The following is a 230,686-nucleotide window of genomic DNA, read 5'->3' as shown; positions in this document are numbered from 1 at the left end:
TCAGTGCTGGCGCAGTACTCGCTGTTTCTTATTTTCCGCCACCTGTTGCTGTCCCCGTCGTGCTTGGCATGGTATTTCAACAGATGCTCGCTTCCCTGACAGGTTATCTGCTCGGTCGTCGATCGCAGCTTCTGCAAAAGTCGGATAAGACATCCGCTGCCTAACAAAATATTGGATAAAAAAACGCCGACATGATTGTCGGCGTTTTGATTTGTGTTGCTATTATTACTATTATTGCTACGATACTGCTACGTTTCGTAAACCTAGTAATTTGTTTGTGAAAATATTGCTGTTAAACCTGTAGCAACGATAAGAATGTAGATTTACCAATGCTTGTCCACAATAGAAAAAACCATCAACGAGTGATGGTTTTACTCTAATCATTTTCAGAAATCTGTTGCTGCTCATGATGCCTTTATGCTTATTTCGGTTGAATATATCCTTCGGCTTTAAGCAGTTCTGCGATCAGAACCGCACCACCTGCCGCTCCGCGGAGCGTGTTGTGGGACAATCCAACGAATTTGTAATCATAGAGTGAATCTTCGCGCAGTCGGCCTGTGGAGACACCCATTCCGCGTTCGATGTCACGATCCAGTTTTGTCTGTGGTCTGTTCTCTTCTTCAAAATACGTAATGAACTGTTTTGGTGCACTTGGCAGAACCAGTTCCTGTGGACGACCTTTGAACTGCAACCAACGCTCCAAAATTTCGTCTTTACTTGGTTTTTTCTCGAAGTTTACAAACACAGTAGCCAGATGTCCATCCGTTACCGGTACACGAATACATTGTGTTGTAATTAATGGAGCCGATGCTTTGACGATCTCATTATTTTCGATGCTACCCCAGATTCGTAGTGGTTCCTGCTCACTCTTCTCTTCTTCGCCACCGATGTATGGAATGACATTATCAAGCATATCAGGCCAGTCCGTAAAGTTTTTACCTGCTCCGGAGATTGCTTGATACGTGGAAGCCACGACCTGAGTCGGGTTGAACTCACGCAAGGCGTGCAGTGCAGGCACATAGCTCTGAATCGAGCAGTTTGGCTTTACAGCAATGAATCCGGTTTTTGTGCCCAGACGTTTGCGTTGAGCTTCAATCACGTCCAGATGTCCCGGGTTAATCTCAGGGATTACCATTGGTACATCTGCTGTCCAGCGGTGAGCCGAGTTGTTGGACACGACAGGTGTGCCTGTTCTAGCATAAGCTTCTTCGAGTGCTTGAATTTCATTCTTTTTCATATCAACCGCGCAGAAAATAAAATCAACCTGGCTGGCAAAAGCCTCAACTTGGGAAGCATCCTGAACAACGATTTTTTTCACAGCTTCCGGAATAGGAACTGCGAGTTTCCATCTGCCTTGTACGGATTCTTCATATGTTTTACCTGCCGAATTGGCGCTTGCAGAAATAGCTGTTACTTCAAACCATGGATGTTGATCAAGCAGGTCCACAAAACGCTGACCCACCATTCCCGTTCCTCCGACGATACCAACTTTCAATTTTGCTGACATTCAATCATCATTTCCTTTCGGTTTAAGTGATTCTTCTCTTCAAATCAATTTCATAACTCACTAAAAACGTATTATGAAATTGACTTCCTAATTAACACTATTCAGGCAATTCCAAAGCATGTAGTCACACCCCGGAAAAACCAAAAAATCCCATCCCCAAGACAATAGTCTCAGGGACGAGATTGAACTCTCGTGGTACCACCCAGATTCGCCAATATGTCACCATATCCGCCTCTTCAAGTAAAGGTTTACAACCATGTTGAAAGCTGTAGACCGTTCATACTCTAGCTCTGTAACAGGAGCTCCTGTCACACCATCCCTTAAATGCTAAGTTCCGATGTGCTGCTCTGAGTCTTTATTCAATAAAAAGTTCTTTGCTCCTTTTCAGCTACCGGAGCTCTCTTTGAAAGAATGATTTTTATCTACTCGTCTCTTCGTCGCATTTGATATTGCGATTATAATATCAAAATTACTGTGATGAAGTAAACACATTTTTTTAGATCATGGAATTTATATGTTTCCAGCGGAGCTGAACCATTCAATTACCGCAAGAAAAATTTCAGCTACATGCGGTCAATCTTCTGTGATAGCACGTCGATAGACATCTTTATTATAACATACTACAAATGGTTATTTCCTTACTGCTTTTTGGCAACCATCGCATACGTTCCCAGTGGGCTCCCGGGCCCCGAGGCATGATGTGTCTTAAGTAATTTCAGTTCGGAAAGAAGAAGTGTCTTTACTTTGTCCGGGATCGGAAGCATTTTCAGTTCCACAGGCGCTTCTGCCAGTGTCATTTCGGTTTCCCAGCGACCGTCCTGCAGCTCAGGAGAATGGATCGAAGTCTCTTCCTTAATCGTCCAGCCTGCCGCAGAGACAAGCTCTTGGATGTCCTCCGGTGTAAAGAGCGTGCGCACATTGGAGAAGCTGTTCTCCTTGTAACATTCGACCTGGGACTGAATCAGAACGGATAACCAATGTGAGAGCTGGCTCACATCTGTAACTCGGGCATCCCATTCTGCAAAACATAACTCATGTCCCCACGTCCTAACCTTGCTAAGAATCTCGGCGAGTTCGTCAAACGATTTCAAGTACCAAGAACAATGGGAAAGTACAATAACATCAAACTCATTCTCGGTGAATTGAACCTGATCACTTAAAATGTCAAAATCATAATCCATTCGAATTCGATCACCCAGTGGAGATCTCCGCAGCTTGGCTGCCGCTTCGCCTACGGTCAGCGGTGTACCATAATCCTCTGGTGCAATATCTACACCATGAACGTACCCGTTCTCCCCCACCAGATGTGCAAGCACGGCCGTTGTATCTCCCTGACCACAACCGATTTCCAGAACCCGGCTGCCTTCCTGTATCCCCCAAAAGAGTCCCAGTTTCATCCGATGCTCGGTCTGAATGTACTGAATGGCGGCGTTGTCCTCCACGTCCATATACTTAATAAGGTCCCTGATGATAGATTCATTCATGATTCCTCACTCCTCAAAGAGCAACCTAAACTTCTTGCTAATTGTAGCGTTACTGGAATAATTGTACAACACTAGAGTCTATGACAGAACCATGGCACGGAGGAGAACTCGTCCTATAGCAGATCTAAACCTCTGCTACATATCAATTCCTATGCCCACTGAGTTGCAAGCTTCTGAAGATAGGGTGTCAGCATGGGCTGTAATTCCTTGCGCATCAGTCCGATCTCCAAGATCGCCTGAATATATCCGAATTGATCACCTATATCGTAGCGACGCCCCTCCAGTTCAAGGGCCAACAGTTCCTCCACCTGACTTACTTCTTTCAAGGCATCCGTTAACTGATATTCCCCTCCAGCACCTCTCTCGATCTGATCCAGGATTGGAAAGATGGAAGGTTTCAGAATGTATCGTCCCATTACAGCTGTTCGGGATGGCGCTTCTGCAAGGGAAGGTTTTTCGACCAGATTGGTGACTCGGTGAACCCGGTCCTCTGCACCATTCGAATCAATAATGCCATATTTGCTCACATTTGCCGCGTCTACCTGACGAACACCAATGATCTGGTTGCCTGTCTTTTCATAGAGATGGACCATCTGAGCAAGTGCAGGTGGATCAGACACCATTATGTCATCTCCCAGCAGTACAGCGAAGGCATCATCCCCTACAAATTGCCGTGCACACCCAATGGCATGCCCCAGACCCAGTGGTTCCTTTTGACGAATAAAATGAATATTTGCCATCTCGCTGATGGCCTGCACCTCTTCCAGTAAAGACTGTTTGCCCTTGGCATATAAAGAGTGTTCAAGTTCAACCGATTTATCAAAATGGTCCTCTATGGATTTTTTGTTGCGTCCGGTCACAATGAGGATATTCTCAATGCCTGATTGTACTGCTTCTTCAACAATGTATTGGATGGCCGGTTTGTCTACAATCGGTAACATCTCTTTAGGCTGTGCTTTGGTCGCTGGCAGGAAACGGGTTCCGAGACCCGCTGCCGGAATAACTGCTTTTTTAATTCGCATATCATCATACACTCCTTTCATTTGCTTCTTATAACCAATATTGCACGCTGTGGGCAGCTAAGTAGCGATACGAAACACCCAATATCTGCTGGCCATATAGTTCAGAATCATCCCTATCAAGGTCGCTAGGATCTTGCTCATCACTAGACTCCAACCCAGTACATCGTGCAATGTCAACAGAATGAGGGCAGATAACGCGAGAACGATAAGATTGGTGATTAGAAAACGAATAAGTTTCGTTCTATCGCCGCCCCCTCGTGCCGTATCTCGAAAAGTCCACCTGCCGTTCAGCCAATAACTGTTCGCAACACCGCAGCTGTACGAGATTACTTGAGTCATCAGAACCGGTACACCGACCACTGCAAGCAAAGCAAACACCACCGCATCCACTGCCGTATTTGCAACACCCACAATACCGAACTTGAAGAGTGTCACCAGACGCTTAGTCATGATGAGCAACTCGGGCTGTCAATCGGGATTGCGCTTGCTGGCCCTCGGCCTGAACTACGTCTCTCACAATGTATAGCGGACGCGCCTTGGTCTCATCATAGATTCGGCCTACGTACTCGCCCAGAATGCCCAGCATGATCAGGATGAATCCGTTAAACATCAGCATGATACTCACAATGGATGGCCATCCCTTAATTGTTGAATCTGTAAAGATGGCCGAAACAATAACCGTTAACATATAGATGAATCCGCCAACCGACAGGATCGCACCTACATAACCTGCGAGCTTGAGCGGTTTATACGAAAATGAAGTAATGCCATCCAGGCTAAGCTTCAGCATGCGTTTCAGCGGATACTTTGTTTCACCTGCCAGACGTTCATCGCGTTCATATTCAATAGCAGTCTGACGAAATCCGACCCAACTGACTAACCCGCGCACAAATCGGTTTTTCTCCGGAAGACGTTTCATCTCATCACATACTTTGCGGTCAATCAGGCGAAAATCTCCGGTGTCCACTGGAATATCCGTATCCGTTGACGCACGCAGTACACGGTAGAACAGACTTGCCGACCATTTCTTGAAGCGAGTTTCACCGCTTCGTCTGGTGCGACGGGCATATACGACTTCATAGCCCTCTTTCCACTTGGCGATCATATCCAGTATCAGTTCGGGAGGGTCCTGCAGATCCGCATCAATAATAACGACCGCATCCCCCGCTGCATAATCCATACCTGCTGTTATCGCAATCTGATGTCCGAAGTTACGGGCAAAATCAATCAGTCTGACACTCTCGTCCCAACGGGCGTAATCACGGATCATCTGTGCACTTCGATCCACGCTGCCATCATTAACGAACAACAGTTCATAACTCTCTCCCGTGCTGCCCATGACCTTCTTCAGACGCCGATAAGTCTCCTCGATCACCGCTTCCTCGTTATACATGGGAATAATAATGCTGTATCGGTACGCGTGAGCCATGTTTGTCCCCTCCCTTTTCCAATGGACTTCGTTCGAGATTTTTATTCTATACAAATTGAACTAAAGAATATTTACACTGTACACTTCGATGACAGACCAACCTTCCAATCGCTGTTATCCCCAGATTTTTTTGATTCCCTTTTCCTAAGGGAAAATCCGGAGATAAAGGCGAACGCTTCGCTTTTTCAGGTTTTTTCTGTCCTCTCCGTTATCGTGTAAATGATAAGTTCAATTTATATAGCTACAATTTCACTTCGTACAAGGTGGTCTGTCCGCCAAATCCGAACCCGAATCCAAATCCAAGTCCAGCTTCATTCTCCGTGTCACCGTTATCCATGGATCCGCTGTCGGTACCTGTCTTCCATTCTGACGTTGGAATCTCGGTTCCGTGTTCCTTGATCCAATCGCTAATATCCGAGTTCCCTCCACGTCCACCCATGCCACCAACCATGAAGTACTTCACTTGACCACTCTTGACGAGTTGTTCCAGTTCCTCCGTTGTGTACACCGGGTCTGACCCGGAGAAGCCTCCAAGCGTAATCACCGCTGCTTTCTCATCGATGATATAAGGTGCTGCCTGATTATAGTCCGTAGTGGCGAAGAGATACGTTTCGCCTGTATTGTGCTCTTTTAGATAATTCAGTGTGGCTGTATCGACTTCTTCGTTACGGTTGCCCATTCCGCCACGGCCACCCATTGTAGGCATTTCTGTGTCTCCTGCCCCGCTACGCATCGGCATACCCATGCCGGATTCGCCAAACATACCATTGGAACCAGTAGGTCCTGCTGCCGGAATCATGCTGTTGCCACCATAAGTAATTGGGGTGAATGCCCAGTAGATTGGACCGATCAGCATCGCCATGAATCCTGCGATAATGAAGCCCTGTTTCCATTGATGTGTGCGATGAAGCATACCGACAAGGATGACCGTGACCAGAATGCCTGCGATCAATTCCCTAATGGACCAGCCTGCACCAATCGTATCGTTATACGCCTGCATGATATACCAGCCAAACAGGGTCGTCAGCAGCACGGACACCGGAAGCAACCATGCCTGCCAGCCATTGCGATCACGATATGATTTCCACATCGCTACAAATCCTGCGCCAGTCAGCGCCGCAATTGGAGGTGCAAGCATAATCAGATAATATTGATGGAAGAAACCTGCCACACTGAAAAAGGCAGCAACGGGAAGCAGCCAGGACAGCCAGAACAAGGCCTCCTTGTGCTTGTTAGTTATATTTCTCCGTCTTAATCCTGCAAATATGGCAATGCATCCAAGCAGCACAACTGGCAGAAGCCAGCTCGCTTGACCTGACAGTTCAGTCTGGAACAGACGCAGAGGACCTTTTTCCCCTGTACCGAACATGCCTCCCATGCCACCGCCGAAATTTCTTCCATTTGGCATTTCCATATCATTCGGCATCTGCCCGTTCGGGAAATTGCCATTCGGCCCATTCATGCCACCCATGGCGTTCAAGCCGTTCGAACCATTCATATTATCGTTATCCGGTGCATTGACATCTTGCCCAGCGCCAGGAACACCACTGCCTGTCTGATTAGGACCTGAAGACGAGTCTCCTCGATTGCCACGATTATCTCCCTGTCCCATACCATTTGGCATACCTGCGTTACCTGCAGTATTCTGCTGACCCGTTAGGCGAGCCAGACCATTGTATCCAAAGGCGAGTTCCATGACCGAGTTTGTTTCACTGCTACCGATATAAGGCCGCTCGTCTTCGGGTATAGAATCCACAGTGACCGCCCAGGATAAGGAAACCACCGCCAGAACCGCTGTGCTGCCGATCAGCAGGATGATCTTCCTTCTCCATTTCGCCTGAAATGCAAGCAGATAAAACAAGTAAAAAGCCGGGAGAATCATGTAGGCTTGAAGCATTTTCATATTAAATGCTACGCCTATTAACCCAAAAGCAACCAGAATGCGCCAAGTACTTCCTTGTTTGCTGCCTTTGAACAAAAACCATGAACCCAGCAGTAGTGTAAACACCAACATGCTGTCAATATTGTTGGTCCGGCTGACTGCCGCCACGACAGGCACAGTTGCCAATGTAAGTGCCGAAATTCGTGCTGCTGCAAGACCATATGTAGGTTTCACCATGAAATAGATCAGGAGCACCGAACCGATTCCCGCTAATACTTGAGGCAAAATAACGCTCCATCCATGCAGTCCAAAGACATAGGCAAAGGCCGTCTGAATCCAGAAGACAACGGGTGGTTTATCTACAGTGACCGAGCCTGCCGAGTCGAGTGAAGCATAGAAAAAGTTGTGGAAGTTGCTGAGCATACTCCCAACGGCAGTCGTATAATAGGAATTGGCATATTGATCATTCCAGATACCGTACCCATTCAAAAATGCCGCCAGTAATACAATCGACAGAAGGACAAGATCCATCCTTCTTTTGGTGTTATTCAATGTTGATCACTCCTTCAAAGTTCTTCATGTCTAGTATTGTGACATGCCAAAATAAAACTGGGATGAGTGCCCGCTGAATGTTGTCTGAGGATAATTCACAATCCTTTCAGCTAAATTTCAGTTTGGCAAGCGATAATACTACATACAGTCCCTCCGAAGTGAGGGAGAAGTCTAGATGAAACGGGCAAGGAGAGAAGGCAAATTATGAAGCTTAGCAGCGGAATTAAAATACTATTGGCTGATGATGAACCACATATTTTACAATTTCTAGAGCTTGGATTAAGCAATGAGGGCTTTGATGTGCGCACCGCACCCGATGGAGCGGCTGCGCTTGAGTTGGCGCTTGAATTCAAGCCACATATGGCTATTCTGGATGTCATGATGCCAGAGATGGATGGATTCGAAGTGGTCGAGCGTCTTCGTAAGACCGGTGCCGAGGTTGGCGTAATTATGCTAACAGCGAAGGACGAAGTCGAGAATCGGGTTAAGGGCCTTTGGCTAGGTGCTGACGATTACATGATCAAACCCTTTGCCTTTGACGAGCTGCTCGCCCGGATTCAGGCCAGACTTCGTAATCAATTTCCTTTATTAATAGGAGCCGTCACCCACGGTCCCTTCCGAATTGATGATCAGCGCAAAGAAATAACCTATCAGAATCAGGTCTTGGAGTTATCTCCTACCGAATACGAACTGTTAAAATTTATTGTTCTTAATCATGGAATTGTACTTAGCAAAGCGACCATTCTGAGTCGGGTTTGGGGGTATGATTTTGGCGGGGAAGAAAATATTGTGGAGGTTTACGTTCGTTCCTTGCGCGACAAACTCGGGGATAAAGAGCATAAACTCATTCGTACGCTTCGGGGTGTCGGGTACAGGGTGGATCTCTGATGAACTCGCTGCCTAAGAAAAATAAACTTCGTATAAGACGTCTCCACCACTGGATATGGCCTCGTTCATTACGTTCTCAATTGCTCTCACGTTCTCTGTTCGTGCTTGCCGGGCTGTTATTGTTAATCGGTATCCTGCAATTCTGGATCATGGAAAGCTTTCTCTACCGGAATCAGGCAAAAACCATGGAAGAACAGCTCATGTCCATGCCTCCGGTTTGGCTCGGAATCCAGTCACGTAGCGGCTCTTCCAACAATCCTTTCGGTGGACAGGCAGGAAACGGGTCTGGTAATCGGGTGTTGTTTATTCCTGACCGTTCACTGGCCCTGTTTGATAACCAAGGTACGTTCGAGGATATTTTTGGAGAAGACGGTCTGAAAGCCCCTCAACTAGCAACCGTTGAATATCAGGACATTACAGATGAGTTGAAAGAACAAAAACACATTCCCTATCGGATCGTCACGGATAGCCAAGGGAATGAGCAATTGATTGTATTTGCTTCACCCGGTCCACGCAATCGTGGTTTACCGATGGTCCAGATGGGCACAGCTACGAAGCCACTGAGAGATTTGATTATTAAACAGCTTCTGATCTTCCTCATGTTATCGCTGTTGGCCATGGTAGCCGGTCTTATTCTATACACTAAGGTATTACGCCGGACGCTGGTTCCCCTGTCCAACATGGTGAATAAAGTACAGCAGATCGATGCAGGTAGCCTCGCAGAACGGCTTCCCGTCGTTCAGGGACAAGAAGAAGTGGATCAGCTCGCAGTTTCATTTAATGGCATGCTTGAAAGACTGGAGAATTCGTTTGAAGCGGAGCGGGAATCGAAAGAGCAGATGCAGCGTTTCTTGTCTGATGCTTCTCATGAGCTTCGTACCCCCCTCACCTCCATTCATGGCTTCATTGAAGTTCTACAGCGGGGTGCAGCGACCAATCAAGATCAATTGTATAAAGCGCTGGACAGCATGCACGGCGAATCGGTACGAATTAACAAGCTGGTTGAAGATTTGCTGTTACTAACCAAGCTGGATCAGGCTCCAAAGCAGGAGCGGGAGGTCATTCAGCTAGACAGTCTGTTGCTCGAAATGCAACCACAACTCGCCATGATGGCTCAGCAAAGATCCATGCATCTTGATCTGACGGCTGAAGTATATGTACTGGCTGACGCTTACAAGGTGAAGCAGGTTGTGCTGAATCTGTTCCATAACGCGGTGCAGCACACCGATCTTGAGCATGGAGCCATCTCCATCACGTTATATGCCACGCATCATAAGGCTGAATTATCAGTGAAAGATAACGGCACAGGCATTGAACCTGAACATCTGCCCCATATCTTTGAGCGATTTTACCGCACAAGCAGTTCTCGTTCGCGCAAACAAGGTGGCGCAGGTCTTGGTCTAGCCATTACCCGCTCGATTGTGGAGTCGCATGGTGGGAAAATTACCGTACAAAGTCAGGTAGACCTGGGAACTGACTTTATGATTTTGCTGCCGCTGCATAAGACTGATGTCTAGGCTGAGCTTCGGCTATACGTAAGCTAAAAGTTGGCTATACGTAGCTCTAGGTAGATCTACTTGATCATTACGCAAGCTCTAGGCGAGCTCTCCAAACGCTGCTTTTCTTCCATTTTAATTCCGGCTTTTTATTGCATGAAGAATCCCCCTCTCATTTCGGTTGAGGAATGAAAGGGGATTCTTTTTGTATCCGATTATTATGTTGGTAGCCCAATGGGTTTCAGGCTAACGAATCTGAGACATCTTATTCAAGGATTTGAAGCTTATATATGCTTTTCATAAAATACCATTGTCATTTTGTCGTTAATTGCTTTTGTTGCACCCGTTTTTTTGTAGCCTATCTTTTCATACAAATAACAGTTCCCTTTCTCTTGTAAGATGGTACCTAATTTCCATGACTTTGCATCATCATATATCTGCTCAACCATTGTAAAGACTTTTTGAGAAATTCCTTTTCCTTGATGTTCTGGCAGTATAAAAATTGGACTAATACTATAGTTTTGATTATCTTTTTTCACGACTCTAATTCCACCAACAGCAACATCAAGATGATGGATTATGAAATAATCTGTGAAAGATTGATTGATTTGAGTAATAATTCTTTCTACGGTTTCATTGGCGGGGCTTGTTGCAAAATCCTGATATTTTTCCAACAAGGGCATAAATGCTTTGACTTTCATTTCATGAATAGTCACTGCATCTTTTAAATCTGCTTTATACAGTGAAACCTCCATTAAATATATACCTCCGATTGATACGCTTGTTAGAGACAGGATTTATAGTACATGCTCTGTTAACTTAGTACAAGAAAGATGTTCGCCTACGTTTGGTGTTTGTTTCATTTACAGCATATAAACAAGATAAACTATCATTTTTTTATTCGACGTTGTATTCTCATATTCCTTGATATCTAAGTAACGGAACCACGCCAATACTTCATCTAACTTTTAGCTATCATCTGGGGGACAAGATCATCCAGTATGAACGATGGATTACCAAGGGTACACGCCATTTTCATCTAGGAATTCTCCGTTATGGCGTTTGCCATCCGTCGCATAACCCACGATAATCGCAGCGCCGGCTTCTTTTGATTTGCCGCCTTCGGCATTGCCATTAAGATCTGTTGATGTGAATCCGGGCGTTACCGCAAAGACTTGAGCTCTGCTGTTTTTCACTTCATAAGCCATCGAAAGTGTCATGGCACTGTTGGCCGTTTTGGATGAATTATAGTCGAAGGCGTTTAAAGTAAATTCCGCAGTTTGCATATGGTCCAGAGAAGCCATGTCAGTTGATACATTAATGATTGTGCCTTCATTATCTTTGATTAATGGGAACAATCGCTGATTCAAACGGAAGGTACCGAAAAAGTTCACTTCAAAGGCGTTCCGTAGATCTTCCTCTTTTGTATCCGTGAAGGAATGAGAGAAAGCACCCGGCATACCCGCGTTATTGATCAAAAGGTTTATTGTGGGATAAGTATTGTGAATTGTATCGGCTGCCTGCTCAATGCTCTTCAAGTCGCACATGTCGATCTGTACAAATTCTACATCTAACCCCTTGGAAGTTAATTCTGAAACAGCCTCTTCCCCCCGTTCAACACTACGTGCACCAAGGATAACTTTCCAACCTGCTTCACCCAATTGCTTTACGATTTCATATCCAATTCCTTTATTTGCTCCGGTTACAAAAACAGTCTTTTTCATGCGAATCCTTCTTTCCATAATTTGATTTATATTTAACAATATATAAGTTACTATGCTACACTTAGTGTAGGTCAAATTATTTTTATAAAAGAGGGATTAACATGTTAACGATTGGAGAAGTAGCAAAAAAAGTTGAAATCTCCATTGGAGCGATCCGCTTTTATGAAAGAAAGGGATTGCTGAAACCTGCTGCACGAAATGAGCAGAATAACCGTCTTTATTTGGAGGATGATCTGAACTGGCTGGTTTTTATCAAATGCCTTCGCGAAACCGGGATGAGTGTGGAAGACATCAAAAAATATTATGATCAGGTCAACGAAGGAACCTCCACGCTGAAGGAAAGAACCAAGCTGATTGAGGATCAAAAGCAAAAGTTGCTGAATGATATAGAGGAGAAAAAAGCGCAGCTTGTTCATTTGGACAACAAACTGGAGCGCTATTATCGAGGGGAAAATTATTAACAGAAACCTTGTCCTATAAACTAAATGACAGAAAAAATCAGGCAGCCAGCATTAACTGTCTAACCTGATCTGAAATGTTGAAACTTATAGCGAATTTCAATGAGGTCAAAAGTTCAATCAAAAATGATCTTCGCCCTTACGCAGGTGGTAATGGTTATACTTTTCATCCTCGATCTCGATTAAATTTACCCGTTCAAAATTACATTTCTGTATCACCTTATTAGATGCTGGATTGGTAGTCAAAGCGATGGCATTTAACACTTCCACGTTTGTATGTTCAAACAAATACTCCGTCATTCCTTTGAGCGCCTGCGTGGTGTAACCACGATTTCTGAAGTGTTTCGAAATACCGTACATAATCTCCCGATTGGGTGCTGGCAGTTCGTCCTTAATCCCTGAGCAACACCATCCTATGAACTCATCATTTTCTTTGAGTACGATAGCCATACGTAAATATAACTCTCCGATATCCCCTCCCGCCATCACAGCTTGTTTAAAACGCTGATTCTCAGGAATTTCATATTCGGTGAGCCACAGGCTCCTATCTTCAATCGTAGCGTTCCATCCCGGTAAGAATTCATACACCTCAGGTTGCCACGTAATTTCTTGCAGTTTCTTCAAATCCTCGAGTCGATACTCACGTAAATAAATATCCTTGCAATCGATGATTAATTCATCAGTTTGTATGAGTTGCTTCATAATTCCTCCTACTACACACTTAAATTCAGCTTATTAGCTTTACTTCAAACAAGGCCCTCTTTTTCCATAAACTCATCTTTGGTTAATCCAAAGAGGATCATATCCTGGTATTTTCCATCGGTGTAGATCACCTGGCGACGCACACCTTCCTGAATACATCCAAGTTTTCTCATCATGGCTGCAGAAGGTTCATTTCCTTCGAGTACAGAATCATTGAATTTGTTGAGCCTACGCTCGAAGAAGGCATACTTCAGTAAGATTCGTACGGCTCTGGTCCCGTATCCTTTTCCTCGATGATCCCTGTCAATTTGAATGCCAATGCTAAAGGTACCGTTCCTTTCATCAATGCTGTTCAGATTCACACCTCCGACATTTTCACCATCCATATTTACAATTGTAAACATGATCCGTTCTTTGGCTAAAGAAAAATCAGAGAAGTTTTCCGTGAAACTCTTCGCTTCAACATGGGTTGGCGGCAACTCTACTGCACACTCTAATAACCGACGGGCGGGTGTATCAAAGCGGTTATAATAATGATCTTCCCAATCTTCCTCACGCAAAGCACGCAATCTAACCTTGTCATCCTGCCAGAAATATTGACTATAATCGATCTCTCTCAATTCGCCGCCCCCTAGATTATTTTATCTCCAACTTTAAGATCCATCTTTATGGCTTTTCAGATCTTCTATAATTTGCTTATGCGTAGACAAGAAATGTTCTGGTATAGAATGTATATCAAAAAATCTTGTTTCTATGGATTCTTCACTTTCTATTATAGTTCCAGAAAAATCTTTGCTTTTAAACATCACTTGCACTAATGCAACTTCATCTCCATTACCATAAACCACTTCGTACTGGGGCCCAGAATATATCGAGAATAAATCCATGGAGTTCAGTATTAGACCAGTTTCTTCGTAGACTTCTCTCTTGGCTGTCTCCTGGACACTTTCTCCCATCTCCATAAAACCACCGGGAAATCCCCAGAATCCATTATCCGACCGTTTCTGCAATAGAATTCTTCCAGCCTTATCGAACACGATTGCTCCTGAAACCACCATGATCACTTTGGAATTACCAACAAATGACCTCACATACTTAATATAGTCTTGCTCCATGGACCGTCTCCTTAGCTTGTTTTATATAGAATATAATAACCCATAATGTGGAATTAGAGGAGATTTTTTTTCATTAAACACAACGAAAATAACCCCCGAACAGGATAAAACCTGTCGGAGGCTACGCTCTAATTTATATCAGAATCCCTTTACGATTCTTCCGTATATTGAGGCTTGGACACGTTATCCGGAACCGTTTCGTCAAAAACATCCTGACCTGGATAATCCCTTACGTCTCCCTCGTGAAGCTCATGATTTTCATAGTCAAAACGATGTGCAGACCGCTGGTCCACCCGCCACGGAGAACTTTTCCCAAGAGACTCGGATAGTAAAGATGAACCGTAAGGACCCTCCGGGAATTCTTCGAGTGTGATATCGTTTCGCTGCGACTCCACCGTAGACACATCGGTATATTCTTGCCGTTCTTCACGCAAAAACTTATCTTTCATCGTTTATCCCTCCTGATCCACTTCAGATGACCAACGTCCACTTATTGTGAGCGAGGACAAACGCATTTATGCATGATCTTTGGAAAACACTGCGTTTATGGTTCTAATCCATCGTCTTATTCATCACCGGATCCATCACGTTAATCATCGCCATCACAACTAGCGAATCCATATTAATAGTACAAAAACTATGAGGCCAGCCATGCTAATCCAGGTATCACGTTTGGACCATACCAATAACGATGAACGTCCTCCGAGCGTAGAGTGCTCTCTAACTTTACGCATTTCCATCGCAATGGTCATATCCTCTGCACGTTGGAACAGTGCCATTAACAAGGGAATCACCATCGGACCCAGGTCACGAATTCGAACGGTATTTGGTCTTAAAGCCGCCTTTCCACGTGCCCGCACGATCAGTGAGAATCGCTGCCACTCACTCCAGATCATCGGGATAAACCGAAAGATTAACGATACAGCAAGAGCAAACGAAGCTACGGGCAACCTGATCTTTTTACCGATACCGAGTACCCAGTTAAGCCCTTCTACCATTCGCCCATAAGGTGTCGTCAACGAAAACCAAAGGCTTGCCAATGTGACGATAAACAAACGATACACATTCAGCAAAGTGCCCTCCGCCTGCATCAGGGAAAAGCCAAAGTGCAGACCTCCTCCCTCTGTTGAAAGAGTTGTCCCAGATAACGCCGTTGATATGATGAAAAAGAATAATAATGGCTTCATTAACTTCATACATCCAGCCAAAGTCTGACGCGGGAGCACGGCAAGTGCTGCTACTACCGGCACCAGTGTTAACGTCAATCCCAGCCATCGCTGTTGAAGCATAGCTGCGGTGACCAGCAAAATATACAAAATCCATTTCAGACGCGGGTCCATAACGCCATATAATCCGCCTGAATGAGTCAAGGTCTTCGGAAGAAGCTTTGGATCATCTTCAGTTTTAATGGACGATAGCATCAGTGCTTTTTTTTCATATTTCATTACATCGCTCTTGACTTCCATCGTTACCGTCGCTGATGCTTCTTTCAATTCGTTCTGAATCCCCACCTTAACTGACGTGGAATGAACAATACTTTCAGCCATCTCCTCTGGCGTCATCGCGGTCAAAGGCAGCTCAAGACCCGCTGCTCTAAACTGCTGTACCAGTCTCATCGATGGTGGCAGTCCAATCCCTGTCTGCTCCAGCAGTTCAGGCCTTTTGTGAAGTTCTCTCGGCGTAAGATCAGCGATTAGACGGCCTTCCTGCAACAACAATACTCGATCCGCACAAGGCAAGAATGTATCCAGATCATGGGTTGCTACCACGCCCCCACCACCTGCCAGACGATGTTGCTCCAATACATCCAGCAAAAGCCCGACACTTTGCGCTTCCAACCCGGCGCTTGGCTCATCCAGCAGAAGCCAGTGTGGATTGGTCACACTTCCGAGAGCAAGACCTAACCTGCGCTTCTCTCCCCCACTTAGAGCAAATGGCGACCTGTCCAGATGAAAACGTCGGTCCAACTCCGAGGACACTAGCGGGTCCCATTGGTTCAGTGCTTTTGTGATCTGCTCTTGTTGCTGTTTCTCTGAAAGTCGATAGGGACGCAGAGAATATGAGAATTCACGCTGAATACTTCGGGCAAACAGTTGTTGTTCCGGAAATTGAAACAATAGTCCCATTTGCAATAAAATCGACTGCGGCACTTTTCCTTCTTTCCAGAAAGGTGTGCCATCCAATGTGATACTTCCTGCATCGGGCGGTCTCAGACCAGCCAACGTCTGTAATAAAGTCGTTTTTCCTGAACCGGTGCAGCCCAGCAGCAAGGTGATTCCCCCACTGTTCAACTGTACACTCACATCTTCAAGCAGTGCACGTTTGCCCGATTCCGATGCTTCTATACGTATATTGGTTAGCTTGATCTCCAACGTGCGACCTCCTTGGCCAGTTGCTCAGGTCGCAGTGGCATGGCTTCTGGCATCATACCTTTTTGCTTGAGCAATAACGCAGTTTTTACAGTAAAAGGAGGGTCCAACCCTAACCGTTCACAGGGAGATAGCTGTACATTTTCCCAAGTAGCCTTCTCATTCAACTCTGTTTCATAGAAAAAGGACTCCGGCGCCCCGTTGTAAACACAACGTCCCCTCTCCATAGCAATGATTCGATCACACAGGGTTGCTTCCTCCAGATGGTGTGTAATCCAGATCACCGTTGTCCCCCGCTGGGTAATCTTCTGAACGATGGCCTCGATACGGTCTCTTGCTCCCGGATCAAGCATGGCTGTTGGCTCATCCAGAATCAATATATCCGGTTTGGCTGCGAGCGCTACAGCAATATTAAGCAGTTGTTTCTGTCCACCGGATAATTGTGAGACAGCCTTCTCCGGGGGATATTGAAGTCCTACGGTATGTAATGCATCCTGCCGGCGCTCCAATTGCTCTCCTACAGAATCCATCAATGGTGACAGCGCAAAATGAAACTCCTCTTCAATCGTATCGCCAAGTACCTGTGCATCCGGTTGCTGCAATACACCCCGAACGGTAAGTTCATCCGAGATATCCCGTACCCCTCCAGATAGTGGAATGAATCCAATCAGTAGTCCAGCGAGTGTGCTTTTTCCACTGCCATTCGCCCCTACAATACTAATCCATTCTCCTTGGTGCAGCGTAAGTGAGACCCCATCCAGTGCTTTTCTCACCTGACTACCTTCGGAAGCATAATGCACTCGAACATCTTCTAATGTAATTATAGGCAGGTTGCCTTGCATCGTAAATTAGTCCTTTCCCTTTCTATTGTTATGTGGTACGATCCTAATCGTTAACCACATTTATATAATTGGTTAACAATCATATTACCAAAATGGAGAGGATTGTTCAAACATGAAATTATCTTTGCGAGGCATTGTATTCAGCGCACTTATGGCCGCAATTTTAGTGCTTTTTGGTTACATAAGCATTCCCATTGGCTTCTCCCCTGTACCGATAACATTACAAACTTTGGCTGTCATGCTGGCCGGAGGATTACTTGGTCCACTCTACGGTTTTCTAAGTGTCACGATGGTTGTTCTGCTCACCGCTCTTGGTTTCCCCTTGCTGCATGGGACCGGAGGACTTGCGGTACTGTTTGGACCTACCGGAGGATATGTGATGATGTGGCCGATCTCCGCTTTATTGATTGGACTGCTGCTTGCACGAATCAACATCAAAGGTGTAACAGGATTCATTCTCGCTTTTGCTGTATTTGAACTATTTGGTTCACTGCTCGTGTATGTCTCGGGGGTCCCTTGGCTTGCCTATGCTTACAAAATGGACATACCTGAGGCCATGATTCAAGGGTTTTATCCTTACATAATTGGGGATTTGATCAAGGCTGCATTTGCTGCCATCATCATTGCGCCCGTGCGCATGGTTTTCCCACCTCAACGTCTCACAGGTAACATGCATTCCACGGTTATAAAAGCGGATTCTTAATAGAAGCTACATATCCTATTAGATCACAAGCCTTCATATTCTAAAACAAAAACCGCCAAAATCACTTTGGCGGTTTTCGTTACTTCTCTTCCTCTAAGATTGTTCTGTCATCGGGAGTGATCCGTGTAAATCTTCTTTAGTTCAACTTATATATTCACCTGAATTAATTGACGCTCTGTAATCTGAAATTGTTGATCCGCTGTATTTTCAATAAACCTCTGATCATGAGATACATACAGAATCGTTCCTTCATAGGCCTTAATAAAACGCTCCAACGCTTCCAATGCATGCATATCAAGAAAGTTCGTCGGCTCATCCAACAATAGAATGTTATATTGTCCAAGAAACAAGTGACATAATTGAAGACGAATCGCTTCTCCTCCGCTTAATGTCCCAACATTCTTCAGCAAGTCATTACCTGTAAACTGCATCGCATGCAACGCACTTCTCAGCTCAGATTTCTCATATTCCGAACGATTTTTCAGGAATTGTAATACGGTCTCTTTTGTCGTAAAACGATAGCTCATTTGCTGAAAATAACCGAGCTTTGCTTTTGGAGACATTGTGATGTGATCCCCAGCATGGAAAACATGGTTAAGCAATGTACTTTTCCCACTGCCATTGGCTCCGGTTATCGCTATTTTTTGTTTTAATGGAATTTGAAAACTTACATCCTCCAACAATATGTTTCCATCCACCTCAAGTGTAAGGCGATCTGCCATAATCGGAAATCGATTGTGCAGCTCCAGTGTCTTTGGCTGACGGAAGATCATAGGCCGATCCTCTTGCACCGCTTGTACCTCGTGAAGTTGTTGCATCCGCTGTTCAATCGCTTTGGCTGCGCGGTGCACCGCTTTTTGACTGGTGCCTTTGGATTTTGTTTCAACCATACGGTTTGTTTTTGCCTTGGATTCTTTTTTGGACATGCTTCCGGCCTGCGTTATTTTCTCGGCTTTCTTCATCTTTTCCCGAGCGGCCAGCTCCAATCGTCTTTTCTCCTTGGAAAACTGCTCATGGGCCTGGTTTTGTTGTTCACGCTCCAGCCTCTTCTGTGCCTGATAATCACTATAGTTGCCGGAATATACGTGAACCTCACCTTGATGGATTTCCCAGATCGTGGTCACCAGTTCATCCAGAACCGCACGATCATGACTGATCAGCACAAGCGCCCCATAATAATAACGCAATTCATCCAGCAAAAATGTAATGCCCGCTTGATCCAGGTGTGTTGTTGGTTCATCCAGTAACAGTACTTCATGATAATGAGTGAACATTTGAGCCAGTTTTAGACGGGTCTGTTCTCCGCCACTCCATGGCTGATCGTGTTGAGGTATCGCTAATTTACTGAGTAAAGCCCCGTCAACTTCGAGATTTTCGTTAGGCTGAGGAGGTTCCACTTGTTCCAAATAACCAAACTCTGCAAAACGTTTTACCTTTCCGGCTGTTGGCTGGATCTGCCCCGCAATGAGTTTCAACAATGTACTTTTACCCTGACCATTACCACCTACTACACCAATGCGATCCAGTTGATGCACAGCCAGTCGCTCAATGTTCAGTATTACTTTATCCATATAGGTCATCTCAACCTGTTCTAATTCAAAACATATCTTTTCCATATTCGCTACCTCCGAAATAAGATTTATTTCGTATCGATAGCGAAGCACGCTTCTATCGATACGAGCTTATCGTGCCAGCTCGTATCAATAGAACAGTAACGTCATCATAGCGGTTACCCCCAGTAGTCTGTATTGAGCGCCTGTACCTAATTATTTACCTGATTAAGATAATCAGAAGAAAAAACAAAGAATCACAGGCCACGGCCTGTGATTCAACGTAAACGGGAAAGCGAGTATAACACTTATTTTTAGGTCAGATGATTGAAAATGACAGACTGATCCCGTTTACTCTGAACCAATAGTCAGAGCCTTTGAACGTATTCAATTACCGATTCAAAGGAAGGAAGCGCAGTCTCATCGCATGTGTCATGTTCAATAATCCACCTTTCATTATCATGTATAGATGTACAATTCCAATTATAATTTTCCAATTCCACCATGTCAACGGAATGATGAAAACACTAGCCATCAGATTAGTACATCAATCTACTTTTGTTCCTGAACATTACCGCTACTTAACTTTAATAGAAGCTCTTGGCTACTAACCCGACCTGTAGCCTGCGGAATCACTTCTTCGTAGTTGGCTGAGTTGGTTACAATAATAGGTGTCACCGTATGATAACCAGCAGCCTTAATCTGTGCAATATCGAACTCAAGCAACAGATCTCCCGCTTGGACCCGATCGCCTTCTTTGATATGGGAAACAAAATGTTGCCCATCCAATTTAACGGTATCAACTCCCACATGAACCAATATCTCAGCACCGGTGTCTGATACTACAGCCAAGGCATGTTTTTTCTTGAATGCAACGGTAACTGTGCCGTCAAAAGGCGCTACAACTCTGCCCACAGTTGGCTCAATCGCAATCCCTTTACCCATTGCTCCCGATGCAAAGGCCGGATCCGGAACTTCCGACAATTCAACAATCGTTCCTTCAATTGGGCTAAATACAATTTCGTCCGAAGCATTCGTTGCACGAACAGATTGCTGATCGGATGTCGTAGATTCGGTTTTTATTTCTTCTTCAACCGGATCTTTGAAGCCCATGATGTACGTTAGTACAGCCGAAACAACAAAGGATACTACGATACCCAGAATCAATCCTGGGAAACCTTGTCCACCTGGTCCGTAGAAGATTGGCAGGGTCAGCAACCCTGGTGCACCGGATGCAAATGCCAATGTGCCCGCTTGACCAATGATAGCTCCACCAACTGCACCACCGATTACGCCTGCAATGAATGGACGTTTCAGTGGTAATGTTACCCCATAGATGGCCGGTTCAGTAATACCGAATAATGCGGTCAACGTGGATGATCCAGCCAGCGTTTTCAGTTTTTTGTTCTTTGTTTTCAGCATAACCCCAAAAGCAGCACCCGTTTGAGCAAAGATCGAAGCTGTCGCAGCGGGTTTAACACCATCCTGTCCATACACTGCAACGTTGTTGATAAATACCGGAATAAGACCCCAGTGTATTCCGAAGATAACGAGCAACTGCCAGCTTGCACCCATAACGGCTCCTGCGAGCAATGGACTGAATCCAAATGCGGCAACCAGTCCAGCTGCAATTCCATTACCAACGTATACGCCAAATGGTCCAAATACAAGCAATGTCAGAGGTACCATAATCACTAGCAAAAACAATGGCGTAACAAAGTTTTTCACACTATCGTGAAGTGTTTTATTAAAGAACTTTTCCAACTTGCTCATGACAATGACAGCTAAAATGATAGGAATAACTGTAGATGAATAGTTCATCAAGATGACAGGGATACCGAAGAAATCCGTTGGTGTTCCCTCTGATTTCAACGTGACGATGGACGGATAGATCAGTGCTCCTGCAATCGTCATCGCGACAAACATATTTCCCTGGAATTTACGTGCTGTTGTAACCGCTAACAACAGAGGCAGGAAATAGAAGAGACTATCTGCTGCTGCATACAAGATCGTATATGTTGTTTCTGTCGTTTCCAGCCATCCAATATTGCTCGCAATCAACAATAACCCTTTTAGAATACCGGCTCCCGCCATAACACCCAGAAGTGGTGCAAAGATGCTGGATATGATATCGATAATCCCCCCGAGCCCTTTGGCTGTTTTGCGAGGTTTTTCTTTATCTGAGGAATCGTCCAGAATGTTACTGATCTGTCCAATGGCACTATAGACTTCAGGCACCTTGTTACCAACAACCACCTGGAACTGTCCTCCATTTTCTTTGACTGCGATGATGCCTTCTGTTTTCTCAAGTTTGGCTTTGTCTGCCTTGGCATCGTCCTTCAATACAAACCGTAATCGTGTTGCACAATGAACCAGCGATTCCACATTTTTCTCACCGCCAACCAGTTCTACAATCTCTTTGGCCAGTTTCTCTTGACTCATGATCTGCACCCCCACTTTTTCTCAAACAGGCCTCTTACCGATTTTTTTGCACGCAAAAAACCTAAGCCTTGAGCAAGGGGACACAATGGTCCTGACCTTCTCATGACTTAGGTTTTGCCTGCATAACCAGTAACAATCCCAGTTAAATCGTATTCAATTCCTGTTAATCACATATTATTATAATAAAACCATTTTTGTCAACATTTAAATATTATCGATTAACCACTCGTTCGATATGAACCGTCAGATACAACTTTTCTTCATTGGTCAGCTCATGGTTGTACTCTTTTTTGACAAACAACTCAATTTTCTCCATGCACGCTGCGGCATCCGGATGTTTCTCCTTAATCATGTCATAGAAATGATCATAGTTGTTGTCGTAATGCGTACCACTGAGCACACGCTGGGAGAAGAACTTCAGATGTGTGATAAAGCGAAAATAACTGAGAGAGTCCTCATCAAATTCCATTTTGAAATGATATTTCGCTATATTAATAATCTGCTGGATAAACTTCGTAATATTCATCGTTGTAATAACTTCTTCGTTCATCTCTGCGTTAACAATATGAAGAGCAATAAAAGCGGCTTCATCGGGTGGAAGCTCAATATTCATACGAGTGTTGATCTGTTCCAGCGTCCTCAGGCCGAGTTCGAATTCGGACTTGTACAACTGTTTGATCTCCCACATTAATGCGTTCTTGATCTCCACGCCTTCCCGATAACGTTCGATGGCAAAGTTAATATGATCTGTAAGAGATACATAGATGTTCTCATTCAGCTTTCGGCCCAGATTCTCACGTGCATACGTGATAATCTCTTCCACAATTTCAATCAGTTCCATCGGAACTTCCCGCAGTAGCATTTTGAAATTATCGGAAGTTTGTTTGTTTTTCAATGCAAATACTTTCTGGATGCGGGTCTCGTCTACTTTATCCCCCGGCTTTTTCTTAAAGGCAATCCCACGTCCCATCACCACAAGCTCTGCTCCATCCGCCTGATAGATGCTAATGACGTTATTGTTGATAACCTTTGCTATTTTCACTTCAATCCCCCCGTCACGTTCCACTCTCTTGGCAGTTATACATCGTCTTTTGGGCATACAAAAAAAACCTGAAGCATCACAAAATAAACAAGACGTGGTGGTCTGCTTTTTTTGGTGCTTAGGTTTTGCCTACTTCGAGTAGTAACAATCCCAGAAACGATATAATTGCGTCAAGTATAGCGCGAACCTGACTATATGTCAACGCTTTCAATGTGGGGACAAACGGAAGTCCCATGGTTATATAGCTTGAACTAGATAATATTTACACTAGCTACTCCGATGACAGAACAACCTTCCGATCGCTGTTATCCCCAGCTTTTTTCTGTCCTCTCCGTTTTGTGTAAATGTTTAGTTCAATTTATATAGATGAAACTTCCGATGTTTTATTGCCGTACAAGACCATTTTAATTCAGAAAAATATAAATTACGCGTCACCCAGGTTTGTTCCGTTAGATTCGATCACATTTTTGTACCACTCAAAACTCTTCTTCTTCAGTCGTGTCAGCTCACCTTGACCTTCATTATTACGATCCACGTAAATGTAGCCATAACGTTTTCTCATCTCACCTGAGGAGGCACTTACAATATCAATAGGTCCCCAGCTGGTGTAACCAATGATGTTCACCCCATCCTGAATGGCCTCACCCATTTCAGCTACATGTCGTTTCAAGTAGTCAATCCGGTACGCATCATCCACTTCACCTTCCGGTGTAACCTCGTCATTGGCACCAAATCCATTCTCAACAACAAACAGCGGCTTCTGATAACGATCATGTAGTTGATTGGCGGTAATACGGAATCCTTTAGGATCAATCGTCCAGCCCCACTCGGACTTCGCCAGATATGGATTGGCTACCGAGCCAAATACATTACCACTGGTCATATTTTTGATAACTTCCGGATCGGTACTGGTTGTACGACTTGAATAATAACTGAATCCGATATAATCTACGGTATGATTCTTCAAGATTTCCGCATCACCCGGCTGCATAACAATTTTCAACTCGTGATCTTTGAAGAAACGTTTGGCATAACCCGGATATTCCCCACGTGACTGCACATCGATGAAGAAATAGGACTCTCTATCTTTTTCCATGCCCTGGAACACATCTTCCGGATTACAAGTATACGGATAGAAGCTTCCTGCGGCGAGCATACACCCAATCATGGCACCAGGAATAATCTCATGACATGCCTTGACTGCCAGTGCACTTGCAACCAGTTGGTGGTGAGCAGCCTGATATTGAATTTCCTTGATGTTATCCCCTTCATTAAACGCCAGCCCCGCCCCAAGGAACGGAAGATGTAACAGCATGTTGATCTCATTAAATGTCATCCAGTATTTCACCTTGTCTTTGTACCGAGTGAATACCGTTGTAGCGTAAGTCTCGAAAAGCGTTACCAGTTCACGACTTCTCCAGCTGCCATACTTCTCGATCAGATGCACAGGCACATCGAAGTGAGCTAATGTAACCACAGGTTCAATGCCGTTTTTCAACAATTCATCAAACAGGTTATCGTAAAATTGTAATCCGGCTTCATTTGGCTGTGCATCTTCTCCTGTTGGGAAAATCCGTGCCCAGGCAATGGAGACACGCAGTGCTTTGAACCCCATTTCGGCAAATAGAGCAATGTCTTCAGGGTAACGGTGATAGAAGTCAATCGCTTCGTGTGAAGGATAGAACTCGGTAGCAAGCGGTGTAAAAGCCGGAACATTGCCTTTCATAATACTTCTGCGGTTCTCTCCGGTCGGCAGCAAGTCAACGATACTCAGCCCTTTGCCATCTTCCAGATACGCGCCCTCCGCCTGATTGGCAGCAATGGCTCCACCCCACAGAAAGTCTTTAGGAAATTTAAAATTCGTCATCATCATTCTCCTTCCAAATATGTAATTCAGCTACCCGCTCCAATCGTAAGAAACATTAAAAAGACAAAATAGAAAAAACCCGAACCAGCCTGGGTACACGATTACGTGTAAACAAGCCAGCTCAGGTTATGCCCATATCGGTAACATTCCCAGATCATGATTATGCGGATTGGATAAAACTTTAGCAAGAATCAGAACAGTTGTCAACTTCTTGAAACCGGTTTAGCTTCGGATTGCCCACTACGATATTTGATAGAACGCAGCACATGTGCCGCCAAGAATCATCTGTTGATCTAGTATAGGTAAGGCATTAATGTGAGAATTAATAAGACCGTATACTTCAGAATACGTAGCTGAAACGTTGCTCACGGGCCAGTCGGACCCGAACATTAACCTTTGCGCACCAAAGGCTTCTATGGCGATATTCAGATAGGCTGTAAAATCCTTTGGAGTCCAATTTGCCCAGTCTGCTTCCGTCACCATCCCTGAAAGTTTACAGTACGCATTAGGTTGTGCGGCCAATGACTCAAGCGCTTCTTTCCACGGTGAGAGTATACCTGATTTTATGTCGGGTTTGGCTAGATGATCAAGTACAAATCGCTGTTCAGGAAACGCCTTAACCAGTTCAACGGCATAAGGCAGTTGCTCCTTGGATACCAACAGATCATAGGCCAAATCATACTCTTTTAGCAATGAAATTCCGCGCTGAAAGTCTTCTCTCAATACATACTTCAGATCAGGTTCATCCTGTATGACATGACGTACGCCCTTCAGATACGGATTGGACGCGAACAGTTCAAGCTGATTCCGAACTTTATCCGAACAAAGGTCCACCCATCCGACAACACCTTTGATACATTCATGCCGTTCTGAAAGCTGCAGAAGCCACTCGGTTTCTGTCAGTGATTGTCTGGCTTGTACCGCAATACATCCCTCCAGTCCGGATTGGATCAATAAAGGTTCAAGATCTTTTGGAAGAAAAGATTGACGAATGACTTTCATCTCTTCTCCAATCCATCCGTACTCGGCGACGTTGTATTCCCAAAAATGTTGATGTGCATCCAGCTTCATATTAGATCCCTCCCAGGGTATTTAAATCTAATTATCATTAAAAAGCAATCACTGATTTTCACATGATTTTTATTCCAATTGTGCAGGTATTGTCCAATATTAAATCATGATATAGTAAATTACGAAAACGCTTTCAGTACATAAATCGGTGGTGATTCTAGTATTAAACAAGTGAATTTTTGTTTGCGTTGAGCTCTATTTCCACCCTGCTTAACCCCTATTCACGTTCAACCATTCTCTATTCGAAGGAGACTATATTAATGAAAAAAAACCGCAAATCAGTCCTTTCTCTTACGCTTGTGACTGCCATGATTCTATCTCTATTCTCCTCGGCTATGGCTTCAGCTGCAACTGACAACAGCGAACAGGCCAATGCATCACCCGCTCCAAGCAAAATGCAGACCTATGTAAACGCCATGGAGCCTGGCTGGAATCTGGGTAACTCTCTGGACGCCGTTGGTGAAGATGAAACTGCCTGGGGCAACCCACGCATTACGAAGGAACTAATTCAGTCGATCGCAGATGAGGGCTACAACAGTATCCGTATTCCTGTAACCTGGGAAGCCCATATCGGTGACGCACCCGACTACACAATTGATTCCGCTTACATGAATAGGGTTCAAGAAGTGGTAAACTGGGCCCTTGATGCGGATCTCTACGTCATGATCAATCTTCACCATGATTCCTGGCGTTGGATCAGTTACATGGAGAAAGACCATGACAACGTGCTTGCACGTTACAACGCTGCTTGGACTCAGATTGCGGACAAATTCAAAGATGCATCCGATAAACTCATGTTCGAAAGTGTTAACGAACCACGTTTCTCCGAAGGCGGCACAACAGATGCAACGATTGGATATCGCATGCTGGACGAATTGAATACTTCTTTTCACAAGATCGTAAGAACTTCGGGTGGAAACAACAAGACACGTCCACTTGTACTTCCAACGATGCATACCTCTTCCGCTCAGCCTGATCTGGATGAACTGAATAAGACCATCCAAAAATTGAATGACAGCAATATTATTGCAACCGTTCACTACTACGGGTTCTGGCCATTCAGTGTGAACATCGCAGGTTACACCAAGTATAACGAGGAAGTACAGAAGGACGTTACCGACACTTTTGATCGGGTATACAATGCTTTCACAGCGAAAGGCATTCCGGTTATCGTTGGTGAGTATGGCTTGCTTGGTTTTGACCAGCACACAGGTGTCATTGAGCAAGGCGAAAAACTGAAATTCTTCGAATTTGTTGGACAATATCTGCGTCAAAAACAGATGACAACGATGTTGTGGGATAACGGTCAACACTTCGGTCGCACAAGTTTTACTTGGTCTGATCAGGAATTATTTGATACCATGAAAGCCAGTTGGACAGGTCGCTCATCCACAGCCGAAACGGACCTCGTATATCTTAAACAAAATGAAGCTATTCAAGATAAAAAGGTCAAACTCAATCTGAATGGGAACAAATTCAATTCGTTGAAAAATGGCACTACCCCTCTTGTAAGAGGTAAAGACTATACGATCAAAAAAGATGTGCTTACGTTAAAATCCAATCTTTTGACCAAATTGACAGCCTCTGGTGATTTGGGCGTAAATGCCACACTCACAGCTGGATTCAACGAAGGTGCTGACTGGAACTTCCATATCATTAAATATGACACACCTAAGTTGAACGATGCAACTGGTACAACCAGTGCATTTGCCATTCCGACTACGTTTAACGGCAATCAACTGGCCACGATGGAAGCAACGTATGCAAACGGAGAGAACGCCGGTCCACAGAACTGGACTTCGTTCAAAGAATTCTCCTACACATTTAGCCCAGATTACGAACGTAATGTGATTGAACTGAAACCTAACTTCTTCAATGAAACCAATGATGGCGAAGTTACGCTTAAGTTCCATTTCTGGAACGGAGATGTGCTGACGTACAAAATCACGAAAAATGGAACCAGCGTTGTTGGCGTAGCTTCCAAATAAGAACTCATCTAACGTTCTGTTCAGAGCTTTAAGCTCTGGCAGAACGTTTTTTTGTTTCACCAACGACCGAATAACGTACAAGTAACCCTTCATACTTTTACAGTAACTAGGACTGAGGGGGAAATGTCATGTTTAAACGTGTAGACCGTCTTGCCATCGAACTACCCATATCCAATAATCCGGATCCTAATGGAGCTAGTGCAGTTCAGGAGTTACTTGGTGGAAAGTTCGGGGAAATGTCAACATTAAATAACTATATGTTTCAGTCATTTAATTTCAGAGGCAGATCCAAGCTGCGTCCTTTTTATGACATTGTTGCAAGTATTACTGCGGAGGAATTCGGCCATGTCGAACTTGTCGCCAATACAATTAACCTCATGCTTGAAGGTTCAACATCACCAGGTGCTCCAGACTCCACACCACTGCGTGTAGGCAAAGACGCACGGATGACGTCACACTTTATCGAATCGGCTCAGACAGCGCTCCCTTATGACTCCATGGGAAGACCCTGGAATGGTTCGTATGTCGTGAGCAGTGGCAATCTGATCTTTGATCTGCTGCATAATTTCTTTCTTGAGTGCGGAGCCAGAACCCACAAAATGAGAGTCTACGAAATGACCGACAACAAAACAGCCCGAGAAATGACAGGTTATCTGCTTGTACGCGGCGGTGTGCACGTTCTTGCGTATGCCAAGGCACTGGAAATTGCAACGGGCGTTGATGTAACAAAGATGTTCCCTATTCCGCGACTGGATAATAAAGCTTTTGAAACGACACGTAAGTGGGAAGCGAAGGGTGAGCACCGCAGGTTGTACACGTTCAGCGACAAGGATTATCAGGGCATTGCACAAATCTGGAAAGGAACACACCCAACCGATGGCGGTAAACTGGAGGCTTTTGCCGGCTTGCCAGGTTATGGAGGGCCAGTGCCTGAGTTACCTGATCTGCCGGAAGAATTTGCGCCAGGAATATCCGCGGAAGATCTAATGCAGATTGCCGAGCGACTGAAACGTCACGCTGGCCTGTAGGATCACAATTAACGTTTGTTTTTCATAGGGTGTCGATTGGATAATCGTAAAATGGTGCTCTCTTGCGTGCTAACTCACTTGGATTACTTAGATCCCCGATGATCTGTTTCTTTAATTTCATACGATTGTACACAAAAAAGGGAAATGGGAGAGATACATCTCTCCCATTCCCCTTATAACGTGCCACTATTGTGGCTCAGTAAATTTCACTACCAGCACTGCTTCCCCATAGGCTTGAACATGACCTGTTGAGGTTGCTGTAACAGTTGCTATCGTTTCGTTTCCACTTGGGATCAACACAGGTGTAATCAAAGGCAGACCCGCAGACTGAATGACATCCATGTCAAATTCAATCAACAATTGACCTGCAGTTACACGATCTCCGCTATTCACATGCGCGGTAAAACCGTTCCCTTTTAGTCCAACCGTATTAATTCCGATATGAACCAACATCTGTACACCCGTCTCATGCTCCAGAATCACCGCATGTTTACTCTTGTTCATGACATGTGCGATGACTCCATCAAACGGTGCGTACACTTTTCCTTCTGATGGCTCGATGGCAATGCCCTCACCCATGTGTTTTTCCGAGAACGCCGGGTCAGGAACCTGCTCCAGAGCAACGACGGTACCGTTCATTGGCGAAGCGATTTCGAGAAAATCTACCTTAGGACGATTGCTTGTAACGGCATCGGTAACTGAATTAATACGCGGATTAGAGTCCTCTGCTTTAACTTCAGTTGATGTTACTCCACTGTTCTCATGGCTCACCGATTCTTCTGCGACCGGTTGATCCTTATATCCGAAGAACCAGGTAAGTGCAAATGCAATCGCCATGGCAACTACGTTGGACAAGATATACAACGGCAGTTGGCTGTTCAGATAGAGCAGTGTACCGGGAATAACCGTTACAGCCATGCCTGTACCCTGCAGATGGAACAAGGAAGCGATGAAACCACCCACACCACCACCAACAAGTCCCATAATAAATGGTTTCATATAACGCAAGTTAACTCCGAAGATCGCTGGCTCCGTAATGCCCAGAAATGCGGACAAGGAAGAAGGTAATGCGAGTGCTTTGAGTTTCATATTTTTGGTCTTCAGACCGACTGCGAGACAAGCCGCTCCTTGAGCTGCCATGGCACAGGTAATGATGGCGTTGAACGGATTGAATCCCGTTTTCTCCAGTAGTTGAATCTCAAGGAAATTAAAGATGTGATGTACACCGGTAACAACAATAATCTGATGGAAGAATCCAATGATAATACCTGCGATGCCAAACGGAAGATCCAATACGGCAGTTGTTCCATGCAGCACCCACTCTTCTAGGGAATGGAATACGGGACCAATCGCGAATAGTCCAAGTGTGATCATAACCGTTAACGTAATAAAAGGAGTCAGAATTAAATCCAGTGCCTCGGGTACCCGTCTTCTTAATACCTTTTCAAACTTGGCTCCAATCAAACCTACAAAGAACGCAGGCAGAACCGATCCCTGATAACCCACGACAGGTATAAAACCGAACATATGCAGCGGCTGTGCTGATCCATCTGCCACCGCGTAAGCATTGGGTAATGCTGGATTGACCAGCATTAGCCCCAGTACGATACCAAGTACCGGACTTCCGCCAAATACGCGGAATGCGGACCACGCTACAAGTGCAGGCAGAAATGCAAAGGCCGTATCCGTCAGGATCTGAGTGAACAACAGGAAATTGGCCGAGATATCATCCGGTGTTGCACCGAATAACGCCAGAATTTCATTCTGGGTAAGTAATCCGCGCAATCCCATGAACAGCCCTGTAGCTACCAGAACGGGAATGATGGGTACAAATACGTCACCAAACGTGCGAATAGCCCTCTGAAAAGCGTTTCCTTCCTTTTTCCCCTGACTCTTCACATCATCCTTGGACGTTCCTTCGATGCCCAGCTTCTCAACCTCTTCAAAGATTCGATTCACTGTTCCCGTACCAAAGATAATCTGATATTGACCTGAGTTGAAAAAAGCGCCTTTCACCTTCTCGATGTTCTCGACCGTTTTCTGATCAATTTTTTCTTTATCTTTCACCATGATGCGAAGACGTGTTGCACAATGTGCAAATGATGCGATATTCTCTTTGCCCCCGATGGCATGAATGACTTCCTGGGCAATTCGTTGATTCTCCGACATGTTATCTCATTCCTCTCACGTAATACTTAATAATGCCATTGAGTTGCTTCAAAATCAGCTTTGCCTCCGCGTGTAAAGAAACGGATGTCCACGCTGTCCCGGCTTGGGAAAATGCGGCTGGTAAAGACCTCTTCCCCATCGTTCACAAAGGCCTCGACTGAAGATGCATCTACGAACAGATGGAACTTAATCACTTCCGCAGTAAGTGTGCACTGTCGTACAACGCCATTCTGCTCTGCCAACTCAGTACCAGACATCGTCCGATCCAAGACAACTTTCTGCTGAATCCGATCATACAGAAGAACCGTTTTTTCAGTTCCATTTGCCCGGAATTCGATGCCTACAACCTCTGCTTCTACATGGCTTATCTCACATATCAGCTCATAGGCAATCCCATTAATACCAGTGAAAGATCGACTCTCATTGTCAATTGTTGCGCGAATATGTGTGTCTTTATCCTGCTGACGTAATTGCACCATCTCTGCAACCGGTTGTTGGATTAACTTCCCATCTCGGAGTGATAACTGCCGAGGAATGGTGAGGCAATGAGCCCAACCGTTATAGTCTGTCGGATATTCCAGATCGGGAAGTCCCATCCACCCAACCAGAATACGTCTTCCGTCCGGGCCCTGCATTGTCTGCGGCGCATAGAAGTCGAATCCACGATCCAACTCCTGAAATTCACCATGATTGAACTCTCTCGTCTGGAGATTGAGCGGCTCACCGATCAGATAACCGGATTGAAAAATATTCTGATAATGATCTCCCGCAGCGTCTAAGCCTTGTGGGGAAAAGACAAGTACACCTTTCCCGTCTATCTCCATATAATCCGGGCACTCCCACATGTAACCAAAGGAGGTTAACTGCGTGCGAATTTCACCAAGAAACTCCCAGTTGTTCAGATCAATGGAGCGATACAGCACTGTACATCCCGTCTCATCTGTTCTCTGCGCACCAATGACACCATAATACGTGTCTCCTTGTTGCCACACCTTGGGATCTCTAAAGTGTTCCGTGTATCCGGCTGGCACAGACGAGATCACGGGATCATTCAGTTTGGTTACTGAACCGCTTTCATCCATAACTGCCAAGCATTGATACGGATGTCTGACCCAATCCTCATCTCTGGTATTGCCCGTGTACAGCAAGTGCAGCTTGCCGTCTTTTTCAATTGCGCTACCGGAATAAGCTCCGTGTGAGTCATACCTGCCACCCGGTTCGATTCCAATCCCGACATTTTCCCAGTTCACCAGATTCTTCGAGCGGGTATGATACCAGTATTTCATGCCATGTTCTGTCCCAAGTGGAAACCACTGATAGAACAGATGATAATAGCCTTGATAATATGCAAAGCCGTTAGGATCATTAAGCAGACCTGTTATCGGCTGAATGTGATAACTTTGTCTCCAAGGACATACGGATATCTGTGCTTCAAGCTTCGCAATCTCTCCAGGCTCCGCTTGCTCAATTCGTCTGTAGCGTTGCTCTCTAGTCATTTTCATAGCTGTTCTCCATTCAAAATATAGGAACCGGTTCCATTGGGCGCAAAAAAATAATTCCATATGGCATTAGTGCCTGCCCGTGTTCGCATATCCGCATTGGATATTCATAATGGAACCGGTTCGATGGAATTATCATAAAGGATGTTTTTATAATTTGTCAACGCTTTCTCGAGGAATTAGTTCTACGTCCAGTGTTGTTCGTTCCTCCACCGACTCGCCTTTGACCAGTCGAATAATGTGATTCGCCGCTACTTTCCCTGCCTGCAAATAATGATATTTCACAGTCGTCAGCGTGGGGTGAATCATCTCCGTAATATCATATCCGCCAAATCCCGTAACAGACAAATCTTGCGGTATGCGGATTTTATTGGAGAACGCAATCTTCATCACACCCAGTGCGATATTATCCGTGGCCCCTACAATGATCGTTGGTGTGATTTCTTTCAGAATGGCTTCAGCGGTAACGATGGCTTCCGACATCTTAAAGCTTGTCTCATAATACTTCACTTCACATCCACCACACTCGGCGATTGCTCGCTGGAACCCTTGTTTACGATAGATTCCTACCGCCCGATCCTTCTCGCTAACCCCCATATACACGATCTTGCGGTGACCCTGTTCGACGACATATCTGCCCATCTCATAACCTGCCTGATCATCATTGTGAACCAGACTGTGCAATTGCTCATGCTGCTGCCCTACCAATAACACCGGAATCCGTATATCCTCAACGGCCTTCAGATGTGCTTCAGTCACTTCAGCAGCCAGTAAAATAATACCCGATACCTTCTGTCGTGCAAAATCATAGATGGCATCAATCTCGCGCTGCATGTCCTGACTTGTATTTGCGATAAGCATCTGGTACTGATTACTCCGCAGTTCTTCATCAATTCCAATCAATGTCTGTGATGTTGCAAACGAATCAAGACGTGGCACAACCGTACCGATAATGCTGGTCTTCTTAGCCTTCAGACTCTGTGCAAATGTGTTGGGAACATAATTGTATTGTTTGATAATACGCTCAATCTTCTGGCGTGTATCCTCACTAACCGATCCGCCATTCAGGAAGCGAGAGACCGTGCTTTTTGCCACACCTGCCATCTGAGCGATATCAGAAATCGTTTTATTCATAAAGACTCCTCTTATTTCTATTAGCTAGTTTACCTTTTATTATACTTCGAATCGCAAACCCATGGCGAATTTGATTCAACTCCATTTAATACACATCACGTTGTACAACTCCGAATAAACAACAAAAGCCCGATGGCAATGTGACGTACATACCGAAGTATGATCCGACATTCATCAGGCTGTTAAGCTTCCATTTACATGTTTGCACAGACCACTAACATAAGAACGCTCGCCCTGCTGACTCAGACCTCAATAATAATTGGCAAGATCATAGGTCTTCTCTTTGTTTGAGCGTAAATATAGTGACCAATCTCGTCTTTCAGCTTTCTTTTGATCACATTCCACTGATTCACCCCAGCCCCGGTCAACTCATCCATCCGGTTTAGAACAAGCTCATGGATCTCATGCATGAATTCTTCCGAATCCTTAACAAATACAAACCCTCTGGAGATAATTTCGGGTGACGTGACCATCTGTTTTTCCGTTTTGCTCAGTGTAGTCACGATCACCAGCATGCCATCGGAGGACAGTTGCCTGCGGTCGCGAAGTACAATATTGCCGACATCACCCATGATCAGACCGTCTACGAGACTATTTCCTGATGCAACTTTGGGACCCAGCGAAGCAATGCCGTCTTTGTACTGGACCATATCCCCATTATTCACGATGAACACATGATCACGCTCTATACCTACGGATTCAGCAAGCAGTCTGTGTTGATACAACATACGAAACTCACCGTGGATCGGAATCAGATAATCCGGTTTCATCAGAGTAAGCATCAATTTGAGTTCTTCCTGACTGCCATGTCCGGAGACATGCATCCCAGCTGCACCACTTGAACCATATATCACACGTGCTCCGAGAACATACAGGTTATCAATTACATGTGCAAGATTACGTTCATTGCCCGGAATGGCTCCGGCAGCAATAATGACCGTGTCCCCGGCGTTAATTCTTACGTGAGGATGTTTACCGGATGCCAAACGTGACAATGCTGCCATCGCTTCTCCCTGGCTACCGGTGCATAATACAACAACTTGTTCAGGTGGAAACTGATCCGAATCGATAGCTTCAATCAACAATCCGTCAGGAACTTGCAAATACCCCAATTCACTGGCCACCGATACCACATTCACCATACTTCTGCCCAACAGTGCCAGTTTGCGGCCCGTCTCGAATGCTGCATTCACAATCTGCTGTACCCTGCTGACATTCGACGCAAAGGTCGAGATGAATACTTTTTGTTTTGCACGGATAAAGGCATCCAGAATGTGATCTCCCACAACACGCTCGGAAGGTGTAAATCCGGGTCTTTCTGCATTGGTACTCTCGGAGAGCAAAATATGGACACCCTGTTTGCCAATCTCGGCCATACGGTGCAGATCAGGGAATGGTCCATGTACAGGCGACATATCAAACTTGAAATCTCCGGTATGCACAACATTGCCTACTGGGGTCTGAAAAAAGATACCAAGACAATCCGGTATACTATGACTGGTTGCAAAAAAGGAAACCTCGATCCCTCCCAGCGTAATGCTGGAATGAGCATCGATCGTATGCAAGTCGGCCTTGCGCAGCAACCCATGCTCTTTCAGTTTAAGTTCGATCAGCCCACGAGTGAGTCTGGATGCATACACCGGGATGTTCATTTGTTTTAACAAATACGGAATGCCACCAATGTGATCTTCATGTCCATGGGTAACCACAAGACCCCTTACTTTATCCAGGTTCTCCAGCAGATACGTTACATCCGGAATGATCAGATCAATTCCAGGCAAGGTCTCATCAGGAAACTTCGAACCACAGTCAATCACGATGATGTCCTGATGGTACTGGATAAAATACATATTCTTTCCTATTTCATTCACGCCGCCAAGTGCAGCGATATACAGTTTGTTGTGGGCTAGATTCAACTCTATTATTCCTCCTCTGCGTGGCAATCGTATACGATACGGATCTATATTCCTAGTATGGAAGCAATCGCCTCAGTTATGCATTTCAGCGTGATTATGCCAAAAAAACCACCACGGAATTTTCATTCCATAGTGGTTTATACGAAAAATAAATGCGGTTACACCAATGATTTATCACGCTGTAGTAATACGTCTTGTTCATAGGTTTTGATATCGGTGATCCACTTTTCACGAACTGGAACGCCTTGCTGAGCACAATAGTAGTCCCAGATCGCGCCAAACGGATAGGATTTGAACTCTTCCGTTAAGGCAAGACGCAACGTGTAATCCCCTTCCAATTCGGCTTGTTTCAAGGCATCCACTGGTTCGAGCATCGCTCGGAGAAGGGCTTTGATCGTGTTGCGAGTCCCCACAACCCATGCAGCTACACGGTTAATGCTTGCATCAAAGAAATCCAATCCAATATGTGTGGTCGCAAGCAGATCATGTCGAACCAGTTCACGAGCAATTTCCAGCAACTCATCGTCCATAATTACCACATGGTCACTATCCCAACGCATCGGGCGGCTTACGTGAAGCAGAATTCCACTTGTAAACAAAGACAAGGACGACAGTTTATTAGAAATAACCTCTGTTGGATGGAAATGACCCGCATCTAGGCAGATTAACGTATCATTTTGCAAACCGTAACCCATATAGAATTCATGAGAACCCACCACATATGCTTCCGAACCGAGACCAAACAACTTACTCTCTACCGCGTCCAGGTTGTGCTCCGGGTTAAGTGGTTCGCCGAATACTTCATCCAGCGATTCTTTGAGACGTTTGCGTGGTGTCAACCGATCAACCGGATTATCCTTGAATCCGTCCGGTACCCATACATTGGTTACACAAGTCTGACCAAGTTGTTCCCCGAAATAAGCACCAATCCGGCGGGACGCCTTACAGTGATCAATCCAGAACTTGCGAATCTCAGGGTCTGGATGACTGAGCGTGAACCCGTCACTTGATTTTTCATGGGAAAAACATGTTGGGTTGAAGTCCAGACCAAGTCCTTGTTCTTTGGCCCATTTCACCCAGTTCTCATAATGCTTTGGCTCAATCTGATCCAGTTCAACCTGCTCGTCTGTATCCGTGTAAATCGCGTGCAGATTGACCTTATGTTTGCCGGGAATCAGAGCAAAAGCTTGCTCCAGATCGTTACGAAGTTCTGCAGGTGTGGTCGCAGCCCCCGGATATTGACCTGTAACCGAAATACCACCTGTTAACTCTCCATCTTTATTCAGAAAACCTTTGACATCATCGCCTTGCCAGCAGTGTACGGATACTTTGATCTCCGCGAGTTTGTTCAGTACCTCGTCCGTATCAATTCCGTGCTGGGCATACAATGCCTTGGCTGCTTCATACGCTTGCTTGACTTGGTTATCCATCCGCAAGAACCCTCCTAATTTAACGTGTAAATGCTGCCGGTACACCGCCATCAATGGTCATCATGCAACCGGTTGTTTTTTCGGATTTCGAAGAAGCAAAGAATGCAATTCCTTCTGCAATATCTCTTGGATAGATATTCACGAGCAATGTCGTCCGTTTGCGATAATACTCTTCCAATTGATCCGGTTCAATCCCATATGCCGCTGCACGTTCGTTTCTCCAGGAACCGTTCCAGATCGCTGAACCCTGTAGAATGGCATCTGGAAGAATCGTGTTGACACGAATGCCATACTCTCCGCCTTCTGCTGCAATACAACGTGCCAGATGTGCTTCCAGCGCTTTCGCTGAGCTGTAAGCAGAAGCACTTTTACCTGCATACACCGAGTTCTTGGACCCGATAAATACCATGCTTCCCCCAATACCCTGCTGTTTCATCAGCTTGAACGCTTCACGAGCCACGAGGAAATACCCTGTGCCCAGTACATTCATGTTCAGGTTCCATTCTTTCAGGGATGTTTCGTCAAATGGGCTGGATGTGGCCAATCCTGCATTGTTCACAATAATATCCACTCCGCCATATTGCACCGCAACATCAGCATAAGCAGATTGAACGGCTTCCTCATCGGTTACGTCCATTTTCAGCGCATAAGCACGATTAGCACCGTATTGATCATTGATTTCCTGTGCTACTTTCTGTGCGCCCTCCAGGTTGAGATCAGCAAGCACCACATGTGCGCCTTCAGATACCAATCTGCGTGCTGTTTCACTTCCGATCCCGCCTGCTCCACCTGTGATAAACGCCACTTTACGGGAGAATTCGGTTTCTGCCGGAGCCAGAGACAATTTGTACAATTCCAGCGGCCAGTACTCCACATTGTAAGACTCGTTTGCACTGAGCGATACGAATTGACCCAAGCTAGTAGCTCCACGCATAACAGCAATGGCTCTGTGATACAACGCTCCGCTTACTTGGGAAAGCGCCCAGCTCTTGCCTGTGTTGATCATGCCCACACCAGGAATCAGGATAACGCGAGGTGCCGCTTCGAACATAACATCACCTTCGTTTTTGTTGCTCTCAAAATACTGTTGATATTGCTCTTTGTAGGCAGCCACACCTTCTACCAGCTTGGCTTTTAAACCTTCAATATCTTCCGCATCCGGTGTCCAATCGATGAACAGAGGTACCACTTTGGTATGTACCAGATGATCCGGGCAAGCTGCACCCACCTGAGACAATTCCGGGGAATCTGCTCCGCCCACAAAAGCAAGTACGTCCTCTTGATCGTCAAAGGACAAAATCATTTTTTTGCTATCCGATACCGCTCCACGAATCGTTGGCATCACGCGTGATACGATCTGACGACGAACATCAGCGGCGAGTGCCGGGTGTTTCACACCACCGAACAAACTTCCTTCGTCCACCCGTGCTTCAATGAATGCTTCCGCTTCATTGATAATCTTGATCGTTTGAGCGTAACATTCCTCGGATGTTTCTCCCCAAGTGACAAGTCCGTGTTTTTCCATCAGTACGAGTTCGGCATTGGGATTCGAGAATACGCTTTCAGCAATCATTTTAGATAACGTAAACCCAGGGCGTACGTAAGGCACCCATACAAAACGATCACCGTAGATCTCTCTGGCCAACTCCTTGCCGTTATGTGCACAGCACAAGCTGATAATCGCATCCGGGTGCGTATGATCAACATGTTTATATGGAAGGAACGCGTGCAGAAGAGTCTCGATAGAGGCGCGCGGGTGCTTGGCATCAATCATGCAATGTCCCAAATATTCAACCATCTCTTCATCCGACATGGATTCACGTTCAATTAATGGTCGAATGTCTTCGAGCCCAAGTCCGGTAAAATGTTTCGCTTCCATGGAACCCAGATCTGAGCCGCTTCCCTTCACATACATTACTTCTACATCACGACCCCGAAAATCCTTCACTGTCGTTTTGGTAGACGTATTACCACCGTAGATGTTGCATACACTGCGATCAGATCCAATCAGATTGGATCGGTAAACCAACTGCTCAAGTCCTGTTGTTTTCTCAGATGCCTGCGATGCATTCCATAAACTCTGTACCATTTGTTTCCCTCCGATAATGTTTGTTTTATTCCTAATCCGAGTTTAACATCTTTGTTTTATTTTGAAAACAAAATATTTTAAAACCAAACGGAAATATTCAAAAGTCATTATAGATAAAGCCATTTTATTAAAAAAACACCCTGACGTGAACGTCAGAGTGTTCCTGTGTCATCGGTGGATTAGAAAATCCCCGCTTTTTGGGAAGTGTTTTTAATACCATAGGTATCATTAACTACGGTGTTGCCAAAGCTCGTTAAGCTTCCGTTCGGACCTGTGGCCATGTCCAGATAGTTCAGACCGGAGCTGTTTCCGTACCAAGACCAGGCAAGCCAACCTACCCCTTTTTCCTGACCATATCTCATAATGGCATACTCGTCCACATCACCGTTTGTGTGATATCCCCCGAATTCACCAATGATCAGAGCCAATCCTTTGTTCAGCACATTCTCCATATTGGCTTTGACGGTTGCAGCATCTTTGCCAGCATACTCATACATGTGAATGGAGAACACAGTATTTTTCTGAGAATCGGCTGCAAATACACTTTGTCCATAATCCACGATGGATTGAGGGAACTGTCCCCATCCGGCTGCATCCACAATTAGCGTATTTTTAATTCCCGCATTTCGGAGTTTCGGAATGGCTTTTTTGTAACCATCAGCCCACGCACTTCCATTCCACGTTCCATACCATTCATTGGCGATGTTGACGCTTACCCGATCTTCTTTGCCAATCAAAGCTTCCTTAATACTAATCCAGTAGTTCACTGCCGCATCCAACGAATTATAATCATCTTTCCCTGTGGCGTCATGCACCTCGAGTACAGCTATCATTTTATTTTGGTTAACCACATTAATAATATTTTTAACAGCGTTCAGATCATCTTTGGTGTACAGGCTACCATTCGAAAGAACAATGCGTACCGTATTGGCACCTGTTTTGGCGATTGCAGGGATAGCGGTATTCAAATCATTTTTGAACCAGGAATGTCCGTGATTAACACCTCTCATGACAAAAGCCTTGCCTGTGGAATCATACAACTTGTTACCGCTTACATAAAAACCCGTAGCAGCAGATGCTTTGGGTGTTGCACTCCCTAATACCATGAACATGAGAGCAGCAATAATCGTGAAGATTGTACACTTTTTCAGATTAACCATTCGTTTGGAACCTCCTGTATTTGTTTTTTTTATTTCAATTAACCCTGCTCTAGGCAAGAAGTTAACTAAAATCGTTGGTCATAGAAGTTTTTTTATTATTAAATAAATAACAATTAACTTTATTTAAGTTATGTTATTTAGTTTAAATAAACTTTATCGTTAAGGTTATGAAGTTATAATAAATTGAAAACGCTTACCAGTCAAGATCTTTTTACCATGATTAGGAAACATTTGTTTTTACATAACACAGCAAAAAAAGGTTCTCTCCCCTCACAATCGTTCGGAGAAAGAACCCTCTGTATTCTTAACGAAAGTTAACTCTTGTTTAAATCTTGTTAATCTGTTATTTTGTTTAACTCCTGATTTAGACTAAGTGTCTTCTCTAACTCCCGCCAATATCAAACCAACCCGATACTGTGGTCTCACCCGAATTTCATTAAACTTTCCAATCTCCACGCCCTCAAACCGCTCCACATAAGCCTGATTCACATAACTCTCAGTCGTCCCTTTTCGAATTGGGGTTATAGACAGACGAAGCGCGTGATCAGCCAACAAATGACGGGATTGCTTCAAACCAAGCATCCAGCTGCATCCATAGTGAATATGATCCGTTAACATCTGATGATGAATATGTGCTGTTGCAACGTCTCCTTCATAATCAATCTCAATCCACACGTCATCTACTTGTTCCGGCCACGCTGTGTCCAATCTCAGTGTTGCTGCATACTCTTTCGGATAATCAACCTCTACAGCAGGCTCGTAAGGCGAAACTTGGAATGTATACGTACCGAATATTCCCTGCTTCGACTGGGATGACACAGCATATTTCGAAGCTGAAACATGCTCTGGAGCCGGATAAAAGGATACCTCCATCTCTGGTTGCTCCACAGATGTACATAGGAGCATCTCATTCTGTACATACAGATGACTGCTGCTAATTACAAGCCTTTCTTCTCCGCCCACACGGAAACGGTAGGCATGTAATGCCTCTTCACGGGTCAATGTAATGATTCGTATGATTATACCGTCCGATGTTGTGATTCGCAGATGATGGTCCTTGCCGGCAATCGGATGTATCACAACTTCATTCCCCTGCTCCGATACTGTACCTTCAGGCATATCCACATTTGTAACAGATGATGTATCAATAACATACTCAGGCGCCATGCCATCATGGACATAAAAGACAGCCGTAAGCTCCTGATTTACCATAAATCGGGTCAGTGGCTGAACGGTAGCACTAATGATCTTCATTCCATTCAGATTCATATGGAAAGGCAGAATGGCCGCCGTGCCGGATTTCAGCCGCATCGTTCCTTCTCTGGGATAAGAAGCAGTCCCTTTGCTGGTATGCAGCTCCAATTGGATATCACGATCAGGCATCGCCACATGATCCTGATAATTATTCATGAACAGAAATCCAGAACCATCTTGTTGCCGAACAGACCAACGCAGATCCAACGTGTTCTCCGGGGTTATAGATTGTTGACCATCCGGTACAACACAGCCCATTGGTGCAAGTAACTCACCGTATCCTTCCAGGAACATGGACAAGGTACGAATGCGGTCATACGATTCACCAACACGCCCAAATTCCCCGAGTGGCGATTGGTAATCATACGTCATTTTCGGCAATGCCTGCTCGTTCATATATGAATTTTTGCCTATCGGATTGGTCCCCCCGTGATACATATAATACCCAACCAGATTGCTGCCGTTCGCAAGTTTCACAATGGTCATCGCCTCGACACTGTCCGCATCAACAACCGGACGAGCGTGATAACTGACCTGCATGCCTCCAGCAAGCTCGCAATACGCAGCAGGGTACTCCAGACTGTCATAATCCACTTCTTCCACAGGATTCATATGCAGATCCCGGAATAAATACTCCCGGCTTGGAGGCTGATTGGGAATCCATGGTGTGTACGCATACCCCGCTAGCATAGGCAATGTTCCTTCTTCAGGCACCGCAGCATTGCCCCAGGCCGTGGCAGTATAGAACATCGGCTTCATACCGACTTCTTCGGCAATATGGCGAAGCATCTTCAGATGTTCTCGTCCATCCCGGCCGGAGGTAATGTATTTTTCGCGGGTATACCCCCAGGCATCCATGGGTGCGCCAGCGTGCATATACTCATTTTCCAACTGTACCCCGATAACAGGGCCACCCTCCTGATAAAAGCAGCCGTTGAGCTGACGAGCAATCTCCCGGTATAATCGCTTGGCGTAATACAGATATCCTTCATCGTTCGACCTGACTTCGAATGGATAACTGAATAACCAATCCGGCATTCCACCATTACGCACTTCCCCATGACAGAATGGACCAATTCGTACGATCAGAGGCAGCTCATGTTTGCCACACAGATCCACAAAGTGCCGCAAATTCAGATTTCCTGACCAATTAAATTCGCCTTCCTGCTCCTCGTGAAAATTCCAGAAAACATAGGAAGCGACAATGCTCACCCCGCCTGCCTTCATCTTCAGTAATTCTTCTTCCCACTGCAAGTAAGCGAATCTGGAGAAATGAAACTCACCTACCACCGGAATATGGGGTTTAGCATTACGAGTCATATAATAGTTTGTAAAATCATACGATTCCCCTCGTGGGCTTTTGCCGCCACTGCCAGTCATGCGACCCGCACGAATCTCTTTATCTTCCGCATCCAATATGAAACGAATCTGGCTACCTGCTATAGTATCATTCATGGATTATATAACTCCTTCGATATAAATGGGATGTGTTGAAACGATTATCAATTATCGATGGATGATTGCCCCTTGATGATTCGGGTTTTTCTCCAATATCCGCTCCAACTCAAGTTTGGCTTCACTTGTCCGCCCCAGCCCCAGAAGACCCAATGCCCGCATATACCTGCAATGTTCTTCATTTCGCTGATTGAAATCGTCGTCAAACACTAGAAAATCGGGCAGAGATACCGCAAAATAATCCATTCGGATGTGATCATGCATATGTCTTTCCGCATAGTCTATGAGTTTGTTAAAGCGTCGGTTTGCTTCCTTCACATTGCCAAGTTTCTGCCAGGCCAGACCCTGATAATAGATGGATTCCGGCGGTTGATCATTATAAAACATCGCGCTTGCCGGTTCATTCAAACCGATGGATGCTTTGTGGAAACTTTCCTCTGCCGACTGATTACTCTTCAGTTGCTGGTAGGCACAGCCAAGATAAAAGTAAACTGGGTTGTCTCCGGCTCCCTCCAATTTACCTTCACCTAAGTTCTCCGGGTAAACCAAAGCCTTCTTCAACAATTCCATTGCTAGTTCAGGTTGTTGTTTCTCCAGTTTTCGCTTCGCCAGTTCCGTCAGTGCCGTAACATATTGTCCTGTTACCTTGCCTTCTCCACCCTCCCATGGATGAAACCGCCGGGTCTGAAGGGCATTCCATGCTTCTTGATGACTACCTTGCATATTCAATAACGTCACCCACTCGATATAAAGATCATCACGGAGGTGAACCAACTCCATATGTTGTTCCAGCAATTTGACTCGATTCTCGCAGGAATACCCTATCTTCTTGTGCAATTGATCCAACTCGTAGAAGATTCGGGCATCCTGTGAATCCAACCGGAAAGCTTCCTCTAATGATGCCAGTGCAAGATCGGGGCGATTCAGCTTGTTATAATAAGCCAGTCCCAGATTCCGATGTACAGTCGAATATGCAGCATCCACCTCGCGTGAAGTTTCCCAATGGGTAATTGCTTCCTCGTAGCGTTTATGATCATATAACCAATTTCCCAGGTAATAGTGAGCACGCGCATCATTCGAATCCACTGCCAATGCATCCTGAAGCACCATGAATTCAAATGACGTATTAGGAAAACAATAATCCGTTGGAGCAGCTTTTCCCTGCTTTTTACATTCTCGGGCCTGCTCCACATCCCCCAGCTGATGATACAAGTAAGCCTGAACATAACCAACCATAGGATACGGCTGTGCAATTTCGGATTCAACATAAGAGAGTACCGTCAGTGCTTCTTCCCACAATCCACAATCCGCGTAGTCTGCGGCTAGATTCAGATAATTATAAACGTCTCCTCGCATCAGACGATGGAAATGCTCACGTGTTTGCCCCGCTTGTTCTCTCTCTGAAGGTGCAGTTGCTCCGCTGTAGATCAGGACTAATTCATGTGCAGCTCCAAATTCAACCGGGTCCAGTTCCAATGTCTCACGCGCATATTGAATGGCCTGTTTATTTTGACCCAATCTACGTAACAGAGCCACCTTCAGATGGCGAGCCTTATAATTTCTGGTGTTACGAATCAGCGAACGTTCGATATGATCCAAAGCTTCGATGTACCGATGTTGCCCCGTATCGATCTGAGCAAGCATGTAATAACCTGTATCCTGATACTGTGCAGACCATACGGCTTTATACAGGGCTGCGTAGGCTTCTTCCTGTTTCCCCTGTAATTTCAAACTTAGACCGAGTTGGTAAAAAGCTTCACTATCATATGGATTCGTATTTTTCCATGTCAGCGATTGTACTGCCTGTCTGAAATGCTTCTCTGCATCTTGAAACAGCCCTCTACGCAGCAGCAATGTGCCATACGCTATGTTTAGACGAATATCCGTTGCATCACGCTTCAAACCTTCCAGATAATAAGGTTCCGGTTCATACGTGGCATGCCGATATTGTTCCAGATGAAGACCCGCCAGATATAGTTGTTCATTCGTACGAATCTCGGATGGTAGCGGGAGTGGTGTGGCCGGATCTGGAACTTCCTGGATCTCAGTACGTTCAGGCTGATAGGCCACAAGTTCTTTTCCTTCCACAGTTCGAACACTTAACTTCACCTGATGCCATTCATCTTGTCCGCTCCACGGGAATGAAGATTTATATAGTTCCGTAGGTGAGATATTACATCTCTCGTGGAGATATACCATGGTTGGTCCTATCACTTCAACGGTCACTTGTTCAAAAACCGACGTCGCATATACCATCACGGTTACCATTCCGGTCGTTTCGTCCATTTCCAGATTAACCGCTGCATCAATCGTTGCATTTTTGACCATACCAATTCCTTTATACGGCATAAAATACTGCGAGAATGATTTCGCTTCATAGGGCTGTAACCACGTAAAATCAGGTTGATTATCGGTATAGATCCCGGTCATTAATTCAATATAAGGTCCATCCTCGTCCGTTAACTGACGATCCCAAGCTTGCCCGAATTCCCCGTTCCCCCAGGTCCATTGTTTCTTACCCGGAGAAATATGATGATTGGCTACATGCAACAAACCCGCCTGAACCCCGTGGTCATAACCCCCTACAAAATTATAATCCGACTTATACGCCATATAGGATGTTGGAACCGGTATGTTTTTGTATCGCGAGATATCCACACCTTCAGAATAGTCCATCTTGTAATAGGTACCGGTTGCGATGGGAAAGCGGGATACGTCCCGTTTTCCGTGGTCCAGCACAGCCGTTACATCAGGTGGAAACACAGATTGCGTATGATCGTTGACAGCTACAGCCGGATTGGCCCACCATAGAAAAGTTTGAGGTGCGCTGGTGCGATTGTATACCTCGGCATGGATTTCAAGATAGGCTTTGCCGGGATGCAATGTGAAGCCAGCGGTCATTTTGGTACCATACATGCGGTCAATCTCACCCACCCACACGGTAGCGCTTCCATCTTGATTACTGCCAAATGTATAATCGACTGGGCCAAACGTGTTGGGCCGGTGATGCTGTGGCCAGTTGAATTCAATTCCTCCGGAAATCCATGGCCCTGCCAGACCCACGAGCGCAGGTTTAATCACCCGGTTATAATATACAAAATCGTAGTTGTTGGTCCGATCCAGCGCACGATAGATCCGTCCACCCAGTTCGGGCATCATCTCGATACGTACATATTCATTTTCGAGAATAACTAATCGATACGACTTCATTTTGGCCTCATCTTCAATGCTGTCGATCACGGGATGCGGGTACACCTTACCCGAACTCCCCTGGTAGATTCTCTTTTCAAGAAACATCGGATTTTTGTCCGGTTTACCTGTACCATAGGTTGGAATATCTCTGGTTTCTTCCCATATGCGAACATTTGATTTCGCTGTCACGTGATTCAATTCCCTCACTCCTCGGCCTCGTATATATTGTGATCATACGCTCCGACATGCAGGAAGAACATTGACATTAAGCTGTTCTTGATGGACGATCTTCGGATTCCCCCATAACCAAAGAGAGCACCTATCCACTGAATAATGCAGTGAAAGGTACTCTCTGATCGATCTTGATTAACTTATCTGCGACGTGCAAAATCCACAAATCTGAACTTGTCCGGTCTGTGCCTCGACTCCGTATACTGAAATTGACTGGCATCCTCCAGGTACACCTGGCTCCTCACCACAACTACATTGTGGAAACCTTCAAGGTCAAGTAGTTCCCTGTCCTCTGCGGTGGGTTCTTCCACCAAAATCTCTTTTTTGGCAAACGAAATCGAAAGCCCCAGCTCTTGCTCAATGTACTGATAGATGGAATCATTACAGATCTCTTTGCTGAGCCCAGGAACAAGCCGCTGGCTAATATAATCTTTGTCCAGTATGACATGCTCTCCATCCACTTTGCGCACACGTCTGATCTCCCAGACCTGTTCATTCAGGCCAAAGTTAATTTTTTTGTGCAACGCCTGATCCACCTGTTGCTCCTCGAAAACCTTCACATACGTTTGAGCACGATGTCCCATTTTTTTGGCCAATTCCTTGAAGCTAACCAGACCTGAGATGGGAAAATCGATCTTGCGTATATCCAGTACAATCGAGCCCTTGCCTTGAATCTTCTGAATATAACCTTCTTCGTACAACATTTTCAATGCTTTGCGAATAGTCTCTCGAGACGTTTGATAACTTTCCGATAGATCCAGTTCCGATTGAAGCAGCGTCCCTGCCTCTATCTCTCCGGTCCGAATACGATCTGCAATATCTTCATATATCCGGATAAATTTATTATTCATTATTCATCACCATTGTTCATTACCCTTTTTTTATCATATTGGCAACTATTATAGCATTAAAAACCAATCAAGCGGTAATGTCGTTACTGCAGATGATTGCAGTATCACATGTAAGAATCAATTTAATCTAGATATGACGATCAAACGCTGACGCTTTCTCCACTTGATCTGTACGGTTCGCATCCATAACTTGAATCAGCTTATTTAAGCGGAAGATCAGCGCTGCAGCTTCGGATCTGCTTAAGTGCTGCATGGGACGGAAGCTGCCGTCTTCATATCCGGTAATCATGTACAAACCTGCAAGTTCCTGCACTTCTTCTTTGGCCCAATCAGATACATCAGTCTGGTCGGTAAACACTCTTGGGGAAGTCAGCGGTTCCGGTCTGATTTTACGAACAACATTTGCTATAATCTTGGATGCCTGTTCCCGTGTCACCAGCGCATGTGGAGCGAATTTGCCGTTCCCCATGCCTTGAACCATCTCATGATGAACGGCTGCCTTAATCTCAGGAGCAAACCAATCCTCATCGTTCACATCCTGAAATCCATGTTGTTCATTAACCGTTGTGTCCACACCCATCAGACGCACGATTAATGCAGTGAACTCCGCACGGGTGATCGGACGGCGTGGCTCGAAGCGAGTTTCACTTACACCTTGAATGATATTTTGTTCCGCCAGCCAGGTGATCTGATCTTTATTAAATGTTTGGCTGATATCAATAAATTTGATAATTTTTTTCACAGGTACATCAGGCTGCTCAGACGGTTCTGGTTGTGAACTCACCTCATCGGCTTCTTCCGATGTACCGTTTGGACTCGGGGTTGCACCGCCACCGCTCCAGGAGGATGGTGGATACGGAAAAGTCATGGCTGCTGCCCGTTTTCTTTCACTTTTTTCACCTGCTGAATTCTCCGTCCATACTTCCACCTCATAATGTTGCTCGGCATTCAGTCCTGTCCATACATGACTGCGCTGCGTGCCACGGTAGATCTCACGATCTTTATGGGTGATCACAATCACCTCATTTATTGAATCCAGTTCCCAAGTTAGCTTAATCGCACTTGTGCCTTGCGCTACGGCTGCAACTGTCAGATCCTCGGAAGGCAACGTCTCGAATTCCGGAACCTGGAGCGCCTCACCCTCACCTGCCTCATTAAATGGAACGATTGCAAAGTCAGTATAACGCTCGGCACTGTTTAATTCAGACACATGTATGGATGTCTCCGTTGTTGTTCCCACAAGCTCTTCGTTTCGATAAACTCGATAACCCCCAGCACCAGGAATCAGTTCCCATACAATGTCTGCACCATACATGGAACGCCCCTCTACTACAGGAGATGAAGCAGCACTACCAGGCAAAGTCATTGCATGAAGGTAATAACCACCATCACTACTGCCGGAGGCATTCATGGCCTTCACTGTATAGATATAGTTCACGCCCGGTTCGAGTTCCTTGTCGTCATAGAACAGTTCGTCTGCAAGAACACGAGCAATCTCTACACCGTTACGCTCAATGATAAACTGCTCGGCACCTTCGACCCGGCTCTGTTCCAATAGAAGACGAATGTGATCCTTCGCTGAATTAAACTCTACTTTGACAGGAGCTACTGGTTTGGTCAGAACGGAATACGCCAGCTTCTCCGATGCATCTCCCTGATCATTCTCTGTGTAGATTTCAATCGAGTACTGTTTGCCTGCATCCAGTTGATCAACAATAAACTCTTTTGTTTTGCCTCGGTATACTTCTGTACCATCCAGTAATATAACGAAAGTTTCGTTCCCATAAGGGAAGTCCCATTCCAGTTTGGCGTGATCTGTCTCGGGGTATATCTTCATTTCCAGTGAATCCACATGAGGCAAGGTGTAAAAAGGAGTCACGATCATTGGACTTCCTGAACCAGCCGTATTATAAGGAATAATCTGTATCTGATCATATCGGGTTGCACTCTCCAGATGAGTTAATCTCACCTCTGTGATATCCCCTTCTTCAATCGTGGTGAACATCTGATCTCCGATACGTATGGTATATCCCTCCGCACCTTGTACCTTTGGCCAAGAGATCAATCCCTCTTTTTCCCCAATCTTGCTTGCATGTAAAGGTTCATGAATGATAGCAGGCAACGTTCGCAAGTGAACTTCGAAACCGGAATCACTCTCTCCCGTTGCATTGGATGTTTTGATGGTATACGTGTAATGCTCGCCTGGTGTCAGTCCATCATCTTCAAATGAAGCTTGATCTGCTGGAACCTTAGCGACTTCAACACCATCCCGCATAATGATGAATTGCTCTGCTCCCCGTGTTGAGCTTCCAGTCAGGTCCAATACCGCAGTCTTATCTGTGATGTGTGTTATGCCTGCCGTCTGAGGTGATATGGGTTTCGTTAAAACTTGAATCTGAATAGACTCTGACCGATGCCCATCTTCATTAATCGCAACAAGTTCGAATTCATACGCCGTGCCATCCAGCATACTATTGAGATGTACAGACGGTTCAGACACGCTCTGTACATCTCCCGTTACCCGATTTCGAATCTCATATGCAGCCGCTCCCTGAACAACATCCCAAGCCAGATCCACCACATGTGTTCCGGCTTTCACTGTGATACTTTCTGCAATCAATGGCAACGTTTGAGTCATTACACTGAAAGTAAGCGGCCCACTCGTTCCACTCGCATTGACTGCCCGAATTACATAAGTGTATTTCGTTCCTGGCGACAGATCCTTGTCTACAAATTGAGTTTCACTTAAATCCATCTGAGCGATCTCTCTTCCATCCCGTTCAATGACATAATGATCTGCCCCTTGGACACCAGTGTTACTGAAATCCAGACCCAGGCTGTTTTTTGCCACATCATATACTGCAACCTTAACGGGTTTCTCAGGCAAAGTCAGCAGAGATACATCCGTCCCTTCAGAACGAGTTCCCTGTCTGTTGAACGCCCATAGTTGATAGTGATGCCACGTCCCATCCTGGAGCCCTGTAATCGTTGCTTCATTCTCCATTCCTCTATAGATCTCCTTGCCATTCTGCTCAATCACGTATTCAGCGGCACCTTCCACGACAGACCAGGAAACTTTTGCCTGATGTACTCCTGGATCAACAAGTACTTCGGCAGGCGACACAGGTTTGGACAATCGGATGAGCTGCGCTGTCTCACCTGCACCAGAAGTATTCGCAGCCTGAACTTCCAAAGCGTACTCTGTACCAGGTAACAATCCCTCAACCGTGTAGGCAAGTTCTGATGTTCTGCCCACTTCTGTTCCATTGATTTTCACAATATAGAGATTTGCCGTATCTACAGCTTGCCATGCAAGTCCCATACTTGTTTCACCCGTCCATGTGACATTCAGTCCTTCCGGCCTGCTAGGTAGCGTAAGAATTGTACTACTGGTGGATGCACCGTACCCGGAAGCATTGCCCGCCAATACTTCATAGGTATACTCACGACTGCTTGACAGGTGGTGAACTGCGAGTTGTGTATCTGATATCTCATGGCTCTGTCCATCGATGACCACCCGATATTTCGTTGCCCCAGCTACAGGCTCCCAGCTCAAGATTGCTCCCTGTTCAGTTACTTGAACAACGTGAAGTCCCGACGGGCTTTCTGGTAACGTTGTTCCTGATACCGAACTGCGTATCCCCTGTCCACTTCCGTTCACTGCTTGTACATCCAGTTGATAAGATGTTCCTGAACTCAGTCCCGCATAGACCCATTCTTGGGTTCCGGCAGAAACCGTTCCCGACATCTCTCCATTCAACCATAACTCATAACGATCGGCTCCTCGTACTGCTTCCCAATTCAGACGAAGGCTCGCTGTGGAAGCATCGGATACCTGTAAGCCGGACACTTGCCCAGGTAAAGTCTTGAGCAAAGGTAATCCTGCCAACGGTCCTGTTCCTGTCTCATTTCCGGCAATTAACGTATAGCTGTACTCCGTTCCGCTATCCAGACCCGAGTCCAGATACTCCGTCTGCTCTCCTTCATATATGGCTGCTCCATCACGTGAAAGACCATAATACGTTGCAGAAGTCACTGTCTGCCATTCTAATGAAATATCATGCTCCTGAATTTGAACGGCCATAAATTCTCCGGGCATTGCCGGCAGTGTGAGGAATCCGGTTCTACTGCTACTACCTGCTCCACTTTCATTCATTGCCGTTACCGAAATGTTATGAATGGTTCCTGGAAAGAGGTTGCTAACATAGGGAAGGCTGCCAGGATCAGATACCGTCTGATCAAATACGGTGGCACCGTCCGAAGTAGTCGCGATGATGCGGTAAGCATCTGCTCCTCGTACTGAATCAAAATGAATTTCAGCCAAATTGGGCTGTGAATCTACTTTTCTAACGTGCAACGTTCCGGGAGCTGCCGGGGTAGTTAATACTTGAACACTTACTGCATCACTTACTCCGGTATGGTTTCTCACTCTAACTTCATATTCATAGACCTGACCACCGCTTAGGGAGTTATCGATTATACTGTGGTTAGGATAATCCAGTGTCCATGACTGTCCTGTCGTTTTATTCGTTATCTCATACTGATATCCATCGGTATACCTTTCCCCAGTTGGCAAATCCACTGTAAGTTCAGCTGAAGTCTCAGCGATCTGTGTCGTTTTCACATGAGTCGGTTGCTGGGGCTTGCGTTGAATAAGGTAAGGTGATGATGTTGTCTCATATGTATTCCCTGCTCTGTCCATGGTTTTCGCATGGATGTACCATATACCTTCCGATTCGATGGATATTTTATGCTGGTCAGAGCGAGCTTCAAGCCAATGCTCCGGTGATTCTGCACTGTTCGTAACTTGATAGAATCGTTCCCGTTCCTGAATGCCTGAGTGGTCATCGGCATACTGAATGGTAGTGGATATATCTATATCCGTCCAAGCATGTCCGTTCGGTGCAAATGTAATCGTTGGAGCCATCTGATCCACATAGGCGATTCGACTGATTTCCTTGCTCACATTGCCAACGGTATCCCTTGCTCTAGCTCGAATGGTGGTACCGCCGTTTGTGCTTACTGTACCCGTATTGCCTGCAATATAAGGAGCATCGTTCATGCTGTATTCATAGGAAATTGCTTGTTCATCCACACTTCCAGCAATGGTGAATTGCACATGCTCTTTACTCCATCCAGAAGAACTTAAACGAATAACCGGCTCGGTTGGAGCTGTCGTGTCGATTCGAACTGTAGCCTGAGCGGACGTGCTTATATTCCCTACACGGTCAAGTGAACGTGCATATACGATCGTTTCTCCCTCATCGGTAACCGTCACTTCGCCCGTGTAATCGATCCAGGGACCTTCTTTGTTAAGTCGATATTGGCTCTTGGCAAGCCCACTGCCCGCATCATCACCACTGTTTATTGCAAAAGTTACATCCTGATTCGTCCAATTCTCTTCATTTAACGTAATCGTTGGTTGCTCAGGCCCAGTCTTGTCGATTCTGGCTGTTGCCGAAGTGGAAGCACTGACATTGGCGGCCCGATCAACACTTCGTGCGTAAATCTCGGTTATCCCTTCTTCACTTAGTGTAAGAGGAGCCTTATAGTCGATCCATTCTCCCTCACTTCCCAGCTTATATTGTGTCAGACCAATGCCACTTGCTTCGTCCGTACCCTCCGTTAATGTCACGGTTACCGCCGCTTTTGTCCAATCGGGCGGATTCAGCGAGATGACAGGTGGCGTTGGTGCCGTCCGATCTACTCTGGCTGTCACAGCTGTTTCCTGTCCCGTATTACCAAACGCATCAATACTGCGTGCCATAACAGTTGTGTTGCCTTCACTGTTTACGGTAAACGGAGCGCTATATTCACGCCATTCTCCTGCCGGACCGACTTTAACTTCAGTCTTCTGAGTTCCGCTTAAAGCATCCTTTCCTTCTTCAACCGTGACCAGAACATCTTCCTTGGTCCATGTGGATGGAGTGACTGTAACGGAAGGAGCAGTTGGACCCGTCGTGTCTTTAATCATCTCTCCAGCGGATATAAACGGGGTCTGTATCCCTTCACCATTCAGTGCCGCCACAAATACTTCATATTTTCCGTCCGCGAGTCCGGTCAGGGCAAACGCTGTACGTGTGGAAGTTGTTGTTCCCGTTGCGAGGACTTGCCCACCTGGACTGCGTATTTCCGTTTTGTAATGAGTGCCCGCAGGATTGCTATTATTATTCCAACTCGCTGTAACAGAGTTGCCTGATTGTGTCACAGCCGCAGCAGCGGGTGGATTCGCCAATGTATATTTGGTGGATGGACTGGAGTACCCCGTGAAGGAACCACTTGAATTTTTGGCACGTACAGCAAAAGAATAACTGGTATTCGGAGTGAGCCCTGTCACCTGCCGACTGTTTGACGCACCTGTATCCACGATCTGATTCGTGGTCATATTCTTCAGCTCATATGTAACAGAGGCGTCATTGGCCTTCTTATCCCAGTTGACCGTCAAGTTATTAGGGTTAACCAGTGTATAAGTCGGCGTTCCAGGCACAACAAAACTTCTAACCGTAAAGTTAACGGTTCCTGCTGAGGACACTCCACCTTTGTCATCCATGACCCATACTTGCAATGTGTGCGTACCATCTGGCAGGGTGTCAGGCAATGTGTAGTTAGTGTTGAAAGACTGATTTGAACCCGTCGCGGTCATCTGGGTCAAAATGTTCTCAGACCCACCATCAATGGACCATTTCACGGTCAATAGGTCTCCTACATCCGTATCTCGCGTTGTACCAGAGATCTGAAGTTGCTCGCCTTTGTAATACGTTTGCCCCGAAGAAGGAGCCGTTAGTGTAAATGAAGGCGGAACGTTCTGAGGGCCGATTCCCACGATCGTTGAAAATTTGCGTGAAGCCTGATTCGCTGTTGCTTTGGCATTCCACCAGAATTGCGCAGCTGTATCACTCGCCGTAACGGTCTGCCCTGTAGTGAATGACGAAGGTGAAGAACCCCCTGTTAGCTGCGCATTGTCCGGACCGCTGTACTGTCCCATGTATATGCGATCTGCATTCACAACATTGTACGTATTCGCATAAAAAGCCGTGACCTGAACGCCGCCGCTGTAATTGCGCCATCCATTCTCGATGACTTCAAACGGAGATGCATCATTGCCATTCACCATCGTATCCCAATAAAATGTTCCACCCAAATTCAGTGCCGATCCACTGCGGTTGATGGCTTCCAGTTCAACCTTCATGTATCCACCTTGTGAGGTAGCATTAACGATAGATACACGCAAAATATATTCGACATTGTCCTTTTGCCGGGACATTTCAATCACATTATTGTTAATTCGGTAATAATTAAGCGGCAATGTTTTGAAGTTCACGGGTGATCCATTATGGTCGATAATCGTAGATACATTCCCTGTATCACCACCGTAAAATACATTTGTGTTTGGTAGTAATACAATTCTGTATTTGCCATCACTGTTCATCTCTACTTTCACTTTGGATGATTGTACAGCCTTCATGCTGCCCGTATCGGATACAATCCCGATCGTTTCAACCGTTTCAGCCATTACCGTCGTTGCGCCCCATTCAAGCAAAAGGGCTTGAGGTGATAATAACGCAAATGCCAATACCACTTTGGTTAACTGTTCCGCTTGTTTCTTCACACGTTTTCCTGATTTCTTCAACGTCTACTCTCCTTTTTGGCACACAAAAAAAAGGAGGCACCCCAACAAAGGAACGATGTCCTAAGTTGGGGTGCCTCCCCTAACAAGTGTCATTTTTTCTTGATTATAACGATTAAGCGCATGAATGTAAACACTTGATCATGAACGCCTTACTTCTCATTTCTCATCTCTGATCTTTAATAACGCTTCGTCTAGTGCGCCAACGACCTTGTCACACCATACATCAAATTCCGGATCTTCGGTCTGTAATTCAGGATGCGCCAGAATGTGCTCAATCGTACGTCGAATGCCCTGATCAGCTCTTGTCGTTGCTACAAATTCCGGAACAAGCCGCTTCAGCTTGCTGTTATCAAAGACAACGGTATTGGCTTTGTCACCCAGCAATCCGCCGCGAAGATCCTGATCACTGCATGCGGCCAAGAACTCAGAGGGTACATGCACCGCATGAAGCTTAACGCCCAACACACCAGCTATAATCTCATGAATCTGATTCCAGGTGACGGATTCATCCGAGGTGATATGTACCGATTCACCAATGGCATGGATATTTCCCATAAGCCCAATAAACCCTTTGGCAAAATCAGTATTGTGCGTAATGGTCCACAGTGAGGTGCCATCTCCGTGGATGATAACGGGTTTTCCTTCACGGATACGCTTGAGAACCTGCCAGCTGCCTTGAGCACCATGAACACCGAGAGGTACCGATTTGTCGCCATACGTATGGCTCGGACGCACGATGGTAACAGGAAACCCATGCTCGCGGTATTGTTTCATCAGATAGTCTTCACAGGCAATCTTGTTGCGAGAATACTCCCAGTATGGATTCGATAAGGGCGTACCTTCCGTGATCCGGTAATCGGCCAGAGGAGTCTGATACGCTGATGCTGAACTTATAAATATAAACTGCTTGGTTTTATCCTTGAACAAACGGTAATCTCGCTCCAATTGAGACGGTACAAAAGCGATAAAGTCTGCCACAACATCAAATTCCAGATCAGCAATCAGTTCCGCTACACGTGCCTCGTCATTAATATCGGCTTGAAGTACGTTGACCTCACTAGGTAAGTCATCGTTATGATTGCCACGATTAATTAAATAAAGTTCACAGCCTTGCTGTGCAAGCATCTCCGTAATGGCCGTACTGATGGTGCCTGTCCCTCCAATAAATAGCGCTTTCATTTCGCCACCTCCTGATCGATTTTACCCACTTTCTCATGATATCACGCACCAAAAAAAGGAGCAAAGCTCGGTGACCCGAAACCTTGCTCCTTCTGCTTATACGACCTTAATCGTTGCATATATCATGTACATGCCGCAATGGATCTCATATTCTCCCTTGGGCAGATCTTTGTCGACCGTATAATAATTGGGTCCCTTTTGCATGTATAGATCCATGCCAAGCTTTTGTGATCCCACTGATTTCACATGTGTCACCGACCGGGTCAGAATAAAGTTGATTTTGGTCGGTACGCCAGCTTTCACCTCGATAACGTCTGGTCCAAAACCATCGTTGCTCACGTCCACATCAATGACTTCATATCCCTTCAAATCCTCCGGAGTCTCAGCTTGTGCAGTTACTGCACTTCCCGATCCCGGGGATACGTCTTTGCCCATAAAATAAACCAAAAATGATCCAAGCAGTACAACAACGGTCAGACCCAGCGTTAACCAAGGCCATGTTTTTCCAAACCAGCTTTTCATATAAACACTCCTCATTCGATGTCCCATCAATATTCTATTAACAGACGGATGTATTCTTTAAGCATACCTGATTCACATGGCATTGAAAATGACCCCTCTGGGCTATTGCGATTGAGCAAAAATATTTCAATCAAAAAAGCCTGATTTCTCAGGCTTATCTACGGGTATTCCCGTTCATGCTTCGCAATATCCCTTTTTGTATAACTCAGGAATAGATCGGTGTATTCCGACTTCGTCTCATGCGTAATTTATACAACTCTGGCAGGGCTACACCAGTGAGTACAATAATAACTCCGAACCATTGCAATCCGCTGACATGCTCATGGAGCACGATTGAGGATAACAATACTGCAATTGGAAGCTCCACTGCACCCAGGATTCCGGCCATGTCACCACCAATATGCGGAACGCCGATAGCGAACAGTACTGGTGGAATGAATGCCCCGAAGAATCCAAGCAGCAATCCAAATACAAGCAACTGGCTCCAGATCAATCCGTTAAAGAGGAATGTCGGTGGGAACAAAATGCACAGCAGGATCAATCCGCCTGTAACCATCCACGCACTGCGGAAGGCTGGATGTGCTGAAGGAACCGCTTTGCCGCTGAACAATACAAACAGGGAATAACTTACGGCTGCCATTAATCCAAGTGCAATACCCAGACCGTTGAACTCACCCAGTCCCTGTTCCAGGAAACCGGCTGCCAGCAAAGTTCCGCCAAACAGAATGATCAACGTCAGGAATGTGACTTTGTCTGGACGTTGACGTTTGCTTATCGCCTGAATCAATACACTAATCCAAGTGAACTGGAACAACAGGATAATGGCAAGTGAAGCCGGAATGTAACGCAAAGACTGATAATACACGAGACCTGTTATTACCGTTGGTGTTCCAGCAGCCATCAATATCAGACGTTGTTTCCACGTCAACCGCTTGAATACCTGTGCCACGGCTCCTGATGCTTTGCCATTTGCCTGTGACTTACGTTTTGTTCTAAATTTTGTGTATAGCGCGAGCATCCAGGATAGAAGAAAACCCGTGATCAGCTGTGCTCCCACAACCTCTCCAAGTTTATACCCTTCGCCGTACGCCAGAACCACAATCGTGGATAATATGCCATAGCTCATCGCTCCCGCGAGAACGGACAGATAATATTTCATTGTGAATAAACCTCCTGATGATAAGAAAAATACGCCTGCATGTTGGTTCATGCCAAGGTCACAGACACCATCTAAATGCAAAAAATCCTAACTACGAGCAAGGAATACATTGATTCCTTGGCATCGTAGTTAGGAAGTATAGGCTTCCCGTAGAGACCCTCGCCCTGTGTACACTTTCGGCCTGCGAGGTTATACGAAATGATATATGCAATTTGATGTAATTCGTGTGTGACGACTTTTCATATATTACATGGGAGGTGAGATGGTGTCAACCCTATTCCGTATAAAAAGTTGAACTAAATTATTACACCGAGTCGCTTCGATCGCTGTACTATACTTCGAGTATTCTGATTACGTAAAAACGTCATGTCCGATTGGAGCTTGAGGAGTCCCACTCCAATGTTTGTTGTAAACCTGCCTTCAATCCATCTAAATCTAACCCATCCACAGCAAAAGCCTCACGGATCAAAGGCGGCGCGACAAATTCATCATACTTGCCCAGATAAGGCGCTTCATCTTCAGCCAGTAACGCAGATGCGTCTTCAGCCGTTCGACACTCACTCATGATCTCGGCTAACAATGTTCGTTCGTCGACCTTGCCGGATACTACAAAATAATATGGCTCCATGGGCACAACCGAACGCAAGGCAAGTTTCTTGGACAGATTATGCTTCATCAGGCGCTCCAATGTACGGAATGATTTACTTCCAACCCAAGGAAGAACATACATCGAATCCCCCCCTGCCGGAATCACGACCTGCTTTAACAGTCCGCTTTCACGAGCTAGGCGGCGCGCCCGTTCAAGTCGATTGACGGCTTGTGGTGACAGATAGGGATAGATCACTGAGTCTGACAACACTTCACGCATTTTCTGTACTACCGACGTATGAATATCTCCTCCCGCTCCAAGCCATAACGTATCTACCTTACCTTTTGCAGACTTCACATACACAGCCTTGTGCTTGTGATCGACCTCTTCCACTTTCCACAGTTTGCCTGCGAGCGAGAAGCAATAGCCAGGTGGGGGCACGGTTGTAATCGAACCAATCTCTTCCGAGCCGTTTAGTACTTTATGTTCCTCATCGTCTTTAAACACGGCGTAGAAGCGATAATTATTCACAATTTTCTCACCTGTCAGACCGATGATCAATGTTCGATCCTCTGTCCATTGCAGATGATCCGTCTCAATGAGGTAATTCAGGAATACCTGATATTGATCAGGTCTAATCAACGCAAATGGAGCCAGCGAAAGGATGGCTTCCGCAAGATCTCTCGGCTCCGCCTCCCCCATACTTTTCAACATGCTCATCGTCTGATGATAGAGCACACCTATGGGCATTTTGCGGGCTTCAAGCGGCTCGACCCATTTGGTTTTTACATACAGTTCGATAACAGCAATCGCACGCATCAACGTCCACGGCATACGTGCTGGCAATTGCGCTTCCTCATCCTCTTCCTCCGGACATACAAAAAGCATCTCCGATGCCATGTCCTCTCGTCTCCCTGAACGTCCCAGACGCTGTACAAAGCTAGACGCACTATACGGTGCACCGAGCTGAACCACACGTTCCAGTTCGCCCAGATCGATGCCCAGTTCAAGCGTGACCGTTGCCGCAGCAACCGCAGGCCCCGATCCAGTGCGTAGGGCAGCTTCCGTCTCTTCCCTCAGCATAGCCGAGATACTTCCATGATGTACATGGAACACATCACGCTCTTGCCTGCGAGCCGCGACTCGCCGCATCTCAAGAATGGTGACTTCTGCATCCGTTCGGCTGTTGGTGAAGATCAGCGCTTTTTTACGATGTGTGCTCTCATAGATGAAGTCGTAGTACGCTTTGCGTGCGTTATGAAGCTGCTCCGCCTGCTCCTCGTCCTGTGCATCTGGAAAAGAGAAATGTTCCACCCGCAGTCGCAGCTTGCGACCGCCCGGGGAAGAGACCACATCCACTCCCTGCTGCGTTCCCGCAGCAAGCCAAGATGTAGCCGTATCATAGTCACTAAGTGTAGCGGACAAGCCCACTCTTCGCGGTGCACAGCCAGCCATACGCTCGATTCTGGCAAGTTCGCTGAGTACTTGAATGCCCCGATCCGCTCCCATGAAAGCATGCACCTCATCGATGATGACATATCGCAAGTCATGAAACAGCGCCGGGATTGCATTCGGTCGATTCATGAGCAGACCTTCCAGCGATTCTGGCGTTATCTGGAGCACACCGGACGGATTTTTCATCAGTTTTGTTTTCTCCGCCTGAGGTACGTCCCCGTGCCAATGCCAAACCGGAATATTTCCTTCGGATAACAGATCCTTAAGACGTTCGAATTGATCATTAATCAGGGCTTTCAGAGGTCCAATGTACAAAATGCCAACCGACTTGGAAGGCCGTTCATACAGCTCGGTCAATGCAGGAAAAAAAGCCGCCTCCGTCTTGCCGGAGGCCGTTCCCGCCGCAATCAGCATATGATGCGGGGTATGAAAACAGATATTGCAGGCCTCAATCTGGGCAGGACGAAGCGATTCCCATCTTTTTTTATATATAAATTCCTGAACAAACGGCGCCAGCCGATAGAATGGATTATCACTCATAATTCAAACTCCGCCAGAAAGTCGTCCAGATCATCTGTATTCGCGGAAGCATCTGCCCCTTTACCCGTTTCCTGAGGTTTGGCAACCCGCTCGCCAAGTAATTGAGTATAAGTCACTTCAGGATTCTGGTGTAACGTATGCAGAACATCCATAAAATCTCGTACCACTTCACGCGTGGTCAGCAATTCATCCGCACCCAGCCGGTTCACCGCCGTTTGCATAAAATCAACCAATTGTTCATCCGTCAGACTTGCGCTGTATCCAAAATGCAGGGCATGAATCTGCCGCAGCTTCTGAAGTAAAATCAGAATCTCTTCATGCGATAACATCGCCAGCTTCAGGATCGGACCTGTGTAATTCGCATACGCTTTGGCTGCATAACGACCATCAATAAGCCTGGAGCGAAGCGCCTCATAGCTGTATAATCCGCGCCGTTCATTCTCCACAAATTGCGGCGTACCACCTACAAATATGCCCAGGTGCTCCGCCTTGCCCTGCATCGTATCATTGAACATGGTCAGCAATTTCTCATAGTTGCTTTGGCGGGAGACACTGTTTGTAATTTTGTACAGATTCACCGCTTCATCAATGAACAACAGCAATCCTTTGTAACCAATGCGCGCTGTGAATTCAGACCACAATTTGAAGTAGTCATACCAGTTATCATCGTCAATAATGACTCCAACAGCGAGTTCTTTTTTCGCTTCCGTTTTGGTTGCAAATTCTCCTCGAAGCCAGCGAAGCGCCGCCTGTTTGCGATCATCATCAGCCAGCTTGTACCCGTTCCAGTATGACGCCAGTACTTTGGCAAAATCAAAGCCGTGAACCAGATTCTGCATCTCACCCGTCACCGCATAGATCTGCTTCTCTACTTCCAGCGGCAGAGCGGGATCATCCGGGCGCAAGTTCTGACTCTGCATCGTGGATTGTTGCAGCCCTGCGATCCATTTTTGCAAAATCGGCTCCAACGCTCCCCCATCCGGGCGTGTGCGTGTAGACAAACGAGTCATCAGTTCGCGATATGTCGCAAGTCCCTGCCCTTTGGTTCCCACCAATCGACGCTCTGGTGACAGATCTGCATCCGCCACAACGAAATCACGATCCATCGCATAGTTACGAATCATCTGCAAAAGAAAGCTTTTACCGCTGCCGTAACGACCCGTAATGAGTTTAAACGCTGCGCCTCCCTCGGCGATATTGTCCATATCCCGCAAGATGGCTTCCACTTCCGGTTTCCGACCAACAGCAATCTGCTCCAGTCCTATGCGCGGGACAACACCAGCTGTCAATGAATTTACAAGCGCGGTGGTCAGCCGCTTTGGTATTTTAAGTTCTGTCACTGCGTATCACCTCTTCACATGTTCGAACACATCTATATAATCAGGTACAATCCGATCACCATCAATCAGAAGATCACCGATCGTTTCCATAGCCACATCATTAATTTCATCCAGCAGAAGCGTAGGCATCGTTCCATATTGCTCAGCCAGACGCATCAGTTCCCTATCTGGACTTGTGCCAAGTAGAACATGAATCGTTTGCACCTGCTGAGGGGATAATTCCTTGGCAAAGAGCAGCCATTCTTCATCCAGATCAGCCTCAGTAGACTCGTCCCACTGCAACCTAATAGATTCTACTTGCGCTCCTGTTGCAATCTCTTCTGCCGATGGCTCCGACTCCATGGAACCTTCAGTTGGAGTGATCTCGTCCCTTGCTTCCAGTACATCGAATGGATTACTTGTAACATTTGCGTTGTTATCCTCTTCATCCTTCACTTCAGAAGGGTGATCATCCTCAATTGTAAGCGCCAATCGCACGTACTCACTTTCCTGCTGTAAAGATGCCAATTTCTCTGTATCAATACGAATCATCGGTTGTTCCACAGACTCCGCCTGCTCGATCGCATATGCTTTGTCCAGGTAACGTTCAATCAGATTTGCAAGTAGGGGTTCAAGAGTCTGTCCTCGCAATCTGCCTCTGAATCCGAGCAGTTCACGAAGTTTATTTTCAGTACATCGATAGATCCGCGTAACCATCTGCACAAATTCAGCCTGTTCACCTATGGGCATATATCTGAACGATACCGATCTTCCATAGATCGAATCATCATAGACTGCTTTGCGAAACAGAATGCGCTCCATCGTGCGTTCATCGTTAGGATCACACTCAGGCAACAGTCCAACTTGTCGCGTACGTTCCAGGTACGAATCAACCAAGGCCATGACCCGCGGGATGTACTGCTCCATCACTTCTTTGCCGCCATCTCTGTAGAATTTACTGAGCGTAATATCGTAATCATAGTATCTTTGCAGCATATTCAGCGATATATCCGATACATTATCCTGTAAAATGCGTTGCAGCTCCCTATCCAGCATCTCTGCTGGCAGGTATCCGCCCGAAAGGCCCATGACCTCGGATAAGGACATCTCCATCTGATGGACCAGCACATAATCGACCATCCACTCTTGCATATATATATTTAATTGGGGCAGCCGTTCACGGTAGTTCACCCATAGCTGCTTCAATTGATCATAACCATCCTGAGGATTCTGCCAGCCAATGCCGTTAATTAACTCGTAGATATGAACAAATAGATAGGACAGATCGGTATCCGGGTATCTCCCCTGACGCACTTCCTTCCTCCAAAACATATACCACTTGCGCTGGGCTTCATTCATCACGCCATACGTTGGCCAGTAACTCATAAAGGGAACCCACGGGGATACATCCCCCTCCATCTCTGCCCACTGCTTTGCTTCCTCTACAAAACGTTTCTCTGAGGACAATATGCCTCCACGATGCTGAATCGTATCATGTGCAGACTGCACAATGGTTGAACGATCAGGAACCGGAACTGCTGCTGTTTCAGGTTCTTCACTCAGATCTATCTCCATAAATTCCAATTGTCTTGAGTTGTCTTTCATAGAACGTTATCTCACCCTCCTCCAAGACAGAATACGAACAAGTGTATCCATAGGGATCATTATATCACTTGTCCTGTGTCTGCGGTGACGAAATTTAGACATTCCTGGACACAAAAAAGAAGGCATTTCTGCCCTCTTTTCATCATGTCTATTTAACTTTTCTCTGTCCTCTCCGTTATGTGTAAATGTATTATTTCAACTTTATATAGTTTCCTTTTAATATATGAAATAAAGTCCGCCCTACGTATTAATCCATTGATCTAATAGTCGGAATGTCTCTGATGCACTGTGTACCATGTTGTCATGATCTTCTGGAGTGCTGATGGACTGCTGCAGCAAACCTGTAAACTCGCTCCATCTTGTTCTTGTCTCTGAGCCGTAAGCATTGAAATATTCCAATCCACGATCAGCCTCAATGGGCAGGAACTGCGACAAACGCTTGGTCATGATCTGTCCACCGTTCGTGGACCCCTCAATTACATACAGATATCCGAACAAACGGGCAGGTGTTGAAATATCCGGCAGTTCTTCACAGAGCGGAAGTTGAATGATCTCTTCTTCACTGGCACCCAGATTTCGTAAATCTTTTTCCAACAGTCCAGCCTTGCCTCTAATCTCAATATCCAGTCCCGTACTTTCCCAGAAAGGCTGTTGTACAGCCTGATCCTCCAGCGGTTTCAGGAATCCATAAAATTTCTCTAAATATGTTCTATATTCTTCTATAGTCACAGTTTGATTCATAATGGCTTTTGCATAAGGGTTCTGTTCTACTTGTCTGTGATAATGAGCTGTCTCGCTCTTCAGACGTTCCATAATAGTTGTTGCTGTCATCGTAGTTATCCCCTTTCACAATCTGTTCTGTTGTTGCAAATGAATGCTGATCCTCAACTGATTCTCATTGCGCCTTAAAATAGAACTACTTGCGCTGCAATCAGCTCCATTTAATACAAACAAGACTCTATGTAAGTATACTTATTCTTGTTTGAGAAAACTATATGAATCCGTCATTGTTTCACGTTAGATTATTTCCCGCATTGTTATGATAACTTAGTTAAAATTCATAGGATAAAAAAATAAAAAACGACCCCTGACGTCATGTTTGTCAGGAATCGTTTGATATAAAGATGATTTATTTATTTATTTGTTTGTTTATGGGATCGGACCCCGAACCCCAGTTTTTTAACTTGTGTAATAGACTGATTAGAGCCGGAAGTAAGATTGGAAGCATGACAAAACTTAGCAAAACCAATCCGATGATGACAGAAATAGCTACTTCAATCAGCGTAACAACACCGGAAGGAATTAGTGCGGCGAAGGTACCTCCCAATATTACTGCAGCCGAGATCACGACCCCTCCTATATTACGGGAAGCTTCCGTAATTTTATGAATTGGATCTCCTTCAATCTCACGATATTTCATCATGAGGAAGATACTGTAGTCCACACCAAGTGTAACAATCATGATCAGACTGAAGAAAGGAACGTTCCAGCTCAGATAGTCAACGCCAAGCGGGCCAACCATCAGCAATTCATTCAGACCAAGGGCCACATAATACGTCAGGAATAATGCACCTATAATGATTACAGTCTGCCAAAACGAACGAATAATGAACAAAAGTATCAATCCAATTCCAATCAGCATGATCATGGACGTCCGATTCAGATCACCTCCGGATAATTCTTTCATATCCAGGTTCTGTGACGGTATGCCGCCCAGTGCCACTTTCGCCTCACTCAAATCCGTGCCAACCAAAGCCGTTTCCAACTGCTTGTTAAGATTTTGAACAACATCCATCGCTTCTTTCGAATATGGATTATCGGTCAAAATGATGGAGATTTCCGCTGTCTTCCGATCCGAAGACATATACATGTCGAGCGAACTTAGAAACTCTTCTCCTTTTAATACCTCTTCTGGAATGTAGAAGCTTTTCGCAGCATCAGACTGGCCAATATGACCCAAATAATCTTCGGCATCACCAAGACCCTTCGACACATCTGAGAGTCCTTTTGTACTTTCGGTCAATCCGGATTTCAACTCACCCATTTTGTCCTGCAAATCGTTCAGACCGCTTAACAACTGACTCTGTCCTTCATTAATCTGACCCAGCCCATCTTTCACTTCCAATGTTTTACCCGCTATCTGCTTGGTTCCATTGGCTCCAGTCGCCAAACCTTTGGATAGCTCGCCAGCACCGTCTTCAAGCTGATCGACACCTACAGCAACCTGAGTCAGACCGCCACTAATTTGAGCCATTGACTCGTTGGCTTTCTTGAAAGAAACCATAGCCCCATTGTACTGCTGCATCAACGGGTCCAACTGTGTGTATAACGCGTTCAGTTCGGTTTGAGCCGCTTGAGAAATACTAATCACTTGTACAGCATCTTCTTCTGGTTGTAACTCAGGATGATTCGCAATTAGACGGGTCATGCTGCCTTCGATCTGAGCATAGGCATCAAGCGCTCCCTTAATGGCTGTCTTGATGCTTGTGAAAGTACCACTAAAGGAACCAAATCCCTGTTCAAGTTGCGTATACCCTTTTTGCAGATCACTGGCACCTTTAGACAGGACTCCAACCTTTTCTTTAAGGGTAGTAAGTCCGTTTTTCAACGTCTCTGCCCCTTCTTTCCCATTATTCAGCCCATCAGATACCTGATTCATGGCGTCTCCCAATGCATTTACTCCAACTTGCAACCGGCTTGTCCCGTCAATCAACAGCTGTACGTTACTTAAATCATTTGATGATTGAAGCTGTCCAGCTGCAGAGGACAAACCTTCCTTAATTTCGCCCACACCATCGTTTGCTTTACCAATACCCTGATTAAGCTCCTCTGCTTGATCGTTAATATACAACTCTTTAATTTGGACTCCAGTTGGTCGAGTGACACTGTAAACCTCAGAGACACCTTCCACCTTGGACATCTTATCCGTCAGATCATCCAGTGCCTTCAGCAATGTCTGATTGTCCATTGCCTGCTCGGATTGCACAACCAATGTTGTTGGCGCTGAGAATCCTGGTGCATAATGCTCCATAATAAGATTAATCCCCTGTTTGGAATTGTAGTCATTATTGACTTCAAACAGGTCATTATAACTTAGTCGATTACTGTAACTGAATAATAAAGGAACACTAATCACCGCAACCAGAATGATTGCCAGGAAAGGTCTTCGTACCGATTGGCGGGATAAAAATCCCCACAGTCGGCTGTCCGCATGGCCTTCGAATTTTTTCGATGGCCAGAACATTTTTTTGCCCATGACAACCATGAAGAACGGGTTCAACGTATTGAGGACGATAATGAGAACCGCTACTGCGATCGCCACCGCAGAGGTTGCCTGATATAACTGAAACTTGGCAAGCAGGAGTGAAAGAAACCCGATGAATACAGCGATGCCGCTATACAATACGGTTCTGCCTGCTGTTTTAAATGTCGTTTTGGTCGCAAGAATCACATCGCCATTTTGTCTACTTAGTTCCTCCTTGAATCTGGTATATAACAGGATATTATAATCCGTACCAATACCAAAGAGGATAACGACCATAAATATCTGAGTAAAGTTCGAGAATGGAAAGTTAAACCAATCTACAAGATATCCCACAATAGCTAATGAAACAACGTAAGATACACCTACCGTGAGCAGTGAAATAACAGGTATGATCGGCGATCTAAAAATAATAATCAGGATAACGAGGATGAAAATGATTGCGATAATTTCTGTTTTCTGCACACCGTCTTCAATAGATTTACCAAAATCATCATCGATCAGGTCAGCTCCCGTCAGATATGTATCCACATCAGGGATGGCTGAAGATTCTTTTAACAGACTAATCACTTCCGAAAGAGGAATATTTTCATCTTTAGTGACGGTGATTTGAGTCAGGATCGTGGTTCGGTCCTCGGATATAAGCCGATCGGCTTGCTCTTCACCATCCAGATGGCTTGTGATCGTCTCAATATTCAGTTGCTTTTTCTGATTTTTCAGGTTGGATAAAACGGATTCGATCTCCGTCTTTTGCTGGTTCGTTAATGCTTGTGTATCTTCTCCACTATTAAATACAGCAATGATGGAATAGGTATTCCCGCTATCCTTATCCATATCTTTCAACATAATCGCAGCAACCTGGCTTTGTGCCGTTTCAGGAATTGAAATCTGTCCTTTTTCTTTTACCAGTTGACCAAAATCAGGCATCGCCACTACAGAAACGAGAGTAATGAGTATCCAAAAAATCAGGGAAATCGTTCTGGGATTCCTTAGTTTATTCATGATTTATCTTCACACACCTTATGTCTAGTATAGGAATGAATATTCATTCCGTTTATGTTGTAAAAAAAGGCCAATAGAATCAATGGACTCTAATGGCATTCCACAGGCACTCCTCAAGCTGGTTCATTAGCTCCGGCGTCGCTTCCAGGAGACCTTTGTTAAAGTGTTCAAACAAATGAATGAAAGCACCGTAGACTATATTCATTAAAGCTTCTGTAGGCAGTATAAGAATGGCTCCTTGCTGCTGCCCCTTATGTATGCATTCATTCAGAAACCCCATAAATTCATTGACACTTTCCTTGCTTTCATCGTGAAAATGCAATGCATTACCCGTAGAATTAATAAACTTTAGGCGATCCGGGTCGGACTCTGCGAACTTGAACAATCCACGAAAAATATGATGAAACTGGTCTCGTACAGGTATCGGCTCATTCGGAAATCCCTGTTTTAAGGCATCAAGAAACTCCCTGATACTTTTCTGAAAAAGTTCATTCAACAATACTTCCTTGTTCGTAAAATAACGGTAAATAGTTCCTGCTCCCACCTGAGCCGAATCGGCAATCATCGGCATGGTTGTTGCATCGAATCCCCGCTCGGCAAAAAGCGTTAAAGCAGCTGCAAAAATATCATCTTTTTTGCTGCTTTTAGCCATGTGGCTATCCCTCCTTTATACAGGAATGAACGTTCATTCCGTTATGTTTGATTAGTATAACTCCTTTTGTCACTTCAAGCAAGACCTTTCTATCCTACTGTTTATTCTTCAAAATGATACAATAACTATAAAATCTATTATTTTGGAGGACTTATGTTCATGAATATAACCATTCAAGACATTATACAGTATCTCACAGCCCATGTAGAGTTACCGGAGAACACGGTAGATCGGCTGATTACTGGCTCGTCCGACCAAACGGTCACAGGTGTGTTTGTTACTTTTATGCCCACTCAACATGTCATTGAACATGCCGTACAACGTGGGGCCAATCTAATTATCGCTCATGAATCCCCCTTCTACAACCATCACAGTCATACCGATTGGTTAGCCAATGATCCAGTTTATGAAACTAAAAGAAAGTTGATCGACGAAGCAGGCATTTCCATCTATCGATGTCATGATATCATCCACCGCTTCCAACCGGACGGCATTACCGAAGGACTGATTCAGACCTTGGGATGGTCCTCTTATGTGGAACAACGACTAGCGGAAGCAGACATTCTTTCTTTTCCGGAAGGAAGCACCGTTGAAGCTATTGCTCACCATGTGAAAAGTTCCCTGGGCATCGATTATGTACGCGTTGCAGGCAATGCGGAAATAGTCTGTAGACGTGCAGCGGTATTGGTAGGTTTTCGTGGCAATGGCCCTGTGACGATTCCCTTGATTCAGAATGAGCAATTGGATCTCATCATCGCTGGAGAAGGATTCGAATGGGAAACACCGGAATATATCCGTGATGCTGTGCAACAAGGCAAGTCCAAGGCATTGATCATGGTGGGGCATGCAGAGAGCGAGGCTTCGGGAATGAAGCTATTGGCAAACAGGTTGGCAGAACGTTTTCCCGAATTGTCTGTTCGTTTTATAGGCGAGAAGCCTGTGTACACTGTGATCTAATAGGATCATTTGATTTGTATGGAGAGGATCAGGATCTTCTAGCTGATTGCTTCTATTCTCATTGCCTGTCCTACCCTGGAGCTTTGGATACTTTCTATGCTCCGGGGTACGCTGGGCAGACTCTCGTTTCATTTCCTGGATAGCTAACGAACCTGACACACTCTATTTAGCGAATATTAGCCGATTTTCAAAAGTAACGAATCGTAGACACCCTATGCCTCCATTCCCCCTGTTTTACCGCCAATTCTACCCAACATAGCCCATTTAACGTCGCTGAGATTTGTTAGATTTCTCAATTCAATCGAATCAGTACAATAAGGTGTCACTAGTTCGTTAGATTATGATGAAAAATGAGTACTAAGCACATATGCCACGCATCTTTTCATGCCCCATCTGGATTTTCCGAGTTCTTTATTGTACTCTAGATGCTGTGACTTCAAAGCTCAGGACATTTGTCCTTGGCGTTCAGAGTCAATTTATCATTTAATAATAGAAGTCAAAGTGATTGAATAAGGAGCGTACATATGAGAGGAATTATTTTTGCATTACTGGGCGGCGCGTGCATCACGCTCCAAGGTGTTGCCAATACTCGGATTAGCACCGACATGGGCACATGGCAGGCCGCTACGATTACACAACTGACAGGCTTCATCTTAGCGGCGCTGATCCTAATGTTTGTTAGAGACACCAACCTTCAAGGACTCAAACAAGTAAAACCTATGTACTTGGCTGGAGGTGCTTTTGGCGCCGTCATTATTTTCAGCGAAGTGACGGCCATTCAGCAAATTGGGGTTACGTTCACGATCTCGGCTCTGCTCATTGCTCAGCTGTTCCTGACTTTTCTGGTGGATAGTAACGGATGGTTCGGCGTGGTGAAACAAAAGATGAAACTGCCGCAATTTCTGGGCATTGCCTTAATGGTGACTGGTGTCATTATTATGAAACTATAGTTTTTGAAGAAGGATTGAAACATATCGTCGGGGGTGAATAACAGCGTGCAAGAGATCCATAACGAGCAACAATTAATACAATATCTGAAGCAATATCAACTCGAAACTGTATTTCACGAGCCCCTGCGTACACATATGACGTTATGCCATTTCGAGAAGTGTGAATTGATCTGTCGTGAAGGGGAAACTTCCGAATATTTGTACGTACTGGTCGAAGGTAAAATCAAGATTTTCACCACCTCCGCACAGGACAAAACGCTGGTGCTTTGTTTCAAAACACCCCTTGAAGTTGTCGGTGACATAGAGTATGTCCGTGAAAGCGATATTGTTAATACGGTTCAGGCTGTGTCACCTGTGGTGATGCTTCGCATTCATTATCAATGGCTCGCTGAGCTTGCCAGCGATTATGCACCTTTACTTAAATTTTTGCTTAAAATCATCTCACACAAATTCTACATTGACTCGAACTTTTCCAATTTCAACCTGATGTATCCCGTTGAGGTTCGTCTAGTCAGCTACCTGCTCTCCATCTCAACAGAAGAAGCGGGCAACGTCGTTCATGAAGAGCTGGACGCGTTCAATCTGACCGACATCGCGAATCTGATCGGCACCAGTTACCGACACCTGAACCGGGTCATCCAGAAGCTCTGTGCAGACGGGTTAATTGAACGACATCAGGGATTGATTATGATCAAGGATCGAGCGGGTCTAAGGGAAATAACAGGTCACAATATTTATGAATAAGGAGTTCGACAACCATGTTAATCACAGGTATTTCGCTTGCACTACTGGCAGGTGCACTTGTCAGTCTGCAAACGATTTTTAATAGCAAAGTCAATGAACGCACCGGTTCATGGTCCACAACAACGATGGTGCTTTTCACCGGATTCATTGCTTCGTTCCTCATCTCTCTGCTAGTGGAGGGCAAGAACACATTTAGCTTCCAGCATATGCAGCCCTGGTACTGGCTCAGTGGAGCCATCGGCGTTGGCGTGGTCTTCTGTCTCGTGCAAGGGATGAAGCTGCTTGGTCCCACATATGCCATCTCGATCGTGCTAACATCCCAGCTGAGCTTTGCACTATTGTTTGATTCCATGGGGTGGCTCGGTCTGGAGCAAATTCCTTTTTCGTGGAATCAGCTGCTTGGTGTACTTGTCATTGTTGGGGGAATTATATTGTTCAAGTTTGGTGGGGGTAAATCGGAAAAATCAGAGCAGTCCCCTGGAAAACTTCAGTCTGACTCATAAACGAACAAAAAAAAGAGTGTCCGTCCAATCCCGCAGATTGGTCAGACACTCTTTTTATGCAATCAAACCACCACGTATCGTTTCGTTCTCTTACACGAACTCTACGTTATGGTAGACCTGCTGAACATCTTCAAGGTCTTCAAGCGCATCGATCAGTTTCTCGAACTGAGCTTGTGCATCCTCTGGAAGTTCAATATGGTTTTGCGCAAGCATGGTCAGCTCGGCTACTGTGAACTCAGTAATACCAGCAGCTTTGAATGCTTCTTGTACAGCGTGCTTATATTTGTATTTCTCTCACTTTTTGTATGAAATTTTATACATTATCATACCAAATTATGAGTGATTTTACTATAACAGATTACATGTTTATCCTTCTTAAATGTAGTTATAAGCATTAGAGACAACATCAATGAGGCGTATCGGTAACTTTATCTTTAATAATCCGTTTTAGTTCTTCAATGGAATATGCCGGTTTACGTTTATGTAACATAGCATGGCAGTTCGGACATATAGGGCGTAAGTCTTCCACTGGATCAATTTCATATTTTTCACTAATCTCATGCAAAGGCTTCAAATGATGAACATGGATAAAGTTCTCACCGATAATTCCGTAAATGTTAACAAAGTTAAACCCACATACTTGACAGCCTAATCCATAATGTTCTATACACTTCTTCCTAGCTATTGGATTTCTTTCATATACATTTACTGATACTTTCTTTACAGAACCTTCAGTATATATTTCAAGTTCATTGACTTCTTCCGCAAGAATTTCTGGATGATTTTCAGTTTCATTATCAAAAGACCATATTATTTTAACTGGACTTTCATCAAAATAGTCTTTTGCTCTTCCATTTCCTAAAAACAAAAATTTAGGATCATTACTATCTTCTCTCGCGAATATATATGTTCGTCCCTCTGGATTGATTAGGGATTGTATAGAACTCTGTGTTAATGTACTTTTATTTCGCCCATACCAAATAAGATCATTTCCATCAAACCGATTTGGATGGTCATGTCCTGTTCGCCCTGCGGTTCCCACATTTGCAAAGATGAAAGAATCCTTCTCATATTGAGTATATCCAGTATTCCAATGGCCTTTTTGTTTAGCTTTTGGAACATTTAATTTCTGATATATATCATTCCGCGAATAATACTCTCCCACTCTAAATGTTTGTTCTTCTGACATTTGCATTTCATTTTTTGTAGCTAAAGTTTCTTCTATAACTTCAAACCCTAATCGCTTAAGAAAGTTGTTAGTTTCTGCTCCCCCATTAAACCTATCACGACTTAAAGCATGTCCATTAGCAAACCTATTTGCAACACTTATTACATATTTCGGTGGATACAGCCCACCATTATACCTTAAATGATATTTAGTTGATTCTCTCTCTTTTGGTACACCCTCTTTATGTATTACAGCTATAGCATCTAAGATATTTTGTTTAACTATGTTTTGTGGAATCATTTAATAATTAGCTCCTAATCACTTGAAATTCACCCTTAAATCTCAACAACATAAACAGTTGCAGCACTATACTAAATACACAAGATGAAATTGAGATTATACAACATTACATTCTTTATCGTACTATATTTAATCATTTTGTGTAATATAAAGATACAGTGCAATTAGCACTGCATCAATCTTTGTCAACTTTATGTAAATTGGTACTCTTCTATCCTTCTTCAAGATTTTTATAATCTGGTACAAAGAGCCTACCCTGATGCTCAGGCTTTCGTAGCAAGTCTACATGCTGCTTAATTGTATTCACGTTATTTCTATAAATGAAGAAGTGATTTTTTAGTAAACTGTTATTGAAAATCTCCTCAGCTATTTCTTCGCTTGATTTGTGAGGATATTTCTCCAAAAACATGTAAATAGCTAGATTTTCAGATTTTGTCCATTCAGGTGCTCCAGCCATATAAATATACCTCCACTTTTTTATGAAATCCTTTACCTATCGTATCATTTATGGTTAAAACTGTATATAATTATAGTTACTATTGTGAAAAGGAATGAGAACATGCCCAAGGTGTATATCATTAATACAAATAAATCAAACAACCCCCAAGCTGAAAGTGACATGATTAGTAACATGAAATGTGCCGCTTATTATAGCCCTTGGAAGCATTATATCGACACAATCGAAGCAAACGATATTGTTTATCTCTATAGTAGTGGTGTAGGGATAATTGCAAGAGGGATAGCTACAGGTATTGTTGAAATTGATGATTACAATGGGGAAGAGAATGAAGAACATTATATGCACCTAAATCGATTTGAGAAATTGAATACACCATTAACAGCTGATAAAATCACGAATATACTTACAGAGGCTACAATTGATAAAAAGGAATATAAGATTCAATGGAATCAGACTATGATTCTCATTGCTTATTCACTAGGATTAAAAGTTTGGCAAGTGATCACCAAAAAACACATTTAGGATGTACTGTTTTAACAGAATACAAGGAATGATCGTTAATGACCGAAAACAAGAATGCATCTAAGAAGAAAAGTCTATTGGATGTGGTCGGATCATTAGGACCTATACATGGTGATATACCAGAACAAACAAAGGGTAAAACATTCGATTAAATTAGAAAAGAAGCCATCACTAAGCACTTTCAGGAACAGTATGAAATGCTTAATTCATCCAATGAGAAAAATAATGAGACACAAAAAACACTAATAGCTCAGTGCTAATAGTGTTTTTCGCACAAAGTAAATTAAAAGACTATCTAACGAGATTGTTCTTCCACTTTCCATGAGTTAGAGTCGATTGGAGTACATGAATCCGAAAGTTTCACAAACTCTAAAACTGTTCAAAACTAGCAGAAGGATTCTTCTCTGAATATTTAGTAACGAATTGGACCATAGCTTTATATGCCATCAAGTCCAGAACGGAGTATGTTCGTTCTTCAATAGATGTATCTCTTTCCTATGAGTAAATAACTTCATACATATGATTCAAACTTGATTTACTCTGGATAAATGTAATAGCCCTGTCCCAATTCCCATTTTGCTGAGAAGCAGAATAGTCAACACTATGCTCACTTACTGGTTGTGTTTTATCCTTGGAGATTATAAAAGCATCGATTCCTAAGATGCTCAAGTTATTATCCTTACAGTAAGTAATTAGATCAATCGCATCCGAAAAACTATATAAATACAGACCACCACGTATTGTTGCTTTGTCTATAATGTTATTCTTTGAAAGACTCATTTTTTTCTCCTTTCTTGGTGAGTAAGAATTTTTATTGTACTATCCGGTTCCCAATCTGATCGTTTCTGTTACTTACTTGAATAATTAAACCTGATTCATCCTCAACAGTAACATAACTTCCATCTTCGTTAAAATATGCTGCTGCTTCTTTACCATTCGCCTTGTTTTCAGCCTCACTAGTTTAACTTTAGGTTCTCTCATCCATTTCAAACCTAGCACTGGATTTCTCTTTTCATCGATATACCCTTCCTCCACAATGAATTTTAAAAATGAAGGATATTTTTTTGTATTCCATTAATGTAGGTCTCTGATAGTCCTTTCAATTCCAAGTTCATAAGATATGCTTTGATGTGAGAGGTGTTGACTTCTTCTACTTTAACAACTGAAAATTCATTACATAAGTAATTCAGAAATACCCTATTGTTATTTCTATATCCTTTTATAGTGGGGATACTATAGTCCTTGATCTCCTAATCAAAAAGAAACTCTTTGTAAACATCTTCAAATAACATAAAAAAACTCACTCCTTATATGGATTTTCCCATACAAAAAGTGAGTTTTAATACTGCCCTTAGACATCTTAGATAGGAAAACATATATCATCATAAAAATCACCAAGCGCTAACAGGTATACCCTCGCTGAGCTATAAAAATGATGAATTCTTAATATTTGTCCTACCCTGACAAGGCTACAATGATACAATCATACCACCACGTATCGTCTCGTTCTCTTAAACGAACTCTACGTTATGGTAGACCTGCTGAACATCTTCAAGGTCTTCAAGCGCATCGATCAGTTTCTCGAACTGAGCTTGTGCATCCTCTGGAAGTTCAATATGGTTTTGCGCAAGCATCGTCAGCTCGGCTACTGTGAACTCAGTAATACCAGCAGCTTTGAATGCTTCTTGTACAGCGTGGAATTGATCCGGTTCTGCATATACAATTACAGCATCGTCTTCGTCCACGATATCACGTACATCCACATCTGCTTCGAGCAAAAGTTCCAGTACTTCCTCGGAGTTTTTGCCTTCTATACCAATAACCGCTGTTGGATCAAACATATAGGCAACAGAACCGCTGACACCCATGTTTCCGGCATTTTTGTTAAACGCAGAGCGTACTTCCGGCGCTGTACGATTCACATTGTTAGTGAGTGCATCAACGATGACCATCGCACCATTCGGTCCGAAGCCTTCATAACGCAACTCTTCATAGTTCTCATCCCCGCTGCCTTTTGCTTTTTCCATCGCACGATCAATGATGGCTTTGGGTACATTATACGTTTTGGCACGTTCCAGCACGACTTTCAGTGCACGGTTCGCTTCCGGGTCCGGTTCGCCCTTCTTGGCAGCTACATAGATCTCAACGCCGAATTTAGCGTAGACCCGGCTCGTGTTTGCATCTTTTGAAGCTTTCTTTTCCTTGATATTATTCCACTTACGACCCATATCGTTTCCGCTCACTTTCAACATTTAATCTGCTTTCTACTATGCCATTATATCTTGTTGAGCGTACTTCAACAAGTTAATACACACGAAATAATGGGAATAACTGCGGTGATTATCCATCTCCATTTGAAGATTAACCTCAGTTTATCCTCTTATAAATCTCTCAGCAGCAACTAACGTTACCTCTATTCACTCCATATATAGCAGACAAGAAGCACCCCATAAAGGAATGCTTCCGCCCTAAATCAGTCCTAATTTCAGTTATCTTACCCGGTCAATTAAGCGTGAAATTGTCGACCATCCAACACTTCAGGAACATAACCCGCACGAATGACAAAGTCTCCGAAATGTTCCCCTTCATTGCGCTCCTTGGCATACTGATTCACCATTGGAGTTAACGTGTCCAGAATCTCAGTTTCGCCAATGTTTTCTTTATACAGCTTATTCAAGCGATGTCCGGTGAAGCTGCCACCGAGATACATATTGTATTTCCCAGGTGCTTTACCGATAAATGAAATCTCTGCCAGCATAGGTCTTGCGCATCCGTTCGGGCAGCCGGTCATCCGAATGACAATTTCTTCGTCTCTCAGCCCGGCTTCGTCGAGTACAGGCTCCAGTTTGTCGATCAGGGACGGCAAGTAACGTTCGGACTCAGCCATCGCAAGGCCGCAGGTCGGAAACGCAACACAAGCCATTGAACTTCTGCGCAGCGCTGAGTAATGTGCACCATCAGTCAGGTTATATTGCTGAATGAGTGCTTCAATCTTTTTCTTTTTCTGGCCGCTAATATTACCGATGATTAGATTTTGGTTCGCAGTCAGACGGAAATCACCCGTATGCACTTTGGCAATTTCACGTAAACCCGTCATGAGAGGATATCCATCAACATCCTTTACACGACCATTCTGAATGAACAGCGTGTAGTGCCATCTGCCATTATTACCTTTTACCCAACCATATCGATCTCCGTTAGTCTCAAAATGATACGGGCGTGCCGCATCCAGTTTCCATCCCAGACGGCTGGTCAGCTCTTCGACAAACCACTCCACACCACGATCATCCAGCGTATATTTGAAACGAGCATGTTTACGAACTGCACGATCTCCATAATCACGCTGAATCATAACTGTTTTCTCTGCAACATCAATCATTTGCTCCGGCGTACAGAAACCAATGACTTTGGACACCTGAGGATAGGTTTTGGCGTCACCATGAGACATCCCCATGCCGCCTCCTACGGAAACGTTGAAGCCTTGCAACTTGCCGTTCTCCACAATAGCAATAAAGCCAAGATCCTGTGAATAGACGTCCACATCATTGGATGGTGGTACAGCAATACCGATTTTGAACTTCCGTGGCAAATACACTTTGCCATAGATTGGCTCAACTTCTTCGTCCGAGTCCTGGGAATCAACCACTTTCTCTCCGTCCAGCCACAGCTCATGATAAGCCCGGGTCCGAGGGTCCAGATGATTGCTCACCTGACATGCCCACTCATACACTTCAGCATGCACATCAGATTGATTCGGATTCGGGTTACACATCACGTTACGGTTTACGTCACCACATGCAGCCAGTGTGCTTAACAACGAATCGTTCACTTCGCGAATGGTGTTTTTAAGATCCCACTTCAGTACGCCATGCAGTTGGAAAGACTGACGTGTAGTCAGACGAATCGTCTCATTCGCATATTTATGCGCTACCCGATCCATCATCAACCACTGCTCCGGGGTTACAATCCCACCGGAAGCACGCACACGTAACATGAATTGGTATGCAGGCTCCAGCTTGGATTTGTGACGCTCATTACGCAGGTCACGGTCATCCTGCATATAACTACCGTGGTGTTTCATCAGACGGTTGTCGTCCTCTGGAATAGCCCCCGTGATACGATCAGCCAACGTTTCGGTCAGACTTCCGCGCAAGTAATCACTTTTGATCTTTATATCTTCCACATCGCTATTCGTGCGCTGTGGGTTAAGTAAGTTATTATAAACCATGCTGCTTTCTCCTCTCGTCTCTGCGGGATGGTGCAATCCGGCTGGGCCGGTGATTAATAGACGTCCCGCTGATAACGTTTCTCCTGCTGTAACCGTGTCAGATATTCCGATGCCTGCTCAGGCGATAAACCGCCTTCTTGTACAAGAATCGTGGTGAGCGCAGCATGCACATCATGTGCCATTTTTTTCTCGTCACCACAGATATATACGCTTGCACCTTCCTGAAGCCACTGGTACAGTTCTTTGCTGTGTTCCAGCATGCGATGTTGTACATACACTTTCTGTTCCGTATCACGTGAAAAGGCTACATCCATCTTCGTGAGCACACCATCTTTGAGCCAACGTTGCCATTCCGTCTGGTACAAGAAGTCCGTGGCGAAATGCTGATCTCCGTAGAACAGCCATGTCTTGCCCTCTGCTCCTGTTTCTTCACGCTCACCAAGGAAAGATCTGAACGGCGCCACACCTGTACCTGGGCCAACCATGATGATCGGTGTATCCGGGTTCTCAGGTAGCTTAAAATTCGGGTTATGCTGTATATATACAGGCAAGGTGTCGCCAGCTTCGATTCGTTCAGCCAGATGTACCGAGCATACACCGTAACGTTCTCTGCCACGTGCTTCATAACGTACCGAACGAACAGTAAGATGAACTTCATCCGGGAAAGACTTCGAACTACTCGCTATGGAGTATAGACGTGCCGGAATTTTGCGAAGAGCAGCTACAAATTCTCCGGCAGGAATCCCTTTCAGATTATAATCATGAACCAGATCCAGCAGATCACAGCTATTCATGACCGTGCGGAATTCGGAATCATCTGCGAGTAACGCTGTCAGGCCACTCCCAGGATTCAGTTTCGCAAGTTGTTCCACGACCGGTTTCGTCACAGCTGTAATTTCAAAATAACGCAGCAACGCTTCTTGCACAGATGCCTGATCGCCGTTTTTATTCACGGTCACACGTTCATCGGCATTCCATCCCATGGCTGCAATCAATTCATCTACAAGGCGCGGATGATTCTCAGGGAATACCCCAAGGCTGTCACCTGGCTCGTAATCCAGGCTGGAACCTTCCAAAGACAACTCAATGTGGCGTGTTTCACGGTCCGATCCTCTGCCATTCAGATTGAGATTCTCCAACACTTCAGCCTTGAATGGATTCGTGCGATCATATTCGGATTCCCCGCCGCTCACCGCAGCTGTAACAGCCTCCGTGGTTACCGTACTCGCAGTAGCAGATGTACTGCTTAAGGATGCCAGTACTTCATTCATCCACTCTGCAGCTGCTTCATCAAAATCAACATCACAGTCAACGCGTGGTACAAGGGCTGTACCACCCAACTCCTGCAATCGTTTATCGAAGTCCTTACCTGTCTGACAAAAGAACTCATAGGAGGTATCTCCGAGAGCCAACACCGAGTAACGAAGTCCTTCAAGCTTCGGAGCCCGTTTGCTGTTCAGGAATTCATGCAGCGGAATCGCATTATCCGGTGGTTCGCCTTCGCCATGCGTACTGACGATGATGAGGAGATTTTCAATTTTCTTGAGTCCGTTCGGTTTGAAATCTCCCATCGATGACAACGTTACCTGAAGACCTTGCTCTTCAAGTTTCTTGGCCAGCTTTTTCGATAGGCCACTGGAATTCCCGGTTTGTGAACCAAAAAGCACGGTAACTTCCCGGGATACTGGCGGAGCACTGACAGGTGCAATACCTGTAGCTGGTGCAGCCTGTACCAGGTTAGCTGGAGCCGCTATTGTCGCGCTTGCCTGAATTGCTGCAATATATCCGCTCAACCAAGTACGTTGTCCATCGGTCAATGTAGGAATAAGACGATTAAGCAGTTCAACTTGTTCTTGATTAAAAGGGCTGTTTGTCACTTGAAGTTCCACTGTTTGCCACCTCGCGCATTGCTTCGATTTTAATTCCGACTAAAATCATCACATTAATTTAATTTCTTCTCTCTAAAACCTAACACACCGGGTGTTGAGGGTCAATTTCAATGATTTTATAGCATTTATCAGTTTCGCTGATAAAGGACAAAAAACAACAAAAACCCTCCTTTTTAAATCAAGGACGGTTTTGTTATATTTTTAAATTTGGCAGCCAGCTCAAGTTGAAGTTGAAAGTGGAATATAGTCACTAAAATGATTTCCCAGCACTCTGCTTTTATCTCCGTATACTTTGTCCAAGTGATTCTCTCCCCATAGACATATGCGGTCAATGATGTCCTGCAGTGTCAAGCCGTACTCTGTCATCTCATACTCTACCTTGGGCGGAATCTGGGGATGAATGATCCGATGGATGATTTCATTCTTTTCCAGTTCACGCAGCTGCTGGGTTAAGACCTTCTGGGTAATGCCTGGAATAGCTCTGCGAAGTTCGCTTGTTCGTTTTTTACCTGATATCAGCTGATGCAGAATAAGAATCCTCCATTTTCCACCGACCAGTTCCAGCATCGCCTGCACACCACTCTCATATTTTTTCATTTCTTGTTCCACTTGTACTCCCCCATAATTCACATATATGTATATCCGTTATTAAAAGTAACCGAAGAACCCCAAGGTATCTACAGCACTCTCAGGTGCGTACTTCTCAATAAGATGTCATGAAACTTATAATAACATTGGTCAGAATGTTTAACCAAAATAAAAAAGAAAAAAGGATGGTTACTCCTACATGAAAGTTAAACTGGTCGTTACTCACCCAAGACAGGATTCCCTAACATTTGCCGTGATGAATCGTTTTATAGAAGGTATGCAGGAGAATTCCCATGAAATCGATATCCTCGATCTATATCATGACGGATTCGATCCCCTATATCGTGTAGAAGATGAGCGAGACTGGCAAAATCCCGATAAACAGCATGCTCCTGTGATTCGCAAAGAGCTGGATCGTGTGCTTGCGGCTGATGCCATTGTATTTGTTTTCCCGATCTGGTGGTACAACGTTCCCTCCATGCTCAAAGCTTATCTGGACAAGGTATGGAACATGGGGCTGCTGAACAAGGCAAACTCCAAAAAGGCACTGTGGATTGCACTAGCTGGGGGAACGGAGGCTTCATTCCATAAATACGACTATTACAACATGATTTCCAACTATCTAAATAATGGGATCGCAGGCTATGCGAGAATGCAGGAATCCCGAGTCGAATTCCTCTATGAAACCATTTCAGAATCCAAAGAACATATCGAAAGCTTGCTGGAGCAAGCATATCAAATCGGCAAACATTACAATTAACAATTTGCAAATATTACAAATAACAATTCGCAGATATTACAGATAACAACTGCAAAACGATAGGAGGTTACTCGTTCCTTGGGTAACTGACTTTTCGCCCATGATGGGCGTACAATCAAGAAGGCTTACTCCAACCTGGGTTCCAGGTCAAAGTAAGCCTTCTTTTTCACACGCTACGATTCTGGTGTAACATCATTTCTTCCATACCAGTTTGCTCATCATCGCATATAACAACGTAGCCGATTCGGCTCGGGTCGATTCGGCAAGTGGTTTCACCTCACCGTTGTACCCGTGGGCGATGCCCAGATTCACAAGTAATGCCACACTATCCCGGGCATAGGAGCGAATCTCGGAAGCGTCGCGGAAACGAGTAAGGTTATCTGTTACAGCCGTCTCAGAGTCAACCAGTCCAGCCACCGCAAGTGCCCTCACTGTCAACGTCATCATCTCTTGACGAGTGATCGTGGACTCTGGCAAGAAGCGCCCGTCACCGGTACCACTCGTGATACCTAGCGAACGCGCAGCTGTAACTGCTTCGTAGTACGGAGCATTTTCGTTTACATCAGAGAACGCATTCCCGGATGCAGCATTCAAACCCAGCGCAGTCATCAACCATTGCATGTATTGGCCGCGGGTCATCTCCTCTTTTGGATGTAACTGCGTGGAATCACCGCTTGCCTCAGCATCAATTACACCTCGGACAGCCAAAGCCTCCATTGCTTTCTTGGCCCACTGCACTTCTGCAAGATCTGCGAATGTCTGCTCCACAGACACAACAGCATAATTTCCTGTGAGTGATGTGACGGAAAATACAAGTTGCCCGCTTTTTTGATCGTAGTAACTTTGCGGCAATGGGGTTGCCACACCGTTCGCTCCAATGGCAAATGCTACAATCCGATCCTGCTGAGCATTTTGTGAGGATTGGAAAGGCAGACGAAGTATTAACTGGCTTTCCGATGGCCATGGTTGACCATCCAGTTGAAGTTCAAGCTGGACTCCATATTGCGTGCCAAGCTGATCTGAGACTGTTTTTGACAGCTCCGTTCTGACCAATCGGATTGATGCAATCCCATCACCAACGATATCCTTCATTAACAGTGTCGCAGGAAGCTCCAACATTCCCAGCTCTGTAACAATGTTGAACACATGTGACTCACCCTGATCTATTAACGCAGAGGCAGGCAGAGATACTTCATATACCGTTGCTCCCGAAACCGGCTTCAGCCGAAGTTCGACCAAGCGCTGACCCGCATCTGTTAAGGGGGCAACTTTAAAAGCATCTTTAATCGTTGAAACATCCACGTTGGACTGCACTACACCCTTCTGATCAGACTGTCCCTGCAACTCCAGAACAGAACGGTCCTTCTCCGGTTTAGGTTGTGGTACCGCATTCTCTGCACTTGAGTTACCACTTCCGGATTGTCCACCATTGCTGGATGAACCAGAACCATTTCCTGGATTTCCACCGGAATTGCCACCTGAATTACCACCCGAACCAGGGTCCGTGCCTCCAGGGGAAGGAACAGATGCTGGCACCTTCACTGTCAACGGTATAGTCAGGGCTCTACTGTCGTCAGAAGTTCGAGTAATTTCCAACTCCAGTGTTACTGTTGTTTCCTTGGATGGTGGGACAATCGTTCCATCGGTTTGAATGACCGACGGTACCGAACTGGAAGCGATCTTCACCGTGAAACCTTGCGGCACGGATGGTAACTTCAGTTTTTTTGCACCTGCGGAAGGCTGTTCCAATGCTGTGATGCCTGTAGCTACATCGGCAGCGCTCTGCTGAGCCGTGTGCACCTGATAAGCGGAAGATACACCTCTCAAGGATTGCCCCGTCGCATCAAAAGCTTCCACTTTGTAATAATATTCCGTGCCGGGGTTCAGTTCACTGTCCGTGTACTTCCGTCCATTGCCACTGTAAACCACCTTATACTCACCTTGCTCACGATCTGAGCGGTAGAGCTTGTAGCTTGCTGTACCAAGATGAGCATCCCAGTGAAGCGTTGCGCTCGTTGAATTCAACGCATCAGGATTAAGACCAGCACTATCATTTGCAGGTGGAGCGGCGTCAGGTTTAACGATCATAATCCAGCTAATCATCGGGTCCTGCGATGCCGTATTGCGCACGGTCAACTCCAGCTTGTTGTCCGACACGCTGATGCCTTTCTGGGCTCTAACGTTGGCAGGCGTAAAAGTAACTGCACCGGTATTGGTGCCATTGATGATTAAATTCGCTCTGCGCGATGTATTGCTCCACGGATCGTTGAATCCGGCGTACACATCGTATGTCCCGTTTGGCACATCAAATCTATAGGTTAAGTCCGTGCCTTTAGGAGAATTGCTGACATTTCCACCGTTCAGATAACGTACGGTCGAGAATATATCCCCGCCATTCGAACCGGATGCCAGTGCATCTGCGCTGACATAACCCCAATTACGTCCCTCAGCCTGAGCGTACATCTGATCGGGCGTTCCCGGGTTGGCAAGCGTTCCTTTCATATAAGCACCCATGAGGCTATAATCAGCCGTTTCGTAACCTCCGCTGTTCACAAAATAGAGTGTATTCTCCGGAATGACGTTTACGTGAACTGCCTGCTTTTTGTTGTTATATTCCGGTGTGGTTACCTGTAATGTGAGCGGTCCTGGCTTAGCAAAATCTTCTGCCGTCATGGCCCGGTTATCAATCGTCCATACTGCTGGCGTTGATACCAGTGCTCCACCCTCGCGCACATTCAATGTTGTTGGCAGGGATGGGACTTTGCCTAGCGCCACGGCTTCTGGCAACGGATCAGCAATATCAACCTTGCCCATCGAATTCAGCAGATCAGGTGTCCAGCTGTTATACCACTTGATCGCGATGTCGGAGCCTATTCCAAACTCAATTGGCAAGAACACGTATTTTGCAGCATCATTCGAGAAATTGCCACCATTCCACGTATCCCCCACGTAAATGAATTTGCCTTTTTCCGGATCAACCGGTATGACAGAAGTCGTCTGTGTGCCAAATGCCTTGCCTGGATCAGGATCGGTTGGCAACGTGCGCACGAACGGATTGGTCTGCGTTGACCACGGGCCAAAGATGTTGTCCGCCACCGTCACTTTGTTTTCGTTAGGGGCCCAGCCAGAAGCTCCGGAAGTCAAAATATAATATTTCCCCTGATACTTGAACATCGCCGGTGCTTCGCGTTGCCCTCCCGGGAACACACGCACGTAATCGACGCCGTATTCCGCCTGATAGGTGGAATCTCGTACCGGATTGCCTTTGTCATCCGTTCGTCCTTCCTTATGCCACCCTGTTACGTCACTGTAGTCTTCATTCAGTTTGGAGATATAGAGCGTCAGGTTTTCCTCACTGGAGTAGATCAGATAGCCAGTGCCGTCATCGTCCTTGAACAACGTCATATCACGTGCCATACCCTTATCGGTTGGGAAGAAATCTTTCTCCCCTTCGGGAGCTCTGTCCATCCGGTAACTCTTCTGATACACAAAAGGCCCTGTTGGAGAGTCGCTGATCGCATAACCGGCCCGCGCCTTACCATAATTCGCATTATCGTTATAGGGGTCTTTGTCGCCATCCATGTGGGCCCACATCACGTATTTCTTCGTTTTGTCGTTGTAGATGACCTTTGGTCGTTCAATAATCCGTCCTTTGCGGATATCTGCCCAGATATCCACGCGGTCTTCACGCCCCGCATACAATTTGGAGATCAACGGGTCATTGTCAAAATCATCCATGGATTGAAGTGTTGTTAAAGCCATGCCTTCATCCTTCCAATTCATCAGATCCTTGGATGAATACACACGCACTCCAACAGCTGGCCAGCCGCCCTTATGATATTCGCCATACCAGTAATAGGTCTCCGTCTGTTCATCATAGAAAAAGCCAGCCCCATGAGCATCAATCGGCTTCCCGTCCAGATCTGGCCACAATTGCCCTGGTGTAATGCTTGTGCGAACTGTGGCAACACCCAGCGGTGCGGATGCTGGAGAAGTTACGCCGTCCACGGTCGCCTGAATGATGTAAAAATATCCTGTGCCCATCGTCAGACCGCTATCGTTAAACGTGTTTTCATTGCCACTATAGACCTGCTGATACGTACCCGTAGCACTGGTTGAACGGGACACGATATACGTTACATCAGATCCAGGCAAGACATTCCACCCCAGAGAGATTGATGTGTCCGTCACAGCTGTGGCAGCGAACTCTGCTGGAGAGTCAATGGAGTATGTCGTGGCTTCTGCAACAGTGAATGCTGACTCACCAGCTGCGTTATAGGCTGTTACGCGATAGCTGTAGCTGGTGCCCGGCTCAAGTGCATTATCCGTGAATGTGAGCCCTTTCCCTTCGTATATCTGCTCGTATTGCTCACTGCCAGATTCGGCCCGAACCACGCGATAACCAGTTGACTTGTCCACGGCGGGCCAAGATAGCTTCACACTCGTGGCATTGAGTGCTTCGGCCTTTAATTCGCCCGGAGCCTGTGGTGCTGCGGCTGTCGTCCGAACTTCCAGCGGAGCAGTCCATAATGATTCGGTTAGGCCTCCGTATTCATAAGCGAGCCTGTAATAATACACCGTATCCCCGCTTAATCCTTCATCCGTGTGTCCCATAGTCCCGGTATTGGTTACCAGGGAATAACCGCCTTCAGGCGTAGAGGAACGGTACAAGCGATAGGCTGATGCTCCCGCGATTTCAGACCATTGCAGTGAAACCGAAGAAGCTGTCTGCTCAGCAATAGAGAGCTGAATATCGTTCCCAGGCGGTTGCTCGGCAATGATCACGTCATCTGCATGTACCGACTGCCACTTATTCCGAATGCCCACGGTACCTGACCCGTATGTAGTATCGACCAGATCAAATACCAACCGATCGGAGCCGTTTTCCGCGATATACCCGCGAATGGTGGTACCTGATAACACCACTTTGAGTGTGTACCATGTGTTTTTGGCAAATGCATAGTCCACCGTTTTCAAAGTTGTGTCTGATCCGTTCACCCGTTTGGAGAAAACGAGTTTATTGCTAGGAACTTGCATTTGAAAATAGTAAAAGTTGCTCTTATCCTGAAACCGCGGCAATATTCCCGGATATCCCTGACCGGCTCCCGTGTAAAAGCGCATGGACACGGTCATGTCCGAGATGGAGTCTCCAGTAGAGATGATGCCTTCATTGGTATCGCTCTGGATAAGCGTGGAGTTGGACGCATCTGTCGGGTCAGCAAAGACTTCCCAGTTGCCCGAGCTTACATTCCACGCGGGTGATTCCGTGTAATTCCCATCCGAAAAATCGTCCTGCAACAATGTGGTGGGTATACTGCTCAGATCGGCATACGCCTTACTCGGTAGCATCAACGGTCCCGAAGACAGCGCAAGTGTTGCTGATAACATAAATATCATGGGTTTCCTGAGTTTATCCAATGTTCATTCTCTCCTTTGGCGTGAAAGATGAAAGCATGGTTCTTGTATGCGCGATGTTGTTGTTCAGCCTATACTCAGCAACCAGTGGTCAGTAACGAGCTTTTGTCCACCTCCTTATTTTAATGAAACCGGTTTCATTGGAGTGCAAAAAAAGACCCGTCTTCCCTTCTAAGTGCAATGATACCCATACGGAATACCGTGTTTTCTTTGCCCCTATGCAGTGAAACAGGTTTTTAATATATAAATGTAATCGCTTTCCTGAATTATATTATTGCCTTATTCAAGCTGTCAACTGTGAATTGGGTTCAAACATTTTTCGTTAAAACCACGTAAAAAAGGCGCGAGTTCTGCCTGTTTTGCAAGCAAAATTCGCGCCTTTTCTCACGCTTCGAGCTTGTTCGCAAGCTCGCACATGATTCGTAATCAAAAGCGGACTTTTTGAACAACCTCTATTTAGAATACTTTTGTTGTCCACGACTCACAGTTCCACGTCTCCGTAACGACATCACGGTAGAATTCCGGTTCGTGGGAGATTAGAAGAATACTGCCTTTGTAAGCCTTGAGCGCACGTTTCAACTCTTCCTTGGCATCTACGTCCAGATGGTTCGTCGGCTCATCGAGTACTAGCAGGTTCGTTTCGTTATTGATGAGCTTACAGAGACGCACTTTGGCCTTCTCACCACCACTTAGTACAGCTACCTTGCTCTCAATGTGTTTTGTAGTCAAACCACATTTTGCAAGTGCAGCACGCACCTCGAATTGGGTATAGGAAGGGAACTCCTGCCAGATCTCTTCAATACATGTATTGTAGTTGGCATCCTTCATCTCTTGCTGGAAGTAACCAATCTCCAGATGTTCACCTCGTTGAACGGTTCCTTCCAGAGCTTGAATTTCACCCAGAATACTGCGCATCAGAGTTGTTTTACCGATTCCGTTCGCACCAACAAGGGCAATCTTCTGTCCGCGCTCCATACGCAGATCCAGTGGTCTGGACAACGGTTCGTTGTATCCAATTACAAGACCTTTGGTTTCGAAAATGAGCTTGCCGGATGTTCTTGCATCACGGAAGTTGAACTGCGGTTTCGGTTTCTCCTTGGCGATCTCGATGACATCCATCTTGTCGAGTTTCTTCTGTCTGGACATCGCCATATTACGTGTAGCAACACTTGCTTTGTTCCGCGCTACAAAATCCTTGAGGTCAGCAATCTCTTGTTGTTGGCGCTTGTAAGCCGACTCCAGCTGCTGTTTTCTCATCTCATGCACTTCCTGGAAGTGATCATAATCGCCCACATAACGAGTTAGATTCTGGTTCTCCATGTGATAGATCAAGTTGATAACACTGTTCAGGAACGGAATATCGTGAGAAATGAGGATAAATGCATTCTCATATTCCTGCAAATAACGTTTTAACCATTCGATATGCAATTCATCCAAGTAGTTCGTAGGCTCATCCAGCAGCAAAATATCGGGTTTTTCCAGCAGCAACTTGGCAAGCAGTACTTTGGTACGCTGTCCACCACTCAGGTCATTAACGTCTTTGTCCAGACCGATATCCGTCAGACCCAGACCACGTGCGGTTTCATCCACTTTGGCATCGATCATGTAGAAATCCTGGTTTGTCAGCGTATCCTGAATCGTACCCACGTCTTCAAGAAGTTGTTCAAGTTCCTCCGGGGTAACATCGCCCATTTTGCCATACATATCATTCATTTCCTGTTCCATGTCAAACAAATACTGGAACGCGCCGCGAAGTACGTCACGGATTGATTGGCCTTTGTTCAATACAGCATGCTGGTCCAGATAACCAACACGCATCCGTTTGGACCACTCCACCTTGCCTTCATCCGGCTGAAGTTTTCCTGTAATAATGTTCATGAAGGTGGATTTACCTTCACCATTGGCCCCGATCAGACCAATATGTTCGCCCTTCAAGAGGCGGAATGAAACGTCGTTAAAGATAGCACGGTCACCAAAACCGTGACTTAATTTTTCTACATTTAATATACTCATTCATGACACCTTTTCTATATAGACTTAATTCTTTCAGCATTTTGCATAATTCGAATCCTACCGCTCACGGGTACAAGATATAGACGAACAAAATCATTTCGATCTATATCTTGCTGATTGGAAGACGCTCAGGGGATTTATGCAAAATGCTCCTTTGTATATTATAAGCGTTATATCCTGCACAACTCAACGCCCTATTAAAAAATATTGCACCTTTTTGTCTGAAATTTGCCTTATATGAAAGTATGGGTTAAAATTTTGCCTTAACGAATTACTATTATATAGAACGGAGCTCTTCGAAGAGCATCAGGTGAAGATTATGATTGAAGTGAAACAATCCAAGTTGGGTGATGGTGGTGAGTTTAACCGCGGGGTATTTGCTACCGTTGATATTGCCAAAGGAACGCTTATCCATCAGGCACCCGTTGTGCCTTACCCAAATGAAGATCATGAGCATGTCGAAAAAACGATTTTGGAAGATTACGTGTTCGAATATGGGGCGAATCATACCGCCATTCTGCTCGGCTATGGCAGTCTGATCAACCACTCCTATGAACCTAACGCTACTTATGATATCAATTTTGATAACCATACCTTTGACTTCTACGCTTATACAGACATCAAAGCTGGCGAAGAAATCGTGATCAATTACAACGGTGAGGAAGACAGTATGGACCCGTTATGGTTCCTGGACGATTACGAGGAGCGTATGCTGGAGTTCAATAAGTCCAATGATGATGAGGGTGAAAAAGAGACTGAACCCCAGTCCCTGGATACGGACCCGAGTAAATAAACGTTAAACTCAAGTAAAGTTCGCAAGCACTCTATTGTATGTGCGAAAAGAACTCACTGACCCCGGTGAATGATGAAATGAGTAACTGGAGACTTTTCACAGTCCAAAGTTTAAACAACAAAAATAAGCAAGTCCTCCGTCAATGGAAGACTTGCTTATTTTTGTTGTCTTGCTTTCTAAGCCATACACCTGTTCATGTTTCATGGTTTATCGTGCATCTTAACTTGTTTTAATCTGTAATCGGCGGATCTGTATGCAAGTCTTGATCGGGTGTCGTGGATCTCCACTTGGTAAAGGCTACCTCGAACCCTGCACGCTTTGGTGAACACAGAAATGGACCTGCATGTTTGTTCGTCGGATAGGCAAACCGTGCAACCCGAATCGTACGCCAAGGATGCTCATCTGTGCGAGCACGAATGACAACAGCCTCATTACTGTAGGAGGCTCTGATTGTTACGATTCGTCCACCCCACTCTGGCACAGGAGAGAGTGACCAATCTGAATACGTATCCGTCACGACAGCTCCAACATGTGCCACGCCATCATTAACCTCAACTCCGGCCTTGATCCATTGGTCTTCTCCGTACCATAACATTAGTCCAGCCTGATCATATAATTGGGTGAATGAGCTTAGATCAAACGATACCTCAATCGCTTCCGTTCCGTCCCATGGAGCAAGCATGGCATGTCCATCCCGATGACAGAACCCGTAGAATGTGTTCTCCCAGAAGTCACTGCCTTCCCGAGCTTCCACAACGAAACGATCCCCATCCATACGTGCAGCAACGGGTTCCTTAGTCCACTTGCCTTCATGAAGCCCAATAAAATCCGATGACATCGTTATTTTCATCCTTCCTTCCATCCCAAAGGGGAGTTCATCACCACTTCATCACTTCTAAATTAAAGAACCCAGATCCGATGCAGCAGTAGGATATGCAAAATTCATGGTGTTTAACTGATCGATAGTCAGATTGAACTGAATCGCCATTGCAAAAAGGTTGATCAATTCTTCTGTTTTGCTCCCGAGCACATGCGCACCCAGAATACGTCCAGTTGATTTGTCGATCACCACTTTGGCCATGGCAAATTTTTCATGAGTTCGCTTGTAAGTATACCATTTCGACATATCATTTACCTGCACCTCGTAGCCCTCTTTCTTGGCTTGTTCCGTGCTCATACCTACAGCTCCAAGGGCAGGGACAGTAAACACAATGGAAGGCATCACTTTATAATTTGGTTTGTGTTGGTTTCCCTCCAACAAATTGAACGATACAGCCCGGGATTCCTGACCTGCTAACGGGGTTAAAGGCAACCCTTTTGTATCGGTCACATCGCCAGCAGCATACACTCTCGGATTACTTTCACTTTGCAAGTACTCGTTCACCGTAATCCCCTTTTTGCTGTAGCTGACGTTGGCTTTCTCCAATTCCAGCCCATCCACATTAGGAACACGCCCGGCTCCATGAACGACAAGTCCACACTGCCACTGGTGATCTGCACCATTACGTGTGCCATGAACGACATAGGCGTTCCCCTCTTGCCGTATGGACTTCACCTCCGCGTTCAAGTGAACATGAATGCCAATCTCTTTTGATTTTTGCAACAAAGATTCTACCAGCTCCACATCAAACGATTTCAGAGGCTGTTCACTCCGATGCAGGATATGGACTTCCGTCCCGGCTCTGGCCGCAATATGCGCAAACTCAAATGCAATGTATCCACCGCCTACCAGAACTAATCGATCCGGCAGCTGTTCCAGATCCAGAAAGTCATCACTGTATATAAGATGCTCTGAGCCCTCAATCTCAAGTGGTGCTGGTCTTGCACCAGTAGCAATCAGGATGTGTTTTCCATGGAGCACTTCTTCTCCCACTTGAATATGATTTTCATCGACAAATGAAGCTTTACCGTGGAACGTATCCATTCCGGCCTGTTTGAATTGATCTTCACTTGCTCTAGGTATGCTTTCGGTAAAGGTGCGTTTAAAGGCCATAAGTTCAGACCAGTTGATGGTCGCCTGTCCCTGAATTCCTTTCCCTTGCATCCGTTCATTCCAGTCAATCAGCTCAGCCGCTCCAGCCAACACTTTCTTGGGATCACAGCCACGCAGTGCACACGTTCCGCCGAACTCCCGTTCATCAATTACAGCGATTTTCCATCCAGCTTCAGCGCAACGGGTAATTACAGAGCTTGCCGCGCTTCCTGTGCCAATCGCAATCAAGTCATACGTTTCTTGTGTCATCATGGTTCCTCCTCATCCTTTTGGTACATCTATTGCAGGGATGCCTAAAGTTACAGCAATCCAGCCTGTTTAAGGTACTCTGCCGCAACCTGTTCAGGATTCGCTCCCTCTACGTTCACGTCATAGTTCATCTGACGCATCTCGTCATCCGTAATTTTGCCAGCAAGCTGATTCAGCACCTCAACCAGTTGTGGATATTGATCTGCCGTTTCTTGACGAAGCATCGGCGCGCCTTGATACGGTGGGAATAACTCCTGATCATCCTCCAGCACAACGAGTTCATACTGTCTCAACTCACTGTCTGTGGAGTAAGCATCAACGAGATTAATATCTCCGCGCTGAAGAGCACCATAGCGAAGCTTGGGTTCCATTGTTGCAACGTTCGGGAATTCAATCCCATACTTTTTCTGTATGCCAAGGTATCCGTCTTCCCGATCCGAGAATTCAAGTGTGAATCCTGCTTTGATCTGCTGCTCAACCGGTTTGAGATCCGAAATGGTCTTGAGATTGTATTGATCTGCGATGCTCTTTGGAACGGCCAACGTATACGTATTGTTGTAATCCATTGGGTTCAGCAGCACCATGTTGAACTGGCTCAGCATTCCATCTCTTGCTTGTTCGTAGACCTCTGTTCGATCCGTACTCACAGCCGTCTCCTTCATAAATTCGGAGATCGCTGTCCCCGTGAATTCGGAATAGATGTCAATATCACCCGACTTGAGTGCATTGAAAAGGAATGGCGTTTTGCCTAATCCGGGTTTTAGTTCAACGGTCAGGTCTGTGTCTTTTTCGATTAACAATTTGTACATATTAATGAGAATTTCGGGTTCCGCCCCCAATTTCCCGGAAATGACGAGATCCTTCTGTCCACCACGTGCCACGAAGGGAATGGTAATCACAAGTATCGCGATTATTGCCAGCGAACCAAGGGTAACCAATGTTTTCTTAAAGGATAATCGTTGGAACTGACGTAATAGTACATCAAACAAAATAGCCAGCAAGGCGGCCGGAATGGCTCCAAGGATGATCAGTGCCGTATCGTTCCGATCAATGCCCAGCAAAATTAATGCACCCAAACCTCCTGCGCCGATCAAAGCAGCAAGTGTCGCCGTTCCTACAATAAGCACCATCGCGGTCCGAATTCCGGCCATAATGACAGGCATCGCCAGTGGCAGTTCCACTTTGATTAGACGTTGCCAACTATTCATACCCATCGCATTCGCCGCTTCCACCATGGAAGGATCAACTTCGGATATGCCTGTGTACGTGTTGCGGAGTACCGGAAGCAGCGCATACACCACCAGTGCAATGATTGCAGGAAGTGTGCCTATGCCGAATAACGGGATGAGCAATCCGAGAAGCGCCAAGGAAGGTATCGTCTGCAACACAGCCGTAACCCCAATAATCGGTTCAGCGACTTTTGGCTTGCGTGTCAAGTAAATACCAAGCGGAATAGCGATGAGGACAGCAAAGAACAATGCGATAAATGAGATCTGAATATGTTCCAGCAGAGCAGACAACAACTGACCTTTGCGCTCACTGAACACCTCCGTGAATCTACTCATGTCCTTCACCTCGTTCCTGTAACTGACCAGACCAGTATTTCATCAGATCAACTCGACTGATCTCGCCAATAATCTGGCGGTTACGTTCAACCAGCAGATGGTCATGGGAAGCCATGATATCAACTAACTCCGTCAACGTAATGGATACAGGAACGGCAGTTTTGGCTGATTTTGGCACATGACCCGGTGAGAGTGGTGACATGATGGATTCGAGATCAAAATCAGATTGTGAACTCGTATCGGTGTTAGGACTTCCAACAAATTCACGTACGAAGTCATTAGCTGGCTGTCGGATCAGTTCTTCCGGGGTGCCTACCTGCAAAACCTGTCCATCCTTCATAATGCAGATGCGATCCCCCAGCTTCATCGCTTCCTGAATATCATGGGTGACAAACACAATTGTTTTTTTCATCTGACGCTGGATATCCAAAATATCGTCCTGTAATTTCTCCCGACTCATTGGATCGAGTGCACTGAACGGTTCATCCATCAAAACGATCTCGGGATCGGCAGCGAGTGCACGCAACACACCAATTCTCTGCTGTTGTCCTCCGGATAACTCGGACGGTTTACGCTCACTGTATGTATCTCCGTGCAAACCAACCATGTCCAGTAACGTATGTACACGCTCCTTGATTTGATCTGACTTCCATTTTCGGAGTTCAGGAACAACTGCAATATTTTCGGCAATTGTCATATGCGGGAATAGTGCAATCTGTTGCAGCACATATCCTATATTCCAGCGCAATTCGTGAATGTTGTATTCATCGATTGGGCGTTCATTAATGCGCACTGTTCCATCTGTTCGTTCAATCAGGCGATTGATCATTTTGAGCATGGTGGTTTTGCCACATCCACTCGGACCAATCATGACAAACAGTTCTCCCTTGTTAATGTTGAGGTTAACCTGACGCAAAGCCGTTGTTCCATCAGGATATTGTTTTGATACATTTTCGAACTGAATCATTCGCTCTCTTCGCCCCTTTATCTAGGGCGTGTTTCAGACACGCCCTAACATTCATCTTCATCTATTTCCCCAAAAGTGTGTTCGTATAATCACTGCTTTCCTTAGTGTCCCTTGTTAGGGAGAGATCCATATTCGAATCAACGATGTCAACATGCTGGTAGACATGCAAAAAGACGGGCACTAGGCACCGTCTTCTCATAATATGAAAATGTTTCTTCCATTATTTCCATACTTCCATATGATTCTGAATAAATTGCTCGAATGAAATCGGGTTATTCCCCGTTAATTTTTTCACCGTATCCGTCGTCTGATCTTCTCTCCCCTCCTCCCGGATAGGCACATCCAGTCCTGCGAGGGCAGCAGCGTATTCTTCTGACATTCCTGCGCGAATCATGCTGTTCCTCAATTCATCATCGGACAAAGATTCATGCTGGATGGACTGACCCAGTACACGGCTCAAGACGTCTGCAACCTGTCCATAGGACAACGTCTCCGGCCCTGTAATGATATGCTCCGTATTATGAGGAACAACATCTGTTAGAGCATGGAAGGCCACCGCCGCGATGTCATCTGCACTAACAAATCCAATTTTTCCGTTACCCGTAGCACTGTAAATTTTCCCGAGTTGCTTCGTCGTCTCCCGATGCGGTCCCTCCGTAAAGTTCTCCATAAAATAGGAAGGCTGCAATACAGCCCACTCAGGAGCATGGGCTTTTATATACTGATGTACTTTGCCAAATATAGGACCCTCTTCATCAATTGAAGCACTGCCAAGTAAAACGAATCGCTTAACGCCGTTCCACAATGCTTCCTTGATGAACGGAATGATGACGTCTTCTGGGTTCATATCCATGACCGGCATGACAAGGTACACCTGATTCACATTTTTCAGCGCCAGCGCATATGTCTCGGAATCATACCAATCAAAATAGACATAATTATCGGCAGAACCAGAAAGAGATGGTTTAGTTCTTCCTGCCAAACGCACCGGATAATGATGCTTTTGAAGTATGGCCGCAACACGGCTTCCTGTCTTTCCATTAGCTCCGGTAATAAGTGTCAACGGTTTATCATTGATCATGCTTGTTTCCTCCTAAGTCCGATTCGAGTACGACCATCGGATTCCAATAGTCTTTATAATGTGTAATTTTTCCATTAGAGTGGCTCACTACAGAGATGTACGTTTGGTTGTAAGGCTTGCCTGTAACTAATGAACGCCCTTTACAAGTAAATTCAGCCACAAACTGTTGTTTCGTGGAATCAGCCAAGATCACCGGTTCAGAAAACTGCTGAATTTCAATCATCCCCAGTAGATTATGAAGATGATTCGTAATTGCGGCTTTGCCTTCCAGTTTCTGAGGATATCCTGCTGGTGCATATGGGAATTCGAAAATAGCGTCAGATGTATATAACTCCAACCATTGTTCTAGTTTTCCCTCCAGTAGCAATTGAGTAAATCCATGCATGATCCGATACGGTATACTATTGCCCTCTTCCAACTGCTGAGATTGTGTCATCCTTATTTCCTCCTTCAGTTTGTTTCGTGTTCTTTTTCCAGACCAATCGGTCTATAATAGTCAAAAAATAAACGCCTTAAGCGTCCATTTTCAAGAAAACGTAAAGAATTCTTACTCGAATCATGTAAAACGCTAATCCATAGCCCTTAGGGTCATCTGTACAAAATCTCGCAGCGCTTCTGTACTTGCACCGCTCTTCGCCGTAAAGGTCAATGAGAGTCGGGAATAATTCAGAAAACGGGCAAGACCGGGCAATTCTTCCTCTGCATGCCTCAGTTCGCCACTCCTCTGGCCTCGTAACAGCGCAGTATGAAAAACATCTTCCATTTGTTGGTTAGTGGTTTGAATAAAGGCCGCGATTTCGTGATTTTGTGGTGCCTGTTCAACCGCGCTATTAATGATGAAACATTCATTACGACGTTCGTTGTCTGTCAACACGTTAACCGCTTCGTTGAACAACTCCGTCACGCCTTGCCTCACATTTGTACATTCATTTAATAGTCTGATCCCCGCCTCTGTCTTCTGCTGAATATAGAATTTAAGAGCAGAGACAAATAAATCATGTTTAGTTCCGTAGGTGTCATACAGGCTTTGCCGCGCAATGCCAAGTTCACTCAGCAGTAAGCTCAAAGATGTACCTTCATAACCGTACGCTCCAAATACAGACGTTGCTTTTCTTAGAACAGTCTCCGTGTCGAACTCCTTGGCTCTTCCCAATTTCAGACCTCACCTCCCTATTCATTAACTAAAGAATACCTTTTCCAGACTGATCAGTCAAGAAAATAAATGCTTTGATTTTTGCCAAAGTGGTATAATGGGAATAGAAGATGAATGAATTCTTTTACCATTTACCAACCATGACCACATATAAAGGAGTGTACCTATATGTATATTCAAATTACAGATTTGGCAGCAAAACGATTGACGGAAAGCCTGAATGACCAACCTGGATATTTCAAAGTGATCTATGACTTGGAAGGTTGCGGATGTAACGGAGTTATCGCTATTATCATTGTTGATGAACTTGCGGCTCTCGACGCGCAGATTGAAACCAATCTGGTTCCGTTCTATGTTGATCCGAAGCAGCAGCTGAACCTAGAACAACACATGAAGCTGGATACAGAAGAGAATTATCCTTCTTTCAAATTAAGCAGTGATTCTGGTGTGCTCAGCGCCAACGTACGCGTTCGTGACACCCGTGCAGTAACTGCGGGAAGCTCCGGTGGATCCGACGCCTGCATGCTATAACACAGTCTCCAGCATACTTGGAGTAATCTAGCATTATCTCTCTTCACATCGAAAGCCGTTGCATCTAATGCAACGGCTTTTTCATGTATACTGCCTCTACGAGAGTTGAAGAAGAAGAAGAATCTAGCAAACTTTGTTTACAACTCGGAAACAATTGGAGAACCTATGGATATAATCCTCTAGTATACTCGGTATATAGATTCATATATTCCGAGGAGGAACACACATCATGAAACCTTTTACTCGTAAATCCATCATATCTACAATTCTCGTAGGCTCTGTTGTAGCAGGTTCTGCTTTTACTACGTTTCCCATCACTTCAAGCCTGAATCCCGTCGCGTCTGCTGCAAGCTCCAGCTTCACTCAATTTCTGCATGATAATGCACCTGGTCGTACGATCAAAACGATTAAAAATGTGGCAACTGTGACCAATGTGTCCAGTACAGTTGTGCTTGTCAATAAAAAGAGAAATCTGCCTTCAACTTATACACCACAAGATTTGGTTGTACCTAATATTCCTTTTAGCTTCTCAGGTTCCAGTCCGAAGAAACAGATGCGTAAAGTGGCCGCAACCGCGATAGAGAAATTATTTGCCGCTGCTAAAAAAGACGGCATCGATATCAAAGCGGTGTCTGGCTATCGCTCTTATGCGACCCAAAAATCGATCTTTGACCGTAATGCCAGCATCAAAGGTGAAGCTGTTGCCAATAAAACAAGTGCTCGGCCAGGACAAAGCGAACATCAAACGGGTCTAGCCATGGATATCTCCAGCGCTTCGGCTGGTTATGATCTTCAGCAAAGCTTTGGCAACACCAAAGAAGGCAAATGGCTGAAAGCCAATGCCCACAAGTACGGTTTCATCATCCGTTATGGCAAAGATCAGGAGAAATTGACTGGTTACTCCTATGAGCCATGGCATGTACGTTATGTCGGAGTATATATTGCTGGTGAGATTACCAACCAGAAACTTACGCTGGAGCAGTATTTGGAACGTGCCAAATAAGGCAAGTTTGAACCCAAAGCTTAGACAGTTATAATTATGTGTTTAGATAAAAGAAGCGTGACTATAGATAACATGACTGAAGGAGAAGATGGGGCCGCAACTGGCCCTCTTCTGCTTCAATTTTTCATTTACACACTTCATCATGTCCCAACGATTTTTCTAAAGACCAGTGGCAGTCTCTTCAGACCTTCTGTTCCAGCCCAAGAGCCTACTCCAGCAAGTATTACATTATGGCACAAATAAAGTGCGACATTGTACACGATAGGGCCTAGAATAATCTCCACGACTACAAAACGTTTTAACGTCGAAGATTGGATCACATATACCCGAAATTCATGAGGGTCATGTCCTCCCATATACCTTGCGATCAATGCTTTCATGAATCACCTCTAGTGTTTTATTTTAGCGTATGGCAGACAATCCTTGTCTTATTCTAAAATAATACTTACATAAAGTAACTAAGTGTGTTATAGTCAGTTTATAAATTATACATAAGCGAGGGAAACCACCATGAGTGAGTTGGAGAATCTAGTCAAAAACCGTAGATCGGCCGTTATTTTTGAAGAAGGAATTGAAATTTCGGATTTGGAACTGCAAGAAATGTTTGCCCTGAACAAATTTGCACCATCTGCCTTTAACCTGCAACACACGCACTATCTTGTGATTAAAGACGAGGAACAGAAAGAGAAAGTCTATGAGGCTTCCCAGCAATATAAGGTAAAAACAGCTTCTGCAGTCATCGTGGTATTGGGCGACGTCAACGCGCATCATCATATCCGCACGATTAACGAAGGCCTGCTGAACCTAGGCGCTCTTACTCCGTTCCAATACGAGCAGGAATCCCAAAGTGTCACCGAATTTTACGAATCTCGCGGCAGATTCTTCCAACGTGAGGATGCGATTCGCAATGCCAGCCTGTCTGCCATGCAATTGATGCTGATCGCTCAGGATCGCGGTTGGGACACTTGTCCAATGATTGGCTTTGACTCGGAAGAATTGCAACGGAGTTTGGAAATCCCTAACCATTACGTACCCGTTATGCTGATCACCATCGGCAAAAAGTCGGAAGCCAAACAGCGCCCACGCGGTTACCGTAAACCGATTAACGAATATGTTAGCTTTAACAAAATGCACGCTGAATAACATATAATATAACCAATTATATAAGTTGAACTAACATTTACACGATAACGGAGAGGACAGAAAAAACCTGAAAAAGCGAAGCGTGCGCCTTTATCCCCGGATTTTCCCCTTTAGAAAAGGAATGGAATTAAAATCTGGGGATAACAGCGATTGGAAGGTTGTTCTGTCATCGTAGTGTCAGTGTAAATAATCTTTAGTTCAACACAGCAAAAAAGCCACGATCTCGTGGCTTTAATACGTTTCATAGATCAACGTATCCAACATGTGAAATTCATCGTCAAACTCCGCATATATGTACAGTCGACCAGCAGGTGTATCCCCCGCATCATAACCCAATCGGAAATATTGATCTCCCTGAAATTCTGCATCAGCCAAAATCAATGTATTGATATCTTCGTCCGGATGAGCCTCGGCAATGGTTTTAAGTGCCTGCTCACCAAGCATGTCCCAACGTTTCCACGTCTCTTCCATATATGAGGATAAGGCTTCCATCTCTGTCTTGGTTGAAACCTGTGCAGTGACTACCAGTTCTTTATCCTGAATAAGTAAGCTCATCTGATAGTTGGACATCGAGACGTCATACTGAAACAACCCCATACCCGGAACTTCATGATTGGATTCAAACATTAGATTATCTGCATACTGCAGTCTTTCCAGCTTGGGATTAGCGCTATAATCCAACTCGTTTAATTTGTTCTCGGAACAGTACAACTCTTTTAGTTGTACGTTATGGCGAATATCCAGCTTGCTAATATGGTTGTTAAAACAACGGACACTCTCTAAAACCATATTTGAACGAAAATCCAACTGTTTAATATGGTTGTGGTTACAACGAAGTTCAATCAAGTTTGGACAACCGGTTACATCAAGTTCCAACATGTAATTGTTGGCGCAATCAAGTCGTCGCAGTTGCTTATTGTGTTCAAGTTCAAGTGAGAAAAGAGCGTTATAACTGCAACTAAGTTCCTCCAACTGCTCAAGGGGCTCCGAAGCCAGCTCCGATAACATATTCCAATGACACTCCACCATTACAAGCCTGGGATTATGAGAAAGATCCAATTTGCGAAGTCGATTAAAACTGCAATCCAGCACTTGCAATTCCAAATTGGAACTGAGGTCCAGTGTAAGAAGCTGATTCTCTCTGCAACGTAATATCCTCAGCTTGTGATTCTGAGCTAGAACCAAACCGGTCAATTGATTATAGGCACAATCCAGCTCTTGAAGACCCCTGAAATACTCGATTCCATCAAGATTGCTAATATTGTGATTTGAGAGTTCTAATATCTCAACCTCACAAACGTCTCTCTCCTGGATGAAATCCCGCTGATCACAAAAACGATCCAACACAACTTGCCTGAAATGTTCATCCGTGAAGGCATAAGTAATATCCATGTTATAACCCCTCCCCCTCTCGTTTTGCTCTATTGGAACAGTCTTCCAACATATTATCACTATTCTATGAGTTTCGTCGCCGGGATTCAACAATTACCTAAGCAAATTCTTTTATACCATGTTAGCATCCAATATGTAAGAGAAATCGTACAGAGAGGAAGATTTTCATGGAAATGGTTATCGAAAACCTCACGTCATATCGTATCGCCTATGTGCGACAAGTTGGTCCGTATGGGCCTGCCAATGCTCAAGCGATGAATACGCTGAAACAATGGGCAGACAAAAAACAACTGCTTAATGAAGCAGCAATTTTATTCGGTATTCCACAAGATGACCCAACTACCACACCGCCCGAAAAATGTAGATATGATGCCTGTATTGTTATCACTGAATCTGAACGTCTGGAAGATGAGTTTGTTGAGATTGGCGAGTTATCAGGCGGAGATTATCTCATCTGCAAGGTGAGACATACGGCAGAAGCTATTCAGCAGGCATGGAATGTGATCATCCCTCATTTACAAACAAGTGGTTATCGGATGGATAACAAGCCGGTTATAGAACGATATCGTTGGGAACTGCTTAATCAGCATTATTGCGAAATATGTGTGCCTGTAAAACTCGTGTAATTCATGTTACGAGGAAACAAAAAAAGTGACTTCAGGTTGAAGTCACTTTTTTTGTTAACGACTGTTACTACTAGCTAGTTAAGACTTGTTAAGATATTAAAATGCCCAGTTGCCTTTACGGAATACCGGCTCGATTGTACCGTCTTGTAACTCACCATCGATATCCAGTTCAGCAGAACCGATCATGAAATCAACGTGAGTCAAGCTCACATTGCACTCATGCTTCAGTAACTCTTCATTCGACATGGTTGTGCCATCTTTCATGTTGAATGGATACGCACTTCCCACAGCCAAGTGGCAGGATGCATTTTCGTCAATACCTGTGTTGTAGAAAATACGATTCAGGTTGGAGATTGGGGAGTCATGTGGTACTAGTGCGACCTCACCCAGATAACGTGCTCCTTCATCGGTGGCAAACAGGTTCTTCAAATGCTCTTCACCGGATGCTGCCGTAAACGCTACAACCTGTCCATCCTTGAATGTGATTCTCATCTGGTCTACAAGTTGTCCGTTCAGGTTCAAAGGCATGGTACTGCTGACATATCCATTCACTCCGCTGCGTTTAGGCATGGTGAATACTTCTTCAGTTGGCATATTGGCAACGGTGTATACACCTTGTTTATTTTCGCTACCACCGCCACCCCAGATGTGGTTGTGGACCAATTCAATTTTCAAATCTGTACCTGGCGCACGGTAATGCAGGCTCTTATAGTTCTTTTTATTCAGGAGATCACTCATGGTATTCAGGGTATCCAGATGTTCTCTCCAATTTTGTACGGCGTCTCCGCCATCTACACGGTTCATTTTGAAGATCGTTTCCCACATCACGTTGATTCGGTCTTCTTCCGGGATGTCGGCAAATACTTTGTTCGCCCAAGCCTTGGTCGGTGCTTTAATCAGACACCAGCTAATTTCATGGTTGCGTGTGTATTTGGCATATCCGCGACGTGCGTGTGCAGCTGCCTTGGTAGCACGGGAAACGCTGTCGGAGTCAATTCCGTTATACAGTTCAGGATCTGGAACTTTAATCGTCAGGGTAGCGCCACCTGCTTCCGCAAACTTCTCCATCATATCCGCTTTCCACGCTGGATAATAGTCAAAGCTGTCATTGGAACCATGCTCAAAACGACTGCGGGTAATGTTGTCATCATCGAAGTCCACTTGTACATAGTTTGCACCAGCCGCATAGGCTTTTTGCACAATGAGACGTGTGAATTCAAGCGTTTCGATCGGTGCAGTAACGAGCAGATCCTGTCCTTTTTGAATATTCACGCCAACTTTAACAACTAGTTCTGCGTATTGTTCCAATGACTTTTCAAAGGTTTGTTCAAATTGACTCATGGTTGTGTTCACTCCTGTTTCATATATTGTACGACCGCTTTCGCTTCTGCAGAATCGATTCCTTCTCTTTCACTACGCAGGCACAATTCCCAAAATTTCATCTATACAAAATGATCTAACTATTACGTTTTTCTTGTTCGCGTAACTCGATCCGGCGGATTTTACCAGAGTTGGTCTTTGGCAGATCCGTAACAAATTCGATCTTGCGTGGATATTTATAAGGTGCTGTAATTTCCTTGACGTGGTGTTGCAGTTCACGCATCAGTTCCGGTGAAGCCAGTGAATCGTCTCTCAACACGACAAAAGCTTTGACAATATTGCCACGGATCTCATCCGGACTTGCAACCACCGCACATTCCTTCACACTGGCGTGTTTCATGAGTGCTTCTTCCACTTCAAATGGTCCAATCGTGTAACCCGAACTGATGATGATGTCGTCACTGCGACCTTCAAACCAGAAGTATCCTTCTTCGTCTTTGCGTGCACGGTCCCCTGTTACAAAATAATCGCCACGCTGACTCGCTTCCTTCCGTCCCTCATCCTGATAATAGGACCGGAACAAAGCTGGCATCTCTTTGTGTACCGCGATATCTCCTACTTCACCCGGAGGCACAGGTTGTCCCTCATCGTCAATAATTTCAATCAATCCAGGTGTAATTGACTGACCCATCGAGCCAATACGTACAGGCGCATCTTTGAGACTGCCGATTAACAACGTGCTCTCGGTCTGTCCATATCCGTCCCGAATAGTCAGGTCAAAATGACGCTGGAAGATTTCAATAACTTCCTGATTGAGCGGTTCACCCGCTGAAACAGCACTGCGCAGATGAGACAGGTCATAATGTCCAAGATCATCTGCTTTGGCCATCAACCGATATTCGGTTGGTGTACAGCAAAGGACATTAATCTGATGTTCCTGCATCAGTTCCAGATAACGCTTGGGCTGGAATGATCCATTGTAGACCAGTCCAGTCGCGCCTCTTCCGAGTACCGACAGGAACGGGCTCCAGATCCATTTTTGCCAGCCAGGTGCAGCCGTTGCCCATACGGTATCTGAAGGTTGAATATCCAACCATAATGAAGAAGCGATCCGCAGGTGGGCATATCCCCAACCGTGGCTATGTACAACTCCTTTGGGATTACCAGTTGTGCCCGAAGTATAAGCAAGGATAGCCGTATCATCACGATGAGTCTCCACCGCAGCCATCTCGTCGGGTTGATTCTGCATTAACTGATGCACATTGACCCAACCTTCAGCAGGTACGCTAACTTCTTCATTCGGTGATGCCACGATGCGATGTGCCAGTGACGGCAGATCCGCGTCCATCTTTTCCACTTCTGAGGTCGTCTCGGACCATACAATAACAGCCCGCGCCTCAGAGTGACGCAGACGATATTCCAGATCTTTTGCCCGTAACATCTCGGAGGAAGGAATAACGGCAATCCCCAATTTCAGACAAGCAATATAAATGACATAGGCAATAATACGGCGTGGTACCATGACCAACACCCGATCACCCTTCTCTAGTCCAAGTTCACGCAAACCTCCAGCAAGACGATTCGCCTGCTTGAATAAATCACCATACGTGATCTCTTCCAATTCTCGTTGATCGCTGAGCCATCTAAGTGCAATCCGGTCTGATGGATGATTCTCCATCTCGGATGTCAGGTTATAGCTTTCAGGCGAAATCCACTGTTCAAAGTTCAAATGGAGCCTCTCCTTCGTAGTTCAATTGTAAAGCTTCTATATATTATACCCTAAATCCTAGGACCAGGTGCTATGAACTAGGTTCATTCTGAAAAAAATAAACATAGGTCAATTAATGAACTATTATAATAGATCTTATCCTATAATGAAAATGACATATACAAAATGGCGCCTTCCTGATTGATCAGGTAGGCGCCATTTTCATTCTTCATTTATATTACATTAGTTTTACCTAACTATAATTTTCACACAGCTATACTGTGTATGTTACCACGGATAATTACCCATTCCGTCCAAAATGCTTTCGATCTCATTCAACTCTTCCGTTGTCAGATCCGGTGCGCTGAGCGCAGCTACATTTTCTTCAATCTGGGACACACGGCTTGCCCCAATCAATGCAGAAGTTACACGGTTACCACGCAAAATCCAGTTCAGAGCCAGTTGAGAGATCGTCTGCCCTCTTCGCTCCGCAACCGCCTGAAGTGCATCGAACTTGGCAATCCGTTCGTCCGTATATGCTTCTTTTTTCAAATTTCCTGTTGGATTGACGCGTTCTTCCTTGATCTTATCGACATATTTATTCGTCAACTGACCGCGCCCGAGTGGACAGAACGCAATGGAACCTACGCCTTGCTCATCCAGTACGTCCTGCAAACCGTCTTCAATCCAGCGATTTAACATCGAGTAGTTTGGCTGATGAACCAGACATGGCGTACCCAGACGACGAAGAATGGTCACCGCTTCTTGTGTCTGTTCTGCATTATAATTGGATAAGCCCACATACAATGCTTTACCTTGCCGCACGATATGATCCAATGCCGTCATCGTTTCTTCCAATGGCGTGTCCGGATCTGGACGGTGATGATAGAAAATGTCTACATAATCCAGTCCCATCCGACCAAGACTTTGATCGAGACTGGCAATCAGGTTTTTACGGGAGCCCCACTCGCCGTAAGGTCCATTCCACATATGGTAGCCTGCCTTCGATGAGATAAGCAGTTCATCCCGGTAAGGACGAAGATGTTTTTTGTAAATCACGCCAAAGTTCTCTTCCGCTGATCCTGGAGGTGGACCATAGTTATTCGCCAGATCGAAATGGTTAATTCCGAGGTCAAAGGCACGCAAAATCATTTCTTCCTGAATATCCAATGTACGGTTGCCACCAAAGTTCTGCCATAAACCCAGCGCAATTTGCGGAAGTCTGATTCCGGATTTGCCGGAACGTACATATTTCATCTCATCATATCGTTGTTCACTCGCAGTATAGGGCATCGTTATTCTCACTTTCCTGTAAGGTTTGTTGAATTCCTTTTCATCTTAGACATTTTCCTGGATAAACAATATGGCATTTCACTTTGAACATATGGAATAATGATTGTTATCTATATATACTAATGTTAAATAATTAATCTTTTCAACTATTTAGTATGTTAAAATGCAAGATGAGACGAAATCGTACAGGAGTGAATACCCTTGATTACGTATATGTTCAAAAACAATCATTTTCAGGAGCTACAGCTCCTTCATTATGGTACGGAAGCATGTACACCAGGTCACCACTTTGGCCCTGCCATGCGAGACTATTACAAAATTCATTATATTTTGAATGGCAAAGGCACCTTCGAAGTTGGTGGCAAAAAGTATACACTGCACAAAGGGCAAGGATTTCTGATCGTTCCGCATTCCGTCGTGCATTACGAAGCAGATCAGGATGATCCATGGGAATACAGCTGGGTTGCATTTCAAGGCAGCAATAGTTCTTCCTTTTTACAGCAGGCCTGTCTGTCCGAGCATCACCCGATCTTTGAACTGGGTAATGAGGATGACGAGATGCGATCCTGCCTGCACCGAATGATCAATTCTCGCAATACCCATAAAGGCTGGGAGATTAGCATGACTGGTTTACTGTATCAATTCTTCTCTATTTTGATTGATCAGGCTAATTCAGAGCATCTTCAACCCATGCCGGATTATTCGAAGGAAACGTATGTAACGCAGGTAATGGACTTCATTGAAATGAACTATGCCAATGCCATTACCGTTCAGTCCATCGCCGCCCATGTCGGTTTGCAGCGCAGTTATCTGTGCTCTCTGTTCAAGGACCAGATGGGAAGCAGTATTCAGTCGTATCTGGTCCATTATCGGATGCGCAGGGCAGCCGAACTAACGCTTGATCCCGGTCTGACCATTGGCGATATTGCCCGTTCTGTGGGCTACACCGATCAATTGCTTTTCTCCAAAATGTTCAAAAAAGTGATGGGTGAAGCGCCCACCTATTATCGCAAACATAAAACAGCACCCTCCCAGTTAAGTTATTAATTGGGAAGGTGCTGTTTTTGTTAATCGTTTATCCTTACAAACGTTATTCCTTACATTCTTTTCATTGGTTTATACCATCTCCGGCATGGATATGCCAACAACTTGCACTTTGATTTCATCGACCATGACGCCGGCTAATTGTTCTACAGCCTGTTGAACATTATGTTGAAGTTCACGGCAGACCTCGTGCATCTTGTTGCCATATTGAATGTTGATGCGCAGCTGGATGGTTGCCTGTTCGTCTTTGACGTGTACGTCAATCCCTTTTTGCAGACTCTTGCCGCTAATACTCTTGGCAATCCCTTCAGTCAGTCCAACGGACATGGAGGATACACCAGCCGTTGATTGAGCGGCCATCCCCACGATCTTGGATAACACATCATTCGAGATGTGAATGGTACCCATTTGAACAGATTGAGGTGCAATATATTCAGGTTCATTGTATTGTTTTTCGATAATTTCAGACATGTGCTCCACTCCTTCGAATAATTAAATTCTATGCATTCTGCCATTTGTCCTTGAAGAACATGTTATAGATTCGAACCAAAAGAATTTTAACGATCATATAAACCGGGATAATAATCAGGATGGCAATAATTCCACCCAGGTCGCCTGCACCCAACACCAGAATGATGGTCGTGAGCGGGTGAATATCCAGCTTTTTGCCGAATACGTACGGTGCAACCAGGTTGTCCTGAATCTGCTGAGCGACAAGAATAATAATCAGAGACCAGATGGCAACCGATGGTGATACCACGAGACCCATGATCACAATAGGTACGGACGACACAATCGCTCCGATAAACGGAACAAAGTTCATGATGACCGCAATTACCGTGAGCAGTAATGCGTACGGCAGTCCAATGATGAGGAAACCGATATACATCAATACACCCAGCGCCAGATTGACCAAAACTCTTCCCACGATAAAACCACTCAACGCCTGATCAATCTCAATTACAACATCACGGCTGTCATTTTGGAAACGTTTTGGAGCGATATGTGCCAATTTACGACCAAATTTCTCGCCTTGTAACAGCATATAGAACAAAAGAATCGGTAGTGTAAACAAGATGATCGCAAAACTGGAAACAAGTGAGAAAAATCCACTTACATAGTTGGTTACAAAGTTAAATCCTTTGTTGATATACTCCGTGATCTGGGAGAAAGGTGTCGAGCCCTCAGGGAACAAGGCCTGAATGGCACCATTTTGCTCCAGCTCTCTGAGCTGGTCACTTAATGAATTAATTAAACTTGGTGCGTTATCGACCAGATTGATCAGTTGCTCACGTAACGATGGCCATAAACCAATGATGAAGAACACTCCCAGAATAGCAATAACCAGATAGATTAGCAAAATACTTAGCGTGCGATTTATTTTCTTTTTCTCCATATAATTCACAAGCGGCCTTAGCAGATAATAAAAGAACACCGACAACATCATCGGCACGGTAATGACCGTGATCATGGTGACGAGCGGCTGAAAGATGAAGCTTACACGTGATAATAAATAGATATTAACCAATATCAGCGCCAGTGCAATACTGAACCGTACAAACGTATTTACTTTGAACAAAATATTTCCCTCCACATGGACATTTCTTCTCTTATTTAATTTGGAATCTCAATGCTAAACACGGTGGTCTCTCGCCCACGCCGGGAAAGGATCAGCCGTCCGCCCATTTTCTCCGTATTACGTCGTGCGATGGACAAACCAAGTCCGGTGCCTCCGGTCGCTGTCCGCGCCTCATCCCCTCGTACAAACGGGTCAAAGATCGTTGACCATAGTTCTTGAGGTATGCCCACTCCGTTATCTGCCACTTCAATCACCACATGGGTATGAAGCGGAATGAGTTCGACGCGCAGTTCGGTCCCGATTGGATTATAAGACAGAGCATTGGTAATCAGATTCTGGATGACTCTGGATAACAGCTCCGGATCGTACCTCGCGTAGATCACCTCATCAGGAACAAGTACATGAAGGACAAACTGTTTCTGTTCAATCTCCCCATAGGTATCTGCCATAATCTCGCGCAGGAATTCTCCAATCTCTCTTCTCTGAATATGCATGCGAAAATCGGGCGAATCCACCTTGAGCAACTCCAACATATTCTGTATCATGCGTGCAACTTGAACAGACTTGTTATAGATGTATCCCAGATATCTTTGCTGCCTGTCCTTGTCCTCTCCACGTCCTTCCACCAATGCCTGCGCATATCCCTGTATGGATGTTATCGGTGTCTTCAGATCATGTGATAAGTCTACAATCAGTCGCTGTTTGCTCTCTTCGGCGTAACGTTTCTCCGCAGAGGTGTTCTCAATAACGTCCGCCATGTAGTTGAAGGTCTCACCAATCTGGACAAATTCCCTCTCGGCCGAGATCGACATCCGTGTACTATAATTCCCCTGTATCATCTGCGTAAGACCCGAGGAGAGGATACTGAGTGGTTTTTTGATTCTCCGTGCGACCCAGTAGCTGTAGACAAAGATCAATAATAAAACCAAACCGATGCCAATCATAATGTAAAAGGATAATGGATGTTTCAGATTAGTAATCAACTGATTATCATTAATTCGCACGCTGACCAGATCACGCGGGATTTTGAGCAATACATACGCTGCCGCTCCTTCTGTCGAGAGAGGAGTGATCGAATAATAGTATTCCTGGTCACTCCGATTTTCCAGTCCATCATATAGATCAGCTTCACTGTATTGCGTGATCGCATCTTGCTTGTCTCCCACATGATGAATGACATTGCGATTCGCATCCAGAATTTCAATCCAGCCCCCGCTATCCTTGAGACGTTGAATCTCTGTGTCTTTGCCTTTCGACACCGAACCTCCACCGGAATAAAATTCGTTCTCCAGCTCCTCCACATACATGTGGGCTTCAACATTCAGATTCGGGTCTACCACCTGATCCGAAATGCGAAAATCCACGACATCAAGTGAAACCATAAGGTACACAATCAATACCAGTAACAGCAAAAAGAAGTTGAACAGCAAGAAGTCCAAAGTCAGGGATGTCTGCAACAGTCGCTTTTCTCTAGCTTTCCATGGGCGCTTCAATTTTGTATCCCAGTCCCCTTATCGTTTTGAGATATTCCGGTTGTCTGGAGTCACGCTCGATCTTCTCCCGAATGTTGCTGATATGTACCATAATCGTGCTGTCCTCGTGTGCATAATAATCGCCCCAGACCGCTTCGTATATTTTTTTACGGGTGAACACTCGGCCAGGTTGATCAAGCAACAATTCCATAATTTTATACTCTGTAGAGGTCAATGTTACAGGACTTCCTGAACGAAAAAGGATACATTGGGATCGATCCAGCGTCAGCTCACCTAATACCAGATTCTGTTCTTTCGCTTCGGGGATCTCCGCTGCATCAAATTGATTAACTCTTCTGAGCAACGCCTCTACTCTGGCGACAATCTCAAGCGGGTTGAACGGCTTCGCTATATAATCGTCTGCCCCAAGTCCAAGTCCAAGGATTTTATCGTGATCCTGACTTTTAGCGGATAGGAACAGTACAGGCATGTGATATGTGGCTCTGATCTGTTTGATCAACTGCAATCCATCCATTACAGGCATCATGATGTCCAGTATGACCAGATCGATCTGTGTTGAACGTATGCATTGTAATGCCTCGGCTCCATTCACCGCAGTTTTAATGGTATAGTCCTTCTCCAGATATAGTTGAAGCAGTTCAACAATCTCTGGTTCGTCATCTGCAATTAATACGGTGTATCTCATGATATTCCTCTCATTTCCTATACTCTATGCCTATCTCTACATTATTACTATATACTACGTCTCTTAATTCAACCTAAATCATTTCTAAAGATAATCTAAATAAATAGAAATAGAGCCCTGGCTCATGCCAAGGCATTAACTAAAAAAGGGCTGTTTTCAGCCTACATTCAAGCTTTTCGTTCTTCATTCAGGCTTTTCAATCTTCATTCGGAGCATTTGTATTAGATCATCAGATCAGTCCTTAAGCGAACGAAGCCACGGCTCAACTTTCCCCAATAAGCTTTCCTTGTCATACTGCACATATTGGTTCGCCCGATTGCGCACGGGATCACCCGCGTAGAAACGTTCATACAGATCATGCCTTGCTCCGAGTGGACTTCCTGTTAGTTCCCATGCGAGTTGAAAGAGACGAATCTTCTCCGGGGCTTGCATCGTTACTCCACCAAGATATTTGCCAATCATGGAACCCATCATTTCATTCATCTCAAACGTACCTGAAGGAATCTGAATCAGACCACCCGCAGCAATGGTCTTCAAAATCTCCACCGCGCGGGGGTAATAGCGATTGCCCAGATTACGTGCGGTTTCAATATATTTGAATTCCGGCAGCCAGTTGCCAAATGCGTCCGGCTTGGACTGTGCTTCAGCAGCAATAATCAGTCCCTCGATGGTCTGCATCTGACTGATCAGCTCTCCGAGTTGTTCCTGTACATTCAGGAAAGAGTCCACCCCGATCTCCTTGGCAATGGATGAGGTCACGGCTGTAATGAACTCCAGTTTCGAGTGTAATCGAATGACACTCTGATGATAGGCCAGACTGGCCGAAGCTGTATTGCAGCGAATCTGCCATACGGCTTCAGGGTTATTGTGCAGTAATACACGTTCCCAGGGTACAAATACATCATCAAAAAATAATACAGCATCCATCTCATCATACTGCGCACTGAGTGGATGTGATTTATCTGTATCTTTTGTGGCAAAAGATTCACGACACATCATGTGCAAACCCGGACTGTCCGCAGCTACGATTACCATATGGGCCAGCTCTGGCAGGTGGCCTGGAATTCGTTGAACGGGATAAGCAATGATATCATCCGCATAAGGCGCTGCTGTTGCCACCATTTTGGCCCCGCGGATCACAACGCCCTCCGTATTCCTTTTGACAATTCGCAGCATGGCATCCTCATCTTCTCTAACAGGCAAGGACCGATTAATCTGCGGGTCACGCTGTACAATTGTCAGGAATGCATCGTTTCGCTTGGCTTGTTCAAAATATGCGGATATTTTACCTGCAAATGCCGGGTCATGCGCTGTCATCTCATGTCGTGTTGCATACCAACCGGTCAGCCGGGATCGGGCATAATCAGACAATCGGCTCATCACTCCGTACGTCCGATCGGCCCACAGCCGAAAAGCATCCGCCCTGCAGTTCACGTCAGGAAGTGAACGAGGCACAAGAAAAGAGCGATGCACGTAACTTCCCGTCTGTTCGTCCCAATAGGCCACGATTTCCCTTGTCTCCGGGTCATCCACCAGATTGAACAATCCTTCTATGGTTTGAAGTGTTCCCTGAAAGGCCTGATGCCCAGTTACCTGGATACGCTCTCCGTCCAGCCATACATTCCGCTCATCATTCAAACGTTGAATGTAAGCTTGTCCACGAGACATCGTGATACTCATGATATGTCCTCCCTCTCAGGCACCGGCCTGACATTTCTGTAACTCCATCCTTCTAACTGCTTGAAAAACTATGTAATGATACATTCTGTATCTAATGAAATAGTACTGTGCCTCAGCTAGAAAAGTCAACAGACACCGAGCGATGAGTCCGGTGTCTGTTGGGCCATGCTATTTTAGACTAATTTGGAATACATGTGACGCAGATACCGCCAGCGCACGAGTGCAAAATACAAAATCTGCATGGAAGCAAACACCAAGAAGATGCGCAGGCTGTATCCAAAGACCGAGAAATCAACCAGTTGCTGCAACGCCACAAAGGCAACCGAACTGTGGATGACCGCCACCAGAATCGGCAGGAAGAACATAAGCAATAGCTGCCTTGTTACGATCTTACGGAGTTCGGGACGACTCAGTCCCATTTTGCCAATCATGCGATACTGCGCTTCATCCCGTTCTAGATCTGCGTAAAGTCTGAAATACGTGAAACTTGCTGCAAAGGTGAAGAAAACAATGCCGATCAGGCCGCTCAAAATTAGAATGATGCCATTGGTCTGCTTGGAATTAAGCCAATCCACCACAAGCGCGCTGACCTCGTAATAACCTTTTTCGGAATGATCATCTTGAATGGATTTGATCAATTCAGGAGCAAAGCTGCGTGTACCCATCCAATCTTTCACGATAAATTGTATCGTTCGACTCGAATAGAAACCTTCAGGCATGCCAACTTCCTCGTTGTACGCAGGTCTCATCTTATTAAACAATTCGTCGGTTACGACGTAGAGATAAATTTCATATTGAAAAGGAATCACAATATCGGTACCAGGTGTCGATAGCTGGACAGGTATGTGCTGATTATCAACCTCCAGATTGATCTTTCCTCCCGAGGCTCCTTTTTCAACCTGTTCACGGTACTCCTTGCGCATCGCCAAATTGCTTGGTGTCATAAATGACTCATCGATTTGTTTCAACGTACGTTCTTCATACCCCAGTGCCTTCGCAAGACGGTTATAATCACTCAGTTTGATAATATTCCCATTATTATTTTCACCTATAGGAGCATAACTGCCCTTCACGTAGGGAACTTGATTATCAATCAACGTTTCTTCAATCTGCCGAATATGTCGCTCGGAGTTTGGAGTATACCAGTTATTCATATAACTGAATGCGTACGGATTCGACATGGACGACAACCCCGGGTCAGCAATAGCAAGCATGGTGCCAATTCCCGTAAATGAAGAAGCCGAGATGATACTTACCATGAAAAACATGATGGCGTTATCTTTCATTCGATAGGTAAGTTCAGATAGGAAGAGCAGATTGGTTTTACGGAAAAACAACCTTGGATTTCTTTTCAGTGCCCGAATGATGTATACACTGAGCTGCGTGAACAGAAAGTACGTACCTGCAATAACAACCACGACACTTGCGAGTAATAACGGAAAGGAGAAGCTTATCCATACAAAAGTGAATACTCCTGCATAACCCCCACCAATCAACAATACGGATAACAAGGCGAGTAGACGTGAGGCTTTGGGTTCCGGTTTCGGTTTTTCCTCTGATTTCACAAGGTCAATGAGAGTTCCTTTGCGAATGAGCAAGGATGAGGACATCGCGATCACAACAAACAGCAGCAGAAATGCACCTGCCGTCAGGGCAATGCTTTTTAGCGGAAAATAGAATCGAAGACTGTTCTCAACAGCCAGCATGGAGCCACAGATCAGCAGAATCAATTTGCCGAAAATAATTCCGAGTCCAATCCCGGTAATGATGGAAGCTAATCCGATACACATGTTCTCCATAAACAGAAGTCTGTTCATCTGCTTACGTGTCATGCCTATGATCAGGAAAATACCAAATTCCTTCTTGCGCGTCTTCAGAAATGAACCAACGGAGTAGAGCAGGAACAGGAATGAAAAGATGAATATAATGATCTCTGCAATCACAAACCCCTGATTTGCAAGCAACGTAACCGTCCCACTTGATCCCTTTAACCCCGCTTTCAAATCAGGATGGAACAGGAGCAATGCGTAAGTAAAAAAGATCATAACGGAAAATGTACTGCTCAGAAAATGAGCCAGATAAATTCGTTTATTGCGAACAACGTTATTAATGGCGAACTGGCGAAAATTCATGTCCTGAACCTCCCATTAGGGATAATACATTAATAATCTTCTGGTAAAAGGCTGCGCGATTATCGCCGTAGTGAATTTCATTATACAGTTTGCCATCCTTGATAAAGACAACCCGACTGCAATAACTTGCAGCTACTGCATCATGAGTGACCAGCAGCATCGTAGCCTGATCCTCCTGATTGCGAGTTTCGAGAATCTCCATGACATCTCTTGCCGCCTTCGAATCCAGGTTGCCTGTTGGCTCATCGGCCAGAATCAGCTTCGGGGAATGGATAAGCGCTCTGGCAATGGCCGTACGCTGTGCCTGTCCTCCTGATATCTCATATGTCCGTTTGTTCAGAATACCCTCGATCCCCAACTTGCTTGCCAGCTGTTCGACACGTGTGTTCATCTCTGCTAGCGAAACACCGTCAAGAGTCAGTGGCAGCACAATGTTTTCCTTGACTGTCAGTGTATTTAACAGATTGAACGATTGAAAAACAAATCCAAGCTCTTTGCGCCGGAACAGCGCGAGTTCGTCCTGATTCAATTCAAACGGATTCTTTCCTGCAATCCGCAGTTCGCCTGATGTTGGGTGATCAATGGTTGAGATCATGTTCAGCAGCGTTGTTTTGCCACTACCCGATGGTCCCATGATGCCAACAAACTCACCTTCCTGAATACTGAGGTCAATACCTGATAACGCTTCATAAGATACGATGCCTTTGTAGATTTTACTGATCTGTTTCACAGAACAAATCTCCATGGTTACAACTCCTTAGTGATATATGAATTCAAAATCAAGTTACTTTTCATGCTGTGTGCATGCGTATTGTGCGTGGCCTTTCCTGTACTCTTATGACTATAGTCTATCGAAGTTTCGGCCATTCTCCTATGGTTTAACCTTTCATCAACATGACAATGTTGTAAGGTTGCATCATGAAAATCAAAAAGACGCCTTCGCCCCGATCAGGCAATAGACGTCTATACTTACACTTACACTGTAATATATACTCCACTCACACTTCTTCAACAAAAATACACACCTCACGGCCCAATCTTACCTCAATCTGTCACTTCAGGAGTTGAATGTGATTCGGACAGTCGTTCCTTCGCCGTACACGGATTCAAGATCAATCCGATGATTCATCCGTGTTAACACTTCTTTGGCAATATACAGCCCCATGCCAGTGGACTCTTTGAAATGTCGCCCGTTCTCCCCGGTGAAGAAAGGCTGGAATACCCGATTTAGATCAGACTTCGGAATTCCGATGCCCTGATCCTGCACTTCCAGTATGATGGAGCGTTCGGCTTCATACGCACGCACATAGATCTTTTGCCCGCTGCCCGCGGAGTATTTGATTGCGTTCGATAGTAACTGTACCAGGACAAACCGAATCCACTTGGCATCGGATTGCACAACCAGCGCAGGATCTATATGTATCTCTGGATAGACGTGATTGCGGATGAAGAACCGTTTCAGCTCATGGATCGCCTCTTCCCCAGCGGTCCTCAGTATCACAGGTTCCACACTGAAATCCTGTTCGAAGGTATCCAACCTGGCCACATACAGCACAGTCTCCAAACCTCGCCTCATCTGGTCCGCTTCCTCCCGAATGCTTACGAGCCGAGGATCATCATCTTCCTGACCTTCCACGGTCAACTCAATAACGGATAACGGTGTCTTCATCTGATGGACCCACTGGTTCATGAATGTCAGATATTCTTGCTGCCGTTGTTCCAGCCGATGAAGATGAGCATGATACTGGCCGTATTGTGAATCCAACAACTTCTCCAGCGCCAGTGATAAAGGACTTGTTTCGTTCAATGGTACAAATTCCTTCAGCGAATCCATCGACCGTGACATCCGGGTATAAAAGGAGCGATGTGAATAATAACGATACACCAAATATCCGATGTATAAAAATAATCCCAACGCTACGGCATAAGTAGCCGTGACCCAATCGTTGTAACCGTCATACCAGAACACTGCAACAACAGTGAACAAGATGGCAACAACCCAGCACGTTAAAGCGAGATGTTCTCGTATAAACAATCTCATGATGGTGAAGAGGCCTTCCAGGTATTGTTCAATCGGTAACCCGAACCTCTGACCGTTTCCAGTGCGTCCGTAATACCAAGTTCGGCTAATCGTTTACGCACCCGAGTAACGTTTACGCTGAGTGTATTGTCATCCACAAAAGAGTCATCCCACAGCTTCTCCAAGATTGTCTCTCTGCTCACAAGCTTTGGACTGCGCCGCAGTAACGTTTCCAGCAGAATCGTTTCCTTCTTCGTCAGCTGCACTTTGCGATCACCAAGCTGAATCTCCAGTCTTTCCAAGTACACGACCAAACCGTCCAGTTCCACCTTGCGTTCTTCGTCACGTGCAGCATAGTCCCCATATACCCGGCGCAGCTGACTTCGAATTTTTGCTATAACAATCTCATGCTCAAATGGCTTCGTAATATAATCATCCGCCCCGTTCTCCAGTGCCATGACCTGATCCATCTTCCCACTCCGTGCGGAGATAAACAAAATGGGGCATGTGGACAGCGTACGAATCTGGCGGCACCAATAGAAACCATCGTAACTGGGCAAGTTGATATCCAGAAGGACCACATGTGGCTGTACCTGCTCAAACTGTTGTACAATCATCTCAAAATCCTCGACCAGTACGGCCCGGTCCCCGTAGCGTTCAATATGTGATTTCAATAATCCCGCAATCTTGGGATCGTCCTCTATTATCATAATGGTATACATTATTGGATCTCACCTCTGGCAAAATCATAACACAGGATTTATTATCTAGCATCGATTTGCTTACGCCAATCCACAATATCTGCATTCAATTGCTTCAGGTCTCCGGAAGCTTTCTGATCATCGGATAACTTGTATTGTTGCTTCAATGCCAGGATACGATATACACTTTCATCAATTCGGGACTCGGTGATTTTGCCTGACTTTACTGCACTTATTAGCGTATCAAAAATCGTCTTGGCACTCTCATAACTGTGAGCTACCAACAGAATGTCACTTCCTGCTTTAACCGTTGCTAGGGCTGCCTGGTCCAACTTGTAGTTCTTCGCGATTGCACCCATACTCAGGTCATCTGTGATGACCACACCATCATACTTGAACTTCCCGCGCAGATGTTCACCAATAATGACATCCGATAAGGAAGCCGGATGGTCCGGGTCCAGCTTCGGGAACAAAATGTGTGCAACCATGACCGCCTCTACCTGCTCCTTCACTGCGGCCTGGAATGGAATCCATTCAAGCTCGGCCAGTTGTTTTTCCGTTTTATTCACGACAGGAAGATCAAGATGGGAGTCCACGGACGTATCACCATGACCCGGAAAATGTTTCACTACCGGAATAATGCCTTCATTACGTAGTCCCTTCATCTCTGCAATCCCCATACGTGACACCAGTTCTGCCGAGCTGCCGAATGAACGATCTCCAATCACCGGGTTCTTCGGGTTACTATTCACATCCAACACAGGAGCAAAGTCCACATTAAAACCCGCAAGCTGAACCTGTCTCGCCAACAATTCGCCCATCGTTTCAGCAAGCGCGCTGTCTTTCGTCTCGCCTACTTTTCTACTGGAAGGAATGGATTCCACCGTCTCTGGCATACGACTGACTTTGCCGCCCTCCTGATCCACACTCATGAAGATCGGTACCGGGTTGGACTGATTCGCTTCCTTGATGGACTTCACAAACTTGGCTGTTCCCTCGAGTGTTGATACATTGTTGGCATAGAAAATAATGCCCCCTACCTTTTGATCGGTGATCATCTGTTTGGCTTGATCATCCAACGTTGTCCCTTGAACACCGGCCAGTATCATCTGTCCAATCTTCTCTTCTAACGTTAATGAACTAAGCTGCTCCTGCACCGGATCGACTTCTTCTTGCGGTTCCTCTGGTACTTCTTCCTGCGGTGGAGCGGTATTCTGCTCCGGCGATGAAGAAGATTGCCCTGAGTTGGAGCCAGCATTCGATCCGGTGTTCGAGTCCGTTGCGGAGGAAGGTTTCTGTGCTTGGCCACATGCCGATAAAAGCAGTACGATCCCCAGCAGAAGACACAGCATCTGCAGTGGTTTTCTCCATTTATTGTTCGAGTTGTACCTATAGTTGTGCAAGGATATTCATCCTCCTTATGTAATGTCATCTTGGCAACCCTTGGGTTCAGGCCTAACCTTATCATAAGGTGGTGGATTTTCAAAATAAGTCGTACTGAAGATTGAATCGTTGTTTAGACACTTAAGCGGTAAAAAAAGTGGTTGCACTGGAACCTGAGATGTGGAACTTAATGGTGTTGTGACTAGGCGCGTGTGCGATGTATGTGGAGAATAAAAAGGAGTAACGGTGCAGAAAACGATTTTCTATTGTGAATTTTTCATATGTTGAAATTATTTGTATAGTAAGATCAAAAAGCCGCCCAAAGGCGGCCTATTTGTTCGTTTTTGTTTTACTTTTTGTTGTAAATCGTTGCCGTTCAGCGTTAGTTCATCTTTCACCAAACGTTATTAGGCTTCTATTAATGGAGTGTTTGCAACACTTCCGTTGTAAATGGAATGATTTCGGATATGCGACCTTCACGAATTTTGGCAGGCCATTCGGGATCACTAAGCAGAACACGACCCAAGGCGATCAAGTCAAATTCATTGTTCTCCAACTTCTCATTTAATTGATCCAAATGGGCATCCCCTGTTCCCTGGTTCTCGGTTGCTCTGTCTACGAATTCAGCTTCAAGACCTACCGATCCAACTGAAATAGCTGGTTTACCCGTTATTTTTTGCGTCCAACCCGCAAGATTCAGCTCAGATCCTTCGAATTCCGGTAACCAGAACCGGCGTGTAGAGCAATGGAATATATCCACGCCAGCAGTACTAAGTGGGGCCAAGAATTGCTCCAATTGTTCTGGCGTCTCCACCAGACGTGCCTCATAATTCCCCATCTTCCATTGGGAGAACCGGAGCACAATTGGGAAATCAGGACCAACCGCCGCACGACAAGCTTTAATCACTTCAACCGCAAATTGGGTTCGCCGTACCAAATCACCACCATAATTGTCGGTCCGTCGATTCGTCTGCTCCCAGAAGAATTGGTCAATCAGGTATCCATGGGCTCCGTGCAGTTCAATGCCGTCAAACCCGATTCGCTGTGCATCCGCTGCCGCTTGGGCAAATGCCTGTACAAGACATTGAATCTCCTCATCCGTTAATGGTTCACGTGATGGTTCACCTGCCATGCTTACCCCTGACGGACTTACAGGGTCAGCTTCTGCGTTAGGCAAGTCACCGGAACGACGTGCTGTACCCACATGCCACAATTGTGGCATAATTTTGCCACCCGCTTCATGTACTGCTTTCACTACATTAGCCCATCCTTGCAACGAATCTTCACCATGGAATAATGGAATACTCGCTCCACTAACCGAAGATGGATGATTAATGCCTGTACCTTCCGTTATGATGAGCCCCACTCCACCTGCTGCTCTGCGACGATAGTATTCAGCAACTTCTGGTCCAGGTACGCCCTCTGGTGAGAATCCGCGAGTCATGGGTGCCATAACGATTCGATTAGACAATGTTAGCTTGTCCGAGGTGAAAGGTTTGAATAATGCTGAAGGTACGTTCATAGTACATTGCTCCTTTGCAATTGGAAGTGTGGAACTCCGCATCCACATGAAATGCGACATGCTTTTGTATATTGTAACACGTGTAATCCAGTTGACTGGTTTAGGATTATTTCTCTATCCATTTTATAGTTTCTTAATTTTATTTTCAAATTTTCGAAGTTGGGCGTTCAAACTACTCTTATAGAAAAAAAAAGAAAGCTACCTTACGGCAGCCTCTGTTGGATCACACTACCGAAGCAGTCTGACATGCACTCTACTACATCTTAAAGTATTTTCCCGGTCACCAATAATGTGGATGTAGCATAGTATATAATCCATAATCTTCCTTCCAATTTAATTAGCATTCACGGGGATATCACTGCGGTTCACTCGAAGCAATTTCCCTGATGAAGTTGATAACACATCCGGATCGGTACCCAGACCAAAGTAGAAGTCACCCTCGTTCTCTTCGAAAGACTTGGCATAGGTGTCCTGGTTAAAACGTAAAATCTCATTCCATGTGGTCAGATCCGTTGATTGGTAGACCCGATTTATATACAGATTGGCACTTTGGCGAGTGTACGTAAGCACATACACCTTGCCATCACGCAACAGCACATCGGTTGGGAGCGCCTTGGCATCCGGGAGATTAACTCGCCTTGCCTGATTGATGTCGGTCATGACATTCAAAGATTTGGGCAGCAGCTGCCCATCATTAAACACGCCTCCCGCTATATAGAGCAACTTGTTATTGAAGTTAACATTTTTGCCTATTTTATTATAAGGAATTGTGCCCGTTTGATAGGTTAGTCCAGGTAGCATTTTGTTACCATAGATGACAACATCCCGTTTCTCAAGATTTTCATTAATCTCCAAAATATTAGTTTTGTCATTCCATATTTTATTGGCAGGATACATCATGCCAGATGCATATAACTTGCCATTAAGATGGAACATGGTATAAGCCCGGAAACCAAACGTATTAATGGTCGCATATTTTTGCCAAGTTTCACCTTCATTATGAGAGATTAGAATGGTTGGTTTGGACTCTGTACCCAGCGCGGCAAACATCTTGCCTTGATAAGATGCCAAATCGTATACGTGTACACCCAGCGGCAGATTGCGATATTTGGTCCACACCTCTCCATCCAGACGATAGAAGTTGCCCAGTTCCCACTGTTCACTATCAGAATCATTGCCAGGAATATATAACTTATCGTTTAGTACTCTGTAGATATCAATCTGTTCCTCATCCACATACATCTTCGTTGATGGCAAGATGCCCGGGTTGCTGTTCGTCACCGACTGGGTCTTGAATTTTGCATTCGCTGTATCATAATAAATGACTGGGATAGGGCCTGAATTAGGAGCTACGCCCAGATTGCTGCTATTTCCGTGGCCCAAATATATTTTGCCGTTGTACAGTTGCATGTCCCAGACGTTATTAGCATATGGTGTTTTGGTAAAAGGTCTGCCTAGCAGTTCGATCTTCGATGTTACATCCGCTGAACTGATCGGTGCATTAGACACCTTGGCAAGCCCACGTTCCGTCGCAGGGGGTTGACTTGTTGACGTGGTGTTTTTCGGCTTGGAGTTCCCCATAAGCATCCAGCTCATTCCTGCGACAATGGTCAAAATTACGGCTGTCCATTTTGTATGTCTCTGCATGTCCGCTTCCTCCTTCATTTTTTCATCATCATTACCTTCACACCAAGATGATACAATTTGTATCTTTTTATACTATGTAAAACCACCCGCACATGCAACAAATTTCGCCCTATTTATACAAAAAAAGTAGACAATCACATCTGTTGATGTGCTGTCTACTTGTTCTTAATGTCTGTGATTTCTATTCAGCTTTTACCAAAATCTTAACCTGATTTTTCTCTTTCAACAGTGCTTCAAATCCATGCTCTACCACTTCATCCAACGAAATTCGTTTGGTCACCAGCTTATCAGCCGGGAAGAAACCTTTATCCATCAGACTGATAACCGCCGGGAACACATCGCGATAACCAATAATGCCATTAACTGTACGTTCTTTCATGACAATTGAGTTCGGGTGAATCGGCGCTTCCTGTTCAAAAATACTGACGATCATCAACTCTCCACCAATACGTGTTGAATCGATGGCTTGTTGCAGAACACGTGGAACACCGGTTACTTCATAGGCTACGTTAACGCCACCTTGTGTACGTTGATGGATCTCTTCCACGACATTAAACTGCATTGGATCAATCACAATGGCACCGAGCTCTTCGGCTTTTGCTTTCCGTTCATCCGATAACTCCACCACATAAATATCCGACGCTCCCGAAGCTTTAAGCGCTTCGATGACCAGTAGTCCGATTGGGCCTGCGCCAAACACGGCTGCTGTATCTCCCACTTTTAGCTTGCTTTGTCGCACAGCGTGAAGTGCTACAGCTGAAGGTTCAACCAACGCACCTTGCTCATACGAGATTGAATCCGGAATGGCATGTACCATGTTTTCTGCAGCAGTTACATACTCGGAGAATCCTCCGCCGCCTCCAGCGAGTCCAAGGAAACCCATCTGATCGCACAGATTGTATCTGCCCTGTTTACAAGCTTCGCAGTGTCCACATGCATAGATGGGTTCTACCACAACACGATCGCCTGCCTTGAAACGTGTAACACCTTCCCCTACTTCAACCACCTGTCCTGAGAATTCATGCCCCATAACTATAGGCGCTTGTTCCCCTGTTAGCGGATGCGGTGCTTGAGCGGGAATGAAGATTGGACCTGCTGTGTACTCGTGCAAATCACTGCCGCAGATACCGCACCATTCCACTTTTATTTTGACCTTTCCTTCTTCAGGGTGAGGTTCATTAATATTTTCGAGACGTAAATCTTTGACTCCATGCCAACGTAATGCTTTCATTCATTTCATCTCCCAGATCATAATTTTTGATATAATCGGAAACGTTTCCGTAAATTAAATATGTCACATTTTAGATACACTGTCAAACATATCTCTCCATTAATATGGCTATTTCATGATCATATCGAGTTCACTTTAGAATGCTTGTACTTTAATTCAAGTGATCTTAGCGGTATTACAAACGATGTAATCCTTGATATTAACATATATTATGACAAATATTATTGTAGTTCTATCGAAATTTAATCAGGCCTCGCCATAAATCTGGCCCATTCACGGGATACTTCATTGTTCAAATGTTATAATCAAGTTATATAACTATCGTGAAGTTCATACATATTCCTAATAATTCGGAATCGTTTCCGATAAAGTGAGGTAACCGTACATTGAGGAAAGAACAGAAACTTACGATCAAGGACGTTGCAGAGCGTGCCGGCGTGGGCATCGCTACCGTATCCCGGGCCATCAACAATTCAGAAGGCATCAGCAGTAAAACACGGGATAAGGTGATGCAGGCCATTGAAGAACTGGGGTTTGTACCCAACACCTCGGCACAGAGTCTGAAAATCCGGCAAACGCACCAGATCGCTCTTGTTGTACCCGACATACGTAACGCCATCATTCCGGAAATCTCCTGGTCTGTAGAGCAAACGGCGAAGCAGCATGGTTACCATGTCGTGCAGATCAATACGGCAGGCAATGCCAGAACGGAGCTTGAAACCATTCGTAATGTCAAAAAATTGCATGTGGACGGACTAATCTTCATGCCTCTGGCGTACCCCAAAACGTTACCCGGACTGATTGATAAAGCGCCGCTCCCTATCTCCATGATTAATTACGGCAAGAAACTGGAACCTGGCATGAAGGCAGATATCGTCTCTCTCTCTCAACCTGAAGGCAAACTAGTTATGGAACATCTGTTCAAGATCGGCCGGACTCGAATCGCTTATGCGGGAGCACCGAAGGACATTATTGAAGAGCGCTTTCGTGCGTATGAGCAAGCTGTAGGCCATGTGGACATTTCTCTCGTCTACTTTGGTGAGGACTTTTCATTAAATACAGGTGCCAATGCTGCAGATTATTTTTACGGACTTACGCATATGCCAGATGCCGTCTATGCCATTAATGATATGGTTGCCATCGGATTGGTTAATCGGTTCAAGGAGTTAGGGGTTCGTGTACCTGAAGATGTGGCTGTTGTGGGTGTGGATAACAATCAATGGACAACCGTCACGTCTCCTCAGATTAGTTCCGTGTCCATTATGGGCGAAGAAGTCGCCAGACTTGCTACTGAGCTGTTGTTAAAACGAATTCGGGAGATGAGCACGACCGATTACGAACACATCCAGTTTGAACCGCGCTTAATCGTTCGTGAATCAAGCGTCGCCATGATTCATTCTTCCCAGCGAGGGCCACACAGTTAAATTTGGTGAGGGGGATGGGTCACCGGGATAGAATGTATTTTACATCCGTCCCTTCATTTGTTTTCTACACAGATATACTAAAAAGGTGTTGCTCAGGTCTAACTCTTTCCTGGCAGCACCTTATTTGTCGTTGATTCTATATAACTATAGCAGAGTCATACTCCGCATACGTTCATTCTAAGAAAGCAGTTGCCTGATCGGTGTTCCCTTCAGGAACATCGCTATATTCTCTATGGTATGATTATAATAGATCTCATAATTCCCACGAGTCACATAACCCAGATGCGGTGTGGCCAGAACGTTGGGCAATGTTCGCATCACATGGTTAACGGGTAGCGGTTCCTGCTCATATACATCCAGACCTGCACCAGCAATCACACCACTTTGCAATGCCTCCACCATAGCTTCCTGATCGACAATGCCCGCTCGTGACGTATTTATTAATAGCGCACTCGATTTCATTTGTTGAAATTCGGCTTGTCCGATCAGATTCCGCGTACGATCACTCAATACCAGATGAATGGATACGATGTCGCTCTGTGCAAGCAACTGCTCCTTGGTCTCGGACCAGATCACACCATGTTTTTCGGCTTTCTCTTGTGTCAGATTCTCGCTCCAGGCCATCACATTCATACCAAATGCTTGTGCGATCTCAGCCATGCGAGTGCCTATTTTGCCCAAACCAAGCAATCCAAGTGTTCTCCCATGCAAATCCAACCCGACCGTGCTCTGCCAGTTTCGATTGGAGCGAAGTGCATTATTTTCTGTAACCAGTTGTCTGGACAGTCCCAGAATTAGTGCCCATGTAAGCTCCGTCGGCGGATTAGAGCTTCCCTCAGTTCCACACACAATGATGCCGTTCTTCTCAGCAGCCTTGAGATCTATCGACGCGTTGCGCATACCACTTGTAATCAGAAGTTTTAGCTTAGGGAGCTGCGAAATGACCTTCTCTGGAAACGGTGTACGTTCCCGCATCAGAACCACAATATCGAAATCCTGCAATTCCTGAATGACTTTTTCTTCCGAGCCCATATAGTTGTTGAATGTCTGAATCTCCACCTGATCCACAAACGGCCCCCAGTCCGCCGACGTCAGCGCAACGTTCTGATAATCATCCAAAATGGCACAGCGCAACTTCGTATTCATTCCTGATCTCCTCCTATATCTGCTCAATTCTTAAATATATTGTAGCAACTCCGCATCACTTTAAACAGAATAAATCCCTATTACTGCAGCAAAGACAGCGTAACTTGGATGCTCTGCTCTACAAATAAGCGGTCCGGTCCTGATTTCATCAGTACAGTCAGTCCAATCATGGATACAACCAGAGACTGTGCGACCGCACTCGCGTTCATGTCAGTAGACAACTCCCCGCTCTGTTGCCCTCGTTCTATCGTTTCTTTGAAAAGAACACCCAGGTACATCTGATGCTCCCGTGTAAGGATAGCGAATTTGGGATCATGTGGAGCCAGCTCAACCATCGTATTAATGCAAAAACAGCCGTGGCTAGGCTCGGTCACACTCCCCTCTGCTCCAATATGTTCAAACAATCCACGAAAGGCTTCCCGCACGAAAGAGCCCTGTTGAAGTCTGGCTCTGACTTGAGCCGCGTGCTGAGTGGTATACCTGCGAAGTGCTGTTTCAAATAATTCCTTTTTATCTCCAAAAGCCGCATACAGACTGGGACGTTGTATGCCCATTGCGGTCGTCAAATCATTTAAAGATGCCGCTTCGAACCCTTTGTCCCAAAACGTATGCATCGCTGCATCGAGTGCTTTATCCGTATCAAATTCCCGTTGTCTAACCATACAATTCACCTCTTTATGTATCGATCAGTATGTTTATATATTTTAACCTCCCTCTTATTACAAAGTCAAAACCTAATAACCGGAAAGGAGTTTTTAGCTATAAATGAATCGGAAAATTTGGAATAGAAGCGATCGGATAATTATTTTGTCGTCACATTCTCTGGGTAAAAATCTTTAGTTTAACCCTCACCCAATTCTCTGTTGACAGAATTCACGCAAATAAAGTATGGTTATTCCGAAACATAACATACCGATCAGTACACAATAGAAAGGTGACAACTGCTCATGCAAACTTCTTCTCCAGATGCACAATTATCCAATAAGGATCGTCCTGCCATGTCACGGTTAGTTGCTCTTCTTTTTGCCGTGTGCAGTGGACTTGCGGTCGCCAATATCTATTATGCTCAGCCTTTGCTGGACTCCATCTCTCAAGAATTCAGCCTCTCTCCATCATCCATAGGGATTGTCATCACAGTGACTCAAATATGTTATGCCTTGGGGCTGTTCCTTCTCGTTCCCCTTGGAGACCTCTTAAATCGTCGCAAGCTGATCATCATTCAAATGCTCTTATCCGTGCTTGCACTGGTTCTCGTAGGAACCGCACAATCCAGCTCACTTTTATTCACGGGCATGGCTGTCGTAGGTCTACTCGCGGTCATTACGCAAACGCTCGTTGCCTTTGCTGCACACTTGGCAGCCCCTTCCGAACGTGGTCGCATTGTCGGGTTGGTAACCAGCGGGATCGTCATTGGCATTTTACTTGCACGAACGGTTGCAGGTACGCTGAACGATTGGTTCGGGTGGAGATCGGTATATCTCTTCTCCGCCAGCCTTACATTACTCGGAATTTTCGCCTTATTTTTTGTTCTCCCAAGGCAACAATCAACACAAGTAAAACAAAGCTACTTCCAATTACTCGGTTCCGTCTTGCAACTGTACCGTGAGTTGCGTGTGTTAAGAGTACGAGGTGTGCTGGCCATGCTGATTTTTACAGCCTTCAGCATCTTATGGACTTCTATGGTACTGCCACTAAGCAGCCCTCCACTGTCCCTGTCTCATACAGTCATAGGTGCATTCGGTCTCGCAGGAGCGGCGGGAGCATTGGCTGCTGCCCGTGCAGGTAAACTTGCCGACAGGGGCCTTGGGCAGAAAACAACCGGTGTCGCCCTTGTCATTCTGCTCTTGTCCTGGCTACCCATCGGTTATGTCCATCATTCTCTCTGGTTTCTGATCCTGGGTGTTATCCTGCTCGATCTCGCCGTGCAGGCCGTACATGTTACCAACCAGAGTCTGATCTACGAAGTTCGTCCCGAAGCGCAGAGCCGCCTGACGGCAGCTTATATGATCTTTTATTCCATCGGCAGTGCAACCGGCTCCATCGTTTCTACCCAAGTGTATGCATGGGCAGGCTGGACAGCCGTTTGCTGGTTAGGTGCTGGCGTTAGTGCAGCAGCCCTTGTATTCTGGATGATCGATCGTTATATGCATCGGAATATCGATCATTGAATTAGTCCAGTTTATTCCACACCACAATAAAAAGAGTTGCCAACGGACCAAATAACAGGGAAATCAGAAACCAGTTCCGACCACTTCTGTTTTTTCCCTGAGCCAGTCCGGCATTAATCAAGGCAAGTGTGCCCCAACCTACAAAATATTCATTATCCATCAAATGTCTTCTCTCCTCTATCCATTTAATTCTGGCTACTGCTCAAGCATATCTTTGAGCTTACGATTACGATCCTCCAGAAATGCCTGCATGTATCTCTTCAGCACAAGTCGTTCGGTTGCCCATCCCAGCAATCCAAGTGGAGCTTCGAATCGAAGTGTATCTCTCATGCAAGTCATCTGATCCCCAATTACGCTGAAATGATGTTCATGTCGCATGCTCTTGAAAGCCCCTTTCTCCATCTGATCCACAAAGAGGAAAGGTCGTTCGAACTGCACAATTCGGGACTTCAACTTCTGTCTGACCCCAAAATGAGTAGCCTGAAATGTAACGGTATCCCCTGCTCCAATTCTTCCTGTGGTTACTCCTGCAACTGCTCGCTCTCTTGTATGTTGCCAGACGGTCTGAGTATGTACATCAATATCCCGGGCATAGTCAAAGCATCGTTCAATCGAGGCATGTATTGTAATCTCGGTTGTCACTTCAATCATGGCGATCGCTCCTTGGCAGGAAAATAAGGTCTTTGCAAAGTATACGCTTGCTTCCTTGGTCGAACAACACATCTAGGATGCTATAACAAAAAACGGGTCCCCTGTCTTCTTACAGGAGGCCCGTTCTCAATATAAATAAGGAATACAGATAATACTTAGATTAAATAAGCAATTCATCAATGGCAAGCGTACGCTCTTTGGAGAGATCGCGATATTCTTCAGACTCCACTTTGATGAGTGGTTTGAAAATATCAGATGTATTGTTCATGACAATAACACCCTTTTCTCCATTGCTGAGCAGTACTTGTTTCCCGATGAAATTAGGAAGCAAATGTTGCATCAATGCCTGAACCGGTTTTTCATTCAATTTACCAAATCCCATTCCATAGATATCTCTAAGGTTGTTGATCAGATTTGGATTGCTTCCTCCGTGATTCCCTGATCTCATGCCTATATAGATATCCGCTACAGATACAATCTGTGTATATGGATGAATTTCACTTTTCTCAAGTTGCATCGGATAACCCGACCCATCTTCCCGTTCGTGATGTTGCAGAGCAACCAGTGCTGTCGCTTCATCCGTCATCGAATTTTTGATAATTTCATGGCCATATATAGTGTGACGCCGCATTTCAAGCTGCTCATCAGCCGTCAACGGTTCTGTTTTGTTCCGAATCCGGTGGGAAACTTTGCACTTTCCAATGTCATGCAGATAACCACCGCGACTAATCTGATAACTCTCCTTCTGAGAATATCCAAGCCAATTCGCGAGGTAGAATGACAACAATCCTACCTGGATTGAATGTGTATAGTTATTGACGTCATCCCGCTCCAGCATCATCAGGAGATGAACGACATCTTTTTGCTCATCCAGTCCTTCAACCATCGGTTGCAGTGCATCATCCACCATGGTGGCGTTGAACTTGCCAACGGTCAGAGCTTCGAGAAAAGCATTTTGATAATTATGTACAGTCTGAATAAATTGGGACTTCAGCTCTTCTTCAGGCGGTTCTTCCTTCGTAGTTATCCCCGAAGCATGCTTTGCGGCTGCTGCAAAAAATTCTGCTTCAGTGATTTCTTCTTCGCGTGATTCAATATCTACATAATCTACACGGTGCTGCATAAGCAAGGTGATATCCTCACCTTTGATCACAGTTCCCTTCCCGAGAACGTGTAATCCTGCATCGCTGAATGTATCCGCAGTTAGACGGTCTCCGTCTTGCAGGTTCATAATATGGATTCTCAAATCGGTATTCCCCCTGAACAATTCATTATAGTAACAGCACCCAACGGAACGGGGCCACAAAAATACCTATACTTCTTTATATCGTTATAATTCTTCATTTCATACATAGTTCAAACGACCTTAATCACAATGGTAAATACGAACGCCTAAGACTTTATCCTCACTCCAACATCCAAATTAGTCCCGGTTTTAAACTTTTACACACTTTTGTGCCTCATTGCCGTATCAGAGTAAGCCAAAGAAGTTCAAACGCTCCGTTTGAACTTCTTCAAGACATCTCAAATTAGATTTTGATCGAACCCAGACTAGCACCTTTAACAAAAAATCGTTCAATGCTCTTCTCGACCGAAGCATCGGGAATCAGCGGTGGTGCCTGATGGGGTTTGGTACGTGCATCAATAATCACCTGATCACAGCCCCAATGCTTGTGGTCATATCCGCTATTAACCCCGTACATGTCATGTGAAGGGTTGCTGCGAGTAAAGGTTGCCCATAAGAAGTTGCTGAGGTTAGCACTCAAGAACGAACTGTCGTCACATAGAATGATCATCGGACACGAGTCCAGACCTCCCTGTTCTTTCAATAGAGACGTGAATGCTTGCATCTCCTGTGCTGTATCCGCATAACTCGTAAAGGCCGATGTCTGGATCGAAACGATACCCGGCATGATGAGCTGTGGATTCTCATAACCACGAATGTTTTTCAAAGACTCTGGCACTTCCGAACACAGCTCCCGAATCTTGTCGCCATACGCTGCAAAAACAACTTTGCTTCCGCTGTTCAGTCCTGTACCCGAATAATCGAGTGTATCAATCGTTGTATGGGTATGGAAATGAATATCCCGCTGCATATCCATACGCTCCAAGATATAGGTCAGGAATTCAACTTCCTTGTGGGTATCCAGAGGTTGCTGATCCTCAGCAGTAATAAACAGGTACTTCGCCAGACTCAGCTGACCCGTACCCAAAATACGGTTGGCAATCGTAAGCAACTCTGTCGGCTGCTTCACCGCCTGATATGGGGTGTAACGTTCACTGCCGATGGCAAACAGCAATGGATGAACCCCTGCTGCATCGACCGCATGCACTTCTTTGACACCTGGAACCTCCTGTTTGATCGCGTCTCCAGTAATCTCATGAATCAAATCGCCAAAAGCCGTATCCTCTTGCGGTGGACGACCAACAACTGTAAACGGCCAGATCGCATTAGGTTTGGCATAGACTTTATGCACACGCATTAACGGGAATTCATGGGTCAGACTGTAATAACCCAGATGATCACCGAACGGACCTTCGGGTTTTGTCTCGCCTGGGTAGATATCACCCGTGATGACAAAATCGGCATCATTGCTAATGCAATACCCGTCCTTGTAACTGTACCGGAAGCGACGTCCGGCGAGCAAACCGGCAAATGTCATCTCACTTAGTCCTTCAGGCAAAGGCATAACCGCTGAAAGTGTATGTGCAGGTGGACCCCCAATGAAAATACTAACTTTCAGTGGTTCTCCCTTTTTGACAGCTTTGGCTTGATGTATACCGATTCCGCGATGAATCTGATAGTGTAACCCTATTTCCTTGTTCATTTCAAAATCATTGCCATCCAGTTGAACCCGGTACATCCCCAAGTTTGAATTCATGATTCCTGGTTTGTCCGGATCTTCCGAATAAACCTGCGGTAGAGTCACAAATGCCCCACCGTCCATAGGCCAGTGCTTGATGAGAGGCAAGTCCGAGATTTGAATCTCTTGCGCGGACACGGGTAGACTAATAGACTTCTGTTTTGGCAGCGCCTGCCACGCAGCAAGACCTGTTTGGACATGCTGAAATGGTGTCTTAAGCGCCTTCATGGGATCGTCACGAACTGCCATGACCCGTTGTACGCCTTCCAGCGTACCGCGGAACATGAACTTGCTTCGTTCCACCGTGCCGAACAGATTGGATACGGCCTGGAACTTTGAGCCTTTTACATTTTCGAATAACAACGCCGGGCCTTTAGCCTCGTGCACTTTCATGTGGATCGCTGCCATCTCAAGATGAGGATCAACCTCTTCTTTGACCCGAATCAAATGACCATGCTGCTCCAGATCGTTAATACAATCTTCCATATTGCGATATTTCATTGGATGGCTCCATTCTCTGTATGATTAAATTAATTAAGTTCATAGATTCACATAACGTCTCTTCTATTTTATCAAATGATCCACTGCTAAACAAAACTATATGTGAAATTTTGTCGCGAATACAGATATCAAAAAAGCAATCTGGCAGCAATCTGAATCCTGAACGCACAGGGACCGATTGTTTCCATATTGCTCTCTCTGTTCTGGCTTGCCTTAAGGTGTAATGGTCGATCTGGGGATCGTGACAATAAACTGTGTGCCTTTTCCTACTTCGCTCTCTACATCAATTGTACATTGATGCAATTTCAATATTTTAATCACAATGGACAAACCCAATCCATTCCCTCGAAGCGAGCTGCTTCGCGCTTTGTCCACCATGTAGAATCGATCAAAGATATACGGGAGTGCTTCCTCAGGTATTCCTTGTCCAGAATCTCTAATCAATACCTTCACAAATGAAGATGACGTCTCAATTTCGACATGAATGATACCTTGTGGACCGGTGTATTTGATCGCATTGTTTATTAAATTTTGCCAGACCTGATCAAACAAATCTTTGTCCACTGTGATCTCGCAGGGCAACAAATCCAATTCGATCTGTATGTCCTTCTGAGCCCACTGCGGCTCTGCCAGTAAAATCGCCCTTCTTAATTGTTCATCTACCTGGAACGTGGTGAAATGAACCGGATGATGCTCTGAATCCAGCGAGGCTAGCCGAAGCAGATTATCACTGAGCCTCGATAAGCGCAGCGTTTCCTCATAGATAATATCCAAATGCTCTTTCTGCTCTTCTAATGGAATAACACCATCTTGTAGTGCTCTGGTGAATCCTCTAATTGAGGTGAGCGGAGACTGCATTTCATGAGAGACGTTGCTGACAAAGTCATCACGAACCGAATCGATTTTTTGCAACTCACTGGCCATATGATTAAAGCTCTCCATCAGTTCGCCAAACTCATCCTGATTATTATGTTTCAAGCGGACCGACAGGTCACCTGAGGACATCTCCTTCGCTGCAATCGTTAATCTCTTAATCGGTTTCACAATGTACCCGGACATGAACAGGATTAATAAGCTGCCAATCACCAGAACCGTTAACAGTGAGGTTAAGAGCGTGTTTCGCAGTGTATGAAAAAGAGAGGAGAAATCGCTTTGAATTAGAAATGTGCCGATCCCCTCGTTTGTTCCAGGAACACCTATGGTCGCGACTCCATCTTTACTGGACAGAAAAATGGCATCCGTTGTACCCGCCTCAAATAACGAATGAACTTTGTCCTCTGGCAAGGAAGATAACACTTCACTTTGTTCATTCACGGGAGTGATATTTAAGCCGTAGCGAGCAAAGATACCTAAGCTTGATTGTACTTTTTCCGGATCATCAATCAGGTTAATCAGTGTAGCGAGATCTTGAGCAAAGGTAACCATAAAACGATTCGGTGTCTTTTCCTGGGACCCGTTATTTATCATAAAGGAGAGAATTAAACTCACCAGAACAATCCCGATAAACGTAGCTACGATGCGAAGTCGCAGGCTTTTCCTAAACATTTTCATGCCCGCTCCAGCCGATAACCGAGTCCTCTTATCGTTGAGATCACTAACTCTGGTACAGGTTCAAGTCGCTCCCTTAACCGTTTGATATGTACATCAACCGTACGCTCATCTCCTTCGTAATCGATGCCCCATATGTCATCTATAAGCTGTGTACGTGTGAATATTTTCCCTGGCGAACTCGCCAGAGAAAATAACAATTCACATTCCTTCTTTTTCAATTCGATAGATTGTCCATCCGCAACGACCATCAAGTTGCCCAAATCAATCGTTACACCGCTAACCTGAATCATGTTTGATGAACTTTTGTTATATCGCTTCAGTAACGATTTTACACGCAAGATTAACTCCACAGGATCAAATGGTTTAACCAGGTAATCATCTGACCCGGCATTAAATCCTCTGACTTTGTCCTTGGATTCTCCCTTGGCAGTCACCATCAGGATGGGAATATCCAGATAAGACCGGATATCTTCCGTCAGTTCAATACCGTCTATTCGCGGCATCATCACATCCACAATCGCCAGATCAACTTTTGTATGCGAGAGGATATCTAGCGCCTCTTGACCGTCTGGTGCTTCCAGCACGGAGAATTGATTCTTTTCAAGATAAATTCGGATTAATTTACGGATATGGGAATCATCGTCCACCACCAGAATTGTGTTCATGTAGCCATTATCCTTTCCAAAATTGATATTTATTCGTATCGTAAGGATTCCATCGGGTCCAGCTTCGCCGCTTTTGATGATGGCATCAAACCGGCAACAATACTAATCGCTGTACTTACCACGATACCAAACAAGATATAATATCCCGAGAGATTAATGAGTTTTGCTCCAAACGCATTGTCCAAAAGAATGTTTAACACATAACTAATGATCACTGCAAAGATTACCGCAATAATACCACTAAATACGCCTAATAAGGCAGATTCGGAGAAGAATATTCGCTTGATATCTTTCTTTCTTGCTCCAATCGCCCGAAGAATTCCGATCTCCTTTGTCCGTTCCACGACACTAATGTAGAGTACTACGAGTATCATAATACCGGATACGATCAACGAAATACCTGCAATACCCGCAAGTACAATGGAAGCCATACTTACATATGTGGTGATATTCTCCATGACCTTGGCCATTTGGGAGCCTGCGAAACCAGCGTCTACAGCAGCTTCATTGATATCATTTACATATTTCATATCGGTAGCATAGGCGTTAACCTGAATTGGTCCAATCGTTATTCCTTCGTCCGCATACATTTGCTCCAACGTCTCTGATGAAATGTATCCCGGGGATTGCTGCATTGGAGATCGTGGATCTGCCGCTTCGTAGATCCCTGAGATGGTTACTTCTTTCTCCAAAGTTACTGGTTTATTATTGCCATCCATCTCATTGATATATAAAAACACGGACTTGCCGATCATGGTTTCAGCTTGATCATTTCCGCTTAATTGTTTCGCTGTATCGAGAGGTAACAGCATCTGATTTTCTACCGGCAGAACACCAGTTGTCATCAATGCTGGATCAAAAGCATCCGTTAACGTTGTTAACTGTGTGAGTCCTACACTTTGTTTTTCATTCACCATAGTCGATTTGCCTGTAATGGTCGTAATTGTCTCTACATGATCCACATTAGGAAAATTGCGAATCGTCTCTACATCAGCTTCGGTGAACGGTTCACCTGGTGCCATCAAGGCCTCGGGGCCTTGCATGTCCTTGGCTTCTTCACTCGGCTTTGTTATATCCACGAGCAAAGGGTCCATACTTGAATTGATTTCGTCATTCATATACGTCGTTATACCATTCCCCAAGGAGAGCATCAGGAGTACACTTAATATACCTATAGATCCACCCAAAGCGACCAGAACATTACGCTTGCCGTTGAGTTTCATATTTTTAAGTGCCATCTTGAATGAAGCAAGCAAGCTCAGGCTACGGGAAGAATCCTGACCACTCTCGTAAACAGCCGTAGAAGGATCTTTCAGGTGAATATCATCACTAATACGCCCCTCTTCAACCTTCACAATACGTGTACCGGAGTCAGCGACTTTCTGCGAGTGAGTTACGGCAATCACCAGCATTCCCTTTTTGGCTATACTGTCGAGCAGAGCGAGGATTTGATCTCCGTTTTCCCTATCCAGAGCACCCGTCGGTTCATCTGCAAGAATAATATCCGGATTGTTGGATAATGCCCGTGCGATGGAAACCCGTTGCTTCTGACCGCCAGATAACTGGTTGGGACGTTTGTTCAGATGATCCTTCAGTCCGACCTCTGTCAATATATCAACAGCACGTTGGTTCCGATCCTTCTCATTGGTATCCGTCATTTGCATCGCAATCGTTACATTTTCGAGGACAGACAGATGCGGGATCAGATTGAAATTTTGAAAGACAAAGCCGATATTATTCTTCCGATAATCATCCATTTCCTTCTCTGTCATGGCACTTAAGTTCTTGCCACGAACAACGACGTCCCCTTCATAGTCGGAGTCCATACCACCAATGATATTCATCAGTGTCGACTTACCACAGCCAGATTCGCCGAGGATGGAGACAAATTCCCCTGTCTCAAAACTTAAGTTCAAACCGTGGAGTACCGGAACTCTTTCTTTTCCATATAAGGTGTATGATTTCTTCACATTTTTAACTTCCAGTATTTTCATATGGATCTCTTCCTCTCCTGATCATGCACGATATCTATCTATTTGATGTTCATATCGTAACAAATCAGTATGAACTGATAATGAACTGGACCATTGCACCTATAAGAGGTTGTTCAAAAGAACTATATGCAAAAAACCCGAATCCTTAGATATAAGGACTCGGGTTGTCTTATTTCGTTATTGCATTTGATAATATAAGTTAAACTAATCATTTACACGATAACGGAGAAGACAGAAAAAACCTGAAAAAGCGAAGCGTTCGCCTTTATCCCCGGATTTTCACCTTTGGAAAAGGGATTCAAAAAATCTGGGGATAACAGCGATTGGAAGGTTATTCTGTCGTCGTAGTGTCAGTGTAAATAATCTTTAGTTCAACTTATAAAGTTTAGATTAATCCCGCTTTTGCCAGCAGCCTTTTCACAATCGCGGCTGACTGCGCACGACTAATGTCTGCATCTGACATCAGTTTGCCATCAGCACCTTGTACCAGCTCTTGTTTAATCGCCGATGCAACTGGCTCTGCTGCCCAAGCCTGTACTTTAGCGCTATCGCTGTATGTGCTCAACAGACTTGTTGTCTCTGACGCGTCGGCCTGTGCCAGACCGACCAGTTTCATCGCACGTGACACAATGGTCAGCGCTTCAGCACGAGAAATTTCGCTGTTCGGACGGAAGCTGTCGTCAGCATAACCTGAGATTAGGCCGTAGGACACAGCCGTCTGAACCTCATCCTCATACCAGCTGCCAGTCTTCACATCTGTGAACGATGCCGCTTCTGTACTGCGCGGGGAATGCAGCCCCAAACCTCTTAACAGAACAGCCGTAAACTCTGCCCGTGTAATACTCCGGTCTGGCGCAAACACGTTCTCACCGGTGCCTTGTACGATCAGACGGGATGCCAGATCCTGTACGTCATCACGACTCCAGTGACTTGATACATCGCTGAATGTTGCCGGATGATAGATCAGAGCGTAAGTGCTGTTCGTCAAGCTGTTAATAATAGCAGAATCTTGCACGTTACCTTTGATAACCTTGGTCGGTACATGCAGAAGGCTGCCATCTGGCTGAAGCACAACTCCTGTCGTGATCTTTGAACCATCGACACCCTCTGGCAAAGTAATGGAGCGCTCTACATAAGAGTTGAAACGATCTACATTAACTTGCTGTCCATTCCAGATCGCTTTTACTTCAAAATCAATCGGAGCTGCGATCACCGTTGTGTTCTCCAGCTTATCCGCTGCAGCCTGAATTGCTGTTTGTTTAGATGTGGCACTAGGCACAATAGCGATTTGGATTGTGATATCTTCCAATGGAACCGTGCTTCCGAATTGGTTCAGAATCTGATCCACCTGAATCTGGTTAGCTGGAAGTGTGTACGTACCGCTATCAGTCTGAATGACAACTTCGGCATTACTTCCTTCCATTGTTTTGACCAACTTGCCGTTCAGTTCACCAACGACCGCACCCTTGCCAGTACCTGTAATAGGCAGCAGAAGCGTTTTTAGTCCACTTCCAATCTGATTGATGACTTTGTCATTATCCACATGAACCGTGGTGGTAACCTGATTGTTTACCGTTGATGTGCTAGCCGTAGCAGACTGTTCCTGTTTCTGACCGTTCACATAGATGTCTACACCTTTGGTTACCGCCGGAGTCGATGGAACTGGGGTAACGACTGGTGAAGTTGGCGATACACTTCCTCCTCCTCCACCTGAAGAGTTACCAGGATTCGGTGTAGGTGTCGAACCAGAATTATCGCCACCTGAGTTTGCTGCTATAATTGTGATTGTTCCACCAGACAACTGAGCACCACTATTGTGTTCTACATTTGTAAAATGCCAATGTTCTGAATCGCTTTGCACCACTGTGAGCTGTTTTGTTCCAGGAGTCGCATTACTTTTGGCTTTGACCTCAATATCAAATAATTGCTGTTCATCTGAAATCAGACGTTCACCTGCATTGAAATCAACCCAGATGATCCGTACCCAGCCTTCTTCGTTATTAATTACGTACTGGAAGTCTCCTGTACCGGTTTCTTCTGGAGATGTGCTAATCGTGCTGACAGATTTAGGCGTGATACGGACAACTTCCAGGGCAGATGTATCATAATCAATCTGCATATTATAAGCGCTAACCTGAGAATAGGACTGCTTTAATGTAACAGGGACATGAACCGTCTGCCCCGCCTGTACACTAACATTTGCAAATTGTACTTGTGATGGTTCTACCGGTTCTGCCCCAGCTATACTCGGGAATACGAGAGACGAGAGTAGCGTCAGTGCGATGAGACCTGACATTGTTCTTCTGATTCTTGGACGTTTCTTTTTCGGTTGAAACATGTATTAGCCTCCATGTCTGTATCAATTGGTAGAATGTATGGTGACGATAAAAAGAATATTGTTATTCGTTATTTAAATTAAAAAATATGAATTAATCAGGGCGTTGTATTTTTTCTTTTCCAACAATGTATACTCGTCTAGACTCCGTATTCGTATCCGAAGTGGAATGAGCAGTCACTTCGAGCACAAGATAATAACCTTCGTCCTCAGATGTAACGGTATGCTGTTCTCGTGTCTCCCCTTCTATTAGAACCATATCTTCTCCTGAAGGGTCTGTTGCGCGGTACCACTGATAAGAGGGAGTATTAATGTAATCAATATCATCACCATCAACATCCATTAAATAATAATCTGTGGCAATTGTGTTCTCCATGTAATTCTTCAATTGACCATTCAGCACATACGGCGCATCGTCCACTTGTTGAAAGGTCAACACATAATCATTGTTTTTCGCGCCAAGTGTTTTATTGGCATATCCGTTTAACAACGCATTCATATCCCCCAAAGTGGGTTCCGCATTACGATCCACGTCCATTCGGTTCATCTCTACATAAGAATAACCGCGGCGACTGACCATATTACGAAGATAAGTCAAAAGTTCTGCTGCATCCGCAGAATTCACTTTTCCGTCTGCATTTACATCCCCTTTTTTACTAATGTTAAGTTCAAAGTTATCCGTAACCGTTTCCGGTACATCAGATACAGTATATTGAGCTTTCAATTCAATATTGATCTTGCCGCTCTTGTAAGGAATAACAACCAATGTATTTTCATTTTCTATCGTTTCTACATACACCCTAGCTATACTGTTATCACTTGAGTTGGCTGTGAGCATACTAAACTCATCAGATCGTAAATGGGTACTCAAATCAATTCTAACTCTATTGTTCGTTACCTCGATGGGTACACCGGACACAAAAGAAGGATCGTTTTGTTCCGATGAATAATTTAACCAATGGATGCCGTCGTTGAGCACAGGCCGTGAAATGTTAATCTCTGGACCAATTTCTCCCGCATTAGCTTGAGGAAGCGCTCCACCTATAGGCAACGCAATGCCCAAACCGAGTGCAGTCAACATGCTTTTTTTCAATATCGGCTTAAGCCGTTTTTTGTTTTGTTTCCCCTTCAATTCATGTTCCTCCTCGTATACATTTCAAATTTGAACAACTACATGCTCAGTATAACGAGTCATTCTGAACCGATTCTGAACAGGACTATGGAACTATTTCCAGTTGTGATTCGACAAAAAACGCCATGGAGTAAGCCTCCATAGCGTTTTGAACACAAATCATTTTCCAGTTCGGATCATATTCACCTAAAATTAAATTCCCTCAACAATCCGTTTGGCTCTAACCTTCACCTCACGGTAAAGTTCATCCTCATCAATCGTGAGCAGCTTTCTGCCTCTCATGAGGATCTGACCATTCACGATCGTGGTGTCCACGTCCGCCCCATTTACGCTGTAAGCCAGTAACGCTTCTACCTCATGTACCGGTTGAAGATGTGGTTTCGCCAGATCGATCAGGATCAGATCAGCTTTGCACCCCACCTCAAGCATCCCCACTTCATCCTGTAGACCAAGTAGACTAGCACTTCCACGTGTAGCCATGCTTAGTACATCCTTGGCTGGCAAGCGAGTGGGATCGCCATAATCCAGCTTTTGCAGCCAGGTAGCGGCTTTGATCTCTTCGAACATATCCACGGTTGTGGCACTTCCCGCTCCATCCGTTCCGATTCCCACGTTAATTCCCTGAGCCAACATCTCGGTAATTGGAGCAATTCCACACCCCAGCTTCAGATTGCTGACTGGGTTATGTGCTACACCGCCGCGCATGCCCTTCAATCTGCCGATGTCCCTGCGATTGAGGTGTACACCATGCGCAAGCAACACATGTGCCTGTTCGAACATCCCCGCCTCTTCCAGATACTCTGTCGGTGTCATGCCATAGCGCTCACGAATCTTCACAACTTCTTCCTTCGTCTCAGCCAGATGAATATGTAGCGGGATATCCTCCTTGACAGCCAGAGCAATGACTTCACGTAGCGGCTCCATGGGACAAGTGTAGGGTGAGTGGGGTCCATACATGGTTGTAATCCGCCCATCGGCCGCTCCAGACCAACGTTGTACAAGATCAATCGCCTCCTGCAATCTGCGCCCCCCATCATCCTCCATGAATACCATCCCACGTGTAAGCGATGCCCGCATACCCGTTTGCTCAACCGCTTCTACAATCTCATTCATATGAATGTACATATCCGCAAACGCAGTGGTACCCGAACGGATCATCTCGGCGATGGATAACTTGGCACCCCAATAGATGTCTTCCGGGTTCATCCGTGCTTCGGCAGGCAATATTTTGCGTTCGAGCCAGTCCATCAGCTTCAGATCATCCGAGAATCCCCGGAGCAGACTCATCGGTGTATGTTGGTGGGCATTAATCAGTCCTGGCATGGCAACCTTATTACGTCCATCGATAATCTCATCTTGCGGTTGAGGCAGAATGTGTTCAGCAATATGCGTAATGCGATCACCCTCAACACGAATATCCCCCGTAAAGGGGGCATCGGCATCTTTCATCGTTAGGATCGTAGCTTGCTGAATCAGTATACTCATTACATTCACGGCTCCTCTGAATTGGTTATGGTCATTCCATATCCGAGGGTAAGCCTTCACGTAACGGCAAGGTCAAGTCATTTTAATTTTTGAATGGTCATCTTTCTGAAATGTTGTATAAAAGGTTTGGGGTCGATCTCGACCATATATGGATATACTCCTGTGCTTGTGTGCAAATAGAAAAATCCACCTTCATCACCCATACGACGAAATGACATATCAAACACTTCCGTGATGTTGAACTCGCGGTATTTGGTCACGATTTTATCTGAATACAGAATCATGGAGCGGGCATTCATCTCAATCTCTTGGGCGAGACCCGTCACTTCTCTCTGTACTTTGTAATAAGGTAATACAGCAACGCAGTTCATGATCTCCCTCCATTCATGCCATGATTATTGTTCCATCATAGCAGATCGGAGGTTCTCAGCAAAAGAACATGAAACTAGGTGATCTTGGTCGTCACCTTTAGTGGCGTATGAAGTGCATTCTGAATGTCTTGCAGAGAGAGACACTGTTCAATATGAAACACACCATGTGGCAATTCTGTTTTATACACACGTTCTGCCACGGCTGCAGCTACCGCTGCTGTTGCATCTGCTTCCTTTGCACCGACCAGTAGTTGTTCGACGCGGGTTTGCTCACCATTTTCCCATCCTACGGCATCGACCTTGACCGCATACATCGGCTCTCCCCCAGGAATAAGGCCAAATGCCTTAACCGTTCCATTCCGAATAGACGTGATACGCAACAACGAAAACAACCCTGCACGTTTGGAGATTGCCATGGATCCTGTGATCCAGCGGGAGTCCAGACAGAGTCTGGTAGATACGGTTGGAATACGTAACGTCCGAGCAACCACATGCTGATCCGAAAAGTTAAACCGATAGGCCTTCCGCTGCCCTAGTTTTGCTCCAAAATCAATACGTTTGCCATCTCCGAAACTTTGTACCTCAGCAGGTTTGCCCTTTTTCATCACTTGGTAAGTGGCATTCATCTGATCAACGGTCCACTCCACGGCAGCTTTTCCGTGCTTCTCTCCAAGTCCCAGCATGACGGTAATGTCTGCTTCCTCCACCTGATCCATATGCATGGTCGCTTCGCGCACAAGCAAATTAGTCACTCCGGGTGATAATCCAACGCTGAGGATCGCGGTTGATTGGGAACGTTGCATTTTGGTGTGCAGCTGTTCAACCTGAGCGAGAAAATCATATTTTGCAGAAATATCAATATAGTCGGTTCCGGCTTGTGCACAGGCTTCAACGAACCGGGTATCGCTCTGGTCAACACACATGATAACCAGCTTCACAGGCCTTAACATGGATGGTTCTACAGGTCGTGTTACATCCAGTTGAAGTGGTAGCACAGCACCACCTGTAGACCTGCTGAACTCTTCCGCACGGTTCATGCGTGTACCCGCAGCCCATACTTTACCCGGGAACAATTTCCCCAGTTGAGTACATATCATCTGCCCCACTTGACCATAACCACCAACCACCCAGATCTGATCTTTCATAGTCTTCACGCTAGTTTCGAATTGCATAATACCCCTCCACCCAGAACGCCCCGAAGTAACGTGTAATATGTGAGAAACCGCATTCGGTCAGTAGCTGAGTCATCTCTTCAGAGGATATTGGATCGGATTCACGGCCCAGGGAAGCAGCAAAGCGCTCCCACTCTTCAGGAAGGACGCCCACACTCAACATGTGATCCTTCCAAGCTTGCATCATGATTGGATGTGCAGGTGAACGAAGATCGGCATTTACAGCCGCAATGATCAGTGGTGCACCCGGTTTAAGTCTAGCTGCGAGGCTGGTCAGAAACGTTCTCTTGGCCTCCATCCCCTGAAGGAAATGTAACATGAGCATGCTTGTCGCCCCATCATATACAATATCCTCCGGCAATTCTTCAACCGTGACAGGTTGCAGTTTCACTCTGGAACCGATGCCTGCTTCCGTGACTCGTTTCTCAGCAAGTTGTAGCATGGGCTGTGATGGATCTACTCCAGTCAATGTCCAACCGGCATGACGTGATCCGAGCAGAGCAATCTCTTTTCCCCCTCCCGCACCGGCAACAAGGATATGAATATCGTTGTTATTCGCGAAAGATGCTGAAAGCAGCCGTTCCATTAGATCATGCATATGAGAATAACCTGGAATTTTCAGGGCTATCGATTGTTCGTAACGATGAACATCTGCTGTTTCCCAGCTCATCGGTGATAGATTGTGATTCATGGACACCGCACTCCTCTTGAATTGAAGTTAGACTTGACTCGTTGTTCGTCTAATTTCATTATAGAAGGATACGGCGAGCCTACAATCCCAGAACATTGGGATATGCGCACAGAGAGAGGAGTAATTTTGTTGACATCACGTATTGATCGGAACCACAGACTTATCACTTCTCTTGAAAAAGGAACCTGGACCTCACATACCTATCGGGAAGCTGTTCTCAAGCAGATCCATACGGTTATACCTTACGATGCATACTGTTTCACTACCGTTGATCCTCTGACTCTTCTCTCCACAGGAGCCGTGACAGAAGATGGCATTGAGGCCATTCATGATCGGTTATTCATCAATGAATACATGGAAGAAGATATACATAAATACGCTGAATTAATTCGCAGCGGTGAGCATACAGCTACACTTCATACGTCCAACTTACAGCTTGAACAAAGCCCTCGATATATCAACATTCTTCAGCCAGCGGGGTTCGGTGATGAACTACGTGCTGTATTGGTTAGTGGAGACGCTTGCTGGGGTTATCTGACCCTATATCGTAAGACAGAAAGTGCTGTCTTTACAGAGGAGGAGCGGTGGATGATTCAGTCCTGGACCGCTTCTATTGCATCGATGCTGCGGTCCACGAGCTTGACACTGATCGATGAGATCACGAGTGAAAGTCCCGAGGAACCCGGAATTTTGATCACCTCAGACACGTTCCAGCTCTTATCCCTGAACGCCTCCGCTCAATATTGGCTGTCCCAATTGCGCATGCTGGAACATGTAGGGCCTGATGTGCTGCCCCGTCCGGTACGTGCAGTGAGTTCCCACCTGCAGCGCAAGAATCGGGCAGAACTGGTCGTGGATACTCAGATCGCTCCCGAATCACCCTCCAAAGTTTGCATCCAACTTCCGGATGGGCGTTACCTCATTCTTCATGCCAGTCTCATGCAACAGCTTACAGGACCAGATCAGATTGCTATCCGTTTGGAGCAGGCGATGCCACAGGATTTGCTGCCCTTGCTCGCCGAAAGCCATGGATTATCCAGTCGAGAGCGGGAACTTCTCGGATATGTGCTCCGCAGTTATTCGTCCAAGGAAATTGCTGCTTCGATGCATATTTCGGTCTACACGGTTCAGGATCATTTGAAATCCATTTTCGCCAAGACCAAGGTATCCTCACGTCGCGAGCTCATCTGGTATTTCGTTTCCCGTTTCCAGCTGTCTATGATCCTGCGATATAAATCCTGATGAAATTTCCCAGTAATCAAATTGACTATCGAATAATGAGAAAAATCAAAAGATGCCAATACGATATCCTCGTAATGGCATCTTTTTCTATATGCTATTAATTAAGAAGCATAGCGGTAACACAGGGTAACTTCGTTGTTTGAACTTTTGTTATCTTGCATTCTGCTTTAAAATGCAACGCGCAGTCCTGCCAAGCCGTTTTCCACAAAAAAATTCAGACTATATCATTGATTGTGTTATTTGGCTTTTGCTAGTAAATAAAGAAAATATGGAACACTAATGACTGTAATTACGATTCCTGTCGGCACATCTCCTACGAGGCTAACCGTGCGCGTAATCGTGTCAGCCAACACCACGACTAGTCCCCCGGCTAAGCTGGCAGCCGGAATGAGCAATTTGTGATCGGGACCGACCAGTTTTCTGGCCATATGCGGAGCGATCAATCCAACGAAAAAGAAGCTTCCTCCCACAGCTACACTGCCAGAGGATAAAGCAACAGCAGCGATTGACAACCCCAAGAACTGTCGCTTCACGGAAACACCAAGCCCCTGTGCTGTCTGATTGCCCAAATGGAGGGCATTCAATATGCGAGCCTTGTAAAAAATATAGCCGAGTAAGATCAAGACCCATGGTGTCAGTATGGAGATATAACCCCAATCATCGCCCCATAGGCTCCCCGCCAGCCAATACAGCATGAAGTTCATCTGCGAATCATCCAGCTTGAGTGTCAAGAAGGTCGTCAGCGCCCCGTACCCGCTTCCTAGCGCGACCCCGGTCAAAATCAAACCGATTGGCGAGATGTCTCGTCCGCGGCGATACGATAATAAGAAGATCAACCCCGCCGCCAATAGTCCGCCAACAAAAGCCAACAGAGGCAGAGCAATAAAGGAACTCTTGCCTGTGGATGCAATGAATACAACAAAGAACAGGACAAACAAACCCGATCCCGAACTAATACCCAGTGTCCCCGGACTAGCCATGTCATTACGCAGCAAACTCTGCATCACGACACCCGCCGCTCCCATTCCCAGACCTACCAAGATCGAAAGTACAATTCGTGGCAAACGAAAATCAAAAACAATCAGATTTTGCTTATCGGTACCGTTTCCTATGAGAACGTTCAGCACTTCTAGCGGTGAAAGATTCATTTTGCCAGAATTCATGCTAATGATCGCAAACACAAGTATGAGCACCATAAGCACTACATTGATGATAATGCCTCGTTTCATCGTATAACGCCGCTTGATCATTCATATTCCCTCCTTTGTCTTCGAGCCAAGAAGAGAAAATACGGCACACCAATGATAGAAAATATAATGGCAATCGGCGTTTCGAACGGTTTATTGATCAAACGTCCAGCCAAATCAGCCGATACGGTCAGCAACGCACCATATAAAGCCGCTGCCGGAATAATGTATCGATAGTCGACACCTACCATATATCGCACAATATGCGGGGTGATCAGACCCACAAAACCAACAGGGCCAACGACAACAACAGCCAATCCAGTCAGCACAAGTACAATAATTGTCGACAAAATCTTGACCAGTCCGCTACGAATGCCGAGTCCACTTGCCACATCATCTCCCAAACTGAGCAATGTAACGGAAGGGGACAGCGCCAGTGCCAGCAGTATACCACCAACAAAGAGCGGTGAGATAATCAGCAATTCTCCCCATTTGACCCCCGCTGTGCTACCCGCCGTCCAGAATGTCAATGCTCGCCCCAAATCATAATTGATTGCCAAGTACTGACTGAGTGCGCCAAACAACATTGAAATAGACAGACCTGCCAGTACAAGCCGCTGAGGCGTCATTCCGCGATTGCCCAGTGACGCGGTAAAGTAAGTCATACCGGTGGCGATCGCTGCTCCCAGACAAGCGAACAACATCATCTGCCAATACGAATAACCCGGCAGAAAGGCCAGGCATAGTGCAATTGCAAATGCTGCGCCAGAGCTAATCCCCATCAGCCCGGAGTCGGCCAGCGGATTACGCGTTGTCCCCTGCATGATAGCGCCACATACCGCAAGGCTGCACCCAACGATCAGATCAGCTACGGTACGCGGGAGACGCATGGTTTGAATAATTTGATGTTCAGTGAGCATTGGATCAAATCGGAAAATAGCCTCCCATACCGTTGCTAACCTCATATCAGCAGCACCAAACATAATGGATGCCGCCGACATGAGAACCGTTAATCCAAGCCCTATTACCATGTACATGGTGAAGTTCATCGCCCTACGGCGTTTTTGTTCAGGCTTGCTTTTCATCTCGTTTCCCTTTCATCACCTATTTACAATCCAAACGAATATGGATATTAACGTCCATAAATTCGACTGGTCATGTTTGAAAATTTGGAGTGCTCAATTAAAATTTCGTTCTAACTCTTATTTAGCTAATGCTAGCAATTGACTAACAATATAATCAATCAATGCACTGGAAGTCATTACGTCGGTGGACCAAGATAGCGAAGAATCTACCTTTACGATCCGATCATGTTGCACAGCAGGTATGGCATTCCACACTGCATTATCAGAAGCAACGTTTCCATCTCCTAAGAAGATCATATAATCCCCAGAGTAAGCGGGTAATACTTCCATGGAGACATCGCCCCAATATTTATCTGCATCGATAATATCCGTTTGGACTTTTGAAGGTGCCTGCAATTGAAGTTCATCGTAAACAAGCTCGCCAACGGCATGCTTGGCTCCAGCTATGTAGTTACTTTTATCACTGAATTCTCCAACCGTAATGGTTACATCGGATAGGCCCGCATTCTGAAAAGCTAGCTTTGCTTCTTCAATTTTTCCGGTATAAGCATTCAAAACATCCTTAGCCTCTTCCTGTTTGTTCAAAACATCGCTAATAAATTGTATCCGCTCTTCTGTAGTCATATCACCATAGGGAACATAAATGGTGGGGGCAATTTTGGATAAATCATCATACGACTCATCACTCCATGCCAAAATGATAAGATCCGGCTCAAGCGTCATGATATCTTCCGGCTCCATGGCTACTTTTATGGAGTCTGTAATCTGGTTAGCATAAACAGGCTCTGTCTCTCCCCGTGCAGCTCTAGCCACACCTAAAGGAGTTACACCTAGGGCTACCACATCACCAACCAAATAATCGACTACAACTCGCTGAGGGTTATTAGGTACCTCAACATCACCCTTAACTGTGGATATCGTTCTGGTCTGCGAGACTGCTTCTGAAGCTTTTGTCTCCGACCCTTCTTGTTGTGTCGCCTGCTGTGTCTGCGCAGGTGTTGTATTTGCCGTTCCCCCATTATTCGCTGGCGTCCCCGACGTACATGCCGTCAATAAGAGCATCATGCTTATCGCCGCCGCCAAAATCATTTCTTTACTTCTTAATGTTCCAAACATCGTTGATTCCCCATCTCTATAAGACTTGACTAGACTCGCTAGTTCCCTCTCATCGTAAGGGAGATGAGAATCATTATCAATACCATCAACCTGCATGGATAGTGCGTTTATTTTCCGATAATCACTTGGCGTCATCTTGTAATGCTTCTTAAACATGCGGAACAGGTTTTTCTCATCTGCGAAACCAGCTCCAGTTGCGATTTCTTTAACCGTCGCTTCTGTATGTTTCAAGTCATGACAGGCTGCTTCAATCCTTCTCTGAATGAGATACTCCTGTAAGTTCATCCCTTCCCTTTTTTTGAACAAACGCGTCAATTGTCCACCACTGATCCCAAACATATCGGCAATTTGTTGAAACATAATCGGCTCCCTGTAATGTTTATCGAGATATATCTTGGCAGAACAGGCTGGGTCTGGCTGGAGATACCGAATCTCACCACCCTCCAAATCCCTGTACACCTCATGAATCAATTGATATAAAAAACTTTTGGCCTGTAGCTGATCCATCGCTTTGCCACGTTTCCAGCCATTCATCATTCGTTGGAACCAATCACGTAGCAAGATGGGATTACTTGGCGTATAACCAAACTGTTGAACAAATGGATTGACTTGCTCCAGTAATTGTTGCAGATGTTTCTTGAAAAAGAGAGGTGATTCTGCTCTATAAAACACCATAAAGGTCTTCACCATCTCCTCTTTAGGCGTAATACTGAGCAGGCTCCCCTTCCCGCCGTGAACTAAACCGAAGCGTTCCAGTGCAAATGTGGTTTCATTCAGTTGGATTTGCGCTTCACCCCCATATGCATAGATAAACATGCTACTAGGCATTTTATATTGCTCCAACGGGTATTGTGACGCTACATTCTGAAAGCGTACATCTATTAATGTAATAATCGAACGTGTCCAGATACTGGCCATCATATCAATCATCTCCGGTGTAAATCCCTGTCTTGCTTCTTCCTCTTGCATCTATCCGCACTCCTCGTTTAACTTTTTCCAATGTATACATCACGCAATAATTGATATTGATTATCAATATCACATTTGATCAGGTAAGTATATATCATTAAGTGAAATTGGGGAACAGGCAGTGGACGTTATGCTTTCCATCCGCTTTCGTAAAAAACTAAAAAGGAACACCTGATAGTACAAAAAAGAAGCCTGATCCATATGGATCAGGCTTCTTCATTATGTTTATTGTATTTAACAAGATTACGTAGTCACCATGTTTCTCTTGTCACCTGCGACCAAATTTATTAAGACTTTGCAGGTTTCCGAGAAGGTTTGGCGGAGCTGGATTTTTTATTCTTTTTCTTACTTACTTCCACAACCACAGGCTCCTGTGGGTGTTCCACCGGGTACATTTTACGGAACAATAATGTCTGTAGTACCAGGAATGAACCCCCAACTGTCCAGTAGAGCGGCATCGCTGCCGGAGCTGTAAGAGAAAAGAATGCCATCATCAATGGAGAGAGATAACCCATAATGGCGAACTGTTTTTGTTGCTCAGGCGCCATATTGGCTTGTGATACCTTGGCTTGAATCAGATATATGACCGCGACCACCACAGCGAGTACGTAGTCCGGCGCTCCCAGTTTGAACCACAGGAACGAGTGGGAGGACAACTCCGGTGTAAGTCGGATGGCTGTGTAAATACCTGAAAGTATAGGCAACTGAATGAGCATCGGCAAGCAACCAATGTTCAGCGGATTGAACTTATGTTTCTTGTATAGCTCCATCGTTTCCTGAGACAGCTTTTGCTTATCAGCAGGATCATTTTTGCCTTCATATTTTTTCTTGAGCGCATCCATCTCGGGTTTCATGGCGTTCATGATAACTCGTGTTCCCTGCTGGGACTTGGCTTGACGCATCATCAAGGGCAACAGTGCTAAACGAATGACCAGCGTAATTACAATAATCGCGACCCCGTAGCTTCCGTTAAATATGGTAGCAATATGCTGAATCAGATACGACAGTGGAAATACAATGTAGTGATTAAAAAATCCCGGTGTCGATGAAGTAATCTCCGACACGTTGTTGCTGCATCCGGCAAGCAGCATGACTGCAAACAAAATGACAATCAGGCCATAGATCCGTCCCTTGCCCGATCTAAAAGTGAATCCCTTGTTAGTCTTATGTTCCATATATATCCTCCTCGTTGATTTGTTGACCAATCGTTCAACGAGGAATGACAATCTGGTTCATCTTCATCGGGCGCTTCTCTTCGTCTAATCATGCGACTCCAGTCTTCCTGTCTATGCTGTCTCTCCAAACACAGGGCGGGAAGTACAGGTTCAAGTCCACCACCGGCGCCACCTTCCATCCAGTACTCTGTCATGCCACAATGAAGATGGGCAATATAGGCATAACTGACGGTGAAGATGAGTCCAATCGAAAATAAATATGGTAATAACTCCTGCAGTTCAAACAAGGGATTCACCCCCTTTATAGGTTAGTTTTTATATTATAACACTTACATATTGTTTTTGCATAAATCCGTACGTGAAAACAACGACTATTCAGCTATTCCGTTCTCATTTTGGACATTTCTAGCTCAGCTCGGTGTCTCGCCACGTTATAAGAAGGCCATGAACGATCTGATGCATCCTCATCCAGGTAGGCTTGACGTTCCAGCATTTCCCTCTTAAGATCCGGATACTCCTCCTGAGCAAACTCTCGAAGTAACGGAACTGCATCTGCCGACAGACTTGCCAGATAGGTTGCATCAATATTGCCAGTCTGATGATAACGTTCAATATTCAGCTCGGCAATCCGTTTATCCATGCCCACATAGTTGACTGCAACATAAGCTGTGAGCGCCAGCACGATATACCAGCGGATCAGCGGTATTGATGTGTACCGTATACGAAGGCCAGCAATCAGCAACAGGAGTGCGAGGAAGATCATGAATGCGTGTACCAGGAAGCGGATGTACGTATACCCATATGCCTGCTCATACAGATTTAGGCGCATAAACGCGGAATACAACATAATTGCTGAACAACTGACCAGAATCAGGAGAAGTACCTGATGTACGATGGAACCCGCTTTGCCACTCGAACGGGTATACTGCAAAGCAACAATAAGAATAAAGAAGTTAATACCTGTGACGAGAATTAACTCTGCGAATCCACTTCTCGCATAATCTGCGTAAGACAGATCTACCGGAAGATGCCCCTCTCCTGCACCAAACAGATACGAAAACTGTACAAGTACAAACAAAACGTACACACAGTTAATGACAATCAGCATCGTCCCCACAATGATGGGGTCCAATCTGAATGGTTCCCGCTGAATCGGAGTGCGTTCGGGCTCGGGTGTAATCTTATTTGTAACCTGATCTTCAGTGGCCGGGTCCACAGGAGAGAATATATAGGTGTGATCACGCTTATCAACCGCGGATGCTGCTCCATTTTTCCAATGTGCGTTCGCTCTCTTCTCTGCCTCATATTCCATTGGCTGTACAAATCCCCATACATAACCGAACAGCAATACACCTGCGATGACAATCCAGATGATTCTCGGTATCCCTGGAGTAAAAGCCAATTGATTCAGCCACTCCGGAAAACCGGCTAAATACTGATCAAAGACCCCGTCAGCAGAGGACAGTAATGCAACGACTACAATGAGGATAGGCAAGGACGCCACAAGACCAATGAGTACTTTGAAAACAACTGTTTTCTGGGATTTGCCCATGCCACGCCCGCCTGCTCTCACAGCAACAGCAGCAACAGTCCCCCAATGACGTATGGCTTGAGGTAGCAAGTGGTCAATAGCCGTACCAATCAAGCCAATCTCCCACCACTGCTTCTGTTTTCTGCCCATCAGATACGTCATATGTAAGATAACTACGCCAGGTATGACCAGAAAATTAAGAACATACAGCAGTTCATTGTCGTATAACAGGAACGTTAGCGACAACAATAGCACTACAGCCGCTACAAAAGCATCAATGAACTTGAAAGACCTCATGCGATCCCTTGCAAACAGATACATGAACACATAAAAGAGAATTACAAAGATAGGATACGATACGCCAATCTCATTACCATAAAATAAATACTGGTGAATGATCGCCAGCAGCCATGCTGACAGTAACGTGATTAAAGCGCGTTGCGGTGAAGCCATTATTTTATCAATCATGGGAAAAACCTCCATTAACCTTTCTATGCTATATTCTAGATGATAAAATAGGAATATAAATAGAAATTAAAATCGACAAAACTTCTTATTTTAGAGGAATACGTCAGAGTTCACCTCCAGGAGGGAATCAACACTTGAAATTACATCAGCAATATCTGCTGTTACATCGTCATTACGGTCACCATACAGAACATGAACTTACACTCGCCGATCTCGCTGAGTTGCTAAATTGTACACACCGCAATACGTTAACGATTGTCAAAAAGATGGTTGCACATGACTGGATTCGTTGGGTTTCCCAGCGTGGCCGGGGTCGGCGCTCTTCACTGACTTTGCTTGTTCCGGCTGATCAAATCGCCGCAGAATATATGATGCAGGCCATGAATCGCCGGGAGTTGCAGGAAGCTGCCGAGCAGGTGAGCGCATTCTCCAGTTCAACAATCATGCAGGATCATCTAAACCAGTGGTTGCTTGGATATTCAGGACATCATACGGAAGCCGGCACTAATAATGAGCAGATTGATACGCTTCGGTTGCCCCTGCGCCAACAGCTTCATGCGCTTGATCCGCTGTACATTAATCTATTAGCTGAATCCTTTGTTACCAGCCATGTCTTTGATGGGTTGGTCCAGCGGGGCGAAAAGGGAGAGATTCTTCCCTGTCTCGCTCATACCTGGGATGTCAGTGCAGACCGAAAGACCTGGATCTTTTATTTGCGAAAAGGTATTACATTTCACGATGGTCAGTTGTTGACGGCCCATGATATAGTGCATACGTTTGAACGGCTGCAATCTACAGATCGCCGGACACTGTACCGTGATGTAAGTAAACAGATTCTATCTATTGAAGCAGTCGATTCCTTAACCGTGTGTTTCCAGCTTAAAGATCCTCATGAATTGTTTTTGTCCTTCCTGACAACAAGTCGTGCAGCGATTGTACCCTCACCAGGAACAAACGAACATAAGATGAAGCATTCGGGTGATGTACATGGGATGCAAAAACCTGTTGGGACGGGACCGTTCAAGGTCACCGCCTGGGATGATCACTTGTGCAGACTTGAAGCCTTTTCATCGTATTTTCAAGGTAGAGCACATATGGACCGGGTAGATATCCTGCAAATTCCGTGGAGTGCCTCGGCAAAAATGGACGATAGCCAAGATATCGAAACTCCGTTCTTTCATCTTGTTCATAATCCGTCTTCGTCTGAGGGTGCAGACTGGACACAGATTAGTGCAGGTGTGATGGTTCATAAATTACTCACATGTAATACGCACAAAACCGGACCGTTAAACGATCCGGAAGTAAGAGCACACCTTCAGTCATGCCTTGCTGGAATGTATAGAGATGACGGACATGCAGGTGACTCTGAAGTCGTGGAGACTGATTTTAGTGCGGTGAATACCAAGAAAGTCCAGGTCCACTTGGAGGGATTTAGCGATATATCGATAAGTTCCGTATCCTCCAGTCCCATCTCCTTGCACATTGCAACCATTCCACAATATCGCAGGGATGCTAAAAATCTGGCGTCCATACTGGAGCAGTGCGGTTTCTCGTGTACCGTCCGTACTGCTACGATGGAGCAGTTCAAAGGAAACCTGCGGCTGGAATCTGATCTGATTCTCTTCTCTCTCATTCGGGACAGGGACGAAGAACTGCGAAGGTATGATCTCTACTCTACGTTATCTGAGCATCTGGAAGATTCTGCTCGTATAACGATCCATGAGATCTTACAAACCATCGTCGCCTCTCCCATCGCTGCGGATCGAACTTGTGAATTAGATCGAATTGAGCAATTTTTGGTTGGTCAGAATTTACTGTTCCATTTATCCGAAAAACCGGTAGAAACCGCTTATCTGCCTTCCGTGCGTGGTCTATCTTTCAACAGCCAGGGCTGGGTAAACCTGCGTCATATCTGGTTTCCGTGAATGCTCGTTAAACGAGCATAATAATACTTTCATTTCAAGATGCGGTAATGATTTTGGATGCCTATGAATTGGTCAGTAGGTCGGCGTCCACCTTCTGCCGTATTTTTTCATTTTTCTTCGAAATAGTATCCTTACGGCGGTATACCCCAAGAAGTAATCCAATCATGGCATATTCAAAGATCAGATGAGTGCCATATCCAATGAAAGGAAAAGCAATGCTGATGATTGGAACCTTACCAGTAATTACTACAAGAGAATAAATCATCTGCAAAGACAATATCGTAGTGACACTCAAGATGATCATGCGACCATAATCATCCCGAATACGAGGGAGTATTTTCACCATACTACTTACAAACCAGAAAATACCTACCAACAAGAGTATGCCTGCAGACCAACCAAACACATCAATAAGCATTACACCGGGAAAATCGAAATAATTACTTTTGATCAGGTCAAACCGTGTATCTAGTCCATTGCCCCACCATCCGGCTGTTCGCACGATATCCATAATCGAATTATACATAAAACCATTTCCATTGGGGTCATCCTGAAGGTTGAACACGACAGAGAATCTATCCAAACGTCTGTATTCATCCATGAAAAGCAACAATATTAGTGACAGACTTCCAGTAGTTATTGCAGCGATGATCATATACAACCATTTACGTGTAATCCAGCCAAATAAAATTACAGATACGATACCAAACAATAACATGCGAACCCAATCCGATATTTGAAACAAGAGCACTGCCGGTAATGCCACCATTGCAATGTAACTTAGTATTGACTGTATACTACAACTTGTTCGAAGTTTATCCAGCATAATTGCACCTATGGCGAGAGGCAATATCCACATTGAAACCGTGGTTACATCAAGTACAAAGCCGAATGGTAATGACAAGTACCTGTCTACACCATTGTAGGCTGAAGATAGCATCGGATTGATCCACAACAGGGCATTGAACAAAATATAAATCCACCAGGCAGCTTTTTTCCATTTGCGGTAATCAAAGAAAATAAAGAAAGACATCATCATTAATCCAACAACGGTGTTTTTCACATGATAGCTGTATAAATATTGATATCTTGCTTGTGTCGTATTAGTCGTAAAAATCCACATCAGTATCAGACTGATTGTAGCCAAGACAATGATTCCAGACACTATGCCCCAATGCATACGATGGCGATGCAATCGGTGCATACTCTTGCCTACGACAGCGGGATCACCCATCTGTTCAATGGCATATGCAATTGCTTCTTCCTCTGTATAACCTTCTTGTTTTTTATCCAAAATCATCTCTTCCATGTGGTTTCCCAACTCATCACGCAGGTCGTTATGTACTTCGCGAGCTTTAACCTGAACACACATGTGATCAAGATAATGCTGAATTCGCTTATGTCGATTTGTCATGTCAGGCCTCCTTCCCCAAGCACCCGATCCACAGCTCTACGGAACATATTCCATTCTGCTTTTTTACTTTGTAAGGCCTCCATGCCCTTGTCACGAATCGAATAATATTTCCGTTTACGACCTTCAACCTCCATCCAGTACGACTCTACCCAACCTTCAATCTCCATAGCATGCAAAATGGGATATAACGTGCCCTCTTTCAGATTAAACACACCCTCGGATTGACGATGTAGTTCCTTGATTAATTCATATCCGTACAACGGTCGTTCCTGAAGCAGGGTCAGAATCAATGTTTCGGTACTGCCTTTAATCATTTGTTTGTTAACCTGCAACGCGCTCACTCCTTCCTTTTCAATTCATTTAGCAAGAGTTTTTAGATTTCGAAAAATACATTTTTAAATCTCTTCTTTTCACATACATCGGAAACCTATGCATAGAACAACTAGGTATGATATTACCTTATCCTTCCTTTTCTGTCTAGCCAACAAGCTTCTTTATTTATGTTAAAATAAACAAGTCCTTTCATTTTCTAATGACGAATCTATATATTTGTGTATTTTTCATTTACATATCCTATTTTTTGAATCTAATTAAAGGAGGCATTACATTCATGAGCAAACTAATTTTCTTTCTCGGTGGGGCCGGAAGTGGCAAGACCACACTAGCCAAAGCCCTTTCCCGTAAACATAAAGCTGCTTTCTTCGATATGGATATTCTGCTTCGTCCCGCGGCTGAGGCGATCATGACCCTTCAGGGACTTGATCCATCCGACCGAGATTCACCTGAATACAAAAGGTTGTGCCGTGATCTTGGGTACCGCATTACGATGGACGCCGCTCTGGATAACGTTCAGTTGGGTATCGATACGATCGTTGTGGGGCCATTTACCAAAGAAATCGTTACCCCTGACTGGATCGAGCAGGAACTCGCACATATTGGACGTTCTCTGAAAGATACGGATGTGCGGGTTGCCTATATTTATCTTGAGAATGAAGCGTTGTATCACAAACGGATCACAGCGAGACAATCCCCCCTAGATGAATGGAAGTTAGCTAACTGGGATGCCTTCACAGCTTCTCTCGTCCGTAAAGAAATAGCCTGGCCCCTCCCTGCTTCATCCGTCGCTTATATTGACAATTCCAGTGATGATCCTGCGATTGCCTATGCTGAACTTGAACGACGGATGTACGCGTAGTTTTATAAAATCTACTTCCCAATTCCTTTGCACGATGTCGCTTTGCATGGAAAATAAGAAGACAAAACAAAAAGAGGTATTTGTCGAGACCCCCGTTGGGTCATCATGACAAATACCTCTTTTCATATATTCAAGATTATTCAAAACTCACTCTTCATCCTCCACAATTGCGGGATCACGCAAAAAGGTTTGCGGAAGTCCTGCCATAATAAGTGCGTACTACGGAATCGCCATTACATTCAAACTGATAGATTATAGATGTACTTAAATGAAAGAGAACGAACATATCTCAACTCAAAGGAGAATTTCATGAAATCTCACGTAGCAACATGTCCAACTCGACAACAACAACACAGCTACAAATCAAATCCTAATTGGAAACGTGCCGTAGCCAACATCCTCCTGGTTGCATCTCTAAGTTTCACCACGATGACCAGTGTATCAGCTGAAAGCAGTCTCCCCCTTCATCAGGTAAGTCCTCAGGAAACTGAATCGTTCATCAATCAATTCTTCGCCCAACCTGAAGTGAAGTCTGCTCTGAAAGGTGCGGTAGTCACCGTTGTTCACGATCAACAGATCGTTTTGAATAAAGGATATGGTTATGCCAATGTGGAAAAACAAATCCCCGTCGACGCCGACTCCACTCTATTCCGTGTAGCCTCCATCTCCAAAACGCTGACAGCAACCGCTATTATGCAATTGACCGAGCAAGGTAACGTAAAACTTAATCAGGATATCAGCGCATACACAGATGGTCTTAATCTGACCAACCACACCGGAACAGCGTTAACATTGGAACATCTAATGACCCACACCAGCGGGTTTGATTTCACAGATGCAGCAACTATACCCAGGGAGTTGAATCATTCTTATCCGCTTGAGCAATTCATCCAAGACAACAAACCGTCCGTTGTTCGCAATCCAGGAGAAGTTTTCCGTTACGACAACTACGGCTATGCACTCTTGGGCTACATTGTTCAGAAACAGTCCAAACTTCCGTTTGAGACTTATGTACAACAGCATATATTCAACCCCCTTGATATGTCGGATAGCCATTTTACACTAAGCAAAGACACGCTGAGTAAACTCGCAACTCCTTATGGCGCTGAAGGACAAGAGCTTCCGCAATATCCCAATATACCGGACAGCTCCCCTGAGGGCGGATTAATTACAACTGGACGGGATATGGCCCACTTTATGCTTGCGCAGCTCAATCAAGGTTCGTACCAGGGTGCACGTATACTAGAACCGTCATCCGTCCAAGCGATGCAAACGTTGGATGTCTCCATACACCCGGATATACCTGGAACAGGTTACGGATTCGAATCCACCTATTCGCAGTATAATCATGGACGTAAAGTCGTGAGTAAAGCAGGCGATCTTGACGGATTCCACTCCAATCTGTGGCTGTTACCTAACGAGAAGACTGGACTATTTATCGTCTCCAACAGTGATGGACCAGATGTGCGAGAAGCGCTTTTCCAAGCATTTATGGATCATTTTTATCCGAGTAATGAGGTCCAAGATGTCAATTATAGCGTACCCGAGTCTTCACTTCGTACCTATGAGGGACTATATCGGGATATCCGCTTGCCCGCATGGTTGTATGATATTTCAGCAACAGAGAAAGGTCTTCAGGTTATAGATGCTTATGGCACTCACACCTTAACCCCCGTTAAGGACATGCTGTTCATGGATGAGGACGGAAAGCTTGCTGGTTTCAAAAAAAATCAGTCAGGTGAAATCACGTATTTCTATTACAACAAGTCAGATAGCTGGTCCGAGAAATTGCCAGAAGCCAGGCCTTATGAAGATGTGCCAGAAGACCATCCCTATGCTCCGTACATCTATCGCTTAACACAGATTGGCCTGTATCCCCAGGATCAATCCCTATTTGAACCAGAGAAGCCTGTAAGTCGTGGGGAGTTTGTAACACAGGTTGTGGGCATAAGCGGGATGTCCATTTCAGCTCAATCTCCAAAATTTAAAGATACCCAATCTAGTCCTTATGCCGCCTACATTCAGACTGCCCTTGAACTGGGCATTGTACAAGGTAATACTCGTGGATTGTTCCATCCCGAGCAAGCCATAACAAGGCAAGAGGCCGCGGTGATCATATCAAGAACGGCACAACAACTCCTTGGCGCACCTGCCGTAACTGCCGATCTCATCGGTTCACAGGATCGCTGGGCTGAAGAAGGTGTCCAGTTTGTAGTTGCTCTAGGTCTCTACGGTCCTGAAGTATCTGTATCCAGCACCGGTGCTGTGGATTATAGATCGAAGCAGCCTATGCTCAGGCAGGAATCATCAGTTTTGATGTACAAAATGTTAGGCACTCTGCTACATTAACATAGAGTGATGCTCGGCAAGCCATGTCATTGCTACATGGCTTGTTTTTCCACTTCATTTTACCAATGATGCATTTTATAAGAACGGATGATTTTACCATGCGACTAGGACTCTCATTACATAGATTCATGAAAACTAAATTTAATTTCGTGTGGTTTGTAACGATGTTGTGTTTTATACTGACAGCCACGTATATTCATATCTCTTCATTTATGAATCCTTATATCGGACTTTCGTTGACACCAAATGCCTCCAATTCTTGGGCAGTACATGATGTAGATCCGCAAGGTTTAGCTTATACATCCGGGATTAGATCAGGTGACACCGTTATCTCGCTGGAACCCGAAGGAGGAGTCCGCTTACTCCATCAAAAAGGTGTATTCTTAGTGACTGAAGCCTACACCATCGGCGTTGAGAATTCTCATGGTCAGGCATCCCAACATACAATGAAGCCTGGACCACGTGAATGGTTCAACATCGGCTTCTCATCCATAGTAGAATTATTGCTATTGTTGACCGGAACTTATGCCTTGTTTAGCCAACCGGGTTCACGAGTGATGCGCCTGTTCTACCTCCTTAACCTGTCCATGGCCATATGTATACTGACGATATACACATCCCAGTTGCCTTTATCCAATTATATTCTGGCCTTATGTGCCGCATGGTTACCTTACTGTCTAACTGCTTTTTATGTGTCTTTTGTGTTCCGTACCCACCTGCATCGTTTCCGGTGGTTACTATTCATCAGCAGAGGTATTGCAGTTGCCTACTCTACTGGCCTTGCCTTTCTGTACATCAAGCAGTGGATAATGACCGTTGTTCAGTTCAATCAAGGCATTACTACCGTCAGTACTCCTGTTGCACCGTCTGGTCCAACCAATCTGCTCAACTTTATTCTTTGTGCAACCCTTCTGATCTTAATCTGGATGACATGGGTTAATCGTAAAAGCTACAATCGCAAGGAGCAGAACCAGCTTTTGCTCATGTTAACAGGAATTATTTTTAGCCTGATTCCCTTCATTATCTGTTTTGCTATTCCAACCCTGCTTCAAGGTGAACCATTATTGCCTGTAGAGTACACATTAATTGGATTTCTGCCTTTATCATGGATGTTCACTTATGTACTTGTACAACGGAGTATGCTTGACCTCAAACTGGTTATGCCAAGATTGATGATTCATGGACTATATGCTTTAATCGTATTTTTACTGTTTCTGGCTGCTTCTCACCTGCATTCGTTAATTCATATCAGCTTGCTGTTTGTCTCGTTTTTGCTGATCACTTGGGTGTATCAGTACACGCTCACCCGCTCACGCAAGAAAAACAAACTTAACAAAGACTGGTTGGAACACCAGCAACTCCGGTTGACTGTGCGAATGGCTGAGCAGCAAAACATGCGGGACATGATTCACGTGTTTGCCGAGATGTTCCACAAGATGCTGGATATTGAAGGTGTAATTGTCATATGGATTGATGATAAACACAGATATTCTCAGGAAGGCACAGGGATTTTTGCTTCCATTCAGAATATCGATATTCAGGCGTTGGATATTGAAGTTTTACGACAGAAAGTTGATTTGGCGCAGGTTTGGGAGCTGTCAGGTGAACCCACCACGGAGACGATAGGATTTCTGGGCATTGGTCACAAAGAAAATCGCACCCTTTTTTCAGCAGAAGAGCAGGATATCATTGATAAAGGCAGGCTGGAAGCGATTCGAATGCTCGTCAATGGCAGACTCTTATCCGATCTGCAGAAGCGATACGAATACCGTGTAGACCAGACAGATCTTCATGAACACCAGATACGCCGCCATCGGCAGTTCAATGATATTATGATGGAAGCCCAACAGGCAGAGCGTATGAAAACCTCTTATTTCCTTCATGATCAACTGCTTCAAAACCTGATTTTCCTGTCTCGTGATTTGGAGGAATTACACGATACCGGAGAGACACATAAGGATCAAACGGCTGTTTGGCTGGAGTGCCTGTATGCTTCCCAGAGAGATATACGCCAATTGTGTGATGATCTCTACCCTCATATTATGGATCGAAGTGATCTTGAGGAAGCGTTGCAATGGCTCATCCGTACACTTCAAATGCAAAGTGGCATCAGAATGGAACTAAACTACAACGCCCTCTCTGAAGAGTTGAAGCACGAACCTCTGAAGTCCAACGTCTTTCGGACGGTCCGCGAACTCATTATGAATGTGATGAAGCATGCACAGGCGTCGTTTTGCTCCATTCAGGTACATACAAGGGATACTGACTTGATTCTACAAGTAGAGGATGACGGCTTGGGGTTTAATGTTCATACCACATTTGATACTGCAACAGGGCACTTCGGTTTGATATCCATACAAAGCAGCATTCAGCATCTCGGTGGAGAATTCACCATACATTCCAGTCTTGGCAAAGGAACCTCAATCAACATCCGTTTGCCTTTAACCAAAGGAGCAACTGAACAATGAACGAGCCAATCACAGTCGTACTACTTGATGATCACCCCCTGGTCATGGAAGGTCTCAACAACCGCTTAAACCGCGAACCCGGCATACAGGTACTGAAAACATTCAGCGATCCATTACTTTTTTTATCCGAAGTAGAGGCGTTGCGACCAGATGTTGTTCTGATGGATATCCGCATGCCCCAGCTTGACGGGTTCGAGGTTGTGAGAAGATTGAAAGATCAATACGGGTTATCCGTCAAAATTATATTGTTATCCGGATACAACTATCACGAATTCCAGTTAAAAGCTTATGATCTGGGCGTCCATGCCTACTTGTCGAAACAAGCAACGTATGGACAGATTATCAACGCCATTCACCAAAGTATGTTGGGACATGTTCTTATTCCAGAGACCATGTTATCCCCTAATCTGGAGGAGTCTCTCACAGCAACTGAACGGGAAGTACTTAACCGCATTGCACTGGAGATGACCAATAAGGAAATTGCACAGGATCTGGCGATCAGTCAACGTACAGTGGAGTATCATATAACCTCTATTACACAGAAATTTGGTGTTAAGTCCAGAATTGGTGCTGTAGTCAAAGGCTATCAGGCAGGGATTCTCGGTGACGTAACACTCCCTGAGAAACGCTAAAGCATGGAACATTTTACGAGAACAACAAAAGAGCGGCAGAACACCCTGTAATGCAACTTGAGGTTTGTTCTGGACTGCTCTATCTGTTGGTTTACTTTCCTATAAGGTGCATTCATGCTTGATGCGTGTGCTCCCTATCCGCGCTGACGTTCAGCAATACGAGCCGTGATTATTCCATGACTCTCATCAATCTCTTCCGGTGTGCACGCGGCTTTCAGCTCATATACTTTCACCGGAGAACGGTCGATAATATCCAAAAACGAATCAAAAAATGTCATGTCTTTACTATGGATGTATGGACACCAATGATCTGATAACCCTACGGTTTCATGAATATGCACGCCAACCACGTGATCAATCAACGCGTTAGCCTGACGTACATTATCGTACAGCCCCATTCGATCCATCATCATGCCGTGACCAATATCGTACCAGAGACCAAGCGGCGCGCCCTTCATTTGTCCAATAATCGTTCCCGCTTCGTTCAAAGTCGGCATCTGATAACAGCGTGAACGGGTCTCAATACCGAAATTCACCCCGTATCCCCGCTGCTCCGACAAGTTACATACCTCTTCCAGACTCTCCTGAATAAGGCTCAGGTAATGTGCGCTGCCATCTTCCCGCTTCTCCAGCATCTCTTGCCATAAAGATTGATATGCCGATGAATCCGGTCCTTGATAGTGGTATATCTTTTTCAACGCTTCATCTATATTATATTCAAACGGAACCTCACCGGGATGTACAACGACAGCCTTGGCCCCATAACGATGTGCGTACTCGGCTGAGCGAAGTAACAGCTCAATCGCCCGTTTGCGGCGTGGTTCATCATCGAACCCGAGCAGGACGGAATCCGTCCCGTAATCTGGATCAGCCACATGTGGAAATGTATTATGCACACTGGATACACCGATCTCTCCCCGTTCAATCATCGGTTCTATCGTCTGCAGCATCTCTTCCGTAACGTTGTAATTCAATTCCACCTGTCTGAACCCAAGAGACTTGATCTCTTCAATCATGCCTTGTCCGGTCGTATGACGTTTGATATTCCAACATGTTGAAAACGAATATTCCTGCTTGTCCGTATACATGATTGGTCCTCCTGTCTCTCATTCTATCGCCCATTCATATTCCATTTATCTCTATCTATATAAGTTGAACGAATAAACTTTACACTAGATCACTCCAATTGCAGTACCATCTTCCGATCGCTGTTATCCCCAGATTTTTTTGATCCCCTTCTCCAAAGGGAAAAATCCGGTGATAGCTTATGCTTCCGATGCAGCTTTCTTGCAGAAAGCTTTCAGGCGAACGCTCCGCTTCTTCAGATCGGTTCTCCACTCTTCGTTCTCGTGTAAATGTTCAGTTCATCTTATATACCTATTTATTCCTCATACCGTTGTCTTCACGGAGAGTCAATTCAAATCTCATCTTGTTTGCAGTCATCCCAGGCACATAACGATAGACGATCTCCGCATGATTCACGTAAGTTAACACGGATGGTTCAGGTGCTTCAGCCTTCACGGTACACGTAAGTCCTGGGAACTGCCATAACGCTGTTGTAATATCCTCCTGACGAAGGGATGGCCCTCTGATTTCAAAATAAACATCGATCTCTTCCACCGTATCCAGTTCCACATCAATGGTTAACGAATCTGGCGTGAGATCCGCGTCAAACGTCACTCCGCGCAGATGACTGTTCCAACCCTCGCCTACCTCACGGCGGATCAAGCGAAGATAATAACGCTCACCCGTCTCTGTCTGCCAGTGGATCGTAGCGGGATGCATCTGTCCGTTCGTATTCACACTCCCCGACATGGCCCCGATCATCCGATCCTCTCCGATCCAGGCTTTGGCCGTACACAAATTCCGATTGGACGTTGGATCATTACGCTCACACAGTTCCATGAACTGTTTCTGCACAAGCCGATCTTCTTGATGAGCCTTGAAATACGGCACGGCTTCCGCGGGCACATCTACCCCAAGGAGCGCAATCAATGGATCATGGCCTGACTCACAGTTGATGCCTGCCAGATATTCATACCCTTCACCAAGCAAAAGATAGATAAATACACCGATTGAACTATGTTCTCGCATCTCCATGTCGTACGCCCGAGAGAATGGGCCGGAGAGATTCTCCAGGTTGGCATTGTAATAAAGTGCAATGTTATTCCACAGCCCATGTTCAATTCGGTGTCCAATTTCAATCAAACGTTCCGTGAGTCCATACTTTCGATACATGCCAAGCACGGAGAGATCGACTCCGTAATAGGTTGTCGTATTGAACTCGGCGAATGTACCGTTGTATTGTTCAAACTCCTTCATCAATCCCTCCGCCTGTTCATCCGAATGCCGAATCCATTCTATCCGGTTCAAGCGGTGACCATAGTAGTGGGTGATGAAAATGTGCATCAACTCAATATTCGTATTCATTGGAATTACGTCGGATAATCTTCGTTCTACTGACCCTTGAACAGCCAGTTCCATCGCATGGTCCATCCGATTCATGAGGGTCTCCGGCATAAGTTCGGCGAATTCAGCAGTTACGACCACACAGACACAAGCGATAAACTCGCGCCAGTTGGGATCATAACTGATCCAGACCGGTGGCAGAACCTGATTCACTGCCGAATGAAACAATTGCTTCAGTTGTTTGGGATCTGCGGCCTCTGTGAGCAGAGAACCCTCTTCCTGTAGTTTATGGATAAACTGCGCAGACACCTTCTCAAAGGTGCGTTCCAGGAAATAGGCCGTGCCTGGCGCAAAAGATTTCCAAGCATAGTGACCCGCTGGTGGATACACATCATTGGGCCGGGTCGCGAAGGTTCCGTGATAGATCTCATCTGGAGCGTCATATTGAAAATTGAGCACCTTGTGGAACACCCGTATCGCGCGTTCCACATCACCAGGCTCATTTCGAATCAACAACCCGAGCGCATAATGCGCACTGGCTCGTGTGCTGTGCTGCGATGAATCCTCTTCTTCGAAACTCCGAAGCAGATCCAGTTCCTTATCATAGAAGCTATCCATCATCGTCATGGATTGATTTACAAGATACTGCTGCTCTTTCGACATCTTTTCTACCATTCGTTGTGTCATGTCATGCGCCCTCCCGAGACTATAGGTGCGTGTTCAAAAAGATCAGTTTTCAGTACCAAGAAGATGGAATTAAGCTAGAAATGGAGTTGCGGAGCGTAGGACAACTACGTGAGCAACTACAATGTTTCTGAAGGAAACATACTTCGTAAGCATCAACCTATTTCGGCTAAATTTCATATTCGATGCTGATGATGCCACTAGGCATCATTCGTAATCAAAAGTGAACTTTTTGAACAACCTCTATTAACCTTTTACAGCACCTACCATTACGCCACTGATAAAGTACCGCTGCAACCATGGATATACAAGCAGAATCGGTAACGTTGAGAATATAACGCTGGCTGCTTTCAAACTCTCAGGCAGGACTTGAACAGCACCAATGCCTTCGTTCTGCATCAATTCTGTAATCTGGTTTTGCTGAATCATCTGATACAATTTCAATTGCAAAGGGTATAGTTCAGGCTTCGTAATATACATGAGTGCATCCTGGAAACCATTCCACCGCCCTACCGCGTAGAATAGGCTCAGTGTTGCCATAACCGGAAGGGATAGTGGCAAAATAATGCGCATAAGTGTTCCAAAGTGGCTGCTTCCATCAATGCCTGCTGCTTCTTCCAGACTTTCGGGAATCCCTCTGAAGAAGGTAATGAGGATAATCATATAAAACGGACTAATCAATCCAGGCAGAATAAGTCCCCATGTGCTATCAAGTAGATGTAGATTTTTGATCAGAATGTACTCGGGGATAATGCCGCCACTGAAGAACATCGTCACCACAATGACAAGCATGAACCACTTGCGCCCTTTCAGATTGCTCTTCGCCAGTGGATAAGCTGCTGCAATGGTCATCACCATGCTTAGCACCGTACTCAGGACGGTCAGCCAAATGGTATAGATGAGGGAACGAATCATTGATCCATCTGCAAATACTTTGGTATACGCCTCAAAGGATAACTCTTTGGGGAAAAAGGAAACTTCTCCTGAACCGATCGCCCGGTTTGAGCTGAGCGAGATCGCAATAATATGAATGAATGGTGCAAGACACAGCACCATCGTAATGACAATAAGAATGACGTTTACCGTGTTGAATATTCGATTCGCCGTGTTTTCAGACATCCCACTCACTCCTTACAGATCATATGTGAATCAATCCACTACATAATGCTCTCATCGGTTAATTTCTTGGACGTATAATTTGCTCCGAGTATGAAGACAAGTCCAACTAATGCCTGGAACAAACCTACAGCTGTTGCGAGCGTAACTTGACCAGACTGTAAACCGACACGATAGACAAATGTGCTGAGCACATCCGAGTATTCACGTACAGCCACGTTACCGATTATAAAAGGTCGGTCGAAGCCGATAGAGATCATGTTGCCGACATTGATGATCAATAAGGTAACAATCGTTGTTTTGATGCCTGGCAAGGAGATGTGCCAGATTCTACGTAGCCGACTTGCTCCATCCACTTCAGCCGCTTCGTAGAGTTCCCGGTTAATGCCTGTCAGGGATGCCAGATACAGAATCGTACCCCAGCCTGCACTCTGCCACACGCCTACCGCAAGATACGTGAAGAGCCAATAATTTTTGTCTGAAAGGAAAGGTAATGGATCAAATCCCATGCTCATCAAGATATTGTTAATGAAACCAGATTGCGTACCGAATACCTGAAGTACGATCCCTCCAATAATGACCCACGAAATAAAGTGAGGAATGTACAGTAAAGTCTGTGCCAACTTTTTGAACCAGGCCTTCTTCAGCTCGAACAATAAGATGGCTAATATAAGTGGTGCCGGGAAGGAGACCAGTAGATCCAGCATGTTAAGCACTAACGTGTTGCGTAATGCCGTGTAGAATCCCTGATTTTGAAACACTTCTCTGAATGCATCCAAGCCAATCCACTCACTACCGGCGATCCCTTGAAAGAAGTTAAAGTCCTTGAACGCAATCTGCACGCCATACATTGGCCCATACTTGAAAATAATGAAGTAGATCATGGGCAGTAGGAGCAACGCATATAGTTGCCAGTTTCTGCGGAAATAGATGCTTGTTTTCATAAACCTTCCCCCCATGTCATTCAGATTCTTCATCAAGGCGATGTTGCCATCGCCCTAATGAAATCCCTGTTCTTTGTTGTCATACACATTAGATGTGATCTCTACTCTACTTATTTCATCGCTTTGTAAGCTTCTGTACGTTCATCCAGGATTGCTTGGCCACCGCTCGCCATGTAGTCCTTCATCATGCTGTCATACGTGGCTTCAAAATCAGCAGGTTTGGAAATGGTTGTTTTCACGAAGAACTCCATAAACTTGTCTTTCAAGCCGTTACCGTAGCGTGCTTCCGCCTCAATCGGTTTGGAGAAACGTACCGGTTGAATGGTGTCCGTGTTAGAGATCGCTACCGACTTGCGCATATCATCCCGATATTTCGACTCTACCTGAACGACATAGGCCTCTTCATTTTTCTTGTCATCCCCAACGTATTTACCGTTGACGATAATGGCAATGTCACCGGAATTATAGATACGGCCTGCAATTTCAGGAGAAGCATCATCTTTGATCAGTGGTACCCCATCCACAAGTTCATAGTTCTCGTTTTCAACACCGAATTGCAGGTCGAACAGGTTGTTGCCCGAAGCCATCCAATCCAGATACTTCATCGCGGCTTCCGCATTTTTGCTCGATTTCGGGATCATGACATACATCGCATTGGGTGCATATGCCGGTTTGGCGAATTTGCCCTCGGAGTTTTTGAATGCATCAATCGGTGTCATCACTGCACCAGGTTGATTGGTTTGCAGGTTTTTGTACGTACCGGAGATATAAATCTCCCCTGCATCCTCGGTGTAGAATCCAACTTTGCCGTTAGATACATCTTCCCACAGCTTTTTCTTGTCTTTATCGAGTCCAAAATCCTTGCTCATTAATCCTTCATTATATAGTGTGTTCATATATTTCAGAGCGTCCTTGAAACCAGGCAACAACGTTGGATAGTCATTGGAACCCAGTTGTTGCGTTAATGTATATTTCTGTTCTTCCGTCAGCGGTTCAATGAATGACCAGATTAGTGGTTCATATTGAGCCGAGGCAATGGACATCCCCATCGGGATAAGTCCTGTGCCAACCTTACCCGGATCTTTTTCCTTAAAGGCCTTCAGTGTTGTATGCAGCTCCTCAGCTGTCTCAGGTGATGGCAATCCGAGTGCATCCAGCCAGTCCTGACGAACATAGGATGCGTACTTGCCAAGTACAAGACGTTTACCTGGAACCGCGAACTGTTGTCCATCGTATTGACCGTAGGCCAGCGTTTCATCTCCCAGGAACTTCTTCAGGTTAGGACCACTTTGATTGATCAGATCCGTAAGTTCGGTCAGACCTCCTTGCTCTGCATACCGGTTGAATGTTCCCGAATCGTAGGTAAAGACGATATCAGGTACTTCAGAGCCACTCGCCATCAGAACGTTAAGTTTCTGTACTTCCTCCGAGCGTGGTACCGGAACAAACTGAACGTCGATGTTGTTTGGATCACCAAACTTCTCTTGAATGAAGCGAGTCAGATAACTGTCCGAAATGGTGTAGCCCGCCGGAGTGTTTCCCCGATCGAAGATTTCTACTTTCAAAGTTGTTTTTTCCCCCGAACCCGACTCTCCAGATGAAGATGTTGATTCGCTTCCCGACGAACATGCAGATAATAATAGAGTGAATGCTGTTACCACTGCGAGGATTGAACTTGCCTTGCCTGCCTTACGTCTTTGATATAATCTCATTTGACCTTTCCCCTTTCGCACACTCTCTGAATGGATTCACATGATTGCCACTCCACTTTGTTCATCCCATTTTGTTGCACCTGTGAATGTCACTAATCATTACATACGATCTGATATTTAGACAATAAACTATTTTCAAAATGTGAAATTCACGTTTTTTACGTTAAATACCGCGATATATAAACATATTTCCTGACAATATACAATTTTCACACCTTTAATGTTAACTATAATAACATATTGTGTTGCATTCATTTTGATTTCTCATAGACAATCTGGCATCACCCATCTTGCAATAATCTTTTTTCCATTAAATCTCTCTTCAAAAAATGAAAAAGAGACCACATCTTATGTGATCTCCTTGTTTAGCAACACGTGTAGAACGATTCCACGACTAATTCCTCGGCGGAAGATTAAACTTCATTTGACCAAACAACGTATCGATGGCATTTCCCGCAAATTGATCGATGACATGTTCGTTGATCGTGTCCGTATGTTCCAAAATCAACACATTATACTTCTCATCATAATGCATTCCGCCCAAAATAAATCGTACAGGAATGTTCTGAGCTGCCCCTGCCTTCGAAATGGCCTGAAGAAGTTCGGATTCATGCCTTTGTTGACTTGTCGTGTAGGTACCAGCAGGTATAGTTATCGTATATGACGAGTCATCTACATGAAATGTAAATGTGTTGTTGCTTGCTGTAATGGTAACCCTTTTACTGATATCTACTGATCCCCATACTTGCTGTCCGTGTTTGTACATCATTTTCACTCCTGCCCTATTAATCTATGAATTGTCATAATGCTAGTATAGGACATTCGTAAAATTCCTTAACAACATATCAGCCACACTGGCCTAAGATCGTGGTTGAACATCCAAAAAATCTCCTGCAAAGGACGATAAGGGACGAAACCTTATTGCCTCATACAGGAGATTTCATAGATATCTCTAGGATTATTGGATTTTACCCGATACTCGGATGTTCTAACACATGCAATTCCGTTATTGATCCCCTTGTTTTCCACCCTGCTTGCGGTAGTCTCCTGGTGTCACGCCCATAATCCGTTTAAATACTCTGCCAAAGGAGATGGCATTGGCATAACCCACTTGCAGAGCAATATCCTGAACAGCCATATCGGATGCAGACAACAGACGACAGGCCTTTTCGACCCTCAGTTTCACCAGAAAATCAACAAACTTCATCTCAAACTCTTCCTTGAACAGATAACTCGCATATTTGCCCGAGATCTGGAACCGATCACTCAGATGTTTCAGCGACAGATCCGGATCATCAAAATGCTCTTCAATATAAATCCGGAGCTCGTTGATCATCGCTCGATGACTTTTCGTTTCATTTACAGATACATAATTGCGATAAACTTCTTTAAGCCACTCCTGCAAAATCTCTTGAATTCCCTCGAGTGTCTCCACCTGCTGGATATCACTGCGAAGACGAGTCAGGATTTCCTCGGCAAATTGGCTTTGCAACCGCTCAGACAGCTCCCCGAATTCACGGGACAACATCTGGATTAACGCCTGCAGCAACATGCGAATATCGCTATCTGTAATCTGATCTTCATTAAACGCAACAAACATCTGATCCAGCTGCGTTCGCCAACCATCGCCGGTTAGTCTGAATTCACGGACAAAGTCTGCGAGTATCTGCAAATACTTGTACGATTGCAGCTCAATACGATCTGGCAGTTGCTCACTGAGAACGATCGCATCTTTACCAAGGGTAAGTCTATGCTGCAAACCCGCATCTGCACTCGCATAGGAACGAGTAATCTCCTCCCAGCCCGGTACGGTTCGTCCAATCCCGAACGTAAACCGTAGGCGGAAGTTTTCCGCAATCCACATATGCATCTGCTTAGCCAGATCCATAAGTAATTCACGGTCCAGTCCTTCCTGCTCATCCGATGCAATCATCACAATAAGCCTGCGGTTCCCAAACCATTCAGCCCAACCGCCGAACTGGGTCTCATTCTGCACAAGTTCTTCCACTACATTCATGAGCGCAATCTTCAGAATATTCTGATTGGTCGAGAGATCGTCACCATTCATCTCCGCAATGAGGACAGCAACACTCTTCGGTTCCATGAATCGTTCCTCTAGCGGTTGCAGATGGCGAAGTCGCTGACGGAACGAATCCATCCGCTCTCCTTCCATCAGATCAACAAGCAACTGTCTGCGATGAATCAGCAAGTTTTCATGATGTTGTTTCTCATAGTCAACCGTTTGAGCAATCAGATGTTCCAGCGCACGGTCGATGAGTGCCAGTTCATCTTTGACGGATGGAGTTGCTTCATTCTCCTCGGCACGTGGCTGTAACGCCTGAATTCGATTCATGATCAGCTGGATGGGGCGTGTATTTCTGCGAGTAATGTAGATTAGTCCCGCCACCGCACCAACAATCGTTAATAAACCAATACCGATCCACACATAAGAAACAAGGGATACCCATGAATACAGCTGTCCGGATTGAATACCACTCTCAAAGATCAGACCAAGTTTGTCCGCAGTCACACGATTAAGGATTTCACCTGCTGAAGGGTCCATTTGATGCGCGGTATAGATCAGATTGTCGCTTTTATCCCGAACCTGAAGAACTGATAACTTTTCATTGGTCATGTTATCAATCTGCCGTTCCACTGCATACATGCGGATGGTAATGACAAGCAGACCTTCCCCGCCCCACGGTAACGGAAGCCACTTATTCATGCTAATCACCTGTGAAGGTACGTCGAAGGAACGTTCCTTATAATCACGTGGCAGGTTCCAACCGAGGTTCTCCCGATCTTTCAAGGCTTGCTCAATATAGGCACGATCTTCGAAATCTTCCAAACGCATCATGCCTCTGGGCGTAAGAATCTGGGAATCGGACATACGATAGAGATAAATGGATTGAATCATATCCTGCTGATCCAGCATACGTCCCAGCCCACTTGCCGCATCATAGATGAACTGACTCGATAATTGTCCCTGTCCAGCTTCCAGAAAGCGACTATATGTTTTGTTTGCACCAATGTCTTCAAGCAACCGAAGTTCAATGTCGCTTAGTGAGCGCTCCAGTGTATCCACGATATAGCGGGTGGAGATCATGTCGGCTTTTTGTGTTTCGTTACGTGAGAGTTCGTTGACAATCAGGAAGGAGAGAAAGATCAGAATGGAAATCGTAAGCAGAAAAATAGGAAAATACGAATACATCAACTTGGTGTGCCAATTCCGCTTCAGATTTACTTTCATAGGCTCCAACTCCTTCCATCTCTATTCTAATGAGTATGCTCTTCTCTGTTCTTTGGCCTGCCTGCTGACGATATACAGAATCACTGATCCTAGTGCCGCACTGATCGTGCAAGCCAGATACATCAGTGATGGACCGCCGGAATCGAGTAAATATCCGTTAAGCATATTACCAACAATTCCGCCCAGGCCAGCAAACACCATGTTAAATAAACTTTGTCCTGTGGCCTGCATTTCCCGTCCCGTAACCGAAGCCACATATTCCACTGCTGCGATATAAAAGAATCCGAAGGATAACCCATGTAGCACCTGAACGCCAATCATGACCTCAGGTGTCGGCCATAGCCATTGTATCCCCCAACGTAACATATACGCCCCCGCTGCAAGCAGCATCGTGCGTTCATGCCCCCATTTTCGGAGTATGAATGCCGCTGCCAACATGGATGGAACATTGGTAATCGACGCAAGCAACAACGCCGTACCTGTCATGGTCACAGAACCGCCAGCCATCTGAAATGAAATAACAAAAAAGGAGTTAAACGCAGTGAGCGTTTGGTTAACCAGGAAACAACCTGTTAGAAATAGAAGGAATGTCCGGTTTCGGAGCAATCTTGCCAAACCTACGGAGAAGGTTACCGAGGACGAGGATATGCTCGTCTGCCGGGGAAGTGTACTTGCCAGTATAGCGCTCAGAATGTTAAACAGGAGAAATGGTAGCCATAACATGTGAATGGAAAACTGGGAGAGATACATCCCTGCGGCAAATCCCCCAACTCCCGTTCCTATGCTGCCGAAGAGTCGGATCATGCCATATGAGGTGTTCGCGGCTCTCGCGGCTGTAACCGCATAGGAGTCAGCAACGGGTATTTGAGTCACTTGGAATATAGTGCATAAAGTATAAATCAATATTAATATAAAGTACACTTGAATATTGTAGAAATACGCTAACGATGCAGGAACAAGCAGGCTTATCACCAGTACGAACCGTGTCTTTTTAAACTTATCTACCAGAATTCCCCATATTGGTTGAAGAATAATGGATACGAGTGTGCCAAACGCCATAATAAATCCGGTTTCTTTACTGGAAAACCCTTGTGCTACCAATATGGGATTAATGTACGGGTTAAACATCCCCCCGGCAAGCCCCATAAACAGATATAGGCCCTGTAATTGGAGTAAAACACGTTTTGCATCATTGGAATCGGCTTTTATTTTCTCTGTGTAAGCCTTCATATGTCTACTTCTCATCCGGATCTCCATCCTTTATTTCTGTAGTTGCTTCGCCTATTCTCTATTTTTAAGTGCGTGTCAGACTGGACTTGATTGCAGCCAATGCCCCGATTGCTCCTGCTTTGTTCCCCAGTTCAGCTACAGCTAGAAGTGTAGGCAGAACAGTGTAACGTTGGAGGCGTGTGCGCACTTCATTTAGATAATAGGATGGGTTGGATGCAGCCACGCCACCACCGATCACTATAATGGAAGGATTGAGTAAAGCCGTAATATTCGCCAGACCTCTCGCCATATAACGCATGGGTAGTTCCAGAATCTCCAGGGCAGCAAGATCACCCGACTCCGCTGCTTTGAATACATGCCTGGCTTCAATCTGTTCCGCTTCCCCTCCTGCCAGACTCATGATCAGGGATAAGGAACTCCCCTTTCCAGCAGCAAAATAACGCCTCGCCTGTTCGGTAATTCCCGTACCTGAAGTCACTTGCTCAAATACGCCAAAGGAATCCGCATCCGCAACGTAACCGGTATAAAGCCCTTCGTCTCCTGCAATGAAATGCCCAATCTCACCTGCTGCTCCATTCTGGCCGCTATAGAGCTGTCCATTCAGGATAAGAGCAGATCCAATGCCTGTTCCAACCGTGACCATTACACAGTGTTGATGTCCCTGTGCTGCCCCTTGATCATATTCTCCCATTGCCGCCATATTCACATCATTATCCAACATGATATTCCCGCTGTAATACTTCGCAATAACAGGGCGAATATCTAGCTCAGGCCACTGAAAAGCCGGAGCATTTCGCAGTATTCCCTCCTCCTGTAGAACCACACCAGGGAATCCCATGCCTACACCGTTAAGTTGATCCAGACTGCATCCAACTTCGCGGCAGAATGTTTCCAATTCAGTGAATAACCATCGGAAGAACTCATCCGGCTGATCACTGGCAAGCGTAGGCAAGATACGTTCATGAACTTCATTTCCAGCCTGTTGTGATGACAAGAGCATTAATGTTTTGGTGCCTCCAATGTCAATACCTGCAATCCAGCCGGATAGATCACCTCCAACCGTACCATTCTGATTGGTCTGATAATTATTACTTACGTTTTTCACGGATTCTGTCATGCCTTTTCCCTCCTCACATGTTGTATATCCAATCTCTTATTCCATGGCTTCCTGCTGAAGGTTCAGCATCGTTTGTTGTATGGCCACCTGTACCGCGCCAGTGACAACAGCTTGCTCACCAAGCTTGGAACAGATTAACTGTGGTTGCACAGGGAATTGCTCAGAGATGATCTGCCTCAGTAAAGGCAATAACACATCACCGTTCCCTCCTACCCCTCCGCCAAGCACAATGAGATCTGGAGCAAGCACAACGCTAATCTGACGCAGAGCGGAAGCAATCTTCTGGCTGTATTGTTGTAGAATGTCTAACGCCTCTACTTCTCCACTGCGCGCAGCTTCAAATAACTTCTCGGGAGTCAGGTGTCTGTGAAGAGCATCTGCACCCGAATCAGCAGCCTCCAATAATAGTTCATCATGCTGATCTAGATAATCTTTCGCCAGTTGCATCAGACCATCAGCGGACAGCACTTCCTCCAGACGTCGGCCATCGTCCACCAGCATCTCCGCGATCTCTCCAGTTAAGCCACCTAAACCTCGAAGCAGTTGGCCATGTACCATGATGCCAGCGCCTGTCCCTGTACCGATGGAGAAAAAAACAAACAAGGGATATCCTGCTGCTACACCACTCCGATACTCCCCAAGGGCTGCAAGATTCACATCATTTTCCAGAATTACTTCACAGGGAAAAGCTCCTGACAACGACTCTAAAGAGAAAGCTTCTTCCAAACCCGCTAAAGGGTCCACAATACGATTGATACGCCCTGATTCAGGCAGCACTACGCCTGGTATACCGAACCCGATGCACTGAATCTGATCCCAGTTCAGATGATTCTCTTCAAGCAGTTCGTTCATATGGCTTCGAAGAAGTTCCAACATCGTCGCTTCTCCTCGCTCATAAGCTCCTTGAACAACCATGGGATATGTTCGATAGGCAATGATCTCTCCATTCAGATCGGATAATGCAATCCGAATACGAGTTGCGCCGATATCTATCCCACAGACATAATAAGCCGTTTCGTTGAAACGAATGAGGGTTGCTTTTCGACCCTGAGCGTTGTCAGCTGGCCCCATTTCCCTCACCAGATTACGGTCAATCAGATGTTCGACTGCCAAAGATACTGTTGGTTTACTAAGTCCGGTCTGACGGCTGATTTCCGCTCTCGACATGGTTCCCTGAATTATGAGGGCATCCATAATGAGATTTTCATTCAGATTGCGGATATACTGCGGTGTGCCAGCCATGTTATCGCCTCCTTTTATAGTTAGCATTTTTCATAATTCGATTAAAGTCGCTCTCGGGTACAAAATATAGACGAATAACACCGTTTCGATCTATATTTTGCTGATTGTAAAACGCTCTTAGAAATTAGCTAAATGCTTAGTTAGTTAGGTTTATTAACAAATTGATTAAATTCAATATATCATCGTGTTTGGTAGGTGTACAGCTTTTTGTCATTGCACTCTTTTAGTAGAAAGTTTTACTAGAAAGAACTAACCTTCACCTGTAACACAAAAGCCTAATAAAGGAATTATTATACAATAATAGACGTTTATACATTTCCGAAACAGTGACACGCTCATAGAATACCTTATCACGATCAGGGAGGTTTTAATATGTATAGAAAACATCATAAATGTCATCATCCAAGACCAAAGTGTTTTTACAAAAAAATTACGAAAACTTGTGTTACCAAAGTGAAATATGTCCCTACAAAGTGTAAAAAACACTGTCATGTCACTGTTGAATATTGTGGAGTCAAAAAAAGAAGACATTACTAATACTCTTTTGCCCTTCTCTTTGGAGAAGGGTTCTTTCTTATTGAACTAGATTAATACCCGCTACCATTAACCTATCAAAAAAGTTGCGGTGATATTTCACCGCAACTCCTTTCTTCCTTATATACATATTCATCAAGTTTTAGAGAGTTCAATAAATCCTTCACCGAACACATCACGCACGTCATGAATGGTGATAAAAGCAATCTCATCTTCTGCTCGTACAATCTTCTTCAGCATAGAAACTTCCTGCTTGCTAATCACAATGTATAGAATTTCTTTCTTATTTTTCGTGTAATAGCCATGACCGGACAGGACGGTTACTCCGCGATCCATCTTCTCAATGACTTGCTTTGCAATTTCATCCTGTTTGGAAGAGATAATCATGACTGCTTTTTTCGGATTGAGCCCTTCAATAATGAACTCCATTGTTTTCGTTCCGACAAACAGCAAGACAATTGTACACATTAATCCTTGTGGTCCAATGATGAAGTATGAGGAGAAAGCCACAATCAGATCGAAGAACAGAAGTCCGTAACTGATATTCCAATCCAGATATTTGTTGGCAAGTCGGGCCAGGATCACTGTCCCCGCCGTTGTGCCTCCCACTCTAACAATCAAGCCAATACCAAGACCGGCAAATAATCCGGCAAAAATGGTATTGATCCAGAGTTCATCCGATGCAATCGTCCAACTCTCCGTCAGATGCAGGAACAACGAGTTGAATACCACTGCAATAATTGTATATACCGTAGTCGTTTTATCAAGAAACCGATATCCCACAATTAACAAAATACCGTTCAGGATCAAGTTCATCAGTCCAGGGGACCATTCAAACAGGTAATACAAAATAATCGTGATACCCGTGACGCCGCCTTCAGCCAAATCGTTCGGGATGACAAACAGGTTCACCGCCAGTGCAAACAGAAATGCACCTGCCATAATAAATAGGATATCCGTAATTCGTTTCTTCATTATGCATTCCATCCAATCCATCAGAAATCAACCTAATCGACCCGTCTCATAAGTTGTCATAACCACTCAAGGATAGATTTTACCATGCTCTCAACAAAATTTGTATACATAATACAAATTGTTGCGTAATTTGTGCAAAGGAATTTGTAAAACCTGCTCTTCTGTCTTCTGCATAGCTATTGAGTATCATACACCCATGACAAATGTCATGGTCCGTCATTGATATTCATCATTACAGAAGGCTGACGTTTATGACTTACTGTCATGTTCGGATTGTTTTACAATGATAAAAACGCTTCCTACAGGAAAGTCTAGCGGGAAACGCCAAGTTGTAGCTGATTACAGTTATAACGATTGAAGGAGGACACAATTTTATGAACAGATCAAAAGAAATGGCCTTAAAAAAAGAAGTTACCCCTTACGAAAAAAATGATCTCAGACTAAGTATCCGCCAGTTAATCAATACATTGCTCCCGCTCTTCTTGTTATGGGCTGCAGCTTACTTTAGCTTATCGGTTTCCTACTGGCTGACCTTCCCGATTGCCTTGGTGGCATCCGGATTTGTACTTCGGACCTTTATTATTTTCCATGACTGCTGTCATGGTTCATTCTTCAAGAGCAAACGCGCCAATGATATTCTCGGTACCATTACTGGTGTATTAACAGTGACACCCTATCAGCAGTGGAAAAACGAGCATTCTATCCATCACGCAACAAGCAGTAATCTTGACAAACGTGGTGTAGGTGATATCTGGGTTATGACAGTTGACGAATACAAAGCAGCTTCTCCTTGGGGTCGTCTCTTCTATCGGATTTATCGTAACCCGTTTGTATTGTTTTGTATCGGACCCATTTACGTGTTCCTGTTGGCTTACCGTTTTAACCGCAAAGGTGCAAGACGCAAAGAACGTATCAATACACACCTGACTACCGTATTGATCGTAGTGCTCTATGCATTCATGTCCTGGTTAGTCGGATGGCAGGCTTTTGTAATGGTGCAGGCACCTATCTTCTTCTTCTCCGGTTTCTTTGGTATCTGGCTGTTCTACGTTCAACATCAGTTCGAAGAGACGTATTTTGAACATGAAGATGAGTGGAGTTATGTAAAAGCAGCTGTTGAAGGCAGTTCTTATTACAAATTGCCAAAATTATTGCAATGGATCAGTGGTAATATCGGGTTTCACCATGTGCATCACTTGAGCCCACGTGTACCTAACTATTTCTTGGAAGAAGCACATAACGCAACACCACCTTTGCAAAAAGCAACTACTATTACACTACGTTCCAGTCTGGTTGCCCTGCGCTTCCGTCTGTGGGATGAAGATTCTAAACAGTTTATTAGCTTCAGACAGCTCAAAAAGCTATCCCGCAAGCCGTATGTTCAACCGCCTATCCGAGTAACCAATCCAGCGGGTCTGACAGAGAAGCCTTAACTCTGTCGGATTCGTTTTCTTGTGTTCAAGCCATAGTCATGCTACAGTCATGCTAAAGTTGAGTACAAGTTTGAGGAGGAGAATTCCATTCAAAAGTGGATGCAAAATTTTTATAAAAAAACAGGGTTGAACCTTTATGTATGGCTCGCCTTTTTCATCCTGCCATTCTATTTTATATCGCAATATTCTAAATTATGGACGATGGTAACCGGCATCATCATTATCCTCGTCTTCTTCGTTTGTTACCTGCTCGCCTTCATCACCAAGGGCTGGCAGGTCTACATGTGGATTGGAATGCTTATTGCCATATCCATTACGATGACGATCGCCTATGATTATGCGTATTTCTCATTGTTTCTTGCTTTCTTTATTGGGAATATTAAAAATAAAGCCGGTTTCTTCACCCTCTACTCGGTGAACCTGGGAGCCAGTTTCGTAACCATTAATTACGGTTTCATTAATCAGAGTTCTCTGTTGGTGAGCCAACTCCCGTTTGTATTCATCAGCTTAATGGCCTCCATCCTGCTTCCAATCAGTACGTATAACAAAAACAAAACTGAACATTTGGAAGGCCAATTGGAGAATGCGAACAAGCGACTTGATGATCTCGTAAAAATGGAAGAACGCCAGCGTATCGCTCGCGACCTGCACGATACACTTGGACAGAAGCTCTCTCTGATCGGTCTGAAAACCGATCTGGCGAGACGGCTGCTCCGCAATAATCCCGATCAGGCCGAGATTGAATTGAACGACCTCAGACAAACGGCAAGTACAGCTCTGAAGGAAGTACGGGAAATGGTCACCACTATGCGTGGTACACAATTGGTCGATGAACTGTTCCGGGCGGAGCAGATTCTGAAGGCTGCTTCGATTGAATTTGTGCTGGAAGGTAATCCGAAGTTACAGGATACGTCACAATTGAATGAAAATGTGCTCGGTATGTGCTTGAAAGAAGCTGTCACGAATGTCGTCAAACACAGTCAGGCAACAACCTGTACTATCATCATTAAGGAAACACTAGCGGATAATGTAGTAACCGTTCAAGATAACGGTGTTGGAATAGAACGAACTCGCAAACAGGATCGGCGCGGAACAGGAATTTTGGGCATGAAGGAACGACTTGAATTTGTGAACGGTTGTCTGGATATTCGCTCTGCGACAGACATCCCGGGTACAGCGATCATTATTCATGTTCCGAAACTCGTTCGCAAACCGATAAAGGAGGCAGAATCATGATTAGAATTGTAATCGCGGAAGATCAGCGCATGATGCTCGGCGCCTTGTCTTCCCTCCTCAATCTGGAGGAAGATATGGAAGTCGTCGGACGTGCCAGCAACGGCCAGGAAGCCCTTGCCCTTGTCCAGGAGCTTGCACCAGACATCTGTCTGATGGATATAGAAATGCCCGTGAAAAGCGGCCTTGAAGCCGCAGAAGAACTCAAAGGAATGAGCTGTAAGGTCATTATACTGACCACTTTTGCCCGGACCGGATATTTCGAACGTGCCCTAAAGGGCGGTGTCCGTGGTTACCTGCTCAAAGATAGTCCAATTGAAGAACTTGCCGAATCGATCCGCCAAGTTATGAATGGCAGACGCATCTTCGCTCCCGACTTGGTAGATGAAGCTTATGTAGAAGAAAACCCACTGACAGAACGGGAGAATGCCGTACTAGGCCTCATGGCAGATGGGAAAAACACCAAGGAAATCGCCGGGCATCTGTTCATTACAACGGGAACGGTGCGTAACTACATCTCCATTATTCTCAACAAGTTAAATGCCAGTAACCGCATTGAGGCCATCACTCGCTCCAAGGAAAAAGGGTGGTTCAAATGAAAGTACCGCTTTAACCCATTGAAACAAAAATAAGCATGTACCCCAGCTGCATAAGCTGCGATAACATGCTCAAAATAAAAAGCTTGGCCCAGCAATTTCTTCCTGGGCCAAGCTTTTTTAGGTGTATCGTAACAATCCCACACTCATCTCTTCTACATTGCAGAATATCCGTAAAACACTCAAGATTTATTTCACAGATACAACCATGCCAAGAGCTTCTAATGGCACTTGATCGGTCTTAAGCTGATGAATTTGGTTACCGTCCTGCCATGAGATCGTTACATGAACAGACTTTCCACCACTTGGATATTCAACCTTGATATACCCTTTATCTTTGGGTACAGGCAACGTATGTGACTCCAGATACTCCACCATTTTCTTCGCTATGCCCGGATTATTCATTTCATCTTCGGATACCGAACGAATTTCCAGCGTCCATCTACCTTCTTGCCAAGTCAGATATTGACTGCCTGCGGCACCTTCACTCATACCTTTGATACCATGTCCCAGATCCACAACCATATCTGCTGGAATATCTTTCAGGTCCGTCTCAGGGAAAATTTCTGACTGATTCGGGTCCTTATAGGTCTTCACTTCATAGGAAGCCCGTACAGGTATCTTACTATCGGATGCAGATAAAGATTGATCATTAATGGCAACAGACTGAGTGGTAGCGTAGAAGTTTACCTTAAATGCATCCGCAGTATTGGACAGTATTGCCGCCCCCAAAGATGTACCCTTGTCCAATGAAAATGAAGTGGGTAACGCTGCATCCTTCATCTTCAACTGGTTGCGAACTTGCTTGATCACATCATTCACACCTGATTGACCAGTGGCAATTTGATTGTCAATTGCCTTCGATCCTGATGTGTCTTTATTATCTGTTGTGCCCGTATTCTCTTTGGTTCCCGTTTCATTTTCATTAGAGAAATCAGCACCACCGCTACCGGTCTCGGTCTGCTCACCGACTGTTGTCGTTGGTGAAGAACTATTCTCTGATGATGCTGCATTTGAATCCGGTCCGCCACATCCTGCCAGAGCAAGTAAAACGGCTGTCGTTACTGGAATCGTGATCCATAATGGCTGTTTCTTCATGATGTGTACCTCCTTCGTTGTAGCCAATCTAAAAATTCAAAAGATTAACGCTTGTCGTTCCAGAAGTTAACCGGCTGCAATTTTTTGCTTAATACTTCAAAACGATACCCTTCTGACTTCAATGTTTTCAATACTTGCGGTAATACTTTCAGCGTTGCTTCCTGGTCGTGCATAAGCACAACAGGTGTTGTTCCGCTCTTTTGCACATTGTGGATCTGCTTCATTACACTGTTATAGACTTTCTGGTGATCTTTCTTGTATTTCCAGTCTTCCGAGTCGACATTCCAATCCCATAGATGGAATCCACCCTGGCCCAGCAGTACATTACGGAATGCCGGTTTGAGATAAGGTTTACTACCATATGGCGTCCGAACGAGACTTGTTTTAACTCCGGCAACCTTGTTCAGACTTGCATTGGCCTGTTGCATCTCTTTCAATCCGCTATATGCAGATTTATAGAATTTGCCTGGAACGTGAGTCACACCATGCAGACCCAATCCATGCCCGTCAGCTACGATTCGTTTGGTAGCCTTCTGAAATTTCTCCATTTGAGGACCCAGCATGAAAAACGTTGCCTTTGCATTATACTGATCCAGAATATCCAGTAACTGACCTGTATGAGCGGTTGGCCCATCATCAAACGTCAGGTATATGATTTTGGAATTTGCTTTGCTTGCACCATCCTTCGATGCAGCTGATTTGGCAGATACCGACTGCGGCAATAATAGTGGAATGATTAATAAAATAGCAAGTGTGACCATGATAGATTTACGAATATGTAGCATAATTAAAAGTCTCCCTTGTGTGTTATATTTCCCCGGGTGTCCATGTTTTTCTACCTTCATCCCTTGGCGATTTATCCTAATACTATCAAAGATAGTGGCTCCTGTTCTCGCTCCAAAGGCTACGGTAGAGTTACACTTTTGTCAGATAAACCTAAAATTTAATACGAATTTGATAGATTTGCGCAAAATAAGATCCCGGCAGGATAGATCAATTGTGACATATCCTCTATTACCCACATTCAGAATTTTGATAGACCTTTACTCCAATTCAAGCAAATCTATACAATCATTCAATCTGTGCATGCAAAAAAACCTGCACAAGTGCAGGCTTCTTTGTCTTCAATCAGCATATGGCATCAAACCATCACCCTTTGCAAGGAGATTGCCCCCATTGCTTTCAGGATTATTACCTCATGCTGTATGTAAATGGTGTTTTGACGCTGGAATCTTCTCGACTCCCAACGTGCATTTATTCAGCAGGAGCAGTGAACGAACGTTTGCCAAACTCGGCATCCAGCATGTAGAAGGCATTGCTGTCTTTTTCAATGCGGCGCAGCTTCTGAATAATATTGTCAAACAAAGCTTCCTCTTCAACCTGCTCATCAATGAACCATTTCAGGAAATACATCGTTGCATGTTCACGTTCATTCAGAGCGATGTCAGCCAGATTGTAGAATTTTTTCGTGTTTTGCTGTTCATGAGCATAACCATGCTCAAACACATCCAGCATCGAAGCATATTCATTCTTCGGTTCTGGCAAAGCCTCAAGTGTGGCACGTTGCCCACGATCATTCAGGAATTTGTATATTTTCATGCCATGGAATCGCTCTTCTTCCGCTTGCACGATGAAGAAGTTCGCAAATCCATCCAGACTTTTGCTGGAACAATAGGCTGCCATAGCCAGATATACATGAGCGGAATAAAACTCAAAGTTCATCTGTTCATTTAAAGATTCTGTTAACGTTTGGCTCATAATCAAAACACCTCTTTCTTTCTCTAGGGATGGTTATATTCTAACATAACGTAAGCAGGACTTACACCGATTTTCTACAAAATTCGCCAAGGACTGAACGAACAAAAAAGCTCTGCCGCGATGGCAGAGCTTCTTTCATTCTTTAGAGATATGCAATTATACCAAGAACGCTTTGGAGATGATAACCAACAGGATGAACAGAACCAGAATGGCACCTACAGAAGTGAAACCTCCGTATCCGTAGCCTCTTGTTTCTCCACCTAATACTTCGCTCATTGACCGTACCTCCTCTGCAACAGGTATGGGTTATCTTATGCAGGAAGAACGACTTTGACAGGGCGGATGCCCTAATTATTCAGATTGCTGTTTTTTTCGTTCAGTACCGGGGAGATTGCACACGCATGATATCCAGAAAAGGTACCTTCGCTGTGAACTCTTCTTCGGTATACTCTACATGCACGAGTCGTGTACGGGAGTCCATTTTGACGATGACTCCTTGCACCTGATCTTCTTTGCCCCATACCGTCAACAGTACTTCCGAACGTTCCCGAAAAGCTTCAACCAGCTGGTTTCCCAACTCTTCGAGTTCAAACTCATCCCGTGTAGGTCTTTTTGCTACTTTTGCTTTTGCCAATGTGGCTGCCTCCTCTACTCCGACGTCCCGATTCCACGGGTTGATTGCCGAGTTCATATTCAATTAGTATACCATTCATTTACGTTCGTGTAATCTCATGGCAACCAGAATGAGCAAATTCCTCAGGCAAGTTACCGTTAACCGTGATACCTCCTATTCTTCTCTATACTCCACAATGATGCTGTACTCATTCGATCGGGTTTCGCCAGCCCGTTTTTGTCCATTCCATTCATACGTGTACCTGGCAATCAAGTCTCCTTGCAGCGTCCCCACCTTCTCAGAAGCTAACTTCGCTACATACGAGATGTTTTTTTCCGTTCCAGGCTCAATCACGCCCACATGCAGAACCCGTGGTGTGGAATACTCTGATATGCTCAATTGGAGCTCACCCGTAGCTTGACCAAGCCATCTGGCACCCTCAGGTAAAATGCTCCCAAGTTGTACACGTGCCGGCAAATTACCCGTATTCCCCACACGTACCTGAAAAGTGACGGTACCTCCCTGCTCGACCAATGTGGGTGTCACTTGAACATAAGCCTGAATTATCGGCGCTTTCAATTCGACCACAGCTTCATTGGATGTAATCATCCGCTGCACTGACCGTGAATCTGGCAATCGAAATGTATACATCAGGCTAGCATGATTCACATACCTGTAGTCATCAGGCATCGATTCATCTCGATCTGGAAGTTTCGCTTCGAACTGAATATTCAGAACCGACCGGGCTGTCAACGTCCCCAGATTAAGCCCTTTAGCCAGATTGGTTCCGGGACGTTTAACCCCATTCCAGCGCAGGCTGCCTTCGACAAATGTCACACCTGTGGGCAGTCCATCCAGGAGAGTTCCATCCACCGCATAACTGCTTGCATTGGAGACGGTAATATTATATTGGACGGCATCACCCAATGTGGCCGTTACCGGGAGCACACTTTTCACCACAGTGACCTGGGGCTGTATCACTTCCAGGGTAACCTGATTGGAGTAGACCGTCTCCTGCTGTCCTGCCGAGATATATGACAGTACAGCTACACTTGATATTCCGTTTGCATCGCTTCCCCCCGTAACCTGAACCCGATATTGTATCCTAATTGAGCTTCCGGGTAAAATCTCTCCAAGTTGTATGCCCGTATCAGGCGTTACTTGTGGCGCAAACATTTCATCTACGATGACACTCGCAGGTATAAAAACAATACCCTGTGGCAAAGAAATCGTTACTTGGGCATTGGTGGCTGCAATAAAACCCGGATTGCTCACGATGACGGTGTACATGACAATATCCCCTGAGAAGGTATAGATGTGATCCGCCTGAAAGGAGATCTCCAGCCGGGATGAGACCAGATTGACCTCCACAATATTGGATTGTTCCATACCTGTAACCGTTCTGCCTTCCGGTGTCAAAAACTCATAGTTAACCTGTGCCTGATTCAGCAGCTTCAGTGTCTCAGGTAAACGCAAGATTACAACTTGGAAGTGGTATCGCAACGTGGCTCCGGGCGCGATTTCAGCTGGAGGCAATCCTCTCTCCGGTGATGCTCCCGGTAACGGAATACCATCACGCAGTACACTGTTGGGAAGCAGTGCCGTCTCTGCAGATAGCTGATCCAATAGGTACACTAGGGCCGTAAGATTTCCGGTGTTAACAATTTCAACACGGTAGATAAGAGACTGCCCCAAGGCAGCCTCCGTGACATTGCAGACTTTTCTGACTTCAAGCCTGGGGCCGATCCACGGTGTTACAACCGTATTCGAATAGGATACCTGTTCCAGTTCAGTCGCACCCGAGCTGAATCGAACCAGGGACTGATTCTTTAGCCAGTGGGACAACGGACCGGAAGATTGGCTCATATCACCACAACCTCTACTCTGAATGTAACCGTAACGGAAGCACCCGCAGCAATCGAACCAAGCGTGATGCCTGTATTCGGATTCCCTGTTGGTCTTGGCACACCATCCACCGTAACACTTCCTGGAACAAATACTGTACCGACAGGTACCGGGTCAACCATGACCACATTATTAACCACTTCAATGCCGCTATTGGTTACTACAACCGTATAGGTGATTACATCACCAACAACAGCATCAATGGCACTTGTACTTTTGGCAACAACAACATTTGGTGCAGATACCGGGATAACCAGAACATTCGAAGATACGGTCCCCGTCAACAGACGGCCATCGGGTGGACTAAATGTATAGTTGGCCACCGCCTGGTTAACCAGTTGCTGATCCTGTGGCAACGTATCTACAGTCACTTCGAGGGTTACCGTTACAATAACCGTACCTCCGGACGGTATGGTACCCACAACGATACCCGTCTCTGGATTGGCACCTGGCTGTGGAACACCATCAATCAGAACACTGTTGGGAAGCAGTACGGCTCCATTCGGTATATTGTCCGTTAATGTCAAACTTGCATCAAGATTCCCGCTATTGTTAATGGCAAAAGAATAGGTGATGGTGTCACCAATCGTTGCATTGGAGGTGCTCCCTGTTTTGGTTACGGCAATAATCGGCTGATAGATTGGTGTTACAACTGTATTGGAATACGCTGCTCCCGAGAAAACACCCGATGTGAAACTTACGGAAGACTGACTGCTCACTTGTGGTGGTGTTGGAAGCGTATTGACCCGAACTGCATACGATACCGCTATCGATGCTCCAGGCGCCAAACTACCAAGAGCTATGCCCAGCGCAGGGTTGGCCAAGGCACGTGGGACTCCGTCCACCAGAACACTGCCTGTAACAAATGTGGTGGCTGGGTTAATCGGATCGGTGATCACAATGTTGTTTACCGGGTCAATTCCTTCATTGGTCACAACCATTTCATACACAATCGTGTCGCCTACCACAGCATCAACTACCGAAGCTGTCTTAACTACACTGACGTTCGGAGCAGATACTTGAATGTTGAGTGCGTTGGACGTAATCGTGCCTCCAAGTGTTCTTCCATCAGGTAATGTATACGAAAATGTCGCAGATGCCTGATTGGTAATGGACTGGCTCAAAGGTAACGTCACAATCACAACGGAGAAGGTAACTAGAGTTGTTGTGGAAACGACACCAAGCGGAATACCCGAAGCAGGATCTGCACCTGGTGCAGAAGCCCCGTTAATAATAACGCTATTTGGAACAAACTCTGTTCCTGCCGGAATGGTATCCGTTAACGTGACAGATGCCCCATAATTCCCGGTATTGGAAATGGCGATGCTGTACACAACGGTATCCCCTACCGTTGCTATCGTCTGATCTCCCGTTTTCACTGCAGCCAGAATAGGTTGAAAGACCGGAGTTGTAACCGTATTGGAGAATGTGGTCGCTGAGAAAGCCCCTGATGTAAAGCTGACCGTGGACTGATTGTTTAACACTGCACTTGCCGGGAGCGCCGTAACCTGCACACTAAATACAACGGTTACCGTAACGCCAGGTGCGATGGAACCAAGCGTTATTCCCGTAGAAGGATTGGCACCAGGGCGCAGAACACCATCGACAAACACGCCGGTTGGCGCAAGAACGGTACTTGTCGGCACTGCATCCGTGAAAACCACATTGTTGACCGTTGCAATTCCGTTATTGGTTACAGCGATGCTATACGTTACGATATCACCAACTGATACCGACGTTGAAGTTGTGGATTTGACGACATCGACATCCGGCGCCGATACGGTAATGGTTAACACATTGGATAGAACAGACTCCGTGATGTTCCGCCCATCCGGCAATGTATATGATAGAGCTACGGAAGCCTGATTCACCAGTTGTTGCGGACTTGGCAGCGTATCAACAACCACTGAAAAGGTAATGGTGGTCGTAGCTCCGGGAGCCACATTGCCTGCGGGGATGCCCGTTGCTGGATTTCCTGCTGGCAGCGGTTGACCGTTCACAATAACGCTATTTGGAACAAGGATGGTTCCGGCTGGAAGGTTATCTGTCAGGTTAATCTGGGCTCCATAGTTTCCCTGATTGCTCACGGTTATCGTGTAGCTGACTGTATCCCCAACGGTAGCATTTTGTGTACTGGCTGTTTTTTGTGCTGAAAGAATAGGCTGGTACACCGGAGTGACCACGGTATTTGAAAAGGTTGTGCTTGAGAATGTACCTGAGGTAAAACTGACCGTAGAGCGATTGCTCAACTGATCACTTGGCGGGATCGCGTCGATACGGATACTGAATGTGACCGTCGCGGACGTTCCGGGCCCCAATGTACCAAGGGGTACCCCACCTGCCGGATTGGCTCCGGGTTGCGCAACCCCATTCACTGTGACACTCCCTGTAACAAAGGAGGCTCCAGCTGGAATCGGGTCTGAAAACTGAATATTGTTCACCGGTGCAATTCCGCTGTTGGTCACCAGAATGGAATAGGTCACCGTATCGCCTACCGTAGCCGCAGTGGAAGCTGTGCTTTTGACAACAGCGACGTTTGGTGACGAGACTGGGAACGTGAGTGTATTCGAAGTGGCTGAGCCAGTCAACGTCCGCCCATCTGGAGGTGTAAATGTAAAGGATGATGTAGCAAAATTGCTAAGCTGCTGTGGGGATGGAAGTGATTCCACAACAACGGCAAACGTGACAACAGCCGTCGCCCCTGCTGCTACAATGCCTACCGGAATACCTGTTCCTGGTGTTACTCCCGGCTCTGGCACACCGGATACAACCACACTGTTGGGTACAAAAGTAGTCGCAGAAGGAATGTTGTCTGTGAGAGTAACATTTGCTTCCAGATTGCCAGCATTGCTGACCGTTACCGTGTATACAACCGTATCACCTACAGTTGCATTTACGGTATTTGCTGTTTTGACAAGTGAAATCTGCGGTTGTATGACCGGAGTCTGAGTGGTATTGGACGATGATGACCCTGAAAATGAACCGGATGTGAAGCTGACCGTCGACTGATTGTTAATCTGCGAAGGAATCGGCATGGTAATCGTCACCTCAAAAGTTACGGTAACCTCGGCTCCTGGAGCCAACGTACCGATTGGAATGCCGGCGGTCGGATTGGAGAGCGGGAACGAAGTCCCGTTCACAATGACACTTCCGGGTACAAATGGGGTATTCGAAGGAAGAGGATTGACATATACCACATTATTAACGGCTACTGTGCCGTTATTACGAATAACAGATGTGTATCGAATGACATCTCCGACTACGCCGTACTCTACATTGTCACTGTTGACAATCGTAACATTGGGCAGAGACACTGGAATAGTGATGGTGTTTGATGACGAGAAACCGGCAATCGTTCTCCCGCTTGGGAGTGTGTAGGCAAATGAAGCAACCGCCTGATTAATTAACTGCCTTGCATCTGGCAAGCTGTTAACCGTCGCAACAAAGGTGACCGTTGCACCTGAGCCCGCAGCAATCTCTCCTAGACTGATACCCGACTCCGGGCTGACTCCAGGTGTAGGTACCCCATTAATAATGACACTATTTGTGCTGAATACTGCTCCTGCTGGAATGGGATCTGTCAAGGTAACCGTTGCAGCTATATTACCTGTATTGTTAATTTGGATGGTGTAATTAAACGTATCGCCTACAGTCAAACTTGTTGTACTTGCTGACTTCACCACTTGGATCACTGGCAGAAATATGGGGGTATTTACTGATATAGAAGAAGAAACACCGTTAAAACTGCCTGATGTAAATGCTGCATTGGCCTGGTTACTAACCAAACCCGTAGATGGAACGGAATTCACTCGGGTCTGATAGGTCACAGTTACACTGCTTGAGCTATTCAATGAACCCACTGCGATTCCCGCAACGGGGCTTGCGCTGGGAACAGCAGATCCATTAATCGTGACACTACCCGGGACAAATTCAGAGCCGGATGGTGCATCCGAAATCACCAGATTTTGTACTGCACTAATTCCTGCGTTTGTTGCAACAACGGTATACGTAAGCACATCTCCAACTGTCGCATCCGGTGTGTTTACTGTTTTACTAATAGAAATATTGGGAGCCGATGCAGATATACGAACGATATTGGATAAGCTGCTGCCTGAGAGATTCCTTCCACTTGGAAGCTGGTACGTATAACTTGCTGTCCCTTGATTCTCCAGTGTCGGGGGAGTCGGAAGTGTGGTGAGTGTAGCGCGAAACACCACCGTAGCCGCAACTCCCGGCAGGAGGCTACCCAGTGTTATTCCGGTTAATGGGCTTGTTCCAGGACGTGCAGTACCATTCACAGTTACCGAATTCGGGACAAACGTCAGCCCCGCTGGAATCGTATCCGTCACATTCACTTGAGTCGCTATATTCCCACTGTTCGTGACCACAAGTGTGTATGCAATCTGATCCCCCAGTGTCGCATTGGTTTGGCTTGCCGACTTGTTGATACCAACAACAGCTTGGTATACAGGGGTTGTAATGGAATTGGAGTTGGAAATGCCCGTGAACGAACCAGAGCTATAGGACACTACCGCTCGATTGACTAACGAACCTGAAGCAGGCAAAGACTGCACATTCACCTGAAACGTCACCGTCGCAGAACTTCCGGCCGCCAATGTCCCAATGGAGATACCACTGCTCGGATTCGCAGACGGTACAACAGTTCCCCTTACGGTTGCACTGCCGGGAACAAAAGTTATTCCAGCAGGGAGCGCATCTGTAAGTACCACATTGTTAATCACCTGAATACCGCTGTTGGTAGTAACTACGGTGTACGTGAAGGTCTCCCCGACAGCAACATCGGTGACTGATGCTGATTTTACCGTGGTCACATTGGGCAATGTTACCGGAATCGTTAAGGTATTCGAGGCGATGTTTCCCGTGATCGTCCGACCATCAGGTGAATTGAAGGAATAAGAAGCTGTCGCCTGATCCACAAGAGTCGGCGGTGTTGGCAAGCTTGTTACAAGTACCTGAAAAGTCACGGTATTGGCACTTCCTGCCGCGAGGCTCCCCAGATTAACCCCGGTAACCGGATTGGCGCCAGCAATCACATTTCCATTCAGACGAAAGCTGCCTGCTACATATGAGCTACCACTTGGAATGTTATCCCTCAATGTAACGTTAGCAGCAACATTCCCTCCGTTGTTCACTTGCAGTGTATAGGTTACCAGGTCACCCACCGTAGCATTGGTGGTACTCGCCGATTTCACAATGGACAGGTTTGGCGAATAAACCGTAAGGGTGGAGTTGTTGGAAGGAATAACTCCGGTAATGACCGGCCCCCCTGCTACACTTTGAAATGTAAAGGCTGCATTGGCCGAATTCACCAGTTGCAGGATGCTTGCATCCTGACCGATGAGTGCTCGATAGGTTACAACAACACTGCTGGATAAAGTTAACGAACCCAGCGGAATGCCTGCCGTCACATCAAGTGTTGGACGGGATACACCTGCAACCGTGACACTGCCAGGAATAAAGGTAAGACCTGCAGGAAGTGAATCGGATAAAACAACACTGGCCGCACTCGCAGTGCCTGCATTGGTAACGGTAACCGAATATAGGATACTATCCCCGGCAACTGCACCGGCGGCGACCGTTGCCTTAGCCAATGTGATTTTTGGTGCATTAATATCAACTTGAATTGCATTGGCGTTGACAATGTAGGCATCCCCCGAGGTCGTTAATGTCAACACCGCAGATGACTGGTTATTGATCAGTCTTGCTGAAACATCCACATTGGTAATATCCCAGCCTTGACGTCCACCGATAATATTTGTACCTGGAGCTCCGTTGATCTGATTTCGTGTTCCAAACGTTCCTGTTGTATTAAGCGCTCCGGTATCTCCGTTAATCTGAGAAGCAAAAAAGTTCGCAGCTAGATTATTGGGCCCGGACAACGCAACCGATGTAGCTGAGGTTGGCCCGAATAATGCCTGGTCACCGGTCCGGTTCGCGTCGCCCTCCTGTGCACTGAACAGTATTCTTCCTCCCAATACACCGGAAAGGGGCGTTGCAAATCCAGTCAGTGTGGTAACAACAGGTGGTGAAGTGGATTGAACGAGTACGCCCCCTGCACGCAAAGACATGTTGCGAAAAGGCAGATTGGGATTCTGATAAATGACTCCAAGTGTCCACCCCGCATGATTGGCCGTGGAATCATTTGTAATAACAATAGTCCCTACCACTGCTCCGGTGATATATGTACCTGCTCCCCCATTTTGTACAAGTGTGGTCACATTAGCGGAACGTACATAGCCAGCAGCACCGCCCCCCAGATCGAATTGATTGTAGGTAAGTGGATCAGGGGTAACACTGGAAGTCCCTGCGGGTGTAATAAACGTAACCGGATTGTTGATGGCAGCACTCAGGTTGACTGTACCATTAATGTAACTTCCGCCCCAGATCAATTCTGCATACAGAACGGTACTTCCAGCAGGTAGTGTAAGAATGGCTGCTGAACTGTTGCTCTGATACAGGCTTGTCGTTCCCAGTGGATAGGTGCCGTATTGGAGGCTGGTGTTGGTTGTGATAAAACCTCCAATACTATCCTGTGTTCCGGGTACTCCCGCTGTTTCCGAACGACTCAGTCCAAGCGTATTTCCTGTAAATGTAATTGCTCCCGTAGCATTAACGGTTGAACGAACGACAAGAGGAATGAAGATCACCTCCCCTTCATCAATGATTTCCTACATATGGAACGGAGCCATGTATATAGTCTATGAGTGTATTGTTGAGTTTTGTTTGTCCTCCATAAAAAGTTTGTGACAACTCGAAACTTCTGTGAGTCTTGTTCTCTCATAACAGTTAAATACATTTGCGTTTTGTTCATTGTGATTTATAATTATCATATACGAGAGTAATTCTGTCGTACCATTATGATGCAGTCAGCGGTGATATATGAAAGGTTTCCATACGCACAATAGTCACATTCCAACAGAGTACGAGTTCAAACATTCCAAATGGATTCAAAAAATGCTTCATGCCTACTGGGTTGTTACGATTGCACATTTCGCCATTCAGATTGGCTGTTTCCTGTTTCTGGAGTACGATCGCACACCTACAGATTTCTTGATGAATGTCCTCTTCTGGCCTACGGCCGTCAGCAGTTCATGCATTTTGTTCGCAAGCTGGGTTGATCGGCGCTTCAGTTCATATTCCTTTTACACCATGTCTATAGCCAGCACGGTTATCGCCTGGACGATTATTCATGTCAATTATGACATTCGGATTATATTAGCAATCTGTCTGTTGCCCATCTTTGCTTCGGTGCTGTTCTTCAGTAAAAAAAGAGTCTGGATTGTCTTTCTGATGCAGATGACTGGTTACTTTCTGGTTTTGTTCGATCCGGCCTACCGGTTGTACCTGTCTTCATTTGACATGGTATCCATTCCTGCTTTTCTAATCCTAGGTACATATGTAGCACAGGTTATCGTAACCAGCGGCGTTGAGGTGCTCGATGATCTTCAGGCCAGCATGCTTGCCAAGCAGGACCTTATTGTGCGAAATGCCATTATGACCAAACAGTCCAAAACAGACGGTTTAACCAACCTTTATAATCAAAGTTCATTCAAGGATTATTATGAAAAAGCATTTGAGTATGCCAACAGTGGCATGAGTCTGCATCTGGCCCTGATCGATATTGATGACTTCAAGTCCATTAATGATACGTATGGTCATCGGGTTGGAGACATTATTCTGGAGAAAGTGTCCCTGATCATTCAGGAAACCATTACCTCAAGTGATATTGCAGCACGGTACGGGGGCGAAGAGTTTGCCTTATTGATGTTTGAGCAATCTTTCAAGCAGGCTTATGCCTTGGTGGAACAGATTCGTCAGAAGATTGCCTTGATGGGCCATCTGGAACTTGAAGGAGCTTCCATCACCGTGAGTATCGGTCTCAAAAGCTACAGCCCTAATCTAACCAAAGACAAATTGTTCGAGGAAGTGGATGCCTGTCTGTATGCCGCGAAACGAACAGGTAAAAATAAAACCGTAACATCACTTGATCTGACTTCATCCTTGGCAGAGAAAATATAAATAAAAAAGTTGTGCTGTACACCGGAATTCCGGTTTGTACAACACAACTTTTTTTGGGTCTGAATACGATCAGCACGCCGATCTTCTTCATACATCTATGTTTTCATTCCGCCCATTCCCAGCGATGGCGATTTTGCTCCAGCATCGGATGCAGGTATTCGGACGATCCATCAATGATGAGACGCAGCTCTTTGATCCAATCCTTGAAGGAATCAAATGAAGCAAACATATTCGCCATCTCTATCGTCAAATACAGAAAGTGAGGGGCTGGATATTCCGCAGTGATATGGCGCAGCGCGCTATCCACAGGTGTATATTTCTTTCTCTTGCCCTCAAGCCCCTCCACACGTATACGCGAAGTTGGATGTTCCCGCCGCCAATCATGCAGGCGGTCTTCTCTTTTGTAATATGCCTGTATCGAATCCTTGCTCATTCGTTTAAACGTGCTCTCGTGTAAAGGATACAACACAAGCTGTATGAATGAACGGGTATCTACCGTTGCAGCGGCGCGCTCGAGTTGCTCATCAGTCACATGTTCAAACGAGTCATAAAAAGTCAGTGTGCCTTTGCGGCTGGCCGCCGGTGGCTCATAACCATAAGGTACAGATGTATATTTTCCAGACATTTCACCCCTCCTTGTTTATACACACATTCGCACAAAGGTGATTGGGATAACCCAGCTCATGTTATTATACGCTAACGATCTTGCTTCAACTCGGAATAAAATGTCATTCTGTTCTTGCCTGCACGTTTGGACTCATACAAAGCTTCGTCCGCCATCCGAATAATCTCACTTGGGTTGTCGCTGTTGGTTGGATATTCGGCACCTCCGATGCTACATCCAATTCGAATTCGCTCATATTCGATAATAAACGGCTTGTTCAAGCTTTGAATGATGGCTTCTGCATAAGCCATGGCTTCTTCCCTCGGATGACTTCCAACAGACTGAAGTACAATCAGGAATTCATCTCCGCCCAATCGGACTGTTATCCCCTTCACCTGACCAAGAGCAGACAGTCGCTGGGCCACTTTCTGTAACAGCACATCTCCAGTCTGATGTCCAAGTGTATCGTTGACCCGTTTGAATCCATCGAGATCCAGATAGAGAAAAGTCAGCGTGTGATTTTCACTTTCGGTCTCCAGAGACTCCTCCAGATACACTTCAAGGGCAGTGCGATTTGGCAGTCTAGTCAACTGATCAAAATGCGCCAGATTCTGCATCACGACCAGCTCTGAGTTTTTATTCATAAGAGAGGTCAGCATATCCCGAAGCGAACGGGACAACACTTCAATCTCCTTAATCCCCTTAATCGCAGGAATCTCAAGCTCTTCCCCTGCACGCAGTCGATTGGCTACTCTGGTAAGACGCACAAGTGGGGCAGAGATCAGACGTGAGACAACCCAGCCAATCAGTGCAAACAGCACGGTAACGGCAAGTCCCGCCCACACATTAAACCACATCAGGTCAAACACAGAAGCAAAAGCAGTCGACTTGACTTGACGAATGACTACGGTCCAGCCTAATCCGGGATAATCCAGATGGCCCTGGCTGTAGGCAAACCCTGTCACATATTCATTACCGTCAGGCCACTTTTCAATGGACCAACTGCTTTTGTTGAGCTGGGCCTCTTCGATGCCAGGCAATACCAACGGTTTACCGACCCATTCCTTCGGCCCGAGCAGCACTGTATGTTCCTTTTTGCTCACGATAAAGAACTCAATGTCCTTTTCTTCCCTTTTTAATGGGGCAAGTACGGATTCCTCGACTTCCTTCGCCCATTCCCAGCTTAAATGTGCAGCGAGCACACCTTGAATCATTCCTTTGCTATCCTTCAGCGGAAAACTGATATCGACAAATTGCAACGGCTCTCCCGTTGGATTCGGAAGCAGCTTGGCAAGAAGTACTGCATTATGCACATCTCCAATGAATTTACCCTTGATTCCCTCCTGATACACAGGTCGCTCTGATAAATTTTCCCCAAGCAAGATACCATCCGTAGCAGCTAACACTTTTCCCTTCGGGTCCATGAATCCAACCCATGAGAATGAGGGAAAGCTATCTTGTAACTGATCCAGCAGCATCTGAATCTCATCAGGTTGGAATTCATCTTCCAACGAAGCCATTTGGCCCAGCAGGTCCAGTTCACCCGCGCGAGCCGACATGAATCGATCCAGCTTGTCCGAAGCCTGTGAGGCCGTGCCTGTAAGCGAGTGACCAATCTCAGTCTCTACAGCAACAAATGACTTTTGGCTAAAAATAGACCCAATCGTCAGGGTAACCAGCAAGGATAACACAGCAAAGATGACTGTAAGCACAGTTCTAATTTTGAATGACATTACTTCCTCCATTACACGGTGAAACCATCTTGCTTCTCAACATAACTATGCTGTAAAGAGTACACGGAATGTCACCTATTCGTTTTCATATTTATCGGAACTTGTGTGTTTTTTTATTATACATGCCCATACAATATTATACTGAAATCTTCACCGTGTTTCTTCCATTCAAAGAATAGACACGATTCTGTATATACATACTTGGGTTATGAATATAGAGAGCAAGCATATCCTTCAAAGGATCATGCGCCTGTATGTCACAGAGAGAGTAATCGAAATAAAAAACATTGGGGGTGTAATGTTGAGCCTGCTTCATGTTGCTGTTATTCTGCCTTTTGCCGCTGGCATTCTTCTTGCCATGCTGCATCGTTTCTTCCGTAAATTACATTTGGGATGGCCGGTTCTCCTTGTCCCGGCACTATTATTTGTATACTTTGCGAGTCTCATACCCGCTGTGTCACAGCGCAATACCGTATCCGGAAATATCCCATGGATTCCTTCACTGGACATTGGATTTAATCTGTATCTGGACGGTCTGAGCCTCATGTTGACACTGCTAATCACCGGAATCGGTGTCCTCGTTGTTCTCTACTCCATCTTCTACATGGATATGAAAGAAGCGCTGAACCGTTTCTACCTGTATCTGTTGATGTTCATGGGAGCCATGTTGGGCGTGGTGCTGTCTGATAATATGATCGTGCTCTACGGATTCTGGGAATTGACCAGTATTACGTCATTCCTGTTGATTGCATTCCATTACAAACGTAAAGCCTCGACTTCAGGAGCACAAAAATCATTCCTGATTACGGTATTTGGCGGTTTCGCCATGCTTACCGGATTCATGATGATGTATCTCATTACCGGAACATTCAGTATTCGTGCAACCATTACAGGATTGGGTCAGTTTCAGGAAAGCGCACTATTTCTACCCGCACTTATCTTGATCCTGATTGGAGCTTTCACCAAGTCAGCTCAGTTCCCGTTCCATATCTGGTTGCCGGATGCCATGGAAGCTCCGACACCTGTGAGTGCCTATCTTCACTCAGCCACCATGGTCAAGGCCGGACTGTACGTTGTAGCACGGTTTACACCAATCTTCGGTGGACAGGGACTCTGGTTCTGGCTTGTTACCGGCGTTGGTCTTCTGACTTTGTGTTATGGATCATTCCTGGCGGTGAAAAAAAACGATCTCAAAGCGATTCTTGCCTATTCGACCATCTCTCAACTTGGTCTGATCATGTCCCTCTTAGGGGTTGGATCTGCTGCTCTCTACTTCGGATATGGCGAATCCTCTGCGATGTACACTGTTGCAATAACCGCTGCGCTGCTTCACCTGTTTAATCATGCAACCTTCAAGGCCGCTCTGTTCATGGTCGTAGGGATTGTTGATCATGAAACGGGTACACGTGACATACGGAAGCTCGGTGGACTTGCTTCATTCATGCCAATCACATTCACCGTGGCATTGATCGGCTCACTTGCCATGGCGGGTATTCCGCCCTTCAACGGATTCCTGAGCAAGGAGTTATTCTTCCAGGCGATGGTGGAAGTCACGCATCTACGAATCTTTGGACTTGGGTCCTGGAGTGTTCTATTGCCGGTATTCGCTTGGCTTGCAAGTGTGTTTACCCTGATCTATGCGCTTATTATCGTGTTCAAAACATTCCTCGGTCGTAGCCAAAGCGAGATCCCTGCCGAGAAGCTGCACGAAGCGCCCGCTGGCATGCTCATTCCGCCTGTTGTTCTAGGTGTTCTTGTCGTTGTATTCGGACTCTTCCCGAATCTGCTGGCCGGATCACTGATTGAACCGGCCATGGCCGCTGTGCTTCCATCCCTCTTGAATGGGAATGAGCGCTTCGATGTACATTTCTCCCTGTGGCATGGATGGACTCCGGAACTAATCATGACAATCGGAGTTGTGATTCTGGGAATCACTCTCTACAAGCTGTTGCCACGATGGAGGAATATTTATGAGCATTATCCACAAGGATTAACAATTAACAATATGTACCATGTTGTGCTGGATAATCTTCAGCATTATGCACGCAAATGGACGGAAGCCTATATGAATGGCTCGGTTCGTAATTATCTCGTTTACATTTTCTCATTCACGGTCGCGTTGCTGGTCTATGCCTTCTTCCATTCAGGAGAAAATATTACCTGGAATCTGCAAGGCAATGCACCTTACTCATTCTATGAGGTGGTACTGCTAGTCACGCTCATCGGTGCTGCAGTTTCGATTCCTTTTGCCAAGAACAGACTGTCAGCAGTCATTATGACCGGAGCGGTTGGTTACCTCGTAACTCTGCTATTCGTACTCTTCCGGGCGCCGGATCTGGCGTTGACACAGATGATTGTTGAGACGGTATCTGTTGCACTGTTCCTGCTATGCTTCTACCATCTGCCTGAGCTTCAACGTGGCAAATCAAGCCGCAGTTATCTCACGGTAAATATGATCGTAGCGATTGCAGTCGGGATCGTGATGACTTTTGTTGCATTGGCCGCAAGCGGAACAGCCTCACTGGACAGCATTTCTACTTTCTTCCTTCAGGAAGCCTATGACTCAGCTGGTGGTAAAAATGTCGTGAACGTGTTGCTGGTAGATTTCCGTGGCTTCGATACGTTATTGGAGATTATGGTGCTTGGCGTTGCTTCGTTATCCATCTACTCCATGATTAATCTGAACCTCGAAGCGAAAGATCTCGGAGCCCGCTTGAAGTTCCGTAAGAAGGACGAAAGTCAGGATTCCGAACCTGCTCTGGATGATGAAGCGGACAATACGAAAAAGTATGGTAACCGGGAACGCAGCTCATCCTCGTGGGATACCGTCCCCTTGCAGAGTAATGATGTATTGCTGCAAACGACTACCAAGGTTGTTGTGTTCATCATACTGACGTTTGCCATGCACCTCTTCTTTGCAGGTCACCACAATCCGGGCGGAGGTTTCATCGGCGGCTTGGTTACAGCGGCAGCGCTCGTATTGATTGCCCTGGCATTCAGTACAGATACGATACGTAAAGCGTTACCAGTTGACTTCCGTGTTCTCACAGGGATCGGCTTGGGTATAGCCTTACTTACGGGTGCGGGTTCATTTATATTCGGAGTCCCGTTCCTAAGTCAAACCTTCGGTTATTTCGAACTTCCTTTGCTGGGAGAAACAGAACTCGCCACAGCCATGCTGTTTGATCTTGGCGTGTATCTCGCTGTCCTGGGTGTCACCATGACCATCATTCTACAGATCGGGGAGGATCGCTGATATGGAAATATTGATGTGTGTAGCCGTTGGCATTCTGTTTGCGGTTGCCGTCTTTTTAATCTTGTCGCGGAGCCTGCTCCGTATTGTACTTGGCATGTCCATACTAACCCATGGCGTGCATCTGCTCTTGATCACCATGTCACGTCTCAAAACTGGGGCACCACCGCTGCTTGGGGAGATGGCTGAACGTTATGTCGATCCTCTTCCTCAGGCTTTGATACTAACTTCGATTGTTATCAATTTTGGACTCACTGCGTTCTTCTTTGTTCTCTCCTATCGTTCTTATCTGAAGCTGAGAACAGACGATATGGAAGAAGTAAGGGGGCGCCCATATGAATAATCTCGTCGTTCTGCCCATTCTGTTGCCTTTGATCACAGGTGTTCTGGCTCTGCTATTTTTCCGAAAAATAAATATCCAGCGGATCATTAGTGTCATTGGACTTTTGTTTACAGCAGCGGTCTCAACAATACTCATTACGCGGGTAGCTCAGACTGGAGTTCTAACGCTTAATATGGGTGGATGGGCACCTCCCTATGGTATTGTGCTTGTTGCGGACATGGTATCAGCGCTACTTGTCGTTGCCGCTTCCATCATTGCACTGGCGTGTCTGCTGTATGCGTTCCGCAGTGTGAACAAGGAGCGGGAAGAGCATCACTTCTATCCGTTCTTTCATTTTCTGATCGCGGGAGTTAACGGTTCATTCCTAACCGGAGATTTGTTCAATTTGTTTGTCAGCTTTGAACTGATGCTCATCTCTTCCTATGCACTGATCGTATTGGGAGGTACGGAAAGACAGCTTCGGGAAACGATCAAATATGTCTTGATTAACATCGTTTCTTCAGCTCTTTTTGTCGCTTCCATCGGCTTCCTCTACTCCATAACTGGTACACTGAACATGGCAGATTTGTCCGTCAAAATTGCTGAAGTGGGACAGAGCGGAGTCATTACCTTAATTGCTGTTCTCTTTCTGATCGTATTTAGCATCAAGGCCGGGCTGTTCCTCTTCTTCTGGCTGTCGGGCTCTTATGCGGCACCACCTGCTGTTGTCACTGCATTGTTCGCAGGATTGCTTACCAAGGTTGGCTTGTACGCGATTGTGCGAACATTCACACTGATCTTCTATCATGATCCTGATTTCTTCCATGCACTAATCGGATGGATGGCTGGAGCAACGATGGTCCTGGGTGTCATCGGTGCGATCTCATACCGCGATGTAAACAAGATTCTCATCTACAACGTGGTCGCAGGTGTAGGGTTTGTCGCTTTTGGTATGGCCGCGGCCAGTCGCCCTGCACTGGAAGGTCTGCTCTTCTATATGCTGCATGATATGTTGATCAAAACATTGCTCTTCCTGCTCGGCGGTGCCTTGATCGCTGTTGCCGGAACATCCAAACTTGATAACATGGGCGGGTTAATCCATCGCTATCCGCTGCTCGGCTGGATGTTCTTCATTAGTGCACTTGCCTTGGCAGGTTTGCCGCCATTTAGTGGATTTCCGGGGAAGTTGCTTCTCTTTGAAGGAGGCTTGCAGGCAGGCTTGTATGGTCTTACCGGCATTGCGGTGCTTTCGAGCTTGTTGATGTTATATTCGGTACTTCGTATCTTCATACAAGCGTTCTGGGGCGAACCGCCTGCCGGGGTTACAAGACGCCCTTACGCGGTGAACGGCCTTCTGATTCCTGCCGGAATTCTGTTTGTATTCATCATCGTAATGGGTGTGGGGGCTGAAGGCATGTTCCAATTGACCTCCCGCGCAGGCGATATTCTACTGCATCCCAATATTTATATTGATGCCGTATTGAAGGAGTAGATGTCTATGGCCTTTCAGATTGTACTGAATCTTATCATTGCTTTTGTATGGATGTTTCTGAACAACGCCTGGAATGGTGTTGGTTTTCTCATAGGTTACCTGCTCGGACTGCTTCTCATCGGGGGGATGCGCAGATTCTTCCCCCAGCGCTTCTATATTGTGCGAGTCTGGGCAATCTTCAAACTGATTACTCTGCTGTTCAAGGAACTGGTGCGAGCCAGCATTGAGGTTATACGCCAGATTATCAAGCCCAAGTTAGATATAAGGCCCGGTATTTTTACGTATAAAACTCAATTGTCCTCGGATTGGGAAGTTACTCTGCTCTGCTTACTCATCTCATTGACACCAGGTTCTCTGCCGCTTGAGATCTCGGGTAATCAACGCAAACTGTTTATTCACGCACTCGATATCAAGGATGAACAGAAAATGAGAGATGATATCCAAAATACATTCGAAAAAGCAATTATGGAGGTGACGCGTTAATGTTATCCTCACTGTTGTTCATCTCATTGCTCATTCTCTCCTTAGCCATTCTGGGTTGCTTGTACAGGGTGCTTCGGGGACCATCCATGGCTGACCGGATCACGGCACTGGATACCATCGGTATCAATGTGATTGCCATCGTTGCCGTTCTGTCGATGATGCTGCAAACTCAGGCCTATCTGGATATTATCTTGCTGATTGGCATTTTGGCTTTTCTAAGTACAGTGGCATTTGCACGTTATATTGAACGGGGGGCGGTATTCAAAAATGATGGAGATCGTTAAAGTAGCCGCTGAAACCGCTATAGGTCTACTCGTACTGCTCGGTGCACTACTCAGTGCACTCAGTGCATTCGGACTTATTCGTCTGCCTGATGTATATCTGCGTGCCCATGCCGCAACCAAAAGTATGACACTTGGAGTGTTCTGTGTATTAAGCGCTACATTTTTCTACTTCTGGTATTTCGATAACTATATCAGTGCCCGCTTGTTGTTAGGTATCCTGTTTGTATTCATCACGGCTCCGGTCGCCGGACATCTGAACGGACGGGCCGCCTATCGCACAGATGTACCACTGTGGGAGCAGAGCGTGCAAGATGAACTGGAACCCTTGTTAAAAGGAAAAAAAGTGAACCATGAAGCCAAGGATATGATGGAGTAATCCCCAGCCTAGGCATAACAAATACCCCCGAGGATCAGCCGCCCTTTTCGCGGCATGTTCTCGGGGGTATTTTTTTATTTTGCATACACGGATCATATCAACCACTGATTATGCAGACTGATTAAGTAATAAAGTCAGAATCCATTCAGTCCCTGTCTTCTCAGATCCGCAGCCACAATACGTGCAAGCTCCGCAGCCCCTTGACGATTCGGATGCAGACTATCCCCTGTCATATACAGAGCAAGTGTTGCCGCAGGACCAATAGACGTGAAATAGGCTGAACTCAGCTTGTTCAGTTCAACAAGGGTAACCCCCTCTTCCTGAGCGAGTGCACGTGTGGATTGATTGTACCAGCGGTTCTCCGCTTGATGCACATTGGCTGTATTAAAATCTGTTGCCCGGCCCTGAGGCGTGGAGAGGATCACCGTTGCTCCTTTGTTCTTCGCCTTACGTACCATATCCCGCATAATCTCTTTGAACTGCGCCTCCGTTGTATTATTCTTGGCATTGGTATCGTTAATTCCGAATTGCAAAATAAAATAATCTCCCGGCTTGATATACTTGAGAATCGCTTCCATCTGACCATCATCGCGGAAACCTCTCGCAAATTGACCACTTGCCGCCATATTTCGAACCTGGAAGATGGAATTGTTCACATAGGACGGAAACAGCTGTCCCCAACCTCCTTGTACACTGCTACCCAGCGGATAGTAATTACAAACTGTTGAGTCACCACCAATGTAGATTGTGCGGTTGGTAACGGTCTGATTGGATAACTTCCGGATTTCGAGTGCACTAAGTGTGAAGGCCGTACCTGTCTTTCCTTCTGTAACCAGCAGGTTTAATTGCCCGTCAGTCACCGGAATTTGAAATTGGTCCGTTGCCCCGTTGCCTGTCATATTGATGATCTGGTAGACACCTTCTGCAGCCACACTCGCTCTGGCAGTATTGCCCAGGACCACTTTAACTTCATATAGGCCATTGGACAGATTCACATTGAAGGTATTGGTACTCTTGGTGCCGTAAGTCAGAAACTGCACAGCGTCACTCTTAACCCCGCTTCCTGATGCAGGCACATTTCTCATATTGGCAGGTGTGTTGAAGCCATAACCTTTCGTAGGCGTATAGGCATCTCCTGCGGACACGCCTGTGTAACCGTTCTCAACAGCACCCGAACCAAAATCAAATCTGTAATTGTCCGTTGCCGCTTCGGCGACTTGCCCTCCACTGCTTCCCAAACCGATGCCCATTGTACTTGCAAACAGAACAAAACAGAGCAGAAGCTTAACCGATATTGACCATTTCATCACTGAATTCTCCTCTCGAATATACTACGTAGACAGAATAACCTTCCAATCGCTGTTATCCCCAGATTTTTCGATTCCCTTTTCTCAAGGAAAAATCCGGTGATAGCGTATGCTTCCGATGTAGCTTTCTTTCAGAAAGCTTTTAGGCGAAGTGTATGCTTTCGAAGTAGCTTTCTTACAGAAAGCTTGTAGCTTCGCTTTTTCAGTTTTTTTAAGCCTCAGCTTCACAGAACTTGGTCAAGCCAGCCATAAGCCTTCGCTCCGCTAATCTCATGTCCACCGGTAAAGAAATCCGCATCCAGTGATTCTGCTGCTCCCGCCTGCTCATATATGTGTGTCAAACGGGCATACGCCTCTCTCGCTGCATAAATTGGGAACACCTGATCATCACTTCCAGCTTCAATAAAAAGTGGCCTAGGCACAATCAGGCCGATGAGATCCGGCAACTCCGCTTCACGCAGGATACCTGGCACATAGTTGTCGAGACAATGGTTCCGATCCAATATGCTACCCTGGAATGTATTTGCATAACCGCTTACCACAGTTGCCCTGAACCGTTCATCCAACGCGGCTGTAAATGCGGTCACCAGCCCACCGCCCGAGATACCCATGCTTCCAATTCGCTCCAAATCCACTTCTGGCCGAGTCGATACATAATCCAATACACGTGTTGTTTCATACACCCTATGACCGGCGAGGGTCTTCCCCACCATGAGCAGATGCGCAGCAATCTTCGTACAGGAGCTTACCCCTGGTGGCGCATCGCGGTCCTCTTCCAGTCTTCGATCACCAAATCCGAGCAACTCTGGAGCCGCAACCACATAACCACGCTTCACAAGAGCTACTGCAAAGTCCTTGTGTAATCCGGGCTCGCCTGTCCGTAGTGACCCATCCGGTTCCATACCCGATATCTCTCGGCTACCGTAGCCATGCCCATGACAAGCAACGATAGCAGGTCTCTTGTTTTCGGTAATGCTTCCATCACCCGGAATTAATAAATACACTGGCATGCGAAGTCCTGCATAGGTCGTGATTTCAATCCGCTCCCGAATATATCCGTCACATGTAATGCGCTCCAGTAAGACAGGATTCAGTGCTGCCGCCATCGTGGGAAAACCTCCCAGCCGTTCTTTCACACGTGTACGTAACTGACTGCGCCATAACTCCAGGGGTTGATCTGCATGATACGCGGAACGACCACGAAGATTCGTTTGTTGTTGTAGATAGGCTTCAATATCAGACATGGGCCTGTGTCCCTCCTGTTTTTCATAGGATAACGTAGATATAAGACTGTGATATGGAATTAATTCCATCCATTATAGAACATCTATGTCACCCATGAATTGAACATGTTTGCCTGTTTTGAATAGAATCACACGCTTTCTAGCCAAAAAAAGGATATCTCCAACCGGAAGACAGGTTACGGAAATACCCTTCATTTCATCTGACCTGGCAGCCACCAGTTCCACCTGCCCATTAATTTCATCAATGCAGGTACCAGTATTAGACGGATTAATGTAACGTCAATCAACACCGCTGCCGTGATTCCGATCCCTAACTGCCTCACACCTGCGACTTCAGTAAAGGCAAACGGCACGGTCACCGCAAGCAGAATGGCCGCTGCGGAGGTGACCAGACGACCTGTAGAAGCCAATCCCTGTTGGACAGCCACATCACTGTCTCCGGTTCGTCTATACACTTCCTGAATACGGCTCAGCATAAACACACCATAATCCATGGATATGCCAAACACCAATCCTGCAATGAATACAGGAATCATAATGGCAATGGCTGACGGCTCCATACCTAGATGTCCTTCATTGAACACCCACACCAATATGCCAAATGAAGCGGCTAAGCTGAGCAGATTCATCAGAATTGCCTTAATTGGAATGAGCATCGATCGGAATGCCGCCAGTAACACAAGATAATTGGTGACCACTACAAATACCAGCACTTTGGGCAGTTGACTTGTGACTTCCTGCATTATTTCATACTGCTTGGCAGCTTCCCCACCATAACGTAGTTTTACGTTATTGAAACCTGGTGCATGATCGCTATTCCTTATTCGTTCCAGCCAGTCTGCAACCTGTTCCGACCCAGGCTCCCCGTGCACGGCGGCTATTAAGCGTATGGAATGATCAGAGACCGTTGAACGCAGCCATGCCGTCCTGGTTGACTCCTTGCCTTCTATGGAAGGAGTCAATAAGGACGGTGGAATTTGAAAAAGGCTCTGCGAGCCATTTTGATTCGGCTGTAATAGGCCCCATGGTGAAACAATGCTCAATACGTCTGAGTCCTGCAGTAGTTGACGGGCTTTGTTGTGGGCCAACTGCCAGTGAGAGGCAGTCAACAGTTCCTGCTGTCCGCCAATCAGGATCTCGATGGCGGAGGTACTCTTTTGCCCCAAATCATGTTGCAACTGCTCGGCTGCCTGGCGGGACTCCATTCTCTCTGGCAGTGAAGAGGCATCCGGGACGGACAGTTCCAGCCGTGTCACTGGATAAACACACAGGAGCAGCACAACCGTACCTCCAATGGCCATACTGACTGGTCGTTTCATAACCATTGCAGACCATCTATGCCAGACCGAGCTTCTGGGTAACGAATGGACTAACTTTCGCCTGAAGACCCGACCCGCAGACAGTGACAGCAGAGCTGGCAGCAGCGTAACATTTAACAGTAGCGATAGGAGCAGAACAATAATGGCACCCAAGGAGACACTCAGAAACATCGGCAGTCTGATCCAGAGCAGACCCAGTAGCCCAAGGAGCACGCAGGCTGCCGAGAATAACACCGCTCTGCCTGCTGTACGCAATGTTCGCTGAAGAATCTCGCTCCGAAGAACCTCGCTCTGCATATCCAGACTGCTGCCTGTAAAGTTAACTTCGCCTTCATCTTCATAGGCCCGCTGAACTTCTTCCCTGTACCTGCTCAGGATGATCAGGGCAAAGTCTATACTCAGTGCCATGCCCACCATGGGAATCACATTAATGATAAAGTTGGACATTTCCAGATGATAACCAAGGAGTGACGTGACTCCCATCGCAGTAATCACAGCACTGATCCCCATCATGACAGCAATCAACGCGGCATATAGCCCCCTGAATGCAAAACACAAAACGATCAGGGCAATCGGTAGGCCCACCATCTCTGCCCGTTCCAGATCACGAAAGCTCAGATGATTGACATCCTGCTGCACGACTGCCTTCCCCGTCAATTGCACCGTACCTGGACCGTCTGTTTCCAGCACGGCGCGTAGCTGCTCCAGTGGGGGACCCATCTGATGCGCGGGCACATCCATTTTCACAAGGGAATATGCCCTATGGTCTTTAAGCGTCACCCTTTCGCTAGCATCCAAAGGGGACGTGATAGAGGTTACCGCAGGCAACACTTGAACCTGTGTCAAACGATCCTTGATCCACTGCCTGAACTGTAACGGCGAGGTATTTTCCTTTTTCTCAAACACCAGAATAACCGGATCAGCGGGAGATCCGAATTCATCCTCCAGAACAAGTTCAACCGCTTGCGCATCCCCGTGAACCCGTTTTAATCCGTGATCCTGAACAATGTCAGGTAACTTCCACGCCCAGACCGTTGACATCCCGATGATAAATACCCAGCAGAGAATAATGAACCGCGGATATCGGCTGATGAAGGCAGCAAGTCTGCGATAACCCATACCTAAGCTCCTCTGCGATCAGATTAGTCATTCGATTATATTCATCGGTAAGGGTAAGATCATAAGCACATTCATACACTTGCGGTGTATATCTCCTTCACTCGGGTCCGCGAACTATTGGATGCCATGATTCACAGGTGTTCTGTTCGCTATGGGGGCAGGGATGTATTTAAAAGGAAGTAACTCTGCTGTCAGTCCCGGGCCAAAGGCCAGCGCTATCCCACTGGAATGCTCTTCCTTCTGTCTGTAATCCTCGCGGATGGCTTGAAGAACAAAAAGAATCGTCACGGACGACAGGTTGCCATAATCCCGCAGGATGTTTCGGCTGTAGGAGACCTGCTCATCTGTCAACTGATACAGCTTCTGAACGGCATCCACGATGCCTCTGCCTCCCGGATGGATCGCCCATATTTCCGGTAAACCGCTCCCCTCTAGCAACCGTTCTACCTCTGGACCGAGATGCAAACCAAGCAGCTTCGGAATCTGTGGTGACAGGTAGAGATCAAAGCCTGTATTGCCGACTTCCCAGATCATTTCTTCTGCACAATCCGGGAGCAGCGTTGAGTGCCCTCGGCCTAGTCGAAAACATTCATTGCGGTCTGTACCGGACGCACCAATAACACAGGCAGAGGCACCGTCTCCGAAGAAAGATGCAGCATACAGGTCGTCCCGTTTGGCAGATGGCTGAAAGTGAAGTGTACATAGTTCCACACACACGATGAGAACCGTAGCCTTCTGATCTGTCGTTACAATGGAATTCGCCAGTTGGATCGCCTTCAGACCGGCTGCACATCCTTGAAACACCAGTGGAATCCGGTTGATCTGCGGTGACAGTTCAAGCTGTTGGATCAGCCGAACATCAAGTCCGGGCAGGAATTGCCCCGTGCAACTCACCGTAATGAGATGTGTAATTTCCGAGGAGGTTACGTCTGCATCCTGAATGGCCTGTCCGGCCGCCTCGAGACCAAGTGGAACAGCAGCAGCTTTGTATTTGCCCATACGCTCGGATGTAGTCGGAACCTCGTCCGCATTGGTAAAGGGTAAATATCGGCAAGAATCAACAGGCTCAAGCAGATTCGGTTCACACGTATACCGAGTCTCCACACCGCACTGATTAAAGATTCGTTTGGCCCACCTTCTCGCATCCGGCTCATGTTCCAGCGCTTGCGCGAGACGGGCAGACACATCCTTTTGCTCAATACGGTGGGCAGGCCACGCCGTTCCTATTCCCATAATACTTGCCCCAGTATTTGCCTCAAGCTGGTTCATCGGCTTAACCCCCTTATAGTACGTGTTCAAAAGTAGGCTTTTTAAACAACCTATATATAAAATAGGTTCATATGACATGTGTGCAGGATATAGTACAAGTCTATTCACTACCTGTCCTGTTTATGTTCATATTAACAAGCAAAGGCGGACAACTTATGCGAGTTTCGCACGTGCTGTCCGCCTTTGATACCGGATTAAACCCGTTCCTATATTACATATTCGATCTGTCAGAACTATTCAGGCCGAATTATCGTGAATCTCTCCCCAAGCTTGGCATAATCATTACCTGCCAGTCGACTTACTGGTTTCAAATGGTCCATCAGGATATAGCCCTTGTCCGGATTGTAGACTTGTTCACTGAAATGATACTGTACAATGCGTACCAGCAGCAGGTCACTCACTGGTTTGCCCTCATCATTCGTGATCGGAATGTGTTGATACAGCTCACACTCCATCCGAATGAGTGCTTCCTGAATTCCTGGCACAGCAACCTTGGTACTTGGCACTGTAGTCAGTTTTGTCCGCTCAAGCTCACTTTCGTGGGGTTCCAGTATGGCTGCTGTCTCATTCACTTCTGTTATGATTGCTTCATCACAGATATGCACGACCAGTTCTTGATGAGCAAGCACATTTCGTGCAGTATCTTTCATGATACCGTCTTTACGTGCAATAGATATGGATAACAGCGGCGGGTCCGAACTAACCACATTAAAGAAACTAAAAGGCGCTGCATTAATTACACCATTCTTATCTGAAAGTGTCGTCACAAAAGCAATTGGACGTGGTACCACCGAACCACTCATCAGTTTATAGTTGTCTCTTCCCGTTATTTCACGCGGATCCAATGTATACATATGTAAATATCCCCTTCCATGCTCGTGTAACAAGTGTCAATTTCACTTCAGGACACGATAACACACTCATATTTATTATATAACGTAAAATGCTGAATTAACAAAAAAACTCCCTGGTGCGATTGCACCAGGAAGTACGAACATGCTTTTTCATACCGACTATTTCTTATTTAACAATGCTGTTCAGAATGTCTTCCATAATTTGAAGGTTCGCTTGAACTCCGCTGTACAACCAGCTACTGGACCGGGTGAATTCAAAGACATTACCTGTCTTTACAGCAGGAATGCTCTGCCATACGGCATCTTTCAGCGCTTCTGAGCCTGCTCCCTTGTCACTGTTCACCAGGAATAGATAGTCTGTGTCCATTTCCGCGATCTTCTCCAATGAAATCTCAGACCAGTTACCCGTTGCCTTCGCAGATGCTTCCTTCACAACATTAGGCTCTGCAAGTCCAAGTTCGTTGTACATCACTTCACCACTGGAAACATTGTTGCTTACAACATAAAACTTGTTATTGAACAACCACAACGCTGCGGCCGACTTTGTTCCTCCAGTAACAGCAGTTACTTTTTCTTTGATTTCCTTTGCCTTGGCATCATAATCGTCAAGCGCCTTCTGCGCTACATCCGATTTGTTCAGAAGCTCGCCGATCTTGAGCAGAGCCTGACGCGAGTCCTTGTTGACCTCATCTCCGAGTACATAAGTAGGGGCAATTTTGTTGTACTGTTCGTATTTCTCCCCTTCCACTGTACTTTCAGAACCCATAATAATCAGGTCTGGTGAGAAACTGGCCATGGCTTCAAAAGGTAGATCACTTGCAATACCAGGTATACCATTCAGATCGGTTTGCAGATAATCCTGCAAACCACTGCCGTTGTTGATGGCCCATTGTGCTGCTGGCTTAACACCGAGTGTAACAAGATGGTCTTCCAGATAAGAAGCGATAATGCGCTCCGGATTTGCGGGAATTGTTACTTCGTGTCCCATTGCATCTGTTAATGTGCGCTCTGTAGCAGCTTCTGTTTGTGTCTCAGTCTCCGTTTTTGTATCGTTCAATCCTGCTGCTCCATTCTCTGCAGGCTTCGCTCCACACGCGGCCAACCAGATGGACATAACCATCACCGTCATTAGAAGCATGATCATCTTTTTATTTCTCTTAAACACTTGATATATCCCCTTTCAATTCATTATAAAAACCTTATTCGGCGTTATTGTGACAGATTTCAATGTTCAAAAATATTGACACTATTATTGATACATATAATATCCGTATGTACATTTGTCTGATTCCATTGACAATGATAATTGTTATCAGTTCAGTTGTCAATTCGATTATATTCTGCGCTATACAGTTGAACTAAAATTTATTTACACTGACACTACGATGATAGAACAACCTTCCAATCGCTGTTATCCCCAGATTTTTTCGATTCCCCTTTCTCTAAGGGAAAATCCGGTGATAAATGCGAGCGCTTCGCTTTTTCAGGTTTTTTTTATCTTCTCCGTTTGGTGTAAATGATTAGTTCAACTATATAGATCATTTAAAATCTTCTTGACGGCATTCACCTATAGGCGGATGCCGCCATATGCTGAATGCAGAATACGACGACAGGAAGGATGTTTTGTACATGTATTACGAATATAACCCTTATCTAAGTTATGGAGAAGACCGTTCCTTTCAATTGCCTCCACTGTTCCCAGGAGGTGGCGGTGGCGGCACACCGGGTGGTCCGACGTTTCCTGGTATCCCTGGCGGTCAAGGCGCCTATCCTCCATACATTCCAAGCGGAGGACCCGGTCCATATATCCCTGGAGGCATTCCAGGTACAATTCCGGGTACAGCACCGGGCGTACCTGCGCAACTGACTCAAGGCAACCTGCCCACCCTACTTAGTGCCTATCCTCGTCCGGTAGGTCAGCCTCCGGCAGAAATGCTTTTTCTGTATAACCTGATCAAAAGTAGCCCGGGTCTGCTTCCGCTTTTCCTCCAGCAACAGCCGCAAAGTCTCACTCAAGCTGTGCAATTTGCACAGACTGGTGCAGCGGCACCACGAGATAACGAAGAACGTGCGCTGCCCAACTTTTGCTATAACCGGTGGTCCCTTGTCTTCACATACAATGATGTCTACCTGATGTGGCCTGCAATTAATCTGTTTGGTTTTGTGGTGGGGTACTTCTATCCATTCCTCACGCCAGGTATACTGTCCAATACACAGATTTTGTTTGCGCTCTGCTAAACCTCTCCTTACCTACAGCAAGAGCCCCACTTGGAAGCATAATTCCTTCCAAGTGAGGCTCTTTTTCGTCCTTTTATCCAGATGTACCTTTACATTACTAAGACTCCATAAACGCAAGGTGTACAGAATCAGTACCTTTAACTCAACACTTGATCGTTCTGGCGCTTCCCGCCTCTACTGACCATTAGGAAGTAAATCACCAAGGCACCGAGATCAGCACACGCGATAACGATTCCCATTGGCACGGCTGTTCCTTCTCCCCCGAGACCTACGAGGGGAGCGACAATACCTCCGAACAGGAACGTCATCACACCAATTAGCGCAGACGCACTGCCTGCCGATTTCTCCTGATTGGCCATCGCCAAAGCGAAGGACGCGGTATTGACCAACCCAACACTGGATACCACCAAAAATAGCGGAATCAGTACAGAGATTAGATTACCTCCAGCCAGAATGGCGATGAGCAATGAAGTTCCTCCGAGCGCCGCGGTTAGCAGCCCCGCGATTAACAGGCGATTCTCTGATACCTTTCCTGCAAGTCTACCGGCAATCTGACTGGCCAGAATAATGCCTAACCCGTTAATGGCGAAGCATACACTGAACATTTGCGGGGATACCCCGTATATTTTCTGAAGCACAAACGGTGAACCTGATATGTACGCAAACATGCCAGCAGCTACAAACCCTTGGGTTAACGCATAACCCATAAACTGACGATCCCCCGCGATTTGGCGAAACGTAAGTAATGTCTGCTTCAATCCTCCGCTTGATCTGCGATTGGAAGGTAATGTCTCTCCAAGACCGAAAATGACAGCCAACAACGTCAGTATACCGATGAGGCTAAGCAAAATAAATACGCCGCGCCACGATGTATACGTCAACAATTGTCCACCAATGATTGGTGCAGCAATCGGGGCTACGCCGTTAATCAGCATTAACAGAGAGAAGAACCGTGTCAGTTCCGGGCCCGAATATACGTCTCTGACGATTGCGCGCGAGATGACAATCCCTGCCGCTCCAGCTACACCTTGAATGAACCGCAGCACAACAAAAGAGCCCATCGTCGGGCTAACCAGGCAAAGTATGGAGGCGATCGTATAGAGCACAAGCCCTGCAATGAGCGGTGTTCGCCGACCACGCACATCACTTAGAGGTCCAGCAAGCAACTGTCCAACCGCAAGTCCAATCATACACGCCGTCAGACTGAGTTGAGCATACGATGTAGATGAACCAAACTCATCAGCCAGCGTGGGCAATGCGGGTAAATACATATCTAGGGACAACGGCCCGAAGGCCGACAATGTCCCCAGAATTAAAGCCATTCGTACACGAGATGTGGAGTTTGTGTTCAATGAAGCTGTTGTACTTTTCATCAAATACTACTCCCCGCTACCCAGCAGCTTGAGCAGGTTGGACGGCAGTGTGAACTGTTGATTGTTAATAATAATACGGCGCAGTTCTTCTTCATCCCGCTCATTATCGGCGTCCTTAATCTCCTGAATTTCCCGGTGAAGTCGCTCCATCTGTTGATCCAGCGCATTTGCCGAATCTGCCGCACTCTTTAACTCTCTCGTCAAATGCTCGGGAACATCCTTATTGTATTTATAAAAAATCTTATGCTCCAGACTCGCCCAGAAATCCATCGCGATTGTACGGATCTGGATCTCCACACATGCTCGTTCCTCACCATTGGACATGTACACAGGCACTTCCACCAGAAGGTGAAGGCTTTGGTAGCCGTTTGGCTTTGGATTCTCGATGTAGTCTTTGACCTCCAGTACACGCAGATCACTCTGGTTGCACAGCATATCCTTAATGCGATAGATATCCGAGATAAAGGAACATGTAATCCGTACCCCGGCGATATCCTTGATATTTTGCTTAATGCTCTCAAACGTTAACTCATGATTTTTGCGGAACATCTTGTTCATAATGCTCTCAGGAGATTTCAGTCTGGACTTTGTATGCTCAATTGGACTGTAATCATGCAAAGACTGGAATTCTTCCTTCAGGACTTCAATCTTGGTCTCCATTTGATCCAGAGCAAATTTATAGATCATCATAAATCTGGTAATTTCATATTTGAATTTCTTGAATTGATCAATTGGATGTGGAGCGTTCATCATGGCTTTCTCCCTTTCTTTCTGCACACTAAAATTAGTTTTATGAATATGAGAACAAGCGGTCAATCCACATGTCTCCTGAACCATTATAAATCATATGGAGCCAATAAACGAATTTCTCACATTTGGGCTGGCGATTCAGCCTGGAAGGTATGGGAACTTATTTTACGCGCATCCTATAGAAGCATCCCTTTCATTTGGCCCGCAAATATTAATAAAAGAGGTGGATTTTCCTGCTCTATCAAGTGACGTATTCATCCGATACACTTCGGGTTAAAGCTTATTTATACCTGCCACAAGGTTGTTCATTACCTGATATCAAAACATATGAAACTTCTCATCCCGGCTCTATCTCCTCTGCCTTTCCAGACTTCGCTTCCATACATAAGCCTCTACATCTTCATCTGCAACCGCTCGCCAGCCATTACCCTGCTGCAACAATACATGATACGGATAACTTACCGGAACAGTGGCCGGTTTTGATCTATTGCCGCGGCGGACTTGGTAGCTATGGCGGGGTAAATACCGTTTGGCTTGAGCAATTTGTACATAAAGGTTATATCGTGTTCGCCCCATCCTATCGTGGCAACGAAGGAGGTGAGGGCCGTGACGAGTATGGCGGGAAAGATGCCGAAGATGTGCATGCCGCTTACCGGTTGATACAGCGTTTACCCTTTGTCGATCCGACTCGGATATCGTTAATGGGGTTCTCCCGTGGGGCCATTAATGCTGTACATACCGCAACGACCTATAATGAGGGACCGGACAGAGTACATAAGTTAATTCTTTGGAGCGGTGTCGCCGATGTGGAACGCACTTACCATGAGCGAACCGACCTGAGGCGCACATTGAAACGGGTGCTAGGTGGTTCCCCACGCACGGTTCCAGAAGCTTATCTCGCCCGTTCTCCCTTGTCGAAAGCGAACAAACTATCTTGTCCCGTGCTGATCATGCATGGTACATCAGATACACAAGTGAATTATAGTCACGGAACCCGAATGTATCACTGGCTTAAGCGGCGAGGTGCAGACGTCACATTTCACGCTTATGGCGGGCAGGATCATCATTTTCACGAGAAAATACATCAGTCAGCGGTTATCAATATGTTTGATTGGCTCGCTGCACCTTAAGTCTTGCGCGATGAATTTCATTTTGAAGATGCATGGGTTATGGCTGTATACTGGAGGGGCTACGTTTTTTGAAAGGACGGATAGGATGAATCAAAGCACCCTCCAAAAATACGCCATGTTGCTTCTCTGTATGTCTGCCGGAATGGTGGACCTGATCGGATATCTGGGACTGGGGCATGTGCTCACAGCCAATATGACGGGAAATATTGTTTTGTTGGGTATTGCCATTGCCCGTGCTCAGGAATTTGTCGTGCTGCGGTCATTGCTTGCTCTCATCGGTTTTATTGCCGGCAATGCCATTGCAGCACATATGGTTGGACCTGTGCAGACCAAAAATGGCTGGTCTTCTAAGGTCACAGCTGTATTTACTGTTGAAAGCATATTGCTCCTGCTGTTCGCGATCGCCATGATTAGTCCATTTTCAGAACAACTGTCCTATCTGTTAATTGTCATCCTAGCCGTTGCAATGGGGATGCAAACAACTGCGGCACGCCGCATTGGCATTGCTGGCATCTCAACAACCGTGCTCACCAATAATTTGGCCGCTGTGGTTGAGGATACCGTAAACATCCTCAAAAAGCTGCGACATGCCAATATCCGATCGTTAACCAAAGCCTTGTCCACAGATTCCTTCCTTCGTGCAGGTGCTGTTGTCATCTATTTGATCGGCGTCATTGCAGCCGCATTGTTATTCCACCGTGTGCCCATGATTGCAGTCTGGATTCCTGTCCTGATCATTGGCGGCGTAACCCTATACGCCCGATTACATGCATGGGGAACTTCACAACAAAGCGAAAGTTAATAAAAGTGAATAGTAGAAGAAGTAACCTGTCCATGTTCAAGTGGCTGTTCAAAAGTCCGCTTTAGGATACTGAAAACTGGTCTTTTTGAATATGGACTTTAAGTTATTTTAAGTACAATCACGCTATTTATTTCATCAAAGCAGCTTCTTGGCGGATAAGCTTGACCAGATGCTGTGCAGCAGGTGATAATACCTCCCCGGCTCGTGTACATACGGCAACCGTATTTCTCAGCTGTACACCTCGAACAAACACACGTGCCAGCCTGCCTTGCTGCACATCTTCGTTCACAACCAAAGAAGATATAAAGTTGGCCCCATAACCTGCCTTCACCGCACTAATCGTTTCGTTCAGCCCGTTGAACTGAAGCGCAATGCGGGGAGCGGCCAGGTTATTTGTTGTGCAAAGGGAAACGAGTCGCTCACGCGTGGCACTGCCTTCTTCGCGCATAATGAACGGTTCTGCCATCATCTCATGCAGCTCGATTTCTTTTCCCGCATACGGATGGTCAGGGTGCACAACAAACCACATCTCATCGTCAAACAATTCATCCCATTGGACACCTGCATGTGTAATGCCACTTCCACCATACACTGCAATCTCTGCCTCATAACGAAGCAACTGGTCAAAAGCCATCCGGGTGTTGGTTGTGCTCACAACAATCTCCACATCCTCGTGCATTTGCTTAAACCGCGCAATCCAGCCAGGCAACAGAAAATTCGAAGGCAAGTAGGTTGCCGTAAGACGGATCAGTCCTTTCTTGCCCTCCCGAAAATCCTGCACAAAATTCTCGACATCCTGCTCCAGCATGAACAGACGTTCCGCATAACCTGTTAACTGTATCCCCGCATCCGTAAGCACCAGTCTTCTTCCCTCCGAAACAAAAAGCTGGATTCCCAATTCACGTTCAAACTTCTTCACCTGAGAAGATACCGCAGGTTGACTAATATTTAGTTCCTCTGCGGCACGAGTGACCCCGCCATATCTCACGATGGCATGAAATAATCGTAATCCATGCAGATTCATGTTTACACCTCTTCCACGTCAAATTACATAATCTAAAGTTATATTATCATACATAATATATATTTTATTTATATATATGCTCCATTTATAGTTGAAATATGAAATCCAATACAAGGAACAAGGAAAGGAACATGTGAACATGAAAAATATAAATACGACGAACCTACAGCATACCTGGACTCAAGTCGACGACTACATGAATGATCTGCTGATTCCATCAGATTCCCTGCTGGAACATACACTGCAAAGCAATGCCGAAGCTGGACTCCCTGCTCATGACGTAACACCAAATCAAGGAAAGTTACTTCAGCTCCTGCTGCAAATCCAAGGCGCATCCCGTGTACTTGAAATAGGCACATTGGGTGGATACAGTACCATCTGGATGGCAAGAGCGCTGCCTGAACACGGACGCATCGTCTCACTGGAATCGGAATCACATCATGCAGACTTGGCCCGAGCCAATCTCACACGAGCAGGACTGATGCACAAGGTTGACCTGAGAGTTGGTCCTGCCCTAACCACCCTTCCCGATGTTCAGGAAGAATACAGGGAACCGTTTGATATGATCTTCATCGATGCTGACAAACCAAGTAATCCCGATTATCTGAGATGGGCCCTGCGACTGACTCGGACGGGGAGTCTTATTATTGGTGATAATATCGTCAGGGACGGTGAAGTGATCCGCACAGACAGCACAGACCCCAGAGTTCAGGGCGTTCGATCATTCCTGCAGTTGATCGCGGATCACCCTCGACTTGAAGCTACAGCACTGCAAACGGTCGGTAGCAAAGGTTACGATGGATTCGTCATTGCTCGTGTGATTGATGCCCCTGAACCAAAATAAACAGTGGTCAATTCTTCCGCAAATTCCCCTTTCCTGTTAAACTGGAATCACTGCACAGGCAGACTGGGGGGAACCACTTGAGAGTTTTACAACATATTAATGATGAAATTCGCGGCTGGTCCCGCAATATTCAACTGTTTTTCCTGGCTAGCATTCTGTATCAGATCGGAAATGGTATGTTCTCTGTCTTGTATAATCTGTACATTCAGGGTCTGGGCTATAATGATACAATGAACGGCCAGATAGTAAGTATTCAATCACTCGCAACAGCCATTATGTTTGTTCCTATCGGTCTATGCGGTGATCTGTTCAGCCGCAAGCGATTACTCATTACCGGGGCGTTATTCAGCGGAATCTTTCTGATCGGACGCTCCTTCGATTATTCGGCTACAGGACTGATCTGGTTCGCGGTATTCTCTGGCCTTTTCGCTGGAGTATTCCAAGTACTGGCCATTCCTTATCTGGCGGAAAACGTCAAGAAAAGCCAGCGGCTGAAGATGTTCAGTTATTATTCATCTCTTGTGCTCGCTTCCCAGGTGCTTGGTAGCCTGGGTGGCGGTGTATTCGCAGATTTGTTACATACGGCAGGACTCGCCAAAGTGACCGGATTGCAGACGGTTTTATTTGTCGGTGGTGCAGCAACACTGGCTGCATTTATTCCACTGTTATTTGTAACCGAAGGCAAGGCTGCTCCGCAGACCTCGATTCCGGTGCAACCCGTTCTTCAACCCAATGCGGAGCTAAAAGAAAGTTCAACAAATATCCCAAGCACGGACGACTCGATCACGAAGAAAAAAGATTCCCGACTGATTGGTCAGTTTATAGTGACTCAGTTGTTAATTGGATTAGGTTCCGGACTGGTTGTACCGTATCTGAATCTGTATTTCACCAATCGATTCTCGATTTCTCTGAGCGGCATGAGCTTACTAATTGCACTTGGTCAGATTATGACGATTGTATCCATGCTGATTGGTCCTACCTTGGCGGCAAAGGTCGGAAGCGTAAGAGCCGTTGTCATTTTCCAGGTCATGTCGCTACCCTTCCTTCTATTAACAGGCTTCACCAATCTGTTGTTCATCGCTTCGCTCAGTTTCTTATTCAGACAAGCATTGATGAACGCAGCCAATCCCATTCATTCAGCGATACTGGTGGATCGGATCTCGGACAAACGCCGCGGCATTGCCAATTCACTGATGCAGACCTCGTTCATGATTGGATGGGCGACAATGGGACCCGTTCAATCCTATCTGGTCACCACGTACGGAACGTATTGGGGTTACGCGATCACTTTCAGCATCACAGGCTGTCTATATGTTATTTCATCACTGATGTACTTTGTAATGTTCAGAGAACCCAAACCTTCCGCTACGGCTCTCGCAGGATCTTAATGAGTTGAACACTAGCAGTCTGGTTGTTCCGCAGATAACGCAACGTATCTCATCATCAGGAGTGATCACACATGAACATGAATCCTTCATTAAACCTGAATGCATACCTGAATCTCATACCACCTCATTCAACCGGTAGGCTAAACGGATGGAACTGATGCGCAAGCTTGGTTCCCACGTTGTCTTTCGGTTTTTTCTTAGTCTGGGTGTCTCTGTTCTTGGCGGATTGCTGTTCACAGTCATTCATACACCGATCCCGTGGTTGCTCGGGCCAATGGTATTTATGCTGCTTGGCTCCCAAGTCGCCAAATGGCCGCTCATGTGGCCTGCCTCCATTCGGGACTATGGCATTCTGATTGTTGGTTATTCGATTGGACTCACCTTAACTAAAGAGGCACTGCACGGCATTTTGCAACAACTTCCCATGATGCTTCTGATGACCTTGCTGTTAATCGGATTGTGTGTAATTACGGCCTACATCGCTTCAAAGGTAACCGATTTTGATTTCCCCTCCCTGCTGGTGGGCAGCATTCCAGGAGGACTATCCCAGATGGTGTCCCTCGCAGAAGAGATGAAATCTATCAATCTGACGCTGGTTACCTTTTTGCAGGTGACTCGGCTGATCATGATTGTCTTCTGTGTTCCGTTCCTGCTATTCAGTCCGTGGTTTGAAGGTACCGCAGGTGGAAGTTTGGATCATCCGTTCATTGACGTAGCAACGTGGGGTACCCTTTTTCCGGAGATTCTTGTCTATGCTCCGCTCTGTGTAGCGGGTGCATGGGTTGCACGCAAACTCCGATTTCCGACGGCCTTTATGCTGGGTCCCATGATTGTCATGTGTGTCGTTCAATTAAGTACATCGATGCACACACCCAGTCTGCCAACCTCCCTCTTAAACGTATCGCAATTGATGATTGGCAGTCACGTTGGATTGATGCTCAAGCCGGAACAGTTGCAACGCAAGACACAGACAGTCACGCTAGCGGTGATGAGTAGTGTACTGCTCATTGTTGGTGCGCTTGGATTGAGTTATCTGTTAATGAATGTGTTCTCCCTCTCCGCGGCAACCTCACTACTCAGTATGGCCCCTGGCGGGATGGATCAGATGAGTATCATGGCACATGAAGTGAATGCCGATCTTTCGGTTGTATCCGGGTATCAATTGTTCCGCATCCTGTTTATCTTTTTCATCGTCTCTTCCGTACTGAAGATGATTCTTGTACATATGTTAAAAGAAAAGAAAGCAGAGCCCTCACTTCAATGATCATATTTTGTCTGATCCCATGCCAAAGAGAGTATCCATTTGATGCCACATCCTGCGGATACTCTCTTTTATTTGTACAGATTCATCTTCAACATTTGGCTTCATTCAATTTTAAGCATAATGATGTCTTATGAATAAATTCGTTTGTACATCCAACCTACAATGCCCACCGTAACCACTGTTGCCCCAATAATAAATGCATAATAGCCAATCTTACTTTTGGACTCCGAAGTCTGATGGTCATAATAATCCGAGTTACGTCGGTAAAACCCCATCCATAACTCTCCGATCATATTCACTACAACCAATACAAAACGTTTAACAAGCCCCATTGTATTCGCGTCTCCTCTCTCTAATCAACCTTCTTCCCTATTAAGTATAATTATCCCAATTCATTAAAACAACCCACTCATATTACCTTTGGTGCAGTTTCTTGCTCCAACCAGGTTAGAATATCAAATGCTTCCTGATCGGTGTTACCACACATCTCTTCCTCAGCTTGCAATCCACTGCATACCGCAGGACGATCTTTTTGGCCAAAAATTCCGCAGCGATTATCATCCGTAAGCTGCACACAACGTACACCTGCCGGCTTGCCATGAGCCATGCCCGGTATCGGTGATGATATGGAAATCGCGATACAACATGCGGCACAGCCTGTCCTGCATTCCATACATATTCCCTCCTAATTTTAATACTTATATTACTTACAATACATGTTCAAAAAGAAAAGACCGGTTTTCAATACCAAGAAGATGGGCTGAATTCCATATTCGATGCTTATGATGCCATTAGGAATCCTTCGTAATCAAAAGCGGACTTTTTGAACTACCTCTTAATTATGAGCGATTTATCCAGGTCCAGGTTCGAGCGAGCCCCTGAGCCATTCTCCGATTCATACTTCGATTGGAAAAATACCCTCCATGACTTAGCGGGTTCCAACTCATAGCCACGCCACCAGAGTTCACTTCAATATCTTCTTTCACCGCTTTCTCATAAGCGGGATCAATGGGGCGTAATGGATAACCCAGAATATCGTCCCTATCGTAGAAGTTCACCCACTCCCCTTCCAGTCCGGCATAGTACTGATTCACATGGGAAGAGGGCACCTGAATTGGACAACTAAAGTCATGGTAACGCAAACTCCATAAGGGCAAGGTTGTACCAAACGAGTAAAAATGGGTCAGCGTGTCCCCCCGCTCCAGAGCCGAGTTCACATCCACAACCTCAGGCACACGACTGGACGGATATTGCAGATCGTAGAAGAAGTTACTGGCGATTACGGCACCCAAACTATGGGCAACCACACAGAGCGGAGCTTCCGGTCCATTGCGCTGTGCAAGGGAATGCATCGCCTGACTCAACGTTCGATGTACGGCATCATAGTTATGGCCTTGATTTTCCACTGGTTGATAAGCAACCGCATCAGCCAGGTAGTGGATGACAAATCGGCGCAACGCCTGAAAGTTCAATCCCGGAGAGCTGACGAGCTGTTGAAAGAGCGCCTCTTCCCGCTCCTCAAATACATCCGCCCAATATACAGGTTCGATATCCAGCATCTGTTTAGAGGCTCCAGGCAAGACCATTACCTTGTCCAATTCCTTATGCAAACAAGCAATCAGCTTGTCCGCGTACCCATCCTTCCGCATACCCAGCCCATGAATGACCATCACCGCAATACGTGTCATGGCTCTCCTCCTCATCGATCTAGGAACTCTTTCTCCACCATATGAACGCCACGACTCGAACATGCCTGAAGCTTGCTTTGTCAGAAGAACCTTTCCACCCACCATTATTTTAAAAATGTGATTCTTCCATTTTATATACAGTTTACCATGATCGTCATGAAAATAACGATCATACAGCAAAAAGGAGCTGCACATCATGCAGCCCCTTCTTGTTGTTGTATTCAATTAACCTTTCAGATGAACCTTCAACACACCATTTTGATTAGATGTAACATCACCTGTCGTGACTTCCACCCGTTCAACCATATCCTGACCATCTGGAATGATAATCGGTGTAATCAGCGGGTATCCCGCATCTTCAATTACCTTACGATCAAACTCCAACAGCTTTTGTCCAGCTTTTACATGCTCGCCAGCTTCCACATGCATGTTGAAGCCTTCACCCTTGAGGGATACTGTATTAATCCCGACATGAATCAGAACTTGTAATCCACTCGCGTGTTCAAGAATCACCGCATGTTTACTTTTGATCACATGAGCTACCTGAGCATCAAACGGGGCAACAACAACGTTGCTGGAAGGTTCGATTGCTACACCCTCACCCATCTGTTTCTCGGCAAAAGCCGGATCTGGTACTTGCTCCAGTGACACGGCCTGGCCTGTTAAAGGCGCCATGATTTCCAGTGTATTCACGGCTTCGTCTCCTACTTGAGCTGCACTACGTGTGCGCTGGTTTGGATCTGTTTTTGCAGTTGAAGAGGTAACACTCGAAGCAGACTGCGATGTAGCCGCTTTAGGCTCAGCAACGGTTTCATTACTTTCATTACGATCTTCTTTTCTCAGTTTGGCTCTGCCAAAAAGGACGGTCAGTACAAATGGTACAACCAGGACAATCGCCATGCCGATGAAGAAGACACCCCATTTGTCAGGGAAAATCGACAGGAATCCAGGTACACCACCTACACCGATGGAGGTTGCCTGAACATTATTCATCGTCAGCAGCACACCACCAATTGCGGAACCGACCATACCAAAGATAAACGGATAACGGTAACGGATATTCACTCCGAAGATCGCCGGCTCAGTTACCCCGAGGAAGGCCGATACCGAGGACGTTGCCGCAAGTCCTCTCATTTTCTTCTCACGCAGGACAAGCATCATCGCAAGTGCCGCCGAGCCTTGTGCGATATTGGACAATGCCAGCATCGGCCACAGGAACGTACCGCCCTGACTACCAATGAGCTGAACATCCACCGCGAGGAACGTGTGATGCATACCGGTGATAACGAGCAAAGCGTACAGACCACCGTAGATCAGACCACCCAGCGCCGCGTATGAATCGTATACATAGATCAAGCCGGATGTAATTGCATTTGCAATAGCAAATGTAACCGGTCCAATAATCGTAAATGCCAGGAATCCGGTAATCAGCAACGTAACTGGTGCAACGACCAGCAGTTTGATCGAATCATGTACCCTTTTATTCAGGAAAATTTCCATCTTCGCAAGCAGATAGGCCGATACCAGTACTGGCAGAACCTGCCCTTGATAACCGATCTTCTCAATCTCCCAACCGAACAGATTCCATGTTGGCACCGTGCCATTATTCACAGCATCAGCGTAACCATATGCACTCAGCAGATCGGGATGTACCAGAATGAGACCCAGCACGATCCCGAGCAGCGGACTGCCGCCGAACCTTTTTACAGCTGCCCAACCAATTAGAGCCGGCAGGAACGTGAAGGCTGTACTTGCGATTGTATTAATAATGGACGCAAGATCCTTCCAGGCTGGATAAACATCCACCAGTGATTTTCCATCAAAGAAAATGCCTGGGCCTGTCAGAATATTGTTAATCCCGAGCAAAAGACCTGCCGTAATGATTGCAGGCAAGATCGGAATGAAGATATCCGAGAGTGTTTTAATCGCTCGCTGGATTGGATTTTGCTTTTTACCAGCAGCCGCCTTCACATCATCCTTGGAAGAACGATCTCCCCCGGTAATCTGAATCATCTCATCATAGACTTTATCCACCAGACCAGGCCCAATAACGACCTGGAATTGTCCTTGGGAAGAGAACTGTCCTTTGACCAGATCATTCTGATCCAGACTTTCAGTATCCACTTTACTCTCATCGTACAAGGCAAAACGGAGTCGTGTAACACAGTGTGTAGCAGCTTCAATATTCTCTTTGCCACCGACAGCCCGGACGATCTCCTCAACCTGTTTTTTATCGATTGCCATAGTGTCACTTCCTATTTATAAAATGTGATTAGTCCTGTTGTGGCACAAGCCACATATAGGATGCATACGGACTGAGAGAGATTTCCTGCGTCAGCACAGGGGTTGCCTCCGTATTTCCTATGAGTAACTCTGCTGATTTGCTTGCAATGTGATCATTCCAGACCGCTTCCGGAAGCGAGAACGTGACGTCTCGTTTACTGAAGTTGGATACAACAATCAGAGTTTCACTTCCATTGGTCCGTGCGTACGCGAATACATTCGGGTGTGCATCGTCCAATCGTTCATACAGACCGTCAATCAGCACGTTAACCTGTTTACGCAGGGCAATCAATTTGCGGTAGTGATAGTAGATCGAATCTGGATCAGCCAGCTGCTGTTCCACGTGAATGGAAGGATACCGCTCATCCACCTTCAGCCAAGGTGTTCCGGTAGTAAATCCGGCGTTCTTACTTCCATTCCACTGCATCGGTGTGCGGGAGTTGTCCCGGGAACGCTCTTTTACAATGTTGAATGCTTCTTCAGCGGATTTGCCTCGTTCTTCCTGAAGCAAACGGTACATATTCGTTGATTCGATATCGCGGAACTCGCTAACGTCATTCCAGACCGGATTCGGCATGCCGATCTCTTCTCCCTGGTAGACATAAGGCGTACCTTGCATGCCGTGTATCGTTGTTGCAAGCATCTTCGCACTCTCGGCACGATAGTCACCATCATTGGCGAATCTGGACAGTGCCCGAGGCTGATCATGGTTATTAAGGAACAGCGCATTCCAACCTCCACCGGCCTGCATGCCAGTTTGCCACTCACTGAAGAGCTGCTTCATCGCTTCGAAATCATACGGCATCAGTTCCCACTTCTGACCATTCGGATAATCCACTTTCAGGTGATGGAAGTTAAACGTCATCGAAAACTCCCGGGAAGCCGGGTTTGAATATTGGATACAATGTTCCAGTGTTGTGGAGGACATTTCCCCTACGGTCACCATGTTGTAAGGCCCGAATACTTCATCGTACATCTCGGTGATGTACTCATGCACACGCGGTCCATCCGTGTAGTATTTGCGTCCATCACCCGGTGACACGCTACCATCATCATCAGGGAACCGCTGGTCTTTGGAGATCAGGTTGATCACGTCCATACGGAAACCATCCACACCTTTTTCGGCCCAGAACTTGATCATATCCCGTACAGCTTTGCGTACTTCTTCATTCTCCCAATTGAGATCTGCCTGCGTTTTATCAAATAAAGTCAGGAAATATTGTCCCGTCTGTTCATCGAACTGCCAAGCGGGCCCACCGAACTTGGATTGCCAGTTGTTTGGCACACCGCCATCCGGAGCAGGATCTTTCCAAATATAATAATCCCGATACGGATTATCCTTGGAAGAACGGGATTGCTGGAACCACTCATGATCGGTCGAGGAGTGATTCACCACGATATCAATCATCAGTTTCATATCACGAGCCTTCAGACCTTTCAGCAGTTCGTCAAAATCCTCCATCGTTCCATAATCCGGATTAATCCGATAATAGTCCGCTACGTCATACCCATTATCATGCTGCGGAGATACATATACCGGCTGCAACCACACAATATCGATACCCAGATGCTGCAAATAATCAAGCTTCTCGGTTAATCCACGAATATCTCCAGTACCCGATCCGGTTGTATCATTAAAACTCTTCGGATATACCTGGTACACCGTTGATGTCTTCCACCAAGATGACGGAGTTGTGTTATTAGAACTCATGTTAACGCCTCCAATAAATTGTAATGCTCTTATGTGATGTTCTCGGCTAACTTCATATCTATATTACATAAGTAAACATGTATATACAAGTTGAAACTATAATATGTATATTCTCCGCCTCTTCTACACATTCCCCATAAATCTTTCCTCTGTAACATTTATTTTGGAACCTGCGTTCGTGAACCCAATGATATCTGTATTGAGACAACAAGAAACCGTCTGTTCTTCCCACCATTGGTGCGGGCAACAGACGGTCTAATTTGGTTGAACTTGGTTGAAATTTTCAAAAACGCCTCTTACGACATCTCTGGTGAAACAACGGCTTTCCCTTGTTTTTCCTGCATATTCAACTTCAATAAAGATAGTGCAGCTTGCTCTTCCCTTTCCAGTTCAGCGGCACTGATCTCACCAGAGAGTACGGCACGCATTCGCTTTTGATCCAGCAGACCTTCCCATTTTGCCACCACAAATGCTGCAACACAGTTGCCCATCAGGTTGGTGAAGACACGCATTGTATCCATGAATCGATCTGCACCAAGCAGCAGAGCAACCGCTGCTACCGGAAAAGCATTGACAGCCACTGCCGTTGCGGACAGGGCCAAGAATGCGGAGCCAGGTACTCCTGCCATGCCTTTGGAACTTAACATCAACACCAGCAAAATCGTAATTTGCTGCATCAATGTCAGTTCAATCCCTACGGCCTGAGCAACAAAAACCGTGGCCAAGGATAAATAGATCGAAGCGCCATCCAGATTAAACGAGTACCCCGTCGGCACTACAAGACCCACAACCGCACGATCACAACCCGCCTTGGTTAGTTTGTCCATCATGCGTGGCATCACCACTTCTGATGACCCAGTTCCAATCGCCAGCATCACTTCAGAACGGGTATACTTCACAAATTGCAGGAAATTCAGCCCGGTAATCCACCAGGCAGCCAATGCCAGCATGACCAAAAACAGCAGCGCTGCGCCGTAACAGGCTAGAATTAGCAGACCAAAGGACGATAATGTGGAAGCCCCATAGGCACCTACCGTGTAAGCCATGGCTCCAAATGCACCAATTGGCGCGAGTTTCATGATATAACCGATGATACGAAACACAATGCCGAGCAAGTTCTCAATCAGCGTCAGTACATTCTCTTTTGCCTTACTCTCTGTTGCTGCCAGGGCAACCCCGAACAGGCATGCCACGAGCAATACTTGCAAAAGTGCATTTTGTGCAAAGGCATCTACAACACTTGTCGGAATAATATTCATGATAAAGTCTACCGTATGCGGTAACTCGGAACCATTGGTTTTTGCTTCAATGCCGCTTGCATCTATGGTTGAAGGGTCCACGTTCATTCCGGCACCGGGGCGAAGCAGATTGGCTGTTCCCAATCCAAGTACCAGCGCCACTGTAGTTGCAATTTCGAACCACACGATGGCTTTCAGTCCGATGCGACCTACTGACTTCAGATCACCGATCTTGGCAATACCTGTCACAATCACCATGAAAATCAGTGGTGCGATGATCATCTTGATCAATTTGATGAAACCTGTTCCGAGCGGTTGCAGCAGGCTACCCAGATCCGGCCACAGAATGCCTACGCCAATCCCGATGATTACCGCTACAATAATTTGAAAAAATAATGATTTCATAAATGACATGAACGCTCCCCCTGTTTGCGGTCAATTCGGATTTCCGTTTGGTTTCCGTGTAACTTTTTATATCATTCTAAAAGGGAGTTCAACAATGGAATTTCAATGTTTTTGTTATTTGTACCAACTCTATTGGTGAAAATTGAACCTGAAACCGAAAAAAGACGAATATCGCGTCAGTTATCTTGACGTGATATTCGTCTTTTTCCATAAATCCATTTATTATTGAACAGCGGTTAAATGTGTATCACAGGGTAATAGATTCTCCCGGGGCCAGCACACGGCCTTCCAACCCTTTTGTAGCCAGTTGTTGCACGAAGTGTTCCGCATCCTGACGAATTACCGGGAACGTATCATAATGGACCGGAATCGTCAGTTTGGCATTAAACCATTCGGCCGCTTGCAGCGCATCCTCAGGTCCCATGGTGAAATGTCCACCAATCGGCAAGAAAGCTACATCGATATCATGACGATCACCGATCATTTTCATATCCCCGAAGAGACTTGTGTCTCCGGCATGCAAAATCGTTTTACCACCAATATTAATGATATATCCAGCAGGCAAACCTGCATACATAATCCGTTGTTCTTCTTCGAGCACAATCCCGGAAGTGTGGAACGCCTGAATCATTTTAGCTTGAGCAAAATCAAGATCTACCGTTCCGCCCATGTTCATACCGAGTGTATCCAGACCCTTCCAAGACATATATGTAGCCAATTCCACAATAGCCACAACTTTGGCGTTATTTGCTTTGGCAATAGGTTCAGCATCGAGGATGTGATCCATATGTGCATGTGTCAGCAACACAACATCTGTCTTAATATCTTCAGGCTTCGTGACGGCAAGCTCGTTGCCACGCAGGAAGGGATCAATGATCAGAGACTTTTCTTCTGTGCCCAGCTGTACACTGGAGTGACCGTGGAACGTAATATTCAACAACTTGGATTCCTCCCGACATATGTTTTGATTATTTTGAAAACCACTATTTATTATAAATCATACCTCTTCACCAACGCAAAATCACGCTAGCCTCCGTGTCACCGCTGCTTACGATATACTCTTGCTTCATACGGCTGAAGCTGAATCGCACCTTCATCGGTAGAATAACGTCTGCTCACATTGCTGATGATCAGCTTGGCATGCTCGGAAGTCCAACCTTCCGGCCAGTGCATCTCAGGCTCATGCCCACGGAAATTCAGAATCACCAACATCTGCTCATCATCCAGCGTTCGTGTATAGGCATAGATATCCGGATCATCCGGCAACAGCAATTCATACGCGCCATAGATAAGTACTTTATGTTGTTTGCGAAGTGCAATTAACTTACGGTAATAATGCAAAATGGATTGCGGATCACTTTCGGCATCAGCCACATTAATCTCAGGATAATTATCATTCACCTGAATCCACGGCTGACCCTGGGTAAAACCTGCATGTTCCGTCTCATCCCATTGCATCGGCGTGCGGGCATTATCGCGACTCTTCAGCCAGATCGCCTGCATGACTTCATGCTTCGACTTACCTTGACCAATGTAATGATTGTAATAATTTTTGGTCTCGATGTCCCGGTATTGTTCGATATTCGGGAAAGCCACATTGGTCATGCCGATCTCTTCTCCTTGATAGATGTAGGGGGTCCCTTCGAGTGTAAGCATCCATGTCGCCAGCATCTGAGCAGAACGCACCCGATATTTACCATCATCACCAAAACGGGAAACCGGACGTGGCTGATCATGGTTGCCCATATAATTGGCGTTCCAGCCTCTACCATGCATAACCGTTTGCCACCGGCTCATGATTTCTTTGAGATCGGTCAATTTCCATTCCTTATAGTTCCATTTACCAATTCCGGAGGATTTAGCATCAATGAACATATGCTCAAACTGGAATACCATATTAAGCTCGTCACGATCCGTCCCGACATAAGCCAAGGCCTGCTCAGGTCCAAGTCCCGAAGTCTCACCAACTGTCATGGGTCCGTAGGGTTTCAGGATCATGTTATTCAGTTTCTTCAGGATGGAGTGTACCTGTTCCAGGTTGGAAAAGAGCTGATACGCTGGAACCACCGGCAGATTATCCGGATTGTGTGCACTTGGCAGACCCTCTGCCTTGGCGATATGCGCTACTGCATCGAAACGGAATCCGTCGACCCCTTTTTCCAGCCACCAATGCACCATCTCATACATCTCTTCTGCCATCTGTGCATTGTTCCAGTTGAGATCCGGTTGCTGTTCGGAATACAGATGCAGATAATATTCATTTGTCTCGGGATCATGCTTCCACACCGAACCCCCAAAATAGGACTCCCAATTATTAGGCACCTGCCCATTTTTGCCTGAACGCCAAATATAATAATCCCGCTTTGGATTCATCTTTGATGAACGCGATTCAGCAAACCAAGCATGTTCTTCTGACGTATGATTCAGCACCAGGTCCATCATGATCTTGAGACCACGCTTGTGTGCCTCTGCCAATAATCGATCAAAATCCTCCATCGTGCCATACTTGCCTAAAATGCCGTAGTAATCCCGGATATCATATCCGTTATCATGTCCTGGTGAATCGTAAATGGGACAGAGCCAGATCACATCTACGCCCAAATTCTCCAAATAATCGAGCTTCTCATAGATCCCCTGCAAGTCGCCATATCCATCTCCGTCCGAATCCTTAAAGCTGCTCGGGTAAATCTGGTATACCACACTCTCTTTCCACCAAACGATATCGCCCACCTCGCTCTCATCATTGTTCACTATATAAATTGAACTAAAAAATATTTACACTGGACACTCCGATGACAGAACAACCTTCCGATCGCTGTTATCCCCAGATTTTATGAATTCCCCTTATAAGGGGAAAATCCGGTGATAGCTTATGCTTCCGATGCAGCTTTCTTTCAGAAAGCTTTTAGGCGAACGCTTTCGCTTCTTCAGGTTATTTCTGTCCTCTCCGTTTCGTGTAAATGTTTAGTTAAATTTATATATAATCTCTGCTCACTGTATTAAGCCGTTAATATGTTTTATCCGAAATGATTCCCTTGTAAACATTTGAAAGGTATCTTATGCAAAAAGACCCGGTCATGGACCGCGATCTGCGGTTCAATTCCGAGTCCTTTTTTGTGAACATAAGACTAGCTTAAATCCGGCGTATCCGATCCAGGCACCGATCGTGTTCAGAATAATGTCATCCACATCAAACGAACCTACACGT

The 230,686-nt window shown here is 45.5% G+C and carries 177 protein-coding genes, 2 pseudogenes, 1 riboswitch and 1 other annotated feature (2 of these 181 cut by a window edge); of the genes and pseudogenes, 43 read left to right on the top strand and 136 right to left on the bottom strand.

Features of this window, described 5'->3' with window-relative positions; translation table 11 throughout:
- Positions 1 to 164, top strand: partial view of a bile acid:sodium symporter family protein gene (locus CXK86_RS15340; RefSeq protein ID WP_036670738.1) — the 3' portion only. Its footprint begins 805 nt before the window's first position; only the last 164 of its 969 coding nucleotides appear in the window; its start codon lies off the left edge, out of view; the stop codon is at positions 162 to 164.
- A gap of 257 nt (positions 165 to 421) precedes the next feature.
- On the opposite strand, the gene asd is transcribed toward CXK86_RS15340, so the two are convergent.
- The 6 genes from asd to CXK86_RS15310 form a co-directional block, all read right to left on the bottom strand.
- Positions 422 to 1,507 carry an aspartate-semialdehyde dehydrogenase gene (asd, locus tag CXK86_RS15335; RefSeq protein ID WP_101314008.1) on the bottom strand — a complete coding sequence of 362 codons (1,086 nt, stop codon included), beginning with the start codon at positions 1,505 to 1,507 and terminating at the stop codon, positions 422 to 424.
- 169 nt (positions 1,508 to 1,676) lie between these two features.
- Positions 1,677 to 1,954, bottom strand: a binding site (T-box leader).
- 191 nt (positions 1,955 to 2,145) lie between these two features.
- A complete protein-coding gene (locus tag CXK86_RS15330) occupies positions 2,146 to 2,991 on the bottom strand; it encodes a class I SAM-dependent methyltransferase (RefSeq protein ID WP_101314007.1) in 846 nt (281 codons plus the stop codon).
- Between the two features lie 149 nt (positions 2,992 to 3,140).
- Positions 3,141 to 4,013, bottom strand: a complete 873-nt coding sequence (gene galU, locus CXK86_RS15325) for a UTP--glucose-1-phosphate uridylyltransferase GalU (RefSeq protein WP_036670734.1) — start codon at positions 4,011 to 4,013, stop codon at positions 3,141 to 3,143.
- 57 nt (positions 4,014 to 4,070) lie between these two features.
- Complete coding sequence (locus tag CXK86_RS15320; protein ID WP_101314006.1) at positions 4,071 to 4,463, bottom strand: GtrA family protein; 393 nt, start codon at positions 4,461 to 4,463, stop codon at positions 4,071 to 4,073.
- The gene (locus tag CXK86_RS15315) at positions 4,456 to 5,442 is read right to left on the bottom strand and encodes a glycosyltransferase family 2 protein (RefSeq protein ID WP_101314005.1); all 987 of its coding nucleotides are present in this window, start codon (positions 5,440 to 5,442) and stop codon (positions 4,456 to 4,458) included. Before CXK86_RS15315 ends, CXK86_RS15320 begins: the two co-directional genes overlap by 8 nt.
- 241 nt (positions 5,443 to 5,683) lie before the next feature.
- On the bottom strand, positions 5,684 to 7,855 hold the full coding sequence (locus tag CXK86_RS15310) for an ArnT family glycosyltransferase (protein WP_257467873.1): 2,172 nt from the start codon (positions 7,853 to 7,855) through the stop codon (positions 5,684 to 5,686).
- A 225-nt stretch (positions 7,856 to 8,080) separates the two neighbouring features.
- Between CXK86_RS15310 and CXK86_RS15305 the strand changes: the two genes are divergently transcribed.
- The gene (locus CXK86_RS15305) at positions 8,081 to 8,764 is read left to right on the top strand and encodes a response regulator transcription factor (protein ID WP_036670730.1); all 684 of its coding nucleotides are present in this window, start codon (positions 8,081 to 8,083) and stop codon (positions 8,762 to 8,764) included.
- A complete protein-coding gene (locus CXK86_RS15300; protein ID WP_101314003.1) occupies positions 8,764 to 10,281 on the top strand; it encodes a sensor histidine kinase in 1,518 nt (505 codons plus the stop codon). Before CXK86_RS15305 ends, CXK86_RS15300 begins: the two co-directional genes overlap by 1 nt.
- Positions 10,282 to 10,544: 263 nt before the next feature.
- Here CXK86_RS15300 and CXK86_RS15295 read toward each other — a convergent pair whose 3' ends face one another.
- Both CXK86_RS15295 and CXK86_RS15290 read right to left on the bottom strand, forming a co-directional pair.
- On the bottom strand, positions 10,545 to 11,015 hold the full coding sequence (locus CXK86_RS15295) for a GNAT family N-acetyltransferase (protein ID WP_101314002.1): 471 nt from the start codon (positions 11,013 to 11,015) through the stop codon (positions 10,545 to 10,547).
- Positions 11,016 to 11,273: 258 nt separating this feature from the next.
- Positions 11,274 to 11,984 (bottom strand): SDR family NAD(P)-dependent oxidoreductase, encoded by a 711-nt coding sequence (locus CXK86_RS15290; RefSeq protein WP_101314001.1) that lies wholly within the window; start codon positions 11,982 to 11,984, stop codon positions 11,274 to 11,276.
- Positions 11,985 to 12,085: 101 nt separating this feature from the next.
- Between CXK86_RS15290 and CXK86_RS15285 the strand changes: the two genes are divergently transcribed.
- Positions 12,086 to 12,445, top strand: coding sequence for a MerR family transcriptional regulator (locus CXK86_RS15285; protein ID WP_076249478.1), 360 nt, complete (start codon positions 12,086 to 12,088; stop codon positions 12,443 to 12,445).
- Positions 12,446 to 12,562: 117 nt separating this feature from the next.
- On the opposite strand, the gene CXK86_RS15280 is transcribed toward CXK86_RS15285, so the two are convergent.
- From CXK86_RS15280 to CXK86_RS15255, 6 genes are all read right to left on the bottom strand, one after another.
- Entirely contained in the window at positions 12,563 to 13,144 is a 582-nt protein-coding gene (locus CXK86_RS15280; protein ID WP_101314000.1) for a GNAT family N-acetyltransferase, read from the bottom strand.
- A 44-nt stretch (positions 13,145 to 13,188) separates the two neighbouring features.
- On the bottom strand, positions 13,189 to 13,764 hold the full coding sequence (locus CXK86_RS15275) for a GNAT family N-acetyltransferase (protein ID WP_101313999.1): 576 nt from the start codon (positions 13,762 to 13,764) through the stop codon (positions 13,189 to 13,191).
- A gap of 33 nt (positions 13,765 to 13,797) precedes the next feature.
- Positions 13,798 to 14,259, bottom strand: a complete 462-nt coding sequence (locus tag CXK86_RS15270; protein WP_074094880.1) for an NUDIX hydrolase — start codon at positions 14,257 to 14,259, stop codon at positions 13,798 to 13,800.
- A 149-nt stretch (positions 14,260 to 14,408) separates the two neighbouring features.
- The gene (locus CXK86_RS15265; RefSeq protein ID WP_036608432.1) at positions 14,409 to 14,708 is read right to left on the bottom strand and encodes a hypothetical protein; all 300 of its coding nucleotides are present in this window, start codon (positions 14,706 to 14,708) and stop codon (positions 14,409 to 14,411) included.
- Positions 14,709 to 14,867: 159 nt separating this feature from the next.
- Positions 14,868 to 16,631 carry an ATP-binding cassette domain-containing protein gene (locus CXK86_RS15260; protein WP_101313998.1) on the bottom strand — a complete coding sequence of 588 codons (1,764 nt, stop codon included), beginning with the start codon at positions 16,629 to 16,631 and terminating at the stop codon, positions 14,868 to 14,870.
- Positions 16,616 to 17,470 (bottom strand): ATP-binding cassette domain-containing protein, encoded by an 855-nt coding sequence (locus CXK86_RS15255; protein ID WP_101313997.1) that lies wholly within the window; start codon positions 17,468 to 17,470, stop codon positions 16,616 to 16,618. The genes CXK86_RS15260 and CXK86_RS15255 overlap by 16 nt, the downstream gene beginning before the upstream one ends.
- A gap of 112 nt (positions 17,471 to 17,582) precedes the next feature.
- Here CXK86_RS15255 and CXK86_RS15250 point away from each other — a divergent pair, with 112 nt between their 5' ends.
- Positions 17,583 to 18,173 carry a biotin transporter BioY gene (locus tag CXK86_RS15250; protein WP_101313996.1) on the top strand — a complete coding sequence of 197 codons (591 nt, stop codon included), beginning with the start codon at positions 17,583 to 17,585 and terminating at the stop codon, positions 18,171 to 18,173.
- 146 nt (positions 18,174 to 18,319) lie between these two features.
- Here the strand turns inward: CXK86_RS15250 and CXK86_RS15245 are convergent, their stop codons facing one another.
- From CXK86_RS15245 to CXK86_RS15225, 5 genes are all read right to left on the bottom strand, one after another.
- Positions 18,320 to 19,789, bottom strand: a complete 1,470-nt coding sequence (locus CXK86_RS15245) for an Msr family ABC-F type ribosomal protection protein (protein WP_101313995.1) — start codon at positions 19,787 to 19,789, stop codon at positions 18,320 to 18,322.
- 486 nt (positions 19,790 to 20,275) lie between these two features.
- The gene (locus tag CXK86_RS15240) at positions 20,276 to 22,165 is read right to left on the bottom strand and encodes a beta-glucoside-specific PTS transporter subunit IIABC (protein ID WP_101313994.1); all 1,890 of its coding nucleotides are present in this window, start codon (positions 22,163 to 22,165) and stop codon (positions 20,276 to 20,278) included.
- Between the two features lie 211 nt (positions 22,166 to 22,376).
- The gene (gene licT / locus CXK86_RS15235) at positions 22,377 to 23,207 is read right to left on the bottom strand and encodes a BglG family transcription antiterminator LicT (RefSeq protein ID WP_074094875.1); all 831 of its coding nucleotides are present in this window, start codon (positions 23,205 to 23,207) and stop codon (positions 22,377 to 22,379) included.
- A 424-nt stretch (positions 23,208 to 23,631) separates the two neighbouring features.
- Positions 23,632 to 25,074, bottom strand: coding sequence for a 6-phospho-beta-glucosidase (locus CXK86_RS15230; protein ID WP_101313993.1), 1,443 nt, complete (start codon positions 25,072 to 25,074; stop codon positions 23,632 to 23,634).
- Between the two features lie 240 nt (positions 25,075 to 25,314).
- The gene (locus CXK86_RS15225; RefSeq protein WP_101313992.1) at positions 25,315 to 26,145 is read right to left on the bottom strand and encodes an amidohydrolase family protein; all 831 of its coding nucleotides are present in this window, start codon (positions 26,143 to 26,145) and stop codon (positions 25,315 to 25,317) included.
- Between the two features lie 260 nt (positions 26,146 to 26,405).
- Between CXK86_RS15225 and CXK86_RS15220 the strand changes: the two genes are divergently transcribed.
- Positions 26,406 to 28,133, top strand: coding sequence for a cellulase family glycosylhydrolase (locus CXK86_RS15220; protein ID WP_101313991.1), 1,728 nt, complete (start codon positions 26,406 to 26,408; stop codon positions 28,131 to 28,133).
- 128 nt (positions 28,134 to 28,261) lie between these two features.
- On the top strand, positions 28,262 to 29,161 hold the full coding sequence (locus CXK86_RS15215) for a manganese catalase family protein (RefSeq protein WP_101313990.1): 900 nt from the start codon (positions 28,262 to 28,264) through the stop codon (positions 29,159 to 29,161).
- Between the two features lie 186 nt (positions 29,162 to 29,347).
- On the opposite strand, the gene CXK86_RS15210 is transcribed toward CXK86_RS15215, so the two are convergent.
- The 20 genes from CXK86_RS15210 to CXK86_RS15115 form a co-directional block, all read right to left on the bottom strand.
- Positions 29,348 to 31,330: a sucrose-specific PTS transporter subunit IIBC gene (locus CXK86_RS15210; RefSeq protein WP_101313989.1), complete on the bottom strand. Its 1,983-nt coding sequence runs from the start codon at positions 31,328 to 31,330 to the stop codon at positions 29,348 to 29,350.
- 26 nt (positions 31,331 to 31,356) lie between these two features.
- Entirely contained in the window at positions 31,357 to 32,832 is a 1,476-nt protein-coding gene (locus tag CXK86_RS15205; protein ID WP_101313988.1) for a glycoside hydrolase family 32 protein, read from the bottom strand.
- A gap of 147 nt (positions 32,833 to 32,979) precedes the next feature.
- Positions 32,980 to 33,963: a LacI family DNA-binding transcriptional regulator gene (locus CXK86_RS15200; RefSeq protein WP_036670711.1), complete on the bottom strand. Its 984-nt coding sequence runs from the start codon at positions 33,961 to 33,963 to the stop codon at positions 32,980 to 32,982.
- Positions 33,964 to 34,205: 242 nt separating this feature from the next.
- Entirely contained in the window at positions 34,206 to 35,879 is a 1,674-nt protein-coding gene (locus tag CXK86_RS15195) for a ribonuclease J (protein ID WP_101313987.1), read from the bottom strand.
- Between the two features lie 158 nt (positions 35,880 to 36,037).
- Positions 36,038 to 37,309, bottom strand: a complete 1,272-nt coding sequence (gene rhaA, locus CXK86_RS15190) for an L-rhamnose isomerase (RefSeq protein ID WP_101313986.1) — start codon at positions 37,307 to 37,309, stop codon at positions 36,038 to 36,040.
- Between the two features lie 19 nt (positions 37,310 to 37,328).
- Positions 37,329 to 39,398, bottom strand: a complete 2,070-nt coding sequence (locus CXK86_RS15185) for a bifunctional aldolase/short-chain dehydrogenase (RefSeq protein ID WP_101313985.1) — start codon at positions 39,396 to 39,398, stop codon at positions 37,329 to 37,331.
- Positions 39,399 to 39,577: 179 nt separating this feature from the next.
- Positions 39,578 to 40,510 (bottom strand): glycoside hydrolase family 5 protein, encoded by a 933-nt coding sequence (locus tag CXK86_RS15180; RefSeq protein ID WP_373888067.1) that lies wholly within the window; start codon positions 40,508 to 40,510, stop codon positions 39,578 to 39,580.
- A 417-nt stretch (positions 40,511 to 40,927) separates the two neighbouring features.
- Positions 40,928 to 43,267: a beta-galactosidase gene (locus CXK86_RS15175; protein ID WP_101313983.1), complete on the bottom strand. Its 2,340-nt coding sequence runs from the start codon at positions 43,265 to 43,267 to the stop codon at positions 40,928 to 40,930.
- Between the two features lie 51 nt (positions 43,268 to 43,318).
- On the bottom strand, positions 43,319 to 46,657 hold the full coding sequence (locus tag CXK86_RS15170; protein WP_076249493.1) for a DUF5107 domain-containing protein: 3,339 nt from the start codon (positions 46,655 to 46,657) through the stop codon (positions 43,319 to 43,321).
- A 173-nt stretch (positions 46,658 to 46,830) separates the two neighbouring features.
- Positions 46,831 to 47,541 carry a trehalose operon repressor gene (treR, locus tag CXK86_RS15165; RefSeq protein WP_076249494.1) on the bottom strand — a complete coding sequence of 237 codons (711 nt, stop codon included), beginning with the start codon at positions 47,539 to 47,541 and terminating at the stop codon, positions 46,831 to 46,833.
- 127 nt (positions 47,542 to 47,668) lie between these two features.
- The gene (locus CXK86_RS15160; RefSeq protein WP_101313982.1) at positions 47,669 to 55,171 is read right to left on the bottom strand and encodes a fibronectin type III domain-containing protein; all 7,503 of its coding nucleotides are present in this window, start codon (positions 55,169 to 55,171) and stop codon (positions 47,669 to 47,671) included.
- Positions 55,172 to 55,327: 156 nt separating this feature from the next.
- Positions 55,328 to 56,350 (bottom strand): SDR family oxidoreductase, encoded by a 1,023-nt coding sequence (locus CXK86_RS15155; protein ID WP_076249496.1) that lies wholly within the window; start codon positions 56,348 to 56,350, stop codon positions 55,328 to 55,330.
- 96 nt (positions 56,351 to 56,446) lie between these two features.
- Entirely contained in the window at positions 56,447 to 56,872 is a 426-nt protein-coding gene (locus CXK86_RS15150; protein ID WP_017688751.1) for a cupredoxin domain-containing protein, read from the bottom strand.
- Between the two features lie 205 nt (positions 56,873 to 57,077).
- Positions 57,078 to 58,031, bottom strand: a complete 954-nt coding sequence (locus CXK86_RS15145) for an EamA family transporter (RefSeq protein WP_076249497.1) — start codon at positions 58,029 to 58,031, stop codon at positions 57,078 to 57,080.
- A 106-nt stretch (positions 58,032 to 58,137) separates the two neighbouring features.
- A riboswitch (purine riboswitch) is annotated at positions 58,138 to 58,248 on the bottom strand.
- Positions 58,249 to 58,395: 147 nt separating this feature from the next.
- On the bottom strand, positions 58,396 to 60,615 hold the full coding sequence (locus tag CXK86_RS15140; RefSeq protein ID WP_076249498.1) for a DEAD/DEAH box helicase: 2,220 nt from the start codon (positions 60,613 to 60,615) through the stop codon (positions 58,396 to 58,398).
- Positions 60,612 to 61,955, bottom strand: coding sequence for an ATP-binding protein (locus tag CXK86_RS15135; RefSeq protein ID WP_076249499.1), 1,344 nt, complete (start codon positions 61,953 to 61,955; stop codon positions 60,612 to 60,614). The genes CXK86_RS15140 and CXK86_RS15135 overlap by 4 nt, the downstream gene beginning before the upstream one ends.
- 6 nt (positions 61,956 to 61,961) lie before the next feature.
- Complete coding sequence (locus tag CXK86_RS15130) at positions 61,962 to 63,539, bottom strand: TerB N-terminal domain-containing protein (protein WP_076249500.1); 1,578 nt, start codon at positions 63,537 to 63,539, stop codon at positions 61,962 to 61,964.
- Between the two features lie 240 nt (positions 63,540 to 63,779).
- Complete coding sequence (locus CXK86_RS15125; protein ID WP_076249501.1) at positions 63,780 to 64,370, bottom strand: biliverdin-producing heme oxygenase; 591 nt, start codon at positions 64,368 to 64,370, stop codon at positions 63,780 to 63,782.
- A gap of 298 nt (positions 64,371 to 64,668) precedes the next feature.
- A complete protein-coding gene (locus CXK86_RS15120; RefSeq protein WP_076249502.1) occupies positions 64,669 to 67,803 on the bottom strand; it encodes an MMPL family transporter in 3,135 nt (1,044 codons plus the stop codon).
- Positions 67,804 to 67,882: 79 nt separating this feature from the next.
- A complete protein-coding gene (locus CXK86_RS15115; RefSeq protein WP_076249503.1) occupies positions 67,883 to 68,455 on the bottom strand; it encodes a TetR/AcrR family transcriptional regulator in 573 nt (190 codons plus the stop codon).
- A gap of 159 nt (positions 68,456 to 68,614) precedes the next feature.
- Here CXK86_RS15115 and CXK86_RS15110 point away from each other — a divergent pair, with 159 nt between their 5' ends.
- The 4 genes from CXK86_RS15110 (at position 68,615) to CXK86_RS15095 (ending at position 71,609) form a co-directional block, all read left to right on the top strand.
- Positions 68,615 to 69,412 (top strand): Nif3-like dinuclear metal center hexameric protein, encoded by a 798-nt coding sequence (locus tag CXK86_RS15110; protein ID WP_076249504.1) that lies wholly within the window; start codon positions 68,615 to 68,617, stop codon positions 69,410 to 69,412.
- 524 nt (positions 69,413 to 69,936) lie between these two features.
- Positions 69,937 to 70,362, top strand: coding sequence for a DMT family transporter (locus CXK86_RS15105; RefSeq protein WP_036608521.1), 426 nt, complete (start codon positions 69,937 to 69,939; stop codon positions 70,360 to 70,362).
- A gap of 45 nt (positions 70,363 to 70,407) precedes the next feature.
- A complete protein-coding gene (locus tag CXK86_RS15100) occupies positions 70,408 to 71,106 on the top strand; it encodes a Crp/Fnr family transcriptional regulator (protein WP_036670692.1) in 699 nt (232 codons plus the stop codon).
- Between the two features lie 14 nt (positions 71,107 to 71,120).
- Positions 71,121 to 71,609: a DMT family transporter gene (locus CXK86_RS15095; protein ID WP_076249505.1), complete on the top strand. Its 489-nt coding sequence runs from the start codon at positions 71,121 to 71,123 to the stop codon at positions 71,607 to 71,609.
- Between the two features lie 90 nt (positions 71,610 to 71,699).
- Here CXK86_RS15095 and CXK86_RS15090 read toward each other — a convergent pair.
- From CXK86_RS15090 to CXK86_RS15080, 3 genes and pseudogenes are all read right to left on the bottom strand, one after another.
- Positions 71,700 to 71,885: pseudogene (locus tag CXK86_RS15090) on the bottom strand (YebC/PmpR family DNA-binding transcriptional regulator); the annotation flags it as partial.
- Positions 71,886 to 72,015: 130 nt separating this feature from the next.
- Positions 72,016 to 73,077 carry an HNH endonuclease gene (locus CXK86_RS15085; protein ID WP_083684213.1) on the bottom strand — a complete coding sequence of 354 codons (1,062 nt, stop codon included), beginning with the start codon at positions 73,075 to 73,077 and terminating at the stop codon, positions 72,016 to 72,018.
- A 211-nt stretch (positions 73,078 to 73,288) separates the two neighbouring features.
- Entirely contained in the window at positions 73,289 to 73,534 is a 246-nt protein-coding gene (locus tag CXK86_RS15080) for a hypothetical protein (protein ID WP_076249506.1), read from the bottom strand.
- A 102-nt stretch (positions 73,535 to 73,636) separates the two neighbouring features.
- Here CXK86_RS15080 and CXK86_RS15075 point away from each other — a divergent pair, with 102 nt between their 5' ends.
- A complete protein-coding gene (locus tag CXK86_RS15075) occupies positions 73,637 to 74,059 on the top strand; it encodes a hypothetical protein (RefSeq protein WP_076249507.1) in 423 nt (140 codons plus the stop codon).
- Positions 74,060 to 74,554: 495 nt separating this feature from the next.
- On the opposite strand, the gene CXK86_RS15070 is transcribed toward CXK86_RS15075, so the two are convergent.
- The 6 genes and pseudogenes from CXK86_RS15070 to CXK86_RS15050 all read right to left on the bottom strand — a co-directional run bounded on the left by CXK86_RS15070 (position 74,555) and on the right by CXK86_RS15050 (position 80,773).
- The gene (locus tag CXK86_RS15070; RefSeq protein WP_047842745.1) at positions 74,555 to 74,839 is read right to left on the bottom strand and encodes a hypothetical protein; all 285 of its coding nucleotides are present in this window, start codon (positions 74,837 to 74,839) and stop codon (positions 74,555 to 74,557) included.
- Between the two features lie 31 nt (positions 74,840 to 74,870).
- Positions 74,871 to 74,978: pseudogene (locus CXK86_RS33020) on the bottom strand (colicin E5-related ribonuclease); the annotation flags it as partial.
- A 592-nt stretch (positions 74,979 to 75,570) separates the two neighbouring features.
- Entirely contained in the window at positions 75,571 to 76,287 is a 717-nt protein-coding gene (locus tag CXK86_RS15065) for a YebC/PmpR family DNA-binding transcriptional regulator (RefSeq protein ID WP_036608916.1), read from the bottom strand.
- A gap of 278 nt (positions 76,288 to 76,565) precedes the next feature.
- Positions 76,566 to 78,287 (bottom strand): assimilatory sulfite reductase (NADPH) hemoprotein subunit, encoded by a 1,722-nt coding sequence (gene cysI / locus CXK86_RS15060; protein ID WP_076249508.1) that lies wholly within the window; start codon positions 78,285 to 78,287, stop codon positions 76,566 to 76,568.
- A gap of 53 nt (positions 78,288 to 78,340) precedes the next feature.
- Positions 78,341 to 80,176 carry an assimilatory sulfite reductase (NADPH) flavoprotein subunit gene (locus tag CXK86_RS15055; protein WP_076249509.1) on the bottom strand — a complete coding sequence of 612 codons (1,836 nt, stop codon included), beginning with the start codon at positions 80,174 to 80,176 and terminating at the stop codon, positions 78,341 to 78,343.
- A 219-nt stretch (positions 80,177 to 80,395) separates the two neighbouring features.
- On the bottom strand, positions 80,396 to 80,773 hold the full coding sequence (locus CXK86_RS15050; RefSeq protein ID WP_076249952.1) for a winged helix-turn-helix transcriptional regulator: 378 nt from the start codon (positions 80,771 to 80,773) through the stop codon (positions 80,396 to 80,398).
- A gap of 190 nt (positions 80,774 to 80,963) precedes the next feature.
- Here CXK86_RS15050 and CXK86_RS15045 point away from each other — a divergent pair, with 190 nt between their 5' ends.
- On the top strand, positions 80,964 to 81,524 hold the full coding sequence (locus CXK86_RS15045) for an NAD(P)H oxidoreductase (RefSeq protein WP_036670680.1): 561 nt from the start codon (positions 80,964 to 80,966) through the stop codon (positions 81,522 to 81,524).
- 192 nt (positions 81,525 to 81,716) lie between these two features.
- Here CXK86_RS15045 and CXK86_RS15040 read toward each other — a convergent pair whose 3' ends face one another.
- The gene (locus CXK86_RS15040; RefSeq protein WP_076249510.1) at positions 81,717 to 86,942 is read right to left on the bottom strand and encodes an S-layer homology domain-containing protein; all 5,226 of its coding nucleotides are present in this window, start codon (positions 86,940 to 86,942) and stop codon (positions 81,717 to 81,719) included.
- Between the two features lie 453 nt (positions 86,943 to 87,395).
- The gene (locus CXK86_RS15035) at positions 87,396 to 88,952 is read right to left on the bottom strand and encodes an ABC-F family ATP-binding cassette domain-containing protein (protein ID WP_017688769.1); all 1,557 of its coding nucleotides are present in this window, start codon (positions 88,950 to 88,952) and stop codon (positions 87,396 to 87,398) included.
- Positions 88,953 to 89,271: 319 nt separating this feature from the next.
- Between CXK86_RS15035 and CXK86_RS15030 the strand changes: the two genes are divergently transcribed.
- Positions 89,272 to 89,745, top strand: a complete 474-nt coding sequence (locus CXK86_RS15030) for an SET domain-containing protein (RefSeq protein ID WP_101313981.1) — start codon at positions 89,272 to 89,274, stop codon at positions 89,743 to 89,745.
- Between the two features lie 229 nt (positions 89,746 to 89,974).
- Here CXK86_RS15030 and CXK86_RS15025 read toward each other — a convergent pair whose 3' ends face one another.
- The 7 genes from CXK86_RS15025 to CXK86_RS14995 all read right to left on the bottom strand — a co-directional run bounded on the left by CXK86_RS15025 (position 89,975) and on the right by CXK86_RS14995 (position 96,753).
- Positions 89,975 to 90,595: a DUF1349 domain-containing protein gene (locus CXK86_RS15025; RefSeq protein ID WP_257467861.1), complete on the bottom strand. Its 621-nt coding sequence runs from the start codon at positions 90,593 to 90,595 to the stop codon at positions 89,975 to 89,977.
- A 45-nt stretch (positions 90,596 to 90,640) separates the two neighbouring features.
- Positions 90,641 to 91,987 carry a dihydrolipoyl dehydrogenase family protein gene (locus CXK86_RS15020; protein WP_101313979.1) on the bottom strand — a complete coding sequence of 449 codons (1,347 nt, stop codon included), beginning with the start codon at positions 91,985 to 91,987 and terminating at the stop codon, positions 90,641 to 90,643.
- A 50-nt stretch (positions 91,988 to 92,037) separates the two neighbouring features.
- Positions 92,038 to 93,552 (bottom strand): osmoprotectant update ABC transporter permease/substrate-binding subunit OpuFB, encoded by a 1,515-nt coding sequence (gene opuFB, locus CXK86_RS15015; protein ID WP_101313978.1) that lies wholly within the window; start codon positions 93,550 to 93,552, stop codon positions 92,038 to 92,040.
- Positions 93,545 to 94,519 carry an ABC transporter ATP-binding protein gene (locus CXK86_RS15010; RefSeq protein WP_076249515.1) on the bottom strand — a complete coding sequence of 325 codons (975 nt, stop codon included), beginning with the start codon at positions 94,517 to 94,519 and terminating at the stop codon, positions 93,545 to 93,547. Before CXK86_RS15010 ends, opuFB begins: the two co-directional genes overlap by 8 nt.
- Before the next feature lie 220 nt (positions 94,520 to 94,739).
- Complete coding sequence (locus CXK86_RS15005; protein WP_180361773.1) at positions 94,740 to 95,600, bottom strand: ergot alkaloid biosynthesis protein; 861 nt, start codon at positions 95,598 to 95,600, stop codon at positions 94,740 to 94,742.
- A complete protein-coding gene (locus CXK86_RS15000; protein ID WP_076249517.1) occupies positions 95,590 to 96,036 on the bottom strand; it encodes a nuclear transport factor 2 family protein in 447 nt (148 codons plus the stop codon). Before CXK86_RS15000 ends, CXK86_RS15005 begins: the two co-directional genes overlap by 11 nt.
- 132 nt (positions 96,037 to 96,168) lie before the next feature.
- Positions 96,169 to 96,753 carry a TetR/AcrR family transcriptional regulator gene (locus CXK86_RS14995; protein WP_076249518.1) on the bottom strand — a complete coding sequence of 195 codons (585 nt, stop codon included), beginning with the start codon at positions 96,751 to 96,753 and terminating at the stop codon, positions 96,169 to 96,171.
- Positions 96,754 to 96,921: 168 nt separating this feature from the next.
- On the opposite strand from CXK86_RS14995, the gene CXK86_RS14990 reads away from it, so the two are divergent.
- Both CXK86_RS14990 and CXK86_RS14985 read left to right on the top strand, forming a co-directional pair.
- Positions 96,922 to 97,284: an iron-sulfur cluster biosynthesis family protein gene (locus CXK86_RS14990; RefSeq protein ID WP_076214772.1), complete on the top strand. Its 363-nt coding sequence runs from the start codon at positions 96,922 to 96,924 to the stop codon at positions 97,282 to 97,284.
- 229 nt (positions 97,285 to 97,513) lie between these two features.
- Positions 97,514 to 98,287 carry a M15 family metallopeptidase gene (locus CXK86_RS14985; RefSeq protein ID WP_076249519.1) on the top strand — a complete coding sequence of 258 codons (774 nt, stop codon included), beginning with the start codon at positions 97,514 to 97,516 and terminating at the stop codon, positions 98,285 to 98,287.
- A gap of 140 nt (positions 98,288 to 98,427) precedes the next feature.
- Here CXK86_RS14985 and CXK86_RS14980 read toward each other — a convergent pair whose 3' ends face one another.
- Complete coding sequence (locus tag CXK86_RS14980; RefSeq protein WP_235193803.1) at positions 98,428 to 98,667, bottom strand: hypothetical protein; 240 nt, start codon at positions 98,665 to 98,667, stop codon at positions 98,428 to 98,430.
- Positions 98,668 to 98,797: 130 nt separating this feature from the next.
- On the opposite strand from CXK86_RS14980, the gene CXK86_RS14975 reads away from it, so the two are divergent.
- The gene (locus CXK86_RS14975) at positions 98,798 to 99,430 is read left to right on the top strand and encodes a nitroreductase family protein (protein ID WP_047842731.1); all 633 of its coding nucleotides are present in this window, start codon (positions 98,798 to 98,800) and stop codon (positions 99,428 to 99,430) included.
- 231 nt (positions 99,431 to 99,661) lie between these two features.
- Here the strand turns inward: CXK86_RS14975 and CXK86_RS14970 are convergent, their stop codons facing one another.
- Entirely contained in the window at positions 99,662 to 100,822 is a 1,161-nt protein-coding gene (locus tag CXK86_RS14970; RefSeq protein ID WP_076249520.1) for a leucine-rich repeat domain-containing protein, read from the bottom strand.
- A gap of 167 nt (positions 100,823 to 100,989) precedes the next feature.
- On the opposite strand from CXK86_RS14970, the gene CXK86_RS14965 reads away from it, so the two are divergent.
- Positions 100,990 to 101,448, top strand: coding sequence for an AraC family transcriptional regulator (locus tag CXK86_RS14965; RefSeq protein ID WP_076249521.1), 459 nt, complete (start codon positions 100,990 to 100,992; stop codon positions 101,446 to 101,448).
- A 96-nt stretch (positions 101,449 to 101,544) separates the two neighbouring features.
- Here CXK86_RS14965 and CXK86_RS14960 read toward each other — a convergent pair whose 3' ends face one another.
- From CXK86_RS14960 to CXK86_RS14950, 3 genes are all read right to left on the bottom strand, one after another.
- A complete protein-coding gene (locus CXK86_RS14960) occupies positions 101,545 to 102,789 on the bottom strand; it encodes an aminopeptidase (protein ID WP_036608587.1) in 1,245 nt (414 codons plus the stop codon).
- 115 nt (positions 102,790 to 102,904) lie between these two features.
- Positions 102,905 to 104,497: an acyl-CoA synthetase MbcS gene (gene mbcS, locus CXK86_RS14955; protein ID WP_179087809.1), complete on the bottom strand. Its 1,593-nt coding sequence runs from the start codon at positions 104,495 to 104,497 to the stop codon at positions 102,905 to 102,907.
- Positions 104,498 to 104,764: 267 nt separating this feature from the next.
- Positions 104,765 to 105,769 (bottom strand): aldo/keto reductase, encoded by a 1,005-nt coding sequence (locus tag CXK86_RS14950; protein WP_076249522.1) that lies wholly within the window; start codon positions 105,767 to 105,769, stop codon positions 104,765 to 104,767.
- A 201-nt stretch (positions 105,770 to 105,970) separates the two neighbouring features.
- On the opposite strand from CXK86_RS14950, the gene CXK86_RS14945 reads away from it, so the two are divergent.
- Entirely contained in the window at positions 105,971 to 106,816 is an 846-nt protein-coding gene (locus tag CXK86_RS14945) for an AraC family transcriptional regulator (protein WP_076249523.1), read from the top strand.
- A 69-nt stretch (positions 106,817 to 106,885) separates the two neighbouring features.
- On the opposite strand, the gene CXK86_RS14940 is transcribed toward CXK86_RS14945, so the two are convergent.
- From CXK86_RS14940 to CXK86_RS14880, 13 genes are all read right to left on the bottom strand, one after another.
- Complete coding sequence (locus CXK86_RS14940) at positions 106,886 to 107,284, bottom strand: Asp23/Gls24 family envelope stress response protein (RefSeq protein ID WP_076249524.1); 399 nt, start codon at positions 107,282 to 107,284, stop codon at positions 106,886 to 106,888.
- A 28-nt stretch (positions 107,285 to 107,312) separates the two neighbouring features.
- Positions 107,313 to 108,392, bottom strand: coding sequence for an AI-2E family transporter (locus CXK86_RS14935; protein WP_036608593.1), 1,080 nt, complete (start codon positions 108,390 to 108,392; stop codon positions 107,313 to 107,315).
- Positions 108,393 to 108,427: 35 nt separating this feature from the next.
- Positions 108,428 to 109,885, bottom strand: a complete 1,458-nt coding sequence (locus tag CXK86_RS14930) for a sensor histidine kinase (RefSeq protein ID WP_076249525.1) — start codon at positions 109,883 to 109,885, stop codon at positions 108,428 to 108,430.
- Positions 109,863 to 110,570 carry a response regulator transcription factor gene (locus CXK86_RS14925; protein WP_036608597.1) on the bottom strand — a complete coding sequence of 236 codons (708 nt, stop codon included), beginning with the start codon at positions 110,568 to 110,570 and terminating at the stop codon, positions 109,863 to 109,865. Before CXK86_RS14925 ends, CXK86_RS14930 begins: the two co-directional genes overlap by 23 nt.
- 234 nt (positions 110,571 to 110,804) lie before the next feature.
- Positions 110,805 to 112,250 (bottom strand): 4-hydroxyphenylacetate 3-hydroxylase family protein, encoded by a 1,446-nt coding sequence (locus CXK86_RS14920; RefSeq protein ID WP_083684214.1) that lies wholly within the window; start codon positions 112,248 to 112,250, stop codon positions 110,805 to 110,807.
- Between the two features lie 173 nt (positions 112,251 to 112,423).
- Positions 112,424 to 114,382 (bottom strand): ABC transporter permease, encoded by a 1,959-nt coding sequence (locus CXK86_RS14915; protein ID WP_047842722.1) that lies wholly within the window; start codon positions 114,380 to 114,382, stop codon positions 112,424 to 112,426.
- The gene (locus CXK86_RS14910) at positions 114,357 to 115,127 is read right to left on the bottom strand and encodes an ABC transporter ATP-binding protein (protein ID WP_036608600.1); all 771 of its coding nucleotides are present in this window, start codon (positions 115,125 to 115,127) and stop codon (positions 114,357 to 114,359) included. Before CXK86_RS14910 ends, CXK86_RS14915 begins: the two co-directional genes overlap by 26 nt.
- Positions 115,128 to 115,439: 312 nt before the next feature.
- On the bottom strand, positions 115,440 to 116,423 hold the full coding sequence (locus tag CXK86_RS14905; protein ID WP_083669688.1) for a sensor histidine kinase: 984 nt from the start codon (positions 116,421 to 116,423) through the stop codon (positions 115,440 to 115,442).
- Positions 116,420 to 117,124: a response regulator transcription factor gene (locus CXK86_RS14900; protein WP_047842720.1), complete on the bottom strand. Its 705-nt coding sequence runs from the start codon at positions 117,122 to 117,124 to the stop codon at positions 116,420 to 116,422. The genes CXK86_RS14905 and CXK86_RS14900 overlap by 4 nt, the downstream gene beginning before the upstream one ends.
- A 41-nt stretch (positions 117,125 to 117,165) precedes the next feature.
- Positions 117,166 to 118,506, bottom strand: coding sequence for a beta-N-acetylhexosaminidase (gene nagZ, locus CXK86_RS14895; RefSeq protein WP_256719957.1), 1,341 nt, complete (start codon positions 118,504 to 118,506; stop codon positions 117,166 to 117,168).
- A 398-nt stretch (positions 118,507 to 118,904) separates the two neighbouring features.
- A complete protein-coding gene (locus CXK86_RS14890; protein WP_083684215.1) occupies positions 118,905 to 120,008 on the bottom strand; it encodes an NADH:flavin oxidoreductase in 1,104 nt (367 codons plus the stop codon).
- Between the two features lie 333 nt (positions 120,009 to 120,341).
- On the bottom strand, positions 120,342 to 121,655 hold the full coding sequence (locus tag CXK86_RS14885; protein WP_076249527.1) for a hypothetical protein: 1,314 nt from the start codon (positions 121,653 to 121,655) through the stop codon (positions 120,342 to 120,344).
- Between the two features lie 181 nt (positions 121,656 to 121,836).
- The gene (locus CXK86_RS14880; RefSeq protein WP_076249528.1) at positions 121,837 to 122,886 is read right to left on the bottom strand and encodes a 2,3-butanediol dehydrogenase; all 1,050 of its coding nucleotides are present in this window, start codon (positions 122,884 to 122,886) and stop codon (positions 121,837 to 121,839) included.
- 386 nt (positions 122,887 to 123,272) lie between these two features.
- Between CXK86_RS14880 and CXK86_RS14875 the strand changes: the two genes are divergently transcribed.
- A complete protein-coding gene (locus tag CXK86_RS14875; RefSeq protein WP_036608611.1) occupies positions 123,273 to 124,310 on the top strand; it encodes a LacI family DNA-binding transcriptional regulator in 1,038 nt (345 codons plus the stop codon).
- Between the two features lie 177 nt (positions 124,311 to 124,487).
- Here the strand turns inward: CXK86_RS14875 and CXK86_RS14870 are convergent, their stop codons facing one another.
- Together CXK86_RS14870 and CXK86_RS14865 are read right to left on the bottom strand one after the other, a co-directional pair.
- Positions 124,488 to 125,456: a D-2-hydroxyacid dehydrogenase family protein gene (locus CXK86_RS14870; RefSeq protein ID WP_101313977.1), complete on the bottom strand. Its 969-nt coding sequence runs from the start codon at positions 125,454 to 125,456 to the stop codon at positions 124,488 to 124,490.
- 80 nt (positions 125,457 to 125,536) lie between these two features.
- Positions 125,537 to 126,118: a TetR/AcrR family transcriptional regulator gene (locus CXK86_RS14865; protein ID WP_101313976.1), complete on the bottom strand. Its 582-nt coding sequence runs from the start codon at positions 126,116 to 126,118 to the stop codon at positions 125,537 to 125,539.
- A gap of 285 nt (positions 126,119 to 126,403) precedes the next feature.
- On the opposite strand from CXK86_RS14865, the gene CXK86_RS14860 reads away from it, so the two are divergent.
- Positions 126,404 to 127,624: an MFS transporter gene (locus tag CXK86_RS14860; protein ID WP_101313975.1), complete on the top strand. Its 1,221-nt coding sequence runs from the start codon at positions 126,404 to 126,406 to the stop codon at positions 127,622 to 127,624.
- Between the two features lies 1 nt (position 127,625).
- Here CXK86_RS14860 and CXK86_RS32080 read toward each other — a convergent pair whose 3' ends face one another.
- The 13 genes from CXK86_RS32080 to CXK86_RS14800 form a co-directional block, all read right to left on the bottom strand.
- Positions 127,626 to 127,787, bottom strand: a complete 162-nt coding sequence (locus CXK86_RS32080; RefSeq protein ID WP_155985038.1) for a hypothetical protein — start codon at positions 127,785 to 127,787, stop codon at positions 127,626 to 127,628.
- A 32-nt stretch (positions 127,788 to 127,819) separates the two neighbouring features.
- Positions 127,820 to 128,275: an SRPBCC family protein gene (locus CXK86_RS14855; RefSeq protein WP_047842714.1), complete on the bottom strand. Its 456-nt coding sequence runs from the start codon at positions 128,273 to 128,275 to the stop codon at positions 127,820 to 127,822.
- A gap of 160 nt (positions 128,276 to 128,435) precedes the next feature.
- The gene (locus tag CXK86_RS14850; protein ID WP_036608620.1) at positions 128,436 to 129,521 is read right to left on the bottom strand and encodes an HD-GYP domain-containing protein; all 1,086 of its coding nucleotides are present in this window, start codon (positions 129,519 to 129,521) and stop codon (positions 128,436 to 128,438) included.
- Positions 129,522 to 129,804: 283 nt separating this feature from the next.
- Positions 129,805 to 131,640, bottom strand: coding sequence for a UbiD family decarboxylase (locus CXK86_RS14845; protein WP_101313974.1), 1,836 nt, complete (start codon positions 131,638 to 131,640; stop codon positions 129,805 to 129,807).
- A 213-nt stretch (positions 131,641 to 131,853) separates the two neighbouring features.
- The gene (locus CXK86_RS14840) at positions 131,854 to 133,191 is read right to left on the bottom strand and encodes a sensor histidine kinase (RefSeq protein ID WP_101313973.1); all 1,338 of its coding nucleotides are present in this window, start codon (positions 133,189 to 133,191) and stop codon (positions 131,854 to 131,856) included.
- On the bottom strand, positions 133,188 to 133,856 hold the full coding sequence (locus CXK86_RS14835) for a response regulator transcription factor (protein ID WP_101313972.1): 669 nt from the start codon (positions 133,854 to 133,856) through the stop codon (positions 133,188 to 133,190). The genes CXK86_RS14840 and CXK86_RS14835 overlap by 4 nt, the downstream gene beginning before the upstream one ends.
- Before the next feature lie 29 nt (positions 133,857 to 133,885).
- Positions 133,886 to 135,850 (bottom strand): ABC transporter ATP-binding protein/permease, encoded by a 1,965-nt coding sequence (locus CXK86_RS14830; protein WP_101313971.1) that lies wholly within the window; start codon positions 135,848 to 135,850, stop codon positions 133,886 to 133,888.
- Between the two features lie 385 nt (positions 135,851 to 136,235).
- Positions 136,236 to 138,188, bottom strand: coding sequence for an S-layer homology domain-containing protein (locus CXK86_RS14825; protein ID WP_101313970.1), 1,953 nt, complete (start codon positions 138,186 to 138,188; stop codon positions 136,236 to 136,238).
- 91 nt (positions 138,189 to 138,279) lie between these two features.
- On the bottom strand, positions 138,280 to 139,317 hold the full coding sequence (locus tag CXK86_RS14820; RefSeq protein WP_101313969.1) for a dockerin type I domain-containing protein: 1,038 nt from the start codon (positions 139,315 to 139,317) through the stop codon (positions 138,280 to 138,282).
- A 192-nt stretch (positions 139,318 to 139,509) separates the two neighbouring features.
- Positions 139,510 to 140,802 (bottom strand): amidohydrolase, encoded by a 1,293-nt coding sequence (locus CXK86_RS14815; RefSeq protein ID WP_101313968.1) that lies wholly within the window; start codon positions 140,800 to 140,802, stop codon positions 139,510 to 139,512.
- 77 nt (positions 140,803 to 140,879) lie between these two features.
- Complete coding sequence (locus CXK86_RS14810) at positions 140,880 to 141,173, bottom strand: hypothetical protein (RefSeq protein ID WP_036608638.1); 294 nt, start codon at positions 141,171 to 141,173, stop codon at positions 140,880 to 140,882.
- A gap of 74 nt (positions 141,174 to 141,247) precedes the next feature.
- A complete protein-coding gene (locus CXK86_RS14805) occupies positions 141,248 to 142,345 on the bottom strand; it encodes a saccharopine dehydrogenase family protein (RefSeq protein WP_101313967.1) in 1,098 nt (365 codons plus the stop codon).
- Positions 142,329 to 143,036 carry a class I SAM-dependent methyltransferase gene (locus CXK86_RS14800; RefSeq protein ID WP_036608640.1) on the bottom strand — a complete coding sequence of 236 codons (708 nt, stop codon included), beginning with the start codon at positions 143,034 to 143,036 and terminating at the stop codon, positions 142,329 to 142,331. Before CXK86_RS14800 ends, CXK86_RS14805 begins: the two co-directional genes overlap by 17 nt.
- 129 nt (positions 143,037 to 143,165) lie before the next feature.
- On the opposite strand from CXK86_RS14800, the gene CXK86_RS14795 reads away from it, so the two are divergent.
- Positions 143,166 to 144,278: a helix-turn-helix transcriptional regulator gene (locus CXK86_RS14795; RefSeq protein WP_257467859.1), complete on the top strand. Its 1,113-nt coding sequence runs from the start codon at positions 143,166 to 143,168 to the stop codon at positions 144,276 to 144,278.
- 236 nt (positions 144,279 to 144,514) lie between these two features.
- On the opposite strand, the gene CXK86_RS14790 is transcribed toward CXK86_RS14795, so the two are convergent.
- The 6 genes from CXK86_RS14790 to CXK86_RS14765 all read right to left on the bottom strand — a co-directional run bounded on the left by CXK86_RS14790 (position 144,515) and on the right by CXK86_RS14765 (position 151,809).
- On the bottom strand, positions 144,515 to 145,528 hold the full coding sequence (locus tag CXK86_RS14790) for a FecCD family ABC transporter permease (protein WP_017688818.1): 1,014 nt from the start codon (positions 145,526 to 145,528) through the stop codon (positions 144,515 to 144,517).
- Positions 145,525 to 146,550, bottom strand: coding sequence for a FecCD family ABC transporter permease (locus CXK86_RS14785; RefSeq protein WP_101313965.1), 1,026 nt, complete (start codon positions 146,548 to 146,550; stop codon positions 145,525 to 145,527). Before CXK86_RS14785 ends, CXK86_RS14790 begins: the two co-directional genes overlap by 4 nt.
- A 117-nt stretch (positions 146,551 to 146,667) precedes the next feature.
- Complete coding sequence (locus tag CXK86_RS14780; RefSeq protein WP_101313964.1) at positions 146,668 to 148,635, bottom strand: AraC family transcriptional regulator; 1,968 nt, start codon at positions 148,633 to 148,635, stop codon at positions 146,668 to 146,670.
- 287 nt (positions 148,636 to 148,922) lie between these two features.
- Positions 148,923 to 149,810, bottom strand: a complete 888-nt coding sequence (gene yidC, locus CXK86_RS14775; RefSeq protein ID WP_101313963.1) for a membrane protein insertase YidC — start codon at positions 149,808 to 149,810, stop codon at positions 148,923 to 148,925.
- The gene (locus tag CXK86_RS14770) at positions 149,747 to 150,097 is read right to left on the bottom strand and encodes a hypothetical protein (protein WP_180361772.1); all 351 of its coding nucleotides are present in this window, start codon (positions 150,095 to 150,097) and stop codon (positions 149,747 to 149,749) included. The genes yidC and CXK86_RS14770 overlap by 64 nt, the downstream gene beginning before the upstream one ends.
- Before the next feature lie 92 nt (positions 150,098 to 150,189).
- Positions 150,190 to 151,809, bottom strand: a complete 1,620-nt coding sequence (locus CXK86_RS14765) for a DUF4153 domain-containing protein (protein ID WP_180361771.1) — start codon at positions 151,807 to 151,809, stop codon at positions 150,190 to 150,192.
- 134 nt (positions 151,810 to 151,943) lie between these two features.
- On the opposite strand from CXK86_RS14765, the gene CXK86_RS14760 reads away from it, so the two are divergent.
- Entirely contained in the window at positions 151,944 to 153,734 is a 1,791-nt protein-coding gene (locus tag CXK86_RS14760; protein ID WP_076249547.1) for an ABC transporter substrate-binding protein, read from the top strand.
- 61 nt (positions 153,735 to 153,795) lie between these two features.
- Here the strand turns inward: CXK86_RS14760 and CXK86_RS14755 are convergent, their stop codons facing one another.
- Positions 153,796 to 155,148, bottom strand: coding sequence for an FtsW/RodA/SpoVE family cell cycle protein (locus CXK86_RS14755; RefSeq protein WP_076249548.1), 1,353 nt, complete (start codon positions 155,146 to 155,148; stop codon positions 153,796 to 153,798).
- Entirely contained in the window at positions 155,145 to 155,480 is a 336-nt protein-coding gene (locus CXK86_RS14750) for a PadR family transcriptional regulator (RefSeq protein ID WP_074094807.1), read from the bottom strand. Before CXK86_RS14750 ends, CXK86_RS14755 begins: the two co-directional genes overlap by 4 nt.
- A gap of 278 nt (positions 155,481 to 155,758) precedes the next feature.
- On the opposite strand from CXK86_RS14750, the gene CXK86_RS14745 reads away from it, so the two are divergent.
- From CXK86_RS14745 to CXK86_RS14730, 4 genes are all read left to right on the top strand, one after another.
- Positions 155,759 to 156,343 (top strand): P-loop nucleotide/nucleoside kinase family protein, encoded by a 585-nt coding sequence (locus CXK86_RS14745; protein WP_101313961.1) that lies wholly within the window; start codon positions 155,759 to 155,761, stop codon positions 156,341 to 156,343.
- 309 nt (positions 156,344 to 156,652) lie between these two features.
- Complete coding sequence (locus CXK86_RS14740; protein ID WP_180361770.1) at positions 156,653 to 158,692, top strand: serine hydrolase domain-containing protein; 2,040 nt, start codon at positions 156,653 to 156,655, stop codon at positions 158,690 to 158,692.
- 128 nt (positions 158,693 to 158,820) lie between these two features.
- Entirely contained in the window at positions 158,821 to 161,160 is a 2,340-nt protein-coding gene (locus CXK86_RS14735; protein WP_180361769.1) for a sensor histidine kinase, read from the top strand.
- Positions 161,157 to 161,792: a response regulator gene (locus tag CXK86_RS14730; protein WP_101313958.1), complete on the top strand. Its 636-nt coding sequence runs from the start codon at positions 161,157 to 161,159 to the stop codon at positions 161,790 to 161,792. The genes CXK86_RS14735 and CXK86_RS14730 overlap by 4 nt, the downstream gene beginning before the upstream one ends.
- A 134-nt stretch (positions 161,793 to 161,926) precedes the next feature.
- Here the strand turns inward: CXK86_RS14730 and CXK86_RS14725 are convergent, their stop codons facing one another.
- The 11 genes from CXK86_RS14725 to CXK86_RS14675 all read right to left on the bottom strand — a co-directional run bounded on the left by CXK86_RS14725 (position 161,927) and on the right by CXK86_RS14675 (position 177,005).
- A complete protein-coding gene (locus CXK86_RS14725) occupies positions 161,927 to 162,880 on the bottom strand; it encodes a sugar phosphate isomerase/epimerase family protein (protein WP_101313957.1) in 954 nt (317 codons plus the stop codon).
- A gap of 289 nt (positions 162,881 to 163,169) precedes the next feature.
- Positions 163,170 to 164,888, bottom strand: a complete 1,719-nt coding sequence (locus CXK86_RS14720) for a hypothetical protein (protein ID WP_101313956.1) — start codon at positions 164,886 to 164,888, stop codon at positions 163,170 to 163,172.
- Positions 164,889 to 165,131: 243 nt separating this feature from the next.
- Complete coding sequence (locus CXK86_RS14715; protein ID WP_047842693.1) at positions 165,132 to 166,004, bottom strand: carbohydrate ABC transporter permease; 873 nt, start codon at positions 166,002 to 166,004, stop codon at positions 165,132 to 165,134.
- Positions 166,005 to 166,042: 38 nt separating this feature from the next.
- Complete coding sequence (locus CXK86_RS14710) at positions 166,043 to 166,945, bottom strand: ABC transporter permease (RefSeq protein ID WP_017688833.1); 903 nt, start codon at positions 166,943 to 166,945, stop codon at positions 166,043 to 166,045.
- Positions 166,946 to 167,055: 110 nt separating this feature from the next.
- A complete protein-coding gene (locus CXK86_RS14705; protein ID WP_101313955.1) occupies positions 167,056 to 168,657 on the bottom strand; it encodes an extracellular solute-binding protein in 1,602 nt (533 codons plus the stop codon).
- Positions 168,658 to 169,051: 394 nt separating this feature from the next.
- The gene (locus CXK86_RS14700; protein ID WP_101313954.1) at positions 169,052 to 169,423 is read right to left on the bottom strand and encodes a hypothetical protein; all 372 of its coding nucleotides are present in this window, start codon (positions 169,421 to 169,423) and stop codon (positions 169,052 to 169,054) included.
- Positions 169,424 to 169,663: 240 nt separating this feature from the next.
- The gene (locus tag CXK86_RS14695) at positions 169,664 to 171,907 is read right to left on the bottom strand and encodes a helix-turn-helix domain-containing protein (protein ID WP_101313953.1); all 2,244 of its coding nucleotides are present in this window, start codon (positions 171,905 to 171,907) and stop codon (positions 169,664 to 169,666) included.
- A 21-nt stretch (positions 171,908 to 171,928) separates the two neighbouring features.
- The gene (locus tag CXK86_RS14690; RefSeq protein WP_243391424.1) at positions 171,929 to 173,152 is read right to left on the bottom strand and encodes an MFS transporter; all 1,224 of its coding nucleotides are present in this window, start codon (positions 173,150 to 173,152) and stop codon (positions 171,929 to 171,931) included.
- Positions 173,153 to 173,201: 49 nt separating this feature from the next.
- Positions 173,202 to 174,254, bottom strand: coding sequence for an ROK family protein (locus tag CXK86_RS14685; RefSeq protein ID WP_101313952.1), 1,053 nt, complete (start codon positions 174,252 to 174,254; stop codon positions 173,202 to 173,204).
- A 36-nt stretch (positions 174,255 to 174,290) separates the two neighbouring features.
- On the bottom strand, positions 174,291 to 175,496 hold the full coding sequence (locus tag CXK86_RS14680; protein WP_180361768.1) for an ROK family transcriptional regulator: 1,206 nt from the start codon (positions 175,494 to 175,496) through the stop codon (positions 174,291 to 174,293).
- A 669-nt stretch (positions 175,497 to 176,165) separates the two neighbouring features.
- Positions 176,166 to 177,005, bottom strand: a complete 840-nt coding sequence (locus CXK86_RS14675) for a YitT family protein (protein WP_017688839.1) — start codon at positions 177,003 to 177,005, stop codon at positions 176,166 to 176,168.
- A gap of 374 nt (positions 177,006 to 177,379) precedes the next feature.
- Here CXK86_RS14675 and desA point away from each other — a divergent pair, with 374 nt between their 5' ends.
- The 3 genes from desA (at position 177,380) to CXK86_RS14660 (ending at position 180,270) form a co-directional block, all read left to right on the top strand.
- Entirely contained in the window at positions 177,380 to 178,438 is a 1,059-nt protein-coding gene (desA, locus tag CXK86_RS14670; RefSeq protein WP_076249560.1) for a Delta(5) desaturase DesA, read from the top strand.
- An 87-nt stretch (positions 178,439 to 178,525) separates the two neighbouring features.
- Positions 178,526 to 179,674, top strand: a complete 1,149-nt coding sequence (locus CXK86_RS14665) for a sensor histidine kinase (RefSeq protein WP_036608689.1) — start codon at positions 178,526 to 178,528, stop codon at positions 179,672 to 179,674.
- Complete coding sequence (locus CXK86_RS14660) at positions 179,671 to 180,270, top strand: response regulator transcription factor (protein ID WP_036608692.1); 600 nt, start codon at positions 179,671 to 179,673, stop codon at positions 180,268 to 180,270. The genes CXK86_RS14665 and CXK86_RS14660 overlap by 4 nt, the downstream gene beginning before the upstream one ends.
- 186 nt (positions 180,271 to 180,456) lie before the next feature.
- Here CXK86_RS14660 and CXK86_RS14655 read toward each other — a convergent pair whose 3' ends face one another.
- The 7 genes from CXK86_RS14655 to CXK86_RS14625 all read right to left on the bottom strand — a co-directional run bounded on the left by CXK86_RS14655 (position 180,457) and on the right by CXK86_RS14625 (position 192,309).
- Entirely contained in the window at positions 180,457 to 181,365 is a 909-nt protein-coding gene (locus CXK86_RS14655) for a hypothetical protein (protein ID WP_101313950.1), read from the bottom strand.
- Positions 181,366 to 181,409: 44 nt separating this feature from the next.
- Positions 181,410 to 182,150, bottom strand: a complete 741-nt coding sequence (locus CXK86_RS14650) for a polysaccharide deacetylase family protein (RefSeq protein WP_101313949.1) — start codon at positions 182,148 to 182,150, stop codon at positions 181,410 to 181,412.
- Between the two features lie 469 nt (positions 182,151 to 182,619).
- Positions 182,620 to 183,123, bottom strand: coding sequence for a ferritin (locus CXK86_RS14645; protein WP_036608705.1), 504 nt, complete (start codon positions 183,121 to 183,123; stop codon positions 182,620 to 182,622).
- Between the two features lie 156 nt (positions 183,124 to 183,279).
- Complete coding sequence (locus CXK86_RS14640; protein ID WP_017688846.1) at positions 183,280 to 183,399, bottom strand: hypothetical protein; 120 nt, start codon at positions 183,397 to 183,399, stop codon at positions 183,280 to 183,282.
- Between the two features lie 100 nt (positions 183,400 to 183,499).
- The gene (locus CXK86_RS14635; RefSeq protein ID WP_036608707.1) at positions 183,500 to 183,757 is read right to left on the bottom strand and encodes a YolD-like family protein; all 258 of its coding nucleotides are present in this window, start codon (positions 183,755 to 183,757) and stop codon (positions 183,500 to 183,502) included.
- Between the two features lie 153 nt (positions 183,758 to 183,910).
- Positions 183,911 to 185,602, bottom strand: coding sequence for a DUF11 domain-containing protein (locus tag CXK86_RS14630; protein ID WP_101313948.1), 1,692 nt, complete (start codon positions 185,600 to 185,602; stop codon positions 183,911 to 183,913).
- Positions 185,599 to 192,309 (bottom strand): DUF7507 domain-containing protein, encoded by a 6,711-nt coding sequence (locus tag CXK86_RS14625; protein WP_101313947.1) that lies wholly within the window; start codon positions 192,307 to 192,309, stop codon positions 185,599 to 185,601. The genes CXK86_RS14630 and CXK86_RS14625 overlap by 4 nt, the downstream gene beginning before the upstream one ends.
- Positions 192,310 to 192,541: 232 nt before the next feature.
- Between CXK86_RS14625 and CXK86_RS14620 the strand changes: the two genes are divergently transcribed.
- Complete coding sequence (locus CXK86_RS14620; RefSeq protein ID WP_047842681.1) at positions 192,542 to 193,681, top strand: GGDEF domain-containing protein; 1,140 nt, start codon at positions 192,542 to 192,544, stop codon at positions 193,679 to 193,681.
- 103 nt (positions 193,682 to 193,784) lie between these two features.
- Here the strand turns inward: CXK86_RS14620 and CXK86_RS14615 are convergent, their stop codons facing one another.
- Entirely contained in the window at positions 193,785 to 194,306 is a 522-nt protein-coding gene (locus CXK86_RS14615; protein WP_036608711.1) for a hypothetical protein, read from the bottom strand.
- Between the two features lie 71 nt (positions 194,307 to 194,377).
- The gene (locus CXK86_RS14610) at positions 194,378 to 196,018 is read right to left on the bottom strand and encodes a sensor domain-containing diguanylate cyclase (RefSeq protein WP_101313946.1); all 1,641 of its coding nucleotides are present in this window, start codon (positions 196,016 to 196,018) and stop codon (positions 194,378 to 194,380) included.
- Between the two features lie 301 nt (positions 196,019 to 196,319).
- Between CXK86_RS14610 and CXK86_RS14605 the strand changes: the two genes are divergently transcribed.
- From CXK86_RS14605 to mnhG, 6 genes are read left to right on the top strand one after another with little or no spacing between them, the layout of a single operon-like run.
- A complete protein-coding gene (locus tag CXK86_RS14605; protein ID WP_101314070.1) occupies positions 196,320 to 199,274 on the top strand; it encodes a Na+/H+ antiporter subunit A in 2,955 nt (984 codons plus the stop codon).
- A gap of 1 nt (position 199,275) precedes the next feature.
- A complete protein-coding gene (locus CXK86_RS14600; protein WP_036608715.1) occupies positions 199,276 to 199,614 on the top strand; it encodes a Na(+)/H(+) antiporter subunit C in 339 nt (112 codons plus the stop codon).
- Positions 199,607 to 201,085 carry a Na+/H+ antiporter subunit D gene (locus CXK86_RS14595; RefSeq protein ID WP_047842678.1) on the top strand — a complete coding sequence of 493 codons (1,479 nt, stop codon included), beginning with the start codon at positions 199,607 to 199,609 and terminating at the stop codon, positions 201,083 to 201,085. The genes CXK86_RS14600 and CXK86_RS14595 overlap by 8 nt, the downstream gene beginning before the upstream one ends.
- Before the next feature lie 6 nt (positions 201,086 to 201,091).
- On the top strand, positions 201,092 to 201,568 hold the full coding sequence (locus tag CXK86_RS14590; protein WP_036608718.1) for a Na+/H+ antiporter subunit E: 477 nt from the start codon (positions 201,092 to 201,094) through the stop codon (positions 201,566 to 201,568).
- On the top strand, positions 201,568 to 201,852 hold the full coding sequence (locus CXK86_RS14585; protein WP_017688855.1) for a Na(+)/H(+) antiporter subunit F1: 285 nt from the start codon (positions 201,568 to 201,570) through the stop codon (positions 201,850 to 201,852). The genes CXK86_RS14590 and CXK86_RS14585 overlap by 1 nt, the downstream gene beginning before the upstream one ends.
- Positions 201,836 to 202,228, top strand: a complete 393-nt coding sequence (gene mnhG, locus CXK86_RS14580) for a monovalent cation/H(+) antiporter subunit G (protein WP_017688856.1) — start codon at positions 201,836 to 201,838, stop codon at positions 202,226 to 202,228. Before CXK86_RS14585 ends, mnhG begins: the two co-directional genes overlap by 17 nt.
- Positions 202,229 to 202,362: 134 nt before the next feature.
- Here the strand turns inward: mnhG and CXK86_RS14575 are convergent, their stop codons facing one another.
- The 6 genes from CXK86_RS14575 to CXK86_RS14550 all read right to left on the bottom strand — a co-directional run bounded on the left by CXK86_RS14575 (position 202,363) and on the right by CXK86_RS14550 (position 210,505).
- Positions 202,363 to 203,478 (bottom strand): rhamnogalacturonan acetylesterase, encoded by a 1,116-nt coding sequence (locus CXK86_RS14575; protein ID WP_257467872.1) that lies wholly within the window; start codon positions 203,476 to 203,478, stop codon positions 202,363 to 202,365.
- Positions 203,479 to 203,759: 281 nt separating this feature from the next.
- The gene (locus CXK86_RS14570) at positions 203,760 to 204,779 is read right to left on the bottom strand and encodes a dienelactone hydrolase family protein (RefSeq protein ID WP_101313944.1); all 1,020 of its coding nucleotides are present in this window, start codon (positions 204,777 to 204,779) and stop codon (positions 203,760 to 203,762) included.
- A 191-nt stretch (positions 204,780 to 204,970) separates the two neighbouring features.
- Positions 204,971 to 207,217, bottom strand: a complete 2,247-nt coding sequence (locus CXK86_RS14565) for an MMPL family transporter (protein WP_101313943.1) — start codon at positions 207,215 to 207,217, stop codon at positions 204,971 to 204,973.
- A 114-nt stretch (positions 207,218 to 207,331) separates the two neighbouring features.
- A complete protein-coding gene (locus tag CXK86_RS14560) occupies positions 207,332 to 208,486 on the bottom strand; it encodes a type III polyketide synthase (RefSeq protein WP_101313942.1) in 1,155 nt (384 codons plus the stop codon).
- A 233-nt stretch (positions 208,487 to 208,719) separates the two neighbouring features.
- Positions 208,720 to 209,340, bottom strand: a complete 621-nt coding sequence (locus CXK86_RS14555) for a flavin reductase family protein (RefSeq protein ID WP_036608732.1) — start codon at positions 209,338 to 209,340, stop codon at positions 208,720 to 208,722.
- A gap of 166 nt (positions 209,341 to 209,506) precedes the next feature.
- On the bottom strand, positions 209,507 to 210,505 hold the full coding sequence (locus CXK86_RS14550; RefSeq protein ID WP_101313941.1) for an ABC transporter substrate-binding protein: 999 nt from the start codon (positions 210,503 to 210,505) through the stop codon (positions 209,507 to 209,509).
- A gap of 422 nt (positions 210,506 to 210,927) precedes the next feature.
- Here CXK86_RS14550 and CXK86_RS32075 point away from each other — a divergent pair, with 422 nt between their 5' ends.
- Entirely contained in the window at positions 210,928 to 211,578 is a 651-nt protein-coding gene (locus CXK86_RS32075; protein WP_180361767.1) for a hypothetical protein, read from the top strand.
- 137 nt (positions 211,579 to 211,715) lie between these two features.
- Here CXK86_RS32075 and CXK86_RS14540 read toward each other — a convergent pair whose 3' ends face one another.
- Complete coding sequence (locus CXK86_RS14540) at positions 211,716 to 212,951, bottom strand: multidrug effflux MFS transporter (protein ID WP_101313939.1); 1,236 nt, start codon at positions 212,949 to 212,951, stop codon at positions 211,716 to 211,718.
- Between the two features lie 6 nt (positions 212,952 to 212,957).
- Positions 212,958 to 213,701, bottom strand: coding sequence for a GTP pyrophosphokinase (locus tag CXK86_RS14535; protein WP_036608962.1), 744 nt, complete (start codon positions 213,699 to 213,701; stop codon positions 212,958 to 212,960).
- Positions 213,702 to 213,946: 245 nt separating this feature from the next.
- On the opposite strand from CXK86_RS14535, the gene CXK86_RS14530 reads away from it, so the two are divergent.
- Both CXK86_RS14530 and CXK86_RS14525 read left to right on the top strand, forming a co-directional pair.
- The gene (locus CXK86_RS14530; RefSeq protein ID WP_101313938.1) at positions 213,947 to 214,831 is read left to right on the top strand and encodes an alpha/beta hydrolase family protein; all 885 of its coding nucleotides are present in this window, start codon (positions 213,947 to 213,949) and stop codon (positions 214,829 to 214,831) included.
- An 85-nt stretch (positions 214,832 to 214,916) separates the two neighbouring features.
- On the top strand, positions 214,917 to 215,633 hold the full coding sequence (locus CXK86_RS14525) for a YoaK family protein (protein ID WP_101313937.1): 717 nt from the start codon (positions 214,917 to 214,919) through the stop codon (positions 215,631 to 215,633).
- A 127-nt stretch (positions 215,634 to 215,760) separates the two neighbouring features.
- Here CXK86_RS14525 and CXK86_RS14520 read toward each other — a convergent pair whose 3' ends face one another.
- Positions 215,761 to 216,657, bottom strand: coding sequence for a LysR family transcriptional regulator (locus CXK86_RS14520; RefSeq protein ID WP_036608744.1), 897 nt, complete (start codon positions 216,655 to 216,657; stop codon positions 215,761 to 215,763).
- A 139-nt stretch (positions 216,658 to 216,796) separates the two neighbouring features.
- On the opposite strand from CXK86_RS14520, the gene CXK86_RS14515 reads away from it, so the two are divergent.
- From CXK86_RS14515 to CXK86_RS14505, 3 genes are all read left to right on the top strand, one after another.
- Positions 216,797 to 217,501, top strand: a complete 705-nt coding sequence (locus CXK86_RS14515; RefSeq protein ID WP_101313936.1) for an O-methyltransferase — start codon at positions 216,797 to 216,799, stop codon at positions 217,499 to 217,501.
- A gap of 77 nt (positions 217,502 to 217,578) precedes the next feature.
- On the top strand, positions 217,579 to 218,889 hold the full coding sequence (locus CXK86_RS14510; protein WP_101313935.1) for an MFS transporter: 1,311 nt from the start codon (positions 217,579 to 217,581) through the stop codon (positions 218,887 to 218,889).
- Between the two features lie 148 nt (positions 218,890 to 219,037).
- Positions 219,038 to 220,153, top strand: a complete 1,116-nt coding sequence (locus CXK86_RS14505) for an AbrB family transcriptional regulator (protein WP_257467855.1) — start codon at positions 219,038 to 219,040, stop codon at positions 220,151 to 220,153.
- Positions 220,154 to 220,281: 128 nt separating this feature from the next.
- Here the strand turns inward: CXK86_RS14505 and CXK86_RS14500 are convergent, their stop codons facing one another.
- The 9 genes from CXK86_RS14500 to CXK86_RS14460 all read right to left on the bottom strand — a co-directional run.
- The gene (locus tag CXK86_RS14500) at positions 220,282 to 220,485 is read right to left on the bottom strand and encodes a hypothetical protein (protein ID WP_101313934.1); all 204 of its coding nucleotides are present in this window, start codon (positions 220,483 to 220,485) and stop codon (positions 220,282 to 220,284) included.
- A gap of 77 nt (positions 220,486 to 220,562) precedes the next feature.
- Positions 220,563 to 220,826 carry a zinc/iron-chelating domain-containing protein gene (locus CXK86_RS14495; protein ID WP_047842665.1) on the bottom strand — a complete coding sequence of 88 codons (264 nt, stop codon included), beginning with the start codon at positions 220,824 to 220,826 and terminating at the stop codon, positions 220,563 to 220,565.
- A 166-nt stretch (positions 220,827 to 220,992) separates the two neighbouring features.
- The gene (locus CXK86_RS14490; RefSeq protein WP_101313933.1) at positions 220,993 to 221,841 is read right to left on the bottom strand and encodes a chemotaxis protein; all 849 of its coding nucleotides are present in this window, start codon (positions 221,839 to 221,841) and stop codon (positions 220,993 to 220,995) included.
- A 225-nt stretch (positions 221,842 to 222,066) separates the two neighbouring features.
- On the bottom strand, positions 222,067 to 224,085 hold the full coding sequence (treP, locus tag CXK86_RS14485) for a PTS system trehalose-specific EIIBC component (protein WP_101313932.1): 2,019 nt from the start codon (positions 224,083 to 224,085) through the stop codon (positions 222,067 to 222,069).
- Between the two features lie 28 nt (positions 224,086 to 224,113).
- A complete protein-coding gene (gene treC / locus CXK86_RS14480; RefSeq protein ID WP_101313931.1) occupies positions 224,114 to 225,835 on the bottom strand; it encodes an alpha,alpha-phosphotrehalase in 1,722 nt (573 codons plus the stop codon).
- A gap of 296 nt (positions 225,836 to 226,131) precedes the next feature.
- Positions 226,132 to 227,487 (bottom strand): C4-dicarboxylate transporter DctA, encoded by a 1,356-nt coding sequence (gene dctA / locus CXK86_RS14475; RefSeq protein ID WP_036670619.1) that lies wholly within the window; start codon positions 227,485 to 227,487, stop codon positions 226,132 to 226,134.
- Between the two features lie 238 nt (positions 227,488 to 227,725).
- On the bottom strand, positions 227,726 to 228,418 hold the full coding sequence (locus CXK86_RS14470) for a metal-dependent hydrolase (protein ID WP_101313930.1): 693 nt from the start codon (positions 228,416 to 228,418) through the stop codon (positions 227,726 to 227,728).
- A 98-nt stretch (positions 228,419 to 228,516) separates the two neighbouring features.
- On the bottom strand, positions 228,517 to 230,229 hold the full coding sequence (locus tag CXK86_RS14465) for a glycoside hydrolase family 13 protein (protein WP_373888065.1): 1,713 nt from the start codon (positions 230,227 to 230,229) through the stop codon (positions 228,517 to 228,519).
- 345 nt (positions 230,230 to 230,574) lie between these two features.
- Positions 230,575 to 230,686, bottom strand: partial view of a VanZ family protein gene (locus tag CXK86_RS14460; RefSeq protein ID WP_101313928.1) — the final stretch only. 347 nt of this gene lie beyond the right edge of the window; only the last 112 of its 459 coding nucleotides appear in the window; the start codon falls outside the window, past its right edge; its stop codon occupies positions 230,575 to 230,577.

Origin of the sequence: Paenibacillus sp. BGI2013 (genome assembly GCF_002843485.1) — a bacterium.
Taxonomy (GTDB): domain Bacteria; phylum Bacillota; class Bacilli; order Paenibacillales; family Paenibacillaceae; genus Paenibacillus; species Paenibacillus amylolyticus.
Note: the sequence above shows the minus strand (reverse complement) of the source record. Positions and strands in the feature narration are given on the sequence as shown.

Excerpts from the sequence above, each read along its gene's own strand:
- asd (WP_101314008.1), bottom strand. The coding sequence starts at position 1,507 with ATGTCAGCAAAATTGAAAGTTGGTATCGTCGGAGGAACGGGAATGGTG.
- CXK86_RS15330 (WP_101314007.1), bottom strand. The coding sequence starts at position 2,991 with ATGAATGAATCTATCATCAGGGACCTTATTAAGTATATGGACGTGGAG.
- galU (WP_036670734.1), bottom strand. The coding sequence starts at position 4,013 with ATGCGAATTAAAAAAGCAGTTATTCCGGCAGCGGGTCTCGGAACCCGT.
- CXK86_RS15320 (WP_101314006.1), bottom strand. The coding sequence starts at position 4,463 with ATGACTAAGCGTCTGGTGACACTCTTCAAGTTCGGTATTGTGGGTGTT.
- CXK86_RS15315 (WP_101314005.1), bottom strand. The coding sequence starts at position 5,442 with ATGGCTCACGCGTACCGATACAGCATTATTATTCCCATGTATAACGAG.
- CXK86_RS15310 (WP_257467873.1), bottom strand. The coding sequence starts at position 7,855 with ATGGATCTTGTCCTTCTGTCGATTGTATTACTGGCGGCATTTTTGAAT.
- CXK86_RS15305 (WP_036670730.1), top strand. The coding sequence starts at position 8,081 with ATGAAGCTTAGCAGCGGAATTAAAATACTATTGGCTGATGATGAACCA.
- CXK86_RS15300 (WP_101314003.1), top strand. The coding sequence starts at position 8,764 with ATGAACTCGCTGCCTAAGAAAAATAAACTTCGTATAAGACGTCTCCAC.
- CXK86_RS15295 (WP_101314002.1), bottom strand. The coding sequence starts at position 11,015 with ATGGAGGTTTCACTGTATAAAGCAGATTTAAAAGATGCAGTGACTATT.
- CXK86_RS15290 (WP_101314001.1), bottom strand. The coding sequence starts at position 11,984 with ATGAAAAAGACTGTTTTTGTAACCGGAGCAAATAAAGGAATTGGATAT.
- CXK86_RS15285 (WP_076249478.1), top strand. The coding sequence starts at position 12,086 with ATGTTAACGATTGGAGAAGTAGCAAAAAAAGTTGAAATCTCCATTGGA.
- CXK86_RS15280 (WP_101314000.1), bottom strand. The coding sequence starts at position 13,144 with ATGAAGCAACTCATACAAACTGATGAATTAATCATCGATTGCAAGGAT.
- CXK86_RS15270 (WP_074094880.1), bottom strand. The coding sequence starts at position 14,259 with ATGGAGCAAGACTATATTAAGTATGTGAGGTCATTTGTTGGTAATTCC.
- CXK86_RS15265 (WP_036608432.1), bottom strand. The coding sequence starts at position 14,708 with ATGAAAGATAAGTTTTTGCGTGAAGAACGGCAAGAATATACCGATGTG.
- CXK86_RS15255 (WP_101313997.1), bottom strand. The coding sequence starts at position 17,470 with ATGCAAGGCAACCTGCCTATAATTACATTAGAAGATGTTCGAGTGCAT.
- CXK86_RS15250 (WP_101313996.1), top strand. The coding sequence starts at position 17,583 with ATGAAATTATCTTTGCGAGGCATTGTATTCAGCGCACTTATGGCCGCA.
- CXK86_RS15245 (WP_101313995.1), bottom strand. The coding sequence starts at position 19,789 with ATGGAAAAGATATGTTTTGAATTAGAACAGGTTGAGATGACCTATATG.
- CXK86_RS15240 (WP_101313994.1), bottom strand. The coding sequence starts at position 22,165 with ATGAGTCAAGAGAAACTGGCCAAAGAGATTGTAGAACTGGTTGGCGGT.
- CXK86_RS15230 (WP_101313993.1), bottom strand. The coding sequence starts at position 25,074 with ATGACGAATTTTAAATTTCCTAAAGACTTTCTGTGGGGTGGAGCCATT.
- CXK86_RS15225 (WP_101313992.1), bottom strand. The coding sequence starts at position 26,145 with ATGAAGCTGGATGCACATCAACATTTTTGGGAATACAACGTCGCCGAG.
- CXK86_RS15220 (WP_101313991.1), top strand. The coding sequence starts at position 26,406 with ATGAAAAAAAACCGCAAATCAGTCCTTTCTCTTACGCTTGTGACTGCC.
- CXK86_RS15215 (WP_101313990.1), top strand. The coding sequence starts at position 28,262 with ATGTTTAAACGTGTAGACCGTCTTGCCATCGAACTACCCATATCCAAT.
- CXK86_RS15210 (WP_101313989.1), bottom strand. The coding sequence starts at position 31,330 with ATGTCGGAGAATCAACGAATTGCCCAGGAAGTCATTCATGCCATCGGG.
- CXK86_RS15205 (WP_101313988.1), bottom strand. The coding sequence starts at position 32,832 with ATGAAAATGACTAGAGAGCAACGCTACAGACGAATTGAGCAAGCGGAG.
- CXK86_RS15200 (WP_036670711.1), bottom strand. The coding sequence starts at position 33,963 with ATGAATAAAACGATTTCTGATATCGCTCAGATGGCAGGTGTGGCAAAA.
- rhaA (WP_101313986.1), bottom strand. The coding sequence starts at position 37,309 with ATGGATAACCAAGTCAAGCAAGCGTATGAAGCAGCCAAGGCATTGTAT.
- CXK86_RS15185 (WP_101313985.1), bottom strand. The coding sequence starts at position 39,398 with ATGGTACAGAGTTTATGGAATGCATCGCAGGCATCTGAGAAAACAACA.
- CXK86_RS15180 (WP_373888067.1), bottom strand. The coding sequence starts at position 40,510 with ATGTTCATGGTATTAGGGAGTGCAACACCCAAAGCATCTGCTGCTACG.
- CXK86_RS15175 (WP_101313983.1), bottom strand. The coding sequence starts at position 43,267 with ATGAATGATACTATAGCAGGTAGCCAGATTCGTTTCATATTGGATGCG.
- treR (WP_076249494.1), bottom strand. The coding sequence starts at position 47,541 with ATGAATAATAAATTTATCCGGATATATGAAGATATTGCAGATCGTATT.
- CXK86_RS15155 (WP_076249496.1), bottom strand. The coding sequence starts at position 56,350 with ATGAAAGCGCTATTTATTGGAGGGACAGGCACCATCAGTACGGCCATT.
- CXK86_RS15150 (WP_017688751.1), bottom strand. The coding sequence starts at position 56,872 with ATGAAAAGCTGGTTTGGAAAAACATGGCCTTGGTTAACGCTGGGTCTG.
- CXK86_RS15145 (WP_076249497.1), bottom strand. The coding sequence starts at position 58,031 with ATGAAATATTATCTGTCCGTTCTCGCGGGAGCGATGAGCTATGGCATA.
- CXK86_RS15140 (WP_076249498.1), bottom strand. The coding sequence starts at position 60,615 with ATGAGTGATAATCCATTCTATCGGCTGGCGCCGTTTGTTCAGGAATTT.
- CXK86_RS15130 (WP_076249500.1), bottom strand. The coding sequence starts at position 63,539 with ATGAAAGACAACTCAAGACAATTGGAATTTATGGAGATAGATCTGAGT.
- CXK86_RS15125 (WP_076249501.1), bottom strand. The coding sequence starts at position 64,370 with ATGACAGCAACAACTATTATGGAACGTCTGAAGAGCGAGACAGCTCAT.
- CXK86_RS15120 (WP_076249502.1), bottom strand. The coding sequence starts at position 67,803 with ATGAATAAACTAAGGAATCCCAGAACGATTTCCCTGATTTTTTGGATA.
- CXK86_RS15115 (WP_076249503.1), bottom strand. The coding sequence starts at position 68,455 with ATGGCTAAAAGCAGCAAAAAAGATGATATTTTTGCAGCTGCTTTAACG.
- CXK86_RS15110 (WP_076249504.1), top strand. The coding sequence starts at position 68,615 with ATGAATATAACCATTCAAGACATTATACAGTATCTCACAGCCCATGTA.
- CXK86_RS15105 (WP_036608521.1), top strand. The coding sequence starts at position 69,937 with ATGAGAGGAATTATTTTTGCATTACTGGGCGGCGCGTGCATCACGCTC.
- CXK86_RS15095 (WP_076249505.1), top strand. The coding sequence starts at position 71,121 with ATGTTAATCACAGGTATTTCGCTTGCACTACTGGCAGGTGCACTTGTC.
- CXK86_RS15085 (WP_083684213.1), bottom strand. The coding sequence starts at position 73,077 with ATGATTCCACAAAACATAGTTAAACAAAATATCTTAGATGCTATAGCT.
- CXK86_RS15080 (WP_076249506.1), bottom strand. The coding sequence starts at position 73,534 with ATGGCTGGAGCACCTGAATGGACAAAATCTGAAAATCTAGCTATTTAC.
- CXK86_RS15075 (WP_076249507.1), top strand. The coding sequence starts at position 73,637 with ATGCCCAAGGTGTATATCATTAATACAAATAAATCAAACAACCCCCAA.
- CXK86_RS15070 (WP_047842745.1), bottom strand. The coding sequence starts at position 74,839 with ATGAGTCTTTCAAAGAATAACATTATAGACAAAGCAACAATACGTGGT.
- CXK86_RS15065 (WP_036608916.1), bottom strand. The coding sequence starts at position 76,287 with ATGGGTCGTAAGTGGAATAATATCAAGGAAAAGAAAGCTTCAAAAGAT.
- cysI (WP_076249508.1), bottom strand. The coding sequence starts at position 78,287 with ATGGTTTATAATAACTTACTTAACCCACAGCGCACGAATAGCGATGTG.
- CXK86_RS15050 (WP_076249952.1), bottom strand. The coding sequence starts at position 80,773 with ATGAAAAAATATGAGAGTGGTGTGCAGGCGATGCTGGAACTGGTCGGT.
- CXK86_RS15045 (WP_036670680.1), top strand. The coding sequence starts at position 80,964 with ATGAAAGTTAAACTGGTCGTTACTCACCCAAGACAGGATTCCCTAACA.
- CXK86_RS15035 (WP_017688769.1), bottom strand. The coding sequence starts at position 88,952 with ATGAGTATATTAAATGTAGAAAAATTAAGTCACGGTTTTGGTGACCGT.
- CXK86_RS15030 (WP_101313981.1), top strand. The coding sequence starts at position 89,272 with ATGATTGAAGTGAAACAATCCAAGTTGGGTGATGGTGGTGAGTTTAAC.
- CXK86_RS15025 (WP_257467861.1), bottom strand. The coding sequence starts at position 90,595 with ATGAAAATAACGATGTCATCGGATTTTATTGGGCTTCATGAAGGCAAG.
- CXK86_RS15020 (WP_101313979.1), bottom strand. The coding sequence starts at position 91,987 with ATGACACAAGAAACGTATGACTTGATTGCGATTGGCACAGGAAGCGCG.
- opuFB (WP_101313978.1), bottom strand. The coding sequence starts at position 93,552 with ATGAGTAGATTCACGGAGGTGTTCAGTGAGCGCAAAGGTCAGTTGTTG.
- CXK86_RS15010 (WP_076249515.1), bottom strand. The coding sequence starts at position 94,519 with ATGATTCAGTTCGAAAATGTATCAAAACAATATCCTGATGGAACAACG.
- CXK86_RS15005 (WP_180361773.1), bottom strand. The coding sequence starts at position 95,600 with ATGATCAATGATAAACCGTTGACACTTATTACCGGAGCTAATGGAAAG.
- CXK86_RS15000 (WP_076249517.1), bottom strand. The coding sequence starts at position 96,036 with ATGACACAATCTCAGCAGTTGGAAGAGGGCAATAGTATACCGTATCGG.
- CXK86_RS14990 (WP_076214772.1), top strand. The coding sequence starts at position 96,922 with ATGTATATTCAAATTACAGATTTGGCAGCAAAACGATTGACGGAAAGC.
- CXK86_RS14985 (WP_076249519.1), top strand. The coding sequence starts at position 97,514 with ATGAAACCTTTTACTCGTAAATCCATCATATCTACAATTCTCGTAGGC.
- CXK86_RS14980 (WP_235193803.1), bottom strand. The coding sequence starts at position 98,667 with ATGAAAGCATTGATCGCAAGGTATATGGGAGGACATGACCCTCATGAA.
- CXK86_RS14975 (WP_047842731.1), top strand. The coding sequence starts at position 98,798 with ATGAGTGAGTTGGAGAATCTAGTCAAAAACCGTAGATCGGCCGTTATT.
- CXK86_RS14970 (WP_076249520.1), bottom strand. The coding sequence starts at position 100,822 with ATGGATATTACTTATGCCTTCACGGATGAACATTTCAGGCAAGTTGTG.
- CXK86_RS14965 (WP_076249521.1), top strand. The coding sequence starts at position 100,990 with ATGGAAATGGTTATCGAAAACCTCACGTCATATCGTATCGCCTATGTG.
- CXK86_RS14960 (WP_036608587.1), bottom strand. The coding sequence starts at position 102,789 with ATGAGTCAATTTGAACAAACCTTTGAAAAGTCATTGGAACAATACGCA.
- CXK86_RS14950 (WP_076249522.1), bottom strand. The coding sequence starts at position 105,769 with ATGCCCTATACTGCGAGTGAACAACGATATGATGAGATGAAATATGTA.
- CXK86_RS14940 (WP_076249524.1), bottom strand. The coding sequence starts at position 107,284 with ATGTCTGAAATTATCGAAAAACAATACAATGAACCTGAATATATTGCA.
- CXK86_RS14925 (WP_036608597.1), bottom strand. The coding sequence starts at position 110,570 with ATGAGATACACCGTATTAATTGCAGATGACGAACCAGAGATTGTTGAA.
- CXK86_RS14920 (WP_083684214.1), bottom strand. The coding sequence starts at position 112,250 with ATGAGTATCACGATGTCTCGTGGACAAGCTTACATTCAACGTTTGAAT.
- CXK86_RS14915 (WP_047842722.1), bottom strand. The coding sequence starts at position 114,382 with ATGAATTTTCGCCAGTTCGCCATTAATAACGTTGTTCGCAATAAACGA.
- CXK86_RS14910 (WP_036608600.1), bottom strand. The coding sequence starts at position 115,127 with ATGGAGATTTGTTCTGTGAAACAGATCAGTAAAATCTACAAAGGCATC.
- CXK86_RS14905 (WP_083669688.1), bottom strand. The coding sequence starts at position 116,423 with ATGAGATTGTTTATACGAGAACATCTCGCTTTAACGTGCTGGGTTGTT.
- CXK86_RS14900 (WP_047842720.1), bottom strand. The coding sequence starts at position 117,124 with ATGTATACCATTATGATAATAGAGGACGATCCCAAGATTGCGGGATTA.
- CXK86_RS14890 (WP_083684215.1), bottom strand. The coding sequence starts at position 120,008 with ATGAACGTACCTTCAGCATTATTCAAACCTTTCACCTCGGACAAGCTA.
- CXK86_RS14885 (WP_076249527.1), bottom strand. The coding sequence starts at position 121,655 with ATGCAGAGACATACAAAATGGACAGCCGTAATTTTGACCATTGTCGCA.
- CXK86_RS14880 (WP_076249528.1), bottom strand. The coding sequence starts at position 122,886 with ATGAAAGCATTACGTTGGCATGGAGTCAAAGATTTACGTCTCGAAAAT.
- CXK86_RS14870 (WP_101313977.1), bottom strand. The coding sequence starts at position 125,456 with ATGAATACGAAGTTGCGCTGTGCCATTTTGGATGATTATCAGAACGTT.
- CXK86_RS14865 (WP_101313976.1), bottom strand. The coding sequence starts at position 126,118 with ATGGTTAGACAACGGGAATTTGATACGGATAAAGCACTCGATGCAGCG.
- CXK86_RS14860 (WP_101313975.1), top strand. The coding sequence starts at position 126,404 with ATGCAAACTTCTTCTCCAGATGCACAATTATCCAATAAGGATCGTCCT.
- CXK86_RS14855 (WP_047842714.1), bottom strand. The coding sequence starts at position 128,275 with ATGATTGAAGTGACAACCGAGATTACAATACATGCCTCGATTGAACGA.
- CXK86_RS14845 (WP_101313974.1), bottom strand. The coding sequence starts at position 131,640 with ATGAAATATCGCAATATGGAAGATTGTATTAACGATCTGGAGCAGCAT.
- CXK86_RS14840 (WP_101313973.1), bottom strand. The coding sequence starts at position 133,191 with ATGAAAATGTTTAGGAAAAGCCTGCGACTTCGCATCGTAGCTACGTTT.
- CXK86_RS14835 (WP_101313972.1), bottom strand. The coding sequence starts at position 133,856 with ATGAACACAATTCTGGTGGTGGACGATGATTCCCATATCCGTAAATTA.
- CXK86_RS14830 (WP_101313971.1), bottom strand. The coding sequence starts at position 135,850 with ATGAAAATACTGGAAGTTAAAAATGTGAAGAAATCATACACCTTATAT.
- CXK86_RS14825 (WP_101313970.1), bottom strand. The coding sequence starts at position 138,188 with ATGTTTCAACCGAAAAAGAAACGTCCAAGAATCAGAAGAACAATGTCA.
- CXK86_RS14815 (WP_101313968.1), bottom strand. The coding sequence starts at position 140,802 with ATGAGTATACTGATTCAGCAAGCTACGATCCTAACGATGAAAGATGCC.
- CXK86_RS14810 (WP_036608638.1), bottom strand. The coding sequence starts at position 141,173 with ATGAACTGCGTTGCTGTATTACCTTATTACAAAGTACAGAGAGAAGTG.
- CXK86_RS14805 (WP_101313967.1), bottom strand. The coding sequence starts at position 142,345 with ATGCAATTCGAAACTAGCGTGAAGACTATGAAAGATCAGATCTGGGTG.
- CXK86_RS14800 (WP_036608640.1), bottom strand. The coding sequence starts at position 143,036 with ATGAATCACAATCTATCACCGATGAGCTGGGAAACAGCAGATGTTCAT.
- CXK86_RS14790 (WP_017688818.1), bottom strand. The coding sequence starts at position 145,528 with ATGATCAAGCGGCGTTATACGATGAAACGAGGCATTATCATCAATGTA.
- CXK86_RS14785 (WP_101313965.1), bottom strand. The coding sequence starts at position 146,550 with ATGAAAAGCAAGCCTGAACAAAAACGCCGTAGGGCGATGAACTTCACC.
- CXK86_RS14780 (WP_101313964.1), bottom strand. The coding sequence starts at position 148,635 with ATGCAAGAGGAAGAAGCAAGACAGGGATTTACACCGGAGATGATTGAT.
- yidC (WP_101313963.1), bottom strand. The coding sequence starts at position 149,810 with ATGGAACATAAGACTAACAAGGGATTCACTTTTAGATCGGGCAAGGGA.
- CXK86_RS14765 (WP_180361771.1), bottom strand. The coding sequence starts at position 151,809 with ATGATTGATAAAATAATGGCTTCACCGCAACGCGCTTTAATCACGTTA.
- CXK86_RS14755 (WP_076249548.1), bottom strand. The coding sequence starts at position 155,148 with ATGACAAATCGACATAAGCGAATTCAGCATTATCTTGATCACATGTGT.
- CXK86_RS14745 (WP_101313961.1), top strand. The coding sequence starts at position 155,759 with ATGAGCAAACTAATTTTCTTTCTCGGTGGGGCCGGAAGTGGCAAGACC.
- CXK86_RS14740 (WP_180361770.1), top strand. The coding sequence starts at position 156,653 with ATGAAATCTCACGTAGCAACATGTCCAACTCGACAACAACAACACAGC.
- CXK86_RS14735 (WP_180361769.1), top strand. The coding sequence starts at position 158,821 with ATGAAAACTAAATTTAATTTCGTGTGGTTTGTAACGATGTTGTGTTTT.
- CXK86_RS14730 (WP_101313958.1), top strand. The coding sequence starts at position 161,157 with ATGAACGAGCCAATCACAGTCGTACTACTTGATGATCACCCCCTGGTC.
- CXK86_RS14725 (WP_101313957.1), bottom strand. The coding sequence starts at position 162,880 with ATGTATACGGACAAGCAGGAATATTCGTTTTCAACATGTTGGAATATC.
- CXK86_RS14720 (WP_101313956.1), bottom strand. The coding sequence starts at position 164,888 with ATGACACAACGAATGGTAGAAAAGATGTCGAAAGAGCAGCAGTATCTT.
- CXK86_RS14715 (WP_047842693.1), bottom strand. The coding sequence starts at position 166,004 with ATGTCTGAAAACACGGCGAATCGAATATTCAACACGGTAAACGTCATT.
- CXK86_RS14710 (WP_017688833.1), bottom strand. The coding sequence starts at position 166,945 with ATGAAAACAAGCATCTATTTCCGCAGAAACTGGCAACTATATGCGTTG.
- CXK86_RS14705 (WP_101313955.1), bottom strand. The coding sequence starts at position 168,657 with ATGAGATTATATCAAAGACGTAAGGCAGGCAAGGCAAGTTCAATCCTC.
- CXK86_RS14700 (WP_101313954.1), bottom strand. The coding sequence starts at position 169,423 with ATGTACAAACACGGACAGCAAGTATGGGGATCAGTAGATATCAGTAAA.
- CXK86_RS14695 (WP_101313953.1), bottom strand. The coding sequence starts at position 171,907 with ATGAAAGTAAATCTGAAGCGGAATTGGCACACCAAGTTGATGTATTCG.
- CXK86_RS14690 (WP_243391424.1), bottom strand. The coding sequence starts at position 173,152 with ATGAGAAGTAGACATATGAAGGCTTACACAGAGAAAATAAAAGCCGAT.
- CXK86_RS14685 (WP_101313952.1), bottom strand. The coding sequence starts at position 174,254 with ATGACAGAATCCGTGAAAAACGTAAGTAATAATTATCAGACCAATCAG.
- CXK86_RS14680 (WP_180361768.1), bottom strand. The coding sequence starts at position 175,496 with ATGGCTGGCACACCGCAGTATATCCGCAATCTGAATGAAAATCTCATT.
- CXK86_RS14675 (WP_017688839.1), bottom strand. The coding sequence starts at position 177,005 with ATGAAGAAACGAATTACGGATATCCTATTTATTATGGCAGGTGCATTT.
- desA (WP_076249560.1), top strand. The coding sequence starts at position 177,380 with ATGAACAGATCAAAAGAAATGGCCTTAAAAAAAGAAGTTACCCCTTAC.
- CXK86_RS14660 (WP_036608692.1), top strand. The coding sequence starts at position 179,671 with ATGATTAGAATTGTAATCGCGGAAGATCAGCGCATGATGCTCGGCGCC.
- CXK86_RS14655 (WP_101313950.1), bottom strand. The coding sequence starts at position 181,365 with ATGAAGAAACAGCCATTATGGATCACGATTCCAGTAACGACAGCCGTT.
- CXK86_RS14650 (WP_101313949.1), bottom strand. The coding sequence starts at position 182,150 with ATGCTACATATTCGTAAATCTATCATGGTCACACTTGCTATTTTATTA.
- CXK86_RS14645 (WP_036608705.1), bottom strand. The coding sequence starts at position 183,123 with ATGAGCCAAACGTTAACAGAATCTTTAAATGAACAGATGAACTTTGAG.
- CXK86_RS14640 (WP_017688846.1), bottom strand. The coding sequence starts at position 183,399 with ATGAGCGAAGTATTAGGTGGAGAAACAAGAGGCTACGGATACGGAGGT.
- CXK86_RS14630 (WP_101313948.1), bottom strand. The coding sequence starts at position 185,602 with ATGAGCCAATCTTCCGGTCCGTTGTCCCACTGGCTAAAGAATCAGTCC.
- CXK86_RS14620 (WP_047842681.1), top strand. The coding sequence starts at position 192,542 with ATGAAAGGTTTCCATACGCACAATAGTCACATTCCAACAGAGTACGAG.
- CXK86_RS14615 (WP_036608711.1), bottom strand. The coding sequence starts at position 194,306 with ATGTCTGGAAAATATACATCTGTACCTTATGGTTATGAGCCACCGGCG.
- CXK86_RS14610 (WP_101313946.1), bottom strand. The coding sequence starts at position 196,018 with ATGTCATTCAAAATTAGAACTGTGCTTACAGTCATCTTTGCTGTGTTA.
- CXK86_RS14600 (WP_036608715.1), top strand. The coding sequence starts at position 199,276 with ATGGAAATATTGATGTGTGTAGCCGTTGGCATTCTGTTTGCGGTTGCC.
- CXK86_RS14595 (WP_047842678.1), top strand. The coding sequence starts at position 199,607 with ATGAATAATCTCGTCGTTCTGCCCATTCTGTTGCCTTTGATCACAGGT.
- CXK86_RS14590 (WP_036608718.1), top strand. The coding sequence starts at position 201,092 with ATGGCCTTTCAGATTGTACTGAATCTTATCATTGCTTTTGTATGGATG.
- CXK86_RS14585 (WP_017688855.1), top strand. The coding sequence starts at position 201,568 with ATGTTATCCTCACTGTTGTTCATCTCATTGCTCATTCTCTCCTTAGCC.
- mnhG (WP_017688856.1), top strand. The coding sequence starts at position 201,836 with ATGATGGAGATCGTTAAAGTAGCCGCTGAAACCGCTATAGGTCTACTC.
- CXK86_RS14575 (WP_257467872.1), bottom strand. The coding sequence starts at position 203,478 with ATGGGCATCGGTTTGGGAAGCAGTGGAGGGCAAGTCGCCGAAGCGGCA.
- CXK86_RS14570 (WP_101313944.1), bottom strand. The coding sequence starts at position 204,779 with ATGTCTGATATTGAAGCCTATCTACAACAACAAACGAATCTTCGTGGT.
- CXK86_RS14565 (WP_101313943.1), bottom strand. The coding sequence starts at position 207,217 with ATGGGTTATCGCAGACTTGCTGCCTTCATCAGCCGATATCCGCGGTTC.
- CXK86_RS14560 (WP_101313942.1), bottom strand. The coding sequence starts at position 208,486 with ATGAACCAGCTTGAGGCAAATACTGGGGCAAGTATTATGGGAATAGGA.
- CXK86_RS14555 (WP_036608732.1), bottom strand. The coding sequence starts at position 209,340 with ATGTATACATTGGATCCGCGTGAAATAACGGGAAGAGACAACTATAAA.
- CXK86_RS32075 (WP_180361767.1), top strand. The coding sequence starts at position 210,928 with ATGCTGAATGCAGAATACGACGACAGGAAGGATGTTTTGTACATGTAT.
- CXK86_RS14540 (WP_101313939.1), bottom strand. The coding sequence starts at position 212,951 with ATGAAAAGTACAACAGCTTCATTGAACACAAACTCCACATCTCGTGTA.
- CXK86_RS14535 (WP_036608962.1), bottom strand. The coding sequence starts at position 213,701 with ATGAACGCTCCACATCCAATTGATCAATTCAAGAAATTCAAATATGAA.
- CXK86_RS14525 (WP_101313937.1), top strand. The coding sequence starts at position 214,917 with ATGAATCAAAGCACCCTCCAAAAATACGCCATGTTGCTTCTCTGTATG.
- CXK86_RS14520 (WP_036608744.1), bottom strand. The coding sequence starts at position 216,657 with ATGAATCTGCATGGATTACGATTATTTCATGCCATCGTGAGATATGGC.
- CXK86_RS14515 (WP_101313936.1), top strand. The coding sequence starts at position 216,797 with ATGAAAAATATAAATACGACGAACCTACAGCATACCTGGACTCAAGTC.
- CXK86_RS14505 (WP_257467855.1), top strand. The coding sequence starts at position 219,038 with ATGGAACTGATGCGCAAGCTTGGTTCCCACGTTGTCTTTCGGTTTTTT.
- CXK86_RS14500 (WP_101313934.1), bottom strand. The coding sequence starts at position 220,485 with ATGGGGCTTGTTAAACGTTTTGTATTGGTTGTAGTGAATATGATCGGA.
- CXK86_RS14495 (WP_047842665.1), bottom strand. The coding sequence starts at position 220,826 with ATGGAATGCAGGACAGGCTGTGCCGCATGTTGTATCGCGATTTCCATA.
- CXK86_RS14490 (WP_101313933.1), bottom strand. The coding sequence starts at position 221,841 with ATGACACGTATTGCGGTGATGGTCATTCATGGGCTGGGTATGCGGAAG.
- treP (WP_101313932.1), bottom strand. The coding sequence starts at position 224,085 with ATGGCAATCGATAAAAAACAGGTTGAGGAGATCGTCCGGGCTGTCGGT.
- treC (WP_101313931.1), bottom strand. The coding sequence starts at position 225,835 with ATGAGTTCTAATAACACAACTCCGTCATCTTGGTGGAAGACATCAACG.
- dctA (WP_036670619.1), bottom strand. The coding sequence starts at position 227,487 with ATGTCATTTATGAAATCATTATTTTTTCAAATTATTGTAGCGGTAATC.